The sequence below is a fragment of the Deinococcus detaillensis genome, from assembly GCF_007280555.1.
Taxonomy (GTDB): domain Bacteria; phylum Deinococcota; class Deinococci; order Deinococcales; family Deinococcaceae; genus Deinococcus; species Deinococcus detaillensis.
On sequence record NZ_VKDB01000002.1, the window covers coordinates 173015 to 354799 of the forward strand.

At 61.7% G+C, this 181785-nt stretch carries 149 protein-coding genes and 1 pseudogene (1 of these 150 running past the window's edge); 75 read left to right on the plus strand and 75 right to left on the minus strand.

Going from position 1 to position 181785, the window contains the following annotated elements:
- Positions 1-124 carry the final stretch of a malate synthase A gene (aceB, locus tag FNU79_RS03260; protein ID WP_143719472.1) on the plus strand. It extends 1460 nt beyond the left edge of the window, so 124 of the gene's 1584 nt are visible here — the last part of the coding sequence; its start codon lies off the left edge, out of view; the stop codon is at positions 122-124.
- 17 nt (positions 125-141) lie between these two features.
- The gene (locus tag FNU79_RS03265) at positions 142-948 is read left to right on the plus strand and encodes an IclR family transcriptional regulator (protein WP_143719473.1); all 807 of its coding nucleotides are present in this window, start codon (positions 142-144) and stop codon (positions 946-948) included.
- On the opposite strand, the gene FNU79_RS03270 is transcribed toward FNU79_RS03265, so the two are convergent.
- The 13 genes from FNU79_RS03270 to FNU79_RS03330 all read right to left on the minus strand — a co-directional run bounded on the left by FNU79_RS03270 (position 945) and on the right by FNU79_RS03330 (position 12143).
- Positions 945-1355, minus strand: coding sequence for a cytidine/deoxycytidylate deaminase family protein (locus FNU79_RS03270; protein ID WP_143719474.1), 411 nt, complete (start codon positions 1353-1355; stop codon positions 945-947). The genes FNU79_RS03265 and FNU79_RS03270 overlap by 4 nt on opposite strands.
- Positions 1337-2596, minus strand: a complete 1260-nt coding sequence (locus FNU79_RS03275; RefSeq protein WP_143719475.1) for a Zn-dependent hydrolase — start codon at positions 2594-2596, stop codon at positions 1337-1339. The genes FNU79_RS03270 and FNU79_RS03275 overlap by 19 nt, the downstream gene beginning before the upstream one ends.
- Positions 2597-2662: 66 nt before the next feature.
- The gene (locus FNU79_RS03280; protein WP_143719476.1) at positions 2663-3202 is read right to left on the minus strand and encodes a DUF3060 domain-containing protein; all 540 of its coding nucleotides are present in this window, start codon (positions 3200-3202) and stop codon (positions 2663-2665) included.
- A gap of 46 nt (positions 3203-3248) precedes the next feature.
- On the minus strand, positions 3249-3614 hold the full coding sequence (locus FNU79_RS03285; RefSeq protein ID WP_143719477.1) for a DUF3060 domain-containing protein: 366 nt from the start codon (positions 3612-3614) through the stop codon (positions 3249-3251).
- A gap of 69 nt (positions 3615-3683) precedes the next feature.
- Positions 3684-4754, minus strand: coding sequence for an ABC transporter substrate-binding protein (locus FNU79_RS03290; protein WP_143719478.1), 1071 nt, complete (start codon positions 4752-4754; stop codon positions 3684-3686).
- A gap of 50 nt (positions 4755-4804) precedes the next feature.
- Positions 4805-5767, minus strand: a complete 963-nt coding sequence (locus tag FNU79_RS03295; RefSeq protein ID WP_143719479.1) for an ABC transporter permease — start codon at positions 5765-5767, stop codon at positions 4805-4807.
- The gene (locus FNU79_RS03300) at positions 5749-6582 is read right to left on the minus strand and encodes an ABC transporter permease (RefSeq protein ID WP_143719480.1); all 834 of its coding nucleotides are present in this window, start codon (positions 6580-6582) and stop codon (positions 5749-5751) included. Before FNU79_RS03300 ends, FNU79_RS03295 begins: the two co-directional genes overlap by 19 nt.
- A gap of 41 nt (positions 6583-6623) precedes the next feature.
- Positions 6624-7103, minus strand: a complete 480-nt coding sequence (locus tag FNU79_RS03305; protein WP_143719481.1) for a hypothetical protein — start codon at positions 7101-7103, stop codon at positions 6624-6626.
- Positions 7104-7144: 41 nt separating this feature from the next.
- Positions 7145-7933 carry an ABC transporter ATP-binding protein gene (locus FNU79_RS03310; RefSeq protein ID WP_143719482.1) on the minus strand — a complete coding sequence of 263 codons (789 nt, stop codon included), beginning with the start codon at positions 7931-7933 and terminating at the stop codon, positions 7145-7147.
- A gap of 42 nt (positions 7934-7975) precedes the next feature.
- Complete coding sequence (gene hydA, locus FNU79_RS03315) at positions 7976-9340, minus strand: dihydropyrimidinase (RefSeq protein ID WP_143719483.1); 1365 nt, start codon at positions 9338-9340, stop codon at positions 7976-7978.
- 28 nt (positions 9341-9368) lie between these two features.
- Positions 9369-9692, minus strand: a complete 324-nt coding sequence (locus FNU79_RS03320; protein WP_143719484.1) for a hypothetical protein — start codon at positions 9690-9692, stop codon at positions 9369-9371.
- Position 9693: 1 nt separating this feature from the next.
- The gene (gene preA / locus FNU79_RS03325) at positions 9694-11073 is read right to left on the minus strand and encodes an NAD-dependent dihydropyrimidine dehydrogenase subunit PreA (RefSeq protein ID WP_143719485.1); all 1380 of its coding nucleotides are present in this window, start codon (positions 11071-11073) and stop codon (positions 9694-9696) included.
- Between the two features lie 83 nt (positions 11074-11156).
- On the minus strand, positions 11157-12143 hold the full coding sequence (locus FNU79_RS03330) for an SDR family oxidoreductase (protein ID WP_143719486.1): 987 nt from the start codon (positions 12141-12143) through the stop codon (positions 11157-11159).
- A gap of 176 nt (positions 12144-12319) precedes the next feature.
- Between FNU79_RS03330 and FNU79_RS03335 the strand changes: the two genes are divergently transcribed.
- The 8 genes from FNU79_RS03335 (at position 12320) to FNU79_RS03370 (ending at position 19193) form a co-directional block, all read left to right on the plus strand.
- Positions 12320-13090, plus strand: coding sequence for a GntR family transcriptional regulator (locus tag FNU79_RS03335; RefSeq protein WP_225429846.1), 771 nt, complete (start codon positions 12320-12322; stop codon positions 13088-13090).
- Positions 13087-14250 (plus strand): ABC transporter substrate-binding protein, encoded by a 1164-nt coding sequence (locus FNU79_RS03340; RefSeq protein WP_143719488.1) that lies wholly within the window; start codon positions 13087-13089, stop codon positions 14248-14250. Before FNU79_RS03335 ends, FNU79_RS03340 begins: the two co-directional genes overlap by 4 nt.
- A 75-nt stretch (positions 14251-14325) precedes the next feature.
- Positions 14326-15495, plus strand: a complete 1170-nt coding sequence (locus FNU79_RS03345) for an ABC transporter substrate-binding protein (protein ID WP_143719489.1) — start codon at positions 14326-14328, stop codon at positions 15493-15495.
- A gap of 87 nt (positions 15496-15582) precedes the next feature.
- Complete coding sequence (locus FNU79_RS03350) at positions 15583-15786, plus strand: hypothetical protein (RefSeq protein WP_143719490.1); 204 nt, start codon at positions 15583-15585, stop codon at positions 15784-15786.
- Positions 15787-16671: a branched-chain amino acid ABC transporter permease gene (locus tag FNU79_RS03355; RefSeq protein ID WP_143719491.1), complete on the plus strand. Its 885-nt coding sequence runs from the start codon at positions 15787-15789 to the stop codon at positions 16669-16671.
- A gap of 8 nt (positions 16672-16679) precedes the next feature.
- Complete coding sequence (locus FNU79_RS03360) at positions 16680-17672, plus strand: branched-chain amino acid ABC transporter permease (RefSeq protein ID WP_225429847.1); 993 nt, start codon at positions 16680-16682, stop codon at positions 17670-17672.
- Complete coding sequence (locus tag FNU79_RS03365; RefSeq protein WP_143719493.1) at positions 17669-18427, plus strand: ABC transporter ATP-binding protein; 759 nt, start codon at positions 17669-17671, stop codon at positions 18425-18427. Before FNU79_RS03360 ends, FNU79_RS03365 begins: the two co-directional genes overlap by 4 nt.
- On the plus strand, positions 18417-19193 hold the full coding sequence (locus FNU79_RS03370) for an ABC transporter ATP-binding protein (protein ID WP_225429848.1): 777 nt from the start codon (positions 18417-18419) through the stop codon (positions 19191-19193). The genes FNU79_RS03365 and FNU79_RS03370 overlap by 11 nt, the downstream gene beginning before the upstream one ends.
- A gap of 89 nt (positions 19194-19282) precedes the next feature.
- Here FNU79_RS03370 and FNU79_RS03375 read toward each other — a convergent pair whose 3' ends face one another.
- A complete protein-coding gene (locus tag FNU79_RS03375; RefSeq protein ID WP_185974588.1) occupies positions 19283-21265 on the minus strand; it encodes an APC family permease in 1983 nt (660 codons plus the stop codon).
- Positions 21266-21446: 181 nt separating this feature from the next.
- Positions 21447-21569, minus strand: coding sequence for a hypothetical protein (locus FNU79_RS19630; protein ID WP_263862362.1), 123 nt, complete (start codon positions 21567-21569; stop codon positions 21447-21449).
- An 18-nt stretch (positions 21570-21587) separates the two neighbouring features.
- Here FNU79_RS19630 and FNU79_RS03380 point away from each other — a divergent pair, with 18 nt between their 5' ends.
- The 5 genes from FNU79_RS03380 to FNU79_RS03400 all read left to right on the plus strand — a co-directional run bounded on the left by FNU79_RS03380 (position 21588) and on the right by FNU79_RS03400 (position 27936).
- Positions 21588-22763, plus strand: a complete 1176-nt coding sequence (locus FNU79_RS03380) for an anhydro-N-acetylmuramic acid kinase (RefSeq protein WP_225429849.1) — start codon at positions 21588-21590, stop codon at positions 22761-22763.
- Positions 22764-22897: 134 nt separating this feature from the next.
- Complete coding sequence (locus FNU79_RS03385) at positions 22898-24460, plus strand: S8 family peptidase (protein WP_143719494.1); 1563 nt, start codon at positions 22898-22900, stop codon at positions 24458-24460.
- Positions 24461-24480: 20 nt separating this feature from the next.
- On the plus strand, positions 24481-25887 hold the full coding sequence (locus FNU79_RS03390) for an MFS transporter (protein WP_143719495.1): 1407 nt from the start codon (positions 24481-24483) through the stop codon (positions 25885-25887).
- Between the two features lie 30 nt (positions 25888-25917).
- On the plus strand, positions 25918-26220 hold the full coding sequence (locus FNU79_RS03395; RefSeq protein ID WP_143719496.1) for a cupin domain-containing protein: 303 nt from the start codon (positions 25918-25920) through the stop codon (positions 26218-26220).
- 339 nt (positions 26221-26559) lie between these two features.
- Entirely contained in the window at positions 26560-27936 is a 1377-nt protein-coding gene (locus FNU79_RS03400) for a S1C family serine protease (RefSeq protein WP_143719497.1), read from the plus strand.
- Between the two features lie 68 nt (positions 27937-28004).
- Here FNU79_RS03400 and FNU79_RS03405 read toward each other — a convergent pair whose 3' ends face one another.
- The 5 genes from FNU79_RS03405 to FNU79_RS03425 are packed head-to-tail and all read right to left on the minus strand — an operon-like array spanning position 28005 to position 31506.
- A complete protein-coding gene (locus tag FNU79_RS03405; RefSeq protein ID WP_225429850.1) occupies positions 28005-28790 on the minus strand; it encodes an ABC transporter permease in 786 nt (261 codons plus the stop codon).
- Positions 28791-28795: 5 nt separating this feature from the next.
- A complete protein-coding gene (locus tag FNU79_RS03410) occupies positions 28796-29341 on the minus strand; it encodes a molybdopterin-dependent oxidoreductase (protein WP_143719498.1) in 546 nt (181 codons plus the stop codon).
- Positions 29341-29553 carry a TOBE domain-containing protein gene (locus FNU79_RS03415; protein ID WP_124874668.1) on the minus strand — a complete coding sequence of 71 codons (213 nt, stop codon included), beginning with the start codon at positions 29551-29553 and terminating at the stop codon, positions 29341-29343. Before FNU79_RS03415 ends, FNU79_RS03410 begins: the two co-directional genes overlap by 1 nt.
- Positions 29554-29604: 51 nt before the next feature.
- Positions 29605-30375, minus strand: a complete 771-nt coding sequence (gene modA / locus FNU79_RS03420) for a molybdate ABC transporter substrate-binding protein (protein WP_143719499.1) — start codon at positions 30373-30375, stop codon at positions 29605-29607.
- Complete coding sequence (locus FNU79_RS03425) at positions 30376-31506, minus strand: substrate-binding domain-containing protein (RefSeq protein WP_143719500.1); 1131 nt, start codon at positions 31504-31506, stop codon at positions 30376-30378. It abuts the gene before it with no gap.
- Between the two features lie 129 nt (positions 31507-31635).
- On the opposite strand from FNU79_RS03425, the gene FNU79_RS03430 reads away from it, so the two are divergent.
- The 5 genes from FNU79_RS03430 to FNU79_RS03450 are packed head-to-tail and all read left to right on the plus strand — an operon-like array spanning position 31636 to position 36507.
- On the plus strand, positions 31636-32166 hold the full coding sequence (locus tag FNU79_RS03430; RefSeq protein WP_143719501.1) for a DUF1440 domain-containing protein: 531 nt from the start codon (positions 31636-31638) through the stop codon (positions 32164-32166).
- A 60-nt stretch (positions 32167-32226) separates the two neighbouring features.
- Positions 32227-33000: a LamB/YcsF family protein gene (locus FNU79_RS03435; RefSeq protein WP_143719502.1), complete on the plus strand. Its 774-nt coding sequence runs from the start codon at positions 32227-32229 to the stop codon at positions 32998-33000.
- On the plus strand, positions 33000-34574 hold the full coding sequence (gene pxpB, locus FNU79_RS03440) for a 5-oxoprolinase subunit PxpB (RefSeq protein ID WP_143719503.1): 1575 nt from the start codon (positions 33000-33002) through the stop codon (positions 34572-34574). The genes FNU79_RS03435 and pxpB overlap by 1 nt, the downstream gene beginning before the upstream one ends.
- Positions 34571-35389 carry an SDR family NAD(P)-dependent oxidoreductase gene (locus tag FNU79_RS03445; RefSeq protein WP_143719504.1) on the plus strand — a complete coding sequence of 273 codons (819 nt, stop codon included), beginning with the start codon at positions 34571-34573 and terminating at the stop codon, positions 35387-35389. Before pxpB ends, FNU79_RS03445 begins: the two co-directional genes overlap by 4 nt.
- Positions 35386-36507 carry an NAD(P)/FAD-dependent oxidoreductase gene (locus FNU79_RS03450; RefSeq protein ID WP_143719505.1) on the plus strand — a complete coding sequence of 374 codons (1122 nt, stop codon included), beginning with the start codon at positions 35386-35388 and terminating at the stop codon, positions 36505-36507. The genes FNU79_RS03445 and FNU79_RS03450 overlap by 4 nt, the downstream gene beginning before the upstream one ends.
- 63 nt (positions 36508-36570) lie before the next feature.
- Here the strand turns inward: FNU79_RS03450 and FNU79_RS03455 are convergent, their stop codons facing one another.
- Positions 36571-37641 (minus strand): Gfo/Idh/MocA family protein, encoded by a 1071-nt coding sequence (locus tag FNU79_RS03455; RefSeq protein WP_225429851.1) that lies wholly within the window; start codon positions 37639-37641, stop codon positions 36571-36573.
- Positions 37638-38411: a ThuA domain-containing protein gene (locus FNU79_RS03460; RefSeq protein ID WP_143719506.1), complete on the minus strand. Its 774-nt coding sequence runs from the start codon at positions 38409-38411 to the stop codon at positions 37638-37640. Before FNU79_RS03460 ends, FNU79_RS03455 begins: the two co-directional genes overlap by 4 nt.
- Positions 38412-39020: 609 nt before the next feature.
- Between FNU79_RS03460 and FNU79_RS03465 the strand changes: the two genes are divergently transcribed.
- Positions 39021-39800: an aminoglycoside phosphotransferase family protein gene (locus tag FNU79_RS03465; protein WP_185974589.1), complete on the plus strand. Its 780-nt coding sequence runs from the start codon at positions 39021-39023 to the stop codon at positions 39798-39800.
- A 129-nt stretch (positions 39801-39929) separates the two neighbouring features.
- On the opposite strand, the gene FNU79_RS03470 is transcribed toward FNU79_RS03465, so the two are convergent.
- The 6 genes from FNU79_RS03470 to FNU79_RS03495 all read right to left on the minus strand — a co-directional run bounded on the left by FNU79_RS03470 (position 39930) and on the right by FNU79_RS03495 (position 46989).
- On the minus strand, positions 39930-40778 hold the full coding sequence (locus FNU79_RS03470) for an MOSC domain-containing protein (RefSeq protein ID WP_143719508.1): 849 nt from the start codon (positions 40776-40778) through the stop codon (positions 39930-39932).
- A gap of 44 nt (positions 40779-40822) precedes the next feature.
- On the minus strand, positions 40823-41818 hold the full coding sequence (locus tag FNU79_RS03475) for an N-acetylglucosamine kinase (RefSeq protein ID WP_225429852.1): 996 nt from the start codon (positions 41816-41818) through the stop codon (positions 40823-40825).
- Positions 41815-42510, minus strand: a complete 696-nt coding sequence (locus FNU79_RS03480; RefSeq protein WP_143719620.1) for a glucosamine-6-phosphate deaminase — start codon at positions 42508-42510, stop codon at positions 41815-41817. The genes FNU79_RS03475 and FNU79_RS03480 overlap by 4 nt, the downstream gene beginning before the upstream one ends.
- Complete coding sequence (locus FNU79_RS03485; RefSeq protein WP_143719510.1) at positions 42510-43808, minus strand: family 4 glycosyl hydrolase; 1299 nt, start codon at positions 43806-43808, stop codon at positions 42510-42512. Before FNU79_RS03485 ends, FNU79_RS03480 begins: the two co-directional genes overlap by 1 nt.
- A 224-nt stretch (positions 43809-44032) precedes the next feature.
- Positions 44033-45673 carry an ABC transporter substrate-binding protein gene (locus FNU79_RS03490; RefSeq protein WP_143719511.1) on the minus strand — a complete coding sequence of 547 codons (1641 nt, stop codon included), beginning with the start codon at positions 45671-45673 and terminating at the stop codon, positions 44033-44035.
- Between the two features lie 197 nt (positions 45674-45870).
- Positions 45871-46989 carry a LacI family DNA-binding transcriptional regulator gene (locus FNU79_RS03495; protein ID WP_143719512.1) on the minus strand — a complete coding sequence of 373 codons (1119 nt, stop codon included), beginning with the start codon at positions 46987-46989 and terminating at the stop codon, positions 45871-45873.
- Positions 46990-47359: 370 nt separating this feature from the next.
- Between FNU79_RS03495 and menC the strand changes: the two genes are divergently transcribed.
- Genes menC through FNU79_RS03515 form a run of 4 tightly spaced genes read left to right on the plus strand, consistent with a single transcriptional unit; the run spans position 47360 to position 51414 of the window.
- Entirely contained in the window at positions 47360-48496 is a 1137-nt protein-coding gene (gene menC, locus FNU79_RS03500) for an o-succinylbenzoate synthase (protein WP_143719513.1), read from the plus strand.
- Positions 48497-48507: 11 nt separating this feature from the next.
- Positions 48508-49287, plus strand: a complete 780-nt coding sequence (locus FNU79_RS03505; RefSeq protein WP_143719514.1) for a GNAT family N-acetyltransferase — start codon at positions 48508-48510, stop codon at positions 49285-49287.
- A complete protein-coding gene (locus FNU79_RS03510) occupies positions 49281-50549 on the plus strand; it encodes an ABC transporter permease (RefSeq protein WP_143719515.1) in 1269 nt (422 codons plus the stop codon). The genes FNU79_RS03505 and FNU79_RS03510 overlap by 7 nt, the downstream gene beginning before the upstream one ends.
- A gap of 22 nt (positions 50550-50571) precedes the next feature.
- On the plus strand, positions 50572-51414 hold the full coding sequence (locus FNU79_RS03515; protein ID WP_143719516.1) for a MurR/RpiR family transcriptional regulator: 843 nt from the start codon (positions 50572-50574) through the stop codon (positions 51412-51414).
- A gap of 149 nt (positions 51415-51563) precedes the next feature.
- Here the strand turns inward: FNU79_RS03515 and FNU79_RS03520 are convergent, their stop codons facing one another.
- From FNU79_RS03520 to FNU79_RS03545, 6 genes are all read right to left on the minus strand, one after another.
- A complete protein-coding gene (locus FNU79_RS03520) occupies positions 51564-54023 on the minus strand; it encodes a glycoside hydrolase family 3 C-terminal domain-containing protein (RefSeq protein ID WP_143719517.1) in 2460 nt (819 codons plus the stop codon).
- Between the two features lie 111 nt (positions 54024-54134).
- Positions 54135-55190, minus strand: coding sequence for an ABC transporter ATP-binding protein (locus FNU79_RS03525; RefSeq protein WP_143719518.1), 1056 nt, complete (start codon positions 55188-55190; stop codon positions 54135-54137).
- Positions 55171-57132, minus strand: coding sequence for a dipeptide/oligopeptide/nickel ABC transporter permease/ATP-binding protein (locus FNU79_RS03530; protein WP_143719519.1), 1962 nt, complete (start codon positions 57130-57132; stop codon positions 55171-55173). The genes FNU79_RS03525 and FNU79_RS03530 overlap by 20 nt, the downstream gene beginning before the upstream one ends.
- Positions 57133-57160: 28 nt before the next feature.
- Positions 57161-58147, minus strand: coding sequence for an ABC transporter permease (locus tag FNU79_RS03535; protein ID WP_143719520.1), 987 nt, complete (start codon positions 58145-58147; stop codon positions 57161-57163).
- A 334-nt stretch (positions 58148-58481) separates the two neighbouring features.
- The gene (locus FNU79_RS03540; protein ID WP_143719521.1) at positions 58482-59738 is read right to left on the minus strand and encodes a beta-N-acetylglucosaminidase domain-containing protein; all 1257 of its coding nucleotides are present in this window, start codon (positions 59736-59738) and stop codon (positions 58482-58484) included.
- Between the two features lie 148 nt (positions 59739-59886).
- Complete coding sequence (locus tag FNU79_RS03545; protein ID WP_225429853.1) at positions 59887-60867, minus strand: tyrosine-type recombinase/integrase; 981 nt, start codon at positions 60865-60867, stop codon at positions 59887-59889.
- A gap of 181 nt (positions 60868-61048) precedes the next feature.
- Between FNU79_RS03545 and FNU79_RS03550 the strand changes: the two genes are divergently transcribed.
- From FNU79_RS03550 to FNU79_RS03565, 4 genes are all read left to right on the plus strand, one after another.
- Positions 61049-62182 carry a PQQ-dependent sugar dehydrogenase gene (locus FNU79_RS03550; protein WP_143719522.1) on the plus strand — a complete coding sequence of 378 codons (1134 nt, stop codon included), beginning with the start codon at positions 61049-61051 and terminating at the stop codon, positions 62180-62182.
- Positions 62183-62357: 175 nt separating this feature from the next.
- Positions 62358-63131, plus strand: a complete 774-nt coding sequence (locus FNU79_RS03555) for a DUF1175 family protein (protein WP_143719523.1) — start codon at positions 62358-62360, stop codon at positions 63129-63131.
- A gap of 146 nt (positions 63132-63277) precedes the next feature.
- Positions 63278-67720, plus strand: a complete 4443-nt coding sequence (locus FNU79_RS03560; protein WP_185974590.1) for an alpha-2-macroglobulin family protein — start codon at positions 63278-63280, stop codon at positions 67718-67720.
- A 223-nt stretch (positions 67721-67943) separates the two neighbouring features.
- On the plus strand, positions 67944-68360 hold the full coding sequence (locus FNU79_RS03565) for a hypothetical protein (protein WP_143719525.1): 417 nt from the start codon (positions 67944-67946) through the stop codon (positions 68358-68360).
- Positions 68361-68418: 58 nt separating this feature from the next.
- Here FNU79_RS03565 and FNU79_RS03570 read toward each other — a convergent pair whose 3' ends face one another.
- Positions 68419-70662: a heavy metal translocating P-type ATPase gene (locus FNU79_RS03570; protein ID WP_143719526.1), complete on the minus strand. Its 2244-nt coding sequence runs from the start codon at positions 70660-70662 to the stop codon at positions 68419-68421.
- A gap of 170 nt (positions 70663-70832) precedes the next feature.
- On the opposite strand from FNU79_RS03570, the gene FNU79_RS03575 reads away from it, so the two are divergent.
- The 8 genes from FNU79_RS03575 (at position 70833) to FNU79_RS03610 (ending at position 80828) form a co-directional block, all read left to right on the plus strand.
- The gene (locus FNU79_RS03575; protein WP_143719527.1) at positions 70833-71375 is read left to right on the plus strand and encodes a gluconate 2-dehydrogenase subunit 3 family protein; all 543 of its coding nucleotides are present in this window, start codon (positions 70833-70835) and stop codon (positions 71373-71375) included.
- Complete coding sequence (locus tag FNU79_RS03580) at positions 71365-72891, plus strand: GMC family oxidoreductase (RefSeq protein WP_143719528.1); 1527 nt, start codon at positions 71365-71367, stop codon at positions 72889-72891. The genes FNU79_RS03575 and FNU79_RS03580 overlap by 11 nt, the downstream gene beginning before the upstream one ends.
- Positions 72888-73595, plus strand: a complete 708-nt coding sequence (locus tag FNU79_RS03585) for an alpha/beta fold hydrolase (RefSeq protein ID WP_225429854.1) — start codon at positions 72888-72890, stop codon at positions 73593-73595. Before FNU79_RS03580 ends, FNU79_RS03585 begins: the two co-directional genes overlap by 4 nt.
- An 82-nt stretch (positions 73596-73677) precedes the next feature.
- Positions 73678-74019 (plus strand): hypothetical protein, encoded by a 342-nt coding sequence (locus FNU79_RS03590; protein ID WP_143719530.1) that lies wholly within the window; start codon positions 73678-73680, stop codon positions 74017-74019.
- Positions 74016-76124, plus strand: a complete 2109-nt coding sequence (locus FNU79_RS03595; protein WP_143719531.1) for a transglycosylase domain-containing protein — start codon at positions 74016-74018, stop codon at positions 76122-76124. Before FNU79_RS03590 ends, FNU79_RS03595 begins: the two co-directional genes overlap by 4 nt.
- Before the next feature lie 28 nt (positions 76125-76152).
- A complete protein-coding gene (locus tag FNU79_RS03600) occupies positions 76153-76848 on the plus strand; it encodes a vWA domain-containing protein (protein WP_143719532.1) in 696 nt (231 codons plus the stop codon).
- Positions 76845-78299: a hypothetical protein gene (locus FNU79_RS03605; RefSeq protein WP_225429855.1), complete on the plus strand. Its 1455-nt coding sequence runs from the start codon at positions 76845-76847 to the stop codon at positions 78297-78299. The genes FNU79_RS03600 and FNU79_RS03605 overlap by 4 nt, the downstream gene beginning before the upstream one ends.
- Before the next feature lie 240 nt (positions 78300-78539).
- Positions 78540-80828 (plus strand): HD domain-containing phosphohydrolase, encoded by a 2289-nt coding sequence (locus FNU79_RS03610; RefSeq protein WP_143719533.1) that lies wholly within the window; start codon positions 78540-78542, stop codon positions 80826-80828.
- Positions 80829-80969: 141 nt separating this feature from the next.
- On the opposite strand, the gene FNU79_RS03615 is transcribed toward FNU79_RS03610, so the two are convergent.
- Together FNU79_RS03615 and FNU79_RS03620 are read right to left on the minus strand one after the other, a co-directional pair.
- The gene (locus FNU79_RS03615; protein WP_143719534.1) at positions 80970-82436 is read right to left on the minus strand and encodes a glutamate synthase subunit beta; all 1467 of its coding nucleotides are present in this window, start codon (positions 82434-82436) and stop codon (positions 80970-80972) included.
- A 61-nt stretch (positions 82437-82497) separates the two neighbouring features.
- The gene (locus tag FNU79_RS03620) at positions 82498-87375 is read right to left on the minus strand and encodes a glutamate synthase-related protein (RefSeq protein WP_143719535.1); all 4878 of its coding nucleotides are present in this window, start codon (positions 87373-87375) and stop codon (positions 82498-82500) included.
- A gap of 241 nt (positions 87376-87616) precedes the next feature.
- Between FNU79_RS03620 and FNU79_RS03625 the strand changes: the two genes are divergently transcribed.
- Complete coding sequence (locus FNU79_RS03625) at positions 87617-90979, plus strand: diguanylate cyclase domain-containing protein (protein ID WP_225429856.1); 3363 nt, start codon at positions 87617-87619, stop codon at positions 90977-90979.
- A 28-nt stretch (positions 90980-91007) separates the two neighbouring features.
- Here FNU79_RS03625 and hpaI read toward each other — a convergent pair whose 3' ends face one another.
- The 8 genes from hpaI to hpaE form a co-directional block, all read right to left on the minus strand.
- On the minus strand, positions 91008-91826 hold the full coding sequence (gene hpaI, locus FNU79_RS03630) for a 4-hydroxy-2-oxoheptanedioate aldolase (protein ID WP_143719537.1): 819 nt from the start codon (positions 91824-91826) through the stop codon (positions 91008-91010).
- Positions 91823-92629: a 2-oxo-hept-4-ene-1,7-dioate hydratase gene (hpaH, locus tag FNU79_RS03635; protein WP_143719538.1), complete on the minus strand. Its 807-nt coding sequence runs from the start codon at positions 92627-92629 to the stop codon at positions 91823-91825. Before hpaH ends, hpaI begins: the two co-directional genes overlap by 4 nt.
- Positions 92630-92639: 10 nt before the next feature.
- Positions 92640-93023, minus strand: a complete 384-nt coding sequence (locus tag FNU79_RS03640) for a 5-carboxymethyl-2-hydroxymuconate Delta-isomerase (RefSeq protein WP_143719539.1) — start codon at positions 93021-93023, stop codon at positions 92640-92642.
- Positions 93023-93808, minus strand: coding sequence for a fumarylacetoacetate hydrolase family protein (locus FNU79_RS03645; protein ID WP_143719540.1), 786 nt, complete (start codon positions 93806-93808; stop codon positions 93023-93025). The genes FNU79_RS03640 and FNU79_RS03645 overlap by 1 nt, the downstream gene beginning before the upstream one ends.
- A 28-nt stretch (positions 93809-93836) precedes the next feature.
- Positions 93837-94343 (minus strand): flavin reductase family protein, encoded by a 507-nt coding sequence (locus FNU79_RS03650; RefSeq protein WP_143719541.1) that lies wholly within the window; start codon positions 94341-94343, stop codon positions 93837-93839.
- A 170-nt stretch (positions 94344-94513) separates the two neighbouring features.
- Positions 94514-95500 carry a 3,4-dihydroxyphenylacetate 2,3-dioxygenase gene (gene hpaD, locus FNU79_RS03655; RefSeq protein WP_143719542.1) on the minus strand — a complete coding sequence of 329 codons (987 nt, stop codon included), beginning with the start codon at positions 95498-95500 and terminating at the stop codon, positions 94514-94516.
- Positions 95493-96983 (minus strand): 4-hydroxyphenylacetate 3-monooxygenase, oxygenase component, encoded by a 1491-nt coding sequence (hpaB, locus tag FNU79_RS03660; RefSeq protein WP_143719543.1) that lies wholly within the window; start codon positions 96981-96983, stop codon positions 95493-95495. The genes hpaD and hpaB overlap by 8 nt, the downstream gene beginning before the upstream one ends.
- A 60-nt stretch (positions 96984-97043) precedes the next feature.
- Positions 97044-98555 (minus strand): 5-carboxymethyl-2-hydroxymuconate semialdehyde dehydrogenase, encoded by a 1512-nt coding sequence (hpaE, locus tag FNU79_RS03665; protein WP_143719544.1) that lies wholly within the window; start codon positions 98553-98555, stop codon positions 97044-97046.
- 115 nt (positions 98556-98670) lie between these two features.
- Here hpaE and FNU79_RS03670 point away from each other — a divergent pair, with 115 nt between their 5' ends.
- A complete protein-coding gene (locus tag FNU79_RS03670) occupies positions 98671-99870 on the plus strand; it encodes a PucR family transcriptional regulator (protein ID WP_143719545.1) in 1200 nt (399 codons plus the stop codon).
- A 35-nt stretch (positions 99871-99905) separates the two neighbouring features.
- On the opposite strand, the gene FNU79_RS03675 is transcribed toward FNU79_RS03670, so the two are convergent.
- A complete protein-coding gene (locus FNU79_RS03675; RefSeq protein WP_143719546.1) occupies positions 99906-100418 on the minus strand; it encodes a YciE/YciF ferroxidase family protein in 513 nt (170 codons plus the stop codon).
- A gap of 386 nt (positions 100419-100804) precedes the next feature.
- On the opposite strand from FNU79_RS03675, the gene FNU79_RS03680 reads away from it, so the two are divergent.
- The gene (locus tag FNU79_RS03680; protein ID WP_225429857.1) at positions 100805-101560 is read left to right on the plus strand and encodes an SRPBCC family protein; all 756 of its coding nucleotides are present in this window, start codon (positions 100805-100807) and stop codon (positions 101558-101560) included.
- Positions 101557-102762, plus strand: a complete 1206-nt coding sequence (locus FNU79_RS03685; RefSeq protein WP_143719547.1) for a zinc-dependent alcohol dehydrogenase — start codon at positions 101557-101559, stop codon at positions 102760-102762. Before FNU79_RS03680 ends, FNU79_RS03685 begins: the two co-directional genes overlap by 4 nt.
- Before the next feature lie 74 nt (positions 102763-102836).
- Here the strand turns inward: FNU79_RS03685 and FNU79_RS03690 are convergent, their stop codons facing one another.
- Both FNU79_RS03690 and paaZ read right to left on the minus strand, forming a co-directional pair.
- Positions 102837-104225, minus strand: coding sequence for an alpha/beta hydrolase family protein (locus tag FNU79_RS03690; protein ID WP_143719548.1), 1389 nt, complete (start codon positions 104223-104225; stop codon positions 102837-102839).
- Positions 104226-104363: 138 nt separating this feature from the next.
- Positions 104364-106448 (minus strand): phenylacetic acid degradation bifunctional protein PaaZ, encoded by a 2085-nt coding sequence (paaZ, locus tag FNU79_RS03695; RefSeq protein WP_143719549.1) that lies wholly within the window; start codon positions 106446-106448, stop codon positions 104364-104366.
- Positions 106449-106518: 70 nt separating this feature from the next.
- On the opposite strand from paaZ, the gene FNU79_RS03700 reads away from it, so the two are divergent.
- On the plus strand, positions 106519-107253 hold the full coding sequence (locus FNU79_RS03700; protein ID WP_143719550.1) for a hypothetical protein: 735 nt from the start codon (positions 106519-106521) through the stop codon (positions 107251-107253).
- Here FNU79_RS03700 and paaD read toward each other — a convergent pair whose 3' ends face one another.
- The 4 genes from paaD to paaA are packed head-to-tail and all read right to left on the minus strand — an operon-like array spanning position 107254 to position 110069.
- Positions 107254-107751 (minus strand): 1,2-phenylacetyl-CoA epoxidase subunit PaaD, encoded by a 498-nt coding sequence (paaD, locus tag FNU79_RS03705; RefSeq protein WP_143719551.1) that lies wholly within the window; start codon positions 107749-107751, stop codon positions 107254-107256.
- Positions 107745-108503: a 1,2-phenylacetyl-CoA epoxidase subunit PaaC gene (gene paaC / locus FNU79_RS03710; protein ID WP_143719552.1), complete on the minus strand. Its 759-nt coding sequence runs from the start codon at positions 108501-108503 to the stop codon at positions 107745-107747. The genes paaD and paaC overlap by 7 nt, the downstream gene beginning before the upstream one ends.
- Positions 108496-109092 (minus strand): phenylacetic acid degradation protein, encoded by a 597-nt coding sequence (locus FNU79_RS03715; protein ID WP_143719553.1) that lies wholly within the window; start codon positions 109090-109092, stop codon positions 108496-108498. The genes paaC and FNU79_RS03715 overlap by 8 nt, the downstream gene beginning before the upstream one ends.
- Entirely contained in the window at positions 109092-110069 is a 978-nt protein-coding gene (gene paaA, locus FNU79_RS03720) for a 1,2-phenylacetyl-CoA epoxidase subunit PaaA (protein WP_143719554.1), read from the minus strand. The genes FNU79_RS03715 and paaA overlap by 1 nt, the downstream gene beginning before the upstream one ends.
- A gap of 518 nt (positions 110070-110587) precedes the next feature.
- Here paaA and FNU79_RS03725 point away from each other — a divergent pair.
- From FNU79_RS03725 to FNU79_RS19025, 16 genes are all read left to right on the plus strand, one after another.
- A complete protein-coding gene (locus tag FNU79_RS03725) occupies positions 110588-112114 on the plus strand; it encodes a SulP family inorganic anion transporter (RefSeq protein ID WP_143719555.1) in 1527 nt (508 codons plus the stop codon).
- A 134-nt stretch (positions 112115-112248) separates the two neighbouring features.
- Complete coding sequence (locus FNU79_RS03730; RefSeq protein WP_143719556.1) at positions 112249-115353, plus strand: alpha-mannosidase; 3105 nt, start codon at positions 112249-112251, stop codon at positions 115351-115353.
- 50 nt (positions 115354-115403) lie between these two features.
- Positions 115404-116711 (plus strand): AMP-binding protein, encoded by a 1308-nt coding sequence (locus FNU79_RS03735; protein ID WP_143719557.1) that lies wholly within the window; start codon positions 115404-115406, stop codon positions 116709-116711.
- A gap of 42 nt (positions 116712-116753) precedes the next feature.
- Complete coding sequence (locus FNU79_RS03740) at positions 116754-117548, plus strand: enoyl-CoA hydratase/isomerase family protein (RefSeq protein WP_143719624.1); 795 nt, start codon at positions 116754-116756, stop codon at positions 117546-117548.
- Between the two features lie 151 nt (positions 117549-117699).
- Positions 117700-118494 carry an IclR family transcriptional regulator gene (locus tag FNU79_RS03745; RefSeq protein WP_143719558.1) on the plus strand — a complete coding sequence of 265 codons (795 nt, stop codon included), beginning with the start codon at positions 117700-117702 and terminating at the stop codon, positions 118492-118494.
- 48 nt (positions 118495-118542) lie between these two features.
- Positions 118543-119625: a pyruvate dehydrogenase (acetyl-transferring) E1 component subunit alpha gene (gene pdhA, locus FNU79_RS03750; RefSeq protein WP_143719559.1), complete on the plus strand. Its 1083-nt coding sequence runs from the start codon at positions 118543-118545 to the stop codon at positions 119623-119625.
- Positions 119622-120638: an alpha-ketoacid dehydrogenase subunit beta gene (locus tag FNU79_RS03755; protein ID WP_225429858.1), complete on the plus strand. Its 1017-nt coding sequence runs from the start codon at positions 119622-119624 to the stop codon at positions 120636-120638. Before pdhA ends, FNU79_RS03755 begins: the two co-directional genes overlap by 4 nt.
- A 27-nt stretch (positions 120639-120665) precedes the next feature.
- Positions 120666-121103, plus strand: coding sequence for a thioesterase family protein (locus FNU79_RS03760; RefSeq protein ID WP_143719560.1), 438 nt, complete (start codon positions 120666-120668; stop codon positions 121101-121103).
- Positions 121096-122595 carry a dihydrolipoamide acetyltransferase family protein gene (locus FNU79_RS03765; protein ID WP_225429859.1) on the plus strand — a complete coding sequence of 500 codons (1500 nt, stop codon included), beginning with the start codon at positions 121096-121098 and terminating at the stop codon, positions 122593-122595. The genes FNU79_RS03760 and FNU79_RS03765 overlap by 8 nt, the downstream gene beginning before the upstream one ends.
- A gap of 128 nt (positions 122596-122723) precedes the next feature.
- Entirely contained in the window at positions 122724-123077 is a 354-nt protein-coding gene (locus FNU79_RS03770; protein WP_143719561.1) for a hypothetical protein, read from the plus strand.
- Between the two features lie 132 nt (positions 123078-123209).
- The gene (locus FNU79_RS03775; protein ID WP_225429860.1) at positions 123210-123986 is read left to right on the plus strand and encodes an SDR family NAD(P)-dependent oxidoreductase; all 777 of its coding nucleotides are present in this window, start codon (positions 123210-123212) and stop codon (positions 123984-123986) included.
- A gap of 266 nt (positions 123987-124252) precedes the next feature.
- Complete coding sequence (locus FNU79_RS03780) at positions 124253-124822, plus strand: MarR family winged helix-turn-helix transcriptional regulator (protein ID WP_143719563.1); 570 nt, start codon at positions 124253-124255, stop codon at positions 124820-124822.
- Positions 124823-124914: 92 nt separating this feature from the next.
- On the plus strand, positions 124915-126312 hold the full coding sequence (locus FNU79_RS03785) for a TolC family protein (RefSeq protein WP_143719564.1): 1398 nt from the start codon (positions 124915-124917) through the stop codon (positions 126310-126312).
- A 26-nt stretch (positions 126313-126338) separates the two neighbouring features.
- Positions 126339-127382: a TolC family protein gene (locus FNU79_RS03790; protein ID WP_143719565.1), complete on the plus strand. Its 1044-nt coding sequence runs from the start codon at positions 126339-126341 to the stop codon at positions 127380-127382.
- Positions 127383-127508: 126 nt separating this feature from the next.
- Entirely contained in the window at positions 127509-129101 is a 1593-nt protein-coding gene (locus FNU79_RS03795) for a DHA2 family efflux MFS transporter permease subunit (RefSeq protein WP_143719566.1), read from the plus strand.
- A 146-nt stretch (positions 129102-129247) separates the two neighbouring features.
- Positions 129248-131080 carry an efflux RND transporter periplasmic adaptor subunit gene (locus tag FNU79_RS19025; protein WP_185974592.1) on the plus strand — a complete coding sequence of 611 codons (1833 nt, stop codon included), beginning with the start codon at positions 129248-129250 and terminating at the stop codon, positions 131078-131080.
- Positions 131081-131233: 153 nt separating this feature from the next.
- Here FNU79_RS19025 and hutH read toward each other — a convergent pair whose 3' ends face one another.
- The 4 genes from hutH to hutU all read right to left on the minus strand — a co-directional run bounded on the left by hutH (position 131234) and on the right by hutU (position 136568).
- Positions 131234-132718 carry a histidine ammonia-lyase gene (gene hutH / locus FNU79_RS03805; protein ID WP_143719567.1) on the minus strand — a complete coding sequence of 495 codons (1485 nt, stop codon included), beginning with the start codon at positions 132716-132718 and terminating at the stop codon, positions 131234-131236.
- Positions 132715-133920, minus strand: a complete 1206-nt coding sequence (gene hutI / locus FNU79_RS03810) for an imidazolonepropionase (RefSeq protein ID WP_143719568.1) — start codon at positions 133918-133920, stop codon at positions 132715-132717. The genes hutH and hutI overlap by 4 nt, the downstream gene beginning before the upstream one ends.
- Entirely contained in the window at positions 133913-134821 is a 909-nt protein-coding gene (locus tag FNU79_RS03815) for an arginase family protein (protein ID WP_143719569.1), read from the minus strand. The genes hutI and FNU79_RS03815 overlap by 8 nt, the downstream gene beginning before the upstream one ends.
- Before the next feature lie 76 nt (positions 134822-134897).
- A complete protein-coding gene (gene hutU, locus FNU79_RS03820; protein WP_143719570.1) occupies positions 134898-136568 on the minus strand; it encodes a urocanate hydratase in 1671 nt (556 codons plus the stop codon).
- A 73-nt stretch (positions 136569-136641) separates the two neighbouring features.
- On the opposite strand from hutU, the gene FNU79_RS03825 reads away from it, so the two are divergent.
- Complete coding sequence (locus tag FNU79_RS03825) at positions 136642-137352, plus strand: IclR family transcriptional regulator (RefSeq protein WP_143719571.1); 711 nt, start codon at positions 136642-136644, stop codon at positions 137350-137352.
- A gap of 25 nt (positions 137353-137377) precedes the next feature.
- On the opposite strand, the gene FNU79_RS03830 is transcribed toward FNU79_RS03825, so the two are convergent.
- Positions 137378-137863 carry a universal stress protein gene (locus tag FNU79_RS03830; protein ID WP_143719572.1) on the minus strand — a complete coding sequence of 162 codons (486 nt, stop codon included), beginning with the start codon at positions 137861-137863 and terminating at the stop codon, positions 137378-137380.
- A gap of 378 nt (positions 137864-138241) precedes the next feature.
- Between FNU79_RS03830 and FNU79_RS03835 the strand changes: the two genes are divergently transcribed.
- From FNU79_RS03835 to FNU79_RS03860, 6 genes are all read left to right on the plus strand, one after another.
- Positions 138242-140977 carry a GAF domain-containing sensor histidine kinase gene (locus FNU79_RS03835; RefSeq protein ID WP_143719573.1) on the plus strand — a complete coding sequence of 912 codons (2736 nt, stop codon included), beginning with the start codon at positions 138242-138244 and terminating at the stop codon, positions 140975-140977.
- Entirely contained in the window at positions 140974-141981 is a 1008-nt protein-coding gene (locus FNU79_RS03840; protein ID WP_185974593.1) for a serine hydrolase domain-containing protein, read from the plus strand. The genes FNU79_RS03835 and FNU79_RS03840 overlap by 4 nt, the downstream gene beginning before the upstream one ends.
- Positions 141982-142055: 74 nt before the next feature.
- Positions 142056-142817 carry a 3-hydroxyacyl-CoA dehydrogenase gene (locus FNU79_RS03845; RefSeq protein ID WP_143719575.1) on the plus strand — a complete coding sequence of 254 codons (762 nt, stop codon included), beginning with the start codon at positions 142056-142058 and terminating at the stop codon, positions 142815-142817.
- A gap of 109 nt (positions 142818-142926) precedes the next feature.
- Positions 142927-143547, plus strand: a complete 621-nt coding sequence (locus FNU79_RS03850) for an NADPH-dependent F420 reductase (protein ID WP_143719576.1) — start codon at positions 142927-142929, stop codon at positions 143545-143547.
- 163 nt (positions 143548-143710) lie between these two features.
- On the plus strand, positions 143711-144892 hold the full coding sequence (locus tag FNU79_RS03855) for a thiolase family protein (protein ID WP_143719577.1): 1182 nt from the start codon (positions 143711-143713) through the stop codon (positions 144890-144892).
- Positions 144889-146046: an acyl-CoA dehydrogenase family protein gene (locus FNU79_RS03860; protein ID WP_143719578.1), complete on the plus strand. Its 1158-nt coding sequence runs from the start codon at positions 144889-144891 to the stop codon at positions 146044-146046. Before FNU79_RS03855 ends, FNU79_RS03860 begins: the two co-directional genes overlap by 4 nt.
- A 179-nt stretch (positions 146047-146225) precedes the next feature.
- On the opposite strand, the gene FNU79_RS03865 is transcribed toward FNU79_RS03860, so the two are convergent.
- Complete coding sequence (locus FNU79_RS03865) at positions 146226-147305, minus strand: NAD(P)-dependent alcohol dehydrogenase (protein ID WP_143719579.1); 1080 nt, start codon at positions 147303-147305, stop codon at positions 146226-146228.
- Between the two features lie 306 nt (positions 147306-147611).
- Here FNU79_RS03865 and FNU79_RS03870 point away from each other — a divergent pair, with 306 nt between their 5' ends.
- From FNU79_RS03870 to FNU79_RS03895, 6 genes and pseudogenes are all read left to right on the plus strand, one after another.
- The gene (locus tag FNU79_RS03870) at positions 147612-149060 is read left to right on the plus strand and encodes an argininosuccinate lyase (protein ID WP_225429861.1); all 1449 of its coding nucleotides are present in this window, start codon (positions 147612-147614) and stop codon (positions 149058-149060) included.
- Positions 149061-149167: 107 nt separating this feature from the next.
- Positions 149168-150427, plus strand: coding sequence for an extracellular solute-binding protein (locus FNU79_RS03875; RefSeq protein ID WP_143719580.1), 1260 nt, complete (start codon positions 149168-149170; stop codon positions 150425-150427).
- Between the two features lie 289 nt (positions 150428-150716).
- A complete protein-coding gene (locus tag FNU79_RS03880) occupies positions 150717-151559 on the plus strand; it encodes a carbohydrate ABC transporter permease (protein ID WP_225429862.1) in 843 nt (280 codons plus the stop codon).
- Positions 151559-152440, plus strand: a complete 882-nt coding sequence (locus FNU79_RS03885) for a carbohydrate ABC transporter permease (protein ID WP_143719582.1) — start codon at positions 151559-151561, stop codon at positions 152438-152440. The genes FNU79_RS03880 and FNU79_RS03885 overlap by 1 nt, the downstream gene beginning before the upstream one ends.
- Before the next feature lie 15 nt (positions 152441-152455).
- A pseudogene (locus FNU79_RS03890) lies at positions 152456-152836 on the plus strand (heavy metal translocating P-type ATPase); the annotation flags it as partial.
- A 112-nt stretch (positions 152837-152948) separates the two neighbouring features.
- Positions 152949-154127 carry a PQQ-dependent sugar dehydrogenase gene (locus FNU79_RS03895; protein WP_143719583.1) on the plus strand — a complete coding sequence of 393 codons (1179 nt, stop codon included), beginning with the start codon at positions 152949-152951 and terminating at the stop codon, positions 154125-154127.
- A gap of 7 nt (positions 154128-154134) precedes the next feature.
- Here the strand turns inward: FNU79_RS03895 and FNU79_RS03900 are convergent, their stop codons facing one another.
- The 6 genes from FNU79_RS03900 to FNU79_RS03925 all read right to left on the minus strand — a co-directional run bounded on the left by FNU79_RS03900 (position 154135) and on the right by FNU79_RS03925 (position 162364).
- A complete protein-coding gene (locus tag FNU79_RS03900; RefSeq protein WP_225429863.1) occupies positions 154135-156624 on the minus strand; it encodes a polynucleotide kinase-phosphatase in 2490 nt (829 codons plus the stop codon).
- Positions 156617-158053 (minus strand): 3' terminal RNA ribose 2'-O-methyltransferase Hen1, encoded by a 1437-nt coding sequence (locus tag FNU79_RS03905; RefSeq protein ID WP_143719584.1) that lies wholly within the window; start codon positions 158051-158053, stop codon positions 156617-156619. Before FNU79_RS03905 ends, FNU79_RS03900 begins: the two co-directional genes overlap by 8 nt.
- Before the next feature lie 70 nt (positions 158054-158123).
- On the minus strand, positions 158124-159257 hold the full coding sequence (locus tag FNU79_RS03910) for a M42 family metallopeptidase (RefSeq protein ID WP_143719585.1): 1134 nt from the start codon (positions 159255-159257) through the stop codon (positions 158124-158126).
- Positions 159258-159317: 60 nt separating this feature from the next.
- Positions 159318-160475: an FAD-dependent monooxygenase gene (locus tag FNU79_RS03915; RefSeq protein WP_143719586.1), complete on the minus strand. Its 1158-nt coding sequence runs from the start codon at positions 160473-160475 to the stop codon at positions 159318-159320.
- On the minus strand, positions 160468-161202 hold the full coding sequence (locus tag FNU79_RS03920) for a class I SAM-dependent methyltransferase (RefSeq protein ID WP_143719587.1): 735 nt from the start codon (positions 161200-161202) through the stop codon (positions 160468-160470). The genes FNU79_RS03915 and FNU79_RS03920 overlap by 8 nt, the downstream gene beginning before the upstream one ends.
- Before the next feature lies 1 nt (position 161203).
- Positions 161204-162364 (minus strand): type III polyketide synthase, encoded by a 1161-nt coding sequence (locus FNU79_RS03925; RefSeq protein ID WP_143719588.1) that lies wholly within the window; start codon positions 162362-162364, stop codon positions 161204-161206.
- A gap of 140 nt (positions 162365-162504) precedes the next feature.
- Here FNU79_RS03925 and FNU79_RS03930 point away from each other — a divergent pair, with 140 nt between their 5' ends.
- Positions 162505-163560, plus strand: a complete 1056-nt coding sequence (locus tag FNU79_RS03930; RefSeq protein ID WP_143719589.1) for a lactonase family protein — start codon at positions 162505-162507, stop codon at positions 163558-163560.
- Between the two features lie 183 nt (positions 163561-163743).
- Here the strand turns inward: FNU79_RS03930 and FNU79_RS03935 are convergent, their stop codons facing one another.
- Positions 163744-166077: a hypothetical protein gene (locus FNU79_RS03935; protein WP_143719590.1), complete on the minus strand. Its 2334-nt coding sequence runs from the start codon at positions 166075-166077 to the stop codon at positions 163744-163746.
- A gap of 1218 nt (positions 166078-167295) precedes the next feature.
- Here FNU79_RS03935 and FNU79_RS19755 point away from each other — a divergent pair.
- Positions 167296-167661 carry a transposase gene (locus tag FNU79_RS19755; protein WP_225429871.1) on the plus strand — a complete coding sequence of 122 codons (366 nt, stop codon included), beginning with the start codon at positions 167296-167298 and terminating at the stop codon, positions 167659-167661.
- Entirely contained in the window at positions 167655-167939 is a 285-nt protein-coding gene (locus FNU79_RS03950) for a hypothetical protein (RefSeq protein WP_143719592.1), read from the plus strand. The genes FNU79_RS19755 and FNU79_RS03950 overlap by 7 nt, the downstream gene beginning before the upstream one ends.
- A gap of 109 nt (positions 167940-168048) precedes the next feature.
- Here FNU79_RS03950 and FNU79_RS03955 read toward each other — a convergent pair whose 3' ends face one another.
- The 9 genes from FNU79_RS03955 to FNU79_RS03995 all read right to left on the minus strand — a co-directional run bounded on the left by FNU79_RS03955 (position 168049) and on the right by FNU79_RS03995 (position 178964).
- Positions 168049-169350 (minus strand): NHL repeat-containing protein, encoded by a 1302-nt coding sequence (locus tag FNU79_RS03955; protein ID WP_143719593.1) that lies wholly within the window; start codon positions 169348-169350, stop codon positions 168049-168051.
- Positions 169351-169688: 338 nt separating this feature from the next.
- On the minus strand, positions 169689-170432 hold the full coding sequence (locus tag FNU79_RS03960; RefSeq protein WP_185974595.1) for an endo alpha-1,4 polygalactosaminidase: 744 nt from the start codon (positions 170430-170432) through the stop codon (positions 169689-169691).
- Between the two features lie 158 nt (positions 170433-170590).
- Positions 170591-172687, minus strand: a complete 2097-nt coding sequence (locus FNU79_RS03965; RefSeq protein WP_143719595.1) for an Agd3-related carbohydrate-binding protein — start codon at positions 172685-172687, stop codon at positions 170591-170593.
- Positions 172684-173691 carry an NAD-dependent epimerase/dehydratase family protein gene (locus tag FNU79_RS03970; protein WP_143719596.1) on the minus strand — a complete coding sequence of 336 codons (1008 nt, stop codon included), beginning with the start codon at positions 173689-173691 and terminating at the stop codon, positions 172684-172686. The genes FNU79_RS03965 and FNU79_RS03970 overlap by 4 nt, the downstream gene beginning before the upstream one ends.
- Positions 173691-174485 (minus strand): sugar phosphate nucleotidyltransferase, encoded by a 795-nt coding sequence (locus FNU79_RS03975; protein ID WP_143719597.1) that lies wholly within the window; start codon positions 174483-174485, stop codon positions 173691-173693. The genes FNU79_RS03970 and FNU79_RS03975 overlap by 1 nt, the downstream gene beginning before the upstream one ends.
- Before the next feature lie 93 nt (positions 174486-174578).
- Complete coding sequence (locus FNU79_RS03980) at positions 174579-175574, minus strand: SDR family NAD(P)-dependent oxidoreductase (RefSeq protein WP_143719598.1); 996 nt, start codon at positions 175572-175574, stop codon at positions 174579-174581.
- 77 nt (positions 175575-175651) lie between these two features.
- Positions 175652-177154 carry a hypothetical protein gene (locus FNU79_RS03985; protein ID WP_143719599.1) on the minus strand — a complete coding sequence of 501 codons (1503 nt, stop codon included), beginning with the start codon at positions 177152-177154 and terminating at the stop codon, positions 175652-175654.
- Positions 177151-178662: a GT4 family glycosyltransferase PelF gene (pelF, locus tag FNU79_RS03990; protein ID WP_225429865.1), complete on the minus strand. Its 1512-nt coding sequence runs from the start codon at positions 178660-178662 to the stop codon at positions 177151-177153. Before pelF ends, FNU79_RS03985 begins: the two co-directional genes overlap by 4 nt.
- Positions 178663-178748: 86 nt before the next feature.
- Positions 178749-178964, minus strand: a complete 216-nt coding sequence (locus FNU79_RS03995; RefSeq protein ID WP_143719600.1) for a hypothetical protein — start codon at positions 178962-178964, stop codon at positions 178749-178751.
- Positions 178965-179259: 295 nt separating this feature from the next.
- Between FNU79_RS03995 and FNU79_RS04000 the strand changes: the two genes are divergently transcribed.
- A complete protein-coding gene (locus FNU79_RS04000; RefSeq protein ID WP_143719601.1) occupies positions 179260-179466 on the plus strand; it encodes a hypothetical protein in 207 nt (68 codons plus the stop codon).
- Between the two features lie 74 nt (positions 179467-179540).
- Here the strand turns inward: FNU79_RS04000 and FNU79_RS19375 are convergent, their stop codons facing one another.
- Positions 179541-181004 carry an endo alpha-1,4 polygalactosaminidase gene (locus tag FNU79_RS19375; RefSeq protein ID WP_225429866.1) on the minus strand — a complete coding sequence of 488 codons (1464 nt, stop codon included), beginning with the start codon at positions 181002-181004 and terminating at the stop codon, positions 179541-179543.
- Between the last annotated feature and the right edge of the window lie 781 nt (positions 181005-181785).

The following is a 181785-nucleotide window of genomic DNA, read 5'->3' on the forward strand; positions in this document are numbered from 1 at the left end:
TGAAGAATTGGACGCTCTGGGCCGCGAGGATCACGCCAAGGCCGCCGCGCTGTTTCACGAAGTGGCCACCCAGCGCCCCCTGGTGGATTTCCTGACCCTCAGCGGTTACCGCGAGCTGTCGTGATGGCCGTATGATCCATGATGAGTAAAGCCGACGAACCCCGCAAGCGTCCGGGCCGAACGCGCAGCGCCGAGCCGGAAGCGGTGCGGACGCTGGAGCGCGGCTTGATCGTCTTGCGGGTGCTGGGCGAGCAAAGCGCCGCGACGCTCAGCGAGGTGGCCCGCTTTGCTGGGTTGTCGGCCAGCACCACCTACCGCCTGCTGCAAACCCTGCGCCAGCAAGGCTTTGCCCACGAGGAAGCCGGCATCTGGCAAGTCGGTATTCAGACCTTCGTGACGGGCCGCGCCTACGCTGAGCTGGACGGCCTGGTGGCGACGGCCAAGCGTCAGATGGAAAGCCTGGTCGCTGAAACCGGCGAAACCGTGAATCTGGCGGTGCTGCAAGCCCCCGACGTGATGTACGTGCATCAGGTGGAAGGGCGCGGCCTGATGCGGATGTTTACCCAGATCGGAGCGCGTTCGCCGCTGTACTGCACTGGAGCGGGCAAAGCGCTGCTGGCTTGGCGCGACAAAGGCGATGTGGCGGATTTGGTCGGTGCGGGGCCGTATCCAGCCTTCACCGAGCGCACCCTGACCAGCTTGGCGGCCTATCAAGCCGAACTCGCTGAGGTTCGCCAGCTCGGTTACGCGCTCGACAATGAGGAGCGCGAAGACGGCGTGCGCTGCGTGGCGGTGCCGATTTACGGTGCGGGCGGCACGGTTACAGCGGCCATGAGCTTATCGGCTCCAGCCTCGCGGCTCGGTGATGAGCGGGTGGGCGAACTGGCCGCCACCTTGCAGGCCGCAGCGCGGGAGATTACCGTGCGGCTGGGGGGACAGAGAGCTTAGTCGCCCTGTTCGGCGTGCCAGTCGTAGGTGTAGGGCAGCAATTCACGGATGCCCACCCGCCGCACCTGCTGACCGTCCGGCACCAATACGGCAATGCCGGGGTGGTAATCAAACAGAATTTGCCTGCACCGTCCGCATGGAGCCAGCACGCCGCGCCCACGGTTGCCGGCGGCCACGATCAATTCCAGCGCTCCCGCCTGCTGAGCCGCCGCCACGGCCAAAGCCACTGGCTCGGCGCAGGGGCCGCCCGTGAAGTGATAAAGGTTGACGCCCTCAAACAGCCGTCCGTTCATGTCGCGGGCCACGGCGACCACGGTGTGGTTTTCGTTTTCGGGTAAGGAGGCGATGAGGGCTTTGGCGTAGTCAATCAGGGTTTGGTCGGCGGCGCTTAGTGCTGCTGAATCCATGCAATTGCCTTATCCGTTAACTTGTCCAGCGCTTCCACACTCAACTTGATGTGTTCTTCCTTGGTGTCTTCTATTTTGTTGTGGCTGATGCCGTACAAGCTCTGCACGAACAGCATCGCGGTCGGCACACCAGCACGGGCGACTTCCGCCGCGTCGTGGAGCGGGCCGCTGGGCAGGCGGTGACTGGTGGGCGTCACTTCCAGAATGGCGGCGTCGCAGGCTTCGATCAGCTCGGCATGAAAGGGAATCGGCTCGATATTCCACAGATGCCCGAACTCCACCGTGCAGCCGCCTTCTTCAGCAAACCTCTGGGCCGCGTCCTGAGCGCCTTGCCACATGGCGGCCAGATTGTCGGCGTCCAAGTTGCGCTGGTCTAAAGTGATCTCGCACTTTTCCACCACGCTGGTGACGATGCCCGGCCAGGTTTTGACGCTGCCGATGGTACACACCCCGCCGTGCCGCTCGGCAATGGCGTAGATCTCCGCACTCAGCTTGCCCGCCGCCAGCAAAGCGTCTTTGCGGACATTCATCGGCGTGCTGCCGGAATGCGCCGCCTGTCCGTGAAAAGTAATGGTGTGGCGCTCCACCCCGAAGGTGCCCAGCACTGCACCCAGTGGCAAGTCCATGCCTTCCAAGACTGGCCCCTGTTCGATGTGAAGTTCCAAATAAGCGGCGGCGTTCTGAAGCTGCTCGCTGGCCTTGGGCGCGTCGGCCAGCAGCACGCCCACATTCATCAGCGCGTCGCCTAAACTCACGCCGTCCTTGTCGTGCAGTTGCGCCGCTTCATGCACACTCAAGTGCCCACTCGCCGCGCTAGACCCGTAGAGGCTGCGGCCAAAGCGTGCGCCTTCCTCGTCGGCCCAGTCCACCAGCCGCACGGTAACAGGGGGTTTGCCTCCATCAGCACCGTACTGAGCACTCAGGCGGCGCAGCACTTCCAAGCCCGCCAGCACATTGAGCGAGCCGTCCAGCCAACCGCCGTTGGGCACGCTGTCGAGGTGGCCGCCGATCAGCAGCTCTTTCTCAGACTCGCCCCTGAGGGTCGCCCACAAATTACCCGCCGGATCGGTGATGACTTCCACCGGCAGTTCCAGCAACTTCTCTTTGAGAAAAGCGCGGGCCTCCATCCATTTGTTGGTAAAAGCCACCCGCTGAGCGCCGTTGTCGTCGCCTGTGAGCGTTCGCAGGGCCTTGAGTTCGTCCACGGTGCGCTGAGGGTCAAGAGCTGAAGAATTGGACATAGAGCCTCCGATTTGGATGTGTAGCCGCTCTGAATTGATTGAAGCGTTATTTGGTTTTTACGTCTCTTAAAGACGGGTAGCTGTTTTGGACGGCTGCTGTATGGGCTTAGGAGCGGGCTTCGGTTGGGCAGGAGCGGCAATCGGGCGGGCAGTGCTCAGCACGGTATTGCCGGTACCCGACACCCGCAACAGCGGTTTCGCGCCGCTGAGGGCGGCTTTCCAAGTCACACGGTTGCCGCTGCCCTGAATGCTGATTTGGCCGACCCGCTCCACGCTCAGGACATTGCGGCTGCCGGTGATATTGACCGCCGCGCAGTTGCCCAAAATGGTGAGGCGCTGCCCACTGCCACGGAGGTTCAAATTGCCCCCATTGCATCTGAGCGTGCGATTTGTTTGGGTGGGCTGCACCCGCACCCGCCGAGTTTGCACGGGCGTAGATGAAATGCTCAGGCCAGATTCACCGAGCCGGACGCTGACCGAGGGCTGTCCAGGCGTGGCTGGCGCGGACTCGAAGCGAATGCCGCTCGAATTGATATTCAGACTCTGGGCGCTGGCTTGTGCTCCCAGCAACCCGAAAAGGCAAGCCAATTTGAGAAAACTGTTCATGCCCTCAGTCTAAGCTTTACAAATGAGTGGGCTGGATCAGGTCACTTTACTTTTTGCTGACGGTATTGGCTTTACCGGTCAGCAGCATTCTCGGTTTGGTTCCTTTGAGCGCTTTGTGCCAGGTCACCGTATTGCCATCACCGCTTAGCACGATCTCGCCCACCACTGACATGCTGACTTTATTTTTGCTGCCCGCAATAATGACCTGCGTGCAATTTCCAGTCAAGATAATGGTGTTTCCGTCGCCTGCTACTGAGACGCTGTCATTCTTACAGGCAAGTGTTTGTTTGGTTTGATCGCCCGCCACGATCCTGCCCATACCGGAAATGTTCAGTGTGCTCATATCCACAGTTTGGGCTGAGACAGAAAAACTGAGCGAGGCGAAGACGGCAGCTCGAATGAGTTTATTCATGTTGGCTCCCTTAAATCGGAAAGCGGGCGTAAGAACAAAAGTCTACACGCCCGACCATTTGCTGACTGTTTACTTCTTACCGGTTGCCATTTGCCAAACGCTGTAATCGACTGCGCCCGCCGATGGGTCAGCTTTGAGAATGCCGAGATCTTTAAGCAAAGCGACGTTCGATTTATAAAGAGCCGGGTCAAGGTATCCGGCGCGGCCCTGCATGGTCGGGCCAGCGTTGTAGAGCTTGGCGACTTCGTTCATCTGCCAAGTCTGGTGCTCTTTGGCGTCCGAGCGGGTGCCGGAACCCTTGCAGGTGTTTCCGCACAGCGGCAAGACGATATTGACCGCTTCAGCTTTGTGCTTGACCGCGTAATCCCAGCCCTTGATAGAAGCGCGAACCAGACGGGCAGCGATTTCCTTGCCGCTCATCCCGCTGCCTTTGAAGTTCTTGTCATCCAGCACTTTCTGCGAGGTGAACATCAAGTCTTCCAGCAAATTGACACCGTAATCTGGCGCTTTGAAGATTTTGAGCTTGTCCATGCTGTATCCCAGCCCGATGATCTGATCGATTTCGTTGTAAGTCATGGCCGAGACCAGATCGACTTTGTCGGGGAAAACAATGCTGGGATCGAACGGATAGGTGACGGCCTGCACGCTGGGATTGGCCACCGTGCTGTCCAGGCTGCTGGTCAGGCCGTACTTTTTCATCAGCGCCACAGCGGGGTATTCGTTGCCGCTGGGCCACAAACCCACCCGTTTGCCTTTGAAGTCGGCGGGCTTATTGATGCCGCTGGACTTGAGCGCCACCAAGGTGAAGCCGGATTTCTGGAAGATCTGGGCGATGTGAACCACCTGAATGCCTTGCTGGCGAGCGGTCAACAGGTCGGTGATCCAGGTGGTGCCGAAGTCGGCGGCTCCGGTGGCCACCGTTTGAATCGGCGACTGATCACCAATTGGGAGTAGCTGAACGTCCAAGCCCTCGTCCTTGAAATAGCCTTTGGCCTGCGCCACGAAAAATCCCGCGAACTGGGCCTGCGGAAACCACTTGAGCTGGAGTCTGACAGTCACGGGCTTGGCGGGCGTTTGTGCCTGGGCGGCAGTGGGCAGAGCGAGGGTGAGCAGGGCGGACAGCAGCGCGAGTTTCTTCATTTGGAACCTCCGGTGTGGAAGTGGGATGGAGAAAGACTTGGAACTCGGAATCAGGTTCGTCCTGGCAACATGAGCCGCTCAGCCGCCGAGATCAGCAAATAAAAGGAAACGCCGATGACCGACGCCACCACAATAGCGGCCCAAACGATGTCAAGTCCAAACCTGCCGACTTCGATCTGAATGCGGAAGCCCAGACCGTGCCCCTCGGTGCCGAAAAACTCGGCCACGATGGCGTTGATCAGGGCCAGCGTGGAGCTGACGCGCAGGGCAGTGAAGACGAACGGCAGGGCGGACGGCCAGCGCACCTCGCGGAAGACCTGGGTGGGCGAGGCGGCGTAGGAGTGCATCAGGTCAAGGTGCATCGGCTGGGCACTTTGCAGGCCGCGCACCGCGTTGATGACCACCGGGAACAGCACCGTGACGGCCACGATGATGGTCTTGGACGACCAGCCCAGGCCCACTGCTTTGATGACCACCGGGGCCAGCGCCACAATCGGTACGCTGGAGAGCAGCGCCGCGTAAGGCAGCACGCCGCGCTCCAGAAAGCGGAAGCGTACCGCCGCCAGCGCCAGCAGCAGGCCCGCCAATGTGCCGATGACGAAGCCCAGCAGCGCTTCCAGCACAAAGGTGTAATAGGCGTCTTGCAGCAGCACCACGCGGGCGGCCCACAGCGAGAGAGCGACTTTGCTGGGCGTGGGAATCAGGCCCGTCGGCACGCCGTAAGCGCGGAGCAGGGCTTCGGCAGCCAGCACCAGCAGAATCAGGGTGGCGGCAGCGGGAACAATTCGGGCGGCCAGCGTCTGACCCTGAGCGCTTTGCCGGATGCCGAAGACGCCCAGCAGCAGCAGGGCCAGCACACCCAGCAGCCACACCAGAGCCGAGTCGGGCGGCGCGGCGCGGCCAGCCAGAACAAAACTCAGGGCCAGCAAGCCCAGCGCCGAGAGCAGCAGCAGCGGCCAGCCAGAAACTGAGCGGGAAGCGGGCGCTCTCAAACTCACACTGGTCGCCGCCATCCGGTCACCAGCCTCTCCAGCAAGCCGATCAGCGCCACCAGTGCGATGCCCAGTGCCGCACCGTAAATCATGATGACCCACAGCGCCACCGTATCGGAGGCCCGCGAGTTTTCGGCCAGCATCTTGCCCAGGCCGCTGAACGAAATGGTGCTGATCTCGGCCACGATACTGCCGACCAGCGCCGCCGTCGCCGCGACTTTCAGCGAGGTAAACAGGTACGGCAGGCTGGCCGGAATTTGTAGCAGCCTGAACGTCTGGGCAGGCGAGGCGCGGTACGTTCGCATCAGATCGAGTTGCAGGGGATCGGGGCTGCGTAACCCCTGCGCCATGCCAATAGCGATGGGAAAGAAGGCGATGTAGGCGGCGATAATGGCTTTGGGGAAAAATCCCTGAACCCCGAATTGTCCCAGCAGCACGGCCAGCATCGGCGCGAGCGCGACAATTGGCACGGTTTGCGAGGCGACCAGCCAGGGCAAGGTGGCCCGCTCGAAGCTGCGGCTGCGAACCAGCAAGGTGGCCAGCACGAGGCCCAGCACCGAGGCCAGCGCCAGACCGAGCAAGGTCTCGCCGCCCGTGACCAGCGCGTTATACGGCGCACTCGTCGCGGCCAGCGGCGGCACACTGAGATTCTGAAAGCCAGTGGCGAACTGCTGTGGCGCAGGAATCACCGGATTGCGAAGTTGAGTGGCGCACTGCAAGGCCGTCCCGCACCCCAGATCGGCCCCGCTGGCCAGCGACCTGGCCGCCTGCCCCACGTTGGCCCACAGCATCAGCGGCCAGTAAATGAGGACGGCAACGAGAGCGACCGCGAGCATGGGCAGGAGATTGGATGTACCTTTAGCTGAAATGGTCATATTCACTTCCCTGGATTACTCAATTTGAAGTTGGCGACCATTTCATCAAGCAATTCACCAATAGAAGCTTGTACCAAAAATTGATCCTGCTGTTGATCTGAATCAAGTAATACTGTGCGTACACCCAGCCAAACCGGTAAATACCGATCAGGATATAAACTGCTGCTAAATTGAATACCATCAAGGTAAATTGTCGCTGCGAATATACTGGATTTAACTTGAGTGTAATCTATTGATAAAAAGAAATTTACATTTCCTGCTGAGAATTTCTGAAGCTGACATGATAAGACATCACCCGGAGACTTTGTTATTGAATATGTCACAATCCTATTACTAATGTACTGGTTTACTCTAATTATATCGATGTTCTTGTCATCAGTTAGAAGACTAGGATATTGACAAATATTCATACCTTTTAGGGCATTGACGTGATTCTGAAATCCGGCATTAGCACCACTATAGCTCATAAATACTGTAGTCAAGATCAAATATAGAGGCAAATTTGTAAGTCGGTTACCCCAATTCAAGCGTGCCCCTTGCGCAGCAACTCCCGAATCTGGGTCGCGTACTCAAAAAAGCGCGGGTCTTCGCGGCTGTCGTCACTTCGGGGCTGGGGCAAATCGATGTTGACCACGCCCTCGATCTTGCCGGGCCGGGCGGTCATCACCACCACGCGGGTGCTGAGAAACACCGCCTCGCTGATGGAGTGAGTGACGAACACCACCGTCTTGCCAGTTTCGCGCCACAGCCGCAGGAGTTCCAGATTCAGATTCTCGCGGGTAATTTCGTCCAGCGCTCCGAACGGCTCGTCCATCAGCAAAATGGCCGGATCGAAGGCCAGGGCGCGGGCAATACTGACGCGCTGCTGCATTCCGCCGGAGAGTTGCCAGGGATATGAGCGCTCGAACTTCTCCAGCCCGACCAGTTTCAGCATCTCGCGGGCGCGGGCGTCGCGGCCTTCACGCGGCAAGTTCATGACTTCCAGCGGCAATTTGACGTTGCCCAGCACGTTGCGCCACTCCATCAAGGCCGGAGCCTGAAAGACGTAACCGTAAGCGCGGTTCTCACGGGCGGCGCGGGGTGTGCCGCCGCTGACGGTCAGCTCCCCGCCCGTTGGGGTAATCAAATCGGCCATGAGGCGCAGCAAGGTTGTTTTGCCGCAGCCCGAAGGCCCGATCAAGCTGATGAACTCGCTCGGCATGATCTGCAAATTGGCGTCTTGGAGCGCGACGGTTTGCCCGCCCGGAACCGGAAAAATCATACTGAGATCGCGGACAGAGACGATGGGAGTGGTTGTGGCGGTCTGGGTCACTTTTTCACCTCAAGGCAGGAAGACGAGATACACAGTGAAGGCTCAGCGCCGCAGCAATTCCCCGCGCCCGACCGTACCTACAAATTCTCCGTTTTCCACCGCCACCTCGCCGCGCACCGTCACGATTTCGGGCCTGCCATCGAGTTCAAAGCCCTCGAAGCCGCTGTAATCATTGTTCATGTGTGAGGTGGCGGCGCTGATGGTACCCCGGTAGTGCGGATCGTAAATCACCAGATCAGCGTCGCTGCCCACCGAGACGGTGCCCTTGCGCGGGTAGAGGCCGAACAGTTGCGCGGCCCGCGTACTCACGGCGTCCACGAAGCGCTCCAGACTGAGGCGGCTGCGGCTAACGCCGTAGGTATACAGCAGATTGGCGCGGTCCTCGATGGCGGGAATGCCGTTGGGAATCTTGGTGAAATCGTCGTCGCCCATGTGTTTCTGGGCTACGTCAAAGGGACAGTGGTCGGTGGCAACGGTGTCAATTTGCCCGCGTTCCAGGGCTTCCCACAGGGCGCGGTGGTTGCCCCGGTCACGCAGCGGCGGCGACATCACGTACTTGGCTCCCTCCACGCCCTCCCGCTCGGCATAGGTTTTATCGAGCAGCAGGTGGGGAATCACCACTTCAACGGCCAGATCGACTCCGCGTTCCTTGGCCTCCAGCGCGGCTTCCAGCGAGCGAGCGTTGGACAGGTGAACGACGTAGCCGCGTGCGCCGGTCATCTCGATGAAGGTGGCGAAGTGGGCGGTGCCCTCGGCTTCCACACCCTCCGGGCGGCTCGGCTCATGCCACTCGGAACCGGTTTTGCCCTCCGCCAGTAATTTCTGCTGAAGCTGAGACACCAGATCGGCATTCTCGCAGTGGGCGGTGACGATCACGCCGAGTTCGGCGGCCAGTTTGCACACCTGATAAAGCGCGTTGTCGTCAATCCCGAACGCGCCCTTATAGGCCAGAAACACTTTGAAGGACTTCATCCCCTGCGCCACCAGCTTCCGCAAGGTGGCTTCGGTGGTCTTGTCCCAGCGGGTCACGCCAATGTGAAAGCTGTAATCGCAAGCGCTCTTGCCCTCGGCCAGATCCGTCCAGGTTTTCCAGCCTGCCGAGAGCCGTTCGCTTCCGGCGGGGGCCAGCATCTCTATATAAGTGGTGGTTCCACCCATCAGTGCGGCGATGGAACCGGTGGTGTGGGTGTCTTTGGCGAAGGTGCCCATGAACGGCAAATGGATATGCACGTGCGGATCAATAAAGCCGGGGAAAATGTATTTGCCGCTGGCGTCTATCACCCTTGCATCTGCCGGGGCGCTGAGCTGCTCGCCAATCTGGGTAATGGTCTCGCCTTTCACCAGAATGTCGGCCCGGTAGCGCTGGCCGTCGGAAACGATTTCACCATTTTGGATGAGTAGGGTCATGCAACCTCCATTCAGCTTTGATCACTCTTCAGCCATTCGGCAGATAATAGAATTTGAAGCTGGCCTTCCTAAGTTCGGTAAATTTAGGAATAGCATCGGCAAAGTCGGAATCGAGTAGGGCTTCAATATCTGCAAGTTCTGGATTCAACTCATGCTTACCGACATCCCACCCGCCTACCCCGAAACATTTCGCCAGAAAATAACTTGACGAAGAAGTGCCAGCTAGGAAGACATTACTGACAACGGTTGTTCCCTCTTCGACGTTCTCGTAAAGATCGGGGCCGTATTCCAAGCAACTTGCAATTGCGTGACTGAACGGCCCGATAGCAATGATCTGCGCGTCTAATCCCATCTCAGTGAATCTCAATCCCCGCTTCCTTCCGATACGCTTCCATCGCGCTCCAATCCTGCGTGACCAAGGGTCGCTCGGCGCTGAGCTGATCCCAGGTCACACTTTCTCGGCCACTCGGCACGCTGACCATCTCGATGCAGCCATCCACCGGACAGACGTTAGCGCACAGCGCACAGCCCACGCAATCGGGTTCACGCACAACAGGTGTCGAGCGGCTGTCGGCCACCTGCTTGCCGCTGACGCGCGGATCAAAGCCCGGATCGACTCTCAATCCGTCCGGCGAGTAAAGATCAATGCACTGGTGGGCCGTATCATTGCAGGCCACATAACATAGGTTGCACTGAATACACTTGTCCGGGTCAATTCTCGCCACCGCTTGATAACTCAAATCAAGCTGCCCAAAAGTGCTGAACTGCTCCAGCGATTTACCGGAAAAGTCGTAGATCGTTTCAAACCCCTTGTCTTCCATCCAGTTGCTCAGGCCGTCGATCATGTCTTCCACGATGCGGTAGCCGTAGTGCATAACGGCAGTGCAGATTTGCACGGCACTCGCGCCCAACAGCATGAATTCGGCGGCGTCCTTCCAGGTCACGATGCCGCCCATGCCGCAGATCGGCACGCCGCTTCTCAGTACGCCCGCGTCGGTCATCAGTTCGGTCAGCAGGTTCAGAGCAATCGGTTTGACGGCTGGCCCCGCGTAGCCGCCGTGGGTGCCGCGCCCGCCGATATTGGGCGTGACCATCAGCGTGTCGAGGTTGACGCTCATCACCGAATTGATGGTGTTGATGAGCGATAAGGCGTTGGCCCCGCCCTTAAGCGCCGCGTGGGCCGGTTCGACGATGTGGGTGATATTGGGTGTCAGCTTGACGATGACTGGCAGTCGTGTGATGGACGTGACCCACTGGGTATTGAGTTCGCACATCTCCGGCACCTGGCCGACCGCCGCGCCCATCCCGCGCTCGCTCATGCCCTGAGGGCAGCCGTAATTGAGTTCGATCCCGTCTGCGCCAGTGTCCTCGATCTTCATCACGATGTCGCGCCACGCTTCGGGCAGAGCGTCCACCATTGCACTGACGATCACGGCGCGGTCAGGCCACAGCCGCTTAACCTCGGCAATTTCGCGCAAGTTGACTTCTAGTGGGCGGTCTGAAATCAGTTCCACGTTGTTGATGGCGAGTAACCGCTGACTGCCGATGCTCAAACCACCGTAGCGATTCGAGATGTTCAGCACGGGCGGGCCGATGGTCTTCCAGACGGCTCCACCCCAGCCGTATTCAAAGGCCTTACTGACCTGATAGCCGGAATTGGTCGGCGGCGCGGAGGCCAGCCAGAACGGATTGGGAGCGCGAATACCGGCAAAATTGATGGACAGATCTGGCATGGGGCCTCCGGTCAACTTGAGCGGGAACGGGTGCGAACAGCGCGTGGGCCTTGATGTTAGCTTAAGCTAGCCTACCTCAACTTTCAGGGCCGCACCCGCTGAATCTGCTCGATGATGGCGTCCATCGTCCGGTTCAGCTCGGCGTTGACCACTTGCCGCGCCGGGTCGGCGTCGTACCAGGCCATCACTTCCTCTATGCCGCGTGCGAAGGGAATGCTGGCCCGGTACTCCGGCACTAACCGTTTGAGCTTGGTGTTGTCAAAAATGACGCTGTGGGACTTGTCGCCCAGCAGCCCCGCGCCCCACTGGGCATCGAAGGTGGCGATCACCTCGGAGGGTACGTGCACGATTTCGGCAGTGGTTCCGGCGGCCCGCGCCACTTCCCCAAAAATCTGGTTCCAGGTCAGCCATTCGTCACCAGTAATCTGAACTGAGTCGCCTATGACCTGTTCTCTGCCCAACAAGCCGACGAAGCCCACAGCAAAGTCGCGGTGGTGGGTCAGTGTCCACAGTGAGGTGCCGTCGCCGTGAACGATCACCGGTTGGCCCCGCCGCATCCGGTCGACCACGGTGTAGCCGCCGTCCATCGGCAGCAAGGTCTGGTCGTAGGTGTGCGAGGGCCGAATAATACTCACCGGAAAGCCGTCCTCGCGGTAGGCCCGCGTCAGTCGTTCCTCGCAGGCGATCTTGTCGCGGGAATACTTCCAGAACGGATTGTGCAGAGGCGTGGACTCGGTGATGGGCAGGTGGCCGACTGGCTTTTGGTATGCCGAGGCCGAGCTGATAAAAACGTATTGCCGGGTGCGGCCCCTGAACAACTCTAAGTCGGTTTCGATGTGCTGAGGCGTGAAGGCCACCCAGTTGACCACCGCGTCGAAAGTGAGGTCGCCCAGCGCGGCCCGCACGCTGGCAGGGTCGCGGACGTCGCCGTGCAGTTCCTTTGCGCCCGCTTGGATAGGGCGGCTGGACTGGCCCCGGTTGAGCAGATAGAGCTCATAGCCGCGCTCCAGGGCGAGTTGTGAGCAAGCGGAGCTGATAATGCCGGTGCCGCCGATAAACAGAATTCGCATCAATTCCCCCTGATGCCGCTCATTCTAGAGGCCAATTTCACCGAACGATATTGCTGAGCCGCCGCGTTCGTTCACGCTTGCGCAAACACCATTTTACATGTAACATGTTTTTACCCTCAATTCATCTTACTCAGATTTCCGCTCCTACCTCTTACCTTCTCTGCGAGGTCTTCGCCTTGAACCTGCTCCGTCCTGTTCCTTCAATTCGCGTGGTGGACGCCGTGCATCAGCGCATTCGGCAGGCCATTCTGACTGGCGAACTGCCGCCGGGAGCGCGGCTGAGCGTGCCGGATCTGGCGCGTCGGCTTGATGTTTCGCGCAGCCCGATTCGTGAGGCGGTGCTGCACTTGGTGGCCGAAGGGCTGGCCGTCGAGCATTCGCGGCGCGGCGCGGAAGTGGCCCGCGTTAATCTGAGCGACCTGCTCGAAATCTACGCGGTTCGCGCGGCGCTGGAGGGTCTGGCCGCTCAGTTGTGTGCCGAGTCGATGAGCGCCGCTGACCTCACCGCCCTGCGCGGCGTGCTGGACGCTCAGGGCGCACCCGCCGTCAGCGGCGACGTGGCAGGCTACCGTGAACTCGATTTACGTTTCCACCAGATCATCGTGCAGAGTTGTGGCAACTCGCGGCTGGCCAAGAGCGCCGAGCAACTTACCGCCGAGCTGAGTTTGGCGACCCGCCTGATGGCCGACAGCGCCGAGCATCTGCGGGCCAGCCACACCGAACACCGCCGCATCGTGGCTGCTCTGATCGAGCGCCGCCCTGACGAAGCCGAGCGAGCCATGCGTGAGCATCTGGCGCGGGTTTCGGGAGCGGTGCAGGCCAAAGTCGCCGCCCAGAGTCAGGTGCTGAGCGGCCCAGAACCGCCTCAAACAGCGCCGCAAACCATCTTTTCTAATTCGACCGCCAACTCTATTCTCGACCACTCACCGCTTGGAGGAACATCATGAACAGGAAGAACACGCTTTGCACGCTGGCCCTCGGCCTTTCTCTGCTGGGAGCCGCCCAGGCCCAGACCACCATCAAAATCGGGGCCATTACCTCGCTGACGGGCCGCTTCGCCGAGTTCGGCAAGCAGCAGATGGCAGGCTTTAAAGTCGCCGTGGACGAGATCAACCGCAAGGGCGGCATCAACGGCCAGAAAATCGAGTTGCAGGTTGAGGACAATGCCAGCGACGTGAACAAGGGCCTCTCTGCTGCCGAGAAACTGGTCAACGCGGGTGTGCCGCTGGTGATCTGCGAGTACTCCAGCAGTCTGGTCAAAGCGCAGGCGCAGTACTTGGCCCGTCAGAAAGTTCCGGCTCTGGTGGTCACCAGCAGCGGCGACGACATCACCAACCCCGGCAACGACTACATCTTCCGGCTCAACCAACCGGCCACCGAGTACGCCCGTGTGCTGTTCAATATCTTCCGCGACAACAAATTCAAGACCGTGGCGATGATTACCGGCACCGGGGCCTTCGAGAAGTCGGTGGCCGACGCGGCGCGGGGCTTTGCCAAGGAATACGGCATGACGCTGGTGGAAGATCAGAGCTACGACAAAGGCCTGACCGACTTCCGGCCCGTCCTCAACCGCATCAAGGCCAAGAATCCCGACGCGCTGTTCATGGTCAGCTACGCCGAGGACTCGGTGGCACTGATGCGTCAGGCCCGCGAGGTGGGCGTCAAACCCAAATTGTTCGCGGGCGGAGCGGCAGGCTTTGCGCTGCCCGACTTCATCAAAGATGGTGGCAGCGCCGCCGACAACGTGCTGGTCGCCACCGCCTGGATCAAGGAACTGCGCTACCCCGGCACCCAGAAGCTGCACGTCGATCTGGTCAAGGCGCTGGGCGGAGCGGAGCCGAGCTACCATGCCGCCCAGGCCTACGCGGGCGTGCTGGTGGCCGCCGACGCCATCAAGCGGGCGGGCAGCACCGACCGCGAGAAAGTCAAAGCGGCGCTGAATACCACCAACATGCAGACCGCTTTCGGCCCGATTGTCTTCAAGGACTTTGAAGGCTTCAAGAACCAGAACCCGATTGCCATGGTCGCCGAGCAGGTGCAGGGCGGCAAATTCGTGCCGGTCTACCCCAAGTCGGCCTCGCCCCTGAAAATCAAATTCGAGCGCTGAGCCGCGTGGGGGGCGTCCGGACGGTGCGCCCCTCTTTCCTTCTTCATCTTCATTTCCTAACTTATGGGAGCTTTCATGAAACGGACTTTGCTCAGCCTCACGGCCCTGCTGCTCACGGGCGCGGCCTTCGCCGAAACCATCAACGTCGGCGCAATCACCTCGCTGACCGGGCGCTTTGCCACCTTCGGAAAAATGCAGAAAGCTGGATTTCAGGTGGCCATCGACGAGATCAACGCGGCGGGCGGCGTCAGCGGCAACAAGCTGGCTCTGCTGCTCGAAGACGACGCCAGCGACACCAACAAAGCACTGGCCGCCGCCGAGTCGCTGCTCAACCAGAAAGTGCCGCTGATTATCGGCTCGTATTCTAGCGGCATCACCAAGCCTTTGTCGCAGTACATGGCCCGCCAGAAAGTGCCGCTGCTGGTTGCTACCGCCGTGGACGAAACCATCACTAAGCCCGGTAACGCCTACACCTTCCGGGTCAACAATCAGTCGAGCGTGTATTCGCGCAGCCTGCTCGATCTGTTCAAGCGGATGAACGACAGCAAGGCGGGCACCATCAAAACGGTAGCGGTGCTGACCAGCAACGACGCCTTCGGCAAGAGTGTTTACACCGACATCACCACCCTGTTTACCAAGGCGGGCTATCAGGTCGTTTCCAAGGACACCTACGATCAGGGCCTGACCGATTTCCGGCCCATTCTCAACCGTTACAAAGCCCTCAGCCCCGACGCCGTGCTGATCGCCAGCTACGAACAGGACGCGGTGGCGGTGGCCAAGCAGGTCAAGGAAGTGGGCCTCGCGCCCAAGGTGATCGCGGGCATTGCCACCGGCTTCGCGCTCCCCAACTTTCTGGACGGAGCAGGCAGCGCCGCCGACAACATGCTGGTGGCGATGGTCTGGAATCCCGACGTGACCTATCCTGGGGCGCAGAATCTGTATGTCCGCCTCAAGAAAGCGCTGGGCGGTGAGGAACCCAGCCAGCACGCCGCGCAGAGTTATGCCGCGATGCTGGCCGCTGCCGCCGCCATCAAGCAGGGCGGTACCGACCCCGAGAAAGTCCGCGAGGCGCTGACCAAAATCAATATCAATACCGCTTTCGGCCCGGTGAAGTTCCGCGATTACGGCGGCTACCAGAATCAAAACGCCGTGGTCGGCCTGGTCACGCAGGTGCAGGGCGGCAAATTCGTGACCGTTGCCCCCGCGACGGCGGCCAAGGGCAAGCTGATGATGTCGAAGAAGTGAGGATGATGCGACTTCACAGAGATTCTCTTGATCTCTGGCATCTTGCCTTGGCAAAAGGTCAGATTGAACAGTGAACTGAGAGAAAAGATGTTGCTCATTGTCGGCAAGCTGATGACTGGGCATCCATCAAGTGACGAAGACGATTTGTTAGATGAACTGCTGGAATTATCGCCCGACCCAAAAATTAGCGACTACATTTATTGGCCTGAAAGCGAGATCAGTGCTGAGGAAGTCGTTGATCGGGCACTCAGCTACGGACCGACCCCGCTTCCTTGGTCGAAGGAGAACTAAGTGGACCCAAATACCCTGGCCCTCGTCCAAACCCTCGCCCAGGGGCTGCTGACCGGCGGCATCTACGCCCTGATCGGCACTGGCCTGAGTCTGATCTTCGGCGTGATGCGGGTCATCAATTTCGCGCACGGCGACTTTCTGGCCGTCGGCATGTTCATTGCCCTGTTCCTGTTTCAGCGCCTGCACCTCGACCCCTACCTCAGTTTGCTGATCGCCGCGCCCATCGGGTTCGGGCTGGGGTATCTGGTGCAGCGCTTCTTGCTGGCCCGGCTGGGAGACCGGCTGGAGAGCAGTTCGATGCTGGCCACGCTGGGCATCGGCCTGATTATCAGCAACGGCCTGCTGCTGGGGTTCGGAGCGCAGCCGCAGAGCATCAACGTCGCCTACGCCACCAAGACCTTTGCGCTGGGCGGCATCCAGATCAGCCTGCCGCTGCTGATAGCCGGACTCGGCACGGTGCTGGCTATCGTGCTGCTCAATCTGTTTTTGTACCGCACCGAGCTGGGCCGCGCCGTTCGCGCCACCGCCCAGAACCCGCTGGGAGCCGAGCTCCAGGGCGTCAATACCAATTGGGTACAGGCCGTCGTCTTTGGACTGGGCGTGGCTTTCGCGGTAGTGGCGGGCGTGCTGCTCTTGCCGCTGCTTTACGCCTTCCCCACCGTGGGCGAGAACTACACCCTCAAGGCCTTCGTGGTCACGGTGCTGGGCGGCCTGGGCAACTTGCCGGGGGCCATCGCGGGCGGCCTGATTCTGGGCATCATCGAGTCGCTGGGCGCGTACTATCTCAGCAACAATTACCGCGACGCTTACGGCCTGGTCGTCTTTCTGGTGGTGCTGTTGCTGCGTCCCGAGGGACTGTTTGGCCGCACGGTGAAACGCGTATGAGCGCTGCCGTGATCTCCCGTCCCCGCGCCCTCACCTACGGCAACGTCTGGCTGAGCGTCATCCTGCTGGCGGTAATGGCCCTTTACCCCTTCGTCTTCGGCAAGAGCATGAATTTCGGCGTCAGCACCCTGCTGCTGGCGGGCTTCGCCATGAGCTGGAACATTCTGGGCGGCTGGGCCGGGCAACTTAGCTTAGGCCACGCGGCGCTGTTAGGCATCGGCGCTTATACGGTGACGCTGTTTGCCATTCCCGAACGCGCTCCGGCCTGGCTGGGACTGGCTGGCCCGGTCGCGCCCTGGTGGGGAACCCTGATCGGGATGGGCTTGGCCGCGCTGCTGGCGCTGGTGTGGGGCTGGCTCACCTTCGGGCTGCGCGGCAGTTACTTCGTGCTCTCCAGCATCGCCGTCGCCCTGATTATCCGCTTGGTGGTCATCAACGAGGACTTCGGCGGCGGCGCGGAAGGGCTGTTCATGCCGGACTTGCCCAAGTTGTTCGGCCTCGATTTGTTTGACCGCAAGGTGGAATACGGCCTGGCCTTCTTCTTTGTGGCGCTTACCCTGCTGGTCACGCATATGCTGCGCCGCTCGCGGCTGGGCTACGCTCTCCAGGCTGTGCGCGAGGACGAGGACGGAGCACGGGCACTGGGCATCGATCCCCGGCGCATGAAGCTGGCGGCCTTCGTCATCTCGGCGATGCTGACCGCGCTGGGCGGCTCAATCTATGCTATCTACCTGCAAGCCTTCGAGCCGCACACCCTCCTCGAACTCCCGCTGAGTGTCCAGATCGCGCTGATGGCGATTATCGGCGGGCGCAGCAGCATTCAGGGACCAATTATAGGAGCGCTGCTGCTGGCAATTTTCGGCGAGGTCTTCCGCAACATCTTCGCCAACGCCAATCTGCTGATCTATGGCGTGCTGATTCTGGCCGTGACCCTGTTCGCGCCCGACGGTCTGGTGGGCCTGTTCAAGCGGCGTGGCAGCAAACTGGGGGTCAATCGATGAGCGCCCCCGCTGTTCAGTCTCAAGCAGCCAGCAACGCCACCCCGCTGTTCGAGGCGCAAGGCATCACCGTCACGTTCGGTGGCCTCACGGCGGTCAAGGACATCAGCCTCAAGGTGCGCCCTGGCGAAATCGTGGGCCTGATCGGGCCGAATGGAGCGGGCAAAACCACCCTCTTTAACGCGCTGACCGGCTTCGTGACGCCCAGCAGCGGGCGGGTGCTGCTCTCGGGGCGCGACATCACCAAACAATCGCCGCAGGCTCGCGCCCGCCTCGGAATGGCCCGCACCTTTCAGGTCGAGCGGCCCTTCGAAGACCTCAGTGTGCTGGAAAACGTGCTGGTGGCGGCCTTTTTGCGCCACAGCGGTAGAAAAGCCGAGGACAGCGCTTACGCCGTGCTGGAACGGGTCGGCCTGGCGGATAGGGCTGCCCAGCCCGCCAGCGAACTCAATCTGGCCCGCCGCCGCCGCCTGGAACTCGCCAAGGTGCTGGCTCTCGAACCCAAGATGCTGTTTCTGGACGAGTCGATTGCCGGACTCAACCCGCCCGCGCAGGCCGAGATGGTGGGACTGATCCGCGAACTGGCCGCGTCGGGCTTAGGCATCGTGATGGTCGAGCACATCATGCACGTCATCATGGGACTGTCCAACCACGTCATCTGCATGGCCTTTGGCGAGCTGCTGGCCGAGGGAGACCCCGAAACGGTGGCCCACCATCCGGACGTGATTCGGGCCTATCTGGGAGAAGATGATGACTGAACTGACGGGTGGGCCGCGCACGGCAGTGAAAGCAAATCCCGATCTGAGCCAGGCTGAGCATGTCCTCAAGGTCAACAACCTGGAGGTGGCTTACGGCGAGGTGCAGGTGGTGTTTGGCGTCTCGCTGCACGTCGCCAAGGGTGAACTGGTCGGGCTGGTCGGCGGCAACGGCAGCGGCAAGAGCACCATCTTACGGGTGCTGTCGGGGATGCTCAAGGCGCGGAGTGGGGAAGCGCTGTACCGCCAGCACAATCTCAACGGGGTAGCGCCTCACCAGATCACCGGGCTGGGCGTGGCGCATGTGCCGATGGGCCGCCAACTGTTCGGGCAGATGACGGTGGAAGAAAACCTGCTGATGGGTGCTTACCTGCCGCGCACCCGTGAGCGCAGGCCGCAGAACTTGCAGCGCGTCTACGACTTTTTCCCCCGCCTGCGCGAGAAACGCACCTTTCCCGCTGCCGCCCTCTCCGGCGGTGAGCAGCAGATGGTGGCAATTGGCCGGGCGCTGATGAGCGAGCCGGAAGTGCTCCTCATGGACGAGCCGAGTCTGGGCCTTGCGCCGCTGGTGGTCAAAGAAGTCATGCGGGTGATCGCTTCCCTGCGTCAACTCGGCCTTACCGTGCTGCTGGTCGAGCAGAATGTGCGGCAAGTCCTCAAGGTGACGGACCGCTCCTACGTGCTGGAACTCGGCGCAGTGGTGCGCGAGGGGCCAAGCGCCGATCTACTGGACGACCCCGAAATTCGGCGGGTGTACTTGGGGGTTTGAGGGCTGGTTCTGGATTCTGCTCCAAAAAGTACGCCCCCCTTCGCAAATGGAAGGGGGGCGTTCTGTGTCAGCGGAGATGGCTCAGCCCGCTAACCCCCCACATGCACAATCGGCCTGCGGTCGCGGTCTTTCTCAGCGCGGCGCAGGATCTCATGGGTCAGGGGCGGCACGTCGCCCTCGCCCTCAATCAGGAATTTGAGGGCCAGATGCAGCGGGCTGTCCTCGCTCCAGCGCATGTAAACCTGCGGCGGCGCTCCCTTGCCGCGCAGGTGCAGCATCAGCGCCGCGATGGTGTTGGGCACGCTCGAACCTCTGGCCTTGAGGATGCCGTATGGTCCGACCATCACCGCGCTGACTTCCACCACATCGCTGAAATCCGAGGCGTCGTCTACCTCCACTTCCAGAAACACAAACGGCGCGTCGTCGGGCAGGTGGGCCATCTGGCGGGTGCGGAGTTCTTTTTTCTGATACTCGGCCTGGGTAAAGGGGCCGGGGCGGTGGGCCACCAGCCTGAGCGGGCGAATCGGGAAGGACTTGATGAGTTTCATTGCCGATTCGTCGAGCACCACGCTGCTGACCCGCAATTCGAACGAGCGCTGGACCCGCGAATAAATGCTGATGGCCAGTACCGCCGCGATAAACAGCAGCGCAATAAACAGGCCTTCCGGGTTGCCGATCACCGTGACGCTGATGGTGTAGATAAAAATCAGGCTGATGAACCCGAAGGCGTACCCCAGGGGCCGCTGCTGATGCCGGAAGGCCGAGAGCGTGACCGCCACCGCCGCCGAGGTCATCAGCGCCAGCACGCCAGTGGCGTAAGCGCCCGCCTGCGCGTCCACGTTGGCGCGGAAGGCCAGCGTCACCAGAATGGAAATCCCCACGAACACCAGCACCAGGGGGCGGTTGGCCCGTGTCCAGTCCGGTGCCATGCCGTAGCGGGGCAAGTAGCGCGGCACGATGTTGAGCAGCCCGGCCATCGCCGACGCGCCCGCGAACCACAAGATCAGAATGGTGGAGAGGTCATAGAAAGTGCCGAAGGTTTCGCCGAGGTGGCGGTGGGCCAGGTACGCCAGCGCCCGCCCGTTGGCTGGCCCGCCCGCTTGAAAGTCGGCGGCGGGAATCAGCAGGGTGGTGACCAGACTGCTGGTCAGCAAAAAGACGCTCATAATCAGCGCGGCGGTGGTCAGCAGTTTTTTGCCGTTGCGGATTCGGCCCGCCGGTTTAGTTTCGGTGTCATCTGCGTCGCCTTTGATCAGCGGCATGACCACCACGCCGGTCTCAAAGCCCGACAGCCCCAGCGCCAATCTGGGAAACACCAGCAGCGCCCCACCAATCAGCGAGAGCGGTGAAGCGTAGCCTTGCCGCAAGCTGGCGATCCAGTCCGGAAAAACTTGAGGGCGGTGCGCCACCAGCCACAGGCCGTCCACGACCACCACGCCGCTAAGCGCCAGGTACACGATCACCAGCACCACGGCGATGCCGATGGCCTCGTTAAAACCTTTGAGGAAAACGGCCCCCAACAGCGCCAGCAAGCAAAGCGTCACCGGAACCTGTGCGCCGCCCAGAACAGATTTGAGCAGCGGGTTTTCGGTGAGGTGGGCGGCGGCGTCGGCAGCCGACAGCGTGATGGTAATGACAAAGCCGGTGGCCACAAAGCCGATCAGGGCCAGCACCAGGAATTTGCCGGGCCAGAAGCTGAGCAGCCGCTCAAGCATACTGATCGAGCCGTCGCCGTGCGGGCTTTCCTCGGCAACCCGGCGGTACATCGGCAGCGCCCCGAACAGCGTAACGAGCACCAACACGAGGGTGGCAAACGGCGACAGCGCACCGGCGGCCAGCGCAGCGATGCCAGGTTGGTAGCCCAGCGTGGAAAAGTAATCCACTCCGGTCAGGCACATGACTTTCCACCACGGGTGGGTGTGATGCCCGGCCTGTACGCCGCGCTCGTCTTCATAAAAGCCTTCGCGGTCAGGATTGGAACTGGAGCCTTCGAGGAGCCAGCGTTTGAACGCTGAGGGAACGGGGGGCAGTGTAGCAGCAGTAGCATTCGGCGTGACCTGGGGCGGCGTCATTTCGCCCGCTAGTATGCGCCGCAGAGGTGCGGGCGATGGTAAATTGCCGCTGACTCATTTTGAAATCGTCTCAGTTGCTCCAGTCATCCGTAAGCTGGCGCTCAGTCGTATCCGCGCAGGTGAGGCTACCCCAACAAACCAAAGTTCAAAGAGGCCAGCAGAATGGCTCAGCCAGCTAAGGTTACAAAGTCGGGAAGGTACGCGGCCCGGAGAGCATCAGGCCCCAAGCTGGTGGGCGGCTGGGTGGATGAATACCGAGGCCCAGAAACGGCAGCGAGGCTTTTGGACAAGCGGTGGTATGCAAGTGGTATTATTCGTACCCATGAATACTCCGCCAGACGCCCGCCCGCCGAGAGTTCTCGGTTTGATGAGTGGCACCAGTGTGGACGGCATTGACGCGGTACTGCTGGAGCTCAGCGGCTATCCGAGGCTGGGAACGAACATCCAGGTTCCCGAACTCAGTGGCCCCGCACCACGTTTCGAGATTTTGGAACACCGCGCCGTGCCGTTCGCAGACGACCTGCGGGCTGCGCTGCTGGCGGCTGGCCGCGACGAAACCACCACCAGCCAGATCACCCAGCTCAATTTTTGGCTGGGCGAAGCGCTGGCCGACGCGGCAGCAGACCTCGCCGTGAGCGCCGACCTGATCGCCAGTCATGGCCAGACGGTGCATCACATTCCGTACCTTGACGCTTCAAGAGGCTGGCACACCCGTTCCACCCTCCAAATTGGGGAGGCCGCCGTGATCGTGGAGCGCACCGGCAAGCCGGTCATCTCCGATTTTCGGCCTCCTGACTTGGCGGCAGGCGGGCAGGCCGCGCCGCTGGTGCCGTTCGCCGACCGGATCATCTACGCCGAAGCGGGCGTGCGGCGGGCGGTTCACAATCTCGGCGGCATCAGCAACCTGACTTACTTGCCGGGGTTAGACGAAGCAGGCGTACTGGCCTTCGACACCGGCCCCGCCAACGCGCTGATCGATGAGGCTGCCGAGCTGGTCGGCAAACGTTTTGACGAAGGCGGGCGGCTTGGGGCGGGCGGTCACGTGGCCGAGAGTCTGGTCAACGCCTGGTTGGATGACCCGTATCTGAACGCCACGCCGCCCAAATCCACCGGCCGCGAGAGATGGAACTTGCAGCAACTCCCCGGCGTGTTTGAACTTGATGCCAAGGACATTGCCGCCACCGTCACGGCGTTCAGCGTCCAGAGTATCGCTCAGGCATACCGCCGTTTCGTGCTGCCGCTGGGCCTAGACGAGATCGTGGTGGCGGGCGGCGGAGCCTTTAACCCCACTTTGATGGCGCAGCTCAGGGCCGCCCTCGCGCCGATTCCGGTTTTGACCTTCGAGGAACGCGGCTGGAATTCTGCCGCCCGCGAAGCCGCCGCCTTTGCCGTGCTGGGCTACTACGCTTATCAAGGCTGGCGCAACACCCTGCCGCACACGACGGGGGCGCGGCACGCCGTGATCGCCGGAAAGTTGTCGCGGCCTTTTGTGGAGTGAGGAGAGAGCAAAGCGAACTTGCCTTGCGCTCTCCTCGCCCATCCATCCAGCCTGACTCACTCCTGACGCCTTCTTAAGCCGCTCTCATTCAGGATTCAGGGCACGTCAGCGGCCAGCTCCTAGGCTGGCAGGATATGAAACGTGCATCACTTTGCTTAGCGGCGGCGCTTGCCTCGGTCTGCTTCAGCAGGGCCTCAGCGGGTCAGCTCTCGCCGGAGCTCCTCGCCAAGCTCAGCGCTCACGAAAATAAACCTGTCAGCGTGATCGTGCGCTTCCGCTTTGACAAGAATGATCAGGGCAGGGCGCTGTTTAAGTCGCTGCGTCAGCAACTGAAACAAAGTCGCGCTCAACTGGGCAAGGCGTCGGGCTTCGTCGATTCGTCGATGCAAAACGGCGGCACCGAATTGTGGCTGTATCAGTCCATTGCCCTCAAGCTGACGCCGCTTCAGGCGCTGACCCTCTCCAGCTTGCCGATTGTGGACGAGGTGTTTGAGAACTTCAAAGTCAAGATCCCCAAAGTTCAGGCGCTGGATACCGGGAGTCTGGGCGAGGCCAGCAGCGAGAATCCCAATTTTGACCCGCTGCAAATGATCGGCGCTGATGCAACGCGGGCGGTGGGCCTGCGCGGGCAGGGCGTCCGCATCGGGCATCTGGATACCGGCGTGGACATCTTCCACCCCGAATTGCAGGGCAAGGTGGTGGCCTTTGCCGAATTTGGTCCGGCAGGTAAACGGATCAGCAGCAAGCCGCACGACAGCGCCCAGCACGGCACCCACACGGCGGGCCTGCTGGTTGGCAACACGCTGGGCGCGGCCCCCGACGCCAAACTCATCAGCGCTCTGGTGCTGCCCGGCGGCGAGGGCACCTTCGCCCAGGTGATCGCCGGAATGCAGTGGGTGCTTGACCCCGACAACAACGCCGACACTGACGACGGCGCGAATGTGGTCAGCCTCAGCCTCGGTGTGCCCAGCAGCCAGGATCAGCAGGCCTTCGTGTTGCCGGTGCAGAACATGCTCAGGGCGGGCGTGGTGCCGGTCTTTGCGATTGGCAACTACGGCCCCGATCCCCAGACCACCGCCAGTCCCGGCAACATTCCCAACGTGATCGGGGTGGGCGCGGTGGATCAAAGCGGCAGCGTCGCCCCGTTCAGCAGCCGTGGCCCGGCGATCTGGACAGGGGCTTACAGCGGCAGCTTCATCAAGCCGGATGTGGTGGCCCCCGGCGTGGGCATTCGCAGCAGCTTTCCCGGCAAAGGCTACGGCGTCCTCTCCGGCACTTCGCAGGCTGCGCCGCTGGTGGCGGGCGCGGTGGCGGTGATGTTGGGAGCCAAACCGGGCAGCAGCGTGGACGACATCAAGCAGGCGCTGTATTCCAGCGCTTCCAACAATGGTCAGAAGAACAACGACAGCGGCTACGGCCTGATCAACTTGCCCGCCGCGCTCGCCAAGTTGGGTGTCAGCGTTGCCGCGCCGCCCAAAGCCCAAGCGCCAGTGGTGGGGCCGAACGGGTACATCTTCTGCGTGCCGGAAGGCCAGCGCTGTACCTTCAGCGGCGAGAAGCAGGTGGCTTTCGGCGCGGCGGGGCGCTATTTGTCGGGCCTGACCAGCGACGGCTTTAACTGCACGGTGGCCGAATGGGGCTCAGATCCGGTTCCGGGCGCGGCCAAAGCCTGCTTTGTGCAGGAGGCCAAACCTTAAAGTCGCATTACACTTAAAGGGTGAGCCACCTCGCCGCTGACCCGCCGCCCAACGGTTTTCGCACCTTCAGCATTTTGTGGGCCAGTCAATCGGTGTCGGTGCTGGGCTCGGCACTCTCGGCCTTCGCCTTCAACATTTACCTGGCCCAAACGGTTTTTCCGCTGGAATCGCAAAAGCCCCAACTGGCGCTGGCCCTCTCGGTGACGGCGCTGGCGTTTACCTTCACCGCCATGCTCGGCGCTCCCCTGGCCGGCGTCTGGGCAGACCGCCGTGACCGCCGCGCCACCATGCTCGGCTGCGACCTGATCAGCGCGGCTTTGGCGCTCAGCATTGGCCTGCTGCTGCTGCTCTGGCATCCTTCCTTCTGGTCGCTGTTGCCGCTGGTGGCCCTGACCGGACTGGTCGGCAGCTTTCACATGAGCGCTTTTGACACCAGTTACGCCACGCTGGTCAGTTCAGCCCAATTGCCGCGTGCCAACGGCATGATGCAGACCATTCAGTCGCTTTCGGGCCTGGCCTCGCCCGCCATCGCCGCTCTGCTCGTGGCGCTGCCCGCGCTGGCCCGCAAGGGTGGTCAAGACACCTGGCTCTCAGGTCTGGAAAGTGGCGTGCCGCTGGCTTTTTTGCTGGACGCTGTCAGTTTTTCTGTGGCCGCACTGGTGCTGACCCGCCTGCGTATTCCTTCGCCCGCCGCTTACGCACCGACTGAAACTGGCGAGAAGCGCAGCATCCTGAGTGAGATCGGCTTCGGCTGGCGCTATATCCTTGACCGCCGCCCGCTGCTGTGGCTGCTGCTCACCTTTGCGCTGGTCAATTTCGTGTCTGGGCCGCTGGGTATCTTTGAAACGCTGCTGACCAAATACCAACTCGCTCCTGACTGGCAAGCGCGGGGCTACAGTTTTGCTCCGGCGCTGGCCCTGCTGACTACCCTCGGCAGCGTGGGCGGCGTGCTGGGCGGCGTCGTCATCAGCGCTTGGGGCGGCCTCAAGCGGCGGCGGGTGCTGGGCGTGCTGGTGCCGATGATCTTGCTGGGCGCGGCCCAACTGTTATTCGGGGCCTCGCGTTCTTTGTATCTCAGCGGCGCGGCGCTGTTGCTGTTCGGGCTGACCGTACCCTTCCTCAACGCCCACTCGCAGAGCATCTGGCAGGGCCAAGTGCCGCCCGCCCTCCAAGGCCGCGTCTTCAGCGTGCGGCGCTTGATCGCGCAGTTCACTGGGCCGCTGTCTATTGCGCTGGCCAGCTTCGCAGCGGCGGCGTTTCCGGTGGGCTGGGTGGTCATGGCTCTCGCCGCCGTGCTGATCGTCTTTTGCGTGGGGCAACTCTTTAACCCGGCTTTGAGGCGGGTAGAAGACCAAGCCGGGCTGGATCAGGAAGCCGCTCGGCGCAGCACTCGGCGGGCCGTCCTTAGACAGCGCCCGCGAACTTGACTGCTCCCAACGCGGTTTAATAAGGTTAATATGGAAAAAATTAGCCTAACCGCCGCTGCCAATACCGGCCACTTCGCCGCCCTTCCTGCTCAGGTCGGCACGCTCTTTTTTGCGGCGGGCACCGTGTTGCCTCCAACCAGCCATGCCCAAGACGAGATTTCGTTTATTCACAGCGGCGTGCTGCGGGCCGTCAGCGGCGGGCAAGCAGCGACCTTGCACGGCGGCGATGTGAGCTTTATTCCGGCTGGCGAGCTTCATCAGGCCGAAGTGCTGGAAGACGTGACGCTGAGCTACGTCTTGTTGGAAAGGACGCCGGACTCAAGCGCTTCATAACACTCACAAAACGTTCTTCAGAAGAATCCTAAACTCCTCAAAATATTCGATACATCTTTTCATTTTATGGCCTCATAATTCTAGAAGTTGCTGTGTTCGCGTTTCTGTACTAAAGAGGGATTTGTTACACTTTCAATCCTCCTGCATTTAAACCGATTCCGTTGTGGATATCAGGTTTTGTTTCATGATCTGTTCTTTTATGATCCGACTCCTCATTACATTCATTTAGCTGTTATCAATAAGCACTATCTATGAATAAGAGCGTGTGCGGCATCTCCCGAATGTGGCAAATATCAGCATTTCACCCCTAAATTCTCAACGATTGAGGAGATTTTAACCATGTCAACCGGTTCGTCAAAAACTAAAAAAGCAGTTCTGGCGGTTTCGGCCGCTTTGGCTCTCGGCATTGGCGGCGTAGCGTTGTACGAACACAACAGTTCACCCAGCCAAACGGCTCAAACCCAAAGCGGTCAGACGACCCTCGTCGAAGCGAGTTTGGCTCAGGCGGTTCCGGCCAAGTCAGCGGTGCCCGTCTTCAACCCCGTCCACGCTAAAACGGAAAACGAGCGCAACACCGTCGACGTGGTGCGGGCCGCCCAGGACGGCTTGGTGTATGTCAGCGTGCAAAGCGGCACCAAGACGGCCACTGCGCCGCCAAAAGGCTCTGGCAACTCTGGCAAGGGCCAGCAGGGTGGCAGTCAGGGCAGCGGTCAGGCCGATCCATTCGCCGGAACACCGTTTCAGGGCATGCCGTTCGGTCAAGGCGGCCAAGATGGCGGCTCATCCGGTACTCCGCAAGGCCCGCAGCGCGGCACTGGCAGCGGCTTTTTCGTGGACGCTAAGGGCGACATCCTCACCAATTACCACGTGGTGGACGGAGCCGACACCATCACCATCCGGGTTCACAACCACCCCGAAACGTACACCGCCAAAGTCATCGGCACCGCCCCCGACTACGACTTGGCGCTGATCCGGGCCGACGGCCTGCCCAAGAATCTGATCAAGCCAATTCCGCTTGGCAACAGCGACGGCCTAGAGCCGGGTCTGAAGGCCATCGCGCTGGGCGCACCGTTCGACCTCGATTTCAGCGTCACTGAAGGCATCATCAGCTCGAATGCCCGCACCATTCCGGTGGGTACACGCGACGTGAACCAATCGGTCATTCAAACCGACGCGGCCATCAATCCCGGCAACAGCGGCGGCCCGCTGCTCGACAGCTCTGGGCAGGTCATCGGCATCAACACCCAGATTCTGAGTGGCGGCAGCGATCAGAACGCGGGCGTGGGCTTCGCCATCCCGATCAATACTGCCAAGAGCTTACTGCCGCGCCTGGAAGCGGGCAGCAAGATCACCACGCCGGTGCTGGGCCTGCGCTACGCTGACCTTGCCAGCCTCGACTCGGCGGCCCTCAAAGCCCTCAACTTGCCGTCTTCGGGGGCGCTGGTGCAAGAAGTGCTTCCAGGCAGCCCCGCCGCCAAAGCCGGACTCAAAGCCGGAACCCAGAAAATCACCTTGCAAGACGGCACGCCGCTGACCCTCGGCGGCGACGTGATCCTCTCGGTCAACGGCAAGCTGATCGGCCAGAACAACAGCTTGCAGTCGGCCATCTTTGGCCTGAGCCTAGGTGACAGCGTCAAGCTGAGCATCAAGCGAGGCGGCAAGGTGACGGAACTCAGCGTCAAGCTCAGCGAGTTCGCGCCGCCCACCAACTCCTGAACTGTCCAGTGTGCAAACGAAAAGCCCCAGTTTTGAGCTGGGGTTTCTTGATGGTGCGGGCCTGCGCCTCACATTCCGCGCCGCGCCGAGAGCAGGCGCAGCACCAGCAGCAGCCCGAAGGCGAACACCACCATGATGGCGCTCAGCACCAGCGCGGGTCGCAAGTCGCTTTCAATGGCGCTGTAAATCGCCAGCGGAATGGTGCGGGTCGAGCCTTGCAGTGATCCGGCAAACAAGATGGTGGCCCCGAACTCGCCCAGCGATCTCGCCCAAGCCAGCACCAAGCCTTCCAACAAAAAGGGCAGGGCCAGCGGCAGAGTAACCTGGAAAAACACCCCGCGCTCACCCGCACCGTCCACCCGCGCTGCCGCCTCAGTGTCGGGATCATAAGCCGAGAACCCCGCTTTGACGGTGCGGATATAAAAAGGAGCGCTGGTAAACAGCAGGGCCAGCACCACCGCCGCCGGACTGAAGGCCAGATCGATGCCCGCCAGTTCGAGCGGGCGGCCCAGCACGCCCCGCGAGCCAAACGCCAGCAGCAGCGCCACTCCCGCCACCACCGGAGGCAAAGTGATCGGCAAATCCAGCAGGCTTTCGAGCAGGGCGTGGCCCCAAAAGCGCCGCCGCGAGAGCAGCCAGGCGGCGGGCGTGCCAAAGAAGATGGTCAGCCCCAGGCTGGCCGCCGAGGTCAGGACACTGACCCGCAGGGCGTCCATCACGGCGGGGCTGAGCAGCGTGGGCAAAAAGTCGGCGCTGAGGCCGCGCAGCAGCAGGGTCAGGGTGGGTAGCAGCAAAAAAGCGGCCAGCACTGCGCTGATCAGAATGGGAAGAGGGTGGGCGGCGGCGCGGGTCAACGAACCTATTGTCCGATTCTGAGCAGGAACAAGCGCGACAGTCCGCTGACGTAGCGCCCCGCTTTGCCGTCACCCGGCACGATGAGGCGCAGTGGCCCGTCCAAAGCCGAGAGCGGCTGCCCATCTTGCTCGTAGGCGATCAGCACGGCGCGGTTGCCAAAGCCCGGATCGAGTTCGCCCCACGAAAACACGGCGGCGTAACCGTCACGCCCGCTGGCCAGCAGGGCGTAGCGCAGCGCGTCGTTTTTGATCTCGGGCCGGAACTTGGGCTGCGCCGACTTCAAAACGTCACTCAGCAGCGCTCCTTTGTAGACGTGCTGGATTGGCTTGCCCGCCGCCGTGGCCATCAGCGTGACACTCTGGGCGGGCAGGGCACGCACCGCTTCGAGTGTCAGCGTCATCGGCTGTACCACCGCTCCTGTCACCATCACCGTCTGCGCCGCGCCGACCGTGCTTGGATCGGCCACCGTACTCTGGGCATTGACCGTTCCAGACAACGCAGCGCTCAGCAGCAGCCCCGCCAAAGCCTTGATCCCAAAGCGCTGACTCATCAGTCTTCCACTCCGATCATCACGTCGCTGGCCTTGATGACGGCATTGGCCGTCTGACCGACCTTGAGGCCCAATCGCTCGGCGGAGGAGCGGGTGATCGTGGCGGTGATGGAGGTGCCGGGAGCCACGTCCAGCGTGATCTCGGCGGCCACCTCGCCTAGCTTGATGGCGCTGATGGTGCCGGACAGTTGGTTATGGGCGCTTATTTTCATGGGGTGTCTCCTGCGTTTTGTTCTGGCGAAGGGTTGGCGAAGCGGCAACAGTTATTTCGCGCCGACGAAGCCCCACTTTTTCAAGATGGCCTGCCCAGCATTCGAGAGCACGTAGTCCACGAAAGCCTGACCCTCCGCCGTGTTGCCGCCCTTCAGCACGCCAATCGGGTAGCTGGCCAGCGGATTGAAGCGGGTAGGCAAACCGATAGTCCGGACATCCGATTTGAGGCTGGGCGTCACGTCGCTGACGTAGACGATGGCCGCGTCGCCTTGCCCGAGCTGAATTTTGACGGCCACCTGCCGCACGTTGGGTTCCTCGCTGACCACGTTTTTGAGAACGCGGGTGCTGAAGTCCGTGCCATATGTTCCGGCTTTCGAGATCAGGTCGAGCGTTTTGCGGCTGTAGTCGCCCACCGGCACGCTCTTATCGGCCAGCACCAGCTTGACACCCGGACGCGCCAGATCAGCGAGCTTGCCCACTGCTGCGTTGCCCCTGGGCGCGATGACCACCAAGCGGTTGCGGGCAAAGGTTTGGCCCGCGCCGAGCGAGCCGGACTTGACCAGCGGATCAAACTGAGTAGAGTTGGCGCTGGCGAACACGTCGGCCTTTGCGCCCTGTTCGAGCTGAGTACGCAGCGCCTGAGAGCCGGCGAACTGAAAGGTGGTGGTGTTGCCGGTTTTGGCGTCGAACTGCTGGCCGATCTCGCTGAAGGCGTCGGTGAGGCTGGCCGCCGCGAACACCGTGACTTTGGCTGCCGAAGCGCTGGACAGACCGAGGGCGAGGCAGGTAAGCAGCAGGGGTTTGAACGTTTTGAAGATCATTTAAGCGCTCCTTTTGGGCGAGAGAATAGAAATGAGCCGCCCCGACTCGGCAGGATCGTAGCCGCCGAGCGAGGTGAGTTCGGCACGCAGCGCAGGCGAGCGGGCCGCTTGCAGCAGCGCCTGAACGCCGGGGTGCGTCAGATGCGTCTCCGGCACCACCAGATCGAAGCGCTCGCGCAGCAGCGGCACAAAATCCAGCCCGTGGGCCTGCGCCGCCGAACGCGGCCCCACGCCCACATCGGCCCTGCCGTGCGCGATGGCCTCAGCAGAGTCGAGCGGGGTGGGCGCTTCCACGTCGTAACCGCTGATGGTGCGTGCGGCTAAGCCTGCTTCCCGCAGCCAGTCGTCCAGCAGTCTGCGCGACCCCGCTCCCGCTGGGCGGTTGATCAGCCGCACCCCGCGCCGTCCCAAGTCGCCCACCGCCGTGATGTTCTCAGGATTGCCCGCCCGCACCATCAAGCCCTGCTCCCAACTCCACAGGGAGTAGACCTGCACCACCTGTTCGGGAAAGGCCGCCGCCACGAATGGCAGATTGGACTGGCCGCTGGCCATGTCGTACAGGTGCAGTCCCGCCGCGTGCGCCTCGCCGCGCACCAAAGCCTCAAGCGAGCGCTCACTGACGGCGGGGCGCAGCAGCACCTGAGCAGGAGCGGCGTGGCGGCACAGCAAAGTCAGCGACGGATCGCAGCCGTAGAGCACCGCCGTGTCGTCCCAGATGTGCGCCGAGGTGAGGGACTGAAGGTGTACCTGCTGGCCTTCGGCCATTTCGATCATCAAAGCGTCGGCGCTGCCCCTCAAGGCGTCCACTCCGCTCAGGGGGTAAGCCAGCAGTTTGCCTGCCACGCGGGCCAGTTGGAGGCGCTGCCCCGGCTCGGCCTCGCCCACCAACTCGGCCTGCGGCGCGTCCGATGCCAGAGAAAACAAATCTTCGACTCGGCATCCCAGAGCGCGGGCCAGCTGAAGCGCCACCGTGACGCTGGGCGTGTAGCCGCCGCCTGCGCCGCTCCTGCTCTCAATGCGGTGCAGCGCCTGACGGGTCATTCCGGCGCGGCGGGCCAGCTCGGAAGCGCCCAGTCCCAAGCCCTCACGCCGCGTTTTGACAGTATTGGCAGGCGTTTCGGGAACGGGCATTCCAATGAGTGTAAACAATCGGGTACAAACTGTCAACGTTAAGCTCCATCTCCTTTCTGACTGTCTCCCGCGCTTGAGAGACTCTTTAACCGCTTCAATCGCAGAGCCAACAGCCCTTATGCTGCCAAAATGAAACAGCCTCAAATCCTCAGTGGAATTCTTATCGGAGCGGTGTCGGGTGTGGTCGGCGCTTATGTCAAGTCGTTTGTGGAGCCGCCGCTGCAAACCTTGGCCGAGTCAATTTTCCCCCCGACGCCCGCCGAGAAAAAAATGATCGGGGCCGATATCAGCGGGCAGCCCGACCATATGCCGCCCGCCGAGATGGTACAGGCGGCGGCGGATGCGGCGGGCACCGACCTCAGTAGGCCCCAGAAGATGGCCGCTCAGCAAGCCATTCATTACACGCTGGGCGCGGGCCTCGGCGCGGTTTACGGAGCGCTGGCCGAAATCAGTCCAGCGGTGACGTGCGGCGCGGGCGTTCCGGCAGGCGCGGTGATGTACGGCCTGACCCACGCCACCGCTGTGCCCGCCACTGGTTTTCAGGCTTGGCCCTGGCAACTGCCGCCCTCCGCCGTGCTGTGGGAAGCCGGATCACACCTTGCTTACGGCTTGATGGTTGAGCTGACCCGCCGCAGCTTGACGGCTTTGTTGCGGCGGTAAGACACCTGGAGGTCAAGCCCTCTGGACTCGTCTACGTCTGACTTCCGCTAACGTAAGAGCGTGAGCAAAACCATTGATCTCAACGCCGATGCGGGCGAGTCTTACGGGGCTTGGACTTTGGGCGACGACGCGGCGCTTTTTCCGCTTCTCAGTAGTGTCAATATCGCTTGCGGCTTCCACGCGGGCGACCCGCTGACTATGCAAAGCGCTGTCGCGCTGGCCAGGCAGCACGGTTTGGGTATCGGCGCACATCCCAGTTACCCCGATTTGGCAGGCTTCGGGCGGCGCGTCATGGAGGCCACTCCAGAGCAAGTTTATGCCGATTGCCTCTACCAGATTTCGGCCCTCTCCGGCATGGCGCAGGCCGCCGGAAGCCGCTTGCAGCACGTCAAGGCCCACGGCGCACTCTCCAACCGCGCTTGTGTGCATGCGCCGACGGCTCAGGCCATCGCTCAGGCCACCCGCGACTTCGATTCACGGCTACCGCTGATGGTGCTGCCCTCTACCGAGCTGGACATACAGGCCCGCGCCCTGGGCGTGCCGGTGGTGCTGGAAACTTTTCCCGAACGCGCTTACCTGAAAGATGGCCGCCTCGCGCCACGCAGCATGGCCGGTTCCAGCATTCATGACCCGCAGGAAGCCGCCCGCCGCGCCGTGATGATGGTGCTCGAAGGCCTCGTGGAAGCGGTTGACGGCGGGTTCTTTGAATACAAAGTGGACTCGCTGTGCATTCACGGCGACAATCCCAACGCTGTCCAGATCGCCCACGCCATTCGGGATGCGCTGGAAGATGTGGGCGTGACGGTGCGCTCTTTTGCCAAGACTGACTTGTAATGCGGCGGCCCAGCCAACCCAGCGGCTTTTATATTCAGTTGGCCGAACAACTCGATTTGCGCCAAAATGCCCGCCTGCACGCCCTGCACCGCGCTCTGCTGGCCGACATGCTGCCGGGCATCACCGATCTGTGCCCCAGTTACGTCAACTTGTATGTGGAGTTTGACGAAGCGCTGATTGACGCGGGAGCGGTGCGGGCGTGGGCGGTGCGGCACCTGCGAAATCTGAGTCAAGGAAGGGCGTCAGCGTGCCGCTTGATTGAACTTCCCGTTCGCTACGACGGCTCCGACCTCTCCGATGTGGCTGAGCGCACCGGCCTGAGCGAGGCTGAGGTGATTCGCCAGCACAGCGCTCCCGAGTACCACGTCTATGCGGTGGGCTTCACGCCGGGTTTTCCTTTTCTGGGTGAGGTGCCGCCGAGTTTGCGCTTGCCGCGCCGCGCCACTCCACGCCCCACTGTGCCCCCGAACGCTGTGGCGATGGCCAATGCCCAAACTTGCGTCTACCCGCTGCCCTCGCCGGGGGGCTGGAACTTGCTGGGCACCGCCCTGACGACCATCTACGATCCCAACCGCGCCGAGCCGTTTCTAATCGCGGCAGGCGACAAGGTGCGTTTCATCCCCGCTGAGGGCGACACGCCTGCCCTGCCCGCCGTGCGCGAATTGTGGCCCGCCGAACCCCGCTTTCCGGCCTTCCGAGTCGAGAAGCCCGGCCTGCTGGATGTGCTTTTAGATGCCGGACGCTTTGGGCAAGCAGCGGTGGGCCTTGCCCGTAGCGGCCCGCTGGACAGCCGCTCGGCCCGCTTCGCCAACGGCTTGGTGGGCAACTCGCCCGACGCGCCTCTCCTCGAACTCACCCTCAAAGGCCCGGTTCTGACCGCCCTGCGCAGCGTGGTGGTGGGTGTGGCAGGCTTTGGGATGCGGCCTGAAAGCCAGCCGATGCAGCAGAGTTTCCGGTTGCGGGCGGGTCAAACGTTGCGCTTCACCTCCACTCACCTCGGAGCGCGGGCTTACTTGGCGGTGGCGGGCGGCTTTGAGAGCTTGCCGTTTCTGGACAGCAGCAGCACCGATTTGATCGGGCGGGTGGGGCGGCCCCTGCGGGCTGGTGACGTGCTGGGGCTGGCGAGCCTGATACCCGCCCTCTCCGGCTTTGCCAATTTGCCGCTTAACTTGCCGGAGCGTGTCACCTTGCGCCTGCTGCCTGGCCCGCAAGCGACGCGGGAAGCGCTTGCGAGTTTGGGCAGCGCTCCTTTCCGCGTCACCGGCTCAGACCGGATGGGCCTGCGGCTAAGTAGAGTGGGATTGGGCGGCCCCGACGTGCCGGGCGGGCAAGTCATCAGCGAGGCCACGCCGCTGGGAGCGGTGCAGGTGACGCCAGCGGGCGAGCCGATTTTGCTGCTGGCAGACCGGGGCCGCATTGGCGGATACAGTAAACCCGCCGTCCTGCACCCCCACGATTTACCGCTGGCGGCGCAACTGCGGCCCGGCCAACTCGTATCCTTCAAGCCTGAGCTGTCCGGCTCTCCCGAAAGCTGGGCGCGGCGCTGGTTTCTCAACACACAGGAGAACTTATGACCCTTAATCAAGCACGTTTTACTGGCAAAACCGTCCTCATCACCGGAGCGGGCGGCGGCATCGGGCGGGCGGTGGCGCTGCGGTTTGCTGCCGAGGGCGCAAACGTCGCCGTCAACGACATCAAAGCTGAGATGGTGCAGGCGGTCGTTGACGAGATCAAAGCGGCGGGCGGATCAGCGCTGGCCGTCCCCGCAGACGTGTCCGAGGCCGGGCAGGTCGAAACCATGTTCAGCCGAGTGGAAGCCGAATTTGGCTACGTGGATGTGCTGTACAACAACGCCGGACTGATCGACACTGCCCGCCATTTTCTGGAAGGGGACGAAACGTGGTGGGATAAGATCCAGAAGGTCAATCTCAAGAGCGTGTTTCTGTGCTCGCACCGGGCGGCCAAGATCATGGTCAGACGGCGCAAAGGCGTCATCCTGACCACCTCGTCCGGCGGTGCGACCCGCGCCCACCGGGGCAACGTGGCCTACGACGCGACCAAGGGCGGCATCGAGGCCATGACCCGCTCGATGGCGCTGGATTTGGCTCCTTACGGCGTCCGGGTCTGCGGCGTGGTGCCGGGCTTTATCAACACCTACGGCCTGACCGAAGCCGAGTTGCGCGAGCGCGAAAAGACCGTGCCGCTGGGCCGCTACGGTGTGGCCGAGGACATGACCGGCGCGGCGCTGTTTCTGGCCTCCGATGACGCGGCCTACATCACCGGCCAGCTCATCAGCGTGGACGGCGGCGTCTTGGTGCAGCAGCGCTCGGCCAACGTGGACACTTTTCCAGTCTCGGGCTTTCCCATTGTTGAGGCAGACCTCGCGTGACCCATCAAACGGCGGACATCCTCGTGATCGGAGCCGGAATCATCGGTGCGGCCAGTGCCTACCGACTGGCCCAGCGCGGCCTCAAGGTCACGGTGCTCGAAAAAAACCACCCCGCCAGCGGCTCCACCGGCAAGAGCGTGGCGGGCGTGCGGGCGCAGTTCAACTCCGCCACCAATATTTTGCTGTCGCGTGAAAGCATCGCCGAGTACGCCGCCATGCCCGAGTCGGGTTACCGAGCGGAAGGCTACTTGATGCTGATTCCCGAAGCGGGCTGGGCCGCGCATCAAAAGGCGGTGGCCTTGCAGCAGAGTCTGGGCATTGCGTCGCTGGCGCTGACACCTGAAGAAGCCCAGCAGTACACCACCTTCAACACGGCTGGCCTCGGCGGGTGCAGCTTTTGCTCCACCGACGGCAAGGTGGACGCCCACAGTCTCAACCATGAATATGTGCGGCTGGCCCGCGAAGCGGGGGCGCGGATACTGCTGGACACGCCCGTGACGGCCATTGAGCGGGTGGGCAAAAGCTGGCGAGTCACCACACCCAGCGGCACCTTCGAGGCCCCGCAACTCCTCAACGCCGCTGGCGCGTGGTCGGGCGAAATCGGCGCTCTGGCCGGTCTGGACATCCCGGTCGAGCCCGCCCGCCGGATGGTCTTTTCGACAGCCTCCATTGAGCTGCCCAAACCCGTGCCGATGACTTTCGACCTCGCCAGCGGAGTCTATCTGCGCTCGGAAGGCGAGCGGCTGATCTTTGGGCGGGCCGACCCCCTGGATACCGGCTGGCGCGAGGGCATGAGCTGGAGCTGGCTGGAACCCACTCTAATGCTGGCCCTGGAGCGCTTCCCCTTTTTGGAGAGCGCCTCACTCGACCAGAAAGCCAGCTGGTGGGGCTATTACGAACTCACGCCCGACCAGTTCCCGGTGGTGGGCCGGATGCCGGGCGCACCGGGCTGGCTCAACGCCTGCGGCTTCTCCGGTCACGGCGTGATGCAGGCGGCGGCCACCGGGCGGGTCATGGCGCAACTGGCGCTGAATGAAACGCCGTTCATTGATGTCTCGCCGCTGAGCATCGAGCGCTTTGCCGCTCAGGAAGTCAGGACGCTGGATCTCCAAGTTTGAGGATGTCGGGGCTGAAGGCAGTGGGTCACCTCAAGACAAGTTTCGTCTAGGCTGCTGCTTTCTCTAGATTTCGTGGCCCGCTCCCGGAGTGGCCTGCATCCCAACCGGCATTCCGCTACGGGCGCTTTCGTAGCCGCCCAGCACCAAGCGCACGCTCTCACGCCCGTCTTCGCCGCTGCACACGACCGACGTGCCCCCCGTGATGCTGCGGACAAAAGCCACGACGCTGGCGAGGTGGGTGTAATGCGGCTCATTCAGCGCGGCAAAGTCGTACCACGTTTCGTCGGTGTCGTCCCAACTGCCGGTGCCCGCCGTGCGGCTGACAAAGCGCAGTCTGGCCCTGCCGAGGCGGTTGCTGCATTCGAGTGCGCCGTGCGTGCCGTAGACCGCGAAGCTTTCCTCCCAGCCGGTGGCCGTCCAAGCGTTTTCCACGCTGCCAAGCGCTCCGCTTTCAAATTCGAGCGAGGCGACGCTGGTGTCTTCCACCTCAGTGTTAAACTTGAGGGTCGCCAGCCGTGCAAAAATGCTGCGCACGTCGCCGCCGAAGTGCCGCGCCAGATCCATCATGTGACAGCCGTTGTCGAGCAGGCTGCCGCCGCCGCTGGCCTTGAGGCTGCCGAACGCGCCGCGCACTTCCTCCGCGCCGCCCCAGTCATGGGCTTGGCGCAGCCGCATAAAGGTGACGCGCCCAATCCGGCCTTCTTCGATCAAGCGCTTGGCGGTTTGCACATTCGGACTGGAGCGCAGGTGATGGTTGGTCTGCAAAATGGCTCCGCTGGCCGCCGCCGCCGCAATCATCTCGCTGCAAGCGGCCAAATCCAGCGACAGCGGCTTTTCGCACAGCACGTGGATGCCCCGCTTCAGGGCGGCCAGCGCGGCGGGCGCGTGAAAAGCGTTGGGCGTGCAGATGCTGAGCGCCTGCACCTGTTCGCGCTCCAGCATTTCCGTAAAGTCGAGATAGCCGCGTGCATTCCACTCTGTTTCGCGGCTCAGGCGCATGCCTTCGCTCGGTTCGGCAAACGCCACCACGTTCGCGCCTGCTGCCCGGTAGCCTTCAAAGTGCCGCACTGAAATGGCTCCCGCGCCGATGATGGCAACGTTCAGTGGAGCGGCATTGAGCAGGGGAGAGGTCACTGCCGTTCCGTTTGGGTGTGCAAGGGTTCTAAAGGCTCTGGCCGGTTTCCGAACGAGCGCGGGGCGCTGGCGGTGGGGCGTGCCCACAAAGCGGCGTTGGCGATGACCTGCTGAATCTTGGTGTGATGGTAGGTCGGGTACGTCTCGTGACCGGGCCGAAAGTAAAAGATCTTGCCGCTGCCGCGCGTGAAAGTGCAGCCGCTTCTGAACACCTCGCCGCCGGAAAACCAACTGACAAACACCAGCTCGTCCGGCGCGGGGATATCAAAATGTTCGCCGTACATTTCCTCGGCCTCCAGCTCGATGTATTCACCGACGTTCTGAGCAATCGGGTGCGCCGGATTGATGACCCACAGCCGCTCTTTGTCGTTGGCCTCGCGCCACTTGAGGTCGCAGCCGGTGCCCATCAGTGCCTTGAAGACTTTGCTGAAATGCCCTGAGTGCAGCACGATCAGGCCCATGCCGTCCAGCACGCGGGCCACCACTTTGGCAGCAGCCTCGTTCGACACGTCGCCGTGCGCTTTGTGGCCCCACCAGATCAGCACGTCGGTGTTGTCCAGCACTTCGCCCGTCAGGCCGTGTTCCGGCTCGTCGAGCGTGGCGGTGTGAACGTTCTCGAAGCCGTGAGTGCTCAGCCCCGCTGCGATCACTTGGTGGATGCCGTCCGGGTAAACGGCGCTGACTTTAGGGTTTTCTTTTTCGTGGCGGTATTCGTTCCAAACGGTGATGCGCGGCTGAGAGTTGGTCTGGGTTACGGGGGTTTGGGTCATGGTGATTCTGAATCTAGCGCCTCTGAGCGTGAGTTGTCAGGCTCCCGAGAGGATCACTTGAGCCGTCTCTAGGTCGGTAAGCGCGGAGGTATGTTTCTGGATGGTTTTCCACTCGCCCCGGCGTAGTTCCAGTACCCAAGTCAGCTGATTTTGCACGGCTCTGAGCATCTCGCTTGCTCCGACTTTCACTTCGCTCGGCTCCACCTTGACCCGGCTTATGTCCCCGCCGTGCCCTGCCGAAGCGGTGATCTGCCTCTACCCGACACTGTCCGAGCTTTGATGAGCCGCTGATAAAATGCCCCGCATTAGGAAATCCAGCACGCCAGCGCTGATCCAGCCGCCCAGTACGGCGGGCGGCAAGTGTTCCTCGGCTTCCTTATGACTGTCTTTCCCGAAGTCTATTGATCCCGGCGGAAGTCGGTGAAACCTGAGATCTGAAAGATGAGAAAAGAAGAGTTGATGCCTCTGCAGAATATTCCTGCTGAGTCAGTCGAACGAATTACAAAAAAGCGTTGTCAACTTTGACCGAGATCAATAAACGGAGTTATGCTGATTAAAGCTAGTCAGATACGATTCGTGAACATACAGCTATCACTGAGAGGAACCGCCATGAATGATCATTCTGGAGCTGGACTATTTGATCGAGGGATTCATATTGCAGATGGGATCGTCCGCAGACCAAAAGGGTATTGGAGCGTTTCTGTTTACGATCTCTTGCAGTGGCTCGGCAGTGCCGGCTTTGGTCTGTCTCCGGTGCCGGCAGGGCTCGACGAACGATTCGAGTACCTCCAATTTATTGACGGAGCAGATCAAGGCTGGCCATTGCTCCCTTTCATCCAGAGTCTAGACGGTGCACGCGCCGCTGGCACCTTTGTGCGCAAGCTGGAATCGACTCTTGCGGCCTATGTGCCAACTGAGAGCGCACGTTGGCAATTGCCGACGACACCGCACGTTCAGGGCCCTATTCAGCATGGGGACGTTGGCCCATGGAATTTGCTTTGGGACAGTGAGCGCGGCGAAATTTGCGGCATCATCGATTGGGACCTGGCAGGCCCAGCTCCAGCAGGGTACGACTCAGGCATTCTCGCGTGGTTTATGGTTCCCGTGATGAATGACGACCGTGCCTACCAACGGGGATTTGGAACGCCGATTGATCGAGAGGAGCGACTACGGGCCTATTGTGATGGATATGGCATTAGCTGTGGCGAAATGCTTGGTCGCGTCATTGCAGCGCAGAATGAGCTTCGCAACCGCATCCTGTCGGCTTCGGAAGATGATCCGCCGACGTATGCGGCGTTGAAGAAAATTGATTTCACTGAGCGGTTCCGTGGAGATATAGAGTTCGCACTTGATTGGAAAAACCGGGGTTTTGGACGTGACGCTGAATGAGCTTATCTCCGAGCTGTGTTGCCTTTTTCAGATTTGAGGTGTTACCGACTTCCGCCGATATCAATAAGCGCTCTTGGAGGTGAGTGCGCTGAGATTCGGTCTACCCAGACCCTTAGAGTAGTGCCCGCCTCAGTGGTAAATCGGTGTCGGCGTGTCGGCAATTTCCAGCACTTCCAGCTTGTCGCCCACTTTGAGGCGTCCGGTTCGCCCGTTAAGGGGCGCGTCTTGCACCATATTTTGTCCGAACGGCACGTCCTGACCGCGTCTGCGGGTGCGGGCCAGCGTGCGGAGCGGTTCGGCGCTCATCTGGGCTTCCTTGGTCACGTTGATGACGCTGCATCTGGCGCAGGTTTCCACCACTTCAAAACCCACCGCGCCAATGCGGATGCGCCGCCAGAAGTCTTCTTGGTACGCGGCCCCGCCGCTGATCACAAAGTTGGGGCGCAGATCGGCGGCGCTGACCGGGTGGGCGAGTTGGCTGTTAAGGTCAGCCAGCGACGCTACGCTGATTAGGTTAAATGGACTGCCGTCCACGAAGCTGAGCTGCGAGCCATAAGGCCGGTCATCTGGTTGAAAGCGCTGCGTTTCGTCGGGCATATAAACCAGCTCGAACTGGCCGCCCAAGTACCGATTCAGCCACTCGGCGCACTCCGGCGACACCGAGACGCTCGGCAGCGCTTGGCCCCACAGGTCGGCGGTGAGGAGCTGGCCCTGCGGCTCAAAAGGCACACTTAAGCTGGGCATCTGCGGTGCGCCGAGTCGCAGGCCGCTCTCTTCCAAGCTGACCTTCACCAACTTGAGGCGCGGCTCCTCGCGCTGCGTCACCAGCCGCCCCGACGCGTCTACCACCATCCAGCGCCGGTCATGAATCAGGCCACGCGGCCCCACCGCCGAAGTCGAGAGCGAAATGCCGCCGGCCGATTTGACCGGGTAAATGTAGAGGGCGCTGAGGGTGAGCGGCTCGGAAGGGGTAGGCATAGTCGGTGTCCTTTCAGGAAGTGGGATGCGGGAACGCAGGTCATTCAAGTCAAAAACAGCGAGTCATCCGGGCAGGTTTCTTCCAGCCGCCCAAACAGCGCCGGACTGATGACGCACCCGGCCAGCTCCAAAGCCAGCAGCAGCGCTCCGAAGACGGGTTCGTGATGGCTGGCTTGCCAGCGGACATCAGGACAGCTTTCCTGTACCCGCGCCATCAGCGCCTCGCGCAAAATCGGCGAGGGATGCCGCATCACGCCGCCAGAAGTGGTCAGCAGGTAATCGCCGGATAGATTCACTTTGCCCGCAGCCGCCAAGGCGTAGTCGCCCAGCGCCGCGCCGTGCTTTTGCACGAGCCTGAAGCTGGTCGGGTCGCCCGCTGCGGCGGCATCGAGCAGCACCCGCGCCAGTCGGCCCAAGTGAGCCGGAGCCGTTTGGGTGCGCCCAGTAAACGAGTGCAGCAAGGCTTCCACGCTGGGCATCTCAAAATGGGCCAGCACCCGGTTCGTCAACTGGGTGGGCGGGTCTATGCCGAGTTCGGCGCGGTAAACGGCCCGCAACGCTACTCGGGCCAGCTCTTCTGCACCCTCGGGTTCTTGCCAGTAACTGCTGTGCCACACCCGCCCGTCTGCGCTGCGGGCGGCGATGCCCGCGCTGGTGCCGCAGGCCACTGCCACGCCGAGGCCCTCCAGCGATCCGGCCCGCAGCGCTCCCACCGCGTCGTTGACGACTTGCTGGCGCTTGGCCCAGTGCCAGCGGCGCAGCTCGCTTTCCAGCAGGGTGAAGTCTTCGGGCCAGTCCGCTCCGGTGGCGCTGAGCGTCACGGCTTGCAGCGGCTCACGGCCTACCCCCGCGTTGGTTTTGGCCGCTGCCACCGCGTCTTCCAAGTGGCGCAGGGCTTGTTCAGGCTGGACATAGATATTGCTGGGCCCGGCTCGCCCGTAGCCGCGCACCGTGCCGGAGGTGTCGGCGATCAGGGCAATGGTTTTGGTGTTGCCCGCGTCTATCCCCAAGACCAGATCGTTCGCCGCCCACTCGCTCACACCCAGGCGGCCTCGTCCGCGATGACCGTTAGCGGGGTGCGCCGCAGCAGCGAGGCGGGCAAATCGGGGGTCGGCCCATCTTCCAGTGCTGAGCGCAAGACGGCGCGTTTGTGCGCTCCGCTGACCAGCAGCAGGGTCTTCCGGGCTGCCAAAATAATGTCCATTCCGGCGGTGATGGCCTGCTTCGGCACTGGCAGCTCGCCCCAGTAAGCGGCATTGCTCGCCAAACTCTCGGGTGTCAACTCCAGCACGCGGGTCGGTACGTCAGCGGGGCTGGGCGGTTCGTTGAAGCCGAGGTGTCCGTTTGGCCCCAGTCCCAAAATCGCCAAGTCGAGCCCGCCGAGCGCGGCAATATCCGCTTCAAAAGTACGCGGGTCTTCCAGCTTGACGGTGCGGTGAATGCCCAGCGGTTCCACGAACGACCTGAGCATCCAGCTCCACAAACTGCGCGGGTCGTCTTCAGCCACGCCCAGGTATTCGTCGAGCTGCACGGCCACCACGCGGTCCATCTGCAGCTCACCGGCCCGCACCCGCCGCGCCAACTCTGCGTAAGTCGGCATGGGGGTGTTGCCAGTGGCGACCAAAATGCTCAAATCGGGCTTGGCGCGAACCTGCTCGGCGATAAAGTCGGCGGCGGCGGTGGCTAGCGCCTGCGAATCCGGCTGAATGTTGAGCTTCACGCCGCCGACCATCACCACAGCCGCTCCGGCAAAAACTGGCGGTGGGCGCGGGCGAGTTCGTCATACAGCGTCTGGGCCAGCGGTAAAGTCCGGACTAAGGGGTTGCTCGTCAGCGCTGCAATAGCTTCTTTGCGGCTGCCACTCCAAGCGGCGTCGGCGGCGAGCTGCTGGTATTCGCCCAGAGCGCTGAGCAACCCGCGAACCGGCGGCGGCACCCGGTAGCCGCCAAGAGGCCTTACGCCTTGCCTGTTAACCAAGCACGGCACTTCCACCACCCGCGAATCGGGGAAATCCTGAATGGCCCCCGCGTTCGCCACATTGGTCGGCCAGATTTCGTTTTTGTCGTTGAAGAGGGCGTCCATCACGTCTACGGCGACTTCGAGCTCAAAAATGCCGCCGCGTGAGAGCTCAGGTTCGAGCACCGGGTTCTTGGCGTCCAGTTGCTGGCGGTAGTGCTGCCAGTAGCTCGGCACGTCTCTAAGGATGTCCTCGGCGCGGGTGGTCGGCTTGTCCAAGAGCTCCCGCAGCATCTCGCGCTCAAAGTAGTAATACTTCATGTACGAGGCGGGCAGGCTGTCCATCTGCACCGCCAAGCTGATCCAGCACCGCGCCCAGTCGTCGCTGATGCCTTCTGCCAGCTTTTGCGCCAAAATCGGCAGCATCGGCTGGCCGTCATACTCGGCCCCGCCACTTCGGGTCTGAGCGCTCCAGCAAGCATGATTGAGGCCCAGCATCACCGCCCGCACCTTGGCGGGGTCGAGTCCGGCGAGTTCTGCAATCTCCTGCGGAAAGACAATCGGGCCTTCGCACAGCGACACCACCTTGATGGCCGAGTGATCTGCCACCGCCTGAGCCACGATATTGACTGGATTGGTGTAGTTGAATAAGGTGGCGTCGGGGCAAATGGCCTGCATGTCTTCCACCAAGCCCCGGGCGATGTGAATGGCCCGCAGCGCCATAAAAAAGCCGCCTGCTCCCTGCGTTTCCTGCCCGATCGCCCCGTGATGCAGCGGAATGCGCTCGTCTTGGGCGCGGGCCTCGAAGCCGCCGGGCCGGTAACTCGACAGCACCCCGTCGCAGCCGTCTAGGGCCGCGCGTCTGTCGGTGGTCGCGCTGATCTTGAGGTCTGCGCCCTGCGCCGCCGCCATCTTGCGCGACAACCGGCACACCAAGTCCAGCCGCTCCTCGTCGATGTCTTGCAGCACGATTTCCGAGCCGGAGAAGTTGGCGGCCTGCCGAATAAATGAGGCGACAGTGCCGGGGGCGCGGGTGCTGCCGCCGCCGATGTAAGCGATTTTGACTTGAGCCATAGCAGGGAGTCCTTTTGCCGAGTGTAGGCAAGCCACTGGGTTAAATACCGATGGGTTGAAGGCCGAGTCGAGTAAAGCATGAAAACGTTACATCGGACGCCAGAGTGATCGGCCCTTGAGTTCTCGGCACTGGAAGAAAAAGCCGCCCAACCTGTTTGCAGGACTGAGCGGCTTCGGTGTCGGTTGCTTCTGGGTCGGTTGCGTGTGCCTCAATCCGTCAAAATTTATTTGGGTTTGACGTTGAGGTACATCAGGCGTGCGCCGATGCTGTCGTCGGGGCTGGCGTCGTTGTAGGGATTGGCGGCGGTGGGGAAGCCGGTAAAGCGCGAGGTGTTGTACAAGTTAAACTGCGTGCGGTCGGTCAGCGGCACCCAAGGCGCGTCTTTCATCACGGCGCTGACCATCACGGCCACGGCTTTTTTCTGAGTCGCCAAGTCGCTGGTCGAGCGGAAGGTTTGCAGCGCCTTGGTGATATCGGGGTTGGTGTAGCGAGACAAGTTGCTGGGCGCAATTTTGCCGGCAGCGGCGCTGAGTTCGGGAGCGAACGACTGATAAAAGAGGTAGTAGGGCGTCGGGCCGTTGCCCCAGCCCCAACTGATGCCCATGTCGTAGGTGGCGCTCTGCATACTGCCGGAATAACCCGCCCAAGCTTGCTGGTCAATGCTGGTGTTGATGCCGAGTTGCTTGAGGTTGTCACCGACCACCTGCGCCATGGTAATAAAATCGGTCCAGCCCGCGCCCACCAAAATGCGGTAGCTCGGCAGCGGCTTGCCGTCTTTGCCGAGGCGCACGCCCTGGGCGTTTTTCTTGTAGCCAGCGGCGGTGAGGGCGGCGTCAGCGGCGGCGGGGTTGTATTTGCCCCCCATGTTCTTGTCGCTGGCCGAAAGCCACTTGTCTTGCTGGGCCGGAATGATGGCCGAGGGCGCTGAGGCAGGCACGGCCCCCGCGTAAGCTTTTTGGGCGACTTCCTTGGTGTTGATGGCGCTGGAGACGGCCCGCCGGAAGCCTGCGTCGCTAAACGGCGCTTTGGTGGTATTGAAGTACAAGAAATTACCGTTGTTGGTGGGCCACCAGTACTCGGTGTTCTTGTTTTGCTTGGCAAACGCAATCGGATCGGAGATGCCCACGTAGCCGTAATCGGCGTCGCCTTTAATCAACTTGAACAGCGCGGCGTCGTTGCTGCTGGTCGAGAGCCACACCACCGCGTCCACGTACGGCTGACCCTTGAGCCAGTAATTGGGGTTTTTGAGGACACGCAGTGCCTGCTGGCTGTAAGTGTCGGTCACGAATGGCCCGGTGCCAATGGGCTTGGCGTTGGTGTAGGTTCCGGGGTCGGTGACGCTGGCCCACAGGTGCTGAGGCACGATAGGTTGCTGCGCCAAAAACTGAAAAGTCGGGGTATTGGCTTTGTCGAAGGTGAAGACCACCGTGTTGGCGTTGGCGGCCTTGGCGCTGGTCAGGCCGTTTTTCCAGACACCGGCCAAGTCCAGTACCGGATACTTTTTCATGTAGTTAAAAGTAAAGGCCACGTCGTCCGCGTTGAAAGCTTGATTGTCCGTCCATTTCACGCCGCTGCGGGTCGTTACCGTCAGGGTTTTGTTGTCTTTGCTCCAAGCGTACTTGGTGCCCAGTACCGGCGTCACTTTGCCGTTGAGGCTGTTGACGAAAAATAGGCTTTCGTAAATGGCCGAGTTGGTCGGCAAGAGGTGTTGGCTGTTGGGCAAGAAGGGATTGAAATTCTGAGCGCCCCACGGATCGTTTCTGACCACCGTGAAAGTGCTTTTGGGATTTTGGGCGTAAGCGGCGCTGCTGAGGGCAGCCGTAAGGACGAGAGCGAACTTGGCGAAGGTTTTGGCGTTTTTCATGAGTGTCCTCCGAGAGGAAGTGGGGGTTTTGGAGGTGCTAAAGCCGTAAGTTTACGAGTGGATGTCTAGAGGTATAGGCGTTTGGGCCGCCCGACACTGTATCTCTGGTCAATGTCTAGCCCGCTGGGGAAAGGAAGCTGGGAAGCTGCTTGTTTGAGAGCAAATTGAGCGCCTCCTTCACCTCTGGCCCGCGCTGCTTATTCGGGCGGCCCAGTGGACTCACGCCGCACCAGTTCCGGCATAAAGGTCAGCGGCCCACCGCTCTGCCCCTCCAGCAAGCGCAGAGCCAGATTGGCCGCCGCCACGCCCATCGGGTAAGCGGGCTGGCGGATGCTGGTCAGGCGCGGGTAGAGCAGCGAGGCGATCACCGCGTCGTCAAAGCCGATGACGGCCACTTGCTGCGGCACCCTCAGGCCGCGCCGGTGCAGCGAGCGCAGCACCCCGGCGGCCATCAGATCGCCCGCCGCGAAGATGCCATCGGGGAAAGTGTCGCCGGGGAACGTGCCAGCAGGCGTACTTCCAGCTGAGCTTGTCCATCCTGAACCTCCCCCTACCGCACCGCCCAGCAGCGCTTCGCCCGCCCGCAAGCCCGAAACTTCGGAATAATCGCCCCCGAAGCGGCGGTAGGTCAGTCCGGCCCCGGCCACCACCCGCGCAAAGCCGCGCTCGCGCTCGGCACTCTCGCGGCCCTCCGCGCCCACGTAGGCGAGGCGGCGGCGCTGTGAGGCCAGCAGTTCGTGGGCGGCCAGCGCTCCGCCCGCTTCGTTGTCGAGTTCGACCCGGTGCGGCAAACCGCTGACCTCGGGCGCGACGTGAATCCAGCCCGAATGCCGCTGCAACGGAAGCAGTGCGCCCAAGCGCGAATTGATGACGATCCCGCCGTCGAGCGCGTGCCTAAGCAGGTGCTGGGCCGCGCCGCGTTCGGCAGCCTCGTCGTCGTGGCTGGAGGCCAGCAAAATGCTCATGCCGTGACGCCCCAGCACGTCTCCGATGGCCCGAATTATTTCGCCGTAAAGCGGAAAAGCCACGTTCGGCACGATCAGGCCGACCAAATCGCTGCGCCCGCGCACGAGGTTGCGGCCCAGCGGACTCGGTTTGTAGTCCAAGGCGGCGGCCCACTCCACCACGCGCTGGCGGGTCTGGGGACTGACCACGCCTTCGTTACTGAGGGCGCGGGACACGGTGGCGATAGAGACGCCGGCTTGCTTGGCCACTTCACGGATCCCCGCACCGCGCACCTTCTCACTTTGCACTTTCTTACTTGACAAGGCCGCTTTTTGCGTCGCTGGGCGCGGGCTCGGCTCGGTTTTCGGCATGGCCCTCCCTCAGAATGAAAAAGTGAGCTGTTTAGAGCGGACGGAACAGACAAATCGTCGATGTAAACGTTACATGTGTTGGTAAGGCCAGCCTAAGAGCTGGGCGCTCCAAAGTCAAGCGCAGTGGAGCGTGGGCGGCGATCATGCGCCGAAGTCCGGGGCACCAATCCACCGCCTTGCAAAATAGATTGCAATTGGGTAAGATTTGCAAAATAAAATACATTTTTAGCCCCCCCACCTTTTGGCCGTGTCGTGGTTTAGTTCGCTTCACCGTTCGCCCTCTTGAAGATTCAGTCAGAAGGAGTCGCCGTGTCGTTAGCCCAAGTGAGTGCTGGAGCTTATCTCAAACCTCCCTGTCTAGGTCGCTGCTGTGCGACTTGACCGCGCCGAGCTTCGCCTCGTTTCGCTGCCGCTCCTAAAGCCCTTCCGCACTTCGTTTGGAGTGATGAATGGCAAGACGTTCGTGCTGCTACGCCTCTTCGGTGAGGGACTGGAGGGCGTGTCAGAAGGCGTCATGGACGTGCGGCCCGATTTCCGGGAGGAAACCACCAGCGGCGCACTAGCCCTGCTGCAAGAAACCATTTTGCCGAGCGTGCTGGGCCAAGACTTCGCCAACCCCGAACACCTGATGCGCCATTTATCGGGAATCCGCGGCAACCGGATGGCGCTGGCGTCCGTCGAAATGGCCTTCTGGGATTTGTGGGCCAAGAGTCTGGGGCTGCCGCTCTCTACCGTGCTGGGCGGCGTCAGAAACGAGGTGGCGGTGGGCGTGTCGCTGGGCATCCAGCCGAGCATCGAGGCCACCGTGGACTCTGCCGTGCGCCACGCCGAGCAGGGCTACAAGCGCATCAAACTCAAGATTCAGCCGGGCTGGGACGTTAAAATGGTGCGGGCGGTCAAGGCGGCACTGGGTGACTTGCCGGTCACGGTGGACGCCAATGCCGCGTACTCGCTGGGGCAGATCAACACCCTGCGCGAACTCGATACACTCGGCCTCGATTACATCGAGCAGCCACTGGCCTGGGACGACATGCGCGACCACGCCAAGTTGCAAGCCCTGATGCAGACGCCGCTGTGCTTAGACGAGTGCATCACCTCGGCACAGGACACCCGCAAGGCGCTGGAAATGGCTGCTTGCCGCCTGATCAACATCAAAGTCGGACGGGTCGGCGGTCACTTGGAAGCGCGGCGGATTCACGACGTGGCCGCTGCATTCAGCGCTCCGGTGTGGTGCGGCGGGATGCTGGAAAGCGGAATCGGCAGAGCGCACAACATCCACCTCGCCACACTGGAAAACTTCACCAAGCCCGGCGACACCAGCAGTTCCTCGCGGTACTGGGCACGCGACATTGTTCATGAACCGCTGGAAACGTCGGGCGGCATGATGCCCGTTCCGGGGGGTGCGGGCATCGGCGTCACGCTGGACTTGCCGTTTTTAGACACGCTGACACAGATGAAGGTGGACGTAAAACCGCAGCGCACTTCCGCCGCGCCAGCCGTACCTTGAACAGTCGTACCTTGAATCCGCCCGCCGCCCTGCATATTCGGGAGCTGAGTGGGCTGGGCGAACTCGCCCTCACGCCGCCCCTGGCACGGGCTGTCTGGGGTGAGGGCGACCATCCGGAAGACCCCGGCTTGCTGCTGGCGGTGCAGCATATCGGCGGTCTGGTGGCGGGCGCGGTAGACGGAGACGGGCAAATCTGGGCGTATCTGGTCGGTTTGCCCACCAAAGACGCCGGCACCCAGCACTCGCACCGCCTCGGCGTGCATCCGAGCGCCCGCAAGCAGCATCTGGGTGAGAAACTCAAGCGTTTTCAGCGCGAGTGGTGTTTGGAACGCGGCATTCAGATGATTCGCTGGACGTTCGACCCGCTCCTGCTCGTCAATGCTCACCTCAATATTCACCGGCTGGGCGCGGTGGTCGGCACCTTCTTACCCAACTACTACGGCCAGATGGGCGGCATCAACGCGGGAGCGCCCTCAGATAGGTTTGAAGCCGAGTGGGTACTGGACAGTGAACGTACAAGGGCGCATCTGACTGGACAAGTCACTGAAGTCTGGCCCGCTCAAGCCTTTGATCCCCTCAAGGACAAGTTGCCCGCCACCTTGCCAGAGCAGCTCGCCGTTAGCATTCCGAAAGACTTTTACCGCTTGCTGCGCGAAGATCAGGCGCAGGCACTGGGCTGGCGGCTTAAAACCGGCCCGCTGTTCACCCGACTCTTTTCGGAAGGCTACAGCCTGACAGACGTGAGCCTCAGCCGCGAACATTATTTATTTGAACGCGGAGCCGAATGCTGAACTTCGTTATCCGCCGCGTGCTGGCGCTGCCGCTGATCATGCTGGCGGTAACGTTTCTGATTGTGCTGGTGATGCAGCTCATCCCGCCGGAGCAGCGGGCGGTGGCCTTTACCACCAACTTGCAGCAACTGGACCGCGTGCAGGAGATCATCAAGACCAACCACCTCGACGGCAGCGTCTTTGAGCAGTACGGGTTGTGGCTGGGACAGGCGCTCAGCGGCAACCTGGGCTTCTCACGCACCAGTGGGCAGCCGGTGACCGCCACGCTGCTGGCCCGCTTTCCCGCCACCCTGGAGCTGACCCTCTTTACGCTTATTCCGCTGGTGTGGGTGGGGATCTGGCTGGGCGGGCAGGCCGCCGTTCACCGCAACCGCCTGCCCGACGCCGTGATCCGGATCATCGCCGTGCTGGGCTACAGCATTCCCAGTTTTGTGCTGGGCGTCTGGCTGCTGGTGATCTTTTACGGCGCGCTGGACTGGCTGCCCGGCACCGGCAACATCAGCAACGACAGCGCTCTTTTGCTGATGACCGGCAGCGTGCGCCACGTCACCGGCCTGGTGACAATAGACGCCCCGCTGAGCGGGCGGCTGGACGTCTTCTGGGACGGCCTCAAGCACCTGATTTTGCCTTCCTTTACCTTGCTGGTGGTCGGCATTCCAGCGCTGATTAAAGGCACCCGCGCCAGCATGATCGAGGCGCTGCACAGCGATTACATCCGCACCGCCCGCGCCAAGGGCATTACCGAGAGAGTCGTGATCCATAAGCACGCCCGCCGCAACGCCATGTTGCCGGTCGCCACCCTCATCAGCCTGAGCGTCTCGGGCCTGCTGCAAGGCGCGGTGCTGGCCGAAACGCTCTACGGCTACCCCGGTGTGGGCGCGTGGGACGCTCAAGCTGCAGCGGCAGGCGGCCACCCCCGGGCGCTGGGCAATTTCACCCGCTTGCTGAGCCACTACGTGCGTGAGCAAGGTCTGCTGAGTCTCGAAGAAGGCGTGCGCCGCATGACCAGCCTGCCCGCCGAGCACCTGCGCCTCAAAGACAGGGGAGAGTTGCGGGGAGGCGCTTACGCCGATGTGGTAATTTTTGATCCGGCGACCATCCAAGACAAAGCCACCTACGCCGAGTCCAATAACCTCTCGGTGGGCGTGCAGGGCGTGTGGGTCAACGGCGTGCAGACCTTGAATGACGGTCAGCACACGGGGGCCTTGCCGGGCATGCGGCTCTACGGGCCGGGGGCGGCGACTTCGGGGCGTGCCGGTTGAGCTTTCTCGGTATGCTGATGCCATGACAAGCCTTGCCAGCGCTCCAATGGGTTCGGCGGTCGAGCGCCTCCGTGCCGGAGTAGAGGAGCTGAGCCAGCGGGATCAGCGCGTCGCCCGCTTTTGTATTGACCACGCCGAGGAAGTGCCGTTTTTGAGTGCGGGTGAATTGGCCGGGCGCTTGGGCATCAGCGGCGCGGCCATCACCCGTTTTAGCCAGCGGGTCGGCTACGACGGCTATCCGCACTTCCAAAAGACGGTGCGCCATGACCTCCGGGCCACCCTCGGCCTCAAACAGCCGGGGCCTCAAAACGCCGTCGTCGCTGATTTTTGGGCCAGCGAACGCGCCAATCTGGAGAATCTTGCGGCGCTGCCAGAGCAGCAACTGCTCCTTTTCGCGCAGGCCATCGCGCAGGCCCGCCGGGTCTGGATCGTGGGTGCCCGCTCCTCATACGGTCTGGCGCTGATGGCCGAAGCGCTGTTGTCTTCGTTTCGGCCACGCGTCGAAGCGCACTCCGCCGATCTGCTGCTCAGCCGCCCCGAGCAGTTCCTCGAACTGACGGCTGAAGACGCCGTGCTGGTCTACACCCTGCGGCGCTACAGCCGCGCCACCACCCAAGTCGTCACCGCCCTGCACGAGCGCGGTGTCACGGTGCTGCTGCTGACCGATCAGGGCGCTTCGCCGCTCGGTAAGTTGGCCCGTCACTGCCTGCGCCTGCCCACCCAAGGTTCTGAAGCCGCCGCTTCGGTTGCGCCGTTTGTCAGCGTCACCTCGCTGATGATCGTGCTGGTTGCCAGAGCATGGAAGGGTGACCACTTCAAGCAAACCGAAGCCCTCAAAGCCGAGTTCGGCGTGTACGAATACTGACGGAGCAGGGGAGAGGATTCAAAGTTCGGCCCTGAATACAGATAAAAATAGGGGAGAAATCGGAGCGCAACTGCTCCGATTTCTCCCCTCAGTATTTGGGATAGTCCCCCAAGCCGTTTGATCTGGCCGCGCCCCGGACGGCCACCCAGTTAGGGCTGGGCGCTCCAGTCCTTACTCAATTTCAGCTTCAGCTTGATCGGCAACTCGGCGCTGCTCTGGCCCAACAAAATCTCGAAGTCGCCCGCTTCGGCCACCCAAGCGTTTTGAGTGTCGTCAAAGTAGGCCAGCGAGCGCATATCCAGCTTCAGCGTCACGGTTTGGCTTTCGCCTGCGGGCAAGCTAACTTTGGCAAATCCTTTGAGTTCCTTGCTGGGCCGCTCCAAGCTGGCGGCGACATCACGCAGGTAGAGCTGCACCACCGTTTGCCCAGAGCGCTCTCCGGTGTTGCGAACCGTCACGCTGACGCTGACAGACTCACCCGGCTCAAGCTGCTCGGCGCTTAGGGCCGCGTCCGAGAGTTCAAAGGTCGTGTAGCTCAGCCCGGAGCCAAAGGCAAACAGCGGCGTCGTGCCCGCTTTGTCGGCGTGGCGGTAGCCGATAAACAGCCCTTCCTGGTAGTCCACGTGGCCGTTTTCGCCAGGATACTGCAAGTCCGGCGTTTCAGGATGGGTCGGGTCGTCGCTGAGGCGGGCCACAAACGTTTGCGGCAATCGCCCGCCCGGATCGGCTATTCCCAGCAGCACGTCGGCGAAGGCGTGCCCGGCTTCCTGACCGGGAAACCAGCCTTGCAGCAGGGCGGGCACGGCGTCCAGCCAGGGCATCAAAACGGGCCCGCCGGTTTGCAGCAGCACCACCGTGCGCGGGTTAGCGGCCAGCACGGCGCTGATGAGTTCGTTTTGCTGACCCGGCAAGTCCAGCCCCCAGCGGTCTACGCCCTCGGTTTCCCACTCGCCAGTGGTGCCGACACACACCACCGCGTACTCGGCCTCGCCCGCAATCCGGACGGCCTTGGCAAAAGCTGTTTCCGGCAGTGGGGCGCGGAACCCCAGCCGCACGGCGCTAAAAGAAGCGACGCTGTTCTCGGCTGCTTTGGGGCTAAATTCGATGACCGCACGGTGCTCGCCCGCGCTCAGAAAACGGCTGGCCCGCACCTCGTCGCTGCCCATCGTGAAATAGGTGTCGCCCGCTTGCCAGTTCGTCCAGTTGTCGATGACTTCCTCGCCGTTCACACTCAGTCGGCTCAGGCCCGCGCTGTAAAGACTCAGATCGTAGTCACCCGCATCTGGGGCGTTCAGGGTCAGGTTCAGGCGAACGTGCAGCGAGTCGGCGCTGACGCCTTCAGGCAAAGCAAACCACATCACTTCGCTGCCCCGTCTTTGCTCGGTGGCAATGACCTGACCGTCCGCGCTGAGATACTCAAGCTCAATCGCCGCGTCCAGCGCGGGCAAAAAGCGGGCATTGTCGCAGCCTACGGCGTAAGTCACCTTGTTCTGGCCCAGCGCCGCCCTCAAGCCTTCCAGCGGTGAGACTTCGCGGTGGGCTTGCATCTGGGCGCTGCCGCCGCCCATCACCTGCGCCTGCGCGGCATTCGGGCCGATCACGGCGACAGTCGCGCCCGCTGGCAGCGGCAAGAGACCATCCGTATTTTTGAGCAAAACGGTGCCCTCTGCTCCGGCGCGGCGAATCAGGGCGCGGGTGTCCGGGCGCTCCTCGCCTTTCTCAGCGGCTTCGCTCACGTCGCGGGGGTGGGCGAAAGTTCCAGTGCGCTCAATGAGGCGCAAGACTTCGCCCGCTGCCCTGTGCACCGCTTGACGGGTGATGGGGTCATTTTGGGCTTCTTCTAGCAAATGGGTGCGGGCGCGGCTCGGCCCCGGCATTTCCAGATCGAGGCCCGCCCGCAGCGATTCGCCGGAGCTGTAAGTGCCGCCCCAATCCGACATGATCAGGCCGTCAAATCCCCACTCGTTACGCAAAATCTCACTCAGCAGGCGCGGAGACTCGCTGACATAGGTGCCGTTCACTTTGTTGTAACTGCTCATGATCGCCCACGGCTGGGCGTCTTTAACCACCATCTCAAAGGGCCGCAGGTACAACTCCCGCAGAGCGCGTTCGGGAATGTCGGAGCTGATGGAGTTGCGCTGATATTCCGATTCGTTGCCGACAAAGTGCTTGACGGTGGCCGACACGCCGCCGGATTGCAGCCCCTGCACGTAAGCGGTGGCGAGTTTGCCGGTCAGGAAGGGGTCTTCGGCGTAGCTCTCGAAGTTGCGGCCATTGAGGGTGGATCGGAATAAATTGATGGTCGGAGCCAGCAGCACGCCCGCACCTTTGTCGTGGGCTTCGCGGGCCAGCGAGACGCCCACCTCGCGCAGCAACTCCACGTTCCAGGTGCTGCCGAGCGAAATACCCACTGGAAACGCCGCCGTCGGCGTGCCGCCCACCAAAGCTCCGCCGCCGCGCACCCCAGCCGGACCGTCGCTGACTTTGAGGGCGGGAATGCTCAAGCGGGCAATGCCCACCGTGCGCCAAGCGTCGGCTCCGGCGAGCAAGCTGATCTGTTCGTCTAGGGTGAGTTGGTCTAAGAGGGTGCCGAGATCGGGGGTGGTCATGAAATACCTCTGAAGAATAAAGAAAAAGCTCAACCACTCGGAAGAATGGCCAAGCGCGAATGGTCGGTCTGCATGAAGAATCAAGCTCAAACGCCGGGCGTGTCTAGGTTGTCAGGATACAGCGGCGTCAGGACGCAGGAGCGGCTGCGCGGCCAGCGCCGGATCGTGCAAAATGCAGCGGGCCTGATGATCCGGCCCCACGTCGTACATCTTGGGTAGCCCGTCACGGCAAGCGGCGCGGGCGTGTGGGCATCTCGGCTCGAAGGGGCAGCCGGGCGGCAAGTTGGAGAGGTCGGGCACTTCGCCGCGTGTTTCCACTCTTTCGGGGTGCATGGCCTCGTCGGGCTTGGGCGCGGCGCTCCTGAGCAGTTGGGTATACGGATGCTGCGGCGCGTCGATCACCTGCGGAGACAGTCCGATTTCCACGATGTAGCCGGTGTACATCACTGACACCCTATCGGCCATATAGCGTGCGCCCGCCAGGTCATGCGTAATAAACAGCATACTCAAGCCTTCCTGATCTTTGAGATCGAGCAGCAGATTCATGATGTCGAGCCGGATGGACACGTCGAGCGCTGAGGTCGGCTCGTCGGCCAAAATCAGTTCGGGCCGGGCCGCCAGAGCGCGGGCGATCACCACGCGCTGGCGCTGCCCACCGGAAAGTTCGTGCGGTTTCTTGGCGGCCCAAGCTGCTCCCGGCGCGAGGCCCACCCGGTCAAGCAAGCTGTTGACCTGCGGCGAGACGTCTTTGCCCTTGGCGATCCCGTGAATGATCAGTGGCCGCGAGAGGATGTAGCCGATGGTGTTCAGTCCGTTGAGGCTGCCGTACGGGTCTTGAAAGATCATCTGAACGTGCTTGCGGAACTTGGTCAGCGCCGCGCCTTTAAGATTGTTGGGCACCGGCTGGCCGCTGAGTTTCATGCTGCCGCTGCTGGGTTCGTACAGGTGGGCAATCAAGCGGGCGATGGTGCTCTTGCCCGATCCCGATTCGCCCACCAAAGCCAGCACCTCGCCGCGCCCGATGCTGAGGCTGACATTGTTGACGGCGGTGACTTTCTTGCCGCCGCGCCCCACCGAAAAGACTTTGGTCAGGCCGCTCAGTTCAAGAGCGGGCACGCCGCCGACGTAAGGAGCGGGGAGATCCATCTCAGTCGCTGGCAAGGGCATGTTCCTCATCGTACATCGCGGGTTTGATGGCGGGCGAGTGTAGGAAGCAGGCGACGCGGTGGACAGGTTCGCCTTCTTTAGAAAGATTGACGTTGGCGGGCTTTTTTACGTCACAAGTGCCGGGAATATGCACGGTGCAGCGCTCATAAAAGGGGCAGCCGGGGGTGTCTTGCGCCAGCGAAGGCGGGCGGCCCGGAATGCCCCCGCGCCGCTCGCGCTGGCCTGACAGCGGCGGAAAGGCGGTCATCAAGCGCTGGGTGTAAGGATGCTTGGCGGCGGTGTAGATCTCCTGGGCTGGGGCTTCTTCCACCACCTCGCCCGCGTACATGATGGCGATGCGGTCACTCATCTCGACCAACAAGCTCAGATCATGGGTGATGAAAATAATGCTGATGCCCAGTCGGCGGCGCACCTCATTGATCTCCTGCAAAATCTGGCGCTGTACCACCACGTCGAGGGCGGTGGTCGGCTCGTCCATGACCACCAGCTTGGGCTCCAAGGCCAGCGCGATGGCGATGACGACCCGCTGTTTCATGCCGCCGGAAAGTTGGTGCGGAAAGGCGTCGAGGTAATCGGGCCGGATGCCGACCAGCTCGAACAGTTCTCTGGCGCGGGCTTCTAGCTTGGCTTTGTCGTGAACGCCGTGCGCCTGCATGGCGTCGTAGACCTGTTCCCGAATTTTAATGACCGGATTGAGGATGTTCATGGACGCCTGAAACACCAAGCTGTACTCCTTCCAACGGACGCGGCGCAGTTCTTCGGGCGTCAGCGAGAGCAGGTCTTGTCCTGAGAGCCGTGCCTCACCGCCAAAAACTGCGCCAGGAGCGTCGAGCAACCTGGTTGCGGCAAAGGCCAGCGTACTTTTGCCGCAGCCGGATTCGCCCGCCAGCCCCAGAAACTCGCCGGGAGCCACGTCCAGTGACACGTCGCGTACCGCCCGCACCGGGCCGCTGGGCGTCAGGTATCCGGCGTCGAGGTGCTGAATAGACAGCAGCGGGAGGGTGCTGGCGTCCACCACTTTGGCCACCGACTTGCGGCGCAGCACCTTGGTGGCCTTGCCCAGCTGGTTAGATTTGGGATTACTGATCTCGTCAACGCCGAAATTCAGGAAGGCGAAGGCCATGCCCAGAATTGAAATGCCCAGACCCGGAGCCGCCACCCACCACCACGCGCCCTGCAGCAGCGCGTTTTTGGCCTGCGCCCAGTAGAGCATGGTGCCCCAGGTGACTTTACTGACGTCCCCAATGCCGATAAACGACAGCGCCGCTTCACTGAGTACGGCGTAAAGAGCGGTGCCGAAGAAGTTGGCGGCGATGATGCCCGCCAGATTCGGCAGCATTTCTTTGAAGATGATGCGAGCCGGGCTTTCGCCAGTCGACACGGCGGCGTGAATAAAGTCGCGGTTGCGCAGCGTCAGTGCCTGCGATCTCAGCACCCGCGCTCCCCAGGGCCAGCCGGTCAGCGAGATGACCAAAATAATGGCCCAGATGCCCCCGCCGCGCAAAAAAGCGCTGACGATAATCAGCAGTGGCAGCCCCGGCAACACCAAAAAGACGTTGGTGATGGTGTTGATGACCTCACCTGTGCGGCCCCCGTAATACGCGGCGCTCAGCCCCAGCGCCGTGCCGATGGCCGTGGAGATGACCCCCGACGCGACGCCGATCAGCAGTGTCAGCCGAGCGCCGTAGAGCAGTTGGGTAAAGATGTCTTGGCCCAGCGCAGTGGTGCCGAGCAGGTGGCCTACGCCGGGCTTGATCCACGGATCGAAGGTGCCCCGACTCGGGTCGTAGCTGCTGATGAGTGGAGCCAGCAGCCCCAGCACCAGCATCACCAGGATGATGGTCGCGCCAGTGGTGGCACGCGGTGAGCGCCAAATTACACCGAGTGGGCCAGCCCGCAGCCACGCCAGCGGCGTCAGCCTAACAATCGGAATCGCGGTCATGTGTTTTTCCTGTTCACCGGGTTCTCCCTCATTCCTGGCCGTCCCGGACGCGGGGATCGAGCACGGCATACAGCATGTCCACGATAAAATTGGCGATCAGCACGGCGGCCGCGATCAGCAGGAAAATGGCCTGCATCAGTGGGTAATCCACGGCGGCCACCGCGCTGTAAAGGTAAAACCCCAGGCCCGGATAGCTGAAGACCGTCTCGACCAGAATTGAGCCGCCCACCACGAAGCCCAGCGCCATCCCGAAGCCGGTTAAGCTGGGCAGCAGGGCATTTTTGAGAACGTAACGGTTGACGATGCGGCCTTCGCTGAGGCCCTTGGCGCGGGCAAACGCCAGATAATCCTCGCCCATCACGCCCATCACGTTGTTGCGCATGGTCATCAGCCAGCCGCCCGCCGCCGTCACGATGATGGTGACGGCGGGAAGGGCGGCGTGGCGCAGCATCGAGCCCCACCATTTGGCCGTCCAAGCGTCCCCGATAAACGGATCTAAGTTGCCGCTGAGCGGAAAGACGCTCGATTTGAGGGCGAAGAGATACAGCAGCACCAGCCCCAACCAGAAATACGGCACCGAATTGAGAAACAGCGCCACCGGCGGCATCCAGTCGGCCAGCGGATGGCCGCGCTTCCAAGCGCTGTAAAGGCCCAGCCCGCTGCCCAGCAAAAAGGAGATGACGGTGGTCACGCCGATCAATCCAATCGTCCACGGCGCGGCCTGCGCCACCACGTCGATGACGGGCGTGGGAAACTGGCTCATCGAGCGGCCAAAATCCCCGCGCAGCAGATTGCCGAGGTAGTGAAAATACTGCGCGAAAATGTTGCCCTGATCGTTGAGGCCGTAAGCCAGCCGCAGCGCGTCGGCGGCAGCTGGGCTGAGCTGGCCCTGATACCTGGCCATCATTGCGCCCACCGGATCGCCGGGAACGAGGCGCGGCAAAATGAAATTGAGCGTGGCCGCAATCCACAGCGTCAGTACCAGTATCCCAAACTTGCGAAGCAGATAATTCATGGTTCGGCCTCCAACCGCAGCCCGCCTGGAGGACCGCAGCACAACAAACCTCCGCAAAAAATGGAAAGGAAACGCCGCCGCGTGACCGCTCTCCACTGCCGAGTGACGACGCGCTTTCTTGGGTGGGGAGTTGATGTTCAGCAGCATAATACGTCCGCCGACGTTGCCGCTAGCGTTGACGTCGTTATAAGTGTTTGGAACGTTGAAAAGGCCGCCGAAGGATGGAGTGGTTTAGAGGGGACAGCCGAGTACCCCCCAGGATGGCCGGTGTAGTCAGCCGCAACAGCACGGGGGAGGCCAGCGCAGCGCAAAGGGCAAACGGAATGGATGAACCTTAACTCAGCTCCCGCCCGCGCCCCAGCTCCAGCAGCTTGTCGGCCAACCCGCCCCGGTAAGGCCGCGCCGACGGGGCGTTGCCTGAGGCGGCGTCCTGGGCGTCCCGGATCAAGCGGGTAAGTTCTTCGTTGAGATCCACCAAGTAGGGGTGCAAATCAAACAGCAGCTCGCGGTTGCTGCCTTTTTCTAAAGCGCTGAGCAAGCGGCGGTAAGCGGCTCGCCCGGCTTGTAACTGGGCCAAAGCGTCGGCTTGGCCTGAGTCCAGAGTCAGTTGCTCGGCGGCTCTGAGCAGCATCTCCGCACGTGGCCCCAATCGGTGCGGCAAAAAGAGGGTGTCGGCCAAGAGGCGCAGGTCGCCCAGCTCGGCACCGGGGCCAAACTCCGGCAGCCAAGCTTTCAGTGCCCGCTCGCCCGATTCTTCGGCGTCCCACTCCGCGCCGCCCGCCGCGTAATCGGCCAAACTGTGCAGGCCCGCAAAATTCGGCTCGAAGGGGGTATTAGGATTTGACAAAATGCCCGAGACTTCGCCCCGCAGCTCTGGCAGTCTGCCGCCGTATGGCCCCAAGTGCAGGCGGTGAATGGTGTAATCGCTGACGTGTAAGTTGTCCCAAATCAGCGGCTTACGCCCCAACACTTGCGCCACTTCGCGCACCGACTCGGCGCTGATGTGCGGCGAGACGATCAGCGGCCCTGTCCACAGCACTTCGGTGCCGCCGTCTAAGCGGGCCACCTCGCGCAGATACGGCGACTCGGCCACCGAGGGCTGGGCCATCTCGCCGCAGTATTCGGTGGGGCAAAACAAAAACAGGCCGTCTATTCCCTGCGCCCGTAAATGCTGGCGAAGCGTGTGCGTGATGTCCACCTGCTCGGCGGCCTGCGCGGCCCGGTCGGCCTGATTAGGAATGTCGTCAAATAGCAGGGCAAAGTCGCGCACGCCCAAAGAAACCATGGAGTCCATTTTGCTCAGCAGCGCGGCCCGATCAGCTTCATCTTGCCAGTTGAGATCAAGGCCCGGAGCCAGCGCGTAGACAAAGTGCACGCCGCGCTGCTGGGCCGCCTTGACAAGTTCACCCAGCGAAAGCCGCTCGGTCTCGGGGTACGCCTCACGCCAGCGGGCACGGTGGTACAAATCATCTTTAGGTGCGTAGAGGTAAGTGTTCATGCTCCAGCCCTGCATCCAGCCGAGCAGCCGAGAGCGCTGAAACGCCGTCCAGGGGCGGCCATAAAAGCCTTCAATCACGCCGAGCAGTTGCATATTTGTTCCTCCTCAATAGCTTTGTCCACCTGCACTGTGACGCTTCTGAGAACCCCGTCCAACTCGGAGCGCTTCACGGAGTCTTAGTCTTAAATGCTAATAGCAGGCAATAAAGAATATATATAATAGTGGCCGATACATTCCCCTCTCACCAGTTCTCCAGCTCATTCTTAAGCCCCTCATCCGCCCATTTGGCATAAATCTCCGCCGTCGCCACCGAAGCGTGTCCTAGATGGCGAGCCACATCTTGCAGCGAACGCCCCGATTTTACGAGGCGGGTGCCCGCGCTGTGACGCAGAGCGTGAAGAGATAAAAAAGGAACATTCGTCCGCAAGCAAATGCGGCGCAGACGTAAACGAGCCGCTTCAGGTGTACCGCCAACAACAAAAAGGTCAGCCGATTCGACTCGCCGCTCCAAGAGGGCCCGCTTGAGTGAAGCCGAGAGACTGACCCAACGCCGCTTATTGCCCTTGCCCAGTACCTGTAAGCGACTGGCTTCAAGTTCTACATCACTCCATTTGAGCTTGACCATCTCTGAAGCCCGCAGTCCAGCATGTGCACCGAGGAGAACGGTCACACGGTGTCGAGCGTCGCCGGTTTGCAGCAGCACTTCGATGGTAAGTTGCGGGTACGGAAAGCGTTTATCCCAGCGGGCCACTTGATCGGCCTTGACCTTCACATCGCGGAAAGGGTCGGCGTCAGTGGCATCCGCCCAGCGCAGCGCCCGGTATAAAGCCCGCGCTCCAGCCAAGTAAACATTGACCGAGGAAGTAGACAGCGGGCGCGGCCCAGACGCTGGCGCGGGGCGGCTGGTTCCCAACTTGGCGTCCGCTTTAGTTTTACGCTCCCGCTCAAGCACCAACAATCCGGCTTCGAGTTCACGGGCAAACAATGAGCCTTGATCAGCTTTAGGGCGCAGCAACCCCACCGCGTGCCGTTCAGTGAACAGCAGCCAGAAACGCAGGCCATTGCGGTAAGTTCGCAGGGTGTGGCGACTGCCTTGGGTGCTGTGCAAAGTGTGATGGGCCACCGTCAGTGACCATAGGCTCACCAGATCGCGGTCACGGGCAGCCCGCACCGCGTCGCGGCGACGCTGCTCCGGCTCCAGCCACAGCCGAGCCTGACTCAACGGCCCAGTTTCCAATAACACCAGACTGAAAGATGAAGAAGAACGATCTGCTTGAAGTTCAGGCCAGAGATCAGGATCACTCATTGCTTTTGATAATAACACTTATCAAAAGCATGGAAAGCACAGACGAAGGTATTTCCCGAAACCGACATCTAATCCCCAAGCTGTCAAGCTGGGTAGAATGAATAAACAAACCTCGTACTGGCAGCGCGGCTGTCTTCTGGTCGCCGCACTCGCTGCCGCATCAGCCTTGGCACAGAACGGTAGTCAAGTCCAACTTCTCAAAGTCGGCAGCGGATTTGAGCGCCCCACCAGTATCACCAACGCTGCGGACGGTTCAGGGCGGCTGTTCGTGGTTGAACAAGGTGGACTGGTGAAGGTGCTGCGCGGCACTCAAGTCGAAGCGCAACCTTTCTTAGACGTACGCAGCTTGACCCGTGCAGGCGGTGAGCGCGGCCTACTGGGACTGGCTTTCGATCCCAAATTTAGTCAGAACGGCAGACTTTTCGTGGACTACACCAACCTCAACGGCGACACTGTTATTGCGCGGTATACCGCCGTGAGTGGCAAAGTGAGTCCCGCTTCAGCCAAAGTGCTGCTCACCATCAAGCAACCGTACAGTAATCACAACGGCGGGCAGCTCGCCTTTGGACCAGACGGCTTTCTCTACATTGGCATGGGCGACGGCGGCAGCGGCGGCGATCCACAGAACAATGCCCAGAATTTGGGAAGTCTACTCGGCAAACTCTTGCGGCTGGACGTGCGCGGTGGAAGCTACACCGTTCCTAAAGACAATCCATTTGTCAACACAGCTGGAGCACGCGGAGAGATTTTTGCTTACGGGCTGCGCAATCCTTGGCGCTTCAGCTTCAGCTCGGCCGGATTACTGATCGCCGATGTGGGCCAAAATAAATACGAAGAAATCAACTTTCTTCCAAAAGGCAGTGCGGGCGGTGAGAATTACGGCTGGCGTTTGAAGGAAGCTGCCGCTTGTTATCAGCCCGCTTCCAACTGCAACTCAGCCAAAACGAAGTTACAAGACCCTATCCTGAGTTATGACCACACCCAGGGCAACTCGGTAACGGGCGGTTATGTTTACCGGGGCCAAGTTTTACCAGCCCTGCGCGGTCAGTATATCTATGGCGATTTTGGCAGCGGCACCATCTGGGCCGCCGCACCAAGCGGCGCAAAGTGGAAGACCAACAAAGTGCTGGACACCGAATTGAGCATCGCGACTTTTGGTGAGAGCGAGGCAGGTGAGTTGTATTTGGCCGATTACGGATCAGGAACGGTCTACCAGTTTGTGGCGAAGTGAAAGGGAAAAACGGGTACGGTGGATGGTGATCTAGAAAGCTTTACGGGATAAGGAAGGGCCGTGCGTACCGTTAGGCGTACGTTTATATATATTCTAACCAATACGGCTTCACCACTGCACTATCTCGCAAAGCCAGACAGCCGCCGCTGGCCGAGCAAAAAGGCATAATGGCCGGGTGATTCAGCGTCTGCGGGACCAACTTTGGCCGATGTGTTGGCTCGGTTTACTGCTCGGTTTGGGCGGCTGGGTCAGTGCTGCCGACCCCATTTTTACCGGTACAGCGCCGCTTTCCGTGAGCAGCGTGGCCGACTCTGACCGCGACGGTTACCCTGACGCCGCCGAACTGGTGGGCCAAGACCGTGAGCGCTTCGCCGATTGGTTTGCCTCCATTGCCCAGAGCCAGTATTACGGCATGAACAAAGACTGGCTGCCCGCTGACCGCGACTGCGGCGGGCTGCTGCGCTACGCTTTTATCAATGCCCTGATGCCACACAACGCCGCGTGGCGCTCCAAATTCAAGTTTTTGCCGCGTCCCCAATCAGGCGACGTGCAGGCTTTCGGGTACCCACTGCCGATCATCAGCCGCTCGGTGTTCCGCACAGCGGGCGGGGCTTATCAGGTGGGCGACATCGAGGCGGGCAAGCTGGTCGGGCGCACGGGGGTGCAGTACCTCGCAAACTATTCGATGGTCAGGGTTTCTCGGGAGATGGCGGCGGCCAAACGCGGCGACCTGCTGATTTTTATTCGGCCTGACTTGCGCTCGTATCACAGCATGGTGTACTTGGGCGGCGGCAACGTCGTCTACCACACCGGGGCCAGCCCAGCCGAGGGCGGCGAGGTGCGGCTGCTGACCGTACAGAGCTTGCTGAGATACGCCGAGCGGGCCTTTCATCCGGCCAGCAGCAATCCCAACTTTCTGGGCGTCTACCGCTGGAAGATTTTGAATTAACGCAGTGATGTGAGTGAGCGCAGCAAGCGAACTCTCACGCCCCCATAAAATAAAGATGTGAGATAAAGACTTGCTTAAGAATGCGGCGCAAGACACGCTTGGCTTACACTGGGCAAAAGCACTTCACACCGCTCAAAGGGGCAAGCATGCAAGGCAGACGGGTACAGCGCAAATGGCTCACCGGTGTTCTCCTCTCCACGGCTCTGGTGGCGGGTCTAGCGCCCGCACAGCGCAACGTATCGATTTACGGCGGCGTTTTTCAGGGGGGCCAGGCCGTCAAGGTGGAAGTCTACGCGCCTGCCGGAACGGTCTTCACCGTGCGGCGGGTACTCGACCCGGCCAGCTTGTTTGCCGCCTCGCCCGACCCGCACCAGCCCAAGCTCAACGCTTCGCAGCAGTCCGCGCCAATTCGCAGCGTGACCTTGCGGCGCAGAGACGACTCGCTCAACCTCGGCACGCTTCCCAGCGGCGTTTACACGGTGGGCACCGGCAACCTCGCTGCCGTGGTGGTGGTGAGCAATCTGGGGTTGGTCGTCAAGCGCGACCAGAACCAAGTCTTGATCTATACCGCTGACCGGGCAAGCGGCCAGACACGGGCGGCCCAAGTCGCCCTGCTGGGCAGCAAACAGAGTGTGCAAGCCAGCGTGGACGGCGTGGCCCGCTTGACGCGCAAGGCCGACGCCAACAGCGACAAGGAAACCTACCTCGCCCATATCGGCAACGACTGGGCCATCAGCGGCGCGAACTGGAACAGCTACGCCGCTCCGCTGGTGCGCGGCTACGTCTACACCGACCGGCCCGTTTACCGCCCCGGCCAGCACGTGGATTTCAAAGCGGTGCTGCGGCAGGCTGGAAGCCTGGGGGCGCTGGCGGGTACTTCGGTGCGGGTGGTGATCAAGTCGCCCAACGACGACGAGGTGTTCAGAAAAACCCTGGTGACCGACGCGTTCGGCTCACTGAATGCCGGACTGGATTTGCCGGCCGGAGCCAAACTGGGCGAGTATTATTTTTCCCTGTCACCCGAAGGAACAGACGACGACCAGACCGACATCAGCGGCAGTTTTCAGGTGGAAGCCTACCAGAAGCCCGAATACGCCGTGACCATCCAAGCCGACCGGCAGCGGGCGGTGCAGGGCGACAAAGTCAACGTCCGAATCTCGGCCCGTTACCTGTTCGGGGGCAATGTCAGCGGAGCGATTGTCAATTACAACGTGACCCGCGCCCCGTATTATCCGCCCGGCTTTGACAGCGAGTATCTATCGCCCGACTCGGCAGGCACGGATTACGGCTCGGACTTGGTGATTCAAGATCAAACGCGGCTCAACGCCAACGGTGATTTGGAGTTGACCTTACCACTGGAAAAAGACGCGAGCGGCAACCCGGTCAGCTACCGGATCGAAGCCGAGGTGGAAGACGAATCGCGCCGCACCGTCAGCGCCCAGACCCGCGTGATCGCTTTTCCGGCCAGCTTGAATGTGGAGGCCGACACCGACGGCTATGTATACGGTGTGGGCAAACCGATTGGCGTGACGCTGGATACCCGCGACCTGAAAGACGTGGGCCGCGCCGCGCCGGTCACACTGGATCTGGCGCGGCAGAGTTACGACTACGACAAGAAGAAAAAGACCTGGGTGCTGTCTGAAAAACGGCTCTCGCGCAGCCAGGTGCAGACTGGCGCAGACGGCAGAGCGGCCACCACCCTGAGTGCCCCGCGCGGCGGCGGCTACTTGCTGCGGGCCAGCGTCACCGACTCACAGGGGCGCGTCAGCACTTTCGAGAACTTCGTGTGGGTGCTCAAGCCCGGCGAGGATTACGGCTGGAATTACCGCGACCTCTCGGTGAGGCTGGACAAAAAGAGCTACGCGCCGGGCGACACCGCCACCGTATTGGTGGGCAATCCGAAGCCGGGTGCGCCCGTTCTGGTGACGTTGGAAGGCGACAAACTCAGAAGCTCCACGGTGCTGCGCGGCACGGGCGCAGTACTGACCTACTCGTTCCCGGTGACGGCGGACATGGCCCCCAATATCTACGTGGCAGCGGCAGCGCTGGGTGACGGGCAACTGTATAGCAACGACGCCCGCGTCAAAGTGCCGCGTGTGGGATCGGCGCTGACAGTGAAAGTTACGCCTGCCAAAGCCCGCTACGCGCCGGGCGACACCGGCAAGCTCAGCGTAGACGTGAAGGACGCGGGCGGCAAAGGCGTGGCGGCCAATTTGGCGCTGGGCGTGGTGGATCAGGCGATTTATCTGGTGCAGCCCGATAACGCCACCCCGATTGCCCAGGTCTTTGACGCCCTGCGCGACAACGCGGTGGGCACCAATTCCAGCCTCAATTTTTACTTTTCACAGGTGGGAACCACGGCGAACGCGCCAAAACCGGTGGCCACCAAACCCGCTTTTGCTCAGGACAAGCAGGCCCGCGCCGCCGACGCCAGCACCGCCGACAGCGTGACGCCGCGCCAAGATTTCAAAGACACGATTTTGTGGCTGCCCAATCTGATCACCGACGCGCAGGGCCACGCCGAAGTGGACGTGAAATTCCCCGACAACTTGACCACCTGGATCGCCACCGCCCGCGCCCAGACGCAGCTTCCGCGCTTCGGGCAGGCCACGGCCAGCACCATGACCACCAAAGACGTGATCGCCCGCTTGACTTTGCCTACCTTTTTGGTGCGCGGCGACACGGTGACCCTTTCGGGAATCGTCAACAACACGCTGGGCAAGCCCGTGACCGGCAACGTCAACGCTGTTTTGAATGGGCTGACTCCGCTCGGCGGCGCGGCGCTGACCCCAGCCGGCGCGGCCATCAACGTGGCGGCCAACGGGCGCGTCCGCAGCGACATGCAGGTGCGGGCAGGCAATGTCGGTACGGCGGACGTAACTTTCACGGCCCGTACAGGTTCCGGCAACGACGCCCTCAAACTGCCGCTGCCGGTCAAAGCTCGCGGCTACGAGGTCAGCCAAACGGCGGTAGGCAGCGCCTCTAACCCCAGCGTGACGCTCAACATTCCGGCGGACACCAACCTCAGCACGCTCGATCTGAGCCTCAGCCTGACGCCTTCGCTGCTCTCAGCGGTGTCGCCCGCGCTGGAATACTTGGTGGGCTATCCCTACGGCTGCACCGAGCAGACCATGAGCCGCTTTTTGCCCGCGCTGCTGGCCAAGCAAAATCTGGGCAGCGCTGCCCTACCACAGAGTGTGCTAAAAAATCTGCCGGATATTGTCAGCAGCGGCTTGGCACGCCTGCAACTCTTCCAGCATGAAGACGGCGGCTGGAACTTCTGGCAGTGGGACGACAGCACCCTGGAGATGAGCGCTTACGTGGTGGAAGGCCTGCTGAGGGCCAAGCAACTTGGCGCAGCAGTGGACAACACCATGCTGGACAATGGCCTGAAGTACCTCACCAAAAATGCCAGCAACCCCAAAGCGCGGCAAGCCGAGCGGGCCAGCGCTTACCGTGCCCTCGCGGACGCTGGACGGCTGGATTTGGCCGGACTCAATACTTTTGCCCGCCGCAAAGACCTCACGCCCTACGCGCTTGCCGAAACCGCTCTGGCACTGCAAAAACTGGGCCAGACTCAGGCCGCTAAAGACGTGCTCGACCGCCTCAAGGCCCAGCGTATCGGCAGCAACAACGGCTCGCTGATTCACTGGGAAACCCCCAAGCGCGGCAAAGTCTATTGGTACGACTTCTGGGATGACAACAGCGTGCAGGTCACGGCCACCGCCCTTGAAGCTTTGGCGCAACTGGAACCGAGCAGCCCACTGATTCCTAATATCTCCCAGTGGCTGCTCAGCAACCGGCGCGGCCCCAAGTGGCTCAGCACCCAGGACACCACCAGCGTGATTATCGCCGCACTCGCCCTGAAGCCGCCCACACCCGTCAGCAGTGAGGTCAAGGTGACGCTGGACGGCCAGAATGCCGGAAGCGCCACGCTCAGCGGCACCGAGGCGGCTACTCTGAAACTGAACACCAGCGGCCTCAAAGCCGGGCCACACACCGTCACGGTGCAGGGCGCTCCGGCGGGCCTGACCTTCAGCAGCCAGCTGAATTTCAGCCGCGAACCCGCCGAACTCCACGCCGACGCCAGCAAAGGCTTTGAGCTGCGCCGCGAGTATCAAAAACTCACCCCCATCTGGGACGAGAAAGGCAAGCGTTACACCTATCAGCGCACGCCGCTCCTGAAGGGCAATCAGTTGCAACCCGTCACGGTGGGCGACCTGATTCTGGTGACGCTGACCATCAAGCCGTCGCAGCAAAGCGCCCGCTACCTGCTCATCAGCGATCCGATTCCGGCAGGCATGAAAGCGCAAGACGAGCGCAGCCTCGCGATTGCCGGCCTCAAAGACCCTGACGAATACAACTGGGAAGATTGGAATTACTGGTACGCCGGACGCGACCTCCTCGATGACCGGGTAGACCTTTATGCCGATTACTTGTCGGGCAAGCAGACCATGACCTATGTGCTGCGTGCCCAGACGCCCGGCACCTTCACCGCCCTGCCCACCCACGCTTTCTTGATGTACGACTCCGACGTGGAAGGCTACGGCTCGGCGGCGACGTTCACGGTAAGAGATAGGGGGGAGTGAGAGGGGGTGAATCAAAGCGTCGTCCAAACCAAATAGGCTTATCCAGACGCTTCTCTTCGCTCTGCTGCTCTCCCCCACCGCTCAGGCCTTTCAGGTACAGCACGGCGGCCTGAGTATCAGCTACAGCGACCCGCGTGACCGCCTGCAACTCGGCGCAGTTTTTAAGGCTTGGGACGCGGCAGCCAGAGACTTAAAGGCCCTCGGGCTGCCGCCGCCCGCTCAGGTGCGAATCGAGGCGGCCAGCAGCGCAGCGGACTTTGCACGGCACACCGCCGAACCGGCCAACATTGCCGCCAGCACACAGGGCGCGGTCATCTCTACCCAGCGGCTCACCGCTTTGGCGCTCAGCGGACGGCTGCCCCTGACCATTCGCCACGAAGCCTTTCACACCGCTCAGCCTGCCGGAATCCCGCGCTGGCTGGCCGAGGGGCTGGCCCGCACGTTCAGCGGCGAGGCGGCGAGCGACCCGCAGGGGCCGACCGGACTGAGCCGCTTGAGCAGTGACGCACTGAGTGAAGAGCTGCTGGGCCGCAACCCCACTCGGCTGGCCGCCGCTTATGTGGAGGCGGCGCGGCGAGCAGGACAGTTAGTCAAGCGCAGAGGATGGAAGGAGGTTATCAAGGAACTGAGCAAACTTTGAAAGGAGCGTTTTGAATTCTGATTCAAAAACTCAGGAGCCAACCCGAACCTGAACTTTATCAAGCCCCGCTGTGTAAAGCTGGGCCGCTGACGGCCATAGCCGCCGCGTCCTCTTTGCCCCGCCAACCCAGCAAACGCAGGGCGTTGGCAGTCACGATAGCGGTGGCTCCGGTGTCGGCCAGAATCGCCATCCACAAATTGGTGTAGCCGAGTAGAGTGGTGACCAGGAAAATGGCTTTGAGACCCAGCGCAAAGCCGATATTCCAGCGGATGTTGGTCATGGTATCGCGCGAAAGCTGCACCAGATCGGCCACGCCCGAAACCCGTCCACGCAGCAAGGCGGCGTCGGCAGCTTCGAGGGCCACATCGGTACCGCCGCCCATGGCAATGCCGACATCGGCTTTGGCCAGTGCAGGAGCGTCGTTGATGCCGTCACCGACCATCGCCACGCCGCCGTCTTGACGCAACTCGCCAATTAGGCGCAGCTTGTCTTCGGGAAGCAGTTCGGCCCGCACGTCCAGGCCCAACTGAGCGGCGATGGCTTTGCCGGTGCGGGCATTGTCGCCGGTCAGCATCACGGTCTTGACACCCATCGCTTTGAGGCGGGCAATCGCCTGCGCCGCGTCGGGTCTGGCTTCGTCGCGAATAGCCACCACACCCAGCACCTCATCCGAACTGTGCAGCACCACCACGGTTTTCCCGGCTTCTTCAAAGGCGGTGAGGCGTTGCTGAAGATCTGGCGCGAGGTTTAAGGTGCTGGCGGCGTGCTTGGGCGAGCTGACAAACAGGGCGCGGCCTTCCACGGTGGCCGTCACACCTTTTCCGGCGAGGGCGGCGGCGGCTTCAGCAGCAGGCACGCTCAGGCCCGCCGACTTGGCCGCGCCGCTGATGGCCTGCGCCAGCGGGTGCGAGCTTCCAGCTTCCACGGCGGCAGCGAGGCGCAGCACTTCCGACTCAGACAGGGCCGCGCCCAGCACGTCGGTGACGCGCGGCTGGCCCGCCGTCAGGGTGCCAGTTTTGTCGAAGGCCACCGTTTTGACGCTGCCGATGGTTTCCAGCGCTGCGCCGCCCTTGATCAGCAGTCCGCGCCGGGTGCCCGCGCTCACCGCGCTGGTAATCGCGGCGGGCACGCTCAGGACCAGGGCGCAGGGGCAACCGATCAGCAGCAAGGTGATGCTCTTGTAAAGCCACAGATGCCACTCAGCCCCCAGCAGCAGCGGCGGAATAAGCGCCACCAGCGCCGACACCAGCACCACGCCCGGTGTGTACAAGCGGCTGAAACGGTCGATGAAGCGGGCGGTGGGAGCCTTACTGCCCTCAGCTTCCTCGACCAGGTGAATGATGCGGGCGATGGTGTTGTCGGCGGCGGCTTTATCGACCTTGACGGTCAGCACGCCGCTGCCGTTGATACTGCCCGCGAACACCGCGTCGCCCACGTTCTTGTCCACCGGCATACTCTCGCCGGTTACCGGACTGTCGTCGAGGCTCGATTGGCCCGCCGTGATGCTGCCGTCGGCGGGCACCCGGCTGCCTGGGCGTACTTGCACCAGCTGGCCGACCTCTAAGGTATCGGCGGGCACTTCGCGCAGCTCGTTGCCGTCCATCAGGAGCGCTGTCTTGGGGGTCAGGGCCGAGAGCGCTTGAATGCCCGCCCGCGCCCGGCCCGCCGCCACGCCTTCGAGCAGTTCGCCCACCGCGAAGAAGAACACCACCACCGCGCCCTCCGCCGCTTGCCCGATCAGCACCGCGCCGATGGCCGCGAGCGAGACCAACAAGTTGATGCTAAAAAAGTCGCCCAGCCGCGCACTCGCCACCGCACTTTTGGCCAGCGGCCAGACGCCCAGCAAAGTAGCGGCCACGTAGCCGTAGACCGCCAGTTGCGGCGCGGCGAAACTGAGCAGCCAAGCCAGTGCCAGCAGCACACCCGAGGTGAGCACCAATTTGCCCTGATTGCCTTTGTACCAGGGGGTGTTGGGCGGCAGGACTTCGTGGGTGTGGCCCGCGTGATCCTGTCCAGCATGATCGTGTTCGGAGCTTTTGGGTTGAACGGGAGCAGCCCGCAGCGTCGGAGTGTAGCCGAGTGAACGCAAATGGGTTTCCAGCGTCTGGCGCGGAGTCTGGGCTTCGTCAAGTTCAAGGATCAAAGTCTGCTTGGTGAAACTGGTCTTGACTTCCCCGGTGCCGGGCAAGCGCCCCACCACCCGCTCGACTTTTTGCACGCAGCTGGCGCAGTCCATGCCTTCCACGAAGTAGGTCAAGTTGGAAGCCTCGGAGGCGGAAGGTAAGGAAGGAGGACGGGTCATGCCTTACTATACCTGAATGACTGCTCATATGTTGGTTTGAGAGCGGAAGGCCAAGTCGGCACCCGATAGCAGCCAAGATTACCAAGCGCCGCTGCAAGGTTTGACACGTTGAAGCGGATGAAAGCCTTGATTCCGTTTCCACTCGTCCAGAACCCGAAGGCAGGCCAGCCATGAGCGCCCAAGAACGCGCCGCCGTGATCGCCGCCCTCAACGGGCCAACCGTGACGGCCCCGACCCGCGCCACGCTGCTGGAGCGGCTGGACGCCCGCTATGGGCGGCAATTTCTGAGCGAAACAGAGTTCGCCCGGCTGCGGGCGGTGGCCCTCCGATTGGTGCCGCACGACCCCGCCGAGATGGATTTGAGCGGCCTGATCGACCAGCGCCTCCACCAGAACCTCTCGGATGGCTGGCGCTACGCCGATACCCCCGCCGACGGCCCGGCGTATCAGGGGCTGCTGGCGGCCTTGCCCAGCAACTTTGAAACGCTCTCCGGTGACGAGCAGGACGCCGCCATTCACAAGTTGCAAGCCGACCAGCCGCACCCGTTTGAAGACCTGCTGGCCGAACTGACCGAAGGCTTTATGGCCCATCCTTTGACCCAGTACCGCTTCGGCTACGCCGGATTCATGGACGCGCCGGGCTGGCCGAGGGTAGGGCCGAATGAGCTGGAAGCGCGGGAGATCGCTTACGGGGAGTCCGGAAATGACCAATAATCTAGAACTGGACGTGCTGGTGATCGGCACCGGAGCGGGCGGAGCGCCGCTGCTGGCCCGCTTGGCCGCCACTGGGCTGCGAGTTCTGGCCCTCGAAGCAGGGGTGCGCCACCGCCCCGCCGAGATGCCTACCGACGAGGTGGCGCAGGCTGGGCTGTTCTGGATGGACGAGCGGCTGTCGGCGGGCAAGGATCCGGTGGGCTTTGGGCGCAACAATTCCGGGCGCGGAGTGGGCGGCAGCACCCTGCATTACACCGCTTATACCCCCCGCGCCCAGCCCGACGACTTTGAGCTGCTTAAGGAATTTGGTCAGGGCGTGGACTGGCCGCTGAGCTACGCCGACTTGGAGCCGTATTACGACGAGGTCGAGCAGTTCCTGGGCGTGTCCGGCCCCAGCGAGTACCCCTGGGGACCGCCCCGCCAGCGGCCTTACCCGCATCCGGCCTTGCCGCTCAACGGCGCAGCGCTGCTGATGGAGCAAGCAGCTCAGCAAAGCGGCATCCGCACCTCGGCGGCGGCCAACGCGGCGCTGAGCCGCCCGCAGGAGCAGGAAGGCTACGGCCTGCGGCCTGCCTGTAGCAACCGGGGCTTTTGTCAGGCGGGCTGCTCCACCGGGGCTAAGGCCAGCTTAGACGTCACGTATCTGGCGCTGGCCGAGTCAAAAGGCGCAAGCATCTGGGAGGGCGCACAGGTCACCAAGCTGCTGATGCAGGGGGGCCGTGTCAGCGGAGCAGAATTCGTGCGCGATGGCAAAACCCAGACGCTGCATGCCCGGCAGGTGGTGCTGGCGGCAGGGGCCATAGAGACGCCCCGGCTGCTGCTGCTTAGCGGCGTCGGGAATAGCAGCGGGCAGGTCGGGCGCAATTTCATGGCCCACGTCGGGGTGCAGGTCTGGGGCCTGGTGGACGATGACCTGCGGCCCTATAAAGGCATTCCCGGCGGCCTGATCAGCGAGGATTTTCACCGGATACCGGGGCTGGTCGGCGGCTACTTGCTGCAATCGCTGGGCGTCATGCCAGTGACCTACGCCACCCAGTACGCACGCGGCACCGGCAAATGGGGCGCGGCCCTCAGCGAGCATCTGAGTCAGTACAACCACGTGGCAGGCATCAATGTCTTGGGCGAATGCCTGCCTTACGCCGGGAATTTCCTCGAACTGTCCAGCGAACTCGACGGGCGCGGGCTGCCCAAACCGCTGATTCACTTCAGCTTCGGTGAAAACGAGCACCGGATGGCCGAGCATGCCGAAGCGGTGATGCGTGACCTTTGGGCCAAGATCGGCGCACGCGAAGTCTGGGCGCTGCCCCGCGCCGCCCACACCATCGGCACCGCCCGAATGGGCCACGATCCGAGCACCAATGTGGTGGACGCCTTCGGACGCTCTCACGACACGCCGGGTCTGTGGATTTGCGACAACTCGACCTTTCCCAGCTCGCTGAGCGTCAATCCGGGCCTGACCCAGATGGCGCTGAGCCTGCGAACCGCCGACGCCTTGATTGCCGAGTTGCGGGCGTGAGTGAACCGCGTCTGGTGCTGGTTCACGGCTTCGGCACTTCTGCGCACCTGTGGCGGCGGGTTCGCGCTGGGCTTGCCGCAGAGCCGCTGACCCCAGACTTAATGGGTTTTGGGGACGCGGCGGCGCTCGGCCAGCTGGGTCAGACCACCGGCGACATGGCCGAGCAGTTGGCGGGAATATTAAAGGCTGCAGGCGGCGGGCCATTCAAAGTGGTGGGACACTCGATGGGCGGCAAAGTGGTGCTGCTGCTGGCCGCCCGCTTTCCGTCACTGGTGTCCGAACTGCTGTTGGTGGCTCCCTCGCCCTCCACACCGGAGCCGATGACCGAGGAGGGCCGCGCTGAATTGCGCTCGGCTCACGGCGATTCGGCGGCGTTGGACGCGCAGCAAAAACACATCACGCTTGAGCGGCTGGCCGAGCCAGACCGCCAGCAATTCATCAAAGACGGCCAGCGGGCCAGCCGGGATGCTTGGCAAGCCTGGCCGGACGTGGGCAGCCGCGAGGACGTGAGCGGCGAGATCAGCGGCTTGACCCTGCCCATTCAGGTGCTGTTTTCGGAAGACGATCCAGCGATTGACGCAGACACCATCCGCTCTCAGGTGCTGGCGAACTTACCACAGGCGCGGGCCACCGCCGTGCGCGGCTGCGGACACCTGATGCCGCTGGAAGCGCCGCAGCATATCTTGGCCGCTTTGAACGGCTGAACAGCGCCCCTCACGCCCTTTATGGGAATATCATCAGAAAGGCGGACGTAAAACTCAGAATTGCTTCTCTAGACTGAGCGGTATGCGGTTTGTTCGGAAGCCTAAACCTTACACCAGCGGCCCCCTGAGCGGCTTCAATTTGGGCGGCCTGAGTTCACCTCGTTTTCAGCGCCGTGCCCAGTCACACTCCACTCAGCCCCGCCTGTCTCCGGGCAAAGCGGGCACACCGCGCCCCCTGTCTCAACCGCGCCCGACCCGCGCCAGTCGAACACCCGCCCACTGGGGCCAGCGGAGCGTGACCGCTCTGGCCGCCCTCGGCACGGTGGTCGTTTTGCTGATCGGCGGCTCGGCCCTCTACAACCAATTCAACCGCGAAGCCCAGTTCGCGGCGGTGGCGACTCATCTGGCGGATCTGGGGCGTTGAGCGTTTCTCCCCTGTTCACTTCGCCGCGCCGCCCAGCCCTGATCTGGCGGCTGCTCAGATGGCTGCTGGCGGGCGTCGGCATTGTCACGGTGCTGACTTTGCTGACCGGGCTGGCAGGCGCGGCGCTGACCGGCTCGCTCTCCAAAACCTGGAATCTCAAAGACCAGATCGAGCCGATCCGGGTGCTGGACAACAAAGGCAACGACATGGGCGTGATCGACCACTGCGACGAGGTGCAGGGCCAGCAACCCAGCAACCCGGTGCCATGCCGCGAGACGCTGACCCTGCCGCTGTCCGCCGTCTCGAAGGACTTTTTGCTGGCATATATCAGCAAAGAAGACGTGCGCTACTTCCAGCATCCCGGCATTGATCTTGGGCGCATTCCCAAGTCGCTGCTCAGCCGCGCGGGGGGCAGCACCCTCACCATGCAGCTGCTCAAAAACAACGTGCTGGCCGGGCATTTCGACTACGACACCGGGCGCACTGGCGTGAGCCGCGACGTGGCGGGCATTTTCAGAAAAGCCGCCGAGTACGTGCTGGCCCCGCTGCTGAGCCTGCGCTACAGCAAGGCCGAGGTGCTGGAGATGAGCGTCAACAGCTTGCCCTGGCTGGGCATCGGGCAGCGCAAGGGCATTCACGACGCCGCCCGCATCATGTTTGGGGTATCCGCCAGCGATCTGACGTTGGCCCAGAGCGCTTTTTTGGTGGGCCTGCTGCCGCGCCCCGGCACTTACTTGGTAACGGATAAAATGCCGCTGACCGACTCGACCGAACGGTTCCGGACCATCCGGGCGCAGCAACTGCTGACGCTGGGAGTTCTGCACGTTCACAACCTGATCACCGACGACCAGTACGCGCAGGCGGTGGGCGAGCAGGTACAGCCGAGCCTGTGGAAAGTGGACTACGCCGGATTCGGCCCAAATCTGATGGTGGCGCGGGCCAGCCGCAATCCGGATTACCGCAGCGACCCCGACCCGGCCTGGACTTTGCAGGCTCTGGTCAAGCGCGAGCTCCAGCAAAGCGGCATTTCGCCCGCCCGCGCCGCCACCGTGACCCTGACCATCGACGCGCAGGCGCAACGGGATCTGAACGCCCGTGTCAGCGAGAACCGGGCCAACGTGGGCGAGGGGGCTGCCGTCATCAACGTGGCCGACGGCGGGATTCTGGCCCTGTCGAGCAGCACCGGCGGAAATCTCAGCGGTGAGTCGGGCCAGCAGTGGGCCGTCAGCGCCCGCCGCCCGGTGGCCAGCACCGTCAAACCGCTGCTGTATTCGGCTGCTTTCGGGCAGGGGGCGGGCAGCCTCAATCAGCTCAGCCGCTTCCGCGATCAGCCGACCAGCTATTACGGGCAGGCGATTGGCAACAACACCGGCACCTTCCTGAACCAGAGCGTGACCGTCCGCGAGGCCGACACCCGCTCGCTCAACACCGTGGCGGTGCAGGTCGGCTTGCAGTATCAGCAGCCGCTGACAAGGGCGCTGAGCGCGGTGGGCTACACCAAAGACGCGGCCAACACCTCCAGTCCGGCGCTCGGAACTTGGCGGGCCTCACCGCTGCAAGTCGCTGGCGCGTATGCCAGCTTCGCCAACGGGGGCAGTTGGTGTCCGCCGCATCTGCTGGCGGCGGTCTACGACGCTTCGGGGCGGCGCTTGTCGTTGCCGCCACGCTCCTGTGTTCCGCTGTGGGACAGCCGGGTGGCGTACCAGACCTTCGATATGCTGACCGCCGCCGTCTCGGGCGACGCTTCGCACGTCAAGTTTTTGCGGCCATCCTTTTTCTCGGGCCTGCTGGGCAGCGCGGCGCAGCTCGGGGCCAAGTCCGGCACCAGTGACAACGTGAATGACACCTGGTGCGCGGGCGTCACGCCCGAGTACGCCATGGCCGTCTGGCTGGGCGATCCCAGCGGCGTCTCGGCCGTGCCCACCGACCTCTACCGCCACCAAGCCGCTTGCCGCGAGATCAGTTTTTTGCGCCAGCTGCCGCACACCCTCACTGAATTGCCGATGCCCGCTGGACTGCGGCGCGTGGACGGCGCGGCGGTGCCGGAAGCGGGCATCACTCTGCAAAACCCACCGCAAAATCCCGCGCCGACTCCCTCACCTTAAAACGATTTTCAACGTGGAGACTTCTTTTATGACCAGTTTTGCGCTTTTTCCAATCTTATCCAGCTTGCTCGTGCCCACCCCGCTCAGCGCGGCCTCGGTGCTGGGGCTGAGTTCACCGCCCATTCACCTGGTGATCGCCGTGGATATGACCGGCAGCAGCAAAAATCCGGCGTTTCAGTACGCGCCGCAGGCCCGCCTCATCGCCCAGAATGTACTGCTCAATCAGGTCAAGAGCGGCGACAGCGTGACCTTGCTGCAAGTCTGTAGCGGCGTCAAGACCATCGCCGATTTCCAGTACCAGGGGGCCAACGGCGCTCGGATGCCCAAGAGCGATATTTTGCGCTATTCCAACGCCTTGACCGCTCCCTGCAAGGGCAGAGGCAGCGCCATTACCGCCGGATTCAGCGCTGCCACTTCGGCGGGGCAGCGCATCAAAGACGCCAAGACCGTGGTGGTTTACTTTACCGACGGAGCCGTGCTGGACGACCCGCAGCGCTCGACTTTGCCCAGCGTGTTCAGCAAACTGCTGGGCCGCAGCACCGCCACCGTCTTTATTGCGGGCCTCAGCCCCGAGGCCGACGCCACGGGCAGCAGCATCCGCGACAGCTTCACGGCCCAGCTCGGCAAGTCCGCCAACGACAAACGGGTGATTCTGGCCGGAGCGTATGACCTCGCCAACGTGTACCCGAGCTTTGCCGCCGCTGTCAAGGCAGACCGCCGATGACCACACTCGACCCGAATCAGATGGAGGCCAACCAAACCGAGACGGCCAGCGAGACTCTTTCCCCTCCCTACGGGCAGCTAAATATGGTGTTCGATGCTGTGCAAAATGAACAGCCGCCCGCCGACCCCGCTAGCGATCAATCTCATCTGGCCGCCCTGCCCACGCCCGAAGCGCTCAGCGCCCAGCAGTTCATGCCGGTTTTGCCGCCCGCCGAGCTGGAAACGTATCTCAGCGACGTGCAGCGTGACATTCAACTGATCGACGACGAAGCCCAGCGCTCGGATTTGCTGCGCCGCGCCCGCGTCCTTGACCTGGGAGTGCGCCAGTACGAAGTCAATTACAATGTGACTTACGCGGCCCTCACCCGCGCTCTGGCCGAAACGGGGGTGGGCGTGCGGCAATCCTGGTCGCGCCAAGAGCAGCATCTCAAGTTCATGAACGATTCGAGCAGCGCCAGCGAGCGGGCTTACACTCAGGCCACCGAAGCGATTGAGCAGGCCACTCAGCAGCGCTTCGACGCTTTGATCGAGCAAGGTGTCAGCCCGTACACCCGCGACGCCGACGACCTCTACGGACAAGCGGCGCTGGCCTCGCTCGCCAAAGACGGGCAGCCCTACCGCCCCGAGCCGGACAAGTCGCTGAGCGCCAAAGCCTTTTCGTTTTTTGCGGTGTTCAGCAAATTTTTCGTGGGCCTGATCAGCGGCATCAGCATCAATTTGCTGTTCAACCCCGACAATTTGCTGTATATGACCATCATTGCGCTGAGCGCCGGGGTGATGTTCAGCGTCTTGCTGCTGTGGCTGCTCGAAGAACTGGCTTACCGCACCCAGCTCAGCAAAAATCGGCGCAGCGCGGCGTCTCTGGTGACGGCCATCTTGCTCATCAGCTCGCTGTACCTGGTGGTGGAAGGCTACCTCAACTGGGACGGCATCTTGCGGGTCACGCAGCAACTCGCCGCCAACGCCGCCCAGAGCAGCACCTTGCAAGACCTCTCGTCTCCCAGTTCAGATGTGCCGACCACCCCTCAGCACTGGTCGCTGCTGGCCTTTACAGTCTCTCTGGTCAGCATGGCGATTGGGGCCGCGCTGATTCAGGGCCGCAACCGCGCCCACCACCAACAAGAAGACGAGCGCCTTAGCCGCCGGGTCGCCGACCTCAAGACCAGCGGCGACCTCCGCAGCGCCGCCCACGCCACCACCTTACCGGCGCTGCTCGAAGACGCCCGCAGCCGCATTCAGCCGCCACGCGACATCAGCAGCCCCAAGCACGCCAAGCTCAATGAGCGGGTGCTCAACTGGTGGGAAAAAGAGCGCGACACCCAGATCAGCGAACTGAGCAGCGCCATCGTGAGTGAAGCGCAAGGACTTCAAAAAGCGCTGGAAACGCTGGCCCAGGACGTGCAGCGCTCCCGTTTTCCCAAAACGCGGCGCGGCTTGGCGGGGTTGTTTTAGTGGGGTTGGGTTGGCCCTGTTTCGGCTGAGCGAACAGGCTGGGCCAAACAGCACTCCGGTGTGGCTCCATTCCCCACACCACTGCGCTATTGTGATTTAATTCTCAGAGCACCAGTAAACAGCTTGAGAGGGCGGGGATGGTCTGCGCGTTGAGGAAAGCCGCATGAAAGCATTGAAATCAAATGGGCGCTCCAAAGCGGTGCTTGGCCTGTGGCTGGGCGGCTGGCTGCCGGAGCGGGGATGACATTTTCCACGCTGCTGTCGCTGGCTGACAGTCTTTTCTTTGCGCTGATCTTGTTTCCGTCGTTTGCCATTTTGGTGAGTCTGAGCTTTTCCGCCGAGCAAAATTGGAAGACCAAAGTCTTTCGCGGCTTGGTGTATTTGGGCGCGGGCCTCGCCTGCTTGATGCATACCCACACGTTTGCGCCGGGCTTTTACCTTGATTTCAGGGAAGTTCCGGTGGCACTGGCCAGCAGCTTCATGGGCACGCCCTGGGGAGTGCTGATCGGCACGGCACTCTCCCTCTACCACTGGCTGATTTTGGGACAGCAGGGCGCGGGAATCGCCAGCTTGCAACTGGCCAGCGTGGTGGGCATAGCCGCTCTTTTGCGCCGCAGCAAGATCAAAATCGGCCAGTCTCTTAAGCAAAGGGCCGTGTACGCCGCGCTGCTGTTTGTGCCGAGCAGCGCCGTCTTGCTGCTCAATTTTGTGCGGGCCCCGCAGGCATTCAGCGTGGCCGCCGAACTGTACGTCATCAAAGTGGTCTTTAGCATCACCGGCTTTTGCTTGTGGGCCGCGCTGGTGTCGCTGGCCCGGCAAACCGTGGTCAGCAACCGCCGCTACCAGCGCCTCGCCACCCGCGACGCCCTGACCGGCCTACACAACCGCTACGCTTTTGAAGAAGATCAGCCGCCGCTCAGCCCCAACCACCCCGAGGCCCGTTTTTTGCTGCTGCTCGACCTCGACCATTTCAAACGGGTCAACGACGAACACGGCCACCTCTACGGCGACCAAGTGCTTAAGCAGTTCAGCAAGGTGCTGAGTGCTCACCTCAATGAGCGCAGCCGGGCTTACCGGGTGGGCGGCGAGGAATTCGCGGTGCGGCTGAGCGTCAAGCACGCAGAAGCTCAACACACCGTGCAGGCCTTCACTGAGCAGCTTCAATCGGCTTTGGCCGAAGTGCACCGTAAGCACTTCAGCAGCCTCAATTTTGCGCTGACGGTATCCGGCGGCTTGGTCGCTGAGGGAGAACAGGCCTTTCAGCGGGCCGATGAGCTGCTGTATTTGGCAAAGGGAGCCGGGCGCAATCAAATTCTGGCCGAGTGGCAACCGCGACCAGAAGCGCTGCCGCCTTCACCGTTTAACGACGCTTCTCCCGGCGCGGCCACCATCCGCTCGCTGCTGAGATTTCTGGCGGAGCAGGGCAGCGACGAGCCCGATTTGCCGGGCCTGCTCAGAGCCGCCATCCTCTGTGTGCCGGGGGCCGAAGCCGGCAGCTTGTCGGTGCGCGACGGTGAGGAGTGGGTGGTGCGCGGCGAAGTGGGATACGGCGAAGCGCTACTCGGCGTCCGGTACACCTTTTCACAAATGCAAAATTGGCACGGTGACCTCGAACAGTTGCAGCGGGGCCAGCCGCGCCTGCTGACCGGCGAAGCCCTACAGCTCCATTCTCAGCGCGATGTAGAGCCGCCGGATATCCCTGCTTCGGTCAGGCGCATCCACGAACTCAAAGCCAATTTGCTGCTTCCGATTGTGGTGCAGGGCAAAGTGGTCGCCGAACTCAATCTCGACAATCTGCACGATCCGGCGGCCTTTAGCTCCACTTCACTGGAATTGGCCAAAGAATTCGCGCTGTGGGCCGCCGCTGTGATGGCCGCCCACGAACGCCGCCACCAGCACCAAGCCGATCAGGAAAGCGCCCTGCTGATGCTGGGGCTGGCCCTAGAGACCCGCGACGGAGCCACTCAGGGGCACACCCGTCGGGTCGTGGAACTCTCCAGCGCACTCGGCCAGCATTTGGCCCTCAGTGACGAGCAACTCGGGGCGCTGCGCCAAGGCGCTTACCTGCACGATCTGGGCAAACTGCAAGTGGCTGACCGCGTGCTGCTCAAATCCGGCCCCTTCGACGCCGAAGAAGAAGCGCTGATGCAGCGGCATGTCGAACTGGGCACGCAACTGGCTGAGCATTTTCCCAATGTCTCGCCCGACGCCTGCAAGATCATTGAGTTTCACCATGAACGCTGGGACGGTGCCGGCTACCCCAGCGGCGTCTCGGGCAAGGACATCCCGCTGCTGGCCCGCATTTTTGCGGTGGCCGATGTCTACGACGCCTTGGTGAGCGAACGGCCTTATAAAGCCGAATGGACGCCGGAAGCCGCCATTTGGGAAATCGTCGCCCAGCGCGGCGTGCAGTTTGATCCTGAGGTGGTGGACGCCTTTGTGGAATTGATGGACGATCCACAAAGCCGTGAGCCGTCTCACTGGGCTGCCGTCAATACCGCTCAGCCCCACTCCCGAACGCAGTTTTGATTTGGGGGTGGTGAAGGTAGAGCCGTCCTTAAAAACTCCCCACGAAGCCCGACCATCTGGGTCACGGCTTCGCGGGGAGGTGCGCGGCGCTTGAGGGCAAGCGTTTGGTTTTGGCGCTGGAGAATGGGGATATCCGAGCGTCTATCTGGGCAAAAGAGAAGTGCCCATCAAAAAGCGGTCAATTTCCCGCGCCGCTTGCCGCCCCTCACGGATGGCCCAGACCACCAGCGACTGACCGCGCCGCATGTCGCCCGCCGCGAATACGCCCGGCACGTTGGTGAAGTAGCCGGTCTCGTCGTCGGTTCCGGCCTGAGCGTTGCCGCGTCCGTCGCGCTCCACGCCGAATTTCTCTAAAATGCCGTCCACCGGGCTCATGAAACCCATCGCCAGCAGCACCAGATCGGCGGGCAAAAATTCCTCGCTCCCTTCCACTTCCACCATCTTGCCGCCTTCCCACTGCACCCGCACGGTGCGGATGCCGATCAGCTTGCCGTCTTCACCGGCAAATTCGCGGGTGGCGATGGCAAACTCACGCACGCCGCCTTCCTGATGGCTGCTGCTGGTGCGCAGGCGGTAAGGCCAGTAGGGCCAGCTCAGCGGCTTGTATTCTTCTTCTGGCGGCATCGGCATCAGCTCGAACTGGGTGACACTTTTCGCGCCCTGGCGGTGGCTGGTGCCCATGCAGTCCGAGCCGGTGTCGCCGCCGCCAATCACGATCACGTTTTTGCCAGTAGCCAGAATCTGCCCATCAGTTGGCCCGCCGTGATTGACTCTATTTTGCTGCGGCAAAAATTCCATCGCAAAATGCACGCCGCTCATCTCGCGCCCCGGCACCGGGAGGTCGCGGGGATGCTCGGCCCCCCCGGAGAGCAGCACGGCGTCAAATTCTGCTTTCAGGTCGTCCGGATTGACCGTCTCGGTGTGGTGCGAGGTGACCTTCAGCTTTTCTGGCAACTCGCCCACCAGCACGCCGGTGCGGAACACCACCCCCTCAGCCTGCATCTGCTCGACCCGGCGGTCGATCTGGTGCTTTTCCATCTTGAAATCGGGGATGCCGTAGCGCAGCAGACCGCCCACCCGTTCATTTTTCTCGAAGACCGTGACCGCGTGCCCGGCGCGGGCGAGTTGCTGCGCGGCGGCCATTCCGGCGGGGCCGCTGCCGATGACTGCCACTGTTTTGCCGGTCACAAAGGCGGGCGGCTGCGGCGTGACCCAGCCTTCCTCCCAAGCACGGTCGATAATGGCCCGCTCAATGCTCTTGATGCCCACCGCGTCGTCATTGAAATTCAGGGTGCAGGCCGCCTCGCAGGGCGCGGGGCAGATCCGTCCGGTGAATTCGGGAAAATTGTTGGTGGAATGCAGCACGTCGATAGCCGATTTCCAATCGTTTTGGTACACCAGGTCATTGAAATCGGGAATGATGTTATTGACCGGGCAGCCGTTGTTGCAAAAGGGAATGCCGCAGTCCATACAGCGGGCGGCCTGCTGCTTGGCGTCGCCGTCTTTGAGGGTATGCACGAACTCGCGGTAGTGCCGCAGGCGGGCGTCGGCGGGTTCGTAGGTGTCACTGACGCGGTTGTATTCTAAAAATCCGGTGATTTTTGCCATTGGTGATCTCTCCTGCGGGTGGGGATAAGGTCATGAGCGCCAGCGAATAAGGTTCTCTGCTCTACTTCGTGTGCGTGGCAATCCCCGCCGCCACTTCGCCGGGAATGGTGCCCGCCGCTTCGCTAACCTGAAGGCTGTTCATCTCGCCCAGCGCCCGGCGGTACTCGTGCGGGTAGACTTTGACGAATTTGCCCAGCGCTGCTTCCCAGTTGTCGAGCAGGTCGCCGGCCCGCAAAGAACCCGTCCAAGCGTGGTGGTCTTCGATCAGCTTGCGGAGCTGTTCTTCGTCGGTCAGGCCTCTGTGCAGGTGGCCGTCGCCCTGGCCGAGGCGCAGTTGTTCGAGCTGGGTGGCGCTGGTTTGCAGCGGCACCATCTCCACCATCGTGGTGTTGCAGCGGTGCTTGAAGGTGCCGTCCTCGTCGTAGACGTAAGCCACGCCGCCCGACATGCCCGCCGCGAAGTTGCGCCCAGTCTGACCCAGCACCACCACCGTGCCGCCGGTCATGTATTCGCAGCCGTGATCGCCGGTGCCCTCGACCACCGTACTGGCTCCGCTGAGCCGCACCGCGAAGCGCTCGCCCGCCACGCCCCTGAAAAAGGCCTCGCCGGAAGTCGCGCCGTACAGCACGGTATTGCCAGCGATCGTGTTTTTGGTGGCGTCGCCCCTGAAGTCGATGCTGGGACGGATCACGACCCGCCCGCCCGACAGCCCCTTGCCGGTGTAGTCGTTGGCGTCACCGACCAAGTAAAGCGTGATGCCCTGCGCCAGAAATGCGCCGAAGCTCTGGCCGCCGGTGCCTTCCATCCGGACATGAATGAAGTCGTCCGGCAGGCCTTCCGGGCGCAGGCGAATCAGCTCGCCCGAGAGCATTGCTCCTACCGTGCGGTTAACATTGCGGGCCGGTTGCAAAATCTGAATCGGCTCGCTGCCGTTAAAAGCGGCGCGGACTTTTTGAATCAGCACGTGATCGAGCGCCCGCTCCAGGCCGTGATCTTGCCCACTTTCGTGGCGGCGCAGATAATCACCTTCGGGCCGGTAAAACACGCGGCTGAAATCCAGACCCCGCGCTTTCCAGTGCTCGATGCCGCTGCGGGTGTCTAGAAGATCGCTGCGGCCCACCAGGTCTTCAAATTTGCGGACGCCGAGTGAGGCCATGATGGCGCGGACTTCCTCGGCCACGAAGAAGAAGAAATTGATGACGTGTTCGGGCTTGCCTGCGAACCTTTTGCGGAGTTCAGGGTCTTGGGTCGCCACGCCCACCGGACAGGTATTGAGGTGGCATTTGCGCATCATGATGCAGCCCTCGGCCACCAGCGGCGCAGTGGCAAAGCCGAATTCGTCTGCGCCGAGGAGAGCGCCGATCACCACGTCGCGTCCGGTTTTCATCTGGCCGTCGGCCTGCACTCGCACCCGGTCACGCAAGCGGTTGAGCACCAGTGTTTGCTGCGTTTCGGCCAGGCCCAGTTCCCAGGGCGTTCCGGCGTGCTTGATCGAGCTGTACGGAGAAGCGCCGGTGCCGCCGTCGTGTCCGGCGACCACGATATGATCGGCCTTGGCTTTGGTGACGCCTGCCGCCACCGTCCCGATGCCGACTTCCGACACCAATTTGACCGAGATGTCGGCTCTGGGATTGACATTCTTGAGGTCGTGGATGAGCTGCGCCAGATCTTCGATGCTGTAGATGTCGTGGTGCGGCGGCGGCGAGATCAGGCCCACGCCCGGCACCGAGTGGCGCAGCATCCCGATGTATTCGCTGACCTTGCCGCCCGGCAGTTGGCCGCCCTCGCCGGGCTTGGCTCCCTGCGCCATTTTGATCTGAATCTGGTCGGCGCTGACCAGATACTCGGTGGTCACCCCGAAGCGGCCCGAAGCCACCTGCTTGATCTTGCTGCGCAGGCTGTCGCCATCTTGCAGTTCGTAGTCGGCCAGCAGTTGGCCCGCGCCGAGGATGTCACCGACTTTGGTTCCAGCGCTGATGGTGTTGCCCCTGCGCTCCTCGCGGTAGCGGGCCGGGTCTTCGCCGCCCTCGCCGGTGTTGCTCTTGCCACCGATACGGTTCATGGCGACGGCCAGCGTGGTATGCGCCTCGGTGCTGATGCTGCCGAGCGACATCGCTCCCGTCGCAAAGCGCTTGACGATCTCGGAGGCGGCTTCGACTTCTTCCAGTGGAATAGCAGCCGCCGGATCGGTTTTAAGCTCGAACAACCCACGCAGGGTCATGTGGCGCTTGGACTGGTCGTTGATGATGCTGGAATATTCGCTGAAGGTCTTGGCCTGGTTGGCCCGGACGGCGTGCTGGAGTTTGGCCACCGCGTCGGGCGTCCACATATGCTCCTCGCCCCTGGCCCGCCAAGCGTACTCGCCGCCCACGTCCAGCATGTTGGCCAGCAGCGGATTGTCTCCGAAAGCGGCTTCATGGGTACGAATGGCTTCTTCCATCACTCCAAAAATGTCGATGCCGCCGACCTGGGTACTGGTGCCGGGGAAATACCCGTCCACAAGGTCGTGCGACAGGCCCACCGCTTCAAAAATCTGCGCTCCGCAGTAACTCATGTAGGTGCTGATGCCCATTTTGGACATGATCTTAGAGAGGCCCTTGCCGACGGCTTTGATGTAATTGTAGATGGCCTGCGCACTATCGACGTGGGCGCTGTCGCCCTGCCCGTTGGGATCGGCGTGCAGCGAAATCAGGGTTTCGAGGGCCAGATACGGATGGATGGCCTCCGCGCCGTAGCCCGCCAGCACCGCGAAGTGGTGAATCTCGCGGGCGTCGCCAGTTTCGACGACCAAGCCCGCCGAAGTCCGCAGCCCCTCGCGCACCAGGTAATTGTGAATGGCTGACACTGCCAGCAGGGCGGGCACTGCCACGCGCTCGCGGCTGAGTCTGCGGTCAGAAATAATCAGGATGCTGGCCCCGCCCTTGATGGCGTCCACCGCCTGAGCACGCAGCGAAGCGATTTTGGCTTCCACGCCCTCGCGGCCCCACTCTGCCGGGTAGGTGATGTCGAGTTCATGCGGCTTGAATTTGCCGCGTGTGTGCTCGGAGATGGCCCGCAGCCGCGCCATATCATTGAAATCCAAGATCGGCTGCGAGACTTCTAGGCGCATGGTCGGATTGGCCGCGTTGATATCGAGCAGGTTGGGCTTGGGGCCGATGAAGCTGCGCAGCGACATCACGACGGCCTCGCGGATCGGGTCAATCGGCGGGTTGGTCACTTGAGCGAACAGTTGCCGGAAATAGTTGTAGAGCGGTTTACTCCTGCTGCTCAGCACCGCCAGCGGCGAGTCGTTGCCCATGCTGCCGATGCCCTCTTCCCCGAGCGCGGCCATCGGCCCCATCAAGAATTTCAGGTCTTCTTGGGTGTAGCCAAACGCCTGCTGACGGTCTAAACGGCTCTCGGCGAAGCTGCCGACCTCACCGGACACGTCGATCTGGCTGAGGTTGACCCGCACGTTGTCGATCCACTGGCGGTAAGGCTTGGCTCCGGCGTACTGGGCCTTGAGTTCGTCGTCCTCGATGATCCGGCCCTGATCAAAGTCGATCATGAACATCTTGCCAGGTTGCAGCCGCCACTTGCGGACAATCTGGCGCTCGGGAATCGGCAGCACGCCCGATTCGGAGGCCAGCACCACCAAGTCGTCTTTGGTGACGATATAGCGGGCCGGGCGCAGGCCGTTGCGGTCGAGCATCGCACCGAGTTGCCGCCCGTCGGTGAAGACCATCGCGGCGGGGCCGTCCCAGGGCTCCATCATGGCGGCGTGGTACTCATAAAAAGCGCGGCGCTGCTGATCCATCAAAGCGTTTTGCTCCCACGCTTCGGGAATCAGCATCATGGCCGCCTGCGCCATCGGGTAGCCTGCCAGTGTCAGCAGTTCGAGCGCGTTGTCGAAGGTGGCGGTATCGGACTCGCCCTCAAAGCTGATCGGATACAGCTTCTTGAGATCGTCGCCCAGAATCGGGCTGCTCATCACGCCCTCGCGTGCCCGCATCCAGTTGAAGTTGCCCTTGACGGTGTTGATCTCGCCGTTGTGGGCCACCATCCGGTAGGGGTGGGCCAGCGGCCACTCGGGGAAAGTATTGGTCGAAAAGCGCTGGTGAACAAGGGCAAGGGCCGAGACGACCCGCACGTCCTTGAGATCAAGATAATACTGTCCCACCTGAGTCGCCAGCAGCAGGCCCTTGTAAATCACTGTGCGGCACGACATCGACGGCACGTAATACTCGCTGCTGTGGGTCAGGTTGAGGTAACGAATGGCGTTGGAGGCCACTCGCCGGATGATGTAAAGTTTGCGCTCCAGCGCGTCGGGCACCAAAATGTCGGGGCCGCGCCCGATAAAGATTTGCCGGATGACCGGCTCTTTTTCGCGCACGGCGGGCGACATCGGCATACTGCTGTCCACCGGCACTTCGCGCCAGCCCAGCACCACCTGTCCCTCGGCGTGAACGGCCCGCTCGAGTTCCTGTTGGCAAAAGCGGCGCGAGGCGGCTTCTTTGGGCAAAAAGATCATCCCGACGCCGTATTCGCCAGCGGGCGGCAATGTCACGCCCTGAGCCGCCATTTCAGCCCGGTAGAATTCATCGGGAATCTGAATCAGAATCCCCGCGCCGTCGCCCATCAGCTTGTCTGCGCCGACTGCGCCCCGGTGATCCAGATTCTCCAAAATCTTGAGGCCCTGCTCAATGATGCTGTGGGCCTTTTTGCCTTTGATGTGCGCGACCATGCCGACACCGCAAGCGTCGTGTTCGTTGGCCGGGTCGTACAAGCCCTGCTGAGCCGCCTCGGCTCGCCCCTCGTCGGTGTGAGTGTGCGCCGAATTGGTAGATGAAGGATCACGCCTTAAATCTTTATGCAAATCAGATTCTACCGTTTCGGCAACCGGCGTATCTTGATTTTGAATCTCGACTTGGCTTTTCTTTTGCTCCTGCTGATCCTGCATAGCGGTTCCTCCAGTGCTGCCGGACTGAGCCGGGGCGTTGCTGTGCGTACCATAGCGAATCTAAAAGCCGACCCCGGAGGGTATGTTTATGCATCTCGGGGCCTGCTCACATTGTGGAATATGCTGAGAGCGGCTTCAGACTGTCCGTGCAGAGTCTGCCCGACCACATTTCTTTGAGCACTGGGGGTCAAACGTGAGAAAATCTTGAGCGCCGCAGCGTTTAATTTGTCACAATGGCTTTGTGGTTTCTGCTCAAGGGCAAAGTGAGAAAGGATTGAGGCCGGCCATCCGCGACGATTTGACTCTTCTGCCTCTCCGGGCAGCTTTAACGTTTGATTTTTTGCAGTTGGGCGGCAAACGGCCCGCCAGCTTGCTGATGTGCGACCTCGACCACCTCAAACTCATCAATGACACGCTGGGCCACGCGGCTGGAGATCAAGCGCTCAGAACCCTCAGTGCCGCGCTGGGCAGCCATCAGCGCCCAGACTGGCAGGCTTACCGCCTCGGCGGCGACGAATTCGCCCTGCTGGCTTCGGTGCCTGCCGCCGAACTGCATCTCTGGGCGCAGCATCTGCTCAGCAGCGTGCAGCGGGCCAGCTTACCTATCAGCGTCAGTGTCGGTATTGCCGAGGTCGCGCAGAGTGCTGACCTCGGGCAGGTCCTGGCCCAGGCCGACCAGCGCTTATATGCCGCCAAGCGGCGCGGCAAAGCCCAAATCATCAGCCAGGACGTGGAAAGTCCTTTTGAAACGCCGACACCGCGTCTTCTGGAGCGGGGGCCGTCCTTGGACCAGGGCACTCAGTTTCTGCGGGCGGCCTTTCAGGGCCAAGCCGCCGAACTCCTCGTCCACGCGCCGCCGGGCGGCGGACTCAGCGCTTTTTTACAGCATTTGGAAGTGGTGGCCCGCACGCTGGGCTACCAAACCCTGCACCTGTCCGGCAGCGCCGCGCGGGAATGCCAGCATTACGGCGTTTGGGATCAGGCCACCTTGAACGGGCAGCGCCTCAGCGGCCAGCACCTGACCCCCGCCGCCCAGCCCTTGGCCATCCTCCTTGACCGGCCCGAGTGCTTTGACGCAGCCACTTTAGTGGCCCTGCAACCGCTGCTGCGCACCGCTCAGGTGGTGCTGCGCGGGCAAGCGGGAAAACCCGCGTCCGCCGCACTCACCGGGCTGAGTTCCAGCCAGATCACTTTGGAGCCGCTGAGCGAAAACGCGCTCGGTGAGCTGCTAGGCCGCGAACGGCTGGAGCCGCAGACGCGCCGCTGGCTTTATCAGCGGGCGGGCGGCTTACCGGCACCGACCCTGCGCTGGCTGGCCGCCCTGCGGCTCGAAGCTTCGCTGCGCCGCGAAACGCTGACCCACCTGCTGTCGAGTTTGACGAGCGACTGGGAAACAGCCGTTGCCTATCAGTTGACCCAGCCGCTGCTGTGGCCCCGGCCCCTGCTGTATGGCCGGCGTACAGAGCTGCAAGAAGCGGTCAAGCGGCTAAGCCTCGGCTCCTTGCTGACCATCACCGGGCCAGCCGGACGCGGCAAAACCCGCTTGGCCGAGCAAATCTTGGGCGAGTTGGGCAGTCATTTCGCCCGCGTTCAGAGTGTCAGTCTCAGCGGAACGCTCGGACCTGAGATGACGCTCTCCCGCCTCGCCGAAGCGTTGCTGGGCCGTCCCAGCGAACGGGTCGATCTGGCCAGTCTGGGCCGCTTGCTGGCGCGGCAACCCACCTTGCTGCTGCTTGATGAACCCGCCGAGCAGCAGTTGAGCGCTCAGATGTTAGAGACGCTGCTTTCTTCCGCGCCGCTGAGCCGCATTATCGTCACGGCTCGGGCTCCGCTGGGCGCACAGCACGAAAGCGTCCTAGCTTTGGAGCCGCTCAGCGAGCAAAGCGTGACGGCGGCCCTGCAAGAGAAAAGCCGGAGCCGCCTGAGCGCCGCGCAGCTCAGGCAAATGGCCGATTGGATCAGCGGCGAGCCGCTGCGCTTGTCGGCGGCCGCCGCGCTGCTGAACGCTGATCCAGCCAGCGCCGCCCAGCGCCTCGGGAGCGGGGAGCCTTATCCAGCTTGGCTTTTGCTGGGCGGTTACGAACGCCGTGTCCTGGCCGCGATGAGCAGTGTCAGCGGCCCGTTTGAACTGAGCTGGGCAGAAGCGCTGTCGGGCGCGTCACCGTTTTTGTTGGGGGCGCTGCGCGATCAGCAGTATCTTCAGGCGGTAGGCGGCGGCCTTTACCGGCTGGCCGGCGCTCTGGGCGCGGGAGCGCAGACCGTTTGGCACACTTCACCTGACCTGCGCCGCCAAGTTGGCCAGAGGGCGCTGAGGCAGCTTCAGCGGCTCCTCGGCGCTCAGCCGGAAGGCAGCGCCGCTTGGTACATGCAACTCGATCAGCATTACCCGACGGTGAGGGCGGTGGTGGCCGGTTTGCTGCTGCGCCCCGCTCCGCTGAGCCGCGAGCTGGCCGAGGTGCTGCTCGGCTTGCTGCCTTACCGCTTGTCGCGGGGCTACTTGCCCGAAGCCCGCGCCGAGCTGGAACTGGCTCTTCAGCGCGGCACGGCGCTGGACGTGGGTTGGCGTCAGCGCCTTGGACTGGCGCTCGCTTCGGTGGCCCAGCAGTGCGGCGACCACGCGGCGGCACAAACGTATCTCAGCGGCCTAGAGCATTTGTCCGTTCCATTGTTGTGGAAAAGCACCCCACCAATTCCACTTCCATCTGCTCTAGCACATAGTTCACTCGCTCCGCTCGGTCATAAAAGTCTTGCAACTTTTACGACAAATTCTCTGGCGCAGCCGAACTCGCTGGCCGAAGCGTCGCTCATCGAAGCCCGCTTGCTGCACCGCCGCAGCTTGTATATCCAGAGTCACGCGCTTTACCGGGCCATTGGCGCTCAGCCGGACTTGCCGCTGCGCCTAAAGGTAAAGGCGATGGAAGGCCAAGCCCGCGCCGCCGTTTATTTGGGCCAACTGAACGAAGCTCAGCACCAAATCGGGACTGTGGTGAACCACGTCGAGCGCCACCTTGAAGAATGGGGCGAACTCCTGCTCAGCGACGTTCTGAACACGGCGGCGCTGGTGGCCACCGAGCAGCGCCGTCTCAGCGACGCCAAAGCTTTGTTTGAGCGGACGCTGGAGATTCATCGGCGCTACGGGCACCGCGCTGGACTGACGCTCAATTTGACGGGCTTGGCCTGGGTCTTGCTGCTCAGCGGCGACTTCCAGCGCAGCGCTGAACTGACCCGCCAAGTGCTGCGCCAAGCCCAGGACGCCGGACGCCTATGGGAAGAAGCCAACGCGCTGATCAATTTGGGCCACGCCCTGACGCGTAGCGGCGAGCTGACGCAGGCCCGCCAAACCTACCGGCAAGGCGGCACATTGGCGCTGCAACACGACGCACCCTCTTTGGTGGCCGAAGCGCTGGGCGGCCTCGCCGAAGTGCTGAGCGGCGAAGGTCAGCAAGGACTTGCCCGCAGCGTGCTGAGCGCGGCGCTAGCGCACTCTGGGGCAAACGCAGAGGTACGCCAGTATTTTTCTGCCCTGATTGCCAAGCTCGGGCCGCTGCCGGCATTTGCTGAATCCGGCGAGTCGGCAGATTGGAAACAGTGGCTGCAAAGTTAAGGAGAAAATCCGGCAGGAAAAGCGCTGCTCAGTACACCGCCCCGCCCCGTTCCTCCGCTTGACCGGACGCGCCCGTCAAATCGGCCTTGAACTTGCTGGCCAGCTCCCGCGTCGCCCTCGCCAGCAGCGAAGTGTCTACTCCCACCGCCACGAAGGTGCAGCCCAGTTCCAGATACCGCCTCGCCTGCGCTTCGTCGCTGGTCAGGATGCCCGCCGCCTTGCCCGCCGCCCGAATGCGGGCAACCGCGTCCTCAATGGCGCTGATGACTTCGGGGTGATTGGGGTTTCCGAGGTGCCCCAGACTGGCGCTGAGGTCAGCCGGGCCGATGAACAAGCCCGCTACGCCTTCCACGGCGGCAATTTCGTCTAGGGCCGCCAAGCCGGAGCGCGACTCGATTTGCACCAACAAGCAAATTTCAGCGTCGGCCCGCGTCACGTAATCGGCCACGCGGTTCCAGCGCGAAGCACGCGCCAGAGCGCTGCCCACGCCGCGAATCCCCTGCGGCGGATAGCGGGTGGCCCGCACCAGCTCACGGGCCTGCTCGGCGCTTTCTACCATCGGCACCAAAATGGTCTGGACACCCAAGTCAAGGTACTGCTTGATCATCCAGGTTTCGCCGCTGGGCGGGCGCACGATCGGCGTGACCGGGTAAGCCGCCAGCGCTTGAAGTTGCCGCAAGGTACTGCGGACGTCATTCGGCGCGTGTTCGCCGTCGATCAGCAGCCAGTCGAAGCCCGCTCCGGCGCTGATCTCGGCGCAGTAGGAATCGGCCAAGCCCAACCACAGCCCGATTTGCGGCTTCCCGGCTTGCAAGTGCAGGGCAAAGGTATTCACGAGGCCGCTCATAGGGAGAACCTGAACCCGATGCCGCCCAACTCGCCGTAATCGGCGTGGAAGGTGTCGCCCGCCGCCGCGTCTACCGGACGGGTAAACGAACCGGCCAAGATGGTTTGCCCTGCCCTGAGCGTCACGCCGTGCGGGTGCAGTTTGTTGGCCAGCCACGCCACGCCGTTGGCCGGATGGTTGAGCACCCCAGCCGCCACGCCGGTTTCTTCGATGACGCCGTTGCGGTAGAGCAGAGCGCCCACCCAGCGCAGGTCGGCAGCGTCAGGACGCACGGGACGTCCCCCCAAAACGATGCCCGCGTTGGCGGCGTTGTCGCTGATGGTGTCGTAGACTTTGCGGGTCACGCCGGTTTCTTTGTCGGTGCGCTCGATACGGGCGTCAATAATTTCGATAGCCGGAACGACGTAAGTTGTGGCCTTCAAGACATCAAAGACGCTGCAATTGGGCCCGCTCAAGTCGCGCTCCAGCAAAAAGGCCAATTCCACTTCCACTTTTGGCTGAGTAAACCGTGAAATAGGCAACTCAGAGCCCTGACTGAACACCATATCGTCAAGCAGCACGCCATAATCTGGTTCGCTAATGTTGGATGACATTTGCATAGCGCGGGAAGTCAGACCTATTTTGTGGCCGTAAATACTGCGCCCCTTGCTGACTTTGTGGGCCACCCAAGCTGCCTGCACGGCGTAGGCATCTTCAATGGTGATTTCGGGATATTGAAGCGAGAGTTGACGAATTTGAACGCGCGTTTGCTCAGCATTGTGAAGCCTGAGCACCGCGTCCTGAATTTGATCGGGCGTCAGCATTTGTCCTTCCTCATAGCGCCGCCTGCTTATAACGCTCGTGGATATTGTTTTTCTTCCACGTTTCCACTTCACCGATCTCTAGCGAAAGCGCGATTTTCCTTGACGAAAAAGCGTCGGCGAAATGTTCTTTCAGCACGTCGAACAGTTCATCTCCGGTGATCTGCTTCATCTCCTCGCTGCGGCCCGTACCGATTTTGAGGGTGACATGCACGAAAGCGTCGTCGTGTTGGCCGTCAGCGACGACGTATTCGGTCAGCTTGACGGCGCGGGCGCGGATACCGCCGATGGGGTAAACATCGCCCCTCGCAATCAGAACGGCGTTTAATCTGGACAAAAGCTCACGAATACGCGGCTCTTTAAGGTTATCGGTGTATTCCACCGTTAAATGAGGCATTACGTCCGAGCTCCCTCGTCGGCGATGAGCGGTTCGGCGCTTTCGTCTTCCCATTGAATGTCATTTTCCAGGGCTTCTAAGCCGTCAATTTCCAGGCGCATCACGTCGCCGGGCCCCACGTGACTGACCCCTTTGGGCGTGCCGGTCAAAATAACGTCGCCCGCTTCCAGAGTCATGAAGCGTGACATAAATTCAATCAGTTCGGGGGCTTTTAAGATCATATCGCGGGTGTTGCCTTCTTGGCGGAGTTCGCCATTGACGTAGGCCCGCAGGCCCAAGTTGTAGGGGTTGGGCACTTCGTCGGCACTGACCAGATACGGCCCCAGCGGCCCGAAGGTGTCCCAGCCCTTGGCCCTCATCGGCGGGCGGTGATAATTGGAGACATAGTCGCGCACCACCAGATCGTTGGCAATGGTGTAACCGCCCACGTAGTCTTCGGCATCCTTGGCCTTGACCCGCCGAGCGTCGCGCCCAATCACGATGCCGAGTTCGACTTCGTAGTGCATGAACTTCGCGCCGCGCGGGTAAATCACCGTTCCGCCGTGCGGCAAGAGGCTGGTGTTGGGCTTGAGGAACATCACCGGCTCCTCGGGGGCCTTGAAACCCAGTTCGGCCACATGGTCGGCGTAATTGAGCGCCAGCGCGATGACTTTGCCGGGCTTGAGCGGCAGCAGAAATTGCACGTCCTCGGGGCGGTGTGTTTCGCCTGCCGCGTCGTAGAGCAGGCCGTCTTTGAGAACGCCGTTGTGCTGGCGGCCTTTTGAAATGAAGCGGGCAGTTTTCATGGATTTGATCTTCTCGTTGCTTGTTTTTTCATAACATGACTCCCATTTTTTCTACTTCCGGCGGCAAGACGGCGGTCAGGCCCCTGTAAGTACCCCCGAAATAAGCCAGCGGCACTTTATCGCTGATGCAGGTGGCCTGAACTTCGCCCACGAACAAGGTGTGGTCGCCGCCTTCGTACGTTTGGTATTTGGAGCAGGCCAACTGCGCCGCCGCGCCGCTGAGCACCGGCAGGCCGCCGAGTTCGCTCCAGGCGATGTTGAGGCCCGCGTCCGGACGGCCTGCGAAGTGATTGCTGAGCAGCTGCTGACTTTGCGAGAGAATGTTGACCGCGAACGCCCCGCCCTGCTCCAAAACGGCGTGCATCATGGCCCGCTTATCCACGCTGATGAGAATCAGCGGCGGATTCATGCTGACCGAAACGAAAGCGCTGGCGGTCATGCCACGTTTTTCGCCGTCTTGTAGGGCGGTGATGATGGTTACGCCGCTGGCAAACCTGCCAAGCGCGGCGCGGAACTCTTGGGAGGAGATGGGCATTTGGCTCCTTTTTGGGGCAGGTGATGATGACTGTGGTCAATCTATGATGAAAGAACAGTAACCGTATGGCTGGTGACTCGTAGGAAAAGCCGTTCGTCAGGGGCGGCGACGCGGAAAGAGCGGTGGACAACGTGAACTTGCTTGTTTCAGCAAGCTGTCCCCCAGCACTCTCAGATCACATGCACCGGCAATCCCACCAACTCGCCCGCTTTGGCCTCGACCCAGCCGCCCTCGAAGGCTTCCAGCGGCGCGGCTTCTTCAAACCAGCTTTTGGGTGTTTTTGCGCCCCACAACGTCTGGCGGCGCGGATCGTCCAGCGCCCAGCGGATCGGCTCGAAGTCGGGGTCGGCGGTGACGTAATCGCTGGTATACAGCTCGATGCGGTGGCCGTCAGGGTCACGGATGTACAGGAAAAAAGCGTTGCTGACGCCGTGTCTGCCGGGGCCGCGCTCAATGGCTTCGGGCATCCGCGCTCCGGCCAGAATGTCGCACAGGCGAATAATGCTCTGCATATCGGGCATCCAGTAAGCGAAGTGATGCAGCCTCGGCCCAGTGCCGTTGGTGAGCGCCAGGTCGTGCACGCTGCCCCGGCGCTGAATCCACGCCGCCCAGATGCGGCCCTTGTCATCTTCGGTAAATTCGCTGAGCCGGAAGCCGAGGTTGTCCATGTACCAGCGCATCACGCCTTCCACGTCGGGCGTCATCACGTTTATGTGATCAATGCGCTGGAGGCCCGCGCCCCGGTGCAAGTGGTAATCTTGCAAGAGCCACTGGTGCTTGACCGACTCGGCGTAGAAGGCCACCGGCACGCCGAATGGGTCCTGAAAGCGCAGCAGCTTGGGCCGGTCCAGCTCGGTTTCCCAGCGGTAGGGAATGCTTTGCCTGTCCAATAACGCGGTCATGGCGTCCAGATCGGCGGGCGTTCCCACCCGGTAGGCCAGATGCTTGACGCCTGCTTCCGGTGCGAGTTCCAGCTTGAGCGTCCACTCGCGGTCTTCATTGCCGCGCAGGTAGAGTGCGCCCTCGGTCTCGTGGAGGATATTTAGACCCATTAAGTCTACGTAGAAATATTTGGAACGCTCCAGATCGGTGACGTAAAAAATACCGTGAGCGATGCGGATGACATTCGGCTGCTGAGTTGAAACAGGGTCAGTCATCGGCGCTCACCGGCTGCGGCACCGCTTGATTCAAAAACGCCTGAATCCGCTCCACAAATGGCTCCTTGTCGTAGACCTCGTAGAGGGCGCTCGCCATCCGGATCGGGTCGCCGAAGAAGTGCTTCTCGTAGAGGTTCTGCCGCGCCCCGAAGCTGCTCAGCGTCATGTCCCAGGCCAGCCGGAAGAGTTTGAGGCGCTCCTCGGCAGTGGCGTTGGCAGCCTGCAAATGCTTGTCGATGAACGCGCCCAGCGGCCCCTCGCGGTCGGCCTTGCTCGGCATCATGATGATGCCCGACGCGCCCAGCAGTTGAATAATCTCATTGAGACGTGGGTAAATCGCCGGGTAGTAGTTGCGTGCGGCGTCCAGCGGGCCACGTGCCGGGGTCATCACGCCGTACTGATTGAGTGCCGCGCCTTCCACCGCCGCGACTTGCAGCGCCTTCATGATCTCCAGCGTCACGATGATCTCGCTGACTTTTTGCTGAACGTGCTGGAACTGGCCGCTGCCCACCGCCCCCACGATGCTCTGGGCCAGGCCGAGAAACGCGCCGGTTTTGGCGATTTTCTGATTGACGACCTGGTAAGCCATCTGCAACACGGCGTCGGTTTTGGAGTAAGCCTGATTGGCCAGCGTCATGTCGTACATCAGGAAAACGCGCTCCCACGGCACCAACACGTCGTCAAAGATCACGAAGGCGTCCTGCTCGTCAAAGCGGCTGCTCAGCGGGTGGTCTTCGGTATCACGCCCCAGATCGAACGGCTCGCGGCACTGGAAGTACAGGCCCGGCGTGTTGGTTGGCAGCCCGAAGCCCATCGCGTAGCGGCTCTTGTCGCCGTTTTCCTTGATGACGGTGGACGGAAAAATCAGGATTTCGTCGGCAATCGGCAGGGTCGCCAGCATCCGTGCGCCGCGCACGATCACGCCTTCCTCGGTTTCGCGCACGATGCCCATGGCGATATAGGGGTCGGGCATTTCCGAGGCCTGCTTGCTGCGGTTGACCTGCGGATTGGTCAGCGAGTGGGTCAGGCACAGGTCATTTTCGCGTACGTAGTCGTAATAGTTCCTCATATTCTCGGCAAAGTTGCGCCCGCTGCCCGTTGCGCCGCTGCTCTCGCACTCATCAAAGTAAGCGCTGGCCATGCCCGCCGCCATCACGTTGGTGTTCATGTAATCGGGAGCGCGGCCCAGCGTACCCAGCGAATAATCGGCCCGGATACGGTGCGCCTCGCCAATCTCGCGCAGATCGTCTTTGGTTCGCGGCACTTTGAAACTCATGGCGTAGCGCTGGCCACCGTCCTCGTAAGTGAGTTTGTCTTTAAACTCCGGCGCAAGCTGCATGTCGTAGAGGCCCGCCAACGAGTGGGCGATGTTTTTGGTAGCGGGATGGGTCGTCGGGTCGGTGACGGCGGCTCCGTCGATGTATAGGTTGGGCGGATTGTGGCGAAGACGGTCAAGGAACTGTTTTCCGGTTCTTGCTGGCATGGGGAACTCCTTTTTTTGTGGGGGTGTGGGGTGAGTCGTGGAAAGAGCCGCGCAACCGCCTTAACTTCCCCCCAACTTCGCCGCCCGGTGCCCATCCAGATTCACGGCGATATTCTTCGTTTCCATATAAAAATCAAAGCTGTAGTCGCCGCCGTCGCGCCCGATGCCGCTGGCTTTCATGCCGCCGAACGGGCTGGGCAGGTGGCGTACATTCTCCGAGTTGACCCAAATCATCCCCACGTCCAGCCCCTGCGCAAAACGGTGAGCGCGGGTCAGGTCGTTCGTCCAGAGGTAGCCCGCCAGACCGTAGGGCACGTCGTTGGCGATCCGCAGGGCGTCGGCCTCGTCCTCGAAGGGAATGACGGTCAGCACCGGCCCAAAGATTTCTTCCTGGGCGATTCGCATGTCGCTGCGGGCATTGGTGAACAGCGTCGGGCGCACGTAATTGCCTACCTCGCCGATGCGCTCACCGCCCACCGCCACCGTCGCGCCGTCTTGCTTGGCGATGTCAAAGTAGCTGCACACCTTCTCGAACTGGCGCAGGTGAATCAGCGGCCCGACCTCAGTGGCAGGGTCGAGAGGATCGCCCACTTTGATATTGGAGACGCGCTCAGCCAGCTTCTCCACGAACCCGTCGTGAATACTGCGCTCCACCAGCAGGCGGCTCGACGACGTGCAGCGCTGTCCGTTGAGGCTGTAGAGCATGAACACGGCGGCGTCCAGAGCGCGGTCTAAATCGGCGTCGGCAAACACCACCACCGGATTCTTACCGCCCAGTTCCAGATGCACGCGCTTGAGGGTGTCGGCCCCCTGCTTCTGAATGAGGCTGCCAGTGCTGCTCTCGCCGATGAAAGCAATCGCCTTGATGTGGGGATGCTCGGTGAGCGCCTTGCCCGCCGTTTCGCCGTAGCCGTGGACGAGGTTGATGACGCCCGCCGGAATGCCGGCTTCGTGCATAATCTCGGCCAGCAGCGTGGCCGTCACCGGACTCCATTCGGCGGGCTTGTGAACCACCGTGCAGCCGGACGCCAGCGCGGGCGCGATCTTCCAGCTCGACAGCATAAAGGGCGTGTTCCAGGGGGTGATGATCCCGACGGGGCCAATCGGCTGGCGCAGGGTGTAATTCAAAAATCCGGCGGTGGGCAGGCTCAGCCCGTCCTGGGCAGCCTCTGCGCGGTCAGCGAAAAAGCGGAAGTTCTCGGCGGCCCGCACCGCTGCCGATTTCATGAAGCGGATGGCTTGTCCGGTGTCCATGCTCTCGGCCAGCGCGAGTTCCTCTGCGCGTTCCTCGATCAGCGCGGCGACTTTGTAGAGAAGTTTGCGGCGGGCCTTACCGTCCAGCGCTTTCCAGGCGGGAAAAGCGTCCCAGGCGGCCTGCGCGGCGCGGTCAATGTCGCGGGCGTCACCGCTGGCTGCCACCGTCAGCAGAGAGTTGTCGGTGGGCGTGTGGACTTCAAACGTCTCACCGTTGGCAGAGTCTTGCCACTCGCCGCCGATAAAGTGCTTGAGGCGGCGCTTGAAAAGGGTTTGGCGCAGTTGCTCGGCGGGCTTGGGGGAAGGTACGGCAGTCATTGAACCTCCTGAGTTGAACGAAGCAAATTGTCTTTGGCTCACTTTAAGCGCCCGTCCCAGCCTGTACAAGGTCTGAATCAACAAAAATCAGCGCTCAGTTTGTAGAATCCAACCAATGCCCAGCCTCAATGCCCTGCGCTTAGCCCTCTGCATTCCAGCGGAAGGGGAAGCCCATTTTCAAACGCTCGAAGAAGCCCAGAGCCTGCTGCCGAACGCCCCTAGATCGGCTCTGAGAGCGGCTGCCTTGCGCTTGCTGGCACAGGAAAGCTTTCAAAGTCTGCCCGCCGCCGCTTCGCTGCTGACCTCGCTGGCGGCCACGTTGCAAAGCCACCGCCCAGAGCGGGAACTGGTGCAGTGGCTGGCACTGGTCACGGGCGGGCAAGCGGAGTTGCGCTCGAGCTGGGGCGACACGGTGGCCAGAGCCGGAACGCCCAGCGGTGACCAGCACTTTGAGCAGCGCCTGACTTATGAAGGGCGCTCAATCGGCAGCCTGCACCTTTGGGCCGGTGCCGAGTGGCCAGTTCTGTTTGGACTGACGGCGGAGTTCGCCAAACTGGCCCGCCTGCAAGCGGCGGCGGCGGGCGCATCTCGGCGGCGGGTGGGCGAGCGGGTGCTGGAAGCGCTGCTGTCGGGCGACGTGAGCGGCGCGTCTGTGCATGAGCCGTGCATGCTGGCGGCGCTCAGGCTCGCCCAGCCGCTTCCCCGCAGCGAGCGCAGCCGTGAAACGCATATCGCGGCCCTAGACATCTTGTGCGGCGTGGGCGAGGGCTACTTCCGGGAAAGGGGGCTGAAGTGCTTGACGACGGTGCGGGGCGACAAGGCCATCTGGCTGTGGGACAGTCAGGGCGCAGCGGGGGAAGCGGCGGGCCTACTCAGCGCCCTGCGAGCCGCCACCGAAACGGATTTCCGGCTGGGCGTCAGTGCGGTGCAGGCGAGTCAGGCGCGGGCGAGCACTGCTCTCGAACAAGCCGAACAAGCCCTCAGCAGCGTGCGGGCGGCGCGGGGTCTGATCGTATTCGAGCGGCTCGACCCACTCCAGGCATTGCTGGACGGCGCTGAAGCGCAGGCGCTCGCGGGGCAGCTGTTGGCCCAACTGCGGGGAAGCGATCCGGGCGGCAAGTTGGAAGAAACTTTGCGCCGCTACCTGAGTTTTGCCGGTTCGCTGGGTACGCTGGCCACCGAACTCAACATTCATATCAACACCCTCCGCTACCGCCTGAGCCGAATAGAAGAGGTGCTGGGCGGCAAACTCGGTGAACCGGCATTTGTGGCGCGGGTGTTCTTGGCGCTCTCAGCGGCAGAAAAAGGGCACTGACCTCTCTAAGCCAGCGCCACGAAACAGAAAACTCTTTAAGCCGAGGCCGCTTCCAGATTGATCTGCTTGGAAAGCTGGGTCAACTTCTGATCGGTGTCTTTTTCTTCTTGCTCGCTGGCCGCCAGCAAATCGGCATGCTGTCCGAAGCCCAAAACCTCGGCGTAGGTGCGGACGGTGCCGTACCCGGCGATTTCGTAATGCTCCACCCGCTGCCCAGCGGCGATCAGGCCCGCGTCTTTGACGGCAGGCACAGCTTTTTCTTTGATCATGTCGTTGCCTTCAGCGATCAGACCCTGCATAGCCTTGCAGATGCGGCCGCCCGGGTCTTCGCCGAGGTCGGCAAAAATGCTCTCTAAGCGCTGAATCTGCTGCTGGGTCTCGACCAAGTGGTCGGTGAAGCCCTGCTTGAGTTCGGGCGTGCTGGCGGCGTCGGCCATTTTGGGCAGCGCCTCGGTGAGTTGCGTTTCCGCCGAATACAGACCTCGCAGTTGCTCGACGTACAAATCCTTGAGGTCGTTCATTTTTATCCCTAATCCGAAGAGTGCCATCGTTTCCTCCTGAAGCGCTCGGTTGATCTTGCCCATTGTGCAGAAAACTGGCCGGGAAGCCGTGGGAAGCGGCTCAATTTTTGTTGAGCTGGCGTTGAGGTAGGGCTGAATTCTGAGCAGGGCTTCATCTGAATTTGGAAAAGCATAACGGCATCTAAGCAGGCGCTTGAATGTCCCTTCAGAGAGTGGGAGAACTCGCCTTTTGGGGAGCGGTCAGGCGGCTCAATATTCGGCATGACCTAGACAAACTCCAGTCACCGTTCCCGCCGCTGAGGTGGCGACCTGCTTATGTGCTTTGGGTATCGGACGATTTGAGCCAGATCAGTGAGCAGATACTGCACTGCACCCCAACGGCGGCGAAGTGGTGAACGGATGAGGAGCTTACTATGACCAACATTCAGAAGAGCGGTTTTCAAGAAGCGGCCCGCAAGGCCTTTTTTCAGGGCGGCAACGGCGGCCAGATGCAGGACACCGAGCGGGTCGCCGTCGGCGCACTGGGCCTTGGCCTGCTGATCTTGGGCTTGGGCGGCGGCGCGGGGCGTAGGCTGCTGGTGGGAGGGCTCGGCTTGGGCCTGACTGCTGTGGCTGTACGCGGCAGCAATCCGCTGGCGACTGCCATCAAGGTGGAGCAAAACAACGCGGGCCAAACTTTGATCAGCGAGGCGGTCACGGTGAATAAGAATGCGGCCGAGTTGTACGCCGTCTGGCGCGACCTCGATAAGCTGCCGAATTTGATGAGCCACCTTCAGAGCGTGGTGGTGCTGAGCGAGAAACGTTCGCGCTGGACGGTCAAGGCTCCGCTGGGCAGCGTCAGTTGGGAAGCCGAGATCACCGCCGACGAACCGGGTAAGCGGCTGGCTTGGGCCTCGCTGCCAGGATCCAGCATCGACAACAACGGCGAAATTCTGTTTAGACCCGCGCCGGGCGGACGCGGCAGCGAAGTGGTGGTGCGGCTCAAGTACCGTGCGCCTCTGGGCACCGCTGGGGTGGTGGCCGCCCGCATTGCCGGGCAGGAACCGGCCCAGCAGCTCAGGGACGATTTGATGCGCTTCAAGCGCGAGCAGGAACTCGGTTTTGCGCCCACCACCCAGGGACAGAGCAGCGGCAGGACAGGCAGTGGCAGAGCAGGAGGCGCGAAATGAAAGCAGTTCTTTGGCAAGGCACCAACCACGTCAGCGTGGAAACCGTTCCCGACCCCACCTTGCTCTTGCCCAGCGACGCCATCGTGCGGGTCAGCTCGACAGCCATCTGCGGCTCAGATCTGCACCTGCTCGACGGCTTTATTCCCAGCATGGAAAAGGGCGACATTCTCGGCCACGAGTTTATGGGCGAGGTCGTGGAAGTGGGCCGCGACGTTAAGACACTCAAAGTCGGCGATAGGGTCGTCATTCCGTTCAATATCGCCTGCGGAACTTGCGATTACTGCCAGCGCGGGCTGTTCAGCGCCTGCGACAACTCCAATCCCAATCACCGAATGGCCGAAGCCCTCTACGGCGCGACCAGCGGCGGCGGGCTGTTCGGCTACTCGCACCTCTACGGCGGCTACGCGGGTGGACAGGCCCAGTACGTGCGGGTTCCGTTTGCCGACGTGGGCGGCTTCAAAATCGAAACCGACTTGCCCGACGAGCAGGTGCTGTTTTTGACCGATATTTTCCCCACCGGCTATCAGGCCGCCGAGAACTGCAATATCGTCAGGGGCCGCGACGTGGTGGCGGTGTTCGGTGCGGGGCCAGTCGGCCAGTTCGCCGCCCGCAGCGCTCAGATGCTCGGGGCGGCCAAAGTGATTATCGTTGACCGCTTCCCTGAGCGCCTGCGGCTGGCGGCCGAGGCCGGAATAGAAACCATCAATTACGAGAAAGAGGACGTGCTGATCGCCCTTAAGGAAGCCACTGGCGGGCGCGGCCCCGATCATGTCATCGACGCGGTGGGCCTGGAAGCGCACGGGCACGGCCCCGGAGCGCTGCTCGACACCGCCCAGCAGAAGATGAAGCTGACCTTTGACCGCATCACCGCGCTGCGCTGGGCAATTTTGAGTTGCGCCAAGGGCGGAACCGTGAGTATGCCGGGCGTCTACGGCGGCCTGGTCGACAAGTTGCCACTGGGCGCAGCGTTTGCCAAGGGTCTGACTTTCAAGATGGGCCAGACGCACACCCACCGCTACATCAGGCCGCTGCTGGCGCACATTGAGGCGGGCGACATCGACCCCAGCTTCGTGATCACCCACCGGGCCGCTCTGGCCGACGCGCCGCAACTCTATAAGACCTTCCGCGACAAGCACGACGGCTGCATCAAGGTGGTGCTCAATCCGTGGGGTGAGTCGGCGGGCGAGGTGAAGCGGGCTTAAGCAAGGCAGGCAAAGAAGCAGGGCATCCTCTTTCGAGGAATACCCTGCTTCTTATTTTGAGCTGGCGAGCGCCCTTATTTGGCGTTCAGGTGGTACAACTCGATCCCCAGCGCGGTGCGGTTGAGGAAGCCTTTCCAGTAGGTGTCGTCGGCTTTGAGCGTGCCGTCGGCGTTGCGGCTGTACTTGCCGTCCTGAGCAATCGGAGTAGGCACGTTGAGGTAGGCGGCCTCGTCGGTTTTGCCTTTCAGGCGGTAATCGAGGAAGGCGGTCACGAAATGCTCGTTGAGGTTGTTGAGACGCTGCATATCCCAGACCGCTTCGGAGTAATGCGTATAGTCGTCGATGCTGCTGTAGCTGGCCGCAGGCGGCGGATTGGGCGCGGCATTGTGACGGGCATTTTGGTAGACCACCATGTAGCGGTCAGAGTTGACAGCGTTTTCAAACAGAGGCTTGACACCGTTCTGGTAAAAGGCCACGTCATCTTGACTGCCTACCAGGAACAGGGTCGGCACCTTGACGGCGGCGAGGCTTTTTTTGTTCCAGAAGCCAAATTCAGCTCCATTGTTAACGCCGAGGCTCTTAACGGCGGCGTCGCCGCCCCAAGGTGCAAACGCCACCACCGCTTTGAGGCGTGGGTCAACCGTGAACTGGCCGAGCTGCCGCGCTGTGAGGGCATTGCCGGGCACGAAGCCCAGCACCTGATCGGCAAAGCCCGCACCCGCGAAATTGAGCGCTCCGTAGCCGCCCATGCTGTAGCCGAGCAGCGCCATATTGTTGGCGTCCACCAGATTGTTCAGGAAGCCGCTGCCCGAAGTCGAGAGGGCTGCCACGGCGTCCAGCACGGCCTGATCGTCTTGCGGACGGTTGAGCAGGGTGCTGGCAAACGCAGCTTTGTCGGCGTTAGTGCTGTCGGTGTGGTCAATCGAGGCGACCACGTAACCCTTGCTGGCGAGGTTCTCGGCGAGGTAGCTCATCAGATAGCGGCTGCCGGGGTAACCGTGCGAGAAGATCACCAGCGGGTACTTGCCGCCTGCCGCGTTAGGAGCGGCGTCGCGGGCAGCGTGACCTGGAAACTGAAACGCAACCACGGGGTGCTTGGGATCGCCGGGGCCGCTGCCGAGGTAATCGGTGTAACTGGTCATCTGGCTCTGGTCAGCAGCGAGGGTGGCCGGATACCAGACTTCCACCGTCAGCGGTCGGTCATAGCGCGGCAGGGGGTTGGGCGCAGGAGTGAGGGTGGCGGCCTTGGCAATGTCCAGCACATCTTTGCGGACGAGCGAAATGGTTCGCACGCCCACCGCGTACTGACCGCGTGCGCTGAGGGCTGGCGCGTCGGGACGCACCTCGCCGGGGTAAGCCGCGCTGCCCATGACGGGAGAGGTCTGGGCCAAGCTGACGCTTACCGAGCAGGTGAGCAGGGCCGTGAGGATCAGGGCGAACGGGCGTTTGAGCGTGTGAGCCATAGCGAGAAACCTCCAAAGACTGGGAAGGCCGTAAGCGGAGCAGATAAAAACAGCCGCTACGCTCACGGCAAGGTTAAAAGCGTGCCGCAGTTTGAACTTGGTTCAACTTATTCTTGCCTGGACAGCATAACGCACAAATTAAACAGCAGGCCCGTTTCCACTCCGCGCCACCAGCGTCAGGATACTGTAGGTCGCCACCAGCACATCATTCTGGTTGGTCACGTCCACGTGCCACTTGACGACCCCGGTGGGCGTCTCGCCGTCGCGCGTTTCCTTGGCAGTCTTGCTCTGCACCGTCAGGCGGGCGCGAATGGTGTCGCCAAAGCCGACGGGTTCGGTAAAGCGCAAGCCTTCCAAGCCGTAATTGGCCAGCACCGGCCCCACGCCGGGGTCGACGAACAAGCCTGCCGCCGCCGCCAGCACCAGGTAGCCGTGCGCCACCCGCTTACCGAACAGGCTTTCTTTGGCTGCGATCTCATCGGTGTGGGCATAGAACCTGTCACCGCTGAGGCCAGCAAAGGCGCTCACGTCCGACTCGGTGATGGTGCGGCGCGGGGTCAGCAGGCTGTCGCCTACCCTCAGCTCGTCGAAGTTTTTGCGGAACGGGTGAACGCCGTCCTCGGTGACGGCGGCTCCGCGCACGTACTCGCCGGTGATGGCGGTCAGGGTGGTGGGGTCGGCCTGAATGGCGGTGCGGATCAGGTAATGCTTGACCGCCCGTAGGCCGCCCAGCTCCTCGCCGCCGCCCGCCCGTCCGGGGCCGCCGTGCTTGAGCTGAGGCAGCGGTGAGCCGTGTCCGGTGGACTCCTTAGCGTCGTCGCGGTTAAGAATCAGGATGCGCCCGTGGGTGGAGGCCATGCCAAAAAACAACTCGCGGGCTTCGGGCCGGTCGTGCGTGACGATGCTGGCCGCCAGAGAGCCGCGCCCCAGACGGGCGAGTTCGGCGGCCTCGTCCAGATTGGCGTAGGGCATCAGCGTGGCGACGGGGCCGAACGCCTCCAGTTCATGGGCGGTGTGGTTGGTCAGGGGCTGATCAGCCAGCAGCAAGGTGGGGGCCATGAACGCGCCGCTGTCCCAGTCGCCGCCGAGCAGTTCGGGGCGCTCGTCTCCGATCAGGACTTCAGATTCGGCCTTGAGCTGACGCAGCACTTCGGCCACGTCGTCGCGCTGGGACGTGCCCACCAACGGCCCCATGCGCACGTCCTCGCGGCTGGGGTCGCCCATCGTAATGCCGCTGAGACGCTCGCGGATGGCCTGCGTCACGTCTTCCACGCGCTCACGCGGAATGATCACCCGGCGAATAGCAGTGCATTTCTGGCCCGCCTTGCTGGTCATTTCGTTGACGACTTCGCGCACGAACAGGGCAAATTCAGGCGCGTCGGGCGTCACTGTCTGGCCCAGCACGATGCAGTTGAGACTGTCGGCCTCGGTGTTAAACGGCACGCTGCGGCGCACGATGTTCGGATGAACTTTCAGCTTGCTGGCGGTGGCCGCCGAGCCGGTAAAGGTCACGGTGTCCTGTTCCTGCAAGTGGTCGAACAGATCACCGGTGCTGCCGCTGATGAGTTGCAGCGCCCCTTCCGGCAGCAGGCCCGATTCGTGAATGGCCCGCACCACTGCCTCGGTCACGTAGGCCGTCTGCGAGGCGGGCTTGACGATGGCCGGAACCCCCGCAATCAGGTTGGGGGCGATTTTTTCCAACATGCCCCAAACTGGGAAATTGAAGGCATTGATATGTACCGCTACGCCCTCGCGCGGCACCAGCACGTGGCGGCCGATGAAGCTGCCGCCCTTGCCGAGCAGGTTGATGTCGTCTTCCAGCACGAATTTCTGGGCGGGGAGGTCGCGGCGGGCCATGCTGGAATAGGAAAACAGTGTGCCGATACCGCCGTCAACGTCGACGAGGTTGTCACGGCGGGTGGCTCCGGTCAGGTGCGAGAGGGCGTTGAACTCGGCCTTGCACTCGTTGAGGTAGCCAGCCAGAGAGCGCAGCAGCCGCGCCCGCTGGTGAAAGTCGAGCTTGCGGAGGTTGCGTCCGCCGATGTCGCGCCCGTACTTGAGGGCCGCTGCAAAGTCCACGCCCTCCGAGGACACGTAGGCGATGGGCTGGCCGTAAGCGGCGTCGCGGATTTCCTGCCCGCCTCTTGCGGCGTGCCACTGCCCCTGAATGAGTGAGGCGACTTGGATGGGACGGGGGAGAGTTGGGGACTGGGATGGGGTCATGGGGTTTCCTTGTATTGAGTGGCTATATAGGATGGCTATTTTGCTTTTGAAATTGAGCTAAGATATGTAAATGCGAGATTTGACGAGAGAAGCAATAGAGGAAAATTTGAAGAAGTTCCTGACGGGGGAAAAGAAAGATGAAGGCCTCTTACCTACAGAACGCTACGCTTCTTTTGATTATTGTTATAACTATTTTCAGTCATTCCGTAGAAGGGGGAAATTGTCCAAACTCACGAGTGACAAAAATCTTGAACAAAGCTGTCTTCAAATAGCTTTCTACCTAGCAAGTTGGGGAATGCTTCGTGGGTCAACTGAACTTCTAAAAATGAGCAGCCGTCACTACGTCTCTCTAATCGAATTGATTTCAAATACTCCTAAAGATTTATGGGACATAGATATAGATAAGTATAATCCAGAGAGTATAGAAAAGCTTCTTAAATTAAGTGAAGACATAAAAAGCGTTATAAAAAGTCGAAGGGAGGCTAGCGATACTCTTTCTACTAAAATTATGCTCGGAGTTTTTGGTAATATTCCGGCCTTTGATTCTTATTTTATTACAGGATTTGGCGTATGGAGCTTAAATGAGAAATCTCTTACTGAGGTGGGAACCTTTTATTCAGAGCACACTGACTCTTTCGAGCGCAAAATCCCCACTGTAGAATTTAATCCTAAAAGCGAGTCGAGCCGCTTTTATACGAAGGCGAAATTAATGGACATGATTTTCTTCACTGAAGGATTAAAGATTGCAGAAAAGAAAGAGGCAGAACGAAAAGCGAAAGAGCAACTCAACTTGAAAAGTTCCTAATCACACCGACTTCATTCCCTCGAACGGCTCCTTGCATGCGTTGCACACATACATCCGCTTGCATAGCGCCGAGCCGAATGAAGCGGTCATGCGCGTATCGAACGAGCCGCAGCGCGGGCAACTCACCGGACTCAGTTCCAGCGTCACGAACGGGTCGCTCTCGCCAGCCGGATCAGGCGGCGCGATGCCATACTGCTCCAGCTTGGCACGGGCGGGCGCGGTGATGTCGTCGGTACTCCACGGCGGGCTGATGACGGTTTCCACGCTGACGGTTTCAAACCCCAGCGGCGCGACGGCCCTCTCGATGTCTTGCCGGATAACGTGCAGGGCGGGGCAGCCGGAAAAAGTGGGCGTGAAGCGCACAGTGGCCCGCCCGCCCACAATCTCCACGCCGCGCACCATGCCCATTTCCACGATGTTGACCACCGGAATTTCGGGATCGGTCACGTGGACAAGAGCGTCCCAGACGGCACTTTCGGTGGGAAATGTGCTTACCATACTGTAACTTCAGCGTACTGGCGATTCACATCCTGAAACTCGGTGAGCAGCGGGGCGAGGTGTTCGGTGTGAGTTCCGCGTGCCACCGGCTCGGCGTTGGGCGGAGTCATGCCGCAGCGCTCGAAGTGGGTGGTCACCAACGGGAGCCAACGGGCTTTGACTTGCGTGGGGTCGGGGAGCAAGCCAGCGTCGATGCCCGCCCGCTCGCCGTCCAGCGGCTCGAACAGGCCCAGCGCGTAAGGCCAGACCGCGTTGAGCGCCTCACGGGTGCGCCGCTCGCTTTCGGGCGTGCCGAGCGCCAGCCGCTCTACCCAAATAGCGGTATGTTGCAGGTGAAAACGCTTCTCGCGCAAAGCCAACGCTGCCGCCTGAGCCAGTGGGCCGTAAGGGCTGGCTTTGGCCGCGTCTTGCCACAGAGCTTCCCAAGCGTCAAACAAATACTGCCGCACCATCGTAAAGGCCCAGTCGCTTTTAGGCAGTTCGGTCAGAGCCGAGTTGCAAAACTGCTCGGGGCCGCGCCGGAAGGCCAGCACGTCGGGGTCAGAGCCGTCCAGTGTTTTGCGGAGTTCCAGCCAGCCCATCGCGTGTCCCAGCTCGTCCTGCGCGATGTTGGCCAACGCGATGTCCTCTTCCAGAATCGGCGCGTGGCCCGTCCACTCGGCGTCGCGGTGCGAGAGCAGCAAATCGTCGTCGGCCAGCGTGGTCAAGCGGGCGATCAGGGCTTGGGTTTGTTCGGCGGTGAGGTCAGTCATGCTTTGCCTGTGTTTGACTAGATTTGGGATTGCGCTCGCTGACGTGCTTGCCCACCACGCCGTAAGCGCTCTGCTGCTTATAGGTTTTATCTTTGGCGGGCGCGAACCAGCTTTCAACAGTTTCGGTGTCTTCTGGGCTGCCCACGAAAGCTGAAGCGGGAATGATCCACCACGCCAGCAACCCATCACCAAATTGGCTTTGAGCGGCCTCCAGCGCAGCTTGCGGACTCGCCGCCTCCAGTGTGCCGAGTTCGTCCACGAAGGTCATGCTGCGCTTGTGGGTCTTTTTGCCGAAGATTTTGTAAGGCTGGGTTTCGCTGCTGGCGTCGAGCAGCTTCCCCCCGTTGTCCAATTCCTCGCGGGTCACAGAAGAAATGTCTTGTTCCCGCACGGCCCACAAACTCACCGCCGCCGGCCGCCGAGCGAACACGCTACGAGCGGTAAAGAGGGCGTGGTCGGGGTCGGTGGCGTGAACGCTGCCCACCGCCTGATGCACCTTGCCCGCCGCGTCCTGCTTGAAGATTTCCCAGCGAGGCCACTGGGTGTCTGGGGCCTGGGTATCATGAGGCTGGGCATCCGCAGCGTTCATTAGTCCGCCGCCTGCGCCCGTTGCCTCTCCCCATACGCCAGCATCGCCTCGCGCACCCAGGCTCCGTCGTCGTGCGCGGCGTTGCGGGTCGCCAGGCGCTCCTTGTTCAGTCCCGTTTTCCCTTTGACGACATCCCAGAACTCGTCCCAGTTGATCGGGCCGTGAATCCAATTGCCGTCCGCGTCTTGGTGCAGGTCGGCATCGGGAAGGGTCAGGCCGAGTTCCAGCAGCTCCGGCACATGCTCGTTCAGATATTCCTGGCGCACCTGATCGTTGCTCTTGGTCTTAATGCCCCAGTTGCTCATCACGCCGCTGTTGGTGCTGTCTTTATCGTGCGGCCCCAGCATCATGACGCTGGGCCACCACCAACGGGTCAGGGCGTCTTGGGCCAGTGCCCGCTGCTCGGGGGTGCCCGCCGCGTACTGCACGATCATTTCCTTGCCCTGCTTGTGGTGGAAGGTTTCTTCCGAGCAGATGCGGACCATTGCCCGCGAGTAGGGGCCGTAGCTGCATCCGGCCAGCATGGTCTGATTCTTGATGGCCGCGCCGTCCACCAGCCAGCCGATCATGCCCACGTCGGCCCAGCTCTGAGTGGGGTAGTTGAAGATGCTGGAATATTTGGCCTTGCCGCTCAGCAGAGCGTCCACCATCTCTTCGCGTGTGGCTCCCAGCGTTTCGGCGGCGTGGTAGAGGTACTGCCCGTGCCCGGCCTCGTCTTGCACCTTGGCCATCAAAATGAGTTTGCGGCGCAGGCTCGGTGCGCGGCTGATCCACTCACCTTCCGGCAACATCCCGACCACTTCGCTGTGAGCGTGCTGCGAGATCATGCGGATCAGTTGGCGACGGTACTCGACGGGCATCCAGTCACCGGGTTCGATCTTCTCGCCCCCAGCGATGCGGGCCTCAAAAGCGGCGTGCTGCTCGGCAGTTTCGGCGTTCTGGTTTGCGTTGTCCTGAATCTTTAAGGTCGCGGTCATGAGCTGGGCCTCCTGTGTAGGCGAGAGAGAAAATTTAACTAACGTTTGTTAGGCCATTATACCCTGATTCAACTGGGGATTCAAGCTTGATGTGAAGCCTATCAAGGTCTGGTCAGCCGTCCAGATCTTAGAGCGTCAGCTTTAGCACTCCGTAGATTCGGCATTCCGTTGGCTGGGCATAGGCTGGAACGGTCAGATAACACTGCTCACTTTACTTGCGCTACAGGGTTCTCCCAAATTCACCCCTAACGGTTAGCCTCAATACGCTCAGAAACAACCTCTCCCACGATTTTGGTGTTTTTTGGCGCGGTGGCGGTCATAGCAGGCAGATCGTGGGCGGGGCCGGGCCTTGCCCATTGGCTCAGCTTGAGGCATACTGCACGGGCCGCAGGTGCGGCGTCCCCAGCGCAAGCCGCTGTGAGTGACGCCCCTGACGATAACCGAACTGTTCGTGTGACGCCTTTTGATAGGGCGTTCTCTTTCCTGATCCGGTTGTCACGGCACCCACTGAGGTGCAAATGACCACAAGAACCACACTCAACAAACCCGCCCGTTTTAATTTACAGCAGTACAAGCACGAATGGCTGCTCAACCCGCGCCGCGACGTGCTGGCAGGCGTCGTGGTGGCGCTGGCGCTGATTCCTGAAGCCATCGCCTTCTCGATTATCGCCGGGGTCGATCCGGCGGTGGGCCTCTACGCCTCGTTCATCATCGCCATGGTGATCGCCTTCATCGGCGGGCGGCCCGGCATGATCAGCGCGGCGACGGGCGCGATGGCCCTGCTGATGACCGGTCTGGTCAAAGATCACGGCTTGGCGTATTTGTTTGCCGCCACCATCCTGACCGGCGTGCTGCAAATCGTGTTCGGCTGGGCCAGGCTGGCGCGGTATCTCAAATTCGTGCCGCGCAGCGTGATGGTCGGCTTTGTCAACGCGCTGGCGATCCTGATTTTCTCGGCGCAGCTTCCGCAGTTCGTCGGGGCCAACTGGCAGATGTACGCGATGGTCGCCGCAGGTCTGGCGATTATCTATTTGCTGCCGCGCATCTTCAAAGCCATTCCCAGCGCTCTGGTGGCCATCGTGGCGCTGACGCTCGTTTCGGTGTTCAGCGGCGCAAATGTCAAAACAGTGGGCGACATGGGCGTCCTGCCCACTTCCCTGCCGCCGTTCGGTTTGCCGCAGGTGCCGCTGACCCTCGAAACACTCGGTATCATCTTTCCAGTAGCACTGACCTTATCCTTGGTCGGCTTGCTGGAAAGCCTGCTGACTGCTCAACTCGTTGACGAGCGCACCGACACCACCAGCGACAAGAATGTGGAGTCGCGCGGGCAGGGCGTGGCCAACATCGTCACCGGCTTTTTCGGCGGGATGGCGGGTTGCGCCATGATCGGCCAGAGCATGATCAACGTGACCAACGGCGGGCGCGGCAGGCTTTCGACATTTGTGGCGGGGGCCTTTTTGCTGCTGCTGATTCTGGTGTTGCAGCCGCTGCTGGTGCAAATTCCGATGGCCGCTCTGGTCGCCGTGATGATCGTGGTCAGCGTCAGCACTTTCGATTGGAGCAGCCTCAGAACCCTGAGAGTGTTTCCCAAAAGCGAAAGCATCGTGATGCTCTCCACCGTGGCCATGACCGTGCTGACCCGCAATTTGTCGCTGGGGGTGCTGGTCGGCGTGGTGCTGAGCGCCCTGTTTTTTGCCCGCAAAATCTCGCAGCTCTCGGTAGTCACTCACCGCGACGAGCCGGATGGCAGCCGCATCTACCATGTCAGCGGGCAACTCTTTTTTGTCAGCACCCACGATTTCGTGCATCAGTTCGACTTTGTTCACGACGCCGAGCAGCCTGCCAGCCCCGTCACGATTGACCTGACCCACGCCCACTTCTGGGACGGCTCAGCGGTAGGAGCGCTCGACAAGGTGATGCTGAAATATCAGCGCCTCGGCGTTCCGGCCAGTCTGGTGGGGCTGAACGACGCCTCGGCCACCCTGATCGAGCGCCTGGCGGTGCATGACAAACCCGGAGCGCTGAGCGGCGAAGTGGGGCACTGAGAGCGGATTAAAAGTCGGCAAGCTCAGAAGAAGGCGAACTGAATGCTGGCCTGAGCGCAGCAGATCAGGAGTAGGGTGAACGGGCTAGAAAAGTCATCCACCCTTTCGCGTTTCACGCAGGAGCCTCATCCACCATGACCAATGCCCTGAGTACCGAACAGAACCTGCTGCGCCTCGCCAACCGCCTCACCGAATTGGCCGCCTGGCGCGACCTCGCCGCCGTGCCGCTGGCGCTTACCTTCCAATGGAGCGGCGGCACTCAACTGCTCAAAGAAGGCGATGCCTGGCCTGCCCGCGAATTGCCGGTGACGTTCAGCGCGGTACTGAGCGTGCCCGAGCAGTGGCAAGGCGAGCCGGTTATCCTTGACCTGGCACTCGGCGGCGAAGCATTGGTGCTGCTCGGCGGGGTGGCGAGGGGCGGCCTCAACCCCTACCACTCCGAAATCTGGCTGGGCGAGACTGTTGCGCCTGAGCTGGAACTCAGGGTGGAAGCTGTGCCGCGTGGCTTGTTCGGCACGCCCGCCTACGCGCCTAAGGTCGAGCGGGCCAGAGTGCTGCTGCCCGATCTGCAAGTTCGTGCCCTCTGCGAAGACCTGGCAGCGGCTCACGAAGCGGCGCTGGAACTCCTTAAGCTTGGCCGCAGCGAGATTGCCGACCTGATCGCTGACGCCCTGAGTGACGTACTCAATCAGATTCCGATTCCACGCGGCGACGGCGCAGCTTACCTGACCCGCGCCTGGCAGCAGCCCGACTTGCGGGCCAATCTCAGCGGCTTGTGGGACGAATGGAACTTTGCAGGCTTGCCCCTCCCCTACCCCGACGCAAACCGCCCCGCACTGGCGGCGGCCCAGCAAGCCTTGGCCGCCAAGCTGGACGCCATTCGGCAGCGTTACCCCGCCGAGGGCCGACTGGTGCTGTCAGGCCACGCCCACATTGATCTGGCCTGGCTGTGGCCGCTGGCGGAAACCCGCCGCAAGATTCGCCGCACCTTCGCCACCGTACTCTCCCTGATGGAGCGCTACCCCGATTTCACCTTCAACCAGTCCTCGGCCCAGATTTACGCTTACCTCGAACAAGATGATCCGGCCCTGTTTGAGCGCATCAAGGCAAGGGTGGCTGAGGGCCGCTGGGATGTGGTCGGCGGCATGTGGGTCGAACCCGACGGCAATTTGATTTCCGGCGAGTCGTGGGTACGGCAACTTCTCTACGGCCAGCGCTATTTCGCTTCACGCTTCGGGGTACAGGCGCGGGTCTGCTGGCTGCCCGACACCTTCGGCTACGCCGCCAATTTGCCGCAATTGCTGCGCGGCGCGGGCATTCCGTACTTTTTTACCACCAAGCTGACCTGGAACGAAACCAATACTTTTCCCTACGACCTCTACCGCTGGGAAGCGCTGGACGGCTCGCAAGTGCTGGCCCACAGTTTCCGCAACACCGGCCAGGGCTATAACGGCACGTTGGGCGCACATGACACGCTGGCCACTTGGAAGAACTTCAGGGGGAAGCGGCAGCACCAGACCAGCCTGTTCAGCTTCGGCTGGGGTGACGGCGGCGGCGGCCCCACGTTTGAAATGCTGGAGCGCTTTGGCCGTCAGCGCGACTTCGCGGGCCTGCCCCAGCTCCAGATGACCCGCGTGGCCGAGTTTTACGACGGGGTGGAAGCGCAGGCCAGCACTTTGCCCGTCTGGGTGGGCGAGCAATATTTCGAGCTGCACCGGGGCACTTACACCACTCAGGCCCGCATCAAACAGCTCAACCGCGCTCTGGAACACGCCCTGACCGACGCCGAAACCGCCGCGAGTCTGGCGTTTAAGCTGTTGGGTCGGCCTTACCCGCGTGAGACATTCGGGCCGCTCTGGGAAGTGCTGCTCCGAAACCAGTTTCACGACATCCTGCCTGGATCGGGCGTCAAAGCCATTTACGACGATGCCCGCCAAGAGTTGGAGTCCGCCCTTGATGCCGCCGAACAGCAGCGGAACGCAGCTTTACAAGCCCTCAGCGACGCGCACGGCAGCGGGGAGCGTTTAGTCATCTGGAATCTCACCTTTGACGAGCGCCCTTTGTCGCTGCGCTTGCCATCTCAAACTGGTATAAAGCTCAGCGCTCCAGACGGGACGCCCATACAGACCGAGCGGCAAGGCGACGGGCTGATCGTCTGCGGCGAAGTGAGGGTGCCGGGCTTGGGTTATGTTTGCCTCCTGGTGGAGGAAGGAACGTCGGAAGTTTTTGCGTCCGACCACAATCTGGCGCTGGAAAACGAGCACTTACGAGTCGTTATCAACCCCGACGGCAGCTTGGCGTCCCTTTACGACAAGGCCAGCGGGCGCGAGAGTTTGGAGGGCAGCGGCAACCAACTCTGGCTCTATCCCGACGTGCCACGCGAGTGGGAAGCCTGGGAACTGGACGCCAGCTACTCGCAGGGCGGCGAGCGCTTGACGGCTGCTGAAGCCCCAGAACGCTTGATGGGCCAACTGGAACAGGCCGTGCGAGTGCGATACGACGCGCAGGGCAGCGACGTGGTGCAGACCTACCGCTTACGGTGCGGCTCACGGCGGCTGGAGATCGACACGCGGGCCGAGTGGCGGGGCCGCCGCCTCATGCTGCGTTCACTGACGCCGGTGCAGGTGCGGACTGCTCAAGCCAGCTTTGAGACGGCGTTCGGCACGGTGCAGCGCTCCACAACCACCAACACCTCCTGGGAAGCGGCCCAGTTTGAAGTGCCGGGCCACCGCTTCGCCGATCTGAGCGAGGCCGACTTCGGGGTGAGCCTGCTGACCGATTCCAAATATGGCTACAGCGCCAAAGGCAACGTGCTGGGCCTGAGCTTGCTGCGCTCCCCGATCAGCCCCGATCCCAGCGCCGACGCCGGAGTGCATGACTTTACCTATGCGCTTTATCCGCACGCCTTGGATTGGCGAAACGGCACGCTGCGCGAGGCCCACGACCTCAACGCGCCGCTGCTGGCGTTCAGGAGTTCGGCAAAAGGCAAAAACGATCAGGCCAGTGCCCAGCTTCTGAGTGTGGGCCACCCCGCGCTGCGGCTAAGCGCCCTCAAGCTCTGCGAGGATAGTGACGCCTTGCTGCTGCGGGTGTATGACGCGCACGGCACACGCGGCGACGTGAGGCCGCAGGGCTTGGGCGTGGAGAAATGGACGGCGGTGAACTTACTGGAAGAGGAGCAAGATAGTGAGCTGAGCTTCACACCCTACCGGGTGGTGAGTTTGAAGAGCGAGCCGTAAACTGAGGTCGCGCTTTCAAAATTGACCTTCTCCCAACCTTGTGAGGTTTTATGTCTTCTCATTCTTTATCTGCTGATTATTTCAATCCTGCCGCCGAAACCATGCCCGTTCCCGAGTTGCGGGCGTTGCAGCTCGCCCAGCTTCAGGCCACCGCCGAGCGCCTGAGCCAGCGGGTGCCGACTTACCGCGCCAAGTTCGCGGCGGCGGGCGTCACGCCGGGCGACCTGAGCAGCCTCAGCGATCTGGGCCGCTTTCCCTTCACCTACAAAAGCGATCTACGCGACACCTACCCGTTCGGCCTCTACTCGGTGCCGAGAACCGAGCTGCGCCGCATTCACGCCAGCAGCGGCACGACCGGCAAGGCGACGGTGGTGGGCTATGACCAGCACGACCTCGACATTTTCGCCGAGGTCGTGGCCCGCAGCCTCTACGCGGCGGGAGCGCGGCCCGGCATGCTGTTTCACAATGCCTACGGCTACGGCCTATTCACCGGCGGACTGGGCACCCACGCGGGCGGCGAGCGGCTGGGCCTCGGGGTGGTGCCGGTGTCGGGCGGCAACACCGACAAACAGGTGCAGCTCATCGAGGACTTCGAGCCGGAAGTGATCGCCTGCACGCCGAGCTACGCGATGGTGCTGGCCGACGCGCTGGCCCGGCGCGGCCACACGCCCGAGACCATCAGCCTGAAATACGCCGTGCTGGGCGCGGAACCCTGGACCGACACCATGCGCCGGGAAGTGGAGCGGCGACTGGGCCTGAAGGCGACCAACATCTACGGCCTGTCCGAGATTATCGGCCCCGGCGTCGCCAACGAGGACGTCAGCGAGCAGAGCGGCAGCTACCTCTGGGAAGACCATTTTTATCCCGAAATCGTCGACCCGGAAACCGGCGCGGTTTTGCCCGACGGCGAATTCGGCGTGTTGGTGCTGAGCAGCATGACCCGCAGCGCCATGCCAGTGCTGCGCTACTGGACCGGCGACATCACCCGCCTGCTGCCCGCTGACAACTCCACGGGCCGCACCCTGCGCCGGATGGACGGCATTCAGGGCCGCAGCGACGACATGCTGATCTTGCGCGGCGTCAACGTGTACCCCAGTCAGCTCGAAGCGGTGCTGGCCCATTTTACCGAGCTGCGCCCGCATTATCAGCTCGTGCTCTCGCGCAGTGGGGCGATGGACGAACTGCTGCTCAAAGTGGAGAGCGGGCGTCATGACCCCGTCCTGAGCCGCGAGGTGGTCATTCGCATCAAAGCCCAGGTCGGCGTCAGCGTGACCTGCGAGCTGTGCGAAGACGGCAGTTTGCCCCGCAGCGAGGGCGGCAAGCTCAAACGGGTGCTGGATTTGCGGGCGGTGCGTTAGGTGACCGCGCTTGTCCCCGCACCTGATCTCGCGCCCTACCAGATGCAGTTTCCCTCGCTGAGTTTCGCGGCTCACGCAGGCGGCCTGCTGGAACTGATTTTGTCCAACCCCAAAACGCTCAACTCGGCAGACGCCACTATGCACCGCGAGCTGGCTAATCTCTGGCCCGCCGTGGACGCCGACGCGGGCGTGCGTGTGGTGCTGGTGCGCGGCGCGGGCCGGGCCTTTTCGTCGGGCGGCGATTTGGGCTTGGTGCAGCAGATGGCCGAGTCGTGGGACGTTCGCACGCGGGTCTGGAAAGAAGCCCGCGACCTCGTCTACAACATCATCAACTGCTCCAAGCCCATCGTCAGCGCCATTCACGGGGCCTGCGTGGGTGCGGGGCTGGCCGTGGCGCTGCTCTCCGACATCAGCATCGCCGCTCCCAGTGCCAAGATTCTGGACGGTCACGTGCGGCTGGGCGTGGCGGCGGGCGACCACGCGGCGATCATCTGGCCGCTGCTGTGCGGCCTCAACAAAGCCAAATACCATTTGCTGCTAGGCGAGCCAATCGGCGGCGAGGAAGCCGAGCGCATCGGGCTCATCAGCTTGTGTGTGCCGGAAGACGAACTGCTGCCCAAGGCTTTCGAAGTCGCGGGGCGGCTGAGTGGCAGCAGCCAAAGCGCCATTCGCTGGACCAAGTACGCCCTCAACAACTGGCTGAGGTTGGCCGGGCCGAGTTTCGACGCCTCGCTGGCGCTGGAATTTATGGGCTTCTCAGGGCCGGACGTGCATGAGGGGGTAGCCTCACTACGCGAAAAGCGCCAGCCAGATTTCACTGATGACCCTGACGTTTGAGCGCCTGACCCACTGGCAACCGAACTGAGCGAAATCTGACATAACCGCATCTTTAAGCCTCACAGGGTGTTCACTTGTCCCAGTAATCCGGTATACCCGCACGCCGAGGTTGTCTAGAGAGATGCTCTCTGCCTAAAATGACCGCACCGACATGCTTACGACCGTTGCCAAAGCCTTTCAGGTGTTGTCTTTATTTACCCCGACCCGTCCGGTCTGGGGCGCGACCAGTGTGGCGGCAGAACTCGGTCTCAAAAAATCCACCGCCCATGATCTGCTGGGCAGCCTCGCCGAACTGGGGATGCTGCACCGGCAGGGTGGGCAGTACACCGCCGGCCTCAAGCTGCTGAGCCTTGCCCGCAGCGCTGAGGGCACTTTTCCGTGGCTGGACGCCACCCGCCGCGAAATGGTGACGCTGGCGGCTCAAACGGGTGAAGCCATTCACCTCAGCACCTTGCAGGGCTACCGCCTGCTCGATTTGGAAGAAGTGCAGGGCGTCGGCGCGGTGCGGGTGGTGTTCGACAGCCAAATGCCGCCGCACTGCACCGCTATGGGAAAGGTGCTGCTCTCCGATGTACCGCCGGAAGAGCTGGCCCGCTTAACTAGCAATTACACCTTGCGGGCGCTGACGCCCAACTCGATCACCACCGCTGACGAGCTTCACGGCGAACTGGCGCGGGTGGCCGAGCAGGGCTACGCCTACGACGTGGAAGAAGTCTACGAAGGCGTGTGCTGCATCGCCGTGCCGGTACGCAGCGAGCGCGGCAAAACGCTGGCCAGTATCAGCGTCTCAGCTCCGGCTTTCCGGTTTTACAAGCACAAAGACGAGCTAAGGAGCGCCGTGCTGGCCGCCGGAGCGCGGTTGTCATCGGCCCTGAGCAGCCCCGCTCCCAGCACTTCAGCCCACAGCAACTCGGCACACAACAGTCTCACTTCAAACCGCACTTAGGTTTTTCTTTTCCGCTGACCCCGCCCATTTTCTTTAGGAGGTTCCACCATGACCGCTGCCCTAACACTACCGCCCGATCCGCGTTTAGAAGGCACCCTCAGCGTCCTCTCGCCCTCCGGCGAACTGCTGCGCCCCGACTTGGTGCCAGGCGACGAAATTCTGCTCAAGCTCTACACCGGCATGCGCCGCGCCCGCGTTTTTGATGACCGGGCGATGGTCTTGCAGCGCCAAGGCAAACTCGGCGTTTATCCGTGCTTCGGCGGAATGGAAGCCACCCAAGTCGGCGCGGCGCTGGCCCTACAAGACGGCGACTGGGTACTGCCCACTTACCGGGGCACGGCACTGGCCATGATGCGCGGCATGACGCTGGCCCAGATTTTGCTGGCTTGGCGCGGCCATCCGGCGGGCTACCAAGTAGACCCCAAGCTCCACATCCTGCCATTTTACATTCCGATTGCCAACCAGATTCCGCACACGGCGGGCATCGCCTTGGCCGAAAAGAGGCGCGGCACTGGCCTGCTGGCAATGGCCTTCATCGGCGACGGCGGCACCTCCGAGGGCGACTTCCACGTCGGCGTCAACTTCGCGGGGGCGTTTTGCGCTCCGGCCATCTTCGTGATCGAAAACAACGGCTGGGCCATCAGCACGCCGACCAGCGTTCAAACGGCGGCCAAAAACCTCGCTTCACGCGCCGAGGGCTACGGCATGCCGGGTATTCGGGTCGACGGCAACGATGTGCTGGCCATGTATCACGTCACCCTCGAGGCCGCCGAGCGTGCCCGCAGAGGCGAGGGGCCGACCCTGATCGAAGCCATCACCTACCGGATTTTGCCGCACACCAGCAGCGACGATCCTAAGCGCTACCGCCAAGAAACCGAAGCCGACGCCTGGCGCGGACGCGATCCTGGCATGCGGCTCAGGGCTTATTTGGAAAGCCGGGGAATGTGGTCGGAGGAGCAGGAACAAGACGTCATGAAAGGCATGGAGGCCGAGATCAAAGCCGCCATGTTGGAAGCTGACCAAGCCGCGCCGATTGAGCCGGAAGCCTTGCTGGAACACATTTACGCCGAGCCGCTGGCCGAGATGAAAGATCAACTCGCCGAGATTCGGGCACTGGAGGCCCTCAAATGACCGTTGCCGCCGAGCGCCAAGCTGCACAAGAGCAAGTCAAAACGATGACGATGGTCGCTGCCGTCAACGACGCCCTGCGCGTCGCCTTGGAGCGCGACGACAAAGTCATGCTATTCGGTGAGGACGTCGGGATGGGCGGAGTCTTCCGGGCCAGCGACAACCTGCAAAACCTCTTCGGTGAGGAGCGGGTCTTCAATACCCCGCTGAGCGAAGCCGGAATCATGGGCCTCGCCGTGGGCCTGGGCATCGCGGGCGAAAAGCCGATTGCCGAACTCCAATTTGCCGGTTTCATTTACCCGGCCCTGGAGCAGATCAACGCCCAGATAGGCCGCTACCGGCAGCGCACTCAGGGCAACTTTCCGCTGAGCATGGTGGTGCGTGCGCCCTACGGCGGCGGCATCCACTCGCCGGAAATGCACGCCGACAGCCCCGAGGGCTTGGTGGCGGCGGTGCCGGGCGTCAAGATTGTGATTCCCAGCACTCCCTACGACGCCAAAGGCCTCCTGCTGGCCGCCGTGGACGATCCTGATCCGGTGTTTTTCTTCGAGAGTATTAAACTTTACCGCTCCGTGAAAGGCGAAGTGCCCACCGGTCACTACACCGTGCCGCTCGGCAAAGCCAGAATTGCCCGTGAAGGCGACGACTGCACCGTACTGTGTTACGGCGGCATGGTGGAAGTCTGCGAAGAAGCAGCGGTGGCGGCGGCGGCAGCGGGCGTGAACGTCGAAGTGGTTGACCTGCGCAGCATCGTGCCGCTGGATTTTGAAACGATTTCCGAGAGCGTCAAGAAAACCGGACGGGTGGTCATCGTTCACGAAGCGGCCCGCCGGATGGGATTCGGCGCAGAGTTGTCGGCGCGAATCGCCGAAGAACTGATCGAGTACCTGCACGCCCCGATCACCCGCGTGACCGGCTGGGACGCGCCTTATCCGCCGTTCACCGCCGCCGAGCACATGTACCGGCCCGACGCGGCGCGGGTGGCAGCGGGCATCCGCAAGGTGCTGGATTATTAAGGGTCTGAGTACAGGCGGGGTGGCCGAGTGAAAGAAATTCCCGAAGGCCACACCGCCGAACTCAGTATTCTCGTGACCGAAAGCATGACCGTGGATTTTGAAGAACTCGGCGCGGGGCATCCAGTCTACGCGACCTACTGGATCGCCAAGCACTTTGAGGAAGCTGGGCGCAAACTGCTGCTGCCTTTTTTGGAAGAAGGCGACGGCGGCATCGGCACCAACGTCAGCGTCGAGCACACGGCTTCGGCGCTGCCAGGAATGCGGGTGAGCGTCATGGCGGTGGCCGTCAAGACCGAGGGGCGGCGTTTATATGCCGATCTGCGGGCCATTTCCGAACTCGGAGACGTGGTGGCCACCGGACAGACCGTGCAGTACATCACTCAGGCCACGAAACTCGAACACGGCTTTGACACGTTGCGGCAGCGCTGGAACGAGTACCAACAAGAGGAGAAGCATCATGCGTGATTTAACGCTGCCTACTTTGGCCGAATCGGTGGTCGAAGGCGAAATTTTGGCTTGGCTGGTAGAAGAAGGCGACATCATCGAAGAAGGTCAGCCTGTGCTGGAAGTCATGACCGACAAAGTGACGGTGGAGTTGCCCGCCCCGTTTGGCGGCAAGGTCATCAAACGGATGGTCAGCGTCGGTGACATCGTGCCGGTTCACGGCGTGCTGGCGCAGGTGGAAGAAATTCTAGACGGTGTGGTGGCGAGTAAGCCCGAAACCACCCAACTGGCCCCCTCCCCAACCCCCGACGCGCCCACTCAGGAGAGCGAAGCCGAGATTGAACTCGACGCCGAGCGCAGCATTATTGAAGGCTCAGCCGCCCACCAGAGTGACCCGAACAAAGCCAAGGCGGCGTTTGCGGGATTCAGTAGGGGCGGTAAGTCGGGCGCAGCAGCGGTGGCGACCAAGCCCGCGCCCGCCGCGCCCCAACCTGTTGCCGCACAGCCCACCACCAAGGGCTTGTCCGAAACCACGCCTGCGCCCGGACAGGTGCGAGCTGTACCTTCCGCGAGACGATTGGCCCGCGAACTGGGCATTTCTATTGCGGAAGTACTGGGCAGCGGCCCGAATGGCCGGGTCCGCTCCGGCGACGTGCACGCCCACGCCAGCGCTCCGGCGAGTGCGCCGGTTCAGGTTCAGGCTCCGGCCCAAATGCAAGCACCACTGCCAGCCAAAACCAGCAGCACCGACTGGCCCCCGCCTGCGCCGCCGGTTTACCGCACGCCAGCTGGATACGAGAACCGCGAAACCCGCACTCCGCTGCGGGGCGTGCGCCGCGCCACTTCGCAGGGTTTACTGGCCGCCACGCTCCACAGCGCCCAGACCCACACCATCGAGGAACTCGACTGCACCGGCTTAATGGCCCTGCGCGACGAACTCAAAGCCGACGCGCAAAAGCAGGGCGTCAAGCTCTCTTACCTGCCGTTTTTTCTCAAAGCGGCCAGCTTGACCCTGCGCGAGTTTCCGGCGGTCAACAGCAGCCTCGACACCGCGTCGGGCGAAGTGGTCTACAAAGACTTCGTACACTTGGGCATGGCCGTCAATACCGAGGGCGGCTTGGTGGTGCCGGTCATCCGCGACGTGGACCGCAAGGGCCTGCTGACCCTGGCCCGCGAGATCAGCGAGTTGGCCGAGAAAGCTCGCAGCAACACCCTCAAACCCGCTGAAATGAGCGACGCCACCTTCACGGTGTCCAATATCGGCTCGGTGGGTTCTATGATGGGCGTACCGATTGTCTCGCCTCCGGCAGCAGGCATCATGTCGGTGCACAGCATCGTCAAGCGGGCAGTGGTCGTGGAAGAAAACGGCGCGGACGTGATCGCCATTCGGCCGATGATGTACCTGACGCTGAGTTTCGATCACCGCCTCGTGGACGGCGCAGACGCAGCCCGTTTCCTGAAAAAAGTGCTGTGGCTGCTCGAAAAACCTTCCCGGTTGGTGTTGGGCGACTGAAGCAAAAGCGTTAGAGACACTTAAGGCAACGTCCAGACTGCCCGGTTAAGAGCCGTGTTAGAACACATCCTCTAAGGTCATCATCACACCCCGACGTTAAACCGGCAAAGCGAGCCGGTGGGAAGGAGATGATGGCCTTGTTGATGTTTAGACGCGCCCTACTGGTTTCACTACTCCTCAGCTCTCCAGCTCTCGCTCAAAGCAGCGGCGTCAGCGGGCGGCTGCTTTTTTTTAATGATGAATGCTCGTTTATGCTCGACCTCGGCCTGAATACCCCCAGCAGCAGCTTGGGCGGCAAACTCAGCGGCGTCAAATGTAAGGAGGGCGCTGCCGCCGCCGTCAGAAAGCTCATTACCAAAGACGCCCGCGTGCAATTTAAAGTCACCAAAGTCAGCAGCTATCCGGAAGGAACACTGACTTTTAGAAACCAAGACATTGCCGATTGGCTGGTTAGCAAGAAGCTGGCGGTGCGCGGCTCTTAACACATCAGCCGAACAGCACAATAAACACAGCCCTCAGCGGTTTTTTACATTCCACTCGCCACCAATCTTTGGTGAGTTTCTAAACGCTCTCCCAAGCTGCTCTTTTGAGTGCTGATGTGCCAAGCTTGGAGCATGAATCCTCTCACTTCAAAGCGCGTAACGGTCATTACTGGCGCGGCGCAGGGCATCGGGCGCAGGGCGGCAGAGCTGTGCGCCGAACGCGGCGACGCCCTGGCCCTTCTGGATTTGCAGGCCTCTCCCCTGCCCGCCGGAGCCGACGCCATTTCGCTTGAGGGCGACCTCAGCAACGAAGCGGTGGTGCTGGCCCACACGCAGGCGATTATGCAGCGCTGGGGGCGGGTGGACGCGCTGGTCAACAATGCCGGGATCAGCTTCATTACGCCCGCCGAAGACACCACGGCCACAAATTTTAAGCGTGTACTGGACGTTAACCTGACCGCGCCGTTCTTGCTGTGCCGCGAACTCGGCAAGGTCATGCTCTCGCAGCGTGGCGGCAGCATTGTCAACGTGGCCTCGGTGGCGGGGCTGCTGGGCATCATTGATAGGGCGGCTTACAATGCCAGCAAACACGGTTTGATTGGCCTGACTCGCACCCTGGCCGCCGAGTGGGGCGCACGCGGCGTGCGAGTCAACGCGGTGTGTCCCGGCTGGGTCAAAACCGAGATGGACATTCATGACATGGGATCGGGCGCGTACACCGACGCCGATATCGAGGGCCGGGTGCCGATGGGCCGCTTTGCCTCGCCCGACGATATTGCGCGGGCGATTTTGTATTTGACCGACCCGGCGCAGAGTCCGTTCGTCAATGGCGTGAGCCTCAGCGTGGACGGCGGCTGGGCTTCGGACGGCAGTTGGGAACAATTGCGGCGCGTCAAGCAAGCACTTTAGATTATTGGTCAACACAGAAGCTCTGCTTTGACTGAGCGAGCAGGCTTGGCAGATGCCGCTTTGCCTGAGAATCAACAAGAGTGAAATAAACAGAGCGTTTGCAAGGATGGACGGTTGAGCGTGCTTTTGGCTCAGCTGCCTACCCCGACAAGCGCTCTAAAGCTGTGCCAGCACAAAGAAAATTTTTATGAAGAAGCCTCAGTAAACGCCTGCTCAAACGGCAAAAATTTCATTTAAACATTATTTGAGGGCCATACGTTACCACCGTGAAACATTTCCACCCTGAAAACAATAACAGCCCAGAGGAGGTGGACTCAGGACAGCTCGAAGCGCTGCTGACGCTGGTGAGCGAGTTTGGGCGCGTGAAATTCAGCTCGCAAGATATTGCTCCGCCGTGGAGCCGCCGGATGCAGGCGCAGCTTCAGGCGGCCGGGCTGAGTGACGTGGCCGGCCCTGAGCAGATGGGTTTGCTGTGGCAATTTTACCGCTCACACCGGATGCTCGGCGGCGTCAGCAAAGAAGGACAGCGGATGAGCGAAGTCAGCGGGCGGCTCGGCATTCCGCTGAGCAGCGCCAGCCGCACGGTCGATCTGCTGGTGCAGCGCGGCCTGCTTTCACGCCGCAGCGACGACCATGACCGCCGGATCATCTTGGTGAGCGTCACGCCGCTGGGCCAAGCTGTTTACGCCATTTTTGACGACGCCTTTCGCCATCACCTTGCCGGACTGCTCGGCCAACTCACGCCGGACGAGCGCGGCCAACTGCTGCACATCGGCACGCGGGTTTTTGAAATCTGGAGCAGGGCAGTCAAAGGTGAAGCGGCTGAACTGACGTAGCCGTAACCGCCCGCTTCAGCAGACTGCTCTTAGCTCTTTTTAGCACGACTTGGCACCACGTTTGGAGGCCCACTTTGTTCCACCACTCTGCTTTGAAATGGCTCATTGTCAGCGCTACCTTGCTCGGGCCAGCACAAGCCCAGACCGAAACGGCAGCTCCACCGGTGCCGCCCGACGCCCCCACAGTCCCGACCTCAGCGCCTGCCATCACCCCGCTCAGCCAGTTTTTTGCGCCGCTGCAACAGTATCCCAGCTTGGTGCAGGCTCGGCTGGCGCTGCAAGCGGCCCAGATTCAGCAAGACGGCGCGGACTTTCCGGTGAGCGGCTCGGTGTCGGGCGGCTTATCTGACATCTTGAATGCTGACAGCCCGCCTGCCGTATGCGCCACCTCGCCGCTGGCACTGCTGACCAGCCCGTGTGTGCCGGTGGGCGGCAGCACCGGGACGCTGAATCTGGCGGTTCGGGCCACGCCTTACCCGGTGGGCGACATGGCAGCGAGGCAACAGCAGGCCGCCCTCGCCACCGAACAGGCCCAGCTTGGCTACCGCTCGGTGCTGGCCGCTTTGGAAGCGCAGACGCTCTTGGCCGCCCAGCACGAAACCCTGAGCCGCAGCGCCGTGAGTCTGGCCCAGCAGGTGCAGACCACCGCCCAGCTCGCTCTGCAAGCCGCCCAAAACCGCTTGCAAGGCGGCGGCGCAACTCTCACCGACGTGCAGCAGGCCCAATTGGTGCTGGCCCAAGCAGCCAGCGGCGCGGCGCAGGCACAAGAAAATCTGGCGCTGGCTCAGGCCACCCTCAAGGACTTGACCGGCAATACCGACGCGCCCAATTTGCCCGCCGTGTTGCCGCCCACCAGCGGTCTGCCCGTCAGCGTCAGGCAAGCCCAGTTTGGGCTGAGACGTGCCCAAATTATTCAGGCGCAAGTCAGTTGGAACGCGCTGCCGAATGTGCAGGCCAGTTACACCCACTACACCTCCGGCACCGCTGGAGTGGGTCTGGCGCTGGACTCACGCAATTTGTCGCCTGCCGTGACCTTCACTTATACGCCGCGCCCACCGCCGCTGAACCGGGTGCGTGATCAGGTCAGCTTGGGCATCAACTTCGACGCTTCGGCCAGCATTCTGAGTGCGCCGGAATTGGCTCAGAACGCGGTCAATCAGGCGCAGGCGGGCATAGACGCCGCCCGCCGCCAAGCGGATTTGCAACTCTCAGCGCTCAATACCACCCTCGTTCAGGCGCAACGGGGTCAGCAACTGGCCCAGCAAGCCCTCAGCCTCGCCCGGCAGCAGCAGCAAAACGCTCTCACGCGCCAAGACCTCGGCCTCAGCGCTCCGCTAGACATCGCGCAGGCCGCACTGGCCACCTACCAAGCGCAGTTGGCGCTGAACCAAGCCGAACTCGCGGTGACCGACGCCACCACCAAGTTTTACAGCTTCTTCGCTCTGCCTTTGGACAGCGCCGATCAGAAAGCCTCTCCCACACAGCCTTAATTCACCTTCCTTGCTCAGAGGTCACCATGAAACGAATCCCCCTGCTTCCCCTTGCCGTTTTGCCGCTCACCCTGATGCTCAGCTTCGCAGGCGCGGCCAAAGCCCAAAATGCCCTGACGCTGGCCAGTGCGCTGAACCAAAGCGCCGCCCAGCCCAGCGTCACCGCCGCCCGCGCCGCGCTGGTAACGGCTCAGAGCGACTATGCCAAAGCCAAAGCCGATCCGCTGGCCACCAAAGTCACTTTGCTCAAAGCCCAGCAGGCTTACGACCTCGCAGTGGCCAACGTGAAAGCGGCAGACGCGCAGGCCGACAGCCAGATCGTGATGGCGTATACCCAGGTGCTCGAAGCCCAAGACGCCGTGAAACTGACCCGTGCCGGACTGGATCTGGCCCAGAAAGGCGCTCAAGTGGCCCAAACCCAGTATGAGAAAGGCGGCGGCACCCAGATCAGCGCTCAGGTGGCCCAGAATCAGGTGCAGGCCGCTCAGCAAGCTGCCAACGTGACCGAAGACGGCTTGGCCCTCGCCACCGCCAACTTGCGGAGCTTGGTCGGCGCTTTCACAGCGGTGGCCCCGGTTCCGGCCAGCAGCTTACCCGCCTCGGTGGGCGCGAACACGGTGGAAGACGTGCTGGGCCGCAACCCCACCTTGATTCAGGCCCAGCAGGGCGCGGCGGCGCTGCAACTGCAAGTCAATTTGCTCGACCCACTGGCGGTGTCGGCCTCACAGATCAACACCCTCAAAACCCAGCTCCAGCAAGTCCAGTCCGGCGCGGCCACCGCCGAGCGCGGCTTCCGGATTCAGACGCAGGCACTTTACAACAGCTACTTGCAAGCGGGCAAAAACCGCGCCGTCAAGCAGGCCGCCCTCCAGAATGCCGATAAGCAGCTGAGCGCCGACCAAGACCGCTTTGCCAAGGGTCTGATTTCGCAGCTTTCTTTGCTGCAAAGCCAGATCGCCGAGCAGCAGGCCGCGCTTGCCAAAGAGCAGGCCGACGACGCGGCTCTGAGCGCCTACTACGCGCTGGTGGCTGGGCCAGGAGTCGGAGCAGCGGGAGCGGGCGGACGATGAGGTAAGCAACCGATTCGCTCAGCCACCCCCTAACCTCCCCCGGAAGAGGGAGAGGAAAAACAAGGGTGGGCAGAGCGAACACTCTCTAGTTCCCTTCCACCACAACCCCACTTTCAAGGAGACTTCATGACCACCGCTTCCGCGCCTTCGTCTCCGCCTGTCCAGCCGAGCGCCGCCACCGGGCAGCTGGAAAACTGGCGAGCGCCGCTGCTTATTCTGGTGATCGGCGCGTTTATGGCCGTGCTCGACACCAGCATCGTCAATGTGGCGCTGCCAGATATGATCAACGTCTTCGGTGTAGATCAGGCGGGCATCGAATGGGTGTCTACCGCCTACACGCTGGCACTGGGCGTCATCACGCCGCTGTCGGGCTGGCTGGGAGCCAAATTCGGCATCCGGTCTATGTACGTGGTGGCGCTGATTATTTTTACCATCGGCTCCGGGCTGTGCGCTTTGTCGTGGAGTCTCAACAGCATGATCGCCTTCCGCATCGTGCAGGCCATCGGCGGCGGCTTAATCATGCCCGCCGTACAGGCCATGATGATCCGGATGGTGCCGCGCAACCAGCTCGGCGCGGCGGGCGGCATCTTCGGCATGGCGATTTTGCTGGCCCCCGCCATCGGCCCCACGCTGGGCGGCTACCTGGTGGAATTCGTGGACTGGCGCTGGATTTTTACCATCAACTTGCCGGTGGGCGTGCTGGCCATCTTTATGGCGCTGCGCGGCGTGCCGAACGTGGCTCCCGTCCACACCGAGGCCTTTGATTGGTGGGGCGCAGGCGCGATTGCCGTGTCGCTGTTCAGCTTGCTGCTGGCCACTTCCGAGGGCACCGCTTGGGGCTGGGGATCGGAGAGCATCGTGCTGCTGCTCTACACCAGCGCCATCAGCATGGCATTCTTTATCTGGTGGCAGCTTCACATTCCGCACCCGCTGCTCAATTTGCGCCTCTTCAAATACCGCTCTTTTGCGATTGCCAATGTCCTTTTGATGGTGATCAGCATTTCTCTGTTCGGCGTGCTGTTTTATTTGCCGGTGTATATGCAGAGCATTCGCGGACTCGGCGCTTTTCAATCGGGGTATTTGCAATTGCCGCCCGCACTCTTGACTGGTATGGTCATGCCGTTCGCCGGGCGTCTCTATGACAAAATAGGTCCGCGTGTTCTGGTTCCGGTGGGTCTTTTGTTTATTGCCATGGGGATGTTCTTCTTTAGGCAACTCACCATCGAAACAGCCTTCTTTTCAATTATCTGGTGGAATTGCGTGCGCTCAGTCGGGATGGGCCTGGCCATGATTCCCACCCAGTCGGCCTCGGTCTCCGAGATTCCGCCGATGCAGGCGGGTCAGGCCAGCGCCATCACCAACGTGATCAACCGCCTCGGCGGGGCGTTCGGCGTGGTGCTGATGGTGCAACTCTTTGACCACTACAACCACACCGAGCAGGCCGGCTACACCAATTTGCTCCAGCAGGGCAACGTGGCGCAGCAAAACACCATCAGTACCATCATTGCCAAGCTGCAAGCCAGCGGCCTTGATCCGGCCCATGCTCAGGCCGCTTTCAGCGCTCTCTTGCAGCGCCAAATCGGCACCACCGTTTTTACCAATACCTTTGACATCGTGATGGTCGTGATTGCGCTGGCGCTAGTGGTCTGCGCGGTGGCGGCGACTGCGCTTAAGAAAGGCAAGGTGGCGGCTGAGCCGGGTCACGCGGCGATGGACTGAGGAGCGAGCTGAACAGCAAGTTCGCCTTGCTCAACCCCTACCTTTGAAGAGGAAAACGACAGCGAAGCGATTGCCCCACCCCTGACACCCAATAACCCAAACCAAAACCCATCTCCACCGCGCACTTTCTGAGAGGAAACCACACCATGACAGCCGCACAAACACCCGAAGGCAATAAACCCGATTTGAAAAAACCTGATCTTCTAGCGCCCGTTCCGCAAGCCAAAAAAACGCCGCCCGCTCGCCGCGCTTTGGGACTGACCGTCGGCCTGCTGGTGGCGCTCGGCGCGGGGGGCATCGTCTGGTGGTACGCCTACAACGGCTCGCAGCACGTCAGCACCGACAACGCCCGCGTGGCCGCCAATACCGCCAACATCGTGCCGGAAATTCCGGGCCGGGTGCTCCAGTGGAATGTCGCGGTGGGCACCAATGTCACGGCTGGGCAAGTCATCGGGCAAATTGATACCTCCACTGTGGCGCAGTCGAGCGCCGCCAACGCGGGGGCGCTCTCGCAAACCGCGCCGCTGACGGCCTCGCGCTCACTGATTCGCGCTCCGATCAGCGGGCAAGTCATTCAGTCCAGCGCTCTGGTGGGCCAACTGGTCGCCACCGGGCAGTCGCTGGCGGTCATCGCCGACGATTCCAGCGCTTACATTTCGGCCAATGTCAAAGAAGACCAGATCAGCAAAGTCAAACTGGGTCAGCCGGTGCATGTCACGCTGGACGCCTTGCCGGGACAGACCCTAAGCGGGCGGGTACAGCAGATCGGGCAGGCCACCGCCAGCACCTTTTCACTGCTGCCCAGCGGCGGGGCCGACAACGGTAACTTCACCAAAGTCGCGCAGGTGATTCCGGTGTCCATTTACCTGAGCACTGCCGACCGCTCCAAGCTGCTGCCGGGTTCGAGTGCCAGCGTCACCATCGACCTCACCGATCCGCCCAGCACGCCCACCAGCGTCAAAACCGTGACAGCTGCTCCCGCGCCGCTCAAGGTGCAACTCAACGTGGTCGGCACGCTGACGTCCGGCAATGACGTCACCATTGCCGCGCAGGTGGCGGGCAACGTCACCAAAGTCGGAGCGCAGGTCGGCGACAACGTCACCAAAGGTGAAGTGCTGGCCCGAATTGACGACAGCAATTTGCAGGCGCAGCTCGCCGGAGCGCAGGCGGCGCTCAGTCAGGTGCAAAACGGCGGCAACTCGGCGCAGGCCAACTTGCAACTGGCGGCCAGCACGCTTGACCGCGTTTCGGCAGTCTACAAACTCGGCGGGGTGTCCAGGCAGGACTTACAAAACGCTCAGACCCAGTACACCAACGCCCAGGTCGCGGCCCAGAACGCGGGCGGCGGCGCGGTGGAGGCCGCTCAGGCCAACGTGCAAAACCTTAAGCTGATGATCGGCAAAGCAGTCGTGGTAAGCCCGATCGACGGCGTGGTGTCGGCGCGGAACGTGGAAGTCGGCGAGGTGGCAGCTCCCGGCGTACCGTTAATGACCATCGTGCAAAACGACCCGCGCAAAATCGTGGCGACCATTCCGGCGGCTCAGGACAATCTGATCAAAGCAGGTCAGCCGATGCAGATCAAGTTCGACGCCTTCCCCAACCGCAGCTATCCGGCCAAGATCACGTCTATCAATCCCGCTTCGGTGGCGACCGGCGACTTTTACCCGATCGAAGCGAGGCTGGACGCGGCCAACGCCGAACTCAGAGCAGGGATGGTCGCCACCGGCACCATCAACGCCGATGTCAGCGCCGGTTCGCCCACCGTGCCGAGCAGCGCCGTTGCCCGTATCGGGGCGCAGAATTATGTCTACGTGGTCAAGGACGGAAAAGCGGTTCGCACGCCGATTCAGACTGGCCTCAGCGGCACGGCGAACGGCCAGGCTGAAGTGGCCGTGAACGGCGGCTTGCCCAGCGGAGCGCAGATTGTCACCAGCAACGTGAACGCCCTCTGGGACGGCGCTCCAGTCACAGGCAACTGAAGAGTTGGGCGCTAAGATTTAGAAAAAGCGGTGGCTCGGCGTTGCGTCGGGCTGCCGCTTTTTGATGAAATGACCCTATGTAGAGCGGGATTGTTACACCCTCCACTCTTCCCAGAAGGCGCGAGGGGTGAAAAGAACCCGCCTCACATCCGTTCAAGCCAACAATTCCCCTCGCCGCACTTTCCCTCGCAGAGCGTCCAACTCCGGCTTGTAGTAGCGGTCTTCGGCCAGAGTCGGCACCACTTGGCGGATCACTTCGTGAGCGGCTTGCACGCCCGCGCCCGCTGTGAGCGGCTGGAAGTCCAGCGCCTGAGCGGCGCAGAGCAGTTCAATGCTGATGACGGTAAACACGTTCTCCAGCACCTCACGCAGTTTGCGGCAAGCGTGTGCGCCCATGCTCACGTGGTCTTCCTGGTTGGCGCTGGTGGGAATGCTGTCCACGCTGGCCGGATGACACAGCACCTTATTCTCGCTGACCAACGCGGCGGCAGTGTACTGGGCGATCATAAGACCAGAGTTTAGGCCGCCGTGCGGGGTCAGGAAAGCAGGCAGACTGGAAAGCGCCGGATTGAGGAGCTGCTCACAGCGGCGCTCGGAAATGCTGCCGAGTTCGGCCAGCGCCACACACAGCGCGTCAGCAGTCAGGGCCAGCGGTTGCCCGTGAAAGTTACCACCGCTGATGACCTCATTCGTTTCGGGTAAAACCAGTGGGTTGTCAGTGACAGAGGCGAACTCAATCGCCAGCACCCGCTCGGCGTGCCGGATCACGTCCAGCGTGGCTCCGTGAACTTGCGGCACGGCCCGCAAACTGTAGGCGTCCTGCACCCGCCCGCAGTCGGCATGCGAGGGCGCGATGTCACTGCCCTGCAAGTGCAGCCGCAACTCGGCGGCAACTTCCAATGCGCCCGGATGGGGCCGCAGCCGCACGATGTCATCTCTGAACGGCTGGTGACTGCCGCGCATACCTTCCACCGTCATGGCGGCAGCGAGGTTGGCGCTGGTCAGCAGGGTTTGAGCGTCCAGCACGCTGAGGGCCAGCAAACTGCCCATCAGTTGCGTGCCATTGATCAGGGCCAGCCCTTCTTTGGCTTGGAGTTCCAGCGGCTTCAACTTCAGTTCGGCCAGCACTTCGGCAGCCGGACGGACTGCGCCGCCGTAGTCCAGTTCGCCCAGACCGATCAGCGCCAGCGCAAGGTGGGCCAGCGGCGCGAGGTCGCCCGACGCGCCCACCGAACCCTGCGCGGGGATGACCGGCAGCGCGTCGGCATTGAGCAGGGAAAGCAGCAACTCCACGACTTCTTCGCGCACACCGGAATGACCCAACGAAAGCGACTGGGCGCGGAGCAGCAGCATCCCGCGCACCACTTCACGTGGCAGCGGCGCACCCATTCCGATGGCGTGTGAGACGATCAGATTGTGCTGGAGCTGGCCGAGCTGGGCGCGGTCAATACCGATGGTGGCAAACTTGCCAAAGCCGGTGTTGACGCCGTAGACCGCCGCTGAGCCGTCCACGATCTTTTCAATGACCGCCCGCGCCGTTCGGATGCGCTGACGGGCGGCGGGAGAGAGTTCCACAGCTTCAAATTCACGCACCACGCGCTGAAAATCGCTGAGGGTCAGGGTTTGGTCTAAAATCATAATAATCTGCCTTTGATCCAGCTTGATTGAATGGGATTTGCGCCCAGCGTGTAGGGAAGGTCGCGCCAATCGGCGGAGCGCAGCGCCAAAAAGTCGGCCCGCTGGCCCACGCTCAAGGCTCCCCGGTCACTCAGGCCCAGTGCAGCGGCGGCATTGACGGTGGCGGCAGTGAGGGCTTCGGCGGGGGTCAGGCGGTTGAGGCGCACCCCAAAAGCCAAGGCGAGTTGCGCCGAAAAAATGGGAGCGCTACCCGGATTGAGGTCGGTGCCAAGCGCCACGCACGCCCCCGCGTCGATCAGCGCACGGGCAGGGGCAGCAGGCAAGCCCAGATGCAGCGTCACAGCGGGCAGGACGGTGGCGACGGTTGGACTGGCGGCCAGCGCCGCAATCTGCGACTCTCCGCTGGCTTCCAGATGATCCACACTCAGCGCTCCCATCTGGCAAGCCAGTTCAGTGCCGCCAATAGCGTGAAACTGGTCGGCGTGCAGTTTGAACTTAAGACCGTACAAGCGGGCCGCTTCCAGCATGGCGCGGGTCTCTGGAACGCTGAAGGCTTCCGTTTCGCAAAACACGTCCACCGCTTCGGCCAATTGTTCATGGGCCAAGCGGGGAATGAGAATGTGACAGACCTCCTGAACATACTCGGCACGGTTTTCTTCGGGTGGAACGTGAAGCAGCAGCGTCGGGCGCAAGTCGGCAGACGTTCTGGCTTGAAGCACCCTGACGGCTTCCAGCATTCGCAGTTCGGTTTCAAAGTCGAGGCCATAGCCACTTTTAATTTCGATGGTCGCCGCGCCTGATGCCGTAAGTGCTTGCAAGCGTGGCAAGGCCAATGTCACCAATTCTTCCAAACTGGCCTGCCGGGTGGCCCGCATAGTGCTGCGAATGCCGCCGCCCCGCGCCAGAATGGTTTCGTAGGGAACGCCTTCCACGCGGGCCTCGAAGTCGCTGAGGCGGTCTCCGGCCCAGACAGCGTGGGTATGAGGGTCAATCAGCGCCGGGGTAACGGCCACGCCGCCGAGGTCGTGCGTCTGCTGAGACTTGGGGGCGTCTTTTTCGCGGCCTATCCACACAATCAGGCCGTCACGGACCAGCAGGGCCGCGTCTTGAAGAATGTTCAGCTCGCGCATGGCCGCGCCGCGCTGGGGGCCAGCTTTCGGGGTAACGAGCTGGGCGATGTTGGTGAACAGAACTTCAGTCATCCAGCGCCCCGCACAGCGTTTCCATGATCAGCCGGGCCGCGATCAGCTCGCTGCGTCCGCTGGAGTCGAGGTTGGGAGCGAGTTCCACCACGTCTAGACCGACCAAAGTGTTGCGGGCAGTCACGGCGCGGATGAGACGCATGGCGAGCGCGTAACTCAAGCCGTCCGGTTCGGGGCTGCTGGTGCCGGGCAGTACGGCGGGGTCGAGACCGTCCACATCCACACTCAGGTAAACAGACTTCCCAGCGGGCAGAGCGTTCAGCACGGCACTGAGGTTGCTTTCCAGCTCGGTCATGGTGACCAGAGTGTGGCCGCGCTGACGGGCCGCCGCTACCGCTTCAGGATCGAATCTCAAGCCGCGTAGCCCCAGCGTGGTGATGTGCTTAAGGTTGGGCAACTGTTCGCAGGCGCGGCGAAACGGACTGGAATTGCTGAATTTGGTGTCGTTACGAATGTCAGTGAAGTCAAGGTGGGCGTCCAGTTGAACGACGTGCAGATCGGGAACGTCGTCGTAGGCGCACAGAAGCGGGAAGGTGACGCTGTGATCTCCGCCCAGAAAAACCGGCAAGCGGCAGCGCTTCCGCACGGCGCGGGCGGCCTCGGTGGTGCGGGAGCGCATCAGTTCGGGTTCCAGGCTGGGCAGCACCACATCTCCGGCGTCCACGAAGCTCACGCCTTCCAAGCGGATGCGGCCATCCAAACCCGTGAAGGGCGGCACATAGCGCAAGCTCGCTTCACGAATGGCACGCGGCGCAAAGCGTGCGCCGGGGCGAAAGCCGAGCGCGATGTCGTAGGGCACGCCCAGCACGGCCACGTCGGCTTGCCAGTCGGCTTCAGGGGCGTGATGCGGAGCGCGGGCGAAGGTGGAGATTCCGGCGAAGGGGAGGTGGCTAGGAGTCATGTTTTGGTTTCACAATTCCCTTGAGAAGCTGGAACACCGATTAACACACTACAGACCACTGTTAAAGCCTGCTGTCTCATGCCCGTTCCTCAATCCCCAGGCTCGGCAAATCCAGCCCGCGTTCCCGCGCCACGTCCTGCGCCAGCGTGTAGCCGGCGTCGGCATGGCGGATGACACCCATCGCCGGATCGTTGGTCAGGCAGCGCGACAGCCTCCAGGCGGCTTCCTCACTGCCGTCGGCCACCGCCACCAGGCCCGAATGCTGGCTGTAGCCCATGCCCACGCCGCCGCCGTGGTGAAAGCTCATCCAGCCCGCGCCCGACGCCACGCCCACCGCGAAGTTGAGCAGCGGCCAGTCGGAGACCGCGTCGGAGCCGTCGAGCATCGCCTCGGTTTCGCGGTAAGGACTGGCTACACTTCCGGCGTCGAGATGATCGCGGCCAATCACAATGGGAGCCGAGAGTCGCCCATCAGCGACCATTTCGTTGAAGAGTTTGGCGGCCTTATCGCGCTCACGGTAACCCAGCCAGCAGATGCGAGCGGGCAAACCCTGAAAGGCAATCTCTTTGGCGGCGTAGGTCAGCCAGGATTGCAGACGCTGATCGTCAGGAAACAGCTCCAGCAAGGCTTGATCAGTGGCGTAGATATCTTGCGGGTCGCCGCTGAGAGCCACCCACCGGAACGGCCCGCGCCCCTCGCAAAAGCTGTCGCGGATGAAGGCGGGCACGAAACCGGGGTAGTCAAACGCATTGGCGACGCCAGCAATGCGGGCCTGTTCGCGCAGATTATTGCCGTAGTCAAAGGCCACCGCCCCGCGCTTCTGAAGTTCCAGCATGGCCCGCACATGCTCAGCCATGCCTGCTCTAGCACGTTCCAGGTACGCTTCCGGCTGGTTACGGCGCAACTCGCCCAGGTCTTCGTCGGCCTGTGCGGGTGGCAGATACCCCCACATCGGGTCGTGGGCGCTGGTCTGATCGGTCACCAGATCGGGTGTGAACCCCCGGCGCACCAGTTCCGGCAGCACCTCGGAAGCGTTGCCGAGCAGGCCGATGCTGAGCGCTTTGCCTTCCCGCTTGGCCTCCTCGGCCAGCTTGAGGGCAGCGTCCAGATCGGGGGCCACCGTGTCTAAGTAGCGGGTATCCAGGCGCTTTTGAATGCGGGTCGGGTCCACTTCAATGTTGATGCTGACTCCGCCCGCCAGCTTGACCGCCAGCGGCTGCGCTCCGCCCATGCCGCCGAGGCCCGCCGTCACGGTGATGGTGTGCTTGAGGCTGCCGCCGAAGTGTTTGTTGGCCGCACTCGCAAAGGTTTCGTAGGTGCCCTGCAAGATGCCCTGCGTGCCGATGTAAATCCAGCTTCCAGCAGTCATCTGGCCGTACATCATCAGCCCAGCCTGATCGAGCTTATCGAAGGTTTCCCAGTTGGCCCAGTGCGGCACCAAATTAGAATTGGCGATCAGCACGCGCGGCGCGAGGGCGTGGGTGGTCAGCACCGCCACCGGCTTGCCCGACTGCACCAGCAAGGTCTGGTCGTTTTCTAGGCGGTCGAGCACTTCCACGATTTTGTGAAAGCTGGGCCAGTCGCGGGCCGCTTTGCCGCGCCCGCCGTAAACGATCAGGTCTTCAGGGTGCTCGGCCACTTCGGGATCGAGGTTGTTCATCAGCATGCGCTTGGCGGCTTCCTGAATCCAGCCTTTGGCGGTGCGGTTTGGCCCACGCGGAGCGCGAATCTGGGTTGAAGTGGTCATGGCTCAGTCTGGGCTGATGGTGAGGCAGGCTCAAGAGGAGTGTCCAGCCATGCGGGACAGCTAGACTTTAAGGATGCAGACCCTGACCAAAGCCGGAACCGTTTTGCGGGCCTTCAGCGCCGCGCGGCCGCAGTGGGGTGTGCGGGCACTGGCCGCCGAGTTGTGCTGGCCCCGCGCCACCGTTCAGGCGTACCTGTCGGGCCTGCACGACGCCGGATTCGTGCGGCGCGTTTCCGGCGGCCAGTACCGCCTGAGCTGGCAACTCGCCGAGTTCGGCGCTCAGCTCAGCGCGGCACTGCCCTGGTTCGGGCCAGCCAGAAGCGCCCTCGCCAGCTTGGCCGCCGCCACCCAGTCGCTCGGCTTCATCTGCGTGCTGGAAGGATCGCAAGTCATCTGCATCAACCGCGCTTTGGGCGACGCCAGCGCCGATCACCGCCAAGTTCAGACCGACGTGACCTTGCCGGCCAACGCCACCGCCGCCGGGAAAGTGCTCTACGCTTTTGCTCCGTTGCCCGCACCAGATTTTGAGCGCTTCACCGCCAGCACCATTACCACGCCCGACGAGTGGGCGGGCGAACTCCAAAAGGTAAGATTGGACGGCTCCGCGCTGGCCATCGAGGAGTGGGTGGCAGGTCACTGCGCCGTCAGCGTGCCGCTTTGGTGGGAGGGCGAAGTGGTGGCCGCCTTCGGCATTCAGCTTCCAACGGCGCGTTTTCTGGCGCGTGAGCGGGCGCTACTGGCAAAGGTTCAGACAGCGGCGCTTGAGTTTGGTGAGCCGGATTAGAACACGGCAAGCCTGTAACTCTCGACTAATGGGTAATCAGCACGTCCACCAGCGCGGCGCGGCTTACGCTCAGTCCCACACTGCCCGCCAAGTTGGCGCTCAGGGCAGTGGTGTGCCGCCTGCCCAGCACAATAAGGTCAGCTCCCGTTTCGGCGGCCATATCCAAAATCACGTCGGCGGCTCTGGCAGCGCTGCGAAGGTGAGGATGAACGGTCAAACCGGCTTGTTCGGCGCGGGCCACCACCGCCTTCAGATGGGCCTCACGAACGTCGTGGAGGCTCTGGGCAATCTGCTCTTCCATTTCGCCGCTGCCCGGAATACCGGCGGCCATACTGGCCATCACGCCGCGCTGAGTGGGCACCACCACGACCACGTCCAGCACCGCTCCAAACTGCTGGGCCAAACCAATGGCCCGTTCCACTGCTTTTTGAGAGTGGGCCGCGCCGCCCGTCGCCACCAGAATCCGGTGATAGCTCTGGGACGTGGCCTGATCTGAGTCATTGTTTGGCATGCTATGAGCTTAGAGCATCTTTTTGAAAACGGCGCACCATCGCCAGAGATTTTAACGTGGTGCCGACAGCGGGAAGCGCCGCTGCATGTCTTTAGGTCTGGGCGCGGAGCGCGGCAATCCGGATTCTTAGAAAACGCTTTCTATCTGGTGCGTCCAGACGGGTACGTGGGACTGGCCGCAGCAGAATTAGAGTGGCAGGTGGCGGAAGAGTACGCGGAGCGCTGGCTGCCAGCGGCGGCTGAAACTCAAAAGGCCAGAGAGAGGGTGATGGGACTGGTTTAGAGCAGTCGTCCCGCTTCCGCCAATCGGTCAACCAAGAGCTTTTCTTTGACCATTGCTCTAACAAAACAAGTCAGGCCAGCACGCTATTCTTAAAGCATGTCCGATTCGGCCCCGCCCGCGCTCCGCGCTGATACCTTGCTTGAGCGCTTGTGGGAACTGAGCCAAGCCCTGAGTGCCGCCGCCGATTTTGCACAGGTCTACACGTTGACGCTCAGCGCCCTCCAAGCCGACTTGGGAGCGACTTCAGCAGCCATCGTCTTGAATGAACTGCGCGGATCAGGCGTGCGGGTGGTGGCCCAGCAGGGCGCGGCGCTCTCTGCCGATCTGCTGCGTCCAGAAGCCAATGATGAGTCAGACGAAGGCGTGATTGTGCGCTTGCAGGGCCGCGCGACATCCGGCCATCTGGCGTTTGAAGTTCTCAAAGCGCTGAGCCACTCCGAGCAGCACTTTGTCGGCAGCTTGGCCGCGCAAATCACCGCCGCCCTAGAACGGTTGGAGGAGCAAGACAAAAACGCCGCGCCTTCGCAGACCGAGCCACTGCTTCCAGCTCAAACCGGCACCGAACAAAGCCTTTCCGGGGCGGCCCACCAAGCAGCAGCCAGCCAAGCCGAAGCGCTCGAAGCTTTTGTCCGCTTCACCGAAGTTTCGGCGCAGAGCAGGGAAGTGCCGGTGCTGGCGCAAAAGGCCATCGAAGTTTTGCAGAGTACGCTGGGCGGCGTCAGCGCGGCCTATTACCAGCCCGAAGAAGACCGCTGGCAGATGAACGTCTGGTCAGATGATCTGCCCCCCGAAGCGGTGGCGCGGCTGCGCTCAGGGCGCTACGACGCGCCGAGTTTCCGGCAAGCCCTCGCACTCGGCGAGCCACTGTTCGTGGACGGCTGGGATCCCCGCGACGACGGAATGGAGCCGTCTCAGGCCTACCGAGCGGTGGCAATTTATCCGTTTTTTCAGGATGGAGAAGCCTGCGGGGCGCTGACCGCCGCCAGCCGCGCCACCGCCGTTTGGACAACCCGTGAGCGCACCGTTTTTCGGGCAGTGGGCCGCAGTTTCGGGCTGGCCCTGGAGCGGGCCGAACACCGCCGCGCTCTAGAGGAGCGCACCGAGGCGCTCGACGCCTTCGTGCGCTTTTCCGAGGCCAGCAGCCAGACCAACGACCTCGCCGCCCTCTCCGAGCAGGCCTTCAGCGTTCTGGACACTTTCTTTCCGAATTTCAGCGGCACCCTGCACGAGCGCTCGAATGAACACTGGGAACTCCGCGCGCTCACGCCCAACCTCAGCAGCGATCTGACGCAGCGGGTGGTGTTGGGTCTGCCACTGGGCACGCCGCTGTTTACGCAGGCGCTGGAAAGCAGCGAAGCGCATTTCGTGGACGACTGGCACGACTCGGTGCCGGGCAGCGGCGAACCGTTCCGCACCACCGGCGTCTACCCGGTGCAGATCGGCGGTCAGGTGCGGGCGTTCCTGAGCGTCTGGCTCAGAAACCGCGTTCAGTGGCATGAACGGGACCGGGCCATCGTGCGGGCGGTGGGGCGCAGCCTGAATCTGGCGCTTGAACGTGCCGACGCCGACGCCGAGCTGCGGATGCAGGGCGCTGAACTCGCCGCCCGCACCAAAGCGCTCGAAGCTTTCTCGGCGCTGACCCGCGATTTGACTTTGCAGGCCGAGGAGCTGAGTCTGGTGCGGCGGGCGCAGGAAGTGGCGCTGTCGATGTTGCCGCCGGGAGCCGCCCTTTACTATCAGCCCGAGGGAGAGTTGTGGCGGGCTAAGTCGCAGGTGGGCAGCCTGAACGCTCCGGCTTTGCAGGCGGCCATCGACGCGGGCCTGCCTTACGAGACGACCCTGAACCTGCTGACTCCCTGGACGACCCGGCAGCCGTATTTCCAGGCCCAGTATGACCGAGACACCGACAACCTTCAGGCGCTGACCGGCCAGATAGGAGCCACCGCCGCTCTGCCTGTTTTGGTCGCCGGGCAGCCGGTGGGTGTTTTTGTGGTGGCACTGTTTGGTCAGCAGCTCTGGAGTGCCGCCGAACGCGCCATTCTGGAAGCGGTGGTGGGCAGTCTGGGGCTGGCCAAAGAAGGCGCAAGGAGCGTGCTGGCGCTGCGTGAGCGCTCCGGCGAGTTGGAGCGCAGCAACCACGAGTTAGAGCAGTTCGCCTACGTCGCCAGCCATGACCTCCAAGAGCCGCTGCGCACCGTCACCAGCTTCGCGCAGCTTTTGGTGGGCAAATACCGGGGCCAGCTCGACCCCAAAGCCGACGTGTACCTGAGCATGATCACCGAGGGCACGGGCCGCATGAGCCGCCTGCTGCAAGATCTGCTGGCTTTTTCGAGGGTGTCCACCAGCGCCCAGCCGATGAAGGCGGTGGCGCTCAGCAGTGTACTGGAAGCAGTCGGCGATGATCTACAAAACCAAATTCAGCGCAGTCAGGCCACGCTCGAAGTCGGCCCGCTGCCCAGCGTGCAGGGCGACGCGACTCAGCTGCGCCAAGTCTTTCAAAATCTGGTCGGCAACGCCATCAAATTCAGCGCTCCTGACCGGCTGCCTGCAGTGAGCGTGACCGCCCAGCCAGACGGCCCGCATTGGCGCTTTGCCATCAGCGACAACGGCATCGGCATCGCTCCCGCTTTCTTCGAGCGTATTTTCACCATTTTTCAGCGCCTGCACAGCCGCGAGGAGTATGAAGGCAGCGGCATCGGGCTGGCGATTGCCCGCAAAATCGTGGAGCGGCACGGCGGTCAGATGTGGCTGGAATCCGAGGAGGGCCGGGGCAGCACCTTCTTTTTTACCCTGCCAGACGCCGCCAAGACGGTGACAGAGGTGCAAGGGTGAACTTCGATAAGGCTTTTGGGCTCCTAGACGCCAGCTCTATTCCCGCCATCGCCGCCAGTATCGTCACGGCTGAGGGGGAGCAGGTTGAGCACCAGCGCGGCGTCGCCAACCGCCTGACCGGCGAGGCGCTGACCCCCCAGCATCAGTTCGACCTCGCCAGCTTGACCAAAGTGCTGGTGACGCTGCCGGAAGTGCTGGCCCTGATCAGCGAAGGAAAACTGAGCCTGACGACAACGGTGGGCGAGGTGCTGCCGGAAGCGGGCTGGATGCAGGAAGGCGGCCTCAAAACCCAGATGATCGCAGCGCTGCTCAGCCACACGGCGGGCCTCAGGGCGTGGGCACCGCTGTACCTTTATCCGGCAGACCGCAGCACCTTGATTCAGCGGGTGCTACAGGAGCGCCAGTTCTGGACGGGCGAGGCGGGGCCGCTCTATTCGGATTTTGGGTTCATGGTGCTGGGCGCGGTGGCCGAACGGTTGCGTGGGCAGCCTTTAGATGAGCTGGCGGCCAAGCGCAGCGGCCTGACATTTAATCCGGCTGGCCCTGCTGTCGCCACCGAAACCGATCCCTGGCGCGGGCAAACCTTGCAGGGCGTGGTTCACGACGAAAATGCTTACGCCATGCAGGGCGTCAGCGGCCACGCCGGAGCGTTTGGAACGCTGGGCGCGGTGACGGATTTGGCGCGACGGTACTTGAACGAAACTTTGTTGCCGCCGCAAATCTTGCGCCTCGCCCGGCAGGAGTTCGCCGCCAACGCCGAGGTGCGGCGCGGGTTGGGCTGGCAACTCAGCACGCCGGACAGTTTCGGCGGAAACCTTGCCAGCCCTGAAGGCTACGGTCACACCGGTTTTACCGGAATGAGCGTCTGGATCGAGCCGCAGCGCGGATACGCCATCACGCTGCTGACCAACCGCGTTCACCCGGCGCGGCACGGCACGGCGGGCGAGATCGTGAAGCTGCGGCGCGAGTTTCACGACGCGGTGCATTCGGCTTTGTCGAAATAACCGAACACGGGCTGAGCGGCCTCCACAAACCGCGCTATAACAGCTTGTCTACTCAACTCAGCAGGGAGCAAATTATGAATCTCAACGATAAAACCATTTTAATTACTGGCGCGGCCTCGGGCCTCGGTGCAGGCACGGCCCGGATGATCGCGGGCGCAGGCGGACGGCCCATTTTGCTGGATTTGAACGCGGAACTCGGACAGGCGCTGGCTGATGAACTCGGCGGCCTGTTTGTCAGAACCGATGTGAGCAGCGAAAGCGAAGTGCAAGCGGCGCTGGCAAGTGTGCAGGACAAGTTCGGCAACTTGCACGGCGTGGTCAACTGCGCCGGGATCGCGCCCGCCGCCACCACCGTCAGCAAGCGCGGAGCGCACCCGCTGGAACTCTTTGAAAAAGTGATTAAGGTCAACTTGATCGGCACCTTCAACGTGGCCCGACTGGGCGCAGAAATGATGCAGCGCAACGACCCCGGCGAGGACGGCGAGCGCGGCGTGATTATCAACACCGCCTCGGTAGCGGCGTTCGAGGGCCAAGTCGGACAGGTCGCTTACAGCGCCAGCAAAGGCGGCATCGTCGGCCTGACCGTGCCGATGGCCCGCGATCTGGCCCGCTTCGGTATCCGGGTGGTCACAATTGCGCCGGGCATTTTCGGCACGCCGATGCTGTCGGCCATGCCGCAAGACGTCCAGGATTCGCTGGCGGCGCAAGTTCCCTTTCCGGCCCGCCTCGGCACGCCTGAAGACTACGCCTCTCTGGCCAAGCACATTTTCGAAAACCGGATGCTCAACGGCGAAACGATTCGTCTAGACGGCGCGGTGCGGATGGGAGCGCGGTAAGAAAACTGGAGGGCGTGCAGGCGCTCTAAGCGGGCGCTCCTAAGAAAGTCTAAACCCCTGTCCCGCTCTCGGCCCGCTTTCTTTTGCTTCCAGCTCCTAAACTCGGTTTATGAAAATTGGCATTCTGGGAGCAGGACACATCGGTAAAGCGCTGGCAAGGCTCCTCGCCGAAGCGGGCCACGACGTCGGCATCAGCAACTCACGCGGGCCCGACACCCTGCGGGAGCTGGCCGAGCAAATTGGACACGGCGTCAAGGCCTACACCAACGAAGACGCCGCCCGTTTCGGTGAGCTGGTCATTGAAACGGTGCCGTTCGGCCACTACGCCGACTTGCCCGCCGTGCAAATGGAAGGCAAAATCGTAATCGACACCGCCAACTACTACCCCGAGCGCGACGGCCAAATCGACTTGGGTGGCCTTTCCGAGAGCGCTTTTATGGCCCGTCACCTGTCAGGGGCGCGGGTGGTCAAGGCGTTTAACGCCATTCAAGCCGCCCACCTGGAAACGCTGGGCGATACCAACAAGCCGCTGGGCGAGCGCCGCGCCATTCCGATCGCCTCGGACGACGCGGAAGCCAAAGCGTTGGTCAGCACATTGATCGAGGAAATCGGCTTCGCGGCGGTGGACAACGGCAATTTGGAGCGCAGCAAGAACCAGCAGCCCGGCACGCCGATCTACGGAGCGGAAGTCAATGCGCAGCAGGCGCAAGGCATCTTGGAAAAGCAGTGAGCTAAAAGCCCAACGCTTTCAGGCCCTTCCCTTTGGTGGGCGGGGCCATCTTGTTGAGTGCCGCGCCCGACTTTCCCGCACGCTCTCACACTCGCAGCGCTGCATTTTGCCTACCCTAAAAGGTATTAGCCTCATCTCTCAAAACCTATTCAAGGAGTTCCCCATGTCCAAAGCCGTTATCGTTGCCGCCTCCCGCGTGCCCACCGCAAGATTCTTGGGCGCTTTGCAAGATGTCAGCGCCGTCGAACTCGGCGCAACCACGCTGCGGGCCACTTTAGAGCGGGCCGGAATAGACGCCGCCCTGATCGAGGAAGTCATCATGGGCCAAGTCGTACAGGCGGGCAGCGGCCAAAATCCGGCGCGGCAAGCGGCGCTCAGGGCGGGCCTCAGCAACGAGGTCGGAGCGCTGACCATCAACAAAGTCTGCGGTTCAGGCCTCAAAGCGGTGATTCTGGCCGCGCAGAGCATTCGGGCGGGCGACCAAAGCGCGGTGCTGGCGGGCGGCATGGAGAGCATGAGCAATTCGCCTTACCTGCTGCCCGGAGCCCGAAAAGGCTACCGCGCCGGAAACAAGGAAGTCATTGACGCCAATACCCAAGACGGCCTGTGGTGTAGCATCAACGACGAGGGCATGGGCATGACCGGCGAGCGGGTGGCCGACAAGTACGGCATCGGGCGAGAGGCCCAGGACGCGTACGCGGCGGGCAGCCACGCCAAAGCGGTGGCCGCTCAGCAAGCCGGGCGCTTTAATGACGAGATCGTGCCGGTGACGGTTCACGGGCGCAAAGGCGACACGGTGGTAAGTCAGGATGAAGGCCCGCGTGCCGATTCCACCGTAGAAAGTCTGGGCAAGCTCAAACCCGCTTTCAAAAAAGACGGCGGCACGGTGACGGCGGGCAACGCGCCGGGCCTCAACGACGGCGCAGCCAGCTTGCTGATCATGAGCGAGGAAGCCGCAAAGGCGCAGGGCCTGAAACCGCTGGCCGAGATTCTGGATTACACCACCAGCGGCATGGCCCCCGAGTGGCTGATGATGACGCCAGTTCCGGCCACCCGCAAGCTCTTGGAAAAATTGAAGATGCAGGCCAGCAACGTAGACCTCTGGGAACTCAACGAGGCCTTCAGCGTGCAGAGCTTGGCGGTGAGTCAGGAACTCGGCTTAGACGCGGCACGGGTCAATGTCAACGGCGGAGCGGTGGCGCTGGGCCATCCCATCGGCGCTTCGGGGGCCCGGATTTTGGTGACGCTGCTGTACGCCCTCAAGCAGCACAACAAGGAACTCGGCGTGGCGACCCTCTGCATGGGCGGCGGCAACGGCTTGGCTCTGGCCATTCGGCGCTTGTGAGCGGGTTCGGCTTTCAGCCCGACGACGATCAGCGCCTCATCGTGGAGCATGTTCGGCAGTTTTGCCGCGAAAAAGTCGCGCCCAAAGCCGCCGAGTACGACCGCAGCGGCGAGTTTCCGTGGCCGCAGCTCAAAGGGATGGCCGAGCTGGGCCTGCTGGGAGCCAGCGTGCCGGAGGAGTGGGGCGGCTCGGGCCTAGACAGCGTTACCTACGCGCTGTGCTTGGAAGAAATCTCGGCGGCGGACGCCAGCGTGGGCGTGATCGTCAGCGTGCAAAACGGATTGCCGACGCAGATGCTGCTCAAGTTCGGTACGGAGGCGCAAAAGGAAAAGTACCTGCGCCCGCTGGCGACGGGACAGCATATCGGAGCATTTTGCCTCACCGAGTCGGGAGCCGGGTCGGACGCGGCGGCCTTGAAACTGCGGGCCGAACCGGACGGGGACGGCTGGGTTCTCAACGGGGCCAAAGCCTGGATCACCAGCATGGGGCAGGCGCAGACCTACCTGGTGCTGGCCCGCACGGGCGGCGCGGGGGCCAGCGGCGTGTCTTGCTTCGTGATTGACAAGGGCGCGGCTGGCCTTTCCTTCGGCAAACCAGAAGAAAAGCTGGGACTCCACGCGGCCCACAGCGGCGCGGTGAACTTCGACGGTGTGAAGGTCAGCCGAGATCAGCTGGTGGGCGAGGAAGGGCAGGGGCTCAAAATCGCTTTAGGCAGCTTAGACGCTGGGCGCATCGGGATTGCCATGCAGGCTGTCGGGATCGCCCGCGCCGCTTTTGAGGCCGCTGCCGATTACGCTCTGGAGCGCGAGCAGTTCGGCCAAAAGATTTCGGAGTTTCAGGGCGTCAGCTTCAAGATTGCCGAAATGGCCGCCCGCATTGAAGCCGCCCGCTTGGTGGCGCTCAAAGCCGCTTGGCTTAAAGATCAGGGGCAACCTTTCAGCAAGGAAGCCAGCATGGCCAAGCTGCTGGCCTCAGATACGGCGGTGGAAGTCACGCGTGACGCCATTCAGGTGTTCGGCGGCAACGGCTACAGCCGCGACTTTCCAGTCGAGCGGCTCTACCGCGACGCCAAAGTCACGGAGCTGTATGAGGGCACCACCGAGATTCAGAAACTGGTGATCTCGCGGGCGGTATTTCGAGAGCGGGCGAAGTAGAAGTGCTCGGCAACATGGTGGAGCTTGAAGTCATGTTGAACGTGTACAGGCCCCAGCAGGCCGAGGTGTCTCAGGACTAGGCCAAAGAAAATAGGCTGGATATAAACGCACGCAGCCGCTCGTCTAATTAACGAGCGGCTGCGTGCAGCAAAGTGAATTTTAGACTTTAAGCGAGCGCTTTACGATTTCAGCGAAGCCATATCGATCACGAAGCGGTACTTCACGTCATTCTTGAGCATCCGCTCGTAAGCCGTGTTGATGTCCTGCATGTCAATCATTTCCACGTCGGCCACGATGTTGTGCTCGGCGCAGAAGTTCAGCATTTCCTGCGTTTCGGCCACGCCGCCGATATTGCTGCCGGCCACACTGCGGCGGTGTGAGACCAGCTGTCCACCGTTGAGGCCCACCGGTTCCAGCGCTCCCACGATCACGAGTTGGCCGCCGCGCTTGAGGGTCTTGAGGTAAGGCGCGAGGTCGTGCGAGGTGGGCACGGTGCTGAGGATGAAGTCGAAGGCGTTGCGAATCGTTTTCATGGCTTCCCGGTCGCTGCTGATGACGACTTGGTGTGCGCCGAGCCGCTTTGCGTCTTCCACTTTGCTCTGAGAGGTGGTGAACACGGTGACTTCGGCCCCCAGCGCCCGCGCAAATTTGATTCCCATGTGGCCCAGCCCGCCCAGTCCAACTACGGCGACTTTGTGCCCGCTGCCGATCTTCCAGTGGCGCAGCGGCGAGTAGGTGGTGATGCCGGCGCACAGCAGCGGGGCCACGCCCTTGAGGTCTAAGTTGTCCGGAATGCTGACCACGAATTTGTCGTTGACCACGATCTGCGTGGAGTAGCCGCCATGGGTCGGCTCTTTAGAGCCTCGCTCGTAGCCGTTGTAGGTCGGGGTAAAGCCGTTTTCGCAGTACTGCTCCTCGCCCCCCTCACAGGCGTCGCAGTGCTGGCAACTGTCCACCATCACACCCACGCCCGCCAAGTCGCCCACTTTAAAGGTGCTGACCTGCTGGCCCACTTCCGTGATCCGCCCCACGATTTCGTGGCCCGGCACCAGCGGGTAGATGCTCGGCCCCCACTCGCTGCGGGCTTGGTGGACATCGGAGTGACACACGCCGCTGTAGAGAATCTCGATTTGAATATCGTGGGGTCCCACGGCGCGGCGGGTAATCTGGTGCGGCTCAAGCGGAGTCGATTTATCGGGCGCGGCGTAAGCCTGAATCGGAGCGGAGGTTTGTGCCTGCGGATCAGAAGATAAAGTCATAACTTCCACTCTAGAGCAGCGCCGGGCAATTGAATACAGCTGGACTGCCGCAAGGTTGGCGAGTGAACGTCGAAGAGCGTGGCAAGGCAAACCGTCTCCCCCACCCTGCTGAAGCGCAATACGGCCAGCCGCGCCGACACAGTGTTTAGGCTGTATTCGGACGGGTTGGAGACGCTCTAGGCCGTGTAGGGCGCAGATACCCTGAGCCACTCGGCAGCCCTATCAGAGCGCTGGATTAAGGCGCTTGAGCCGGAGCAGGCCGCCTGAACGCGCTAAATTACGGCATGACCCTCCCTTCACCGGAGCATGTCCGTGTGGCATGACACTTACTTGCAAACGGTCTTGCGGCCCGACTACGACTACGCCCGAGCCCACCTGCTCCCACACTTGTTCGACGCCCTGAGCGCCCACGCCTGGATGCTGGATCAGCAGGGTGTGACGGGAGCGGCCAAAGCGCTCGAACTCCTGCGCGAACTGCGCCACGAGCCGTTTCCGGCCTACGATCCCAGCATCGAAGACGTGTTTTTTACCTTGGATCTGCGGCTCGGCCAAGCCGACGCGCAGGCAGCCGGAGCGCTGCGCACCGCGCTGTCGCGCAACGACCTCGACATGACCATTTACCGTCTCAGCGCCCGCTCACGGCTGATGCGGGCGGTGGTGCGCCTGATCACTTTGCGCCTGACTTTGCTCGACTTGGCCACGCGCGAACGCGAAACGCTGATCGTGGCCTACACCCACCACCAACCCGCCCAGCCGACCACGCTGGCGCATTATCTGTGCGGCCTAGAAAACGTGCTGGCCCGCGATGTGGAGCGGCTTTTTTCGGCGCTGACCCGGCTGAATCTGTGCCCGATGGGCGCGGTGGCCCTCGGCGGCACCAGCTTTCCGATTGACCGCGACCTAACCGCCGAGTTGCTGGCCTTTGACCGCCCCATCGAAAACACCTACGACGCCGTGTCGACCAGCGATTGGCAAGTAGAAATTGCCGGAACCATCACCACAGCGGCCACCACGCTCTCAAGAGCGGTTCACGACCTGCTGTTCTGGGCATCGCGGGGCCTGCTCACCCTGGCAGACGGCTTGGTGCAGGGCTCCAGCGTGATGCCGCAAAAGCGCAATCCGGTGGCCTTGGAACACGCCCGCACCAAGCTCAGCAAAGCCATCGGTGCGTCGGGAGCCGTCGTGCTGAGCGCCCACAACGTCCCGTTTGGCGACATCAACGATCCCGGCCCCGACATGCAGCCGCCGCTTCACACCATGTGGCAAGAATTTGGCGAAGCGGTGGATTTGCTGACCGTGACGCTGCTTTCGCCCGGCATTAACCGCAAGAAGTGGCGCGAGGAAGCCGAGGGCGGCGAAGCGGCCATTACCGAGCTGGCCGACGCGCTGGCCCAACATGATCAGGGCGGATTCAGAGAAGCCCACGCCGCCGTCAAAGCGCTGCTGCTGAGGCTGCACCAAGCTGGGCGCAAACTGAGCGAAGTCACGGGCGATGATCTGACGGCGGTGGGCGTGAATTTGCCGGAAGCCGTTTGGCGTTCGGCGCTCGATCCGGCCAATTTCGTGGCGCGGCGCACGACGTACGGCGGCCCAGCGCCCGAAACGATCAGCCAGCACCTCACCTTTGCCCGCCAGCGTTTAGAAGCCGACAGTCAGCAGCACGAAGCGGCTACAGCGCGGTTCGCAGCAGCCCGCGCTGCTTTAGCGGATGTTCATTCAGACAGTGTGCCCACCGCCACCAGCAGCGCAGATTAAGACTCATCTCACGGCCAAACGTGAGCTAACTTGAGAAAATAAAGCGGCATTGGCCTTATGCTGCACCACATCTTCACTTCATCTCAATTTTTTACCGGAGGATTCTTATGAATAAACTTCTACTCAGCTTGGCCCTCGGCGGCCTCTCAGCGGCCAGCTTCAGCCACGCCGCGCCCGTGACCATCACTTACTGGCAGTACGACTACGCCAGCAAAGTTACCGCCATCAACGAACTGATTAAAAAGTTCGAGGCGACCAACCCCGATATCACGGTTAAGCAGGAAAACTTTCCTTACGACGCTTACAGCCAAAAAGTCGCCTCCAGCGTGCCCGCCGGACAAGGGCCGGACGTGGTGAACTTGTATTACGGCTGGTTGCCGCAGTATGTGGACGCCGGATATTTGCAGCCGCTGCCCACCAAAGAATTCCCCACTGTTTTGACCGATTCGAACTATGCACCGATGGTCAAGACCGCCAAGATGAACGGCAAGTACTACGCGCTGCCCACCGCCGTGCGCACCTTGGCGATCTTTTACAACAAAGACCTCTTCAAAGCCGCCGGCATCAAAGCGCCGCCCAAAACCTGGGAAGAACTGATTGCTGACGCCGGAAAGATCGTGCAGGGCACCCCGCCCCGCTACACCACGCTGGGCTTCGGCATTCAGCCGGACGGCCAGGATTACCACGTGCTGCGCGAGGTACTGGTGCGGCAGTTCGGCGGCCAGCCTTACAGCAAGGACGGCAAGACGGTCACCTACAACTCGGACGCAGGCACCAAGGCCATGACTTTTTACACCGACCTGATGACCAAGTACAAACTCGGCGTGCCAAACTTCTTCCCCGGCAACAACAGCTACCGTGACGCCTTCATCGCTGGCAAGGTCGGCATGATCGTTGACGGCTCGTTCGCCATCAACACCATCAAGAGCGGTGCCAAGTTCGACTGGGGTGTGGCCCCCTTGCCGGTGCTGACCGCCAATTCCAAGGAAAAAGACAACTTCGGCTCCTACTGGGTCAACGGCATCACCAAAAACGCCAAAGGCGATAAACTGGCGGCTTCGATCAAGTTCCTGAAATTCTTGACCAGCGCCGATACCCAGCGCTACTGGCTGCAAAACGTCGGCGAAATTCCCGCCAGCCGCAAGCTCGCCGCCGATCCTGCCCTGCGCAAAGACCCGGTGTTCGGGCCGTTCGTCAGCAGCTTGCCGTACGCTTCTTCCACTATTTTCGTAGATGAAGCTGGACAGCGCAAAGCCTGGGTAGACGCCATCAATACTGTGCTGCTGCAAGGCAACGCGCCTGCCAATGCCGTGAAGGCCGCCGCCACCAACGAGCAAAAGATTCTGGATGATTACTACAAGAAATAAGGCGCTTGAGCCTACCCCCCGCTGAAAATTCACTGCCTATAAATCGTTTTCAATTCATATATCTCTTCTTTCACAACTTTGCCTCTTCCTTCTCTCAAAGGACAAGTCAGGTTGTGAAAGATTTTGTTGAGGCCAGAATGAGCAAACAAGTCACCGCTAAGTATCAAACAACTCATCTGCCCACTCCTTTGAAAAAAGTCGGCAATCCGTGACGACTTCTCCCGCTACACCAGCTCTTAGACGGACTGGCAGCCTTAAGCGCAGACAAACCATCACTGCCTATACTTTCTTGGCTATTCCACTGATCTTCTTTTTGGTCGTGCGCTTTTTGCCGACTTTCGTGGCGCTGCGGCTCAGTCTCTACGATTGGAATATTCTCAAAGAAGTGCAGCCTTATGTGGGCGGCAAAAATTACAGCCGCCTGATTCAGGACGGTATCTTTGGCAAAGCGCTCGTCAACACGGCGCTGTATACCATCATCGGTGTGCCGGCACAGATTGTCATTGGGCTGATTGTCGCGCTGCTGCTCGGCAAGATTCGGGCGCTGCAGGGCGTCTTTCGGGCGCTGTATTTCGCGCCTTACGTCACGCCCATCGTGGCGGCGGCGTGGGTCTGGCAGTGGCTGTTCAGCCCGCAGTTCGGCCCGGTCAACACCTTCCTGATTTGGCTGCACATTCCGCCGCAGTCCTTTCTGACTTCGCCCAGTCAGGCGCTGGCTACTACAGCGGCGCTGGTGGTCTGGCAAAATCTGGGGTTTCAAGTGGTGCTGTTTTTGGCCGGACTCGCCGCCATTCCGAGTACTTTTTACGAAGCGGCTGAAATTGACGGCGCGTCTGGCAGTCAATCGTTTTGGAAGATTACCCTACCGCTGCTCAATCCCACGATTGTCTTTAGCGTGGTCACTGGAACCATTTCCTATCTTCAATTGTTTACTCAAGTCGTCAATCTCAACTTCACCGATCAAGGTGGGCCGCTCGGCAGCACCATGACAGTGGCACTTTACATCTATCAAATGGCATTCGGGCGCTTTCAAACAGGTTACGCTTCAGCTATCACGGTGGTTCTGTTTGCTATTATTCTGGTCATCACCTTATTGCAGCTGCGTTTTCTGACCAAGCGAGTGAACTACTAATGACCGTTACCCAAAAGAGCGAAATCGGCACGACAAGCTTGCCCAAGCCGCCAAAACGCCGTGACTATAAAACAGTGTTGGCTTACCTGTTCCTGACTGTGGGCGCAATCGTCACCCTCTTTCCCTTTGCTTGGATGATACTGACCAGCTTAAAAAGCTTTCAAGAACTCTTTAGCTTGGGATTTTGGCCCGAATCGCCCACGCTTGCCAATTACTCGCAGGTCATCACCCAGACCAAATTTCTGACCTGGTTCGGCAACAGCTTATTAATTGCGGGCGTCACGACCCTCAGCGTCTTGTTTTTTGATTCGTTGGTGGGTTATACACTCGCCAAGTTTGAATTCCCAGGCAAAAATATAGTCTTTATTCTGATGCTCTCCACCCTGATGATTCCTACCGAGATGCTGATCATCCCTTGGTTCGTGGGCGTCACCGATATCCATTTGCTCAACTCCACGCCGGGTGCCTATTTCTCGATCATGTTTCCGGGCCTCATCAGCGCTTTTGGGGTCTTTTTGATGCGGCAATTCTTTGAATCACTGCCCAATGACTTGATAGAAGCGGCCCGCATCGACGGCATGAGTGAATTCGGTATTTTTTGGCGAATCGCCTTGCCGCTGGTGCGTCCCGCTCTGGCCAGCCTCGCCATCTTCACCTTTTTGGGCAACTGGAACGCCTTCTTGTGGCCGCTGATCGTCATTCAAAAGCCTGAGTTTAGAACGCTACCCGTCGGCACCGCCCTCTTTAACGGCGAAGCGGGCACGCAATGGGGACTCATCATGGCGGCTTCCAGCTTGGCGGTCATTCCAGTTTTGTTGGTGTTTGCTTTCTTCCAAAAACAGATTATTGAAGGCATTGTGCTGACGGGACTCAAGGGCTAAACCGTCTCCCCTACGACTGCACTCGCTCAAGCTGACGTGGGAGTGGCGATCGGCACCGGAACCGACGTGGCCGTAGAAGCCGCCGACGTGGTGCTGATGTCGGGCGACGTGCGCGGCGTACCCAACGCGCTGGCCCTCTCCCGCGCCACGTTGCGCAACATCCGGCTGAATTTGTTCTGCGCCTTCGCTTATAACGCGCTGCTGATTCCGGTGGCGGCAGGCGTGCTGATTCCGGCGTTCGGCATCCGGCTCAGTCCGGTGCTGGCCGCCGCCGCGATGGGTTTTTCGAGTGTCTTCGTGCTGAGCAATGCCTTGCGTCTACGGCAATTTAAGCCGCCTGTCCGGGTGGGAGAGACGGAAGCGCAAGCGGCTGACGGACGTCTGGCCCGAACCTGAGCGCTCAGGAACCCAAACAAAGTGACCTGAACTCCTCTCTTTGGATTGATTGACAGGGCAGGCTTTAGACAACCGACTCACGCTTCTCACGCCCATTGAGTCTTCTGAAGCCATGACATTTCAAATCAGTTCACAGCTGCGGCCGCTCAAGTACGGCGGTTTAGCTCTGGCCCTCAGCGCCGCGCTGGCTTCCTGCGCCTTCGTGACCGGCCCCAACACCGCCGCGCCGGATTTGGGCCTGAAGCTGCCCAACGGCTTTCACACCGAGATTTACGCCAGAGGCTTCAAAAAGCCCCGTATGATGGCCACCGCTCCCAACGGTGATGTCTTCTTGAGCGACAACGACACCGGCAAAGTCTGGGTGCTGCTCGACCGCAACAATGACGGCAAGCTCGATAGCAAGCAGGTCTATGCCCAGAACCTCAACGAGCCGAGCGGCTTGGCTTTTCACGGCGGGTACTTGTACGTGGCCAACACCGACGCGGTGGTGCGCTTTGCCTATAAACCCGGCGACACGGCGGCTTCCGGCGCACCTGAGAAGCTGGTGGAATTGCCCAATAAAGGCAAGCACTACTCGCGCACGGTGGTCTTCGGGCCGGATGCCAAAATGCCCGATGCAAAAATGTATGTGGCGGCGGGCAGCGACTGCAACGCCTGTGAGGAAAGCGACCCCAAACGCGCCGCCGTATGGATCTACGACGCCGACGGCAAAAATGGCCGCCCGTTTGCCACCGGCCTGAGAAACGCGGTGGGCCTGGCTTGGCAAGGCGGCACGCTTTACGCCACCGCCAATGCCCGTGATTTGCTCGGCAACAACACCCCGCCCGAATCCTTTTTCAAAGTCAGCGACGGCAAGAATTATGGCTGGCCCTACTGCTATCCACTGGCGGCCAACGCTACTCAAGTCTGGGACAAGGACTTCGGCAAAAAAGATCAGGCGTACTGCGACGCAGCTCAGCCCGCCTTTGCCACCACCACCGCCCACGCCGCGCCGCTGGGACTGGCCTTTTACAACGCCGCAGCCTTTCCCGCCGAGTACCGGGGGCTGATGTTCGTTGGCCTGCACGGCTCTTGGAACCGGGTGGAAAAGTCCGGTTACAAAGTTGTGACCGTCAACCCCCAGAGCGGCGAGGTCAAGGACTTTATGACCGGATTTGTCGCCAGCCCGAGCACCAGCGTGACCACCTCCGGGCGGCCCGTGGACTTGCAGGTGACGCCGGACGGGTCGCTGCTGCTGAGCGACGACGGCAACGGCCTGGTCTACCGGGTGTCTTACGACGGCAAGTCTTGAGCCAGCTCTACAAGCGGGCGTCCAATTCACCCTGTTCCAGCGCCAGCACGCCCAGCACATACGGATGAACGGCTGAGATTCCGGCTCCTTCGCTGAAGCGCCGCAGACCTTCCAAACCCAGATGAAACTCCCGCAGAGCGCGGCCCCGTTTGGCTTTGACGGCCCGCGCTTTGAGGCGCACGAGGTGTTGCGGCTGAGTATATTCTGGGCCGTAAATGATTCGCAGGTACTCGCGCCCGCGCACCTTGAGGGCCGGTTGCAGCAGGCGCTTGTCATTTTGGCGAAAGTGGAGCGGCTTGACCACCATGCCTTCGCCGCCCTCAGCCGTCAGCGAAAGCCACCAGTCAGTGGCGACTTGCTGGCTGGCCGGATCATTCAAGTTAACGATCTGCGCGGCGGTACGAATGAACAAATCCGGCGCGGTGTCGGCCAACTGACCGAGCGTCTCCAGATGCCACAGGTGGGTATGGTTGTCGTGGACGGCACCCTTTGATGCCAGCAAATGAAACGGCGCGACTTTGAGATCAGCCGGAGTTTCCACTCGCCGCACGTAGGCCCGGTAAGCTTGGCGGTACGCGTGGAGGTCTTCGGCCCGCGTCTGGGTGTGGCTCAGCACTTCGCTAAGGGGCAGGCCGCGCCGCTCAGCTTGCTCTAAAAGTTGCACGGCAGCGCCGAGGGCCGTTTCTCCAGCGGCGGCGACTGGCGCGTATTGCCCGCGCAGCAACTCGCCCGCTTTGAAGTTCCACGGCAAAATCTCGGCGTCCAGCAGCAACCAGTCGGTTTTGAGCGCTTCCCAAAGTCCGGCCCGCGCCGCCGCCTGAGTCGCCCGCTCCAGCAGATCACGCTCCCAAGTCGCGTCTTTAAAGAAAGGCCGCCCAGTGCGGGTGTAAATCGCTCCGCTGGCATCTTGCCTGAGCAGCAACAGGGCGCGTGAACCCATGTGCTTTTCTTGGCAGATCACCTCGGCCTGACCCTCAGCGCGGTAGTAAGCGAAGGCTTCGTCGGGGTGTTCGAGGTAGTCTGGGCGCGAACTGGTTTCCACCGGACTCATGGTCGGCGGCAAATACAGGGCGTCGGCGGGATCAATACCGAAACGCCCAAAGACTTCCAGCGCCCCACGCATCTCGGCGGCTTTGAGGTTGACGCTGCCAAAAGTGCGCGTCTCCAAGCGCTGATCGCCGCTGAAATCGGTCCACTCCAGCGCGGCAGGAGTTTGCTCGGCAAGCGGCAAAAAAGGGCGACTGGGCGCGGCGTATTGGGCCAGAGCAGGCACACTCACGAGTTCCAACTCTGGATAGCGCAGGGCCGTCAGTGCGCCGCCGAAGGCGCAGCCGGTATCAAGATTGAGGGTGCGGTTGACCCAGACTGGGCGGGCGACTGGCGTGTGACCGTAGATGACCCGCGCCCTGCCGCCGTACCCCTTGGCCCAGTCGCGGCGCACCGGCATTCCCCACTCATCGGTGGAGCCGTCCACGTCGCCGTAGAGAGCAAAACTGCGCACCCGGCCCGATGAGCGCCCCTGATAGGCTTCGGGCAAGCCCGCGTGGGCGACCACTACCGCGCCGCCGTCCAGTTGCAGGTGGCCGGTCAAACCACGCAGAAAGGTGCGAACTTCGGTTTTGAAGGCCTCGCCACGCTCCTCAAGCTGAAGCACGGTGTCGGCCAAGCCGTGCTTGAGGGTAGCCTTTTGACCGTCCAGCACCCGCATCAGCTTGTCGTCGTGGTTGCCGATCACACACAACGCCTGACCCGAATGCACCATCTTCATCACCAAGTCCAGCACACCCGCCGAGTCCGGCCCCCGGTCAATCAAGTCGCCCACGAAGACGGCGGTACGGCCCTGCGGATGCTGGCCGTTCACGTAACCCAGCTGGGTCAGCAGCGCTTGCAATTCACCGAGGCAGCCGTGAACGTCACCGATCAAATCGAACGGTCCCACGAGGTCTTTTTTGTTGGCGTTCAGCGGTACCCGCCGGATCTGAGCGGCGCTGATCTCTTCCCCAGAGCGCAGCGCCCAGACTTGCCGGAAGCCTTCTTTGGACAGGCCGCCGAGGGTGCGCCGCAACTCCAGATGCTGGCGCTTGATCACCTCCGGCGAGAAAGCACGGTCAGAGCGCTCGGCGTGGCGGGCTTGCAGCACCTTCAACGGCAAATCCAGCACGATGGCCACTGCCGGTACGTCATATTGGCGGGCCAGCTTGATGAGGCGCTGGCGATCATTCGGGCGCACACTGGTGGCGTCGATGACGGTCAGGTGGCCCCGCGTCAAGCGCTTGCCCGCCACGAAAAATAAGCTGTCAAAGGCGTCGGCGTTGGCGTCCAGCGCGGCTTCATTGTCGCTGACCAGCCGCCGGAAAAAATCGCTGGAGAGTGTCTCGCTCGGCAAGAAGTGCTGCGCCGCGAAACGGGTTTTGCCTGCCGAAGACGCCCCGACCAAAGCCACCAAGCAGAGTTCGGGAAGGTCCATCGGGATTTCAAGCGGAGGTGTATCAGACATGAGCAGATTCATCCTTGCTGGGGCGGGAGGCTGGAGGAGTGAGCCGCTCGAACACGCCCACTTGAGTCAGCGCCCCGAAGTTTGGATGCTCCTCGCCGACGCCCTCGAAGCGCACCGCGTAGCCGTACTGCGCTGCTGCCGCCCGCGCCCACGCCTCGAACTCAGCCCGCGTCCATTCGAAGCGGTGGTCGGCGTGACGCAGGTTTGGGTGGAGGGAATCCGCGTGGGCAAAGACGGCGTTGTACTCGCGGTTGGGCGTGGTCACGATGACAGTTCTCGGCTGGGCGTCCCCAAAAACGTTGGCGCTGAGTGCGTCCAGCCTCGCCGGATCGAGGTGTTCAATGACTTCCACCAGCGCCGCCGCGTCGTAGCCGTGCAGGCGGGCGTCACGGTAGGTCAGCGAGCCGTGCAGCAAAGTCAGGCGCTGCTCAAGTTCGGGGCGCTCATCCAGCTTGAGCTGGCGGCGGGCAAATTCCAGCGAGCGGGCGCTGACATCCAGTCCGGTCAGTTGGCGAAATTGGGCATTTGGCAGCAAGCGGCCCAGCAGTTTGCCCTCGCCGCAGCCCAAATCCAGTACCCGCGCCGCGCCGCTGGCTCTTAACAATTCGGCCACCCGCTCAAGCCGCTCGTCGTGAACCTGAGAACGGGGCGGGGCCGCCAGAATGCCCAGCCGCTCGCACGCCTGCTCAATCAGCGAGCGCAGTTGCAAGTAGCGCCGCACGATCAACTCGCGCTCCGGGTGGGTTTCGAGCCAGCCCGCGCCGCGCCGCAGCAATTTGTCCAGTTCCGTTTCGTCCAGAAAATACGGCTTGCGGCTACCGTCCAGCACCGGCAAGAGGATGTAAAGGTGTGCCAGCACGTCGCTGAGTTTGAGCGTGGCCGATAATTTGAGGCTCAGGTAAGGCCGCTCGCCCCACTCTGGATAAAGCGGGTCGAGGGCAATCGGAGTAGCCACGATTTGGTAGCCCAGCGGCGCGAACAAGCGCTCCACGAGGTCGGCAGGGCCGCGTGCGGCGACACAGGGAATCTCCACGCTCAGCGGCAAGGGAATGTCGGCTAAGGCTTGCCGCTCCTTGCTGCGCCCGCTCATGGCCGTACTGAAAGCGTCCAGCAGCGCGGCAGCCAGAAAGTGACCCGAGGCGTACGGGCGGTCATTCACATAAGGCTCGAGCGGCGCACTTTGCTCGGCCTTGACTTGCCGCGAGAGGGCCACCGGATCAACGTCCAGCAGTAGCGCGGCGGTGGCCCGCTCGTCACTGGCTTCGGGGAAAAAGACCCGCGCCTGACCGAACGGCAAGCTGGCCTGATGGACGCGGTCAGGGTGCTTGTAGAGCAGATAGCCGAGGTCGCTGGCCGGGTAAGCAGCGCCAGAACACTCCGGTGAGCCGGGTTCGGGCGCGGGGCAGGTGAGGGTCAGCGTCAGCAGCATTCTGGGTACAGGCTAGCAGGCGGACTGGACGTGGTGCCTCGGCCAAATGGCGCAGCGATTAGGCGGGCGGCTACTCCGGCAAGAAGCGCAAGTCCAATTCGGGCAGACGCTCCACAAACTGCGTCAGCAATTCCACAGCGCCCAGCAAGTCGCGTTCGTCAACCACTTCCACCGGGCTGTGGGTGTAGCGGTTGGCCACCGACACCGCTCCCGCCGGAATGCCCGCGCCCGCGTGTTGCAGCGCACCCGCGTCGGTGCCGATGCCGCGCAGGAGTTCGTACTGCACCGGAATTTGGCCCGCTTGCGCCGCCGCCGCCAGACCGCGCCGGATAGCCGGATGCGCCAAGGTGGAAAAGTCCATCACCTTGATGGCCGCGCCCGCGCCCAGAACCAGATGGTCGCCGCCCGTTTCGGGGGTGTCGTCGGCTGCCGTCATATCCACGGCGAGGGCCACGTCTGCCGGATAAGCCTGGGCGACGGCGGTGGCTCCGCGCAGACCGACTTCTTCCTGCACCGTAAACGCCACGATCAGGGTGACGGGAGGCGCGTCGGTCTGGTAGCGCTCCAGTAAGGCCAGCAGCACCGCGCAGCCCGCCCGGTCATCAATGGCGTGAGCGGTGTAGCGCCCGCTGCCCCTGCCCAGTTCGGCCAGCTCCCCGGCAAAGCCCACTGCGTCACCGAGCCGCACGCCCATTTCGGCAGCTTGCTCGGCACTTTTCGCTCCGATATCCACGTAAAGTTCGGGATACGGCACCACCCGCTGCCGGTCAGCGTCGCTGAGCAGGTGAGCGCTTTTGGTACCGATGACGCCCAAGAGCCGCTCCGCTGCCGTGCGAACCCAGACCCGCTGGGCGGGCAGAATCCGGTCATCGGTGCCGCCGACTTTTTCGAGCCTCAAAAAACCTTGCGGCGTAATTTGGCGCACCCGGAAGCCCACCTCGTCGGTGTGGGCGGCCAGCAGCAATCGGCGCGGCTGTCCTTTTGCCGCATGGTCGCCTGCTGTATGGTCGCCCGCCGCCCGGCGCGTGGCGATCACGTTGCCGAACGCGTCCACTTCGACCTTGTCGGCCAGCGGAGCCGCCAAGCGAAGGAGAACGCGCACCACGTCTTCCTCCGCTCCGCTGGGGCCAGTCAGAGCGACGAGTTGGCGCAGATAAGAAAAGAGCGTGGTAATCCCCGGATCAACTAAAGGCGTGTCAGACATACCGCCAGCATACAAGCCGGGTGAAGCTGCACGCCACCTCGGCGCACTGGACAGCCCAATTCATGAACCGGCCCAGCGCATGGTGAACAGATCGGCCAACTTGGGCGCGAACGGTGAGGCGAGCGCCGCGCCCAGCAGCGCGTGGTGGGCCGCCTTGATCCGCGCCGACGCCGGACGGCCAAAGCCCATATTGATCTCGGCCTGCTGCGCTCCGCGCTTTGCCGCTTGCCGCCGCAACGCGCTGAAACGGTTAAAAGCAGCCTTTTGCTTGGCGCTGAGTTCTTCGCTGTGCGCTGCACCCGAGAGCAGCGGAGCCAGCGCCGCCGCGTCCAGCCAGCCGAGGGTCATGCCTTGCCCGCCAATCGGACTGACTTGGTGGGCCGCGTCGCCGATCAGCGACACCCGGCCCCGCACCATCTCAGCGGCCAGCATTCGCCGCGTCTCAAAAGCGCTGAGCATCTGGCACTCGTCGGTGGGCAGGGGCAAGCCGAGCCGCTCGCGCACGGCGGCGGTCAGGTCGGCTGGGGTCGCGTCGGGAAGATGCTGAGGAGTCCAGACTACCCAGCGGCGCAGGCGGTTTGGCAGAGGAAAGGACTCCACCACGCCTTCCTCCGAAAGCTGAATCAGAGCGTGCTGGCCGTAAACGGTGGTGTCGGGGAAATCGCCCATCAAGTAGGTGTCGGCGTAGCGGTGACCATGATAAGCGATTCCGGCGAGTTGACGCACCGCACTCCACGACCCGTCAGCCCCAACCACGAAGCGGGCGCGGAGGTGCTCGACTGCTCCGCTCGTATCTGCAACCGTAACTTCAACACTGTGGCCCTCATCCGTGAGGCTGAGGAGCTTCAGGCCGCGCCGCAGAGTAGCGGGAGCCAGCTCCGCCAGCCGCTCGGCCAGCAGACGCTCGGTTTCGCGCTGCGGCAAGCTGAGAATGAAGGGGTAGCGCTCCGAGACGCCCGACAGCGACAGCTCACCGATCACGCCTTTCTTGCCGCGCAGCACGCCGCCCAGAATCGGCAGTCCTGCGCGGATCAGGGCGTCCGTCACGCCAATCTGCTCCAGCACCGAGAGAGCGGGCGGATGCAGACCGATGGCCCGCGAGTGAGCGCTGACCGACAGGCGCTGCTCCAGCACCTGAATATTCAGGCCACGCTGCGCCAGCAAGCTGCCCAAAAACAGCCCAACCGGGCCGCCACCCACGATCAATACGTCAAGCATGGCGGGTGTACTGGTAAAGAAGGAGATGGCGAAACGGAAACTGCCGCCTGAGCCGCCAGCCGCTCGGCAACATTCGGTGCAACTCTGAGGGCGTGAAGCTGCGCCGAATGGAAAGCAGACCGTCGGCGCGGATGAACGAGTTCCTGAAGAGTGGCAGGGTCAGGGTGCTGAACACCGCGTAGGGCAGCGGATGGCGCTCAAGGTCGCTGTGAATGACTTTGCCGAGGCACAGGCGCTGGCAATCGTCCAGCAGTGCCGCCAGCTCTTCAGCGCTGAGGTGGTGGAGCAGGTGATTGGAGATCACGAAGTCGAAGAGGCGGCCCTCTCGCACCAGATCGTGGCTCATGGCCTGCCGGAAGCGAATGAGGGGAGCGCCTGCCAATGGCGGCAGAGCCGAAGCGTAGCGAATGGCCCGCTCGTCGGCGTCGATGGCGGTGATGTCGAGGCGCAGACCATCCTGGGCCGCCCAGCGCCCCAACTGACGCGGCACGTCACCGCCGCCGCAACCGATGTCAAGCATGCTGCTGGGCCGGGTGGCCGACAGCAGCGGGCGCAACTCACGCTGGTACACCGCCCGCCAGCCTGAAACCACGGCGTTGACCTGCCCGAAATTCCGGTAAGTCTGCTCAAGCTGGGTCAAATCGCAGTCGTCGGCGTCCATCGCTTCCGGAACGCCAATCAAGCGCCGCCGCAAATCGGGGAAGAGAGGTGAGGGGCCGAGCGTCAAGCTAGCTCCCTCGGCAAACGGTCATCAGGCCCATCTCGACGGTCAGGCCGGGGCCAAACGCCATGGCGCACAGCCGCTGGTGGGGCTGGGACTGCTCGGCAGCGCTGTTCAGATGCTGCTCCAGAATGAACATCACCGTGGCGCTGCTCATGTTGCCGTAATCGCGCAACACTTCCCGCGAGGGCGCGAGCTGCTCCTGGCTGAGTTCCAGGCTGGCCTCCACCTTGTCGAGAATGCTGCGGCCCCCCGGATGAATCGCCCAGCGCTCGATCTGCGAGTAGGGCGCGTCGGTGAGCGCCGATTCACGGGCCAGCATCGGTGCCAGCGCTCCCTGGATATGGGCCTCGATGATGTCGGGCACGTAGGTGCTCAGCACCATCTCAAAGCCCTGGTCGCCAATGCGCCAGGCCATGTCCTTCTGGCCAATGCCCACCGGGGTCAGGGTCGTCTCGAAGTCGTCGAAGCGCAGCTTGGCGCGGTGGCCCAGATCGGTGCGGGCGCTGACGATGGCGGCAGAGGCTCCGTCGGCAAATAAGCTGCTGGCAATCAAAGTGTCGGGGTCGTTGGCGACGCGCATGTGAATCGAGCACAACTCGGCGCAGATGACCAGCACGGTGGCGTCCGGCTGGGCCTCGCAGAAGGCTTTGGCCATCCGCAGGGCCGGGAACGCCGCGTAACAGCCCATGAATCCGACGTGAAAGCGCTGGGTGGTGGGAGCAAGGTCGAGCGCCCGTACCACGTCGTACTCCGGCCCCGGCGCGTAAAAGCCGGTACACGACACCGTGATCACGTGGGTGATGTCGCTGAGCTGCACTTCAGGGCAAGCTGCCAGGCTGCGGCGGGCCGCTTCGATAAACAGTTTGGGCGCTTCCTCGGCGTAGAGTTCGTTGCGCTCTTTGGTGCTGGGCTCAAGGAGCCGCCGCTCAGCGGGGTCGTAAAACAGACCGGCAGGCAGACTCTGATCGGCACTCAAATTGGCCTGCTTGAGTTCAGAGATGACGCTGGCCCGCCGGTCAATGCCGGAAGCGTTGTAAATCGATCCGACCAATCGCTGCGAAAGGCGCGTGAGCTGCGGCTGAATTTTGACCATGTCGCGCAATTCGGACTGGTCGTACACCGTTTCAGGAGTGGCGCTGGCCAGCGCGTGAATATAAACAGACATAGCTTAGACTAAAGACTTGAACTGACCGAAGCTGTAACAAAAGCAGAAGCGGGCTTAAGCAAGGCTTGGGGATTGAAGAGGTGAGCCAGAGAAGCGCCGATTTCAGGCCAGCCACGCCCGCCAGATGATAAACCTTGAGCATGACCACTCTCCGCTTGTTCGCGGGCAGTTACACCAGCCCATTGCCGCACGCGCCCAACGCCGAGGGGCAGGGCATTTACAGCCTGAATCTGGAATTAGATAAGGGCCTGCTCACCGCGCCCCAGTTGGCCGCCGAGGTGGCTCAGCCGTCCTTTCTAGCGGCGCACCCGCACTTGCCAGTCCTCTACGCCATCAGCGAGCTGGACGAGGGGCAGATCAGCGCTTACGGCATTCAGCCGGATGGAAGTTTGAAATTCCTCAACCAGCGCTCCACTCAGGGCGCGTCTCCGGCACACGTCAGTGTGAACGCGGCGGGGCGATATGTGCTCTGCACCAACTATGTCAGCGGCCTCTCGGTGCTGGCCTTTCCGGTATCTGGTGACGGCAGCCTGGAACCGTGCGCGGCCAGCGACACCCACCACGGGCACGGCCCCAATTTGCAGCGGCAGGAAAGTCCGCACCCCCACAGCGTCACGCCCTCGCCAGATGGCCGCCACGCTTATGTGGCCGACTTGGGCACTGACGAGGTGGTGGGTTACGACCTCGACCCTCAGCAGCTCCTCAAACGGGTGAACGTTGTCCATTTACCGCCCGGCAGCGGCCCGCGCCACACCGCTTTTGATCCGGCAGGGTTGTTCGCCTTCGTCACGCTCGAACTGGCATCAGGGGTGGCGATTTTGCGGCGCGAACCGGAGAGCGGCGAGCTGGCGCTGATGGACGTCTGCCCGGTTCAGCCGCCGAACTTCAGCGGCACCAACGCCCCCGCCGAGGTGATGGTCAGCCCCGATGGGCATTTCGTATACGTCTCCAACCGGGGGCACGACAGCGTGGCCGTCTTCAGGTTTGATACGGCCAGTGTGCGGCTGACTCTGCTTCAATACGCCCCGACGCTGGGCCACACGCCGCGCGGCTGCGTCCTGACGCCGGACGGTTCGCTGCTGCTGGCAGGCAACCAAAGCAGCTCCAACATCACCGTTTTTCGCCGCCAGCATGACAGCGGCCTGTTGCAAGTCATGGGCACTTTCGGTTGCCCCACACCGACCAGCTTTTGCTAAACGAAGGCTAGTTTGAACAGTGTGTCAAGCCTGTGATCCGTCGCTTGAAGATTTTCCGCGTGCTTAAGAAGGCCCGTAGCTGTAGCAGGCGGATGTCCCCCCGATTGCTGCCCTGTGCTCCCACCCTGCAACACGTAGGCTAACGTTTTTGGGGGGTTGGCTGACGATCTTGCTCGTCCCATCCTAACTTAGACCACTCCTAGAAATCGGTGGCGATACGGCGTGTGACCAGTCACTGCCTTTGGCCTTGTTCCCTAACTTGACAAAACCAGTTGGAATGACCGGCAACAGCGCCACGCCACCCCATTCAAACTGGGCGATTGTTAGCGCTACGTCCAGCGCCTGCACACTCAGCTCCAGCGGTCCGCCTGCGCCCTGACCCTCCAAGCTAAACCAGCGGCCCAGCGGCAACGCCCCGCCAAACTGCTGCTCCACACCGTCTTGCGTGGGTGGCAATGCCCTTGAGCCAAACACCACCCGCGCTGCTGCACCCGCTCTCAAACCCAGCGCATACGACGGTGACGGGCGCTCATGAATCTGAGCTGCCGTATAGATGTCCAAGCGGCCCAGTAGCCGCCAAGTACCCGCTGGCACCTCCGGCCACAGCAAGCGCAAAAGCGGCGAATGCCCGTAAACGCCGTTGCGAAAGACGTGCAGGTGGCCAAACTCCACCATCACGCGGTAAGCATTGCCAGTGCGCTGTTCTCGCCATGAAGAGCAGCCCAACGGCGGCGCGGGGCAGCATGGCAATTCCAGCGCCAGCAGCACTTCGGGTGCGCTGACAGCCAGCGGCTTTGGCAAGCGGGCGCTGAGTTCACCGATCAGTACGTTAAGGCCAGCCCGCTTGGCATAATGCATGGCCAAGCGTGGATGATCACGGGCATGGTACTCAGCCAACCGAGTACGCAAAGAGCGGCGCTCAGCGCTACTGAGTGAACCAACCAACGCCACCCGCATCGGCTCACTGGCAAAATGTAGAGCGCTGCTGAGGTCGCTGGCTTGGTATCCCAAGTGAGGCATACTGACGGTGTCTTCGGCCCCGGCGTTCAGGAGCAAGCGGTGATGGACGGCTTGGCTTAAATATGCCTCGGCTTTCTGGCCCTCGCCAAGCAGTAAGGCCGACAGTTCAGGCGTGATGGGTTCATGCAAGATGCCGAGCCGCGCGAGCATCTCCCGCAGTTCCGAAGGCAAATGGCTCAGTTCGCCCATAATCACGTCGCTGACGCGGTGCGGCAAGGCCATACGTGAGCCGAACAAGTCGTCGCCGTCTTCAATAAGGGCGTGGGCCAGCACATCCCAGCCGTCAGATTGCTGCACGATGCGGGCAGCGTAGGCGCGGCGTTCGGCTTCGCCCAGCTCGCTGCGGCGCTCTTTGAGAACGTCCATCACGTCTTGCACTGACAAGCTGGACAGGGTCAGGTGGTGCAGCCGTGAGAGATCCAGCCCGCTCAAATCGTCACCCAGACCGTGTTGACCGCCGGGCAAGGCGGTGGAGAGCACCAGCGTCAACGGACAGGACAACTCCAGCGCGAAGCGCAAGCTGTTGAGTAGCCAAGGCGTGAGCTGATGCAGGACGTGAATCATCACGATGATGGGCCGCTGACTGCGCACCACCAAAGTCCAGACCCGAATGACGTCTTCTTCTGCGCTGTGCGGCCCTGCGGCGCTGAGCAACTGCAAGGCGTCGGCTTGCAATTCTACTGGCAGCACAGGCAACAACTGAAGCAGCAATGAAGCACGTTCAAAACTCGTTTGCGCTGACGCCTGAAGCTGCAAGAGATACCAGTGATGGCGTGAGGCGGCCCGCCCAATCAGTTCGCGGACACTCGCGCTGTTGTGTGCATCGCAGATCACCAGTTGCGGCGCATGCCTTGCCCGCCACAAAACTTCACTGAGTTGATCTTGCACTGCTACGCGCTCAAAGTGCCAGTCCGCTGTTTTTCCAAAGTCGCTGCCCGGCGCGGCTGGTAAGCCCAGGTACGCCGCCAAACTCGGCGCGGCGGCACTCGGTAGCTCTAAGCCCAACCCCTCGGCGCGGCTACGGATCAGTTGAGCGGCGCTGTGGTGTTGCGCCCGCATGAACCGCTGATAAACCTGCGACACTGCCCCCTCAATGTCTCTGGTTATGGCCCAGCGCTGGCTTTCCAGCCACTCGCGAAAAGAGGTTGAACCCAAATCTTCTAAGCCGCTGAGCGGTAGTCCGCCGACCACCGCCAACCACTCGCTGAGACGCGCTTCCGGCACAGTGGCAGCTTCCTTGAGCCAGTTATCCAGGTCCACAGTCGCCTTGAGTTCTAAGAGCGGCTGACGATTCGGAAAGAGGTTCAGATCAGCGCGGCGCAGTCGGCTGAGTTCCACCCGCAGATTTAGCAGCGAGTCCGGCGTGTCCCACAGCAGTTCGGCCAGTTGCTCACGGTGCTGCGGCGCACGTTGCAGGGCCAGATAAGCCAGCAGCGCCGTCGCTTTGGTCGAAAGCATGAGCGGCTTGCCCGCCACGCTGACGTAGGCATGACCCATAACATGAACAGTGAGAATAAGCCTTCACCTCCCACGAGCGCCAGCGGCAGTGAACACCCCGGCGAGCCATCTAAAACATCAATCCATCGAGGAGGCTGGTGAGAGCCGAGCGGTCGGAAGAATCAGAAGAAGACGATCAGATGAAGGCTCAAAAAGAAATAAATCCTACAGGAAATATAGGCCATACCCCGTTAAATTTGCGTTAAAAGTTTTTGTTCATAAAAGGGCTCCGACCGCTAAAGCTGCTCCCAGAGACACTTTTACCTGATTTCAAATCACTAAAAAACTGCCTCTTTGAATTGGTCTGCTCCTCTTTCTCGGAAAGGGGCTTTAATTTTTCACGTCAAAAAGTAACGAGTGATCTATTTGGGCTTACAATTCTACGTTTTGAGTAAAGGATGGTTATTCTCACTCTCATCTTAGTTAATCGCAGTTCATTAGCCAGCATGTGAGCATAACAGCCTACATGGAATAGGCTTTCAGCAGCCAACCGCTACACATGGCCTTACCGGAATCCGTACCTGTTAGCAAAAAAAATAGCCATGCCAAGACCAATGAGGAATCTCACTTGCAAAGACAAGATTCTTCAGCGGCGCTCAGCCTGACTTTCAGGATAGGACAAAAGCTCGACTTTGGCCATTGACAGGGAGCGGCGCGCTGCTCTCTATCAAACTTGAGCATGTCATTGCTCCCATCGTGGTTTATCAGCGTCATTCAAGGGTTTGCGCCAGTGTTTTCGGCTCGGGTCTGGCCACACATTCAACTGCTGCTCGTCGGAGCGCTGTTGTCTCCCGGAAAACGGACCGTGACAGCAGTACTGCAGGTACTTGGTCTAGCAGACGATCCGAGATTCGGTACGTATCATCGCCTGCTGAGCCGCGCACACTGGTCCAGTCTCTAGGCCAGCCGGGTGCTCCTGAGTCTGCTTCTAGTCGCTTTTGTGCCATCCGGCCCTTTGGGCCTTGGCCTGGATGACACCATTGAGCGTCAAACCGGAGTAAAGATTCGTACCAAAGGGATTTACCGTGACCCCGCGCGCTCCAGTCGCGGTCATTTCGTCAAAACCAAGGGTCTCCGCTGGCTGAGTCTGATGCTCCTAACACCTATTCCCTGGGCAAATCGCATCTGGGCATTGCCGTCTCAGCGGTACCACGAGCAGCGCGGTCGTCCAGTCGCCCACACAAGACCCTGACTGACTGGGTCCGGTAGATGTTGCGTATGGTTCAGCGTTGGTGTCCGGGACAGCAGCTGGTTGTCGTTGCTGACGGTACCTACGCCATGATTGCCTGGCTTCACAATCTCCAGCAGAGACGTCCCATCACTGTGATCACTCGGCTTCGCCTGAATGCTGCACTCTACGAACCAGCTCCCGAACGAGCGGTCGGCCAGATGGGCAGACCTTGGCTGAAAGGCAATCGCCTTCCGACCCTGGCATCCACTGTGCAAGCGTCAGGGACGTGCTGGCAGCGTGTCCGGTTGACCCATTGGTACGAGCAGGGGCAGGGCGGGAGGTTGAAATCGTTTCCCAGACTGCCATTTGGTATCACGCAGGCCTTCCACCTCTCCCTGTGCGCTGGGTGTTGATCCGTGATTCGAAGGACAAGTTCTCCACCCAAGCCCTGCTGTGTACGAACGTCTTGCTTAAACCAGTGGAGATCTTGGAATACTTTGCGCAGCGCTGGCAGCTCGAAGTGACCTTTGAGGAAGTCCGAGCGCATCTGGGCATGGAAACACAGCGGCAGTGGACGGATCTGGCCATAGCGAGAACAACCCCAGCGTTGCTGGGGTTGTTCTCGCTGGTCACGCTGATAGCCCATGAACGCTGGGAGCACCATGAAGTCTGGGTTCGTCGTGCCGCTTAGTATGACAAAATGCTTCTTACCTTTGCCGACGCGCTCTGCTACGCTGCCTGACGCCATCAATGGCCAAAGTCGAGCTTAGTCAAACAAAAATGGGTGCCCCTACAAATTGTCACGGGAACATACGCGCCGCAATCAGATTGGAGGAGCCAGTTCTGCGCCCGCCGGTTCCTATGCCAAGCAAACGGCCACTCTTGAGCACAGCCACGGCGTCGAATTCGGCCAGGCCATTGGTAACGGTGCATGGTGGGCATAGGGCCACATGTGACAGACCACCCGAGCCAAAGCTAGGATCAAACGTGCCGTTACTGCGGAAACGCGCCAGATTGCCCCGCAAGGTGGGTCGGTAGCGCTCAGAAGTCAGCACGCTCGCCACCAGCCGGTTCTGGTTGTCCTGCACCAATCCACTGACGATAAATTCACCGCCGTCAGGTGCTTGAAAAATAGCGTGGCCTGCCGTTCCGAACGTGGAATCAGGCGCGCCGCCCGGTAGTAAACGCCATAGGCCACCCGTCCCGCCAATCACCAGCTGCCCCGTATTCAGCATCAGCAGCGACTGGCCATCACCCGCCCCGAAATCCAGAGTCGTCCACCCAGACGCGCCGTAACTGAGATCTAGCTGTCCAGTTGGAGTCAGGCGGATGACTTGCGTGGTGGTAGACGTGCGATTATTGGTCAGCAGCAAAAAGCGCTCCGCATCATCCATCACGACGCTCTGTGCAGAATTCTGGCCGGTAAACGTCGCCAGGCCGTTTGTGCCGAAGGTAGAGTCCACTGCGCCGCTGCGCCTGAAGCGGGCCAACCCGTCCAAACCAAGAACCACCATCTGGCCGTCTGATTGGATCAGCAAAGCTTGCACCTCGCCTACTGATAAAGCCGCATTGACCCGGCCCTGCACGCCGAACGAGGGATCCAGTTGGCCCGACGGCAAGAAGCGCGTGAGCGTGAGTTTGTTGGTAAGCGCTGCGGAACTGGCAACTATGATGCGCTGAGGATCCTCACACTCAGCCCCCCAGTCGTTATACTGATTCCCCCCATAAGGACACTGGAGGGCCGGCACCGAAGTGGTGCCCAGAAAAAGTGTCGTGTCGGCGTCGTTGAATGTCTTGTCCGGCTGGCCCGTTGAGGTGATCCGCCGCAAAAAAGACGTCACCCTGCCGCCCATCGCCCCTTGACCCATCATCAGCACCTGGCCATCACTTTGGACGAGCGCCTTGGCCAGCCAAATCCGGTAGCCCGACAGACTGACCACCCCCTGATTCCCGTAAGTTGGATCCAGCGCACCAGACGGGCTGAGTGCTAGGGCTGATACGGACAGGTTAGTATTTGGCGCAGGGTCGGCAGCGCCGGGAGCGGCTCCACATCCCATCAGCAAAAGACCTGCAAACAACAACCAGACATAGCCCTTTTTCATAAGCTCTCCTTTCGAAACCCAGCCTTACCTTTTACTGAATAGTTCCCCGTCTTCTGAAGTCACTTGCCTGATAAATGTGAGCAATTTATACTCGATCTCCTCTCTATTTTCCAAGAACGACTAAATCCGGTACAGATTTCAGCCATTGCGTACGTAGAGCAGGAAGAAATCACTTTACCTACTGCACATCTGAAATCTGTTTTACTCTCACATCTGTTCTGAACTAAGCTAAGGTCGGCGGTAAGATTTAGCCGCTTAGTGAATTAAATTGTCTCCCAAAGACGATTTGATCTGAGCCGATGTAAGGTGATACCAGAGAGGCAGAGTGAGGCGTCCCATTAAGAAGAGTGGATGGGGTGCGCCGCGCTGCTGGGCGAATCTAGCCGGGGCAGGTAACCCTGAGATAAGTTGAGTTCGCGGTTGGTGATAAAGATTGGCAAGTTCAGCGCCGCCGCCCGCCGCAGGGCAAAGCGGCGCAGATTGGGCGTATCGGCATAATCCAGGGCGTAGACATCCAGATTGAAGCGCCGGGCTTGCTCGACCAGAAGGGCCGTATATTCCAGTTCTGACTTGCTGTATGCGTGGTAGCCGCCCGCCCACGAAGTAAAACACGACTCGATCAGCACGCCGTTGACGGTGCCGCGTAGACGGTGAAGCAGGCCAGAGGCGCGGTTGACCATTAAATAGCGTGGTCCGGCCCATTTCCTGACCAGGCGTACCAACTTGAGCATGGCCCGCAGGCGCTGGGGTTCTGCCGGCGAAACGTCTACAGTATCCAGGAAAAAACCGTCAAAGGCCAAGCACTCACTCATGATCTGAGCCTGAACACGCACTTTCCAATCAGGGTGAGTCACATTGACTCTGATGGTGCCCCATTCGGGCTGCCGCTCACTCTCACTCCAGGCCGCCACCTCGCCGTCATGTTCGCCGAGACTGAGGTAGGCCAGCACCTGCACGCCGCGCTGCTGCAACCACGACACCTTTTCAGCAGTGAAATGTCCTGGCTGGACGATCACCCGCTGATATTTGGCCAAGGTCAGCAACTCATTGGGGCCGTAATACACCGCTAAAGGACGGCGCATGGTTTCGCTTACCACGGATTGAGGCCGTTTCTTGATCACAGAGGAGGTTGTGGTATGGGTCATGGTGTCCTTTGATGGCCTGCCAGATCAGGGACGCTACTGAGCAAGGGCGGAGAAGTTTAAGAGCAGGAATGCGCTGAGCATTCGTCTACCGATGTTCAGGGCACCGAGATGGTCAGGCTCTGTCCAGCAGCCAACGAAAAGCTGCTGATGGTTTTTCCGGCGTAAACTTGGCTGCTTCCGGTGACTGCGCCGGTCACGAAAGCCGCGCCGCCGTTGGCCGACTGCACCGTCATGCTGTGGGTGGCCCGGTTCCACTTGCCACTCAAACCGCTTTTCATGTAAGCGGTGCGGGCCTGCACATACACGCCCAGGTCGTCCCAGCGCAAGGTCTTCAGCGGCAAGGTGGTATAGGAGGAGTATTTGTTTAAGAGCGCCGATTCCCAGTCATAGGCCAGGCTGCGGCCCGGCGAGTACTGGCGCAGGTTGTCTTGGTGCATGTAGTGTGGGAAAGCCGCGCCACTGAGCAGATGGTTGAGGGCCAAGTCGGTCTCTTTGTCCAAAAATTCGGTGTAACTCAGCGCGTGATTCCAGTACGGCGCGGTGCCGCCGGGAGCGTAAACCGAGTTGTAGGCGGCGGTCGCCTGGGCCGGATTGGTAACGCTGTAAAACATATTGGTGGGCCAGCGCGGCACCAAAAAGATGTTGGGATTGAGGGGATGCACAACGCCGCAACTGCTACAATTTACGTCCCATTGCCCGTCAACCGAGTGGTTGGATGGAATATACTTCACGCCGCTGTTCTGGGCTGCCAACAAAAAGTTAGGATTGGACGCACCGAGGCCGTAGTTGGTTTTGACGCCGTCGCCGTTGGGGTTGTAGTAGCCCAACCCCGACATATCGCCGCTCAGCACGACCTTGGTACTCACCGGCAGGCCCATCGCCGCGCCAATATCGAAGTTGGGCTTGATCTGATCATAAGAATCGGCGTAGTTCAGCAAGTCCATATACAAATGGTCTTTGGTATGGCTGACCCAGTCGAACTGACCAGCCACGCAGCGGGTAGCGCTCGAAAGCTTGTCGGGGCTACTGACCGACGGATTGCAACTGGCGGGCGCAGTGAGATCGGCCCCACCGCCGTTGTACATCATGGCGAACTTGAAGGCGCTAGCCACCGGATACATTGAGCGCAGCGCGGCTTGCTGCCCCGGCAAGGCCAGCGCGTCCACCGCCGAGATGCGGAAGGCGTCAGGCTGCAAGGTTTTAGTGGCCGCGTCAAACACGTCACCAGCCAAGAACCAATCGTCAATGTCGAGTTGATTAAAGCGGCGGTATTCGCCCAAGTACACGCCCTTGGTCAGCCAGTTGACCAAGCTGTAGCTCAGCAGTTCGGAGTGTAGCAGGTACGGATTTTGGGCAAAGGTCATGGCCAGCCGCTCGCGCCCACCGGTGCTCGACAAAGCCGCCAGCACCCGTCCCGAGGTGTCGCTGAGAAGCGGAGTGGTGCTCACACCCGGCACGGCGACCACGTTGGCCGGATAGTTATAAGCGTAGTTAATCGGCAGCGACGTCCCGGGCCGTAAATCGCTAAAGACTTGCGCCCCTCCGCTGGATAGCCGCGCTACTGCTGAGCCGGAAGCGCTGCCAGCATCGCGCAGGCCGTAGTCTTCTGGCCAACTGCTGGGATAGGTATACAGCGAGAGCTGACGCACTTGGTATTCCTGTTCGTATTGCCACAGCAAATTCCAACCCGCCCAGTCCAGAGCGCTCTGCCAGACCCCAGGGCTGGCTTCGTAAGCCAAGTTGCCGCTGGTCAGCATCACACCTTGGTATTTGCCGCTGCCGTCGGCAGCCACCAGAGCGCTGGCATTCCAGCCAGTCGCCGGATTCACCACGTCATACGGCACGCCAGCTTGCTCCAGCATGGCTTTGGCGGCGGGCAAGCCGAAATCCGAGGTGCCCGCACTCAAAATCAGCACCTTGAGGCCCACCACGCTGGCGTTGGTACCTAAGCTCAGCGTCCGCAGCGGCAAATTGGGTTTGGCTCCGCTCAGTTCGCGCAGCGGAGTCAGGTTCCGGCCATCCGGCAAGGTCGGCACCCCCAAAATCGGGTGAAGGAGGCCAGCGGCACCGGCAAAGGCCTGAGAGGCAGGGGCTTGCGGCTGCACAGCGGGCGTGCTGTTGCAGGCCACCAAGATCAGCCCACCGACGCTGAGCAGAGCCTGAGCGAGCGTGCGGTATCCGAGATTTTTCACAGTGTAGCCTCCCTGGGGGCGTGAGCAGCGGCGCGCTGAACGGGTCGGTCTTGGCTGGGGTGAGATGAATCTGGCGGCGCTGAGCCACTCCACAAATCCCGCAGCGCGTCATCAAAGGAGTAAAGCGGTGACCAGCCCAGCTCCTGAATCAGCCGAATATCAGCTTGTTGCCAGTTGAGCGCCCCCGAACGCGGCGAATCATCGGCTTGTTCGCTGATCTGTCCAGTAAATCCGGCGACCTTGGCCAAGCCCTGCACCACTTCGCGTGAGCGTCTGGCCTGCCCCGAGGCCACGTTGAGGACAGGCAGCGTCAGCGCGGAATCGGAAGGCAGCCTCATGGGAAGACCAGCGGCGAACACGGCGGCGCGGGCCACGTCACGCACATCGACGTAATCGCGCCAAGTACCCAACGCGCCGAATTCTAAGGTTGAGAAAGGAGCGGTTTGCACGGCCCCGCGCAGCAACTTGGCCGCCCGTCCGGGCAAGGTGGCCGCGCTTTGGCCCGCGCCCAGCGGATTGAAGATTCGCAGCACGACCCCTCTGGCCGTACCCGCCGCGAAACTGCTGGCGAGCAGCTGCGTGGCGGCCCATTTGCTGACCCCATACGCGCCCACTGGGCGGCACGGCGCGGCTTCGCTGACTGGCACTTGCGGCGGGGTCAGGCCGTATTCTGCCGCCGACCCCAGATGCACCAGCCAGGGCTGACTCGCCTGAGCTTCAAGAGCGCTGAGCAGGCGCTTGATAAGTACCAGATTGGCTTCAAAGAGTTGGTTGGGTGTGCCGTTGGTGTGGCCCGCCGCATTGATGATGATGTCGGGAGCCGGATCAAGCAGCCGCTGCCAGTCGGCTGGAGTCGCCCGGCTGAGGTCGAGCTGAGCGCTGGTTGGCCCGCGCAACAGTTCATAGCCCGCTTTGAGTACGGCGGCGGCGATGTGCTGGCCGATAAAGCCGCCCGCTCCCAAGAGCAGCGCCCGTGGGCGTTGAGGAACCACTTGAGCAGGCATCAGTGGGCCGCGCCCATCACCGCAACAGGCTGCACAATGCTGTGTTGGATTACCGGTGCTGAGCCTCTGACCAAGATAGAGCCGAGGCCGGGCATCAAATCGGCCATCCGGCTTTCAAACTCGGCGTTGGCGCGGTCGTAGTCGTCGGGACGGCCAATATCCAGCCAGTAGCCGTTGAATGAGAAGCTGGCCGGATGCTGATTGGTGGCGAGCAAATCCAGCACCAGATCATCGAAGCCGAACGGCTGGCCCGCCGGATAGCGGCGCAAGGTGGAGCGCGAAAAGCCGTAAATACCCATGCTGACCGAGAAATCAAACACCGGCTTTTCGCGGAAGGCCACAATCTCACCGCCCTGAATGTCCAGCACCCCGAACTCGCTGCGAACCTCGCGGACGTAAGTCGCCACCGTCACCGGAGCCGCAGACGCCGCGTGCTGGCGCAGCAGTTTGGCGTAGTTGATATCGGTCAGCACGTCGCCGTTCATCACCAGAAAGTGCTCCGGTAACTGATCTAATGCGCCCAGCAGCGGCCCGATAGTGCCCAGCGGCGAGGCTTCCTGAAGGTATTCGGCCTGGAGATTCCAGCGGCTACCGTCGCCCACAAAAGCCCGAATCAGTTGGCCCATATGCCCAATCGCCAGCGTGACGCTGTGAAAGCCGTAGTGCGACAACTGGTGCAGCACGATTTCCAAAATGGCGTACTGATCGCCAATCGGCACCAGCGGCTTGGGCACGCAAGTGGTGTAGGGACGCAAACGGGTGCCTTTTCCTCCAGCTAAAATAACGGCGTGCATCAGCAGACTCCTTTAAGCATCCAAGAGGGCGAAGGGAGAGGCGGCGGTTGAGACGGTGTTGGTTGAGTTGGTGTGTTGGCTCAGTGGCGGCGTTTAGATGGTGTACTGACCGACTTTGTAGTGGGCTAGGTTGCGCTCGTCCAAAAACCACTGGCTGGTTTGCTCCAGTCCGGCGTGCAGCGGGTACTGCGGCTCCCAGCCGGTCAGGCGGCGCAGCGCCGAGCTGTCACTCACCAGCCGCATCACTTCTGAGGCGTCGGGGCGCAGCCGCTGGGCGTCTTCCTGAATTTCCACCCGCCGGTTCATGATGTCGGCCACCGCCTGAATCAGTGCACCCACCGAGATTTCAACGCCGGTGCCGGTATTCAGGGTCTGCCCCAGCACCTGACTGGCCTCGGCACGGCCCACCGCCACAAACGAAGCGGCGGTGTCGGCCACGTAATTAAAGTCGCGGGTGGGAGCCAGCGAGCCAATTTTGATGACCGGCTGCTTGGCGGCGATCTGCGAGATGATGGTGGGAATCACCGCGCGGGCCGACTGACGCGGGCCGTAGGTATTGAAGGGCCGCAGGGTCACGGCAGGCAGACCGAAACTCAGCACGTAACTTTCCACCAGTTTGTCGGCTCCCACTTTGGACGCAGCGTAGGGCGACTGGGCTTGCAGCGGGTGGCTTTCGTGAATGGGCACCTGAAGGGCGGTGCCGTAGACCTCACTGGTGGAAGTGTGAATCAGGCGCGGGGTGCCGAGTTCGCGGGCCGCCTCCAGCACATTCAAGGTGCCGATCACGTTGGTCTGCACGTAGGAATGCGGCGCTTGGTAAGAATATGGAATGGCTATCAAAGCCGCCAGGTGATAAACGACTTCTGCGCCCTGCATCAGGTCACGCACCGAACGCGGGTCGCGCACGTCGCCCAACATCACTTCGACGTGTTCCATCACGTCGGCGGAGAGCTGCTCTAACCAGCCCCAACTGGAAAAAGAGTTATAGAGCACCATCGCCCGTACTTTGAACCCTTCCTTGACCAGCGCTTCGACCAAATGCGAACCGATAAACCCTTCTGCGCCGGTCACGGCCACTAAATTATTCATGTCTTCTCCTTATGTTTGCCTGCAATGAGTCAGGTGCAGTTGAGTTGCTTGAGGGACGCTCTAGCCCTGCCGCCGAATTACTGGAAGTGACGAAGGTCACGTACGGCCGCCCAGGTGCCGAGGAGCAGCAGCGCGGTGCACAGGCCAGCACTGAGGGCGTAACTACCGCTGACCCCCTCGCCCAGCGCTCGCAGCCCCAGTTGGGTCAGCAGCGACGCGCCCCATACCAGCAGCACGCGGGGCAGCAAACCGAAATTAATCAGCAAACCGCTGAGCAGCAAGGCGGCGGCCAGCGCCAGATGTCCGGCCAGCAGTTCACTCGGCAGCGCCGCACCTGGGAGAAGCACGCCGAGGAGCAGGTAGCCGAGGAGCAGCAAGCACAGGTAGCCTGCACCCCAGCCCAGCACCCCCGAGAAGCCGTTCCAGATGATGCTGGGCAAACTGGACGAGCGGGTGGCCTGCGAGCGCAGCATTTGCTGAATGCGCCTCAACGTGCGCTCCAAGACGCCCATGCTCAGCACCAACGGCACAACGCTCCACGACCAGCCCAGCAAACCCGCGCCGCTCGCCTGAGATGCAGAGCCAGCGCTGAGTAGCACCAGCGACAAGAAGGCGGCGCACAGCCAGCCGTAGACGCCGTAAGGCAGCGAGGCGACTATTTGGCGCAGGCTGGGGCCGCCTGCCGCTCGGGGAGTCAGACCGGAATTTGAAAACAGTGGCGGGCAGGTGGCGTGCCAGGCGGCCAGCAGCGGCAGGCCCACCGCCAGCAGCAACACGCTGGCCGCCTGTATCGCCACGCCAAAACCGGGAGCAGCCCCCAACCAACTTACGCTGAGCCAATCGGGATTCAGGGCGCTGAAGAAGCTTAGCAGCAGCGCGGGCAGCAAGCTCAGCAGCAACCAGGTTTCGCGCTCCAGCACCAGGAGCGCGGTGGCGGCGGCCAGATAAATGGCAATCGCCAGCGTCACCAGCGTGACGGTGAGAACATTGTGGCCGGTGGCCAGCGCCACTGCTGCGCCCAGCAGCCCGCTCAGGATGACGGCGGCGCTACCCGCACGTCTGAGCATCGCCCGCGCCTCATTCTGGCCCGCCGCCAAGCTGAAATAACCCAGATACGCCACGCTCTGCATCCAGCCCCAGCCAAATAGCGAGGCCAGCAGCAATCCCAAACTGGCCCCCTCACCCCAACCCAGTTGCAGGGCGGCGGGCGACCAAGCGGCGGGCAACAGATAAATCAACCCACGCATGAGGTCGCGCCACAGCGGTCTGTTCGCCTGGGGCAGCAACCAGATCGGCTGAGCAGGGCGGTACGGCACCAACTGAAACAGCCGCTCAGCGCAGGCAAACACGTTCGCGTCCCCAAACCGCTCTTGAATGAGTGCGTCGGTAAAACCCTCGGATTCCAGAATGGCGGCCAGTTCGTAGGGATGCACTGCCCGCACGCAGGCCGAGTTGAGCCGCCGTGAAAGCTGGGCCAACGGGTCGGCGGAGCGCAGCTGAGCGCCGCCGTAGTAAAGTGGCGCGGCGGTTTCGCTGCCGTATGCTTTCCGGGCTGCAGAGCCGGCGTTAGAGGCGCTCACGAGAGGTTGTCCTGGGCGCTCCGGGCGTGCGTCAGTTTGACATACGGGTAAACGTGGCGGTAAACGTGCAAGAAGTTTTCGAGCGTGAACTCGGCAAACACCCGTGTCCGGGCCGCTGCGCCCAGACGGCGGCGCAGATCGTCATTGCCCAGCAAGCTGAGGCTGGCCCGCGCAAAGGCTTGGTGATCCCGCGAGGGCACGATCAGACCAGTTTCGCCCAGCGCCTCGGTGACGCCGCCCACATCGGTGGCTACTGTGGCCCGCCCCGAGGCCATCGCTTCGATCAGCGTGTAGGGAAAGCCCTCAGAGATGCTGGAGAGCGCCACTATGTGCCCGGCGTGGTAAGCGTCCACCACATCGGCAATTCGGCCCTCGAAGGTGGCTTTGTGGGTCAGACCAAATTGCCCGATGAGGCGCTGACAGTGTTCGGCGTAGGCTTCGTTGCCGCTGGGCACTGCGCCGAACATCCGCAATTTGGCGTTGGGCATCGCCTCGCTGACTTCGCCAAAAGCACGAATCAGGGTCTCCAAGTCTTTGAGTGGGTCAATCCGGCCTACCCAGGTGATGGTCGGGTCGCTGGGTTCTTGGGTCGCAGGCGGAAAAAAGCTGGGGTTGATGCCGTTATAAACCGGACGAATCCGCGCAACGTCGGCTCCTTGCTGAAGCTCCCAGCGTTCGTTGTAGTGTGAGCCAGGCGTGATGTAATCGGCCATCACATAAGCTGAGCGCGACAGTAAGCTGTAAAAGCGCAGCAAAAATGACTTGAAGGCGGCGCTGTGGGTGCTGTAGCGCAGCTCCAGATAGCGCTCACGCAGATAAACGCCGTGCTCGGTCATGATGAAGGGGGTGCCGTAAGCCCATTTGCTGGTAAAGGCCAGCAGTGGACTCAAGCCATTGGACGCTGAGTGGCACAATTCCGCTTTGGGCGGCGGACACGACAAAGGCCGCAGAAAATGTTCGAGCCAGGTGCTGGCCTGCAAAGCGTCGGCGAGGTTGGGACGCAGCAGCAGCGGCCCACGCCGGAGGTGCTGCTCATCACTCGGCAGACCGCGCCCGCGCCACAGATCGTACATCAGGGCGATATTGCGCCGGGTGGTCAGCGCCCGCGTCAGATCGCCACTCTGGGCGTAGCTAAATAGCCGTCTGAGGGCGCTCAGAAATTCAGTGGAATCCTCCGATGACCCAAATAAGCTGCTGAGGAGTTGCGCGTAAGCGTCGTCCAGCTCAGATTGGGTATAAAGGCCACGCCGCGCCCAGCTTGTGCCCAGGCCGGGCAGTAGCGCTTTGGGTTGGTTAGCAGCTCTGGGAGCGGCGTCCCACAGCGGCACGCTGACCAACCGCTCCACATTACTCGGCAGCGTCCAGCTCGGCGTCTTTATCCGCTGCCCGCTGATGGCGTACACCTGAAACCGGTGCTCAGGCAAGCCTGCAATCAGTTGGTCGCACCACACGCTGACCCCACCCTGCATATGCGGATATGTTCCTTCACAAAGAAGCGCTATTTGCACCTTTGGGCCTCCAATTCACTTACTTCAAGCACTATCGGTTCTGCAAATCTCTAATGTCGGCTCTAGATCTTGTTTGCAAATTCTTTTCACAAGTCAATCTCAAAGTGGACACGGTTATCCCAACCTTGCAAAAATGCAATGGGCCTATGTTCTTCAAGCTCCGCCAGACGCCGCTCTTGTTCAGCGCAGCGCTCTTGAAGCCGCCGGAATTCATCAAGTAGCATTTGGAAAGCCAAGGCTTGCTTACTTTCTGACGCGAGATCGTGGTGCGAGTTTAATAAAAGTGCCAGCTTGCTTTTCATGACGGCTTCCTCCACGGCGTATCGCTCCCTCGGCAAGGGTCAATGAGCACAACAACCAGGCCAACTCCTTTAGCCAACAAAGAAGTCAATAATTCAGCAACCAGCCAAGCTCTATTGCTTGGACTGCTGAAATTGATGCCGTAGTGTAAACGGCAAGGTGTTAAAGACTTGTTAAAAGCTTCTGTTCTTTTTCTAAGAAACGTTAAAAGTAGATTTTAACGTTTCATGTTCAGACAAATTAGATTGGAGTCAACAGTCAAGGTCCAGATTGACAGAAAGGTGCTATGGTAGACCTATGCCTGAAAAATTGAACGGCACGTCTGGCGACTTTCAGACCCGCGCTCTAGAAATAGCTTCCAATCTCTCCAGCATTGGCAATTTGGACCACGGCGGCAAACAAGGTGAAGAGTGGACGCGGGCGCGGGCGACGTATATCCGCGAACTGTACGACATTCTGACGGCCTCTGAGCGTCAGCAACCACAGCTCAGCGCCGCCGACTAAAGTGAAAGAGACCGCAAGAAACGTCCCGTGGGGCCTTAATCAGCTCCACGGGACGTTTCTTGCGATTCAGCAGATTAGGGGCAGCTCTGCTTGCTGTATCCGGCCATCCCCGCCCCTCTGAGGTCTAAATCGCGCTTGATGGAGTTGATTTTGAGTCTGTCTGATAGGGCGCAGTCGAGTGTCAAACCGGCTTTGTATTCCGCGTTGAGTGCCAGTTTGCCGCGTTTGGTGTATTCGGCCAGAGCGCTGCACTCGCCCTGCTCTTGGCACTGCTCATTCAAGATGCCGTCAAACTTGTCCACCATCATTTTCCCAGTGCGGTCTTTGAGCAAAATCTTATCGGGACCGTTTTTCTGAAAGACTGCTAAGCCGTAGGCGTGGGCCTGGTCGGCCACCCAACCATTAAAGTCAATTTGCTGTTGGGTGGTGATTTTGCCGCCCTTCACATTTTCATCATTTTGCAAATTATCCGGTTCAATAGCGGCGAAACCTTTGTCTTTACACATCTGGAAGCGTTTCTTTAAAATAGCAGCCAGCGCCGAATTGGGCTTAAATACGTCCGTGACATCTAGAAAGTACTCGGCGGGCCAATCGGGGTCTTGCTGCACTTTGAGATACGCCGGATACTGCGCCGAATCGGGGCGGCCCGGTTCGTAGCTGCCCACATCCAAGTAACATACGGTATACAGCCCCTGGGCATTGAGCTGCGCGACTTTGGCGGCTGAAGTGTTAAAGCCGTCGACGTCAATGAGTTTAACAGCGGTAGGGACCGTGATATTGGCCTCACTGCCTGCACCAATCTGCCAGTCCCAACTGAGTTTGCCACTCGGCGGCAGCTTGATTCCTGAAGATTGAGGGGCGGGCTGGGGGGAGGGAGCCGCAGGCGGCGTGGGGACCGGCGCAGGCTGAACGGGGGCGGGCCGAATCGGTGGCCGAACAACGACGGGTTGGGGAGCAGGCTGAACAGGCACGGGGGCCAGCGCGGCGGGCGGAATGTCAATCATGAGTGAGTCAATACTAGCTTGACTGCCACTCGCGCTGCTGAGCCGTACCAAACGCAGGCGATCACCTGGGCTCAGCTCGAAAGTGCCGACATTCAAGGTTGCATAATCGGATGAAGTGAGTGTCACGCGGGTCAGCTCCTCACTGCCGCTGCGAAGCGACAAGACAACCGCTGTCTGAGTTTGCCCCAGAATCCGCGCTCTGAGCTTCACCAAGTACTGGCCCGCTGTTAAGCTCTCCGGTATTCTGAACTTGAGGCCGTCACCCGCTTCGGCCAGTCTGATGGCTTTTCCTCCACTGGCAGCAGGATCGGTGATAGTTTGTCTGGCACCCGGCCCACCTACTGGGACCACTATCTGGGGCTGCACGCTGGCTGCCGCGCCAAGGGTAGGAGACTCAAGTTCAAACTCACCTTGCTCGGCTTTAAGCAAAATCGTTGCCGACTGATTACTCGCTGCCGGACTACTCTGGGCAGCGGCGCTTGACGGCACCGACGCTACCCCACAGGCACCGAGTAGCGTCGCAGGTAAGGCCAAAAATAACAGTTTTGAGGAAACAGTACGGAGCTTGTGATTCATCATGCGGCGCAGCTTATAGGACACGGAACGTCACACGTATAGGTTTTCTAACGTTATGGCTGCGGACTTCATTTGCCATCTGCAACTGAGAAGTTTGTGTGCATCATTCCCAAAATTTCTCATTGACGATGATCGATTAAGTGCTGAGGTCAAACATTACAGATTCGTCACTTTATTATGATAGCGGTCTGACAAAAACAATGCATGCTTGGAAGATTGAATTCAAGGAAGCCTTGTTGAATCTGAGAATTTCAAGTCAGTATCGGCATAGATCAGCAAGACTCGAGAGCGCTAGCGTAAATGAGACCTCATCTAACCTCAATTATGTTCATAACGACCAGATTAAAGAAATGAGCCGAACAGCCATTGGTCTCATCGAATGCCACGACTGACTGAGCATGACCTGAATTCAGCGGTTCCGGGGAGGATAAATTTCCTCGTAGATGAGCGATAGATGTGAAAAGTTTCAACCAACCCGCTTACTCCATACTTATATGAGAGATTGATACCGCGCTCGAAACAGACCTCCGGATAAATGTAACGTGCTTGTAACGTTTAATTAATTAAGTATTTATGAAAAAGCTCTCTAGACAAGTACGTCCGCCCGCACAATCCAAAAAATAATGACTGCAGTAGGCAAATTGAGTTGTGGGGTTCAGTCGATTTTGCGCAGGTGGAGTTAAGCCTCGATCATAGGAGGCACGACCATGACACCCCGCAAAACGTTCACGACCGAATT

Bases quoted from the DNA above. Each gene is read 5' to 3' on its own strand.
- FNU79_RS03610 (WP_143719533.1), top strand. From the start codon at position 78,540: ATGACATTTTCCACGCTGCTGTCGCTGGCTGACAGTCTTTTCTTTGCG.
- FNU79_RS03895 (WP_143719583.1), top strand. From the start codon at position 152,949: ATGACATTTCAAATCAGTTCACAGCTGCGGCCGCTCAAGTACGGCGGT.
- FNU79_RS03290 (WP_143719478.1), bottom strand. From the start codon at position 4,754: ATGAAGAAACTCGCGCTGCTGTCCGCCCTGCTCACCCTCGCTCTGCCC.
- FNU79_RS03925 (WP_143719588.1), bottom strand. From the start codon at position 162,364: ATGTCTGTTTATATTCACGCGCTGGCCAGCGCCACTCCTGAAACGGTG.
- FNU79_RS03790 (WP_143719565.1), top strand. From the start codon at position 126,339: ATGAAACGAATCCCCCTGCTTCCCCTTGCCGTTTTGCCGCTCACCCTG.
- FNU79_RS03445 (WP_143719504.1), top strand. From the start codon at position 34,571: ATGACCCTTAATCAAGCACGTTTTACTGGCAAAACCGTCCTCATCACC.
- paaZ (WP_143719549.1), bottom strand. From the start codon at position 106,448: ATGACCCCATCCCAGTCCCCAACTCTCCCCCGTCCCATCCAAGTCGCC.
- FNU79_RS03980 (WP_143719598.1), bottom strand. From the start codon at position 175,574: ATGAATAATTTAGTGGCCGTGACCGGCGCAGAAGGGTTTATCGGTTCG.
- FNU79_RS03480 (WP_143719620.1), bottom strand. From the start codon at position 42,510: ATGGTCGGCGGCGTGAAGCTCAACATTCAGCCGGATTCGCAGGCGCTA.
- hpaD (WP_143719542.1), bottom strand. From the start codon at position 95,500: ATGACTGACCCTGTTTCAACTCAGCAGCCGAATGTCATCCGCATCGCT.
- hpaH (WP_143719538.1), bottom strand. From the start codon at position 92,629: ATGCTGACGCCCGATCAAATTCAGGACGCGGTGCTCAGGCTTCACAAT.
- FNU79_RS03410 (WP_143719498.1), bottom strand. From the start codon at position 29,341: ATGAGTCAGCGCTTTGGGATCAAGGCTTTGGCGGGGCTGCTGCTGAGC.
- FNU79_RS03530 (WP_143719519.1), bottom strand. From the start codon at position 57,132: ATGACCGCGATTCCGATTGTTAGGCTGACGCCGCTGGCGTGGCTGCGG.
- FNU79_RS03975 (WP_143719597.1), bottom strand. From the start codon at position 174,485: ATGCACGCCGTTATTTTAGCTGGAGGAAAAGGCACCCGTTTGCGTCCC.
- FNU79_RS03795 (WP_143719566.1), top strand. From the start codon at position 127,509: ATGACCACCGCTTCCGCGCCTTCGTCTCCGCCTGTCCAGCCGAGCGCC.
- FNU79_RS03575 (WP_143719527.1), top strand. From the start codon at position 70,833: ATGAGCGCCCAAGAACGCGCCGCCGTGATCGCCGCCCTCAACGGGCCA.
- FNU79_RS03680 (WP_225429857.1), top strand. From the start codon at position 100,805: ATGACCAACATTCAGAAGAGCGGTTTTCAAGAAGCGGCCCGCAAGGCC.
- FNU79_RS03370 (WP_225429848.1), top strand. From the start codon at position 18,417: ATGATGACTGAACTGACGGGTGGGCCGCGCACGGCAGTGAAAGCAAAT.
- FNU79_RS03670 (WP_143719545.1), top strand. From the start codon at position 98,671: ATGCCCAGCCTCAATGCCCTGCGCTTAGCCCTCTGCATTCCAGCGGAA.
- paaA (WP_143719554.1), bottom strand. From the start codon at position 110,069: ATGACCGCGACCTTAAAGATTCAGGACAACGCAAACCAGAACGCCGAA.
- modA (WP_143719499.1), bottom strand. From the start codon at position 30,375: ATGATCTTCAAAACGTTCAAACCCCTGCTGCTTACCTGCCTCGCCCTC.
- FNU79_RS03715 (WP_143719553.1), bottom strand. From the start codon at position 109,092: ATGAACGCTGCGGATGCCCAGCCTCATGATACCCAGGCCCCAGACACC.
- FNU79_RS03650 (WP_143719541.1), bottom strand. From the start codon at position 94,343: ATGCCCATCTCCTCCCAAGAGTTCCGCGCCGCGCTTGGCAGGTTTGCC.
- FNU79_RS03350 (WP_143719490.1), top strand. From the start codon at position 15,583: ATGTTGCTCATTGTCGGCAAGCTGATGACTGGGCATCCATCAAGTGAC.
- FNU79_RS03415 (WP_124874668.1), bottom strand. From the start codon at position 29,553: ATGAAAATAAGCGCCCATAACCAACTGTCCGGCACCATCAGCGCCATC.
- FNU79_RS03905 (WP_143719584.1), bottom strand. From the start codon at position 158,053: ATGCTGCTGACGCTGACCCTCACCTGCCCCGCGCCCGAACCCGGCTCA.
- hpaB (WP_143719543.1), bottom strand. From the start codon at position 96,983: ATGCCAGCAAGAACCGGAAAACAGTTCCTTGACCGTCTTCGCCACAAT.
- FNU79_RS03295 (WP_143719479.1), bottom strand. From the start codon at position 5,767: ATGGCGGCGACCAGTGTGAGTTTGAGAGCGCCCGCTTCCCGCTCAGTT.
- FNU79_RS03815 (WP_143719569.1), bottom strand. From the start codon at position 134,821: ATGACTCCTAGCCACCTCCCCTTCGCCGGAATCTCCACCTTCGCCCGC.
- FNU79_RS03740 (WP_143719624.1), top strand. From the start codon at position 116,754: ATGCAGTTTCCCTCGCTGAGTTTCGCGGCTCACGCAGGCGGCCTGCTG.
- FNU79_RS03620 (WP_143719535.1), bottom strand. From the start codon at position 87,375: ATGCAGGATCAGCAGGAGCAAAAGAAAAGCCAAGTCGAGATTCAAAAT.
- FNU79_RS03490 (WP_143719511.1), bottom strand. From the start codon at position 45,673: ATGAAAAACGCCAAAACCTTCGCCAAGTTCGCTCTCGTCCTTACGGCT.
- FNU79_RS03700 (WP_143719550.1), top strand. From the start codon at position 106,519: ATGCGAGATTTGACGAGAGAAGCAATAGAGGAAAATTTGAAGAAGTTC.
- FNU79_RS03690 (WP_143719548.1), bottom strand. From the start codon at position 104,225: ATGGCTCACACGCTCAAACGCCCGTTCGCCCTGATCCTCACGGCCCTG.
- paaD (WP_143719551.1), bottom strand. From the start codon at position 107,751: ATGGTAAGCACATTTCCCACCGAAAGTGCCGTCTGGGACGCTCTTGTC.
- FNU79_RS03465 (WP_185974589.1), top strand. From the start codon at position 39,021: ATGAATGATCATTCTGGAGCTGGACTATTTGATCGAGGGATTCATATT.
- FNU79_RS03460 (WP_143719506.1), bottom strand. From the start codon at position 38,411: ATGACCCAAACCCCCGTAACCCAGACCAACTCTCAGCCGCGCATCACC.
- FNU79_RS03300 (WP_143719480.1), bottom strand. From the start codon at position 6,582: ATGCTCGCGGTCGCTCTCGTTGCCGTCCTCATTTACTGGCCGCTGATG.
- FNU79_RS03725 (WP_143719555.1), top strand. From the start codon at position 110,588: ATGACCACAAGAACCACACTCAACAAACCCGCCCGTTTTAATTTACAG.
- FNU79_RS03850 (WP_143719576.1), top strand. From the start codon at position 142,927: ATGAAAATTGGCATTCTGGGAGCAGGACACATCGGTAAAGCGCTGGCA.
- FNU79_RS03675 (WP_143719546.1), bottom strand. From the start codon at position 100,418: ATGGCACTCTTCGGATTAGGGATAAAAATGAACGACCTCAAGGATTTG.
- FNU79_RS03685 (WP_143719547.1), top strand. From the start codon at position 101,557: ATGAAAGCAGTTCTTTGGCAAGGCACCAACCACGTCAGCGTGGAAACC.
- FNU79_RS19025 (WP_185974592.1), top strand. From the start codon at position 129,248: ATGACAGCCGCACAAACACCCGAAGGCAATAAACCCGATTTGAAAAAA.
- FNU79_RS03875 (WP_143719580.1), top strand. From the start codon at position 149,168: ATGAATAAACTTCTACTCAGCTTGGCCCTCGGCGGCCTCTCAGCGGCC.
- FNU79_RS03495 (WP_143719512.1), bottom strand. From the start codon at position 46,989: ATGCCGAAAACCGAGCCGAGCCCGCGCCCAGCGACGCAAAAAGCGGCC.
- FNU79_RS03340 (WP_143719488.1), top strand. From the start codon at position 13,087: ATGAACAGGAAGAACACGCTTTGCACGCTGGCCCTCGGCCTTTCTCTG.
- FNU79_RS03845 (WP_143719575.1), top strand. From the start codon at position 142,056: ATGAATCTCAACGATAAAACCATTTTAATTACTGGCGCGGCCTCGGGC.
- paaC (WP_143719552.1), bottom strand. From the start codon at position 108,503: ATGACTGACCTCACCGCCGAACAAACCCAAGCCCTGATCGCCCGCTTG.
- FNU79_RS03535 (WP_143719520.1), bottom strand. From the start codon at position 58,147: ATGAATTATCTGCTTCGCAAGTTTGGGATACTGGTACTGACGCTGTGG.
- FNU79_RS03915 (WP_143719586.1), bottom strand. From the start codon at position 160,475: ATGCTTGACGTATTGATCGTGGGTGGCGGCCCGGTTGGGCTGTTTTTG.
- FNU79_RS03970 (WP_143719596.1), bottom strand. From the start codon at position 173,691: ATGCCTGCTCAAGTGGTTCCTCAACGCCCACGGGCGCTGCTCTTGGGA.
- FNU79_RS03640 (WP_143719539.1), bottom strand. From the start codon at position 93,023: ATGCCTCATTTAACGGTGGAATACACCGATAACCTTAAAGAGCCGCGT.
- FNU79_RS03755 (WP_225429858.1), top strand. From the start codon at position 119,622: ATGACCGTTGCCGCCGAGCGCCAAGCTGCACAAGAGCAAGTCAAAACG.
- FNU79_RS03385 (WP_143719494.1), top strand. From the start codon at position 22,898: ATGAAACGTGCATCACTTTGCTTAGCGGCGGCGCTTGCCTCGGTCTGC.
- FNU79_RS03330 (WP_143719486.1), bottom strand. From the start codon at position 12,143: ATGCGAATTCTGTTTATCGGCGGCACCGGCATTATCAGCTCCGCTTGC.
- FNU79_RS03930 (WP_143719589.1), top strand. From the start codon at position 162,505: ATGACCACTCTCCGCTTGTTCGCGGGCAGTTACACCAGCCCATTGCCG.
- FNU79_RS03605 (WP_225429855.1), top strand. From the start codon at position 76,845: ATGACCACACTCGACCCGAATCAGATGGAGGCCAACCAAACCGAGACG.
- FNU79_RS03735 (WP_143719557.1), top strand. From the start codon at position 115,404: ATGTCTTCTCATTCTTTATCTGCTGATTATTTCAATCCTGCCGCCGAA.
- hutH (WP_143719567.1), bottom strand. From the start codon at position 132,718: ATGATTTTAGACCAAACCCTGACCCTCAGCGATTTTCAGCGCGTGGTG.
- FNU79_RS03910 (WP_143719585.1), bottom strand. From the start codon at position 159,257: ATGTCTGACACGCCTTTAGTTGATCCGGGGATTACCACGCTCTTTTCT.
- FNU79_RS03835 (WP_143719573.1), top strand. From the start codon at position 138,242: ATGTCCGATTCGGCCCCGCCCGCGCTCCGCGCTGATACCTTGCTTGAG.
- hpaE (WP_143719544.1), bottom strand. From the start codon at position 98,555: ATGACTGCCGTACCTTCCCCCAAGCCCGCCGAGCAACTGCGCCAAACC.
- FNU79_RS03285 (WP_143719477.1), bottom strand. From the start codon at position 3,614: ATGAATAAACTCATTCGAGCTGCCGTCTTCGCCTCGCTCAGTTTTTCT.
- FNU79_RS03520 (WP_143719517.1), bottom strand. From the start codon at position 54,023: ATGACCACCCCCGATCTCGGCACCCTCTTAGACCAACTCACCCTAGAC.
- FNU79_RS03885 (WP_143719582.1), top strand. From the start codon at position 151,559: ATGACCGTTACCCAAAAGAGCGAAATCGGCACGACAAGCTTGCCCAAG.
- hutU (WP_143719570.1), bottom strand. From the start codon at position 136,568: ATGACCACTTCAACCCAGATTCGCGCTCCGCGTGGGCCAAACCGCACC.
- FNU79_RS03935 (WP_143719590.1), bottom strand. From the start codon at position 166,077: ATGGGTCATGCCTACGTCAGCGTGGCGGGCAAGCCGCTCATGCTTTCG.
- FNU79_RS03550 (WP_143719522.1), top strand. From the start codon at position 61,049: ATGAATAAACAAACCTCGTACTGGCAGCGCGGCTGTCTTCTGGTCGCC.
- preA (WP_143719485.1), bottom strand. From the start codon at position 11,073: ATGCCAGATCTGTCCATCAATTTTGCCGGTATTCGCGCTCCCAATCCG.
- FNU79_RS03365 (WP_143719493.1), top strand. From the start codon at position 17,669: ATGAGCGCCCCCGCTGTTCAGTCTCAAGCAGCCAGCAACGCCACCCCG.
- FNU79_RS03960 (WP_185974595.1), bottom strand. From the start codon at position 170,432: ATGCGCCGTCCTTTAGCGGTGTATTACGGCCCCAATGAGTTGCTGACC.
- FNU79_RS03995 (WP_143719600.1), bottom strand. From the start codon at position 178,964: ATGAAAAGCAAGCTGGCACTTTTATTAAACTCGCACCACGATCTCGCG.
- FNU79_RS03560 (WP_185974590.1), top strand. From the start codon at position 63,278: ATGCAAGGCAGACGGGTACAGCGCAAATGGCTCACCGGTGTTCTCCTC.
- FNU79_RS03320 (WP_143719484.1), bottom strand. From the start codon at position 9,692: ATGGGATTAGACGCGCAGATCATTGCTATCGGGCCGTTCAGTCACGCA.
- FNU79_RS03470 (WP_143719508.1), bottom strand. From the start codon at position 40,778: ATGCCTACCCCTTCCGAGCCGCTCACCCTCAGCGCCCTCTACATTTAC.
- FNU79_RS03580 (WP_143719528.1), top strand. From the start codon at position 71,365: ATGACCAATAATCTAGAACTGGACGTGCTGGTGATCGGCACCGGAGCG.
- FNU79_RS03270 (WP_143719474.1), bottom strand. From the start codon at position 1,355: ATGGATTCAGCAGCACTAAGCGCCGCCGACCAAACCCTGATTGACTAC.
- FNU79_RS03830 (WP_143719572.1), bottom strand. From the start codon at position 137,863: ATGCCAAACAATGACTCAGATCAGGCCACGTCCCAGAGCTATCACCGG.
- FNU79_RS03265 (WP_143719473.1), top strand. From the start codon at position 142: ATGAGTAAAGCCGACGAACCCCGCAAGCGTCCGGGCCGAACGCGCAGC.
- FNU79_RS03395 (WP_143719496.1), top strand. From the start codon at position 25,918: ATGGAAAAAATTAGCCTAACCGCCGCTGCCAATACCGGCCACTTCGCC.
- FNU79_RS03510 (WP_143719515.1), top strand. From the start codon at position 49,281: ATGCTGAACTTCGTTATCCGCCGCGTGCTGGCGCTGCCGCTGATCATG.
- FNU79_RS04000 (WP_143719601.1), top strand. From the start codon at position 179,260: ATGCCTGAAAAATTGAACGGCACGTCTGGCGACTTTCAGACCCGCGCT.
- FNU79_RS03525 (WP_143719518.1), bottom strand. From the start codon at position 55,190: ATGCCCTTGCCAGCGACTGAGATGGATCTCCCCGCTCCTTACGTCGGC.
- FNU79_RS03730 (WP_143719556.1), top strand. From the start codon at position 112,249: ATGACCAATGCCCTGAGTACCGAACAGAACCTGCTGCGCCTCGCCAAC.
- FNU79_RS03515 (WP_143719516.1), top strand. From the start codon at position 50,572: ATGACAAGCCTTGCCAGCGCTCCAATGGGTTCGGCGGTCGAGCGCCTC.
- FNU79_RS03645 (WP_143719540.1), bottom strand. From the start codon at position 93,808: ATGAAAACTGCCCGCTTCATTTCAAAAGGCCGCCAGCACAACGGCGTT.
- FNU79_RS03375 (WP_185974588.1), bottom strand. From the start codon at position 21,265: ATGACGCCGCCCCAGGTCACGCCGAATGCTACTGCTGCTACACTGCCC.
- FNU79_RS03540 (WP_143719521.1), bottom strand. From the start codon at position 59,738: ATGCAACTGCTCGGCGTGATTGAAGGCTTTTATGGCCGCCCCTGGACG.
- FNU79_RS03275 (WP_143719475.1), bottom strand. From the start codon at position 2,596: ATGTCCAATTCTTCAGCTCTTGACCCTCAGCGCACCGTGGACGAACTC.
- FNU79_RS03900 (WP_225429863.1), bottom strand. From the start codon at position 156,624: ATGTCTGATACACCTCCGCTTGAAATCCCGATGGACCTTCCCGAACTC.
- FNU79_RS03485 (WP_143719510.1), bottom strand. From the start codon at position 43,808: ATGGCTCAAGTCAAAATCGCTTACATCGGCGGCGGCAGCACCCGCGCC.
- FNU79_RS03865 (WP_143719579.1), bottom strand. From the start codon at position 147,305: ATGACTTTATCTTCTGATCCGCAGGCACAAACCTCCGCTCCGATTCAG.
- FNU79_RS03745 (WP_143719558.1), top strand. From the start codon at position 117,700: ATGCTTACGACCGTTGCCAAAGCCTTTCAGGTGTTGTCTTTATTTACC.
- FNU79_RS03380 (WP_225429849.1), top strand. From the start codon at position 21,588: ATGAATACTCCGCCAGACGCCCGCCCGCCGAGAGTTCTCGGTTTGATG.
- hpaI (WP_143719537.1), bottom strand. From the start codon at position 91,826: ATGAGCGGCCTCGTGAATACCTTTGCCCTGCACTTGCAAGCCGGGAAG.
- pxpB (WP_143719503.1), top strand. From the start codon at position 33,000: ATGCGGCGGCCCAGCCAACCCAGCGGCTTTTATATTCAGTTGGCCGAA.
- FNU79_RS03280 (WP_143719476.1), bottom strand. From the start codon at position 3,202: ATGAACAGTTTTCTCAAATTGGCTTGCCTTTTCGGGTTGCTGGGAGCA.
- hutI (WP_143719568.1), bottom strand. From the start codon at position 133,920: ATGACTGAAGTTCTGTTCACCAACATCGCCCAGCTCGTTACCCCGAAA.
- FNU79_RS03870 (WP_225429861.1), top strand. From the start codon at position 147,612: ATGTCCGTGTGGCATGACACTTACTTGCAAACGGTCTTGCGGCCCGAC.
- FNU79_RS03345 (WP_143719489.1), top strand. From the start codon at position 14,326: ATGAAACGGACTTTGCTCAGCCTCACGGCCCTGCTGCTCACGGGCGCG.
- FNU79_RS03765 (WP_225429859.1), top strand. From the start codon at position 121,096: ATGCGTGATTTAACGCTGCCTACTTTGGCCGAATCGGTGGTCGAAGGC.
- FNU79_RS03600 (WP_143719532.1), top strand. From the start codon at position 76,153: ATGACCAGTTTTGCGCTTTTTCCAATCTTATCCAGCTTGCTCGTGCCC.
- FNU79_RS03770 (WP_143719561.1), top strand. From the start codon at position 122,724: ATGATGGCCTTGTTGATGTTTAGACGCGCCCTACTGGTTTCACTACTC.
- FNU79_RS03430 (WP_143719501.1), top strand. From the start codon at position 31,636: ATGAAACAGCCTCAAATCCTCAGTGGAATTCTTATCGGAGCGGTGTCG.
- pdhA (WP_143719559.1), top strand. From the start codon at position 118,543: ATGACCGCTGCCCTAACACTACCGCCCGATCCGCGTTTAGAAGGCACC.
- FNU79_RS03590 (WP_143719530.1), top strand. From the start codon at position 73,678: ATGCGGTTTGTTCGGAAGCCTAAACCTTACACCAGCGGCCCCCTGAGC.
- FNU79_RS03615 (WP_143719534.1), bottom strand. From the start codon at position 82,436: ATGGCAAAAATCACCGGATTTTTAGAATACAACCGCGTCAGTGACACC.
- FNU79_RS03425 (WP_143719500.1), bottom strand. From the start codon at position 31,506: ATGCCCGTTCCCGAAACGCCTGCCAATACTGTCAAAACGCGGCGTGAG.
- FNU79_RS19755 (WP_225429871.1), top strand. From the start codon at position 167,296: ATGGTTCAGCGTTGGTGTCCGGGACAGCAGCTGGTTGTCGTTGCTGAC.
- FNU79_RS03570 (WP_143719526.1), bottom strand. From the start codon at position 70,662: ATGACCCGTCCTCCTTCCTTACCTTCCGCCTCCGAGGCTTCCAACTTG.
- FNU79_RS03855 (WP_143719577.1), top strand. From the start codon at position 143,711: ATGTCCAAAGCCGTTATCGTTGCCGCCTCCCGCGTGCCCACCGCAAGA.
- FNU79_RS03775 (WP_225429860.1), top strand. From the start codon at position 123,210: ATGAATCCTCTCACTTCAAAGCGCGTAACGGTCATTACTGGCGCGGCG.
- hydA (WP_143719483.1), bottom strand. From the start codon at position 9,340: ATGACCCTACTCATCCAAAATGGTGAAATCGTTTCCGACGGCCAGCGC.
- FNU79_RS03825 (WP_143719571.1), top strand. From the start codon at position 136,642: ATGCAGACCCTGACCAAAGCCGGAACCGTTTTGCGGGCCTTCAGCGCC.
- FNU79_RS03955 (WP_143719593.1), bottom strand. From the start codon at position 169,350: ATGAAAAAGGGCTATGTCTGGTTGTTGTTTGCAGGTCTTTTGCTGATG.
- FNU79_RS03400 (WP_143719497.1), top strand. From the start codon at position 26,560: ATGTCAACCGGTTCGTCAAAAACTAAAAAAGCAGTTCTGGCGGTTTCG.